190 protein-coding genes, 5 tRNA genes, 1 other RNA gene and 1 riboswitch are annotated in these 208,167 nt (G+C 63.0%); of the genes, 111 read left to right on the top strand and 85 right to left on the bottom strand.

What is annotated here, in order from left to right:
* Positions 1-420: IS110 family transposase (locus WG899_RS15045; RefSeq protein ID WP_339596452.1), on the bottom strand; the 420-nt coding region annotated here is incomplete at its 3' end.
* Positions 421-920: 500 nt separating this feature from the next.
* On the opposite strand from WG899_RS15045, the gene flhB reads away from it, so the two are divergent.
* From flhB to WG899_RS15015, 6 genes are read left to right on the top strand one after another with little or no spacing between them, the layout of a single operon-like run.
* Positions 921-2,102, top strand: a complete 1,182-nt coding sequence (gene flhB, locus WG899_RS15040; RefSeq protein WP_339596451.1) for a flagellar biosynthesis protein FlhB — start codon at positions 921-923, stop codon at positions 2,100-2,102.
* A complete protein-coding gene (gene flhA / locus WG899_RS15035; RefSeq protein ID WP_339596450.1) occupies positions 2,102-4,210 on the top strand; it encodes a flagellar biosynthesis protein FlhA in 2,109 nt (702 codons plus the stop codon). Before flhB ends, flhA begins: the two co-directional genes overlap by 1 nt.
* Positions 4,207-5,883: a flagellar biosynthesis GTPase FlhF gene (gene flhF, locus WG899_RS15030; RefSeq protein WP_339596449.1), complete on the top strand. Its 1,677-nt coding sequence runs from the start codon at positions 4,207-4,209 to the stop codon at positions 5,881-5,883. The genes flhA and flhF overlap by 4 nt, the downstream gene beginning before the upstream one ends.
* Before the next feature lie 37 nt (positions 5,884-5,920).
* Complete coding sequence (locus tag WG899_RS15025; protein ID WP_339596448.1) at positions 5,921-6,733, top strand: MinD/ParA family ATP-binding protein; 813 nt, start codon at positions 5,921-5,923, stop codon at positions 6,731-6,733.
* A gap of 18 nt (positions 6,734-6,751) precedes the next feature.
* Positions 6,752-7,465, top strand: a complete 714-nt coding sequence (locus WG899_RS15020; RefSeq protein ID WP_339596447.1) for an RNA polymerase sigma factor FliA — start codon at positions 6,752-6,754, stop codon at positions 7,463-7,465.
* Positions 7,466-7,491: 26 nt separating this feature from the next.
* Positions 7,492-8,925, top strand: a complete 1,434-nt coding sequence (locus tag WG899_RS15015; RefSeq protein ID WP_339596446.1) for a methyl-accepting chemotaxis protein — start codon at positions 7,492-7,494, stop codon at positions 8,923-8,925.
* An 82-nt stretch (positions 8,926-9,007) separates the two neighbouring features.
* On the opposite strand, the gene WG899_RS15010 is transcribed toward WG899_RS15015, so the two are convergent.
* Genes WG899_RS15010 through WG899_RS15000 form a run of 3 tightly spaced genes read right to left on the bottom strand, consistent with a single transcriptional unit; the run spans position 9,008 to position 13,602 of the window.
* The gene (locus tag WG899_RS15010) at positions 9,008-10,963 is read right to left on the bottom strand and encodes a GGDEF domain-containing protein (protein ID WP_339596445.1); all 1,956 of its coding nucleotides are present in this window, start codon (positions 10,961-10,963) and stop codon (positions 9,008-9,010) included.
* Between the two features lie 9 nt (positions 10,964-10,972).
* The gene (locus tag WG899_RS15005) at positions 10,973-13,225 is read right to left on the bottom strand and encodes a putative bifunctional diguanylate cyclase/phosphodiesterase (RefSeq protein ID WP_339596444.1); all 2,253 of its coding nucleotides are present in this window, start codon (positions 13,223-13,225) and stop codon (positions 10,973-10,975) included.
* On the bottom strand, positions 13,222-13,602 hold the full coding sequence (locus tag WG899_RS15000) for an Hpt domain-containing protein (protein WP_339596443.1): 381 nt from the start codon (positions 13,600-13,602) through the stop codon (positions 13,222-13,224). Before WG899_RS15000 ends, WG899_RS15005 begins: the two co-directional genes overlap by 4 nt.
* A 376-nt stretch (positions 13,603-13,978) precedes the next feature.
* Here WG899_RS15000 and WG899_RS14995 point away from each other — a divergent pair, with 376 nt between their 5' ends.
* Positions 13,979-15,637, top strand: a complete 1,659-nt coding sequence (locus WG899_RS14995; protein ID WP_339596442.1) for a sensor histidine kinase — start codon at positions 13,979-13,981, stop codon at positions 15,635-15,637.
* Here the strand turns inward: WG899_RS14995 and WG899_RS14990 are convergent.
* The 14 genes from WG899_RS14990 to flgB form a co-directional block, all read right to left on the bottom strand.
* The gene (locus WG899_RS14990) at positions 15,616-16,269 is read right to left on the bottom strand and encodes a response regulator (protein WP_339596441.1); all 654 of its coding nucleotides are present in this window, start codon (positions 16,267-16,269) and stop codon (positions 15,616-15,618) included. The two genes, WG899_RS14995 and WG899_RS14990, sit on opposite strands and share 22 nt — an antisense overlap.
* Positions 16,270-16,389: 120 nt before the next feature.
* Positions 16,390-19,884, bottom strand: a complete 3,495-nt coding sequence (locus WG899_RS14985) for a PAS domain S-box protein (protein WP_339596440.1) — start codon at positions 19,882-19,884, stop codon at positions 16,390-16,392.
* Positions 19,885-19,924: 40 nt separating this feature from the next.
* Positions 19,925-21,103 (bottom strand): EAL and HDOD domain-containing protein, encoded by a 1,179-nt coding sequence (locus WG899_RS14980; protein WP_339596439.1) that lies wholly within the window; start codon positions 21,101-21,103, stop codon positions 19,925-19,927.
* Positions 21,104-21,216: 113 nt separating this feature from the next.
* The gene (gene flgL / locus WG899_RS14975; protein ID WP_339596438.1) at positions 21,217-22,437 is read right to left on the bottom strand and encodes a flagellar hook-associated protein FlgL; all 1,221 of its coding nucleotides are present in this window, start codon (positions 22,435-22,437) and stop codon (positions 21,217-21,219) included.
* A 40-nt stretch (positions 22,438-22,477) separates the two neighbouring features.
* Positions 22,478-24,475 (bottom strand): flagellar hook-associated protein FlgK, encoded by a 1,998-nt coding sequence (gene flgK / locus WG899_RS14970; protein ID WP_339596437.1) that lies wholly within the window; start codon positions 24,473-24,475, stop codon positions 22,478-22,480.
* A 26-nt stretch (positions 24,476-24,501) separates the two neighbouring features.
* Positions 24,502-25,398, bottom strand: coding sequence for a flagellar assembly peptidoglycan hydrolase FlgJ (gene flgJ, locus WG899_RS14965; RefSeq protein ID WP_339596436.1), 897 nt, complete (start codon positions 25,396-25,398; stop codon positions 24,502-24,504).
* Between the two features lies 1 nt (position 25,399).
* Complete coding sequence (locus WG899_RS14960; RefSeq protein ID WP_339596435.1) at positions 25,400-26,542, bottom strand: flagellar basal body P-ring protein FlgI; 1,143 nt, start codon at positions 26,540-26,542, stop codon at positions 25,400-25,402.
* Positions 26,543-26,585: 43 nt separating this feature from the next.
* On the bottom strand, positions 26,586-27,275 hold the full coding sequence (locus WG899_RS14955) for a flagellar basal body L-ring protein FlgH (RefSeq protein WP_339596434.1): 690 nt from the start codon (positions 27,273-27,275) through the stop codon (positions 26,586-26,588).
* A gap of 11 nt (positions 27,276-27,286) precedes the next feature.
* Positions 27,287-28,069, bottom strand: a complete 783-nt coding sequence (flgG, locus tag WG899_RS14950) for a flagellar basal-body rod protein FlgG (RefSeq protein WP_339596433.1) — start codon at positions 28,067-28,069, stop codon at positions 27,287-27,289.
* Positions 28,070-28,092: 23 nt separating this feature from the next.
* Positions 28,093-28,821: a flagellar basal-body rod protein FlgF gene (flgF, locus tag WG899_RS14945; protein WP_339596432.1), complete on the bottom strand. Its 729-nt coding sequence runs from the start codon at positions 28,819-28,821 to the stop codon at positions 28,093-28,095.
* A 47-nt stretch (positions 28,822-28,868) separates the two neighbouring features.
* Positions 28,869-30,182, bottom strand: a complete 1,314-nt coding sequence (gene flgE, locus WG899_RS14940; protein ID WP_339596431.1) for a flagellar hook protein FlgE — start codon at positions 30,180-30,182, stop codon at positions 28,869-28,871.
* A gap of 76 nt (positions 30,183-30,258) precedes the next feature.
* Complete coding sequence (locus WG899_RS14935) at positions 30,259-30,897, bottom strand: flagellar hook assembly protein FlgD (RefSeq protein ID WP_339596430.1); 639 nt, start codon at positions 30,895-30,897, stop codon at positions 30,259-30,261.
* A 34-nt stretch (positions 30,898-30,931) separates the two neighbouring features.
* The gene (gene flgC, locus WG899_RS14930) at positions 30,932-31,348 is read right to left on the bottom strand and encodes a flagellar basal body rod protein FlgC (RefSeq protein ID WP_339596429.1); all 417 of its coding nucleotides are present in this window, start codon (positions 31,346-31,348) and stop codon (positions 30,932-30,934) included.
* Positions 31,349-31,427: 79 nt separating this feature from the next.
* Entirely contained in the window at positions 31,428-31,895 is a 468-nt protein-coding gene (gene flgB / locus WG899_RS14925) for a flagellar basal body rod protein FlgB (RefSeq protein WP_339596428.1), read from the bottom strand.
* 188 nt (positions 31,896-32,083) lie between these two features.
* On the opposite strand from flgB, the gene flgA reads away from it, so the two are divergent.
* From flgA to WG899_RS14910, 3 genes are all read left to right on the top strand, one after another.
* Complete coding sequence (gene flgA / locus WG899_RS14920; protein ID WP_339596427.1) at positions 32,084-32,860, top strand: flagellar basal body P-ring formation chaperone FlgA; 777 nt, start codon at positions 32,084-32,086, stop codon at positions 32,858-32,860.
* A gap of 169 nt (positions 32,861-33,029) precedes the next feature.
* The gene (flgM, locus tag WG899_RS14915) at positions 33,030-33,365 is read left to right on the top strand and encodes a flagellar biosynthesis anti-sigma factor FlgM (RefSeq protein ID WP_339596426.1); all 336 of its coding nucleotides are present in this window, start codon (positions 33,030-33,032) and stop codon (positions 33,363-33,365) included.
* A gap of 111 nt (positions 33,366-33,476) precedes the next feature.
* A complete protein-coding gene (locus WG899_RS14910; RefSeq protein ID WP_339596425.1) occupies positions 33,477-33,878 on the top strand; it encodes a hypothetical protein in 402 nt (133 codons plus the stop codon).
* 75 nt (positions 33,879-33,953) lie between these two features.
* Here the strand turns inward: WG899_RS14910 and WG899_RS14905 are convergent, their stop codons facing one another.
* Genes WG899_RS14905 through kefF form a run of 3 tightly spaced genes read right to left on the bottom strand, consistent with a single transcriptional unit; the run spans position 33,954 to position 36,947 of the window.
* A complete protein-coding gene (locus tag WG899_RS14905) occupies positions 33,954-34,385 on the bottom strand; it encodes a DUF1841 family protein (RefSeq protein ID WP_339596424.1) in 432 nt (143 codons plus the stop codon).
* A 36-nt stretch (positions 34,386-34,421) separates the two neighbouring features.
* Complete coding sequence (gene kefC / locus WG899_RS14900; RefSeq protein ID WP_339596423.1) at positions 34,422-36,311, bottom strand: glutathione-regulated potassium-efflux system protein KefC; 1,890 nt, start codon at positions 36,309-36,311, stop codon at positions 34,422-34,424.
* Positions 36,312-36,947: a glutathione-regulated potassium-efflux system oxidoreductase KefF gene (gene kefF / locus WG899_RS14895; RefSeq protein WP_339596422.1), complete on the bottom strand. Its 636-nt coding sequence runs from the start codon at positions 36,945-36,947 to the stop codon at positions 36,312-36,314. It lies immediately after the preceding gene.
* A gap of 61 nt (positions 36,948-37,008) precedes the next feature.
* Between kefF and WG899_RS14890 the strand changes: the two genes are divergently transcribed.
* From WG899_RS14890 to WG899_RS14880, 3 genes are all read left to right on the top strand, one after another.
* Positions 37,009-37,656 (top strand): AAA family ATPase, encoded by a 648-nt coding sequence (locus tag WG899_RS14890; RefSeq protein ID WP_339596421.1) that lies wholly within the window; start codon positions 37,009-37,011, stop codon positions 37,654-37,656.
* Positions 37,643-38,095: a MaoC family dehydratase gene (locus WG899_RS14885; RefSeq protein WP_339596420.1), complete on the top strand. Its 453-nt coding sequence runs from the start codon at positions 37,643-37,645 to the stop codon at positions 38,093-38,095. The genes WG899_RS14890 and WG899_RS14885 overlap by 14 nt, the downstream gene beginning before the upstream one ends.
* 149 nt (positions 38,096-38,244) lie before the next feature.
* Positions 38,245-38,982 carry a response regulator gene (locus WG899_RS14880; RefSeq protein ID WP_339596419.1) on the top strand — a complete coding sequence of 246 codons (738 nt, stop codon included), beginning with the start codon at positions 38,245-38,247 and terminating at the stop codon, positions 38,980-38,982.
* 24 nt (positions 38,983-39,006) lie between these two features.
* Here WG899_RS14880 and WG899_RS14875 read toward each other — a convergent pair whose 3' ends face one another.
* The 5 genes from WG899_RS14875 to WG899_RS14855 form a co-directional block, all read right to left on the bottom strand.
* On the bottom strand, positions 39,007-39,921 hold the full coding sequence (locus WG899_RS14875; protein WP_444718857.1) for a segregation and condensation protein A: 915 nt from the start codon (positions 39,919-39,921) through the stop codon (positions 39,007-39,009).
* Positions 39,922-39,951: 30 nt separating this feature from the next.
* Complete coding sequence (locus tag WG899_RS14870) at positions 39,952-40,155, bottom strand: DUF3460 family protein (RefSeq protein ID WP_339596418.1); 204 nt, start codon at positions 40,153-40,155, stop codon at positions 39,952-39,954.
* 34 nt (positions 40,156-40,189) lie between these two features.
* Positions 40,190-41,860 carry a SulP family inorganic anion transporter gene (locus WG899_RS14865; RefSeq protein ID WP_339596417.1) on the bottom strand — a complete coding sequence of 557 codons (1,671 nt, stop codon included), beginning with the start codon at positions 41,858-41,860 and terminating at the stop codon, positions 40,190-40,192.
* A 113-nt stretch (positions 41,861-41,973) separates the two neighbouring features.
* Positions 41,974-44,019, bottom strand: coding sequence for a methionine--tRNA ligase (metG, locus tag WG899_RS14860; protein WP_339596416.1), 2,046 nt, complete (start codon positions 44,017-44,019; stop codon positions 41,974-41,976).
* Between the two features lie 167 nt (positions 44,020-44,186).
* Positions 44,187-44,384 carry a hypothetical protein gene (locus WG899_RS14855; protein ID WP_339596415.1) on the bottom strand — a complete coding sequence of 66 codons (198 nt, stop codon included), beginning with the start codon at positions 44,382-44,384 and terminating at the stop codon, positions 44,187-44,189.
* A 649-nt stretch (positions 44,385-45,033) separates the two neighbouring features.
* Here WG899_RS14855 and minC point away from each other — a divergent pair.
* The 3 genes from minC (at position 45,034) to minE (ending at position 47,078) form a co-directional block, all read left to right on the top strand.
* The gene (minC, locus tag WG899_RS14850) at positions 45,034-45,903 is read left to right on the top strand and encodes a septum site-determining protein MinC (protein ID WP_339596414.1); all 870 of its coding nucleotides are present in this window, start codon (positions 45,034-45,036) and stop codon (positions 45,901-45,903) included.
* An 82-nt stretch (positions 45,904-45,985) separates the two neighbouring features.
* The gene (minD, locus tag WG899_RS14845) at positions 45,986-46,801 is read left to right on the top strand and encodes a septum site-determining protein MinD (protein ID WP_263539911.1); all 816 of its coding nucleotides are present in this window, start codon (positions 45,986-45,988) and stop codon (positions 46,799-46,801) included.
* Positions 46,802-46,814: 13 nt separating this feature from the next.
* Complete coding sequence (gene minE / locus WG899_RS14840) at positions 46,815-47,078, top strand: cell division topological specificity factor MinE (RefSeq protein WP_339596413.1); 264 nt, start codon at positions 46,815-46,817, stop codon at positions 47,076-47,078.
* 70 nt (positions 47,079-47,148) lie between these two features.
* Here minE and WG899_RS14835 read toward each other — a convergent pair whose 3' ends face one another.
* Together WG899_RS14835 and WG899_RS14830 are read right to left on the bottom strand one after the other, a co-directional pair.
* On the bottom strand, positions 47,149-47,424 hold the full coding sequence (locus WG899_RS14835; RefSeq protein ID WP_339596412.1) for a VF530 family protein: 276 nt from the start codon (positions 47,422-47,424) through the stop codon (positions 47,149-47,151).
* Positions 47,421-48,011: a 1-acyl-sn-glycerol-3-phosphate acyltransferase gene (locus WG899_RS14830; RefSeq protein WP_339596411.1), complete on the bottom strand. Its 591-nt coding sequence runs from the start codon at positions 48,009-48,011 to the stop codon at positions 47,421-47,423. Before WG899_RS14830 ends, WG899_RS14835 begins: the two co-directional genes overlap by 4 nt.
* Before the next feature lie 310 nt (positions 48,012-48,321).
* Between WG899_RS14830 and WG899_RS14825 the strand changes: the two genes are divergently transcribed.
* Entirely contained in the window at positions 48,322-50,031 is a 1,710-nt protein-coding gene (locus WG899_RS14825; protein WP_339596410.1) for a serine hydrolase domain-containing protein, read from the top strand.
* A gap of 40 nt (positions 50,032-50,071) precedes the next feature.
* On the opposite strand, the gene WG899_RS14820 is transcribed toward WG899_RS14825, so the two are convergent.
* Positions 50,072-50,359 carry a 2Fe-2S iron-sulfur cluster-binding protein gene (locus WG899_RS14820; RefSeq protein WP_339596409.1) on the bottom strand — a complete coding sequence of 96 codons (288 nt, stop codon included), beginning with the start codon at positions 50,357-50,359 and terminating at the stop codon, positions 50,072-50,074.
* Positions 50,360-50,457: 98 nt separating this feature from the next.
* Here WG899_RS14820 and WG899_RS14815 point away from each other — a divergent pair, with 98 nt between their 5' ends.
* Genes WG899_RS14815 through WG899_RS14800 form a run of 4 tightly spaced genes read left to right on the top strand, consistent with a single transcriptional unit; the run spans position 50,458 to position 54,241 of the window.
* Positions 50,458-52,338, top strand: a complete 1,881-nt coding sequence (locus WG899_RS14815; RefSeq protein ID WP_339596408.1) for a M3 family metallopeptidase — start codon at positions 50,458-50,460, stop codon at positions 52,336-52,338.
* A gap of 26 nt (positions 52,339-52,364) precedes the next feature.
* Positions 52,365-52,868, top strand: a complete 504-nt coding sequence (locus WG899_RS14810) for a M48 family metallopeptidase (RefSeq protein ID WP_339596467.1) — start codon at positions 52,365-52,367, stop codon at positions 52,866-52,868.
* A 14-nt stretch (positions 52,869-52,882) separates the two neighbouring features.
* A complete protein-coding gene (locus tag WG899_RS14805) occupies positions 52,883-53,809 on the top strand; it encodes a tRNA dihydrouridine synthase (RefSeq protein WP_339596466.1) in 927 nt (308 codons plus the stop codon).
* Between the two features lie 36 nt (positions 53,810-53,845).
* Positions 53,846-54,241 (top strand): translation initiation factor Sui1, encoded by a 396-nt coding sequence (locus WG899_RS14800; protein ID WP_339596407.1) that lies wholly within the window; start codon positions 53,846-53,848, stop codon positions 54,239-54,241.
* Positions 54,242-54,289: 48 nt separating this feature from the next.
* On the opposite strand, the gene WG899_RS14795 is transcribed toward WG899_RS14800, so the two are convergent.
* On the bottom strand, positions 54,290-56,056 hold the full coding sequence (locus WG899_RS14795) for a sensor histidine kinase (protein WP_339596406.1): 1,767 nt from the start codon (positions 56,054-56,056) through the stop codon (positions 54,290-54,292).
* Positions 56,057-56,311: 255 nt separating this feature from the next.
* Here WG899_RS14795 and dbpA point away from each other — a divergent pair, with 255 nt between their 5' ends.
* A complete protein-coding gene (gene dbpA / locus WG899_RS14790) occupies positions 56,312-57,733 on the top strand; it encodes an ATP-dependent RNA helicase DbpA (protein ID WP_339596405.1) in 1,422 nt (473 codons plus the stop codon).
* Positions 57,734-57,930: 197 nt separating this feature from the next.
* Entirely contained in the window at positions 57,931-58,185 is a 255-nt protein-coding gene (locus tag WG899_RS14785; protein WP_339596404.1) for a hypothetical protein, read from the top strand.
* A 62-nt stretch (positions 58,186-58,247) separates the two neighbouring features.
* Here WG899_RS14785 and WG899_RS14780 read toward each other — a convergent pair whose 3' ends face one another.
* From WG899_RS14780 to WG899_RS14760, 5 genes are all read right to left on the bottom strand, one after another.
* Positions 58,248-60,047 carry a glutamine--tRNA ligase/YqeY domain fusion protein gene (locus WG899_RS14780; RefSeq protein WP_339596403.1) on the bottom strand — a complete coding sequence of 600 codons (1,800 nt, stop codon included), beginning with the start codon at positions 60,045-60,047 and terminating at the stop codon, positions 58,248-58,250.
* Positions 60,048-60,226: 179 nt separating this feature from the next.
* Entirely contained in the window at positions 60,227-61,078 is an 852-nt protein-coding gene (locus WG899_RS14775; RefSeq protein WP_339596402.1) for a LytR/AlgR family response regulator transcription factor, read from the bottom strand.
* Entirely contained in the window at positions 61,075-62,199 is a 1,125-nt protein-coding gene (locus WG899_RS14770) for a sensor histidine kinase (RefSeq protein ID WP_339596401.1), read from the bottom strand. Before WG899_RS14770 ends, WG899_RS14775 begins: the two co-directional genes overlap by 4 nt.
* 58 nt (positions 62,200-62,257) lie before the next feature.
* Entirely contained in the window at positions 62,258-62,782 is a 525-nt protein-coding gene (locus WG899_RS14765; protein ID WP_339596400.1) for a DUF6622 family protein, read from the bottom strand.
* 109 nt (positions 62,783-62,891) lie between these two features.
* Positions 62,892-64,412, bottom strand: a complete 1,521-nt coding sequence (locus WG899_RS14760; protein ID WP_339596399.1) for a helicase HerA-like domain-containing protein — start codon at positions 64,410-64,412, stop codon at positions 62,892-62,894.
* Positions 64,413-64,614: 202 nt separating this feature from the next.
* On the opposite strand from WG899_RS14760, the gene WG899_RS14755 reads away from it, so the two are divergent.
* The 9 genes from WG899_RS14755 to rng all read left to right on the top strand — a co-directional run bounded on the left by WG899_RS14755 (position 64,615) and on the right by rng (position 72,372).
* Entirely contained in the window at positions 64,615-65,340 is a 726-nt protein-coding gene (locus tag WG899_RS14755; protein ID WP_339596398.1) for a YebC/PmpR family DNA-binding transcriptional regulator, read from the top strand.
* 49 nt (positions 65,341-65,389) lie between these two features.
* Positions 65,390-66,670 (top strand): phosphoribosylamine--glycine ligase, encoded by a 1,281-nt coding sequence (purD, locus tag WG899_RS14750; protein ID WP_339596397.1) that lies wholly within the window; start codon positions 65,390-65,392, stop codon positions 66,668-66,670.
* Positions 66,667-67,311 carry a 1-acyl-sn-glycerol-3-phosphate acyltransferase gene (locus WG899_RS14745; RefSeq protein ID WP_339596396.1) on the top strand — a complete coding sequence of 215 codons (645 nt, stop codon included), beginning with the start codon at positions 66,667-66,669 and terminating at the stop codon, positions 67,309-67,311. Before purD ends, WG899_RS14745 begins: the two co-directional genes overlap by 4 nt.
* Positions 67,312-67,313: 2 nt before the next feature.
* Complete coding sequence (gene hemF / locus WG899_RS14740; protein WP_339596465.1) at positions 67,314-68,249, top strand: oxygen-dependent coproporphyrinogen oxidase; 936 nt, start codon at positions 67,314-67,316, stop codon at positions 68,247-68,249.
* Positions 68,240-68,863, top strand: coding sequence for a nicotinate-nucleotide adenylyltransferase (gene nadD, locus WG899_RS14735; RefSeq protein ID WP_339596395.1), 624 nt, complete (start codon positions 68,240-68,242; stop codon positions 68,861-68,863). Before hemF ends, nadD begins: the two co-directional genes overlap by 10 nt.
* A gap of 7 nt (positions 68,864-68,870) precedes the next feature.
* Positions 68,871-69,674, top strand: a complete 804-nt coding sequence (gene rsfS / locus WG899_RS14730; RefSeq protein WP_339596394.1) for a ribosome silencing factor — start codon at positions 68,871-68,873, stop codon at positions 69,672-69,674.
* 9 nt (positions 69,675-69,683) lie between these two features.
* Complete coding sequence (gene rlmH, locus WG899_RS14725; protein WP_339596393.1) at positions 69,684-70,151, top strand: 23S rRNA (pseudouridine(1915)-N(3))-methyltransferase RlmH; 468 nt, start codon at positions 69,684-69,686, stop codon at positions 70,149-70,151.
* Between the two features lie 52 nt (positions 70,152-70,203).
* On the top strand, positions 70,204-70,809 hold the full coding sequence (locus WG899_RS14720; protein ID WP_339596392.1) for a Maf family protein: 606 nt from the start codon (positions 70,204-70,206) through the stop codon (positions 70,807-70,809).
* A gap of 75 nt (positions 70,810-70,884) precedes the next feature.
* Positions 70,885-72,372 (top strand): ribonuclease G, encoded by a 1,488-nt coding sequence (rng, locus tag WG899_RS14715; protein WP_339596391.1) that lies wholly within the window; start codon positions 70,885-70,887, stop codon positions 72,370-72,372.
* Positions 72,373-72,405: 33 nt separating this feature from the next.
* Here rng and WG899_RS14710 read toward each other — a convergent pair whose 3' ends face one another.
* Genes WG899_RS14710 through WG899_RS14700 form a run of 3 tightly spaced genes read right to left on the bottom strand, consistent with a single transcriptional unit; the run spans position 72,406 to position 74,776 of the window.
* Entirely contained in the window at positions 72,406-73,758 is a 1,353-nt protein-coding gene (locus WG899_RS14710) for a diguanylate cyclase domain-containing protein (protein WP_339596390.1), read from the bottom strand.
* A complete protein-coding gene (locus tag WG899_RS14705; RefSeq protein WP_339596389.1) occupies positions 73,758-74,408 on the bottom strand; it encodes a hypothetical protein in 651 nt (216 codons plus the stop codon). Before WG899_RS14705 ends, WG899_RS14710 begins: the two co-directional genes overlap by 1 nt.
* Positions 74,405-74,776, bottom strand: coding sequence for a response regulator transcription factor (locus WG899_RS14700; RefSeq protein ID WP_339596388.1), 372 nt, complete (start codon positions 74,774-74,776; stop codon positions 74,405-74,407). The genes WG899_RS14705 and WG899_RS14700 overlap by 4 nt, the downstream gene beginning before the upstream one ends.
* A 379-nt stretch (positions 74,777-75,155) precedes the next feature.
* Between WG899_RS14700 and tolB the strand changes: the two genes are divergently transcribed.
* From tolB to WG899_RS14665, 7 genes are all read left to right on the top strand, one after another.
* Positions 75,156-76,403 (top strand): Tol-Pal system beta propeller repeat protein TolB, encoded by a 1,248-nt coding sequence (gene tolB / locus WG899_RS14695; protein WP_339596464.1) that lies wholly within the window; start codon positions 75,156-75,158, stop codon positions 76,401-76,403.
* A 160-nt stretch (positions 76,404-76,563) separates the two neighbouring features.
* The gene (pal, locus tag WG899_RS14690; RefSeq protein WP_339596387.1) at positions 76,564-77,103 is read left to right on the top strand and encodes a peptidoglycan-associated lipoprotein Pal; all 540 of its coding nucleotides are present in this window, start codon (positions 76,564-76,566) and stop codon (positions 77,101-77,103) included.
* 1 nt (position 77,104) lies between these two features.
* The gene (gene ybgF / locus WG899_RS14685) at positions 77,105-77,893 is read left to right on the top strand and encodes a tol-pal system protein YbgF (RefSeq protein WP_339596386.1); all 789 of its coding nucleotides are present in this window, start codon (positions 77,105-77,107) and stop codon (positions 77,891-77,893) included.
* A 196-nt stretch (positions 77,894-78,089) separates the two neighbouring features.
* Positions 78,090-78,902 carry a tRNA threonylcarbamoyladenosine dehydratase gene (locus tag WG899_RS14680; protein WP_339596385.1) on the top strand — a complete coding sequence of 271 codons (813 nt, stop codon included), beginning with the start codon at positions 78,090-78,092 and terminating at the stop codon, positions 78,900-78,902.
* Positions 78,903-78,936: 34 nt separating this feature from the next.
* Positions 78,937-79,012: transfer RNA gene (locus WG899_RS14675), tRNA-Lys, on the top strand.
* A gap of 81 nt (positions 79,013-79,093) precedes the next feature.
* Positions 79,094-79,169: transfer RNA gene (locus WG899_RS14670), tRNA-Lys, on the top strand.
* Between the two features lie 167 nt (positions 79,170-79,336).
* A complete protein-coding gene (locus tag WG899_RS14665) occupies positions 79,337-79,672 on the top strand; it encodes a rhodanese-like domain-containing protein (RefSeq protein WP_339596384.1) in 336 nt (111 codons plus the stop codon).
* A 159-nt stretch (positions 79,673-79,831) separates the two neighbouring features.
* Here WG899_RS14665 and ffs read toward each other — a convergent pair.
* Together ffs and WG899_RS14655 are read right to left on the bottom strand one after the other, a co-directional pair.
* An RNA gene (gene ffs / locus WG899_RS14660) (signal recognition particle sRNA small type) lies at positions 79,832-79,928 on the bottom strand.
* 104 nt (positions 79,929-80,032) lie between these two features.
* A complete protein-coding gene (locus WG899_RS14655; RefSeq protein ID WP_339596383.1) occupies positions 80,033-81,160 on the bottom strand; it encodes an AIR synthase related protein in 1,128 nt (375 codons plus the stop codon).
* A 120-nt stretch (positions 81,161-81,280) separates the two neighbouring features.
* Between WG899_RS14655 and dnaX the strand changes: the two genes are divergently transcribed.
* The 4 genes from dnaX to WG899_RS14635 all read left to right on the top strand — a co-directional run bounded on the left by dnaX (position 81,281) and on the right by WG899_RS14635 (position 84,909).
* Positions 81,281-83,467 (top strand): DNA polymerase III subunit gamma/tau, encoded by a 2,187-nt coding sequence (gene dnaX, locus WG899_RS14650; protein WP_339596382.1) that lies wholly within the window; start codon positions 81,281-81,283, stop codon positions 83,465-83,467.
* A 74-nt stretch (positions 83,468-83,541) separates the two neighbouring features.
* Positions 83,542-83,868, top strand: coding sequence for a YbaB/EbfC family nucleoid-associated protein (locus WG899_RS14645; protein ID WP_263539948.1), 327 nt, complete (start codon positions 83,542-83,544; stop codon positions 83,866-83,868).
* Positions 83,869-83,884: 16 nt separating this feature from the next.
* Positions 83,885-84,466 (top strand): recombination mediator RecR, encoded by a 582-nt coding sequence (recR, locus tag WG899_RS14640; RefSeq protein ID WP_339596381.1) that lies wholly within the window; start codon positions 83,885-83,887, stop codon positions 84,464-84,466.
* A gap of 47 nt (positions 84,467-84,513) precedes the next feature.
* Positions 84,514-84,909 carry an MAPEG family protein gene (locus WG899_RS14635; RefSeq protein ID WP_339596380.1) on the top strand — a complete coding sequence of 132 codons (396 nt, stop codon included), beginning with the start codon at positions 84,514-84,516 and terminating at the stop codon, positions 84,907-84,909.
* A gap of 83 nt (positions 84,910-84,992) precedes the next feature.
* Here the strand turns inward: WG899_RS14635 and WG899_RS14630 are convergent, their stop codons facing one another.
* Together WG899_RS14630 and gloB are read right to left on the bottom strand one after the other, a co-directional pair.
* Positions 84,993-86,624 (bottom strand): transglycosylase SLT domain-containing protein, encoded by a 1,632-nt coding sequence (locus WG899_RS14630; protein ID WP_339596379.1) that lies wholly within the window; start codon positions 86,622-86,624, stop codon positions 84,993-84,995.
* The gene (gene gloB, locus WG899_RS14625; protein ID WP_339596378.1) at positions 86,621-87,448 is read right to left on the bottom strand and encodes a hydroxyacylglutathione hydrolase; all 828 of its coding nucleotides are present in this window, start codon (positions 87,446-87,448) and stop codon (positions 86,621-86,623) included. The genes WG899_RS14630 and gloB overlap by 4 nt, the downstream gene beginning before the upstream one ends.
* A gap of 77 nt (positions 87,449-87,525) precedes the next feature.
* Here gloB and WG899_RS14620 point away from each other — a divergent pair, with 77 nt between their 5' ends.
* From WG899_RS14620 to WG899_RS14595, 6 genes are all read left to right on the top strand, one after another.
* On the top strand, positions 87,526-88,311 hold the full coding sequence (locus tag WG899_RS14620; RefSeq protein ID WP_444718856.1) for a class I SAM-dependent methyltransferase: 786 nt from the start codon (positions 87,526-87,528) through the stop codon (positions 88,309-88,311).
* Entirely contained in the window at positions 88,308-88,799 is a 492-nt protein-coding gene (rnhA, locus tag WG899_RS14615) for a ribonuclease HI (protein ID WP_339596377.1), read from the top strand. The genes WG899_RS14620 and rnhA overlap by 4 nt, the downstream gene beginning before the upstream one ends.
* 156 nt (positions 88,800-88,955) lie before the next feature.
* Positions 88,956-90,179, top strand: coding sequence for an efflux RND transporter periplasmic adaptor subunit (locus WG899_RS14610; RefSeq protein ID WP_339596376.1), 1,224 nt, complete (start codon positions 88,956-88,958; stop codon positions 90,177-90,179).
* 10 nt (positions 90,180-90,189) lie between these two features.
* Entirely contained in the window at positions 90,190-93,258 is a 3,069-nt protein-coding gene (locus tag WG899_RS14605; protein ID WP_339596375.1) for an efflux RND transporter permease subunit, read from the top strand.
* Positions 93,259-93,344: 86 nt separating this feature from the next.
* A complete protein-coding gene (gene dcd / locus WG899_RS14600) occupies positions 93,345-93,914 on the top strand; it encodes a dCTP deaminase (RefSeq protein ID WP_263539956.1) in 570 nt (189 codons plus the stop codon).
* Positions 93,915-94,033: 119 nt separating this feature from the next.
* Positions 94,034-94,408 (top strand): hypothetical protein, encoded by a 375-nt coding sequence (locus tag WG899_RS14595; RefSeq protein ID WP_339596374.1) that lies wholly within the window; start codon positions 94,034-94,036, stop codon positions 94,406-94,408.
* 110 nt (positions 94,409-94,518) lie between these two features.
* Here the strand turns inward: WG899_RS14595 and WG899_RS14590 are convergent, their stop codons facing one another.
* Positions 94,519-94,782 (bottom strand): hypothetical protein, encoded by a 264-nt coding sequence (locus tag WG899_RS14590; RefSeq protein ID WP_339596373.1) that lies wholly within the window; start codon positions 94,780-94,782, stop codon positions 94,519-94,521.
* A 187-nt stretch (positions 94,783-94,969) separates the two neighbouring features.
* Between WG899_RS14590 and WG899_RS14585 the strand changes: the two genes are divergently transcribed.
* Positions 94,970-95,506 carry a 2-thiouracil desulfurase family protein gene (locus WG899_RS14585; protein ID WP_339596372.1) on the top strand — a complete coding sequence of 179 codons (537 nt, stop codon included), beginning with the start codon at positions 94,970-94,972 and terminating at the stop codon, positions 95,504-95,506.
* A gap of 214 nt (positions 95,507-95,720) precedes the next feature.
* Complete coding sequence (locus tag WG899_RS14580; RefSeq protein WP_339596462.1) at positions 95,721-97,610, top strand: acyl CoA:acetate/3-ketoacid CoA transferase; 1,890 nt, start codon at positions 95,721-95,723, stop codon at positions 97,608-97,610.
* Between the two features lie 32 nt (positions 97,611-97,642).
* Here the strand turns inward: WG899_RS14580 and WG899_RS14575 are convergent, their stop codons facing one another.
* Positions 97,643-98,056: a hypothetical protein gene (locus WG899_RS14575; protein WP_339596371.1), complete on the bottom strand. Its 414-nt coding sequence runs from the start codon at positions 98,054-98,056 to the stop codon at positions 97,643-97,645.
* 337 nt (positions 98,057-98,393) lie between these two features.
* On the opposite strand from WG899_RS14575, the gene WG899_RS14570 reads away from it, so the two are divergent.
* Both WG899_RS14570 and WG899_RS14565 read left to right on the top strand, forming a co-directional pair.
* Positions 98,394-98,531, top strand: coding sequence for a hypothetical protein (locus WG899_RS14570; protein ID WP_339596370.1), 138 nt, complete (start codon positions 98,394-98,396; stop codon positions 98,529-98,531).
* A gap of 169 nt (positions 98,532-98,700) precedes the next feature.
* A complete protein-coding gene (locus tag WG899_RS14565; protein ID WP_339596369.1) occupies positions 98,701-99,141 on the top strand; it encodes a YbaN family protein in 441 nt (146 codons plus the stop codon).
* Positions 99,142-99,169: 28 nt separating this feature from the next.
* Here WG899_RS14565 and WG899_RS14560 read toward each other — a convergent pair whose 3' ends face one another.
* The 3 genes from WG899_RS14560 to WG899_RS14550 all read right to left on the bottom strand — a co-directional run bounded on the left by WG899_RS14560 (position 99,170) and on the right by WG899_RS14550 (position 103,529).
* Entirely contained in the window at positions 99,170-101,509 is a 2,340-nt protein-coding gene (locus WG899_RS14560) for an ATP-binding protein (RefSeq protein ID WP_339596368.1), read from the bottom strand.
* Between the two features lie 139 nt (positions 101,510-101,648).
* Positions 101,649-102,842, bottom strand: a complete 1,194-nt coding sequence (locus tag WG899_RS14555; protein WP_339596461.1) for a DNA polymerase Y family protein — start codon at positions 102,840-102,842, stop codon at positions 101,649-101,651.
* A 207-nt stretch (positions 102,843-103,049) separates the two neighbouring features.
* Entirely contained in the window at positions 103,050-103,529 is a 480-nt protein-coding gene (locus WG899_RS14550) for a hemerythrin domain-containing protein (RefSeq protein WP_339596367.1), read from the bottom strand.
* A gap of 382 nt (positions 103,530-103,911) precedes the next feature.
* Here WG899_RS14550 and WG899_RS14545 point away from each other — a divergent pair, with 382 nt between their 5' ends.
* Positions 103,912-105,894, top strand: coding sequence for a methyl-accepting chemotaxis protein (locus tag WG899_RS14545; protein WP_339596366.1), 1,983 nt, complete (start codon positions 103,912-103,914; stop codon positions 105,892-105,894).
* 31 nt (positions 105,895-105,925) lie between these two features.
* Here the strand turns inward: WG899_RS14545 and argH are convergent, their stop codons facing one another.
* A complete protein-coding gene (argH, locus tag WG899_RS14540) occupies positions 105,926-107,332 on the bottom strand; it encodes an argininosuccinate lyase (RefSeq protein WP_339596365.1) in 1,407 nt (468 codons plus the stop codon).
* 228 nt (positions 107,333-107,560) lie between these two features.
* Between argH and WG899_RS14535 the strand changes: the two genes are divergently transcribed.
* Together WG899_RS14535 and WG899_RS14530 are read left to right on the top strand one after the other, a co-directional pair.
* Positions 107,561-108,691, top strand: coding sequence for a sensor histidine kinase (locus tag WG899_RS14535; protein WP_339596364.1), 1,131 nt, complete (start codon positions 107,561-107,563; stop codon positions 108,689-108,691).
* A gap of 47 nt (positions 108,692-108,738) precedes the next feature.
* Positions 108,739-109,572 (top strand): LytR/AlgR family response regulator transcription factor, encoded by an 834-nt coding sequence (locus WG899_RS14530; RefSeq protein ID WP_339596363.1) that lies wholly within the window; start codon positions 108,739-108,741, stop codon positions 109,570-109,572.
* A 9-nt stretch (positions 109,573-109,581) separates the two neighbouring features.
* Here the strand turns inward: WG899_RS14530 and WG899_RS14525 are convergent, their stop codons facing one another.
* The 4 genes from WG899_RS14525 to ppc all read right to left on the bottom strand — a co-directional run bounded on the left by WG899_RS14525 (position 109,582) and on the right by ppc (position 115,259).
* Positions 109,582-110,196, bottom strand: coding sequence for a sensor histidine kinase (locus WG899_RS14525; protein ID WP_339596362.1), 615 nt, complete (start codon positions 110,194-110,196; stop codon positions 109,582-109,584).
* Positions 110,193-111,887 carry a response regulator gene (locus WG899_RS14520; RefSeq protein WP_339596361.1) on the bottom strand — a complete coding sequence of 565 codons (1,695 nt, stop codon included), beginning with the start codon at positions 111,885-111,887 and terminating at the stop codon, positions 110,193-110,195. Before WG899_RS14520 ends, WG899_RS14525 begins: the two co-directional genes overlap by 4 nt.
* Positions 111,888-112,045: 158 nt before the next feature.
* On the bottom strand, positions 112,046-112,249 hold the full coding sequence (locus WG899_RS14515; RefSeq protein WP_339596360.1) for a putative motility protein: 204 nt from the start codon (positions 112,247-112,249) through the stop codon (positions 112,046-112,048).
* 160 nt (positions 112,250-112,409) lie between these two features.
* Positions 112,410-115,259 carry a phosphoenolpyruvate carboxylase gene (gene ppc / locus WG899_RS14510; protein WP_444718855.1) on the bottom strand — a complete coding sequence of 950 codons (2,850 nt, stop codon included), beginning with the start codon at positions 115,257-115,259 and terminating at the stop codon, positions 112,410-112,412.
* Between the two features lie 178 nt (positions 115,260-115,437).
* Between ppc and hemC the strand changes: the two genes are divergently transcribed.
* From hemC to WG899_RS14480, 6 genes are all read left to right on the top strand, one after another.
* Positions 115,438-116,367 (top strand): hydroxymethylbilane synthase, encoded by a 930-nt coding sequence (gene hemC, locus WG899_RS14505; protein WP_339596359.1) that lies wholly within the window; start codon positions 115,438-115,440, stop codon positions 116,365-116,367.
* 82 nt (positions 116,368-116,449) lie between these two features.
* Complete coding sequence (locus tag WG899_RS14500; protein WP_339596358.1) at positions 116,450-117,157, top strand: uroporphyrinogen-III synthase; 708 nt, start codon at positions 116,450-116,452, stop codon at positions 117,155-117,157.
* 125 nt (positions 117,158-117,282) lie between these two features.
* Positions 117,283-118,362: a uroporphyrinogen-III C-methyltransferase gene (locus WG899_RS14495; protein ID WP_339596357.1), complete on the top strand. Its 1,080-nt coding sequence runs from the start codon at positions 117,283-117,285 to the stop codon at positions 118,360-118,362.
* 15 nt (positions 118,363-118,377) lie between these two features.
* A complete protein-coding gene (locus WG899_RS14490) occupies positions 118,378-119,625 on the top strand; it encodes a heme biosynthesis HemY N-terminal domain-containing protein (protein WP_339596356.1) in 1,248 nt (415 codons plus the stop codon).
* Between the two features lie 60 nt (positions 119,626-119,685).
* Positions 119,686-119,762 (top strand) — tRNA-Arg (locus WG899_RS14485).
* Between the two features lie 191 nt (positions 119,763-119,953).
* Positions 119,954-120,030 (top strand) — tRNA-Arg (locus tag WG899_RS14480).
* A 95-nt stretch (positions 120,031-120,125) separates the two neighbouring features.
* Here the strand turns inward: WG899_RS14480 and WG899_RS14475 are convergent.
* Complete coding sequence (locus WG899_RS14475; RefSeq protein WP_339596355.1) at positions 120,126-121,268, bottom strand: CaiB/BaiF CoA transferase family protein; 1,143 nt, start codon at positions 121,266-121,268, stop codon at positions 120,126-120,128.
* 41 nt (positions 121,269-121,309) lie between these two features.
* Between WG899_RS14475 and greB the strand changes: the two genes are divergently transcribed.
* Positions 121,310-121,876: a transcription elongation factor GreB gene (gene greB / locus WG899_RS14470; RefSeq protein WP_339596354.1), complete on the top strand. Its 567-nt coding sequence runs from the start codon at positions 121,310-121,312 to the stop codon at positions 121,874-121,876.
* Between the two features lie 46 nt (positions 121,877-121,922).
* Here the strand turns inward: greB and WG899_RS14465 are convergent, their stop codons facing one another.
* From WG899_RS14465 to WG899_RS14450, 4 genes are all read right to left on the bottom strand, one after another.
* Complete coding sequence (locus WG899_RS14465) at positions 121,923-124,202, bottom strand: RelA/SpoT family protein (RefSeq protein WP_339596353.1); 2,280 nt, start codon at positions 124,200-124,202, stop codon at positions 121,923-121,925.
* A gap of 111 nt (positions 124,203-124,313) precedes the next feature.
* Complete coding sequence (rpoZ, locus tag WG899_RS14460) at positions 124,314-124,517, bottom strand: DNA-directed RNA polymerase subunit omega (protein WP_124452325.1); 204 nt, start codon at positions 124,515-124,517, stop codon at positions 124,314-124,316.
* A gap of 46 nt (positions 124,518-124,563) precedes the next feature.
* Positions 124,564-125,184: a guanylate kinase gene (gmk, locus tag WG899_RS14455; protein WP_339596352.1), complete on the bottom strand. Its 621-nt coding sequence runs from the start codon at positions 125,182-125,184 to the stop codon at positions 124,564-124,566.
* A gap of 43 nt (positions 125,185-125,227) precedes the next feature.
* Positions 125,228-126,154 carry a YicC/YloC family endoribonuclease gene (locus WG899_RS14450; protein ID WP_339596351.1) on the bottom strand — a complete coding sequence of 309 codons (927 nt, stop codon included), beginning with the start codon at positions 126,152-126,154 and terminating at the stop codon, positions 125,228-125,230.
* 31 nt (positions 126,155-126,185) lie between these two features.
* Between WG899_RS14450 and WG899_RS14445 the strand changes: the two genes are divergently transcribed.
* From WG899_RS14445 to hemW, 5 genes are read left to right on the top strand one after another with little or no spacing between them, the layout of a single operon-like run.
* Positions 126,186-127,154: a serine/threonine protein kinase gene (locus WG899_RS14445; RefSeq protein WP_339596350.1), complete on the top strand. Its 969-nt coding sequence runs from the start codon at positions 126,186-126,188 to the stop codon at positions 127,152-127,154.
* Positions 127,151-128,095, top strand: coding sequence for a PP2C family protein-serine/threonine phosphatase (locus WG899_RS14440; RefSeq protein ID WP_339596349.1), 945 nt, complete (start codon positions 127,151-127,153; stop codon positions 128,093-128,095). The genes WG899_RS14445 and WG899_RS14440 overlap by 4 nt, the downstream gene beginning before the upstream one ends.
* Positions 128,096-128,112: 17 nt before the next feature.
* The gene (gene rph, locus WG899_RS14435; RefSeq protein ID WP_339596348.1) at positions 128,113-128,844 is read left to right on the top strand and encodes a ribonuclease PH; all 732 of its coding nucleotides are present in this window, start codon (positions 128,113-128,115) and stop codon (positions 128,842-128,844) included.
* A 5-nt stretch (positions 128,845-128,849) separates the two neighbouring features.
* A complete protein-coding gene (gene rdgB, locus WG899_RS14430) occupies positions 128,850-129,464 on the top strand; it encodes an RdgB/HAM1 family non-canonical purine NTP pyrophosphatase (RefSeq protein ID WP_339596459.1) in 615 nt (204 codons plus the stop codon).
* A gap of 10 nt (positions 129,465-129,474) precedes the next feature.
* On the top strand, positions 129,475-130,677 hold the full coding sequence (gene hemW, locus WG899_RS14425) for a radical SAM family heme chaperone HemW (protein WP_339596458.1): 1,203 nt from the start codon (positions 129,475-129,477) through the stop codon (positions 130,675-130,677).
* A 36-nt stretch (positions 130,678-130,713) separates the two neighbouring features.
* Here hemW and WG899_RS14420 read toward each other — a convergent pair whose 3' ends face one another.
* The 4 genes from WG899_RS14420 to WG899_RS14405 all read right to left on the bottom strand — a co-directional run bounded on the left by WG899_RS14420 (position 130,714) and on the right by WG899_RS14405 (position 135,390).
* Entirely contained in the window at positions 130,714-132,525 is a 1,812-nt protein-coding gene (locus WG899_RS14420; protein WP_339596347.1) for an EAL domain-containing protein, read from the bottom strand.
* A gap of 139 nt (positions 132,526-132,664) precedes the next feature.
* The gene (locus WG899_RS14415) at positions 132,665-133,780 is read right to left on the bottom strand and encodes a protein-glutamate methylesterase/protein-glutamine glutaminase (RefSeq protein WP_339596346.1); all 1,116 of its coding nucleotides are present in this window, start codon (positions 133,778-133,780) and stop codon (positions 132,665-132,667) included.
* 25 nt (positions 133,781-133,805) lie between these two features.
* The gene (cheD, locus tag WG899_RS14410) at positions 133,806-134,480 is read right to left on the bottom strand and encodes a chemoreceptor glutamine deamidase CheD (protein WP_339596345.1); all 675 of its coding nucleotides are present in this window, start codon (positions 134,478-134,480) and stop codon (positions 133,806-133,808) included.
* A 58-nt stretch (positions 134,481-134,538) separates the two neighbouring features.
* The gene (locus tag WG899_RS14405) at positions 134,539-135,390 is read right to left on the bottom strand and encodes a CheR family methyltransferase (RefSeq protein WP_339596344.1); all 852 of its coding nucleotides are present in this window, start codon (positions 135,388-135,390) and stop codon (positions 134,539-134,541) included.
* Positions 135,391-135,603: 213 nt separating this feature from the next.
* On the opposite strand from WG899_RS14405, the gene WG899_RS14400 reads away from it, so the two are divergent.
* Together WG899_RS14400 and WG899_RS14395 are read left to right on the top strand one after the other, a co-directional pair.
* Positions 135,604-136,299, top strand: a complete 696-nt coding sequence (locus WG899_RS14400) for a GGDEF domain-containing protein (RefSeq protein ID WP_339596343.1) — start codon at positions 135,604-135,606, stop codon at positions 136,297-136,299.
* Positions 136,296-137,129 carry a MinD/ParA family protein gene (locus WG899_RS14395; protein WP_444718854.1) on the top strand — a complete coding sequence of 278 codons (834 nt, stop codon included), beginning with the start codon at positions 136,296-136,298 and terminating at the stop codon, positions 137,127-137,129. The genes WG899_RS14400 and WG899_RS14395 overlap by 4 nt, the downstream gene beginning before the upstream one ends.
* Before the next feature lie 83 nt (positions 137,130-137,212).
* Here WG899_RS14395 and WG899_RS14390 read toward each other — a convergent pair whose 3' ends face one another.
* From WG899_RS14390 to radC, 3 genes are all read right to left on the bottom strand, one after another.
* Positions 137,213-137,575, bottom strand: a complete 363-nt coding sequence (locus tag WG899_RS14390) for a group II truncated hemoglobin (protein ID WP_339596456.1) — start codon at positions 137,573-137,575, stop codon at positions 137,213-137,215.
* 95 nt (positions 137,576-137,670) lie between these two features.
* On the bottom strand, positions 137,671-138,351 hold the full coding sequence (locus WG899_RS14385) for a Smr/MutS family protein (protein ID WP_339596342.1): 681 nt from the start codon (positions 138,349-138,351) through the stop codon (positions 137,671-137,673).
* The gene (gene radC, locus WG899_RS14380) at positions 138,348-139,022 is read right to left on the bottom strand and encodes a RadC family protein (protein WP_339596341.1); all 675 of its coding nucleotides are present in this window, start codon (positions 139,020-139,022) and stop codon (positions 138,348-138,350) included. The genes WG899_RS14385 and radC overlap by 4 nt, the downstream gene beginning before the upstream one ends.
* A gap of 139 nt (positions 139,023-139,161) precedes the next feature.
* On the opposite strand from radC, the gene WG899_RS14375 reads away from it, so the two are divergent.
* The 7 genes from WG899_RS14375 (at position 139,162) to WG899_RS14345 (ending at position 144,751) form a co-directional block, all read left to right on the top strand.
* Positions 139,162-139,605 carry an FKBP-type peptidyl-prolyl cis-trans isomerase gene (locus WG899_RS14375; RefSeq protein WP_339596340.1) on the top strand — a complete coding sequence of 148 codons (444 nt, stop codon included), beginning with the start codon at positions 139,162-139,164 and terminating at the stop codon, positions 139,603-139,605.
* A 13-nt stretch (positions 139,606-139,618) separates the two neighbouring features.
* Positions 139,619-140,584, top strand: coding sequence for a 4-hydroxy-3-methylbut-2-enyl diphosphate reductase (gene ispH, locus WG899_RS14370; protein ID WP_339596339.1), 966 nt, complete (start codon positions 139,619-139,621; stop codon positions 140,582-140,584).
* Positions 140,585-140,675: 91 nt separating this feature from the next.
* Complete coding sequence (gene serS / locus WG899_RS14365) at positions 140,676-141,971, top strand: serine--tRNA ligase (RefSeq protein ID WP_339596338.1); 1,296 nt, start codon at positions 140,676-140,678, stop codon at positions 141,969-141,971.
* A 79-nt stretch (positions 141,972-142,050) separates the two neighbouring features.
* Positions 142,051-142,138, top strand: a tRNA-Ser gene (locus WG899_RS14360).
* 227 nt (positions 142,139-142,365) lie between these two features.
* The gene (locus WG899_RS14355; RefSeq protein WP_339596337.1) at positions 142,366-142,614 is read left to right on the top strand and encodes a hypothetical protein; all 249 of its coding nucleotides are present in this window, start codon (positions 142,366-142,368) and stop codon (positions 142,612-142,614) included.
* A 134-nt stretch (positions 142,615-142,748) separates the two neighbouring features.
* Positions 142,749-143,888 (top strand): sensor histidine kinase, encoded by a 1,140-nt coding sequence (locus WG899_RS14350; RefSeq protein WP_339596336.1) that lies wholly within the window; start codon positions 142,749-142,751, stop codon positions 143,886-143,888.
* Positions 143,885-144,751: a LytR/AlgR family response regulator transcription factor gene (locus WG899_RS14345; RefSeq protein ID WP_339596335.1), complete on the top strand. Its 867-nt coding sequence runs from the start codon at positions 143,885-143,887 to the stop codon at positions 144,749-144,751. Before WG899_RS14350 ends, WG899_RS14345 begins: the two co-directional genes overlap by 4 nt.
* Before the next feature lie 53 nt (positions 144,752-144,804).
* On the opposite strand, the gene WG899_RS14340 is transcribed toward WG899_RS14345, so the two are convergent.
* The gene (locus WG899_RS14340) at positions 144,805-144,990 is read right to left on the bottom strand and encodes a hypothetical protein (RefSeq protein ID WP_339596334.1); all 186 of its coding nucleotides are present in this window, start codon (positions 144,988-144,990) and stop codon (positions 144,805-144,807) included.
* A gap of 17 nt (positions 144,991-145,007) precedes the next feature.
* Between WG899_RS14340 and WG899_RS14335 the strand changes: the two genes are divergently transcribed.
* Positions 145,008-145,136: a hypothetical protein gene (locus WG899_RS14335; protein ID WP_339596333.1), complete on the top strand. Its 129-nt coding sequence runs from the start codon at positions 145,008-145,010 to the stop codon at positions 145,134-145,136.
* An 11-nt stretch (positions 145,137-145,147) separates the two neighbouring features.
* Here WG899_RS14335 and WG899_RS14330 read toward each other — a convergent pair whose 3' ends face one another.
* The 6 genes from WG899_RS14330 to kynB all read right to left on the bottom strand — a co-directional run bounded on the left by WG899_RS14330 (position 145,148) and on the right by kynB (position 153,273).
* A complete protein-coding gene (locus WG899_RS14330) occupies positions 145,148-146,956 on the bottom strand; it encodes an aminopeptidase P family protein (RefSeq protein ID WP_339596332.1) in 1,809 nt (602 codons plus the stop codon).
* A 110-nt stretch (positions 146,957-147,066) separates the two neighbouring features.
* Positions 147,067-149,565 (bottom strand): cache domain-containing sensor histidine kinase, encoded by a 2,499-nt coding sequence (locus WG899_RS14325; protein WP_339596331.1) that lies wholly within the window; start codon positions 149,563-149,565, stop codon positions 147,067-147,069.
* Between the two features lie 4 nt (positions 149,566-149,569).
* Positions 149,570-150,358, bottom strand: a complete 789-nt coding sequence (locus WG899_RS14320) for an ABC transporter substrate-binding protein (protein ID WP_339596330.1) — start codon at positions 150,356-150,358, stop codon at positions 149,570-149,572.
* A gap of 127 nt (positions 150,359-150,485) precedes the next feature.
* Positions 150,486-151,334, bottom strand: a complete 849-nt coding sequence (kynA, locus tag WG899_RS14315; protein WP_339596329.1) for a tryptophan 2,3-dioxygenase — start codon at positions 151,332-151,334, stop codon at positions 150,486-150,488.
* The gene (kynU, locus tag WG899_RS14310; protein WP_339596328.1) at positions 151,331-152,629 is read right to left on the bottom strand and encodes a kynureninase; all 1,299 of its coding nucleotides are present in this window, start codon (positions 152,627-152,629) and stop codon (positions 151,331-151,333) included. Before kynU ends, kynA begins: the two co-directional genes overlap by 4 nt.
* Positions 152,630-152,649: 20 nt before the next feature.
* Positions 152,650-153,273: an arylformamidase gene (gene kynB / locus WG899_RS14305; protein WP_339596327.1), complete on the bottom strand. Its 624-nt coding sequence runs from the start codon at positions 153,271-153,273 to the stop codon at positions 152,650-152,652.
* A gap of 221 nt (positions 153,274-153,494) precedes the next feature.
* Between kynB and WG899_RS14300 the strand changes: the two genes are divergently transcribed.
* The 14 genes from WG899_RS14300 to WG899_RS14235 are packed head-to-tail and all read left to right on the top strand — an operon-like array spanning position 153,495 to position 167,534.
* On the top strand, positions 153,495-155,870 hold the full coding sequence (locus tag WG899_RS14300; RefSeq protein ID WP_339596326.1) for a bifunctional salicylyl-CoA 5-hydroxylase/oxidoreductase: 2,376 nt from the start codon (positions 153,495-153,497) through the stop codon (positions 155,868-155,870).
* A gap of 3 nt (positions 155,871-155,873) precedes the next feature.
* Positions 155,874-156,662 (top strand): SDR family NAD(P)-dependent oxidoreductase, encoded by a 789-nt coding sequence (locus WG899_RS14295; protein ID WP_339596325.1) that lies wholly within the window; start codon positions 155,874-155,876, stop codon positions 156,660-156,662.
* Positions 156,662-157,201 (top strand): MarR family winged helix-turn-helix transcriptional regulator, encoded by a 540-nt coding sequence (locus WG899_RS14290; RefSeq protein ID WP_339596324.1) that lies wholly within the window; start codon positions 156,662-156,664, stop codon positions 157,199-157,201. The genes WG899_RS14295 and WG899_RS14290 overlap by 1 nt, the downstream gene beginning before the upstream one ends.
* Complete coding sequence (locus WG899_RS14285; RefSeq protein WP_339596323.1) at positions 157,198-158,052, top strand: enoyl-CoA hydratase family protein; 855 nt, start codon at positions 157,198-157,200, stop codon at positions 158,050-158,052. The genes WG899_RS14290 and WG899_RS14285 overlap by 4 nt, the downstream gene beginning before the upstream one ends.
* A gap of 2 nt (positions 158,053-158,054) precedes the next feature.
* Complete coding sequence (locus WG899_RS14280) at positions 158,055-159,209, top strand: acyl-CoA dehydrogenase family protein (RefSeq protein ID WP_339596322.1); 1,155 nt, start codon at positions 158,055-158,057, stop codon at positions 159,207-159,209.
* On the top strand, positions 159,206-160,825 hold the full coding sequence (locus WG899_RS14275) for a benzoate-CoA ligase family protein (protein ID WP_339596321.1): 1,620 nt from the start codon (positions 159,206-159,208) through the stop codon (positions 160,823-160,825). The genes WG899_RS14280 and WG899_RS14275 overlap by 4 nt, the downstream gene beginning before the upstream one ends.
* Positions 160,826-160,855: 30 nt before the next feature.
* Positions 160,856-162,049 carry an ABC transporter substrate-binding protein gene (locus WG899_RS14270; RefSeq protein ID WP_444718853.1) on the top strand — a complete coding sequence of 398 codons (1,194 nt, stop codon included), beginning with the start codon at positions 160,856-160,858 and terminating at the stop codon, positions 162,047-162,049.
* 10 nt (positions 162,050-162,059) lie between these two features.
* Positions 162,060-162,980 (top strand): branched-chain amino acid ABC transporter permease, encoded by a 921-nt coding sequence (locus WG899_RS14265; RefSeq protein WP_339596320.1) that lies wholly within the window; start codon positions 162,060-162,062, stop codon positions 162,978-162,980.
* Between the two features lie 12 nt (positions 162,981-162,992).
* Positions 162,993-163,970 carry a branched-chain amino acid ABC transporter permease gene (locus WG899_RS14260; RefSeq protein ID WP_339596319.1) on the top strand — a complete coding sequence of 326 codons (978 nt, stop codon included), beginning with the start codon at positions 162,993-162,995 and terminating at the stop codon, positions 163,968-163,970.
* Positions 163,963-164,733, top strand: coding sequence for an ABC transporter ATP-binding protein (locus tag WG899_RS14255; protein WP_339596318.1), 771 nt, complete (start codon positions 163,963-163,965; stop codon positions 164,731-164,733). The genes WG899_RS14260 and WG899_RS14255 overlap by 8 nt, the downstream gene beginning before the upstream one ends.
* Positions 164,730-165,440: an ABC transporter ATP-binding protein gene (locus WG899_RS14250; RefSeq protein ID WP_444718852.1), complete on the top strand. Its 711-nt coding sequence runs from the start codon at positions 164,730-164,732 to the stop codon at positions 165,438-165,440. Before WG899_RS14255 ends, WG899_RS14250 begins: the two co-directional genes overlap by 4 nt.
* A 2-nt stretch (positions 165,441-165,442) precedes the next feature.
* On the top strand, positions 165,443-165,886 hold the full coding sequence (locus WG899_RS14245) for an acyl-CoA thioesterase (RefSeq protein ID WP_339596317.1): 444 nt from the start codon (positions 165,443-165,445) through the stop codon (positions 165,884-165,886).
* Positions 165,883-166,296: a RidA family protein gene (locus tag WG899_RS14240; RefSeq protein WP_339596316.1), complete on the top strand. Its 414-nt coding sequence runs from the start codon at positions 165,883-165,885 to the stop codon at positions 166,294-166,296. The genes WG899_RS14245 and WG899_RS14240 overlap by 4 nt, the downstream gene beginning before the upstream one ends.
* A gap of 59 nt (positions 166,297-166,355) precedes the next feature.
* Positions 166,356-167,534, top strand: coding sequence for an acyl-CoA dehydrogenase (locus WG899_RS14235; RefSeq protein WP_339596453.1), 1,179 nt, complete (start codon positions 166,356-166,358; stop codon positions 167,532-167,534).
* A 125-nt stretch (positions 167,535-167,659) separates the two neighbouring features.
* Here WG899_RS14235 and WG899_RS14230 read toward each other — a convergent pair whose 3' ends face one another.
* Positions 167,660-167,989 (bottom strand): DUF6172 family protein, encoded by a 330-nt coding sequence (locus WG899_RS14230; RefSeq protein WP_339596315.1) that lies wholly within the window; start codon positions 167,987-167,989, stop codon positions 167,660-167,662.
* 333 nt (positions 167,990-168,322) lie between these two features.
* Here WG899_RS14230 and WG899_RS14225 point away from each other — a divergent pair, with 333 nt between their 5' ends.
* From WG899_RS14225 to WG899_RS14205, 5 genes are all read left to right on the top strand, one after another.
* Positions 168,323-170,461, top strand: a complete 2,139-nt coding sequence (locus tag WG899_RS14225) for a GGDEF domain-containing protein (protein WP_339596314.1) — start codon at positions 168,323-168,325, stop codon at positions 170,459-170,461.
* Positions 170,458-172,563, top strand: coding sequence for a diguanylate cyclase domain-containing protein (locus WG899_RS14220; RefSeq protein WP_339596313.1), 2,106 nt, complete (start codon positions 170,458-170,460; stop codon positions 172,561-172,563). The genes WG899_RS14225 and WG899_RS14220 overlap by 4 nt, the downstream gene beginning before the upstream one ends.
* A 135-nt stretch (positions 172,564-172,698) precedes the next feature.
* Positions 172,699-174,558: an FAD-dependent oxidoreductase gene (locus tag WG899_RS14215; protein ID WP_339596312.1), complete on the top strand. Its 1,860-nt coding sequence runs from the start codon at positions 172,699-172,701 to the stop codon at positions 174,556-174,558.
* Positions 174,555-176,408 (top strand): 2-oxoacid:acceptor oxidoreductase subunit alpha, encoded by a 1,854-nt coding sequence (locus tag WG899_RS14210; RefSeq protein ID WP_339596311.1) that lies wholly within the window; start codon positions 174,555-174,557, stop codon positions 176,406-176,408. The genes WG899_RS14215 and WG899_RS14210 overlap by 4 nt, the downstream gene beginning before the upstream one ends.
* A 15-nt stretch (positions 176,409-176,423) precedes the next feature.
* Positions 176,424-177,479, top strand: a complete 1,056-nt coding sequence (locus WG899_RS14205) for a 2-oxoacid:ferredoxin oxidoreductase subunit beta (RefSeq protein ID WP_339596310.1) — start codon at positions 176,424-176,426, stop codon at positions 177,477-177,479.
* Between the two features lie 47 nt (positions 177,480-177,526).
* Here WG899_RS14205 and WG899_RS14200 read toward each other — a convergent pair whose 3' ends face one another.
* Together WG899_RS14200 and hppD are read right to left on the bottom strand one after the other, a co-directional pair.
* The gene (locus WG899_RS14200; protein ID WP_339596309.1) at positions 177,527-178,072 is read right to left on the bottom strand and encodes a VOC family protein; all 546 of its coding nucleotides are present in this window, start codon (positions 178,070-178,072) and stop codon (positions 177,527-177,529) included.
* Positions 178,073-178,125: 53 nt separating this feature from the next.
* Positions 178,126-179,169, bottom strand: coding sequence for a 4-hydroxyphenylpyruvate dioxygenase (gene hppD, locus WG899_RS14195; RefSeq protein WP_339596308.1), 1,044 nt, complete (start codon positions 179,167-179,169; stop codon positions 178,126-178,128).
* A 130-nt stretch (positions 179,170-179,299) separates the two neighbouring features.
* On the opposite strand from hppD, the gene WG899_RS14190 reads away from it, so the two are divergent.
* Positions 179,300-180,253, top strand: a complete 954-nt coding sequence (locus tag WG899_RS14190; RefSeq protein ID WP_339596307.1) for a LysR family transcriptional regulator — start codon at positions 179,300-179,302, stop codon at positions 180,251-180,253.
* Positions 180,254-180,286: 33 nt separating this feature from the next.
* Positions 180,287-180,685 (top strand): VOC family protein, encoded by a 399-nt coding sequence (locus WG899_RS14185; RefSeq protein ID WP_339596306.1) that lies wholly within the window; start codon positions 180,287-180,289, stop codon positions 180,683-180,685.
* Positions 180,686-180,689: 4 nt separating this feature from the next.
* Here the strand turns inward: WG899_RS14185 and WG899_RS14180 are convergent, their stop codons facing one another.
* The 5 genes from WG899_RS14180 to WG899_RS14160 form a co-directional block, all read right to left on the bottom strand.
* Positions 180,690-181,373 (bottom strand): substrate-binding periplasmic protein, encoded by a 684-nt coding sequence (locus WG899_RS14180; RefSeq protein ID WP_339596305.1) that lies wholly within the window; start codon positions 181,371-181,373, stop codon positions 180,690-180,692.
* A 117-nt stretch (positions 181,374-181,490) separates the two neighbouring features.
* Positions 181,491-182,423: an RNA polymerase sigma factor SigJ gene (gene sigJ, locus WG899_RS14175; RefSeq protein WP_339596304.1), complete on the bottom strand. Its 933-nt coding sequence runs from the start codon at positions 182,421-182,423 to the stop codon at positions 181,491-181,493.
* Complete coding sequence (locus WG899_RS14170) at positions 182,420-182,905, bottom strand: GyrI-like domain-containing protein (protein WP_339596303.1); 486 nt, start codon at positions 182,903-182,905, stop codon at positions 182,420-182,422. Before WG899_RS14170 ends, sigJ begins: the two co-directional genes overlap by 4 nt.
* Positions 182,902-183,468 (bottom strand): hypothetical protein, encoded by a 567-nt coding sequence (locus tag WG899_RS14165; protein WP_339596302.1) that lies wholly within the window; start codon positions 183,466-183,468, stop codon positions 182,902-182,904. Before WG899_RS14165 ends, WG899_RS14170 begins: the two co-directional genes overlap by 4 nt.
* Positions 183,461-183,763, bottom strand: a complete 303-nt coding sequence (locus tag WG899_RS14160; RefSeq protein WP_339596301.1) for a hypothetical protein — start codon at positions 183,761-183,763, stop codon at positions 183,461-183,463. Before WG899_RS14160 ends, WG899_RS14165 begins: the two co-directional genes overlap by 8 nt.
* A 448-nt stretch (positions 183,764-184,211) precedes the next feature.
* Between WG899_RS14160 and WG899_RS14155 the strand changes: the two genes are divergently transcribed.
* Both WG899_RS14155 and WG899_RS14150 read left to right on the top strand, forming a co-directional pair.
* A complete protein-coding gene (locus WG899_RS14155) occupies positions 184,212-184,490 on the top strand; it encodes a hypothetical protein (protein ID WP_339596300.1) in 279 nt (92 codons plus the stop codon).
* A gap of 308 nt (positions 184,491-184,798) precedes the next feature.
* Entirely contained in the window at positions 184,799-185,041 is a 243-nt protein-coding gene (locus WG899_RS14150) for a hypothetical protein (RefSeq protein WP_339596299.1), read from the top strand.
* 59 nt (positions 185,042-185,100) lie between these two features.
* Here the strand turns inward: WG899_RS14150 and WG899_RS14145 are convergent, their stop codons facing one another.
* On the bottom strand, positions 185,101-185,301 hold the full coding sequence (locus WG899_RS14145) for a hypothetical protein (RefSeq protein WP_339596298.1): 201 nt from the start codon (positions 185,299-185,301) through the stop codon (positions 185,101-185,103).
* A 157-nt stretch (positions 185,302-185,458) separates the two neighbouring features.
* Between WG899_RS14145 and WG899_RS14140 the strand changes: the two genes are divergently transcribed.
* Positions 185,459-187,549, top strand: coding sequence for a M13 family metallopeptidase (locus tag WG899_RS14140; RefSeq protein WP_339596297.1), 2,091 nt, complete (start codon positions 185,459-185,461; stop codon positions 187,547-187,549).
* A gap of 87 nt (positions 187,550-187,636) precedes the next feature.
* Complete coding sequence (locus WG899_RS14135; protein ID WP_339596296.1) at positions 187,637-189,076, top strand: PDZ domain-containing protein; 1,440 nt, start codon at positions 187,637-187,639, stop codon at positions 189,074-189,076.
* Positions 189,077-189,249: 173 nt separating this feature from the next.
* Here WG899_RS14135 and WG899_RS14130 read toward each other — a convergent pair whose 3' ends face one another.
* A complete protein-coding gene (locus tag WG899_RS14130; protein WP_339596295.1) occupies positions 189,250-190,533 on the bottom strand; it encodes an MFS transporter in 1,284 nt (427 codons plus the stop codon).
* A gap of 252 nt (positions 190,534-190,785) precedes the next feature.
* On the opposite strand from WG899_RS14130, the gene WG899_RS14125 reads away from it, so the two are divergent.
* Entirely contained in the window at positions 190,786-192,195 is a 1,410-nt protein-coding gene (locus tag WG899_RS14125; RefSeq protein WP_339596294.1) for an aminotransferase-like domain-containing protein, read from the top strand.
* 13 nt (positions 192,196-192,208) lie between these two features.
* Here WG899_RS14125 and malZ read toward each other — a convergent pair whose 3' ends face one another.
* Complete coding sequence (malZ, locus tag WG899_RS14120) at positions 192,209-194,026, bottom strand: maltodextrin glucosidase (protein WP_339596293.1); 1,818 nt, start codon at positions 194,024-194,026, stop codon at positions 192,209-192,211.
* Positions 194,027-194,336: 310 nt separating this feature from the next.
* Positions 194,337-194,441, top strand: a riboswitch (cyclic di-GMP riboswitch).
* Between the two features lie 283 nt (positions 194,442-194,724).
* Here malZ and WG899_RS14115 point away from each other — a divergent pair.
* The gene (locus WG899_RS14115) at positions 194,725-196,752 is read left to right on the top strand and encodes a methyl-accepting chemotaxis protein (RefSeq protein WP_339596292.1); all 2,028 of its coding nucleotides are present in this window, start codon (positions 194,725-194,727) and stop codon (positions 196,750-196,752) included.
* A gap of 25 nt (positions 196,753-196,777) precedes the next feature.
* Here WG899_RS14115 and WG899_RS14110 read toward each other — a convergent pair whose 3' ends face one another.
* Complete coding sequence (locus tag WG899_RS14110) at positions 196,778-198,544, bottom strand: helix-turn-helix transcriptional regulator (RefSeq protein WP_339596291.1); 1,767 nt, start codon at positions 198,542-198,544, stop codon at positions 196,778-196,780.
* Between the two features lie 226 nt (positions 198,545-198,770).
* Between WG899_RS14110 and WG899_RS14105 the strand changes: the two genes are divergently transcribed.
* Positions 198,771-200,183 (top strand): MATE family efflux transporter, encoded by a 1,413-nt coding sequence (locus WG899_RS14105; RefSeq protein WP_339596290.1) that lies wholly within the window; start codon positions 198,771-198,773, stop codon positions 200,181-200,183.
* A 7-nt stretch (positions 200,184-200,190) separates the two neighbouring features.
* Here the strand turns inward: WG899_RS14105 and WG899_RS14100 are convergent, their stop codons facing one another.
* Together WG899_RS14100 and WG899_RS14095 are read right to left on the bottom strand one after the other, a co-directional pair.
* A complete protein-coding gene (locus WG899_RS14100; RefSeq protein ID WP_339596289.1) occupies positions 200,191-200,766 on the bottom strand; it encodes a GGDEF domain-containing protein in 576 nt (191 codons plus the stop codon).
* Between the two features lie 88 nt (positions 200,767-200,854).
* Positions 200,855-201,718, bottom strand: a complete 864-nt coding sequence (locus tag WG899_RS14095; RefSeq protein ID WP_339596288.1) for a LysR substrate-binding domain-containing protein — start codon at positions 201,716-201,718, stop codon at positions 200,855-200,857.
* 167 nt (positions 201,719-201,885) lie between these two features.
* Here WG899_RS14095 and WG899_RS14090 point away from each other — a divergent pair, with 167 nt between their 5' ends.
* The 5 genes from WG899_RS14090 to phnX all read left to right on the top strand — a co-directional run bounded on the left by WG899_RS14090 (position 201,886) and on the right by phnX (position 207,896).
* Positions 201,886-202,920, top strand: coding sequence for a putative 2-aminoethylphosphonate ABC transporter substrate-binding protein (locus tag WG899_RS14090; RefSeq protein WP_339596287.1), 1,035 nt, complete (start codon positions 201,886-201,888; stop codon positions 202,918-202,920).
* A gap of 119 nt (positions 202,921-203,039) precedes the next feature.
* A complete protein-coding gene (locus WG899_RS14085) occupies positions 203,040-204,149 on the top strand; it encodes an ABC transporter ATP-binding protein (protein ID WP_339596286.1) in 1,110 nt (369 codons plus the stop codon).
* Complete coding sequence (locus WG899_RS14080) at positions 204,146-205,882, top strand: putative 2-aminoethylphosphonate ABC transporter permease subunit (RefSeq protein ID WP_339596285.1); 1,737 nt, start codon at positions 204,146-204,148, stop codon at positions 205,880-205,882. The genes WG899_RS14085 and WG899_RS14080 overlap by 4 nt, the downstream gene beginning before the upstream one ends.
* 43 nt (positions 205,883-205,925) lie before the next feature.
* Positions 205,926-207,041 carry a TIGR03364 family FAD-dependent oxidoreductase gene (locus WG899_RS14075; RefSeq protein ID WP_339596284.1) on the top strand — a complete coding sequence of 372 codons (1,116 nt, stop codon included), beginning with the start codon at positions 205,926-205,928 and terminating at the stop codon, positions 207,039-207,041.
* 33 nt (positions 207,042-207,074) lie between these two features.
* Positions 207,075-207,896, top strand: coding sequence for a phosphonoacetaldehyde hydrolase (phnX, locus tag WG899_RS14070; protein WP_339596283.1), 822 nt, complete (start codon positions 207,075-207,077; stop codon positions 207,894-207,896).
* The last annotated feature ends 271 nt before the right edge of the window (positions 207,897-208,167 follow it).

Raw genomic sequence — 208,167 nt, 5'->3', positions numbered from 1 at the left:
CGTATCCAGCCGCGCCACCAGCGCTTGCAACTCCCGAACTCCACGGCTGGGCGCTTCCCAGGGTTGGGGTTCATGCATCCCGCAAAAGCGCGCGATGGCCTTGGCATCTCCGCCATCGGTCTTGTTGCGCAGGCCTTCGGCCTCCATGAAACGCTTCACCAACAGCGGATTCACGATGGATACCTTCACGCCATGATCGTGGAGATAGAGCGCCAGCTGCTCGTGATAAGCACCCGTGGACTCCATGCAGACATGGGTTTGCGACTTGCCGCCAGGCGCGTGGAGGTCCATCCACGCCAAGAAAGCGCCAAATCCGGCGACGCTGTTCTCGAACACTTTGGACTTGTATTTGCCCGGGGCGACGATCAAGGCCGCATCAAACTTCTTCTTGCTGACGTCGCAGCCAATCGTGGAAACCATCGGCAATCTCCAAAAGGTGCTGAAGGCATTCGACTTGCGCATCCTGATATGCGAGGTCACCGCCGGAGGCAATTCCGGCGGCGCCCCAAGACACCGTTCGAGCTACAGCGTCGAATTCGCCAAGCGTCCCAGTCTTTACCTCGGGCTCTAGGCCCAAGGAGGATCGCGGGATCGTTTCGGCGAGCTCCGGTCAGCACGGACGGAGCGGAATGAGTAGATATCAGGAGGAGCCGGCGCCTACAAGGCGGCGGCGGGGGACAGGAGCGGAATTGCGCCCCCGGCGACGCTTGGCACCATGCAGTCCGCAAAGGACTGCATGGTGCCAAAACCAGCCTGAGTCCTATTCGATGCAAGCTGTTGCCCCGTGTCGCTTTTGCCGTCGGTACTTTGTCACGCCAAAGGACGGCCTGTTTTACCGATCTTTTCTGGCTTAAGTTTTTCCGGCCACCGCGAACAATGGACCTGCGAGCAATTTCTATGCTCGCCCAGTTTTCATTGCCATGGCCGACCAAGACGCACAAGACAGAAATTTACCGGCCTCAGCCAAGAAGATCGAGAGATCTCGGGCCGAAGGCCAGTTGCCGCGTTCGCGTGATCTGCCTCATTTCGCGATGATGGTGGCGGGCGGCGCGCTGCTCAGCGTCGGCGGCCCGCGCATTGTGGATGCCTTGCAGCAGATGCTGGTCTACGCGCTGCATTTTGATGCCAGCATGCTCGCCCGAGCCGATTTCATGGGCGCACGCCTGAGCGATCTGACCCTTCGTTTTTTGGCCCTGATGCTGCCGATCAGCGCTTTTTTCTGCCTGGTGGCGGTGGCCAGCAATATCGCGTCGGGCGGCTGGAACTGGACCATGAAGCCTCTGGCGCCCAAGTTCTCGCACCTGAATCCGATCAGCGGCTTTGGACGTTTGCTGAGCGGGCAGGGCGTCGGCCAAGCCATGAAGGCGGTGGCCCTGGCTCTGGTGCTCGGTGCTATCGGCGCGGTGGTGCTGAAGGACCGTATGGCCAGCTTCGTGGGCATCATGTCGGTGCCACTGCCGGCTGCTTTGGCCTATGCCGGTCATCAATTGATGGGCGGCGCGGTGTTTCTGGGCATTGCCCTGGCCTTGTTTGCCGCCATCGATGTGCCTTTGCAGCGTCAGCTTTACATGCGGCGCATGCGCATGACCCGTGAAGAGGTCAAGCAAGAAATGAAAGAGGCCGAAGGTAACCAGGAAATCAAGGCCAGGATCCGCGCCAAGATGCGGGAGGCCTCGCGCCGCCGCATGATGGCCGCCGTGCCCACCGCCGATCTGGTCGTGATGAACCCGACCCACTATGCCGTGGCCCTGAAGTACGACGATGCCAGCATGGCCGCCCCGCGCGTAGTGGCCAAGGGCGCTGATTTGCTGGCGATGAAGATCCGCGATCTGGCCAAGGAGTCCAAGGTGCCGGTGCTGCAGTCGCCGGTGCTGGCGCGGGCGCTCTATGCCCATGCGGAGCTGGACAAAGAAATCCCGGTCAGCTTGTTCTCTGCCGTGGCCCAGGTGCTGGCCTATGTCTACCAGCTCAAGGCCGCCATGGCCGGCCGTGGACCGACGCCGGATCTGCCGAATCCACCGGTGCCGCCGGAACTCGACCCGCACAACAAACCTGGCTCGGGCTTGCCAGCCGACCCCGATCTGGAAGGTGACGAAGAATAATGAACGCGCTGATCGCTCAATTGCAAACATTGCTGGGGCCACGGGCGGCCGTGCTGAGCGCCCTCGGCGCACCAATTGCCGTCATCTTGGTGCTGTCCATGATGGTGCTGCCGCTGCCGCCATTTGCACTGGACCTGATGTTCACCTTCAACATCGCCATGGCGGTGATGGTGATGATGGTGGCGGCCAATATGGTCAAGCCACTGGACTTTGCGGCTTTCCCGACCGTGCTGCTGCTGACCACCTTGCTGCGCTTGTCGCTGAACGTCGCTTCCACTCGTGTCGTCCTGATGGAAGGCCACACCGGCACTGGCGCCGCTGGCAAAGTCATCGAGGCCTTCGGGCACTTCTTGATTGGCGGTAACTTCGCCGTCGGTTTGATCGTGTTCGCGATTCTGGTGGTGATCAACTTCATCGTGGTTACCAAGGGTGCGGAGCGGATTGCTGAAGTCGGCGCGCGTTTCACCTTGGATGCGATGCCCGGCAAGCAGATGGCGGTGGACGCCGACCTGAACGCCGGCCTGATCAACGAGGCCGAAGCCAAGCGTCGCCGCGCCGAGCTGGGCGACGAGGCCGACTTCTTCGGTTCCATGGACGGTGCCAGCAAGTTCGTGCGTGGCGATGCCGTCGCGGGCATGCTGATCCTGGTCATCAACATCGTCGGCGGCTTCATCATCGGCATGGCTCAGCACGGCTTGTCGGCCGGCCAGGCCGCCGATTCCTACATCCTGCTGGCGGTGGGTGACGCGCTGGTGGCCCAGGTACCGGCCTTGCTGATCTCGGTGGCTGCGGCCATGGTGGTGTCGCGCGTGGGCACCGATAAAGACATCGGCAGCCAGATCGGTCGCCAGGTCTTTGGCTCGGCCAAGTCGCTGGCTATCACCGCGGGTGTGATCGGCATGCTGGGCCTGATTCCGGGCATGCCGCATCTGGTGTTCTTGCTGATCGCCGGCGGCATGGGCTATCTGGCCTGGTGGCTGCGCACCCGTGATCAGGCCAAGGCCAGGGCCGAGATGGCCAGCGCCGCCGCGCCTGTGGTGCCGACCGGTGAACCGAATGGTGAAGCCAGCTGGGATGACTTGATCCCGATCGACACCCTGGGCCTGGAAGTGGGCTATCGCCTCATCAGCCTGGTCGACAAGGCCCGAGAGGGCGACTTGCTTAGCCGGATCAAGGGCGTGCGCCGCAAATTCGCGCAGGAGGTGGGCTTCCTGCCGCCTGCGGTGCATATCCGTGACAACCTGGAGCTGCGACCCAGCCAGTACCGCCTGAGCCTGCGTGGCGCGGTGGTGGGCGAGGCCGAGGCCTTCCCGGGCATGTGGCTGGCCATCAACCCTGGGCACGCCACCCAAAAGCTGATCGGCACCCAGACCACCGACCCTGCTTTTGGCCTGCCGGCGGTCTGGATCGAAGACCGGCAAAAGGAAATGGCGCAAATGGCTGGATTTACCGTGGTTGATTGTTCGACCGTGGTGGCCACCCATCTCTCACACTTGATGCAGGTCCACGCAGCTAAGTTGCTGGGCCGGGTCGAGACCCAGGCACTGGTCGAACACCTGACAAAACAAGCGCCTCAACTGATCGAAGACGTGATTCCAAAAATGGTCGGCATCGCAACATTGCAACGAGTTCTCCAGCTGCTGCTGGAGGAGGGCGTGCACATCCGTGACATGCGCTCCATCGTCGAGAGCATTGCCGAGAACAGCGCTGCCGCCGGTGTGGCCAATGACCCGGCCGAGCTGGCCCGCCGCATCCGCACCCACATCGCCCCGGCCATCGTGCAGCAGATCTATGGCCCGGTGAAGGAGCTGGACGTGATCGCCCTGGAGCCTGAGCTGGAGCGTCTGGTCACCCAGGCCCTGAATTCCCCCCACGGCGCCGCCCTGGACCCCGGTGTCGCCGACACCCTGGCCCGCAGCGCCGCCGAAACCTCGCAAGCCCAGGAAGACCGTGGCGTGCCCGCCTGCTTGCTGGTGCCCGACCTGATCCGCGCCCCCATGGCCAAACTGCTGCGCCGCGCTGCGCCGCGCCTGAAGGTGCTGGGTCACAGCGAGATTCCTGAAACCCATTCCATCCGTATCGGTTCCATCATCGGAGGCACGGCATGAACGTCAAACGCTTTACCGCTAAAACCTCCCGCGAAGCCATGGCCCTGGTGCGCCGGGCCTTTGGTGATGATGCCGTGGTGCTGTCCAACAAGCCTTGCGCCGAAGGCGTCGAGGTCTTGGCGATGGCGCCGGAAGGCATGTCGCAGATAGAGCGTGTGGCAGCCACTGCCCCACGCGTGGCAGCCCCAAGCCGTGTGCAAGCCCGTCCGGCTGCCGAAGCACCCGAAGCGAACGCCTCGCGCAGCTTTGCCGCGCGTACCGGTCAGCGTCAGGAGCCGAGCTTTGGCTATGCCGACCCGGTCAACGCCGAGGTCGATCAAGATGTGCAGACGCTGGCCATGAGCACCTTGTCCTTCCAGGACTATGTGCGTGAGCGCGTGCTCAAGCGTCGCCAGGCCGAGCTGGATGGCCGCCCCGATCCGATCCACAGCGCTGCTGTCGCAGCCGAACCTGCTTTCGAGCAACCCGGCGTTAGCTCGATCAGCGCGATTCGTCAGCAGCGTGCTCAAGCCGCCTTGCAGGCGATGCAACCACGGCGTGCCGAAGCCGCTCCGGTGGCGCCTCCGGCAGCCCCTGCGCGCCGCGCTCCGCCTGTGCTGCGCGACGAGATCCGCGTGCCCGCCATGCAGCGTGATCTGGCCGGCATGGCCGATCTTGGTCAAATGAATGAGCTGGCCGATCTGCCCAACCGTGGCCGTCGCGATCAGCAAGACATGATGAACGAGCTGCGCTCGATGAAGGGTCTGATCGAAGAGCGCTTCGGTGCCTTGGCCTTCATGGAAAAGCTGCAGCGCCAGCCGGTGCAGGCGCGCCTGACCCAAAAGCTGCTGGAAATCGGCTTCTCGCCCGCCTTGGTGCGGAAGCTGGTGGAAGGCTGCCCCGCCGAGTTCAAGGGCGGGCCGAACGAGGCCGCCGACGAAACCAGTTGGGCCGCCAATGTGCTGTCTCGCAACCTGATGACCGACGAGGCCAGCCCGGCCTTGGAAGAGCAGGGCGGCGTGTTCGCCTTGATCGGCTCCACCGGCGTCGGCAAGACCACCACCACCGCCAAGATCGCCGCCGCTTTCGCGACCCGCTTCGGCGCCGCCAATCTGGGCCTGATCACGCTGGACGCCTACCGGGTTGGCGCACACGAACAGCTGCGCGCCTATGGCCGCATCTTGGGCGTGCCGGTGCACACCGCGCATGACCGCGCTTCCTTGGAAGACCTGCTCGAGCTGCTGTCCAGCAAGAAGATGGTGCTGATCGACACCGCCGGCATGGCCCAGCGTGACACCCGCACCAACGAACTGCTCGACATGCTGGCGCACCGCAGCGTGCGTAAGATTTTGGTCGTCAACGCCGCTCAACAGGGCGAGACGATTGAAGACGTGGTCAGTGCCTGGCGCGCGTCTGAATGCCACGGCGTGGTCTTGTCCAAGATCGACGAGGCCGTCAAGCTGGCTCCTGCGCTGGACACGCTGATCCGCCACAAGCTGAAGGTCTTGGGTGTGACCAACGGTCAGCGTGTGCCCGAAGACTGGCACCGTCTGTCGTCTCAGGCTCTGGTACAGCGCGCGCTGCGTGCCGTGGCCGCCGGCGCCTGGCGCATGGACAACGCCGACGTCAACCTGATTTTTGCCGGTGGGCCCGCGCTTGGCCCCCAGCACGCGGCCGCCATGGGCGCCTTCTAAGCCGCCCCGCCGATCAATAAAAGAATTGGACAGCATCATGCGCGACCACTACCTCCCCCACCACTCCCTGGCCCCGCAAGATCAGGCCGACGGCCTGCGTCGTTTGTTCGCCAGCTCGCGTGTGCGCTTCATCCCGGTGGTCAGCAATCCGCATGTGGTGGGTTCCGGCGTGTTGCTGGAGGGACTGTGTGCCGCCTTCGCCGAGCTCGGTCTGCACACCCTGGTGGTGGACGCGGGTGAGACTTCGCCCAAGCCTTCCGAGCTGGCCTCGGTGGACCTGAGTTCTTGCGTGGACCGACTGTCCAAAGATGTGTCCTACTTGGCAGCCCGCGGCCTGCCGATGCGCTATATCAATGCCAATGGCTCGGCTGCTCAGTTTTTGGAAGCGGTGACCGATGCCGCACCGCACGCCGATGTGGTTTTGCTGCACGCCAGCGCCGCCGAGTTGGCGCGCGTGGTGGCCTTGCGCGAAGTGCGCCCGGTGCTGCTGGCCGACACCGACACTCAAAGCGTCACCCATGCCTACGCCGGCATGAAGTGGTTGGCCAGCCGTGCCGGCCTGATGGTCTACAGCCTTTTGCTGGCCAGCTCGCCGCAGCTGCGTTTGTCTGACCGGATCGCTCAGCAGATCAGCAGCTGCGCCGATGGTTTCCTCGGTGCGGTGCTGCGTGACTGGGCCTGCATGGACCCGAAATGCCCACCGACCGCACCGATTGCCCCTGAAGTCCGCCACTTGGCGCGTGAATTGCTGATGGCTGCCCCACCCGGAGCGGCCTTGGAGGCCTCGGTCAACGCCAGCCCACTGCGCCCCGCGCAGCGCTCGCCGTTTTTGTCCGCCGCCACTGTTTGATTGCCGCTGGAGCTGATGATGTATACCGCCAAAGGCCGCCTCGATAATTCCTCACTCATCAAGCAATACAGCCCCTTGGTGCGACGACTGGCGCATCAGATGATCGCCAAGTTGCCGGCTAATGTGGAGATCGATGACCTGATCCAGGTCGGATTGATCGGCCTGACCGATGCCTTGTCGCGGTTCGATATCGGCCAGGGCGTTCAGTTTGAAACTTTCGCCACTCAGCGTATTCGCGGTGCCATGCTGGACGAGCTGCGCGGCGGCGACTGGATGAGCCGCGGCACACGTCGCCAGCAGCGTGAGATCGAAGGCGCGGTGCGCAAGCTCGAGCAAGAGCTGGGCCGCGCGCCGGTGGAGAGCGAAATTGCCTCCGAAATGAAGATCCCGCTGGCCGAGTACCAAGATCTGTTGGGCAAGGTGCGCGGCACGCAGCTGGTGTATCTAGAGGATATGTCCGGCGATGAGGGCGATGAGGACTTCCTTGATCGCCATGTGGCCGACCACAGCAACAACCCGATGCTCAAGTTGCAGGACCACCGTATGCGCGAAGCGCTGGTGGCCGCCATCAAGAACCTGCCCGAGCGTGAGCAGCACATGATGAGCATGTACTACGAGCACGACATGAATCTGAAGGAAATCGCGGTGGTTTTGAAGGTCACCGAGTCGCGGGTCTGTCAGCTGCACAGCCAGGCCATCGCCCGTCTGCGTGTCAAGCTGCGCGACTGGTAAGACGCTGCGCGAAGCTTGCAGCAGACTTGCTGTCGACTCGCCTGAGCCGGCAAGTCGCACAAAAGAACAGCGGGCGGTCGGTGCGACCGCTCTTGGAGGACTACGTGGCACTTTGGTGGAAGCAGAAGCCGGAAATTGAGATTCAAGCGAGCGCGCCGCCGCAGCGGCCTCGGCAAACCGAGTCATCCGAACTGTTGATCCAAGAAATTGCGCGCTCGGCCTCCGGTGTAGGCAAGGACGCGGCCGAGGTCCGCGGTGTGTTGGAAGACACGCAAAAGGTCGTGATGGCGCAGGCCCAGGCGATGGGCGAGCTGTCGAACGATCTCACCGAGGTGCGTCAGGCCCAGCAAGCCATCAGCCAGGCCACCGAAAAATCGCGCTCGGCAGTGTCCCGCGCCAGCACCGCGCTGGAAGGGGTGGGCAACGAGGTGGGCGGCATCGTGCAGACACTGCGCCAAGTGTCGGAAGCCGCGTCAGAGATCACCAAGATTGCCCTGCAGACCCGCCTGGTGGCCTTCAACGCCTCGGTTGAAGCGCGTCGCGCCGGCGAGGCGGGGCGAGGGTTTGGCGTGGTCGCCGATGCGGTGAAGGACTTGGCTGGCAAGGTCGAGAGCTCATCCAAGGCCATCATGGGCACGGTGCTGGCCCTCGATACACGCATTGAGGCCTTCAGCCGCGAATTGCGCCGCGATGCCTCGCAGGCGCAGCAAAGCGCTATCCATCAGGCCTTTGGTGAAGTGCGCAGCGATGTCGATGGCATTGCCGAATCTGCCTTGCAGAGTGAGCGCACTGTGCAAGCTTTGTCTGAGCGTGCGGCCACGCTGGAGCAGGATGTGCAACAGGCGATGATCAATCTGGATGCTGCCTTGTCCTGCAGCGAGCGCTTCTTGAAACTGTCGGAACAACTGATCGAAAAAATCGCGGGGTCGGGGATTGAGGTCGACGACGCACCCTATATCCGCGCGGCTCAAGCGGCCGCCGCCGAGATTTCCACCCTGCTGGAAGGGGCCGTGCAGCGCGGCCAGATCAGCACGGCACAGCTGTTTGACACACATTACCGCCCCGTGGCCGGAAGCAATCCCGCGCAATGTCTGACCGACTTTGTCGACGTCGCCGACCGGCTCTTCCCCGCCGTGCAGGAGCGCATGTTGTCCTTCAGCGGCAAGGTGGTCTATTGCATTGCCGTGGACCAAAATGGTTATGTGGCGACCCACAACAAGAAGTATTGCCAGCCGCAGCGCAGCGGCGATGTGGTGTGGAATACCGCCAATAGCCGCTATCGGCGCATCTTCAATGACCGCACCGGGCTGGCCTCGGCGCGCAATCAGCGGCCCTTCTTGCTGCAAACCTATCGGCGCGATATGGGCGGCGGCAACTTCGTGTTGCTGAAGGAAGTTTCGGCTCCCATCATGGTGGGCGGCAAGCATTGGGGCGGCTTGCGCCTGGCCTTCAACTTCTAAGCTTGCCAAGCTCCGCCGCACAGGCGGGGGCACCCGAGGCGCTGTTGCTAGCGCTGTCTCGTGCGCTTTCGCCTTGCTTGGGTCAAGGCGCCACGCAGGCCTTGTTCTTGCCCGTGTGCTTGGCTTCGTACAAGGCCACATCGGCCCGGTCCAGCGCCGTCTCGAGGGTTTCGCCGGGCCGGTAATGCGTGACGCCGGCCGAGAAGGTGATGAAGACGTCCTTGCCTTCATGCAGGAACAGGCTGCTGGAAAGGGCTCGTTGCAGCCGCTGCAGTACCGCCTGGGCTTCATCCAATGGCGTGGCCGGCAGCATCAGCACAAATTCCTCACCGCCATAGCGTGCCACCAAGTCGCCGGGCCGCAACTCCTTGGAGACGCGCTCGGCCAATGACTTCAGCGCTTGATCACCGGCGCCGTGGCCGAGCGAGTCATTCAGGCGTTTGAAGTTGTCGATGTCCAACAGGGCCAAGGCGATGCGATTGCTCGCGGCCGTCTCGGCGCTAGCTTCCGCGGCACCGTCCGGGCCGGCCTCACGTTCGATCTTGGCTTGCTCCACAGCGAAGGCGGCCAACAGGCCGCGGCGATTGGCAATCTGGGTCAGCTGATCGGTCTGCACTTCATTCGACAAGCGGCGCAACTCGCCTTCCAACTCTTCGACGCGCTGACTCATGCTGCTGGCCCGCTGGTTTTCCAGCGTCAAGCGTTCCTGGGTCTGGCGCACCAGCGACTGCACGCTGCGGCTTTCCTCGACCATTTCGCGCACCACGCCCGCCAGGCTTTCCAGTGAGTCGGCCTTCTCGATCACCTCGGCGTAGCGCCCGACGCTGTTTTGGAAGCGGTCGGTGTGCTGGCCCAATTCGCCCAACTCAGCCAGCATCTGGTGGATCAAAGACTTGAGCGAATCACGCGCCCGGCTGCGCTCATCGCGCAAGGCGCGCTGGCGTTCACGGGTGCCGCCTAGCATCTCGGTGACCGAACGCACGCCTCGGCCGCTCAGGCCTTGCTCCAGCGTGTTGTTCATCGCCTCGCATTGGCCGCGCGCCCAGGAATCATCCTCGGCCAGATCAACCAAGCTGGCACTGAGTTCCCGGCACAACTGCCCGAGCTCATCGAACAGGTGTTGGCGATGGTCCAGCATATGGCGCGCACGTTGACACAGCGCGTCCATTTGCGCGGCTCGCTCGGGCGTGGCGCCAGTTTGCAGCAGTTCCTTTTGAGCGGCGTTCAACTCGGCCATCAAGTCCGCGGCGTAGCCTTCGCGGCTGTGCAGCGCATGCTGCACCGTGCCATGCAGCGATGTCTCGATATCGGGCCAAACCGAAGTGAAATTGGCGCTCAAGGGCGCTTGACTGTCGGCTTGGCCAGGACTTGGCATCGGCGCCAAATTCAGCAAGGGCTCGGCCGCGCTGCCGGGCTCGGAGTCGTCGCTGTCGGATCGGCTGTTCGGAAAATCTTCCTCCAGCATGAATTGGGTCGGCGAGCCACTGTTGCCGTCGTCCTCGGATGTGCTGATGTTGGCGTCGGCCACATCGCTGTCCCAACTGCTGACCAATTGCTGCATGCGCTTGAGCATGCGCTTGGCGTCGCTGCGATTGTTTTCCAAGACGCGCTGCAGGCCGTCTTTCTTGCGTGCCAGCGTCCACTGCCGGCCACCGCGCTCCAGCCCGCGTACCAAGCGTTCCAGCACCTGGGCCAGCACCTCGGCCTGCGCTGCCGGGCCTTCACTGGCCTGCAATTGCTCGACTTGCCGGATCGCATCCTCCCAGCGGGCCTCGCGCACGCAGGTTTGCAGGTCCATGCGCTGCTGGCTGCCGCCAACCCCCAACGTCATCAGCTTGCTGAGCAGCGACTGCGCCCCTTCGTTCAGGGTTGCGGGCGCGGCTTCGGTGCCCGACTCCACGGCGTAGGCGCGTGCATAGTTTTCCGGGGTGGGTTCGAGTTGCGCTTGAGCCAGACGCAACAAAGCGGCCTTAGCGATTTGTGCCGCAGGGGCACCCGCGGGCGACCGTGCCGGAGAGGGGCGGCGTTGCTCATCCATGCCTGATTCCTAACGAAGACCGCCGACGGGGTAAAGCGCTTCCGGGGGCGCGCCGTCCCCCCCGTTGTCGATGTCACCATTGGCTCGGGCGATCCAGGGCGCCTTGCGCGGCAACACGGTCTGCGCCAGCCACTGCTCCACCTCTTCGGGAGGCAAGGGCTTGCTGAACAAAAAGCCTTGCATCAGGCTGCAGCCGAGCCGGTGCAGTACGTCCATCTGCCGCATGGTTTCCACGCCTTCTGCGATCACCCTCAAGCCCATCGCGCGGGCCAGCGCGATGATGGCCGTGACCACGGCCGAGCTCTGCGGCGTGATGCCGAGGTCGCGCACAAAGGTGCGGTCAATCTTGACTTCGGAGATCGGCAGCGTGGTCAGATAGGCCAGCGAGGAATAGCCGGTGCCGAAGTCATCGATCGAAATCTCGACACCGACCTCGTTCAGACGGTGCAGCGCCGGGATCACGTTCTGCAAGTCCTTCATCAGGTTGTTTTCGGTGATCTCGAGTTGAATCGCCCGGTGCGGCACGCCGTAGGCGCTGACACATTGGTGGATGTGCTCAACCAGATCGGATCGCTCGAACATGCGGCTGGGCAGGTTGACCGCGATCGAGTCGGAGAAGCCGAAATTGAGTTGCCAGATCTTCGCTTGGCGTGCGGCTTCTTTCAGCGCCCATTCGGACAAAGGCACGATCAGGCCGGTTTCCTCCGCCAGCGGGATGAAGTCGCCCGGCGGCACCAGTTTGTCGCCGCGCTTCCAGCGCATCAAGGCTTCGGCCCCCACCATGCGGGCGCCTCGTACATCGATCTTGGGCTGGTAATGCAGCACGATCTCGCCACGCTCCAGCGCCTTGTGCAACGCGCTCTCCAGCTCCAACTTCTCGCGCCCTTGGCCGGCCAATTGCGGCGTGTAAAGCGCCGAGGCATTGCGGCCCTGCGACTTGACCGCGTACATGGCGACGTCGGAGTTGCGCAGCAGGTCGGCCATGGTCTGGCCATCACGGGGGTAGATGGCGATGCCAATGCTGGCGGTGACAAAACATTCTTGGCCGGACAAAAAGATCGGCTCGCGCAGGGCTTCCAACACGCGTTCGGCGACACGCTCGGCGTCGCTGTCATCGGCCACTTCGGGAAGCAGCGCCACGAACTCATCGCCGCCGAGTCGCCCCACAGCCTCCAAGGTGCGGTGTGAACGGCCGCCAACGGTTTCGAGCATGCCTTCCATGACCTGATCGGAGTGGCGCACGCAGCCGCGCAGGCGTCGACCCACTTCGACCAGCAATTCGTCACCGGCCGCATGGCCCAGCGTGTCGTTGATGATTTTGAAGCGATCCAGATCGATCAGCAGCAGGCCGACCTCGTGGCCGCCGCGCCGAGCTTGTTCGATGGCGCGTTCGACGCGCCAGATCAGCTGGCGTCGGTTCGGCAGACCGGTCAGTGCATCAAAATGCGCCAATTGCCGGATGCGGTCTTCGGCATGGCGGCGGTCGGTCACGTCTTGCAGCACGCCGGTGTAGCCATTGGCATTGCCGAGTTCGTTGAACTCGGGCTCGGCTTCGATATGGACCACGCGCTGGCGCCCGTCCAGCAAGGTCACCGGCAGATCGGTAACCAGCACCGAGTTGTGCGCGATCACATCGCGCAGCAAACGCAAGAACAGTTCGCGCTCTTCGCGCGGCACCATGCGCATCACGCCAATAAAGTCCAGGCGTTCGTGCGGCCCACGCCCGAAGACCCGCAGCGCTTCGGCGGCCAGCGTGAAACCGCTGCTGGCGTACCACTCGAAACTGCCCATGCGGGCCAGGTCTTGCGCGCGCGCCAAACGTGCCTTGCTACGCTCTAACTCGATGCGGGTGCGGGAACTGCGCAGCAGGTAGCGCAGCCGGCCGGCCAGCAGGCTCCATTGAGACGATTTGACGAAAAAGTCGGTCGCGCCGACCTGGTAGGCGTGATTGATCGATGCGTCGTCATCGAGGCCGGTCAGCATCAGCACCGGGGTTGACTCAAAGCCTGGCTTTTCGCGCAGCAGCTTGCAGGTCTCGAACCCGTCCAGTTCCGGCATCATGGCGTCCAGCACGATCATGTCCGGCGCGGCCGAGTTGATCAAGGCCAAGGCCTGCACGCCGCTCTGGGCTTCTGTCACTTCAAAGCCGCGCTCTCGCAGGGCGACAGCGGTCAACAGCAGATTCACCTCGTCGTCATCGACGAGCAGAATTTTCGGCTGTTCCGGCAGTTCGTTATCCAGCAAAGGGGCTTGATCTTTCATGAGGGGTTTGGCGACATGTCCAGCAGGGCTTGCCGCACCAAGGCAACTTGCCCAAGCATACCGTCAAGCAGTGAATCCATGCCGTCGGTTTGGCCTTGTCTGGCCATTGTTTCGATCGTGGCGCAGCGTTCCGCCAGGTCCATCGCGCCCAAACTGGCTGAAGATGACTTCAAGGTGTGGCTGATGTGACGCACCACGTTCAAGTCGATCGACTCAGCGCGAGCCCGCTCCAATTCCGGCAGCATGCGCTCCAGCGCCTTCAAATACGCGGCGATCACGCGCTCGATCAGCTTGTTGGCACCACTCGGGTCAAGCTCTCGCAAGCGTTCAAGCGCAACCGGGTCCAGGCAAGAGGCAGGGGTGTTGGGGCTGGTCATGGAGCTTCCATCGGGCGATGAATGCGGCGAGTCTTCTGATGGCAGGGCAGCCCTGCCATTGTCGTTGTGCGGAACCGTCGGTGGATCGCTTTTCAGCATAGCGGACAAGATGAAAAAGAAAATTGATCAGGATTCAAAGTACGCGCAGATTGACCATCATGTCCGCAAGACTTGCACTTCTTTGCCGCAGCAGATCCACGTGGAATGCGGACTGTAGCTGCATGGACCGAGCCTAGGCAATCAAGTGGTCAAGATTGTCAATCCAGCCTGGGCCGGCCGGTCCCCGGGCACTTCAAGCTGATTCGTTGTATATCGGCCGCGGGCGTTGGAACTTGAGTGTGTGGGTGACCCGCATCGCGTCCTTACAATGAGTCGCATGAACAGCCTCAGTGAAGCACGCAACACCGCGCAGCGCTTGCCCCGCTGGAGCGCTGTGCTCTTGCTGGCCTTGGGTTTGGGGCTGTTGATGCTGGCACTTGCGGGCCTGTTCTTTGCCGCGCGGCAGGTGGACGGCCTGGGCTTGGCCAGCTTGTTGCTGGTTGGGCTGTGCACGGCCATGCTGCTGCTGGGCATGTTGGCGCTTGGCTGGCATGTCGGTGTGCGTTTGACGCGCCAGCAACTCGGCGAGGCCTTGCGTGAGTCGCGCATGCAGACCCAAGCCCTGGCGCAGTTGCGCAGTGATCACCTTTGGTGCAGCGACGCCGAACACCATTTGGTGCGTTGGCAGGCCCCGCAGGCGGGTCCGGTGTCCAGCTGGGTGGGGCAGGTTGCCACCGAGTGCCTGTGGCAGCGCTTTGGGCTGCAGGAATGGCCGCCGACGGCTTCCGCGGATGCGGGTGGCGGTGATGCCAATCAAGCCAAGGATGCGATTGACGCCATTGATTCAGGCGAGGCTTTGCGGCGCGAGTTGTCGCGTGGTCTGACCACCCTGGACCTGCGCGTTGTGTCGCGCGATGCGACCAAGCAAGGTTGGCGCTTGCGGGCCGTGGCCCAGTTCGACGGGCAGGGGCGTTTCAGCGGCTACCAGGGTTCGGCACAAGAGTTGCTCGAGGCCCCGACCGCTTGGCTCGAGGCCCTGCCCGGGCCGGCGTGGCTGCTAGATCATGGCCGTACCGCAAGCAGCCCCGATGCGGTGCACTTGCGGGCCCAAAATACCCAGGCGGCCGCTTTGATGGGCCCCGAGGTCAGTGTCGGGGCCAGTTGGACTGCGTGCACCGAGCAGTTGTCTCCGCTGCTGGGTGAGGCCTTGGCCAAGCATCCACCGCGCAGCTTTACCGACGCGAGTGGGCGTTATCAATTGGCGGTTCTTTGGCCGCAGGCTCCCGCCGAACCTGAGGCTTTGCGCGACGAGGCAGCCTCGCAATCGGCTCACGAGCATGAGTCCTTCAGCTATACCGTCTCGCATGATTTGCGTGCACCGCTGCGCGTGGTGGAAGGTTTTGCTCGCATCTTGAAAGAGGACTATGGCCGGGTGCTGGACCGCATCGGCAACGACCATCTCGACCGTGTGATGGGCGCGGCCGCGCGCATGAACAGCATGATCGACTCGCTCTTGTCCCTGGCGCAGTTGTCGGCTCAACCGCTGGCCCGCCAGCCGGTCAATCTGTCGCAACTGGCCGGTTTTGTGCTTGAAGAGTTGATGCGGGCCGCCCCCGATCGCCAAGTCGCCGTGCACATCCAGCCGCATATGTTGGCGCAGGGCGACCCTACCTTGCTGCGCATGGTCTTGGAGAACTTGTTGGGCAATGCCTGGAAGTACAGCGGCAAGCGCGCCCAAGCGCAAATTCGCTTTGAGGCCTTGCAGGAGTCGGGTCAGTGGATCTATCGGGTCAGCGACAACGGTGCCGGTTTTGACATGCGCTTTGCCGACCGTTTGTTTGGCGTCTTCCAGCGCCTGCACAGTGCCAGCGATTTCCAGGGCACCGGCGTGGGCCTGGCTTCGGTGCGCCGCATCGTGCGCCGCCACGGCGGCGAGATTTGGGCCGAATCTGAAGTGGGCGAGGGCGCCCGCTTTTACTTCACATTGGCGGGCTGAGCCAGCATCTCTACCGCCTCCACCAGCAGGCGGGCTTGCGCTTGCGGCGTCCGCCCTTCGGCGGCCGACAGCTTTTGCAGGCGATCGAATGCGTCGAGCCTGTTGAGTGAATAACGGTGCATCAGCACGCCAATCGCCATGGCCACCAATTGCTCCACGGGCAACTCAGGCGTCGTGGCGGCAGCGTCGACCTTGTCGACCTTTACGGCCTTGTCTGCTTGGGCGCCCGCAGTGGCTTGCGCGGTTTGTGCGGCCTGCGCCATGCGTCGATTGGCAAATGCAGCTTCGACGGCCGGCACGATCTGGTGGATATCCAGCGGCTTGACCAGATAGGCCACCGCACCCAGTTCTTTGACCTTGGCCACCGTTTCTTCGTCGGCAAAGGCAGACAAGAACATGAAGGGAATGTGCAGGTATTCGCGCAAATAGGCGGCCACATCGAAGCCGCTCATGCCTTCCATGCGGATGTCGAGCAGGGCCAGTTCGGGTCGGTGCTCGCGCGCCAGCAAGATGGCGTCGTCGCCGTTGTCGGCATCGATGACCTCGAAGCCAGCTTGCGCCAAGCCATAGGTCAAGGTCGCCAACACCAAGCGGTCATCATCGACTACGAGTATCTTGCCCTTGTTGCTCACCGTTGGAGGTCCCCCGCTGCGCCGCGCGCTGTGCTGTCCATGGGCCGGCTGAATACCGGTTTTGTGGTGCCATTGTCACCGAAACCGGCGTGATGCTTCGCCGGCCGCCTTTCTCCCCGTTCAGTCCGCCGGCAAACTGACGCTGGGGGCGAGCAACTCAACCCGGCAAACGACGCTGTCGGCGCGCTGAGTCAGGCTCAACTGGGCCGTGCGACGGGGGAGCAAGGCTCGCACCAAACCCAGGCCCGACACACCGCCGGGCACCTGGTTCAGGCTGAAGTCGGCGGGCAAGTTGCCGGGGTTGATGATTTCGACCGCCACGCTGCTCAGCTCGCACACCAGCGTGCATTGCACCTGGCCGTCGAAGCTGTGTTTGATGGCATTGGTCAGCAACTCGTTCAGGGTCAGCGCGATTGGGATCGACTCGGCCTCTGGCAAGGTCCAATCATTGACGCGCGCCTGAGTAGCGCCTTCGATCTGGGTGACGATGCTGCGCCCATACATGCGTTGCACCGAGCCGATGATGGCATCCATCACGCGCCGAATCTTCAGCGGGCCGGAGCTGCCGACCTGCAGGCCATAGACCTGTGCAATGGCATGCACTTGGCCTACCGCCTCATTGATCACCGGCGCCACTTCCGGACGCCGTGCGGCAATTTGCTGCAGCAGGCCGGCCACGCCTTGCAAATTGTTCTTGATGCGGTGATGCACCTCTCGCACCAGCAACTCGCGCTGCGAAATCGCCGCTTCCAGGCGCGCTTCTTCCGCGGCACGGTGTTCTGTGACATCACTGGCCACCAGCAAGAGCTGCTCGGGCGTGCCTTCTTCGATGCCTTCGGCGTCCTCGGTGGTGCCGGCCAGATGCAAAAAGCGCGCATCCCAGACCCGCATCTGCTCACCGGTGCCGAGCTTGTACTCATGCTGGGTGACCGCGCTGGCTTGCAGGGCCGCCAACATATCGCGGCGAATCAGCTCACCCTGCTCGCGGCCGAACAAGTCTTCCGGGCTGGCGCCCATCAGTTCTTCTTCGCTGCGGCCGGCCAGGCTGGCTGCGGCTTGGTTGATCTTCTCGACCGCCAGTGTTTTGGCGTCGTGCAAGCTGATGGCCAGCGGTGCCGCTTCGATGATGCGGCTCAGCGAGGCCTGAGCCTGCAGGGTTTGGGCTTCGGCTTGGCGGCGGCGGTCGATGTCCAGCAGCGCATAGGTCAGTTGCCGGCCGGAGGCGCGTGAGCCGGTCACCACCACATTGCCCACCACCCAGAATTCGCGGCCATCACAGGCCTTGAGCTTGCACTCGAAGGCCTCGGCCTGGCCCTCGGTCAGCTCTTCCAGATAGTGGGTGTGGCGGAACGGGTGGTCGGAGGATGGTGTGGCCACCACACTCATCGGATGGCCAGCGAATTCGTTCAAGTCACCGCCGAACATGCGCCGGGCCGAGCGATTCATCCATTCGATGCCGCCGCGTCCGACCGTGACGATGCCGACCAGCACCGAGTCCAGCACGGCGCGCTCGCGCTCGGTTTGTAGCATCAAGGACTGCTGGGCCCGCCAGCGGTCATCCACATTGACGTAGGTGGCAATCACCCCTTCGTCGGGCGCCCCGGGGCGCATCACCCGCTTGCTGATTTGCATCCACAAGGCTGAGCCATCGCGCCGGCGCACGCGCCGCTCGCCGCGCCACAAGCCGTGGGTTTTCAAGGCCAGCTCGACCGCTTCGGTCTGGTTGTCAAAGTCCAGCGAGGTGTCGAACAACTCTTGGTGGGCGAGCCCGCTGAGTTCGTGGATGCGATAGCCGGTCAGATTGGCCAAGGCGTCATTGGCGCGCGCCACACGTCCACCGCGCAAAATGGCAATGCCTACATCCGAGAGGCTGAACATCATCTCGCGGTCTTGCACCAGCGCTTCCAACTCGGCCTGTTGGGCCTTCAGTCGGCTGATGTCGCTGATGACGGCAATTGTTTCGGCTTGCGGTGCCGGACCGGCGCTGCCGGCTTCGGCCGCGACGTTGACACAGCGCAGGCTCAAGGACAACCAGCGCGGTTGGGCCGCCTCGGTACCGACCTGCAAAAACTCCGCTTCAAAGGGCGGCAGTTCCCGCAGGTTCGGCAGTGCCGTCTGGATCTTTTGTGCCAGTTCGGGCAGGGCTGCAAACAGCTGGGCGATCGGTGCTCCGGCGGCTGGGGTGCTGGCCAGCCCCAACATTTGCCCAAAACCGTGGTTGCAGCGCAGCAGGGTTTCGCCGCGCAGATAGGCCAGCCCGAGGCTGGCACCGTCCATGATGGTGGTCAACTCGTGCAGCAATTGCTCGCTGCGGTTCTCGGCTTGCGCTTGGGCGGTCACATCCAATGTAACCACCGAGGTGGTGCGCTGGCCCGATTTCAGCTGCCCCGGTTCCACCCGCGTCAGCAACCAGCGGCGGCCCAGTTCCGGATGGCGTACCGCATAGCGCACCTCGACCCGCTCGCCCTTTTTCAAGGCGCGTTGCAGCTTCTCGAATTCAGGCAGCGAGGCCGTTTCCACAAGGTCGCGCCCAATGCCCTGCAAGCCCGCCAATGGGTTGCGAGATGCGCCCGAGCTGGTGCTGCTTGCACTGCTGGCGCCATTGTTGGGCCGAGCGCTGCGCGGGCGCAGCCAGCCGGCATCTTGCTGGAATGTGGCCAGTCCGACGCTGGCCGTGTCCATCAAAGCATCCAGCTGTTGATGGGCCAGATCGCGCTCTTGTTCAAAGGTGTGGTCCTCCAGCGCCGCCAGGAAGCGGCGCGGCAGGCCCGGTCGCGTGGGACTGAGGGCTTGCACCCGGCCTTGCAGCCAATGCACCCGACCCGAGGGACCGGGCAGGCTGGCTTGGGTGACGATGAAGGCCTCGGGCGAACTCAGATTCAGCAAGGACTCTTGCACCTGACCGTGTTGCCAGGCCAGCAATGTTTGCAGCGCCGGGTCGGCCTCCTGCAACGCGCTCGGCAGTTGCAGGCACAGGGCCGCGAAGGCGGCATTGCTCTTCAGCAGCAGACCATTGGCGTCAAACAAGACCATCGGTGACGGACTCAGCTTGAACCACTGGTTCAGCTCCGCGAATTCGCGCGCCACCACCTCATTGGCGCAGGCTTGCAGCAAGGCTTGGTTGTCGTCTGGCTCCGCTTCGGCGGCCGTGCTTGAAGGCTTGCTGGGCGGCGCGCTGGTGCCCGTGTTGGTGGCCGCGCTGGCAGCGGACGGTTTGAGCTTGCCGCGCGGCTTTTCTTCGGGGCGGGCGTGCAGCAGCCAGCGCGCGGCATCCTCGGCGCCTTGCGGCTCCAGCGCGACCAGGGTCAGCAGGGCGCGCTGGCCCCCGGCCAGTTTTAAGCCAGGCGCGGGTGGACCCTTGCGGCCATCCAGCAGTGCGCGGCTGGCCAGGCGCAACCAGTCGCCGAGCCGGCCACCATGGCTGGTGTGCAGACCATGCAGACCCTTGCCGGGGCTCTGGCCGGGCGCTTGTTCCAGCATTTGCAGCGCGCCGGCATTGGCTTCCAGCACCTGCAGCGCTTCGTCCAGCAGCAGTACCGGATCGCTGATCAAGTTGAAAAGGCCGCGCAAGGCGGCCTGATCTTGGGGCAGGAGGGAAAGTTGATCCGAGGACATTGGCCGCGAGTTTACGGGCAGGCCGTGAAGTGGCCGCCCATCACTCCAATTGCGAAGCCTTGTGGAGTGCGCGCAGCACGCATTGGTTGATCTCTTCGGCGCCCAGCATCAGTTGTTCGGCGGCGCTGCGGAAGTCGAAGACCGAGGAATTTTCAATCGCCCGCACCAACTCCAAATAGGGCTGGTAAGGCCCGCTCTCGTCGACCAAGGCTTGGCGTACCCGCTCGGGCATTGGGATCGATTGCAGCAGCTTGGTGAAGGGCTGCTTCAGCATATGGTCAAGCAGCGAGAACAGACCGCAGATGAACATTTCATCCCGCAATTCCGAGTCGCTCATGCCCTTGGCCAGTTCTTCCATCAACAGGCCGCGGCGCAAAGCGGCGTACATGATGGGGCGCATTGCGTGGTCTTTGCTGGCGGTGGTGAGCAAAAGGGCGAGCCAGCGTTTCATGCGGGCATAGCCGAGCAGCATGATGGCGTGGCGGAACGAAGACACTTCCACCGGCAGACCAAAGGCGGCGGAATTCAGGTAACGCAGCAGCTTGAAGGCCAGGCTGGGGTCGCGCTTGAGGGTTTGCTCCAGGCGCTCCACATCCTCACCTTGGTCGATACGGGACATCAACTCGACGATCACCTGCAGATCGGCCTGAACCTCGGCCTTGGTGTTGCCGGGCGGGGGCTCGTAGGCCCCTTGCATGGGCCAGCCAATCACGCCTTGGGCTCCACGCTCAAAAGCCGCGTCAATATCACCTGCTTCACGCAGACCGGAGATCAGTCGTGGCAGGCCGCTGTCGGGTCCGCCCCGGTTCTCGTCGTCGGGGTCCAGCACCGCATACTTGAAACAGGGCTGGGTCTCTGCCGGCAAGGGCTGGGCCGGTTTGCCCTTCAATAGCAGCCCGACGCCGCGTTTCTTCAGCGCCTGCAATGCTTCAAGGTGGGCCGCATCACCCGCCATAAAGGCTGGCACTTCGATCATCAAATTGGCCGAGGACTCGGCGCGCAACAGGCCGACCAGCAAATCTTCGCTGAGCACGTTGAGGATGGCCGTACCGGCGCCGGCGGGCCACACTTCGGCCACCGCGGCCAACAACTCAGTCGCCTCCAGTTTGGCGTCCGGGCGCAGCGGAATGACGGTCAAGCGCGTGGCCGTGACCATGCGCTGGCGGTCGATTTGAGGGGTGTAGCCGAGTGCGACGGCGCCCAAGATCTGATGGTTCATGAGGAGGAATGCGGGTTGGGCCGAAAGGGAGTCCGGATGCGTCAGGAGGGCAGGGGTGGCTCAAACTGCCAGATGGGGATGAAGACACACATCATCATGGCGTGATGCGGAGCTTAAGTGTTGATGTACTGGAACAGCGACATTTTCTGCACCATCGCATAGGTTTTAAGCGCCGCGTCATAGCCGGTTTGCTGATTTTGGAATTCCGAAATGCCTTGCACCATGTCCAAGTCTTCGGCGGCCGAGCGTTCGGACTGGTTGTACTGCTTGAGGGCCGCCATGCGGGCTTCGGTGCCGTCCAGATTGTTCAGTCGTTCGCCCAATTGGCTGCGCACATTTTGCAGGTTCACCATCACTGCGTCGAGGTCGCGGATGCGGCCGGTGTTCGACTGGGTGATTTCCGGGCCGCTGCGCAGCGGGGTGCGTAGCTCGGCCACCGTGCGGTCCAGCACATCGAAGAGCTTGAGCGAATTGGTGGAAGGTTTGATTTCGAATTGATCCCCGTCTACCGGCGCACCAGAAATGGTGGTGGCGATGCCGTCAAAGGCGATGGCCTTGCCGGGAGTGAAGGGGCCCGAGAAGGCAATGCTGCCCAAGTCGGTGTTGGTCACGGTGACGGTGGCGGCCGGGCCGGTGCCGCTGATCTGGACCAGATAGTTGTTGCCGGTCAGTTGCGAGGGGTCGGCAACCCGCCCGGTATCGATCCAGCCCTTGGGCGCAGCCCCGGCCGGCACCGAGATCGGATTCGGCAGTGGCCCCGTTTCAAAATTGCCATTGCCGCTGCGGGCCTGCTCGAAGGCCATCCGGCCATCGACGGTGAGGGGGAAATTGTCGATATTGCCGGTCTGGATCGAGCCCGAAATACCGTTGAAGCGCACGCCGCCGGCTTGGTCCAGGAACGGTGGGTCGCTGGAACCCTGGCCTGAGAACAGAAAGCCGCCCGCGCCGTCGCCACGATTGGCAATGGCCAATAGCTGGTTGCGCAGACCGGCAATCTTATTGGCCAGGCCCGCGCGTTCGGCGTCGCTATAACTGGCATTACCAGCGGAGACCATGGTCTCGCGCATCTGTTGCAGCAACTCGCTTGCATCGCCCAAGGCGCCTTCGCTGAGCGTCATGCCATTGCGACTGGCCTCCAGTGCGCGCTGGTTGGCGTCGACCCGGCCGATCGAGGACATGGCTCGCTCGGCCCGGGCTGCGCCGGTGGGGTCATCGCTGGCCATGGCAATTTTCTTGCCCGAGGTCAGTTGAGTCTGGGACTCCTGCATCCGTTGCTGGCGGCGCTGCAAGGTCGAAATGCTGGCGTCAAAGAGATTGGAGGTGGACAGGCGCATGGTGATTTCTCCTGGGTCGAATCAAACGACCGGCTTGGTGTTAGCGCGAGGTCAGCCGCATCAGTTCGTCAAACATCGACTGGGCCGCCTGCAGAACCTTGGCTGCGGCTTGGTAGCCCTGTTGAAACTGCATCAGGCGGGAGGCTTCTTCGTCAATATTGACGCCGGCCTGCCCGGCTCTGGTGGACTCGGCGTCGGCCGCCACGGCCACCGACACGCTGGACAAATAGGTGGCCCCCTGTACGCGCGAGCCAATCTCGCTCATCGATGCGGCATAGGCCTCATTGATGGTCGATCCGACCGCAACGCTGCCGTCCGGTTGTAAGCGTTGGCCGACGAACTTCTCGCCCTGAATGTTCAGGAAGGCCTTGGCATTGCCGTTGTTGGTGGCGGGGAACTTGGTCTGCTCGATTTGGAGGGTGTCGTTCTTGCGGGGCACGCCGTTCAAACTCAGCTCAAAGCCCAGGTTGATGGGCGGCACGGCATTCGGTTCATTGCCGATACGCTGACCGGCGGACCAGGTGCCGTTCAGGACCGAACCATCGGCCAGGGTCAAGGTGTATTGCAGCTTGGCGGGATCGGACGGGTCGGGGTCACCAAAGGCAATCGTCATCGGCGCCTGTGTGACGTTCAAATTGCCGTTCACTGCATACAGGGAGTTGATCGTCGTTGAGCCCTTGTTGTCGATATTGGTGGTGGCGGTCAGCGGTGAGGCTGCGGCGATGCCGGAGGTCTGATCCAACACCCGCCGCATGTCGATGGCCGATTGCGCGACCGGCTCCAGCAAGAAGGAGTCGCCGAGGGTTGGGGGCGGGTTCGAGAGGGTGATCTTGAAACCATCCACCGAATCGCCGTCGGCCACGGTGCGTTTGACACCGTCACTCAAGCGAGTCAGTTGGTAGGCACCGGCTGCACCAGCCGGGTCTGGTTCCAGTTTGTAGGAACTCGCCTGTAGTTGGCTGGCGTTGGTGATACTGACTTGCACGCTCGCGGTGAAGCTCCCATCGGGGTTGCGCGCATTGGTGGCAGCAGGCAGGGCGCGGGCGGCGCCGAGCCCAAAGATGGGCACCCCTTTGCCGGGCGGATTGGACAAATCCAGGCCCAAGGCTTGTTGGTCATTGACGCGCGAGGCCAAAGCGGTGGCCATCTGCCCCAGCATATTGCGGGCGTCTTGCAGATCCTTGTTTTGGTATTGCAAAAGGGCGGTCAAGGAGCCGCCGGTCAGCACGCTTTCGTCCAGCGTCAGGTTGCCGCTGCTATTGACCATGCTGAGCGTGGCGCGGCGGTCGTCATAGGGGTCGGGTGTCACGGCCAATTGTTGCGCCTGAGCGCCCAGCACCAGACGCTGGCCGCCGCCGATGAAGACGCCCAGCGTGCCGTCGCTGGCCGCCAAGGTGGTCACCTGAACATATTCGCTCAGCTTGGAAACCAATTGATCGCGCTGATCCATCAAGTCGTTCGGCTCGTGGCCGGTGCCATTGGTGCGCGCGATCTGGTCATTGGCAAATGCAATCTGCTTGCTCAACTGATTGACCACATCGACATTGGCCTTCAGATCACTGATCACGCCAGATTGCAGTTCGGCCAATTGGCGCCCGGCGCTGGAAAAGCGCGAGGCCAGTTCGGTGGCGCGGCCCATCACCACCTGGCGGGCCGAAGGGTCGGAAGGGCGGCTGGTCACGTCCACCATGGCGTTGAGGAATTGCCCGGCCGCGGCGCCCAGGCCGGTGTCACCGGGCGGGAAGAGTTTTTCCAATTGCGACAATTGACCCATGCGGGTCGAGTCCATGCTGGCAATGGCCTTGGTGTTGCTGGCCTGTCGAGTCAAGAATTCGTTGTGGGCGCGCTCCACCGTTTGGACATTGACGCCCTTGCCGAAGAAGCCGGCGCCGGTGTATTGCCCATCCGGTGTGGTCAAGACCACGGATTGACGCGAATAGCCCGGTGTGTTGGCGTTGGCAATGTTCTGGCCCACCGCTTGCAGCGCCGCCTGATTGGCGAACATCGCGCGGATGCCGATCGAAAGCAGGGCTCCCATGGGGTGTGCTCCTAGGCCTCAGTGCGTCAAGCCATGGCGCGTTGCACGCGCACCGTGGTGTTGATGACTCGGGCCAGCTTGTCCGCATACTCGGGGTCGGTGGCATAGCCTGCTTTTTGCAGGCCGCGGGCAAAGCCTTCGGCGCTGCCGCTTTGCGCTTGCGCGACCACCTTGCTGTAGCGCTCATTGCTGCCAATCAACTTGGCATAGTCCTTGAAGGCTTCTTCATAGCTGCCATAAGCACGGAACTTGGCGGTGACTTTCTGCGCCTTGCCGTCGATGAATTCGGTGGTCTGCACCTCGGCCACCGGCCCGGTCCAACTGGAGGTGGCCTTGATGCCGAAGACATTGAAGGACGGCGAGCCACCGGCACCGGTGATTTCGCGTTTGCCCCAGCCAGACTCATGCGCGGCCTGTGCCAGCATGAAGCTGGCCGGGATGCCGGTTTGCGCTTCGGCCGCCTTGGCCGCGCTGTCATGCTTCTGGATGAAGCTTTGTACATGCGGGGCGATACCCTTTTTGGCCAGCGTCGGCAGCGGCTGCAAGGTCTTGTCGCCGACCTTGTCTTGAATGCCCATCTGGCGTTGCAACTGGCGTTGGATCGCATCGGACAGTCCGCCGGGCAGACCGCTCATCTTGCCGGCAAACTGGGTGTCCAGCATGTCGGTGCCCATCTGCGTCGCCGAGTTATCCAGCATGCCGGTGGCCATGGTGGAAGCGCGCATGCTTTTCATCACCTCTTGCATGAACAGCGATTCAAATTGCTTGGCTGTTTCGCGGATGCTCGATTTGGGGTCGCGGGCGGCAGCGCCCTTCAGCGCTTCGATGGAGCGTGTGTCGGCATTCAGATTGCCGCCGGGGCCGAAGCTGAAGCCGCGCCCGGCTGTGCCGCCGGGATTGAGGGGGAGTGGAGATACAGCCATGTCAAATCACCTCAAGCTCGGCGTTCAGGGCACCGGCGCTTTTCATCGCCTGCAAAATGGCCAACAGGTCTTGCGGTGTGGCGCCGAGCGAGTTCAGCGCCTTCACCACATCGGCCAATTTGGCTCCCGCCGGCAGTTGGATCAGGTTGCCGGGATCCTGTTTGATGGAGATGTCGGTCTTTTCGGTCACCGTGGTCTGGCCGCCAGACATGGCGTTGGGCTGGCTGACCTGCGGGGTCGAGGTGATGGTGACCGACAGATTGCCGTGCGCCACCGCGCAGGCCGCCAAGGTGACGGCCTGGTTCAGCACCACCGAGCCGGTGCGGGCGTTGATGATGATGCGAGCGGCCGGCTCGGCCATGTCGAAGGCCAGGTTTTCCATATCGGCCAGGAAGTTGACGCGCTCGTTCGGGTCGATCGGCGCGCGAACCCTTACCACGCGGCCGTCCAAGGCCTGCGCGACGCCGGTCCCCTTGGCTTTGTTGATTGCTTGGGCCACGGCACGCGCGGTGTTGAAGTCGGCCGAATTGAGATCGAGTTGTATGAATTCGCCGCTTTGCAGTGGCGTCATCACGCTGCGTTCGACCAGGGCGCCACCGGGAATGCGGCCGGCCGAGAGGTGATTGATCTGTACCTTGGAGCCGCCCGCCGAAGCGCCGGCACCGGCCACGATCAGATTGCCTTGGGCCATGGCGTAGACCTGGCCGTCGGCGCCGCGCAGCGGCGTGGTGATCAAGGTGCCGCCGCGCAAGCTCTTGGCGTTGCCGATCGAGGCCACCGTGATGTCGAGTTGCTGGCCCGGTTGTGCAAATGCGGGTAGCTGTGTGGACACCATCACCGCCGCCACATTCTTGGGCTGCATGGTCACACCGGGCGGCAGCGTCACGCCAAATTGCTGCAGCATCGCGGCCAGACTTTGGCCGGTGAAGGGGGATTGGGTGGTTTGGTCACCGGTACCGTCCAGACCCACGATCAGGCCGTAACCGGTCAATGCATTGCTGCGCACGCCTTGAATGGCGGCGACTTCCTTGATGCGGGCCGCCTCGGCTGAATGCGTCAGGCCCAGCGAGCCGGACAGGGCGCAGACCAGGGCGAAGGTCAGGCGGAGGGCGGCGCGGGGCTTGGGTGTGGAGGTGGTTTGCATGATGGTCGTGAAGGGGGACTTCTACGACCGATTCTGCGCAAACTTAAGTCGGCGAAAGGTTCAAAAAGAACCGTGACAACCAGCCTATTCCATGGGCGTCGGAGGTGGCGCCGCGACCCTTTTGTTCAATCCGAACATTGGCCACCGAAGCTGAGGCCACGGTGTTGCCCTGGGTGATCATGTGGGGGTCCACCTGGCCCGAAAAGCGCAAGACATCGACGTTGTGATTGACGCCGATTTGTTTCTCGCCGCTGATCATCAGGTGACCATTGGGCAGCACGGCGGTCACCACGGCGGTGATGGTGCCGGAGAAGTCGTTCGAGTTCTCATTGGTGCCTTTGCCCGCGGATTTGGTCGCCGAACTGCCGGTGGCGGTGGCGCGCGCAAAGGCGCCAGGGCTGACAAAGGGAATGGCGCTGACCGAGCCGCTCAACGAGCCAGTTTTGTTCAGCTCGCTGGTGGAAGTTTGGCTGGCGCTGATTTTTTCGACGATCTGCACCACCAAGGTGTCGCCGACCAAGCGTGCGCGATGGTCTTCGAACAAGGGGCGGTAGCTGGCGGCCTGGTAGATCGAGCCGTTGCTGGGCGGCATCACCGGCAGCGAGGGCAGGTTCACGACCGGCGCGGGCTGCATTTCGACCTGTGGTTCGGGGTAGAGCGTGCCACAGCCGCTGAGGACGAGCGTTACGGCGGCGGCGAACAGGCTGTGCTTGAGGGCGAGCGCTTGTTTCATGATGAGGCCCTTCAAATCTGCGAAAGCTTTTGCAGCATCTGATCCGAAGTCTGAATGGCCTTCGAGTTCATTTCGTAGGCGCGCTGGGTTTGGATCATGGCCACCAGTTCTTCCACCACATTGACGTTGGACGTTTCCACATAACCCTGTTGTATGGCGCCCATGCCATTGGCCGTCGGTGCGCCGGTGCTGGGCGTGCCGGAGGCGGCGGTTTCGGCGAAGAGATTCTGGCCTTTGGGGTCTAAGCCGGCCGGATTGACAAAGTTGGCCAACTGGACTTGACCCAATGTCTGCGGCGTGGCCGAACCGGCCACCGTGATGCTGACCGTACCGTCATTGCCGATCGTTAGGCTTTGGGCGGTTGGGGGCACTGTGATGCCGGGCAAGACGGTGTAGCCGTTGTTGGTGACGATCTGGCCGGCGGCATCGAGTTGGAACGAACCATCTCGGGTGTAGGCGGTGGTGCCGTCGGGCATCTGCACCTGGAAGAACCCATTGCCCTTGATTGCCATGTCAAGATTGTTGGTGGTTTGCTGCAGATTGCCTTGGCTGTAAATGCGCGCGGTGGCCACCGGGCGCACGCCCAAACCGAGCTGCAAGCCGGTGGGCATCTGGGTCTGCTCGGTGCTGTTGGCGCCGCTTTGCCGCAGGTTCTGATAGATCAAGTCTTCAAAGATGGCGTGCGAGCGCTTGTAGCCATTGGTGGAGACATTGGCCAGATTGTTCGAGATGGTGTCCAGCTGCGTTTGCTGGGCTTCCATGCCGGTCTTGGAGATATGCAGTGAGCGCATCATGATGGCGATCCTCGGTTTATGCCTTAGCTGCTACCCAGCAGCTTGGCCGACTGCTGGCCCTGCGTCTGGGCGATTTGCAGCAACTTCATTTGTTGTTCGAACTGGCGGCCGGCCGCGATCATGCTGACCATGGTGGCGACCGGGCTGACATTGGAGCCTTCCAATGCCCCGTCTTGTAGGCGGGCGTTGGCATCGGCCGGAAGCTGTTGACCCTCGCCGGCGCGGAACAAACCGTCGCTGCCGCGTGTCAGTGGCGCTTCAGGGGTGACCATCTTGAGCCGGCCAACCGTGGTGGTGGTGCCTTTGCTGTCTTTGGCGCTGATGGTGCCGTCGCTGCCAATCGAGAGCTCGCTGTTTTGCGGCACATTGATCGGGCCGCCATCGCCCAGCACTTGCAGTCCGTTGCGCAGTACCAGCAGGCCTTCTGCGTTGACGTCGATCGCGCCGGCACGGGTATAGGCCTCGGTGCCGTCGAGGGCTTGCACCGCCAGCCAAGCCTTGTCTTTCATGGCCACATCCAGGCCGCGGCCGGTGGAAGTCAAGGCGCCGCCATCTGGGTTGTAGCCGGTGGTGGTTTCCAGCGCATAGACCCGCGTGCTGGCGCCGCTGCCGTTGACCGGCACGGCGCGAAACGCTTGCAGCTCTTCGCGAAAGCCATTGGTCGAGACATTGGCCAGGTTGTTGGACAGGACATCTTGACGCTGCATCGCAGCCTTGGCCCCAGCCATCGAGAGATAAATCATGCGGTCCATGGGGGCTCCTACTCAGGCTGATTGAAGCGGCGAGGCGTCATTGATCATCAACGCAGGTTGACGATGGTTTGCAGCACCTGGTCCTGCGTCTTGATGGTCTGCGCGCTGGCCTGGTAGGCGCGCTGCGCGGTCACCATATTGACCAGCTCGGCGGTCAGGTCGACGTTCGATTCTTCCAAGGCGCCCGATTGCAGCGAGCCCAGATTGCCGTCGCCGGGCACGCCAACCACCGGCTCACCCGAAGCAAAGGTGCGCGACCAGACGTTGCCGCCCATCGGTTGCAGGCCCTGCGGATTGCGGAAGGTGGCCAGTTCAACGCGGCCGGCGGGCTTGGATTGGCCGTTGGAGTAACGAGCCATCACGATGCCGCTGTTTTCGATCAGGATGCCGGACAACTGGCCTGGCGCATAGCCGTCCTGGGTCAGGTTGGTGACGGCGAAGCTGGAGCCGTTCTCGGTGGCGCCAAGCAGGTTGAGTTGAATGCCGGGAATGTCTAGTGTGGCCGCACCACGTGAGTTGACGCCAGCAGGTACATCCATATTGATGACCGTGGTTGGACTGATAGGCTTGCCGCCGTTGCGTGGAAAGGTGATGGTGGTGTAGGGCGTGGTCGGGTTGCCCGCCGCATCCGCGGCAATGGCTGCGCCGGAAGAGTCGGTGGTGAAGTTGGCCCCGTTGGCGGTGGCGTAAACGTTCCATGTTGTACTGCCGTCGGCCGCTGGATCAGCTTTCTGGAAATACAAGGTGATGGCCACGTCCTGCCCCTTAGCGTCATAGGCGGTCAAGGAGGTGGCGTTGTTATAGGTGGTAGGGCTTTTCAGGTCTATGCCTGTGCCTGTGCCGCCGGGTGCGGTGGTTTTCGAGCGCGAGTCGAGATTGAATTCGGTGACGATCGATCCGGTTGTCTTGGGCGAAATGCCCGAGGTGGGCAGCTTCATTGGCTGGGCCAGGCCAGGCTGGATGACGCCGGCAGCGTCTGCCGGGTAGCCGAGCAGTTTGAGCTGGTCATTATTGACGACATAGCCATCTTTACTCAGCTTGAACTGACCGTTACGGCTGTAGGTCACCGGGTTGACGCCGTCGCTGACTTGAAAGAATCCGCCACCATTGATGGCCAGATCCATCGGGCTTTCGGTGGTGGTGATATTGCCTTGCGTGAACTGCTGAGCCACCGCGGCCAAGGCCGTGCCGATGCCGACCGGACTGCTGCCGGCGCCGTTGAGTGAGCCGGCGTAGACGTCCTTGAACTCGGCACGGGAGGATTTGGAGCCGAAGGTGCTGGCGTTGGCGATGTTGTTGCCGATGACGTCAAGATTGCGGCTGGCGCCGTTCAAACCGGAAAGGCCTTGTTGGAAGCTCATGGTGAATCCTTGCGAAGCTACTGGAGGAGGGCGGCGGGGAGGGCCGCGCTCAATCGTCTATTGATGGGTCAATCAGTCAATCAATCGTCTTGACGGTGCCGTAATCCACCAAGCCGGCGTTCTTCAATTGCAGTTGCAAATGGCTGCCGCCGGTGTTGACGGCCAGGACTTTGTCCATCGAGAAGGGTGTGCTGGGGATGGTGCTGGTGCCCTTGCTGGCGGTGATGCGGAACTGGTACTTGGCGTCCGGGGTGTCTTTGCCGCCTTCCCACTTGAAGGTTTGGCGGCCCTTGCTTTGGGCGCCCAGTTGCACCGTGTCCACAATGCCACCAGCGCCGTTCAGTACTTCCAGCTTGACCTGGTCGGCGGCGGAATCGATGGTGTAGCCGCCTTCGCCGACGCCGTTCACCATATTGAGCTTATTGCCCTCCACGGTGACCGGACGACCCACCAAGGAGACGCTTTGCAGGGCCTGCATCTGGGTGAACTGGCTGGAAAGATTCTTGATGCTGGTGTCCAAGGTGCTGACGCCGCTGACCGTTTGGATCTGCGCCATCTGGCTGGTCACCTGGGCGTTGTCCATCGGGTTCATCGGGTCCTGATTCTTCATCTGCGCCACCAGCAGCTTGAGGAATCGGTCCTGGGTGTCGGCCGCGTTCTTGGTGCTGGGCTGCGCCTGCGCGGTCGGGGTGTTGACGATGGTGCTGACGTCCATGATGTGCCTTTCGGGTCAGGGAGGGCGGGAGTCCTTAGGACTGACCCAGTTGCAAGGTTTTGAGCAGCAGGTTCTTGGCTGTGCTCATCACTTCAATATTGTTTTGATAGGAGCGCGAGGCCGAGATCATGTTGACCATCTCTTCGACCGTGTTGACATTGCTGTAGGTGACATAACCCTCAGCGTCGGCCTTCGGGTGCTTGGGGTCATGCACGCGCCGGCCCGGTGTTTGGTCCTCGCTGATGGTGCTGACCTTGACGCCGGCGCTGCCGATGTCATTGCCAGCGCCCATCAAGGCGGTTTGGAATACCACCTGGCGCGCTTTGTAAGCCTGTTCGTCGGGGCCAGCGACCGTGTCAGCGTTGGCCAGATTGCTGGCCACCACATTGAGGCGCTGGCTCTGCGCGCTGACGGCGCTGCCGGCAACATTGAAAATCTGGAACATGGACATGGGGGTCTCCTTGGCCGGGGCGCTTTGGTCGGGCTGCGATCAGTGGGTGCTAGCTGGCGTTAAGCGGCATTAACCGGCATCAAGCTGCGTTGTGCGACTTCATCGCATCCATCGCGGTGCGCACCGAGCCGCTGATAAAGCGCAGCGTGGCTTCGTACTTGACCGAGTTGTCGGCAAAGCTGGCTCGTTCGCGGTCCATATCCACCGTGTTGCTGTCCATATTGGTTTGCGCCGCGGTGGAGTACAGCAGGTCTGACTCGCGTCGACCGCTGCCCGTCAATGACAGATGGCCGGATTGGGTGCGCGCCAAGTTGCTGGGCCCGGCGCTGGCGCCTGGTGAGCTGGCCGCGCCTGAATTGGCGCTGTAGCCACCTGCATCGGCGGCCGAAGTGGCTTCACGCAGGGCGCGAGAAAAGTCCATATCGCGGGCCTGGTAGCCCGGTGTATCGGCATTGGCGATATTGCTGGCCAGCAGGCGCTGCCGCTCGGACCGCAGGGCAAGCGCCTGGGTCTGGAAATTCAAGGCATCGGTGAGTCGGTTCAGCATGATGGTCTCCCCTTTTCGCCGCCGGGTCAGGCTGTCTATTCCTTGGCCCTGGATCAGGGCCGGACAGGGGAATAGGCGATGTGACCGGATTGTGTTTTCGCGCTGTCGAAAACATTAGCGGGAATAGCAAGGGCTTTGCTGCGTATTTCAAGACGAGGCCGGCGGGTTCGGAGGTCTACAGTTCGGCCATGTTTCAGATTCGCCCTCCGTCCAAGATTCAAGTCCGCCGCTCGGCCCGCCGCGCCGGCCGCTTGGGTTTGCGCGCCGGTGCGAGCCTGCTTGTTTCGGGACTGATGGTCCCAATGACCATGGCGCAGTCGCCGGAAGCGCCCACCTTGAGCGCCGCATTGGTGACCCATGTACAGCAAGTGGCACAGGCGGGGGCTCGAGGCAGTCTGCCAGCCCAGGCTCGAGTTGAAGTGCAAGTAGGGGCCTTGGATCCTCGTTTGAAGCTGGCGCCCTGTGCGCTGGTGCAGCCGTATCTGCCCCCAGGCCTGCAAATGTGGGGCCGCACCCGCATCGGCTTGCGCTGCGTGGAGGGTCCGGTGCGCTGGAATGTCAGCCTGCCGGTGACAGTGAAGGTATTTGCCAAAGCCCTGGTAGCAGGGGATGCCTTGGCGGCCGGCACACAGCTGACTCAAGCTCTGCTGGCAACGGCCGAAATAGATATAGCTGCTGAATCAGGCGGGGTGTTTACCGATGCTGCCAGCCTGAATGGACGCACCTTGAGCCGTTCCCTGGTGGCCGGTGAGACGGTGCGGAGTGGCAGCTTGAAGGCTCGTCAGTGGTTTGCTGCTGGTGACACAGTGATGGTGAGGGCCGCCGGCCCAGGCTATTCTGTCGCCAGAGAAGGTCAAGCCATGACGATGGGTTTGGAAGGACAGAACGTCAAGGTTCGATTTGAGAGCGGCCGGATTGTGACCGGCCGGGTTGTCGGTGATCGACAGGTGGAGGTGCTGCTATGAGTGCGCCCCGCTCACATCGGTTGATGGTCGAGAAAATGCTGCGCCTAGGCCTCACGGCCCAGGCCAAGGGATGTCTTTTTGTCGAAAGTTCTAAAGTTTTCATGCCCCGTGTCGATACACCGGAAAACCTGGACAGGTTTGGGTCAGTCCCAAATCTATGGAGAACACCATGAAGATCGGTAACAGCCATGAAGTTTCGTCGGCAGCGGTGGGGGCAGACAAGCCCTCCGCGGCCCAAACGGGACGGGCCACCGCTGGAAAAACCCAAGCTGGCGCAACGCCGGTGGGGGGGAAGCCTGCGCCGGAGGCCAGCGCCAAGCTTGAGTTGTCAAGCAATGCCAAACTCTTGTCGGGCGTGTCAGAGGACGGTAGCTTCGACTCGGCCAAGGTCGAGCGGATTTCGCAAGCCATTGCGGATGGCAAATTCACCGTCAATGCGAATGTGATTGCCGACAAGCTGATTGCAAATGCACAGGAAATGCTCAGTCGGATGATGCCTCACTGAGGCTTCGTCGAGGCTGGCAGCCTGTGCTGCGCCTCGGACCGGGTTTTGCCGTTTTTGAATTCCAGCGCGCCATGAAGGGCGTGCCCTCAACGCCAAATGGCGGGGATTGCCATGCAAGCTTTGCCTTCCTCAGACCCGAATGCTGCTGCGGTCAGTCAGCAGCTGGAACAGCCACTGCTGGAAGTGGAGAGCTGCCTGAATCTCTTGGGTGATGCATTGCTGCGCCGCGATACGCAGGCCATTGAGCAATATGCCGCCAAGCTGCACCAGTCCTTGGCACAAGCGATCGTCAGTTTCAGTGAAGCCGCACGCAGCGGCGCCGTGCCCCCCAATCTTCGCCATCGTCTGGCTTTGGCCGGTGGACGGGTAGCTGCCCAACGTGAGTCCTTGGCGCGCGCCACGGCCGCACTGGACCGGGCCATTGACGTACTTATGCCTGGCGAGAGCACCGGACTGTATTCGTCGGTGGGCAAGAATGAGCGCAAAACGCTGGGCGGCTCAGTTCAAGCTTGATCAAACCAAGCTAAGTACATTCGCCCTCATCAGCAACCCCTGCTGCGCGACCTCGGTCGCCGCTCCAGGGGTTTTTTATCGCGTGGCCTTTTGTCGGACGCTGTCCAGATAGGCATGGCCATCGGGCGGCAGACCACTGCGCTGCGAGGTCCAGATCATTTCGCCCAGGCTGTCCATCGCGGCATGGTGGGCCTCGTGCAGCGAGTTGCGTTTGGCCGCCAGCAGGTCAATTGCCTGCCGAATGCCGTGTGGCTGATCGATGGACTGCTGCTCGCTGATGGTCAGATGCATGGAGAGGTGCAAAAACGGATTGGTGCGACCCTCTTCGACGCTATAGACCGCCGCCAGCGCGGCCTCTTCATCGGCCAACTCCGGGTGGTATTCGGGGTGTTGCGCGATCCAATCGGCGGCAATCGCCTCCATGGGGATCAGCGGCAGGCCGGCCTGTAGCTTTCGGTAGGTGGCGCAGAAAAAGCGGCGCACTTCAAGTTGGGATGGGGCAAACATGAGTTGATTGTCGCCGCTAGTGGCCAGGGGCATCTCTTAGGTGTTGCCCACTTCTCCGTTCGGGCCTTTGTCCGCGTCTCTGTCCGGCTTGGCCCATGGCTTGCTGGCATGCTGTTGCCGGTGCGCTTTTGCCAGCTCGCGTTCTTGCGCAAACAGTTCTTCCAGTTGCTGGCGGGCTTCCTTGGCCGCTGCGATCAGGGCCTTGGCGTCCTGTTGCAGCGGCACCATGCGGTCCAATTGCTCGACGTTGTGGCGCCGGAAGCGCCAGGCAAGTTGGCGCGCTGCATGCGGCTGCAGGCCCAGCAGCTCCAGCGCGCTGCGCCCACTCATAAGGGCGGCGTCCAGGGTCTCCCGTTCGATCAGCGTAACGCCGAGCGCGCGCAGCTGCATATAGTGCCGCACGTTGCGGGCCCGAGCGATGATTTGCAACTGTGGGAAATGCTCGCGTGCCAGCGCCGCAATGGCCAGGCTTTGCGCCACATCGTCAACTGCGATCACCAGAATGCGAGCCTGTTCGGCACCGGCCGTGCGCAGTAGATCAAGCCGGGTTGCGTCGCCAAAAAACACCCGCCAGCCAAATTTACGCAGCGACTCGATCGCCTCGGCATCATGGTCCAACACGGTGGCCTGGAAGCCATTGGCATACAGCAGCCGGCCGACGATTTGTCCGTAGCGCCCAAATCCGGCAATCAAGGTCGGCGCAAGCTCGGGCGCGGCTTGCTCGGCGGCGGGCACGGTCTTGCGCGCCAGCTTGGGCAGCAGGATGCGGTCCACCAATAAGAGCAGCGCTGGCGTGCAGGCCAGCGACAAGGCCACGGCCGCGACCAGGGCCGAATTCTGTGCGGCGCTGATCAACCCGGCCTGCTGGGCCAGTTGGAAAACCACAAAGCCGAACTCGCCGCCTTGCGCCAGCAGGATCACAAACACCGGCCGTTCCAACAGCGGAATCTTCATCCAACCCGCCATCATGCCGAGCAGGGCGCCTTTGCAGAGCAGCAGTGCCGCCAACAGGCTCAGCACCAAGCTGGGTTGCTCGGTCAACACCGCCAGGTCCAGCCCCATGCCAACGGCGATGAAGAACAGGCCCAGCAGCAGTCCCTTGAAGGGCTCCAGATCGGTTTCCAGCTCTCGGCGGTACTCACTCTCGGCCAACAGCACACCCGCCAGGAAGGCCCCAAGCGCCATCGACAGGCCCACGCTGTGCATCAGGGCGGCCGTGCTCAGCACCAGCAGCAAGGCCGCCGCGGTGAAGATCTCCGGCGTACGGCTGTTGGCGATCCAGCGCAAGGCCGGGCGCAGCGCCAAGCGACCACCGAGCACGATGCCCAGAATGGCGAGCAGCGCCTTCAGCGCCTGCCAGCCACCGTCCGCGCCAACGGCCGGCGCACCTGTGGTTCCGCCGCCCTGCAAGGCCATGATGGGGACCAGGGCTAGCACCGGAATGGCGGCGATGTCTTGCAACAAGGCCACGCTCAGAATGCTTTGCCCGGCGGTGGTGCGTCCCAGGTTGCGCTCCGCCAGGACGGCCAAGGCCACCGCCGTGGACGACATGGCCAAGCCCAGACTCAGCACCAGGGTCATGGGCCAGGACCAGCCCAAGGCCAAGCCGAGCGCCATCAACAGCGCCGTGCAGCCCAGCAGCTGCACCGATCCCCAGCCAAAGATCGGGCGACGCATGGCCCAGAGCCGACGCGGCTCCAATTCCAAGCCGACCAGGAACATCATCAGTACGACGCCGAATTCGGCCACTTCCAAAATGGTGGCCGGCGCTGTGACCAGGCCGAGGACGCTCGGCCCGACCAGTACGCCGGCAATCAAATAGCCGAGGATGGAACCCAGTCGGGCCCAGCGTGCCAGCGGTACTGCGATCACCGCGGCGCCTAAAAGGACCAGCGGCAGATGCAGCCAAGTGGTGGGTGCAGACATTCAGTGGCCTCCTGCGGATGATGGTTCGGCACTGGATGGCCGTTCGTCCGCTGGCACTTTGGGCAGCTCGCTGGGGTATTTGAATCCTTCGCACCAATGCGGGTAGTTCAGCAACTGCTGCGCAAAGCGCAGGCCGTGCTGATGCAAGGTGGCCGCGTCGGCCCGGTGGGCGCCGTGCAGCAACATCGGTGGCACGAAGCGCATGCCGCATAAGCGCGCGGTTTGCGCTTGCGGCAGCAAGAATTCGTTGATTGGATGCTGGTGGTGTCCGCTGGCGCTGTAGTCCTCGGCCGAGCCGCCAGTGGAACTGACCAACCAGAGGTCTTTGCCTCGCAAGGCCGTGCCGCCCGGCCCATAGGCCCAGCCAAATTGCAGCACCTCATCAACCCAGAGCTTGAGCAGGGCGGGCATCCCGTACCAATGTAAGGGGTGCAGCCAGACCAATAAATCGGCTGCGGCCAGGGCGGCTTGCTCCGTGCCAACATCAATGCCGTAGTCGGGATAGAGGCGGTACAGGTCGCGGCACTCGATCTGCGGTGATTGCAAGGCCAGAGCCGCAGCCTGGAGCGCAGTTGCCACGCGCGATTGCGCCAGGTCGGGGTGCGCCAGCAGGATCAGAATCTTCGGAGGGGTCATGGTCAGAGGCTAAGGTCGCGGCTACGATTGCGCGTTATGGTGTTTGTAGCAAGGAACTGACATGCCGGTGATTCTGGTCGCCAACCCCAAAGGCGGGGTTGGGAAAAGTACGGTGGCGACCAATATCGCGGGTCTGCTGGCTCGACGTGGTCATCGGGTCATGCTCGGCGATGCCGACAAGCAGCAGTCATCGCGGCGCTGGTTGGCGCAGCGTCCCGCCGAGTTGCCGACCATTCAAGGCTGGGACTTTGAGGGCGAGAAAACAGTCAAACCTCCCAAAGGTGTCAGTCATGTGGTCATCGATACCCCGGCCGGCCTGGGCGGTAAACAGTTGAAAGCCTTGTACAAACTGGCGGACCGGATTGTCATCCCTTTGCAGCCGAGTTTATTTGACATCCAGGCCACCTTCGATTTCGTTCAAAAGCTCAATGATTTGCGTGAGCAAGGCCTGCGCAGCGATCAAGGGCCGCAACTCGGCATTGTCGGCATGCGCGCCAAGGAAGGGACCTTGTCGATGCAGCAATTACAGGGCTTCTTGCCCGAACTGGCCGTGCCGGTGCTGGCCTTGCTGCGCGACACTCAAAACTATGTGCAACTGGCGGCGCGTGGCCTGACGCTGTGGGATGTGGCGACCAGTCGAGTCGAGCGTGATTTGCTTCAGTGGCAAGCTTTGAGCGCTTGGCTGGAGGCCCCGCGTGCGGGTCTTTGATCGACTGGCGAGCCTGGCCGAATGGGTCGGGCGTGACATCGGTTGCAGCGAATGGATCTTGGTGGATCAAGCGCGCATTCAGCGCTTTGCCGATGCCACCGCCGACCAGCAGTGGATCCATACCGACCCCCAGCGCGCCGCCAAGGGGCCGTTTGCGGGCACCATCGCGCATGGGTTTTTGACGCTGAGCCTGCTGCCGCATTTCTTTGAGACCGGCTTTCGCGTCGAAGACAGCCGAATGGGCCTCAATTACGGCTTGGGCAAGGTGCGATTCCCCGCGCCGGTGCCGGTGGACAGCCGCTTGCGTGGGCACTTCAACTTGCAGGCCTTTGACCTGATCGAGGGCGGTGCGCAACTCAATATCGCCGTCACGGTCGAGTTGGAGGGCTCGGCAAAGCCGGCCTGTGTGGCCGAGGCCTTGATTCGGCAATATGTGTAAGGGCTCAATTCCTTCTTGTCCACCGACGAGGGGGAGTGTCCCGACGGGCTGGCTGGCCTATCATCCGCAGTGCGCCAAATGAGAAGTCGAAGCGCGAAGGCATTCGGGATGGGCATCTGTGTGTGCAGCTGTATGGGAAAAGGACGGGCATGAAGGTATTGCTGATTGACGATCACCCCTTGATCTTGTCGGCCTTGCAGTCGGTGATCGAGAGTTTGGAAGAGCGTGTCCAAGTGATTGGAGCCGACAGCGCTGCGGCGGCGCGAGCGGCTTTGAGTCAGCACCAAGGCTTCGACTTGGTTTTGCTAGACCTGCAACTGGGTGATGCCAGCGGATTTGATGTGCTGGACGAATTCCGCGCCGCCTATCCGGCGCTACCAGTGGTGGTGATTTCGGCCTCCGACCGCGCCAGCGATGTGATCCGCGCAATCGATCAAGGGGCGATGGGCTTTGTGCCCAAGCGGGCCGGGACCGAGTTGCTGTCGCAGGCCTTGAAGTTGGTGATGGCCGGGGGCATTTATGTGCCGCCGATGAATTTGGGGCCTGAGACCAACCCGCCGCCGAGCAAGGCCGCGACCGCGAATGCCAAGCTGCAGCAGATCCAGCAGCAAGCCATGGCCTCCAACTACCAGGCCTCCACAGGCCTGGAAAGCTTGGCGCTGACGCCGCGTCAAACCGATGTGCTGGCGCTGTTGCTGCAGGGCAAACCGAACAAGATCATCGCGCGCGAATTAGGAGTGTCGGTTGAGACCATCAAGGACCATGTGGCCGCGGTCTTGAAGGCCTTGGGCGTCGGTTCGCGAACGCAGGCGGTATTGGCTGTCGGCCAGATGGTGCAGCGTCAGCCGGAGTCGCACTTCTCCACCTGGCGAGTGCCGCAGTCCTGACGTTGCCGAGCCTATCTCGCGGATTCAATCCTGCGGCGTGTAGGCCAATCTGACGTAGATCGGCGCAAAGGCCTCGGCCTGGGTGATCTCGAGCAGGCGCTCGCGCGCCAGCTCGAGCATGGCGATGAAGGTCACCACCAAGACCGCTTGGCCGCGGCTGACGTCGAACAGATGTTCGAACTCCAAGAAGCGCTGGCCTTGCAGGCGCCGCAAGACGATGCTCATGTGCTCGCGCACCGACAAATGTTCGCGGCTGATTTTGTGATGTTGGTTCAGCTTGGCGCGGCGCAAGATGTCCAGCCAGGCATCGCGCAGATCATTCGCCTCCACATCGGGGAAGCGCGGCTGTAGCGACTGCTCGATATGCACCTGGGCGCGCAAGAAGTCGCGCCCCGCCACCGGCAAGGCATCCAACCGCGCGGCAGCGAGCTTGATCTGCTCGTATTCCAACAAGCGCCTCACCAATTCGGCGCGCGGGTCTTCGGGCTCCGCGCCGTCCTCGGTCTTCTTCGGCGGCAAGAGCATGCGCGACTTGATCTCGATCAGCATCGCTGCCATCAGCAGGTACTCGCTGGCCAACTCCAGATTGTGCTTGCGCAGCTGATCGACGTAGCTGAGGTACTGGCGCGTGACGTCGGCCAGCGGAATGTCGAGGATGTTGAAGTTCTGCCGCCGGATCAGGTAGAGCAGCAGGTCCAACGGGCCTTGGAAGGCCTCCAGAAAGACCTCCAGCGCATCCGGTGGGATGTAGAGGTCCAGCGGCATCTGGAACAGAGGCTCGCCGTACAGGCGTGCCACCGCCACCGTGTCCACCACCTCGGGCATGCCGGGTGGAGCAGGGAGGCGTTGCAGATCTTCGCTCAGCGCTTCGGCCGCTTGCTTGGCGGGCAGATGCTCGGGGTGCGGCTGAGCGGACAGCTCATGCGAGGGCTGCGTCATGGCGGTGCCCGGCGAGGCAGGGCCCGGGCTTTACTTGGCCTTGGTCTGGTAGACGTAGGGCTGTTGGGCCACACGTGCGGCGCGGTAGTCGGCCTGGGCGGCGCGGTCCACGGCCTTGTCCCACAGCAATTCGCGGCCCTGGCGTTGCTCTTGTTCCAGCGTCGGCTTCTTGGCCTTGAGCTCATCGATGAAGCTGCTGGCTTCGGACTTGTAAGGCTTCCAGAACAGTGGCATGGCTTTGGGTGGTTTGGCGTGAAAGACGATGATTTTACAGTGCGCAAGCCTGGCTTTGACGCAGCCAAGTGCTGAGATCGGGCTGAATGCCGTCCGGCCCCAAGGCATCGGCCAAGCCGCCGCGCTGAATCAAGCTGGCTGGCTGTGAATTCAGGCCGCAAAGCACCAGCACCTGGCCTTGGCGCTGCAGGGTGCGCTGCAACTGCTGCAGGGCATCGAGCCCCGAGGTGTCGATGGAGATCAGCTTTTCGGTGTCGAGCACCAGGACGCGGCAAGGCTGCTTTACTTGTTCGGCCAGCCCTTCGACCTTGCCGACGGCGCCAAAAAAGAGCGAACCGTACAAGCGCATCACCTGGGTATCGGCCGCCAGCCCCGGCAGCGCCACCGCCTCCACCCGAAACAAGGTGCTCATGCGGTAGATGAAAAAGACGCAGGCCAAGACCAGACCCACCTCGACCGCCACCGTCAGATCGAACACCACGGTCAGCACAAAAGTGCCCAGCAAGATGGTTCGATAGGGCAGGCTGAAGTGGCGCAGCCGCGCGAACTCATGCCACTCGCCCATATTCCAGGCCACCACCAGCAAGATGCCGGCCAAGGCAGCCAATGGGATGTGTACGGCCAGTGGTGCGGCCACCAGCACGATCATCAAGAGGCTCAGTGCATGCACCATGCCGGCCACCGGGCTACTGCCTCCGGCACGCACATTGGTGACGGTGCGCGCGATCGTTCCGGTGGCCGGGATGCCGCCGAAGAACGGCGTCACGATATTGGCGATGCCCTGGGCCATCAGCTCTTGATTCGGGTCATGGCGCGGCAGCTCGGTCAGGTTGTCGGCCACACGGGCACAGAGCAGCGACTCGATCGCGCCCAGCAGCGCAATCGTCAGCGTAGGAATCACCAACAGCTTGGCGCTTTCCCAGCTCAGGGCCGGCAAGGCAAAGCTGGGTAAGGCTTGCGGAATGCCTCCGAAGCGGCTGCCGATAGTCTCAAGCGGCAGCTTGAGTACATAGCATGCAAGGGTGGCGCCGACCAAGGCGATCACCGTGCCCGGCAGTTGCGACATCCAGCGCTTCATTTGGCTCTTCAGGTCCTTGGCACTCCTATCCATGGCATAGGTCTTGGGCCATAGCAGGACGATGGCCACGCAAGCACTGCCAACAAGCGGCGCCGCCGGCGTGATCTCGCGCCAATGGCTACTCAGCACCGCCAGTTGGCTGAAAAAGTCGGCCGGCATTTGGGCAATCTGCAGCCCGAGAAAGCCATTCAATTGCGAGAGGCCAATCAGCACCGCAATGCCGTTGGTGAAGCCAATCACGATGCTGACCGGGATGTAGCGCACCAAGGCGCCCAGGCGCAGGGCGCCCATGGCCAACAGCAAGAAGCCCGCCATGATGGTGGCGATCAACAGATTGGGCAGGCCGTAGCGCTGATTGATGCCGTAGATGATGACGATGAAGGCGCCGGCAGGCCCGCCGATCTGCACATTCGAGCCGCCCAAGAGCGAGATCAAGAAACCGCCAATGATGGCGGTGAAGATGCCTTGCTCCGGCTTGACGCCGCTGGCGATGGCAAAGGCGATGGCCAGCGGCAGGGCCACGATGCCGACCGTCAAGCCCGCGCCGAGGTCGGCGATGAAGCGGGCGCGGGAGTAGTCCTTGAGCAAGGATAAAGCACGTGGGCGGAAGGGGTGAAGGTGCGGCATTGCCGTTGATTCTGCGCCTGCTGCAGCCCAAAGCAATACGGGCCACTGTGGAGTAGTAGCCCGTATCTTTGTCGATCAAGGGTCAGGTCTTGCCTGGCCCAGACTCGCAAGCCTTAGCGCACCCGCATGCCAGGCTGCGCGCCGGGGAAGGGCTCCAGCACAAAGATGCCGGGATTGGTTTTCTCGTCGGCGTGGCTGGCGGCCAGCACCATGCCTTCGCTGATGCCGAATTTCATCTTGCGCGGCGCCAGATTGGCCACCATCACGGTCAGTTTGCCTTCCAACTGCTCGGGCTGATAAGCACTCTTGATGCCGCTGAAGACATTGCGCAGCCGGCCTTCACCGGCGTCTAGCGTCAGGCGCAGCAGCTTGTCGGAGCCTTCCACATGCTCGGCCTTGACGATTTTGGCGATGCGCAGATCGACCTTGCTGAAGTCATCGATCTTGATCTCGGGGGCGATGTCTTCGCCGCCCGGCACAGCCTTGGGCGCGGGTGGCGCTTCGAACAGGGCCTCGACCATCTTGGCGTCCACACGCTGCATCAAGTGCTCATACGCGCCGATCTGGTGGGGGCCCATGGCGCGGGCGGCGTCTGCAAACTGCAGCGGCTCCACGCGCAAGAAGGTCTCGACCTTGGCGGCCAGCGCGGGCAGCACCGGCTTCAGGTAGATGGTCAGCAGGCGGAAGGCCTCGATGCAAACGCTGCAGACATCGTGCAGCACCGCTTCCATGCCTTCTTTTTTGGCCAATTCCCAAGGCTTGTTTTGGTCCACATATTCGTTGACCTTGTCCGCCAGAAGCATGGTCTCGCGCAGGGCCTTGCCGAATTCGCGTTCTTCATACAGCTCGGCAATCACTTCGGCCTGGGCGCGCAGTGCGTCCAGCAGGCTGCGGCCTTCCACGCCCAGATCGCCCGACAGATGACCGTCAAAGCGCTTGCTCAGGAAGCCTGCGGCACGCGAAGCGATATTGATGTACTTGCCAACCAGATCGCTGTTGATGCGGGCGACAAAGTCTTCGGGGTTGAAGTCAATGTCTTCCACCTTGGCATTGAGCTTGGCGGCGATGTAGTAACGCAGCCATTCAGCGTTCAGGCCCAGGCCCAGATACTTCATCGGGTCCAGGCCGGTGCCGCGGCTCTTGCTCATCTTCTCGCCGTTGTTGACGGTCATGAAGCCGTGCACGAACACATGGTCGGGCGTCTTGCGGCCGCTGAAGTGCAGCATGGCCGGCCAGAACAGGGTGTGGAAATAGGTGATGTCTTTGCCGATGAAGTGCACCTGCTCGACCGACTCGTCGGCGAAGAATGCGTCAAAGTCGCGGCCAGTCTTGCTGAAGTAGTTTTTCAGTGAAGCTAGGTAGCCAATCGGCGCGTCCAGCCAGACGTAGAAGTACTTGCCTGGTGCATCGGGAATCTCGATGCCGAAGTAGGGCGCGTCGCGGCTGATGTCCCAGTCGCCCAGGCCGCCATTGCCTTCTTCGTCCTTGGCAAACCATTCCTTGATCTTGTTGAAGACCTCGGGCTGCAAGCGGCCGGGGGTCTGCGTCCATTCTTCGAGGAATGCGATGCAGCGCGGGTCGCTGAGCTTGAAGAAGTAATGCTCCGAGCTTTTCATCACCGGCGTGGCGCCGGTCAGCACGGAGAAGGGGTTTTTCAGGTCGGTGGGCGTGTAGACCGCGCCGCAGACCTCGCAAGAGTCGCCGTATTGGTCTTTGGCGCCGCACTTGGGGCATTCGCCCTTGATGAAGCGGTCCGGCAGGAACATGGCCTTTTCGGGGTCGAAGAACTGCTCGATGGTCTTCACATCGATCAGTTCATTGCGACGCAGGGCGCGGTAGACGTCCTGGCTCAGCTCGTGGTTTTCGGGTCCGTCGGTGGAGTGCCAGTTGTCGAAGCTGATGTGAAAGCCGTCGAGATAGGACTTGCGACCGGCAGCGATATTGGCCACGAATTGCTGCGGCGTGATGCCGGCTTTTTCGGCGGCGATCATGATGGGCGCGCCGTGAGCATCATCCGCGCACACAAAGTGCACCTCTTGACCGCGCATACGCTGGAAGCGAACCCAGACGTCGGCCTGGGTGTATTCCATGATGTGGCCAATGTGGAAGTTGGCGTTGGCGTAGGGCAGTGCAGTGGTGACGAAGAGCTTGCGGGTCATGATGTTCTTTGGGGGCCTGGCAGCAGCGCCGAGCAGGCCGGCATTTTAGGGGCAGCACCCGCAGCCGGGCTATTGCGGCCGACAGATGCGGCCGGCAAATGCGGATGCGGCAGGCGGGGCGGGCCCGCCGAATGCGGTCAAGGGATCGCGATCAGGCGATCAGGAAATCAAGGGGCAGCGGGCGGTGTGCCGTCGGCAGCGCTGCCTTCTTCCGTGCTCGCGCCGGCTTCGCCGTTGTTGCCTTCTTCTCCCGCTTGAGCGTCGCCATCTCCCTTGTTGGCCTTGCGCATGCGTTTTTCTTCGGTCTTGCGCTTCTTGGCCAATTCACGCTGGCGTTTTTCGTATGAGTAGTTGGGTGTTGCCAAGGACGTGCTCCTGCTGGGGGTCCGCGGTGCGCGGATTTGCCTTCACTGTAACCGCTGCGGCGCTCGACGCCTTGTTTTGCTGTTGTGCGCCCGCGCCTTCGATGCTCGATCAACTTAGCGCCGAATGCTCTATTTCGATTGAGGCATCGACGCTAAGTTGCTGATTTGAAATGCCTTCAAAGCCTATCCACCTTTCCTGTGGATAACTTTGTGGGTAAGGGGCGGTGGGCGTCGCTAAACCCTTGAAATTCGGCGCTTGAGCTTGCCTTGCCTCATTTCGATGCAGTTTCTTGCGCGCTATATGAATCAACAACTTAGCGCTGATGTCGAGGGGCTGGCCTGTTGCCTGGGTGATTTGTCATGCGGGATGGGTGAGGACGGCGAAATGGGGATAAGTCAAGGGGCTGGAGAAATATGTCACAAAAAAGAACGAGATTTGCGGGATTGAATCGACTGCTTTTTCCACATTGGCTGTGGATATCCGTGTGGGCGGTGCCCGCAAAGCTGGGCTAAGTGCTTGATGGCACTGGTTCTTTACTGGACTGCTCAAAAGACAGGCAGCACGAGATGGCGGGCTTGGGGGCAATGCCTAGCAGGGCTTTCAAATGGCGCGGCTAAAATCGCGCCCTTTGCACAAGAACAGCAAGCAATGGCTCAGGCACAAATTGGGAGGGCGGCACAGAAGTTCGCCGAAGTATTCGAGTTGAAGAGCGCGACCTTGAGTCTGCTCTCCTTGGTGCTGCGGTCGGCCGATCTGTCCTTGCTGGAGTCGGCGCTGCAGGAGCGACTGGGCGATACGCCCGATGTCTTCAACCATGATCCCTTGCTGCTTGACCTCAGCCATCTGGTCCGTGCCGAGGCGCCGCCCGATCAAGAGGCGCCGGCTCAGCTGAGCTTGGACGATCAAGCCCAGGCGGTCGATCTCGATCTGGCCCCCGTGGTCGCGCTGCTGCGGCAGTACCGCATGCAGCCGGTGGCGGTGCTGGGTGCGACGGCCGCTGAGTTGGCGCAGGCGCTCGCTCTTGGCTTGGCCGAGTCGCCCGAGCCCGATGCGCCCGTGCTCTCTCGCAAAGAAATTTCTCCGGCAGCTGAAGTGCCGGCGCAAGCGGCCAGCGTCAAAGAGGTCGTGGTGGAAGTGGTTCGTGAGGTGATCCGCGAGGTGCCGGTGCCGGTTGAAGGTTCGGTCAGGACGATGATCATCGACAAGCCGCTGCGCTCCGGCCAACAGGTTTATGCCAAGGGTGGCGACTTGGTTGTGCTGGCGCTGGTCAACCATGGCGCCGAGGTGATCGCCGATGGCAGCATCCATGTGTATGCGCCGCTGCGTGGCAAGGCCATTGCTGGCGCCAAGGGCAATACGGAAGCTCGCATTTTTGCGACCTGCATGGAGGCCGAATTGATTGCCATCGCCGGCACCTACCGCACGACCGAAAACCCTCTGCCCGACACGGTGCTGGGTAAGCCGGCGCAGATCCGGCTAGAGGGCGAAAAGTTGGTGATGGAAGCGCTGGCGCTCTGAATTTGAACGGTATTGATTCGTGGGTCCGGCGCAGTGAATGGCGTCAGATCCTTCCAGGGAATATTTTGAAAGGCTTTTTTCGATGACCAAGATCGTCGTAGTGACCTCCGGCAAGGGCGGCGTGGGCAAGACCACCACCAGTGCCAGCTTTGCGACCGGCCTGGCTTTGCGCGGCCACAAGACCTGCGTGATCGACTTTGACGTCGGCCTGCGTAACCTCGACCTGATCATGGGTTGCGAGCGTCGCGTGGTTTATGACCTGATCAATGTGATCAACGACGAAGCCAAGCTCAGCCAGGCCCTGATCAAGGACAAACAGCTCGACAAGCTGTTCGTGCTGGCCGCCTCACAGACGCGGGACAAGGATGCACTCTCCGTCGAGGGCGTGGAGCGCGTGCTGGAAGAACTCAAGGCCATGGACTTCGAGTTCATCGTTTGCGACTCGCCGGCCGGTATCGAAACCGGCGCTTTGATGGCCATGCACTTCGCCGACGAAGCCATCGTGGTGACCAACCCCGAAGTCTCTTCGGTGCGCGACTCTGATCGCATCTTGGGCATGCTCAATAGCAAGACCAAGCGCGCCATCGAGGGCAAAGAGCCGATCAAGGAGCATCTCTTGATCACTCGCTACAACCCGAACCGGGTCGAGGGTGGCCATATGCTCTCGCTGGAAGACATCCACGAAATCCTGCGTACGCCGCTGATCGGTGTGATTCCAGAATCGGAAGTGGTGCTGCAAGCCTCCAACCAGGGCTCTCCGGCGATTCATATGCAGGGCACCGATGTGTCGGAAGCCTACAAGGACGTGATCCGCCGCTTCCTGGGTGAAGAGCGCCCGATGCGTTTTATCGAGGCCATCAAGCCCAGCCTGTTCAAGCGCCTGTTCGGCGGCAAGTGAGGAGGAGGCTGTCATGGGATTCCTCAGTTATTTCCTCGGTGAGAAAAAGAGTACGGCCAGCGTGGCCAAGGAGCGGCTGCAACTGATCCTGGCGCACGAGCGCAATGGTCGGGCGCCCAAAGCGGATTGGCTGCCTCAGCTGAAAAACGAGTTGTTGGTGGTGATTTCCAAGTACATGGACATTGACCCCAATGACATCAATGTCGACATTCAGCATGTGGGCGACATGGATGTGTTGGAGTTGAAGATCGAGATGCCGGAGCCCAAGCCGCGCTGATTCGGTTCTGCTGCCAAAAAAAACGCGACCCTCGGGTCGCGTTTTGCTTTCTTGCTCAGCCTTGCGTGGATCAGGGCCGCGCTTGGCGCTGCTGTTCTCGCAGCATGAAGAGGTAAAGGCTCTCGACCTTGGCGCGCGCCCAAGGCGTTTTGCGCAGGAACTTCAAGCTAGAGGCAATGCTGGGGTCGATGACGAAGCAGCGGATTTCGATCTGATGGCCCAACTCTTCCCAGCCGAAATAGCCCACCAGTGCGGTGACGATGGCTTCCAGCGTTAGGCCGTGCAGCGGGTCTTTCGATTTAATGGGCTTGGCTGAGGAGGCGCCGCCGTTCGAAGCTTCACTCATTGGTGGTCAAACTGCTGCCAGTTCTTGCCCTTGAACTGCGCGTAGTAAGCCTTGATCTTGACCATGTCGGCTTCGATATCCCCGCTGGGAATGAACTCGGGGCCCAGGCCGCTGAGCTTGCGCTCATAGTCCATATACGCCATCACGATAGGGACCTTGGCGGTGTGAGCGATCCAGTAAAAGCCGGTCTTCCAATAGCGCGTCTTGCTGCGCGTGCCTTCGGGCGGCACGATCAGTTGCACCGCGCCGTCCGCTTCCACCAGGGCCGCGGCGGAGGCGGCCACCAAATTGCTTGACTGATCGCGGTTCACCGAGATGCCGCCCAGCCAACGCATGATGCCGCCGAAGGGGAAACGGAAGATCTGGCTCTTGCCCATCCAATAAGGCGTCAAGCGCAAGGAGAAGGCCACCATCAAGGTGTAGGGCAGGTCCCAGTTGCTGGTGTGCGGTGCGGCGATCAACACGCATTTGTGTTGCTGGGCCGGCAGATTGCCTTCGATCGTCCAGCCTTTCCATTTCAGGAAGGCGATGGAGCCTGCGCGCAGCAGCGAGTTGATGATGGGGGTGGTGAAGATGGTGCGGTGCATGAAGCAAGCGGGCCCGTGGACAAGCGGACCGTTGAGGGGTGGGGCAGCGACCACTGCGCCGCCAATGGGGCAGGATTATCCCGCGTTGCTGCCGATCGCTGTGGAGCTTGTGCCCGTTTTTGTAGCAATGCAGGAAAGTTTGATTGTTTTCAAGCACTTGCGGGCTGCATGCGCAGGCTGTGCACGGACTTGTCCACAGCGCCTGTGGATGCAGCCTGTCCCCGCAACTATGCAGTTCGTCGCCTGGCGGCTTGGGCAAGACAGTCGCTTGGCTACATTGGGCGCTCGATATTTTTTCGGAACCGAACGCATGCTGAGCAAGTCATCGATGATCAAAACCCGCAGTGCCGCCACGACGCTTGGTGTTGCGAGTCTATTGGGCGTTATGGCCCTGCCTATGAGCGCTTGGGCCGGGCCGTTGCCCAGCTCGGCCGAAGTGGCCGCCTACGCCGAACGACTGATGGACGAGCAAAAGCTTGGCCGCGACGGTCCAGGCGTGGCCCTGCTGGTGGCGCGCGGTGATCAACTGCTTTACAAGGGCGCACGCGGCATGGCCAGCATTGAGCTGGGCGTGCCCCTGTCGGCAGAGCAGTCGTTTCGCATTGGCTCGGTGACCAAGCAATTTGGTGCAGCCGCCTTGCTCAAGCTGATCGATGAAGGCCGGGCCAAGCTGGAGGACCCGCTGTCCAAATTCCTGCCCAGCTATCCGGGCGGGGACAAGATCACCCTGGCACAACTGCTCAATCACAGCTCGGGCGTGAAGAGCTATACCGGCATTGCCGGCTATATGCACAACCCGATTCGGCGCGAACTGAGTACCGAGCAGTTGGTGGCCGAGTTCAAGGATCAGCCGGTAGATTTCGCACCCGGTCAGGGCTGGGCCTATAACAACTCGGGCTATGTGCTGGTCGGCGCGGTGGTCGAGGCCATCAGCGGCAAACCTTGGCACCAATACATTGACGAGGCGCTGCTGCGCCCGCAAAAGATCGCCACAGTGCGCTTCCCAGGCGAAGATGGTTTGATCAAGGGCATGGCCCAGGGCTATAGCGGCGAGGCCGGCAGTGGCCATAAGCAAGCCGGCCTGCTCAGCATGACCCAGCCGCACGCGGCCGGCGCCTTGGTGTCGGACCTGGAAGGACTGTGGCGCTGGAACCAGGCGCTGCACGGCGGCAAGCTGATTTCGCCCGAGTCCTACAAGCGCATGACCACGCCGGAAGGCGCGGCCATCAAGTCGCCGATGCATTACGGCTACGGTCTGGGTGTTGATCAACTGCGTGGTCAGGCGATGTTGCAACATGGCGGCGGCATTCATGGCTTTGCGAGCACGCTCAACTATTTGCCGGCAAGCAAGACCACGGTCATCGCGCTGCGCAATAGCGACGGCCCCGGCCTGGCTATGGACCTGCTGGTGCGCAAGCTCGGCGCCTTTGCGATCGGTGAGGCTTACCCCGAGGCCAAGCCGGTGCAAGTCAGTGCGGCCGATTTGAGCGCTGCCGAAGGGGTATACAGCCTGGATGCCAAAACCAACCGCACGCTGCGCGTTCAGGGCGCAGTCCTGACCAGCACACGCAGCGGGGGGCGGCCCATCGCCTTGATCCCTGTGGGCAAAGATGAGTTCGCGTTTGAAAACAGCGTGGCGCGTTTGAAGATCGAGCGTGGCAGCGACGGCAAGGCGGCATCGCTGCGCTTTTTCAGCGATGGCGATGGCGCCAGCGAAAGCTGGGCGCGTACGGCCGATTTGGCAGCACCACAGGCCTCGGTGAACTTGACGCCCGAACAGCAGCAAGCGCTGCTGGGGGAATATGTCTCGCCTCAGTTCCAGGTCAAGATCTTCCTGGGTCCGCAAGGCCAGTTGATGGGACAGGTACTAGGCCAGCAGCCGCTGGAATTGAAGGCCCATGGCCCGCGTGCCTTGCTGGTGGTGGGCGTGGATGCCAAGCTGGAGTTTTCGTCCGAGCCCACGGCCCAAGAGGTGACTCTGCTGCAAGGGCCGGCGCGCATCACGATGAAGCGGCGTTGAGTCGGTCAGACTCAGCGCGATCGGAATAGGCCGTCTCGGCCTATTCCTCGCTGGCCCGGGGGCGCAGCAGCAGATCGCTGCGTGCCTGGGCCACGCAAGGCAGGATCCAGCCCTCGGCCTTCTCTTCGGCGCTCAGCCCCGGCCATTCGATCAAATAGTGGATCTCGCCCGCCAGCAGCCGGCAACGGCAGGCGCGGCAGGTCCCGTTGCGGCAGGAACTGAGCAGCCCCACGCCGGCTTGCAGGGCGGCCTTCAGGATGGTTTGGTCGGCAAAGGCCTCAAAAGGGGCTTCTTCGCCTTCAATGGCAATGCGCCAGCGTGCTTTCATGCCGCCATGATGCCTTCAATCTTGACCTTGCCGCGGCGCTGCTGGGCGCTAGACGCTATGCTGTCGGCCCTCGCCGACTCCACAAGAGCCCAGATCCCATGCCTGCCATCACGCAACCAGCGCGCGCTTTTTTCGATCAGCTGAACGACGCCTACAACGCCGTCCACAAGCGTAAAGAAGACCTGTTTTGGTCCACCTATATGGCCACCAGTGACGACCATGCGGGCTTTGCAGCGGCCGAAGGGGAATACAAGGCCTTTATCTCCGACCCCCTCAAGCTGAGCGAGACCCGCCAGCATCTGCAGCGCCTGCAAGACTTGCCCGCCGCCGAGCAAGACGCCGGCCTGCTGCATGGTTTGACGGGCTGGCTGGCGCTGTTTGAGGCCAATATCATCGACAACGATGAAGGCCGAGCGCTGATGCAGCAGATCATCGAGGCCGAGGCCGCGCTGTTCGCCAAAAAGCGCGATTTGCAGCCCACTCACATCAACGAACAAGGCGAGACCGAGGTGGCCACGCTGAGCATGCTTGCCACCAATCAGGCCACCAATCCGTTGGAAGAGCGCCGCCGCAGCTCCTTTGAGGGCTTTCAATCCATCGAGCACTGGGTGCTGGCGAATGGTTTCTTGGATCTGGTCAAGCTGCGCAATCGCTTTGCCCGCGCGCTGGGCTTTGAGAACTACTTTGAGCTGAAGCTGCGCAAGAACGAGCGCATGACGCCGGCCCAGCTGAAGGGCATCTTGGACGACTTTGTGGCCCGCACCGACGAGGCTCATGCGCGGACCTTGGCTGGCCTGAAGGCGCAGCACGGCGATGCGGCGCTGCTGCCATGGAACCTGCGCTTCTTCTCCAGCGGCGATGTGGTGCGTCGCATGGACGAGTACATGCCCTTCGGCCCGGCCTTGCGCCGCTGGGTCGAGTCCTTCCGGCGCCTGGGCATCCAGTACCGTGGCGCCACCATGCAGCTGGATCTGCTCGAGCGCAAGGGCAAGTACCAAAACGGTTTTTGCCATGGGCCTATCCCCAGCTATGTGAACGAGAAGGGCGAGTGGGTGGCCGGCCAGATCAACTTCACCGCCGAGGCCAAGCCCGATCAGGTGGGCAGCGGCTTGCGCGCCATCAACACCTTGTTCCACGAAGGCGGCCACGCCGCGCACTTCGCCAATGTGGCGCAGAACTCGCCCTGCTTCTCTCAGGAGTTCGCGCCGACCTCGATGGCCTATGCCGAGACGCAGTCGATGTTCTGCGACAGCCTGCTGGCCGATGCCGACTGGCTCAAGCGTTATGCCAAGAACGCCGCCGGCGAGGCCATCCCCGATCAGCTGATCCACGACCGCATCGCCAGCAGCCAGCCGATGCGCGCCTTTGATGAGCGCTCCATCGCTGTGGTGCCTTACTTTGAGGCGGCGCTTTACGAGATGCGCGATGAGGACTTGACGGCCGAGTCGGTGCTGGCACTGGCCCGCGCGACCGAGCAGCGAGTGCTGGGCATGGCCAGCCCACGGCCGATGTTGGCGATTCCGCATCTGCTGAACCAAGAATCGGCGGCTTCGTATCAAGGCTATTTACTGGCCCATATGGCGGTCTATCAAACCCGCGCCTACTTCTTGCGTGAATATGGCTACCTGACCGACAACGTTGCCATCGGCCCGCAACTGGCCCAGCATTACTGGGTGCCCGGCAACAGCATCGACCACGACGCCACGCTGCGCAGCCTGACCGGCGAGGGCTTCTCGGCCCGCTATTTGGCCGAGGCTTGCAACCAGTCGGTGGACGACTGCTGGCGTGACGCGCAGGCCAAGCTGGCCACCGCGGCCACGCGCGTCTATCCGAGCGAGGTGCCGGCCGCATTGGATGCGCAGATCCGCGTTGTCCATGGTGATGAGGTTCTGGCCGACAGCAGCGATGGCGAGGCCGCGATGTGCAGCCGTTTCGAGGCTTGGGTCAAAGCGAATTTCCCCCAGCCTGTGGCGGCTTGAATCGCGAAGTCTTGCTTGTGAAATCTCTGAAGTACCTGGCGGGCTACCCGGCCGACACCTTGCTGCAGGTGCAGCAGCTGATTGCCGAGGGCCCCGAGCGTTTGGGGCAATTGCTCGCACGCCGCTATCCCCAAGGCCATGAGGTGCGCAGCGACAAGGCCTTGTTCGACTACACCCAGGACTTAAAGCAGCGCTATTTGCGCAATGCCGAGCCGCTCTCCAAGGTCTGCTTCGACGCCAAGCTCAAGATCATTCAGCACGCCTTGGGCACCCACACCCGCGCCGCGCGGGTGCAGGGCAGCAAGCTTAAGACCAAGCGCGAGATCCGCGTCGCCACGCTGTTCAAGGAGGCGCCGGCCGAGTTCTTGAAAATGATCGTGGTGCACGAGTTGGCGCATCTGAAGGAGCTCGATCACAACAAGGCTTTTTATCAACTCTGCCAGCATATGGAGCCGAGCTATGGGCAGCTGGAGTTTGATCTGCGCCTCTACCTGACGCATTTGGATTTGCTCGCCGAGGTGCAAGCGTGATCCTCTTGGCCCCAATGGAGGGCTTGCTCGACCATATGTTGCGCGATGTGCTGACCCGTGTCGGCGGCATTGATCGCTGTGTGTCCGAGTTCATTCGCGTTACTGATCGGCTGATGCCGAACCGCGTCTTCACCCGCATCGTGCCGGAGTTGCTGCATGGCGGCCTGACGCCGGCCGGCGTGCCGGTGCGCGCGCAATTGCTGGGCGCCGACCCGGTCTGCATGGCCGAGAACGCCGCCAAGCTGGCGGCCTTGCGGCCGGCCGGCATCGACCTGAACTTTGGCTGCCCGGCCAAGTGCGTCAATCAGCATCGCGGTGGCGCGGTCTTGCTGGACGAGCCGGAGCTGATTGCGCAAATCGTCGCCGCGGTGCGCCGCGCCGTGCCACGGGACATGCCGGTCTCGGCCAAGATGCGCCTGGGCTATATGGATGACTCGCGCACCTTGGAGTGTGCGCACGCCATGGTGGACGCGGGAGCCGAAGAACTGGTGGTGCACGCCCGAACCAAGGCCGATGGCTACAAGCCGCCGGCCTATTGGGACCGCATTGCGGCGGTGCGCGAAAGCGTGGCTGTGCCGGTGGTGGCCAATGGCGAGGTGTGGACGGCGTTGGATGCCGAGAACTGCCTGGCGCAAAGCGGCTGCAGTGCCTTGATGCTGGGGCGTGGCATGGTGGCCGACCCGGGCCTGGCTCTGGCGATTCGTTCGGCCGGTGGCGACGGTGTACAGCCCCTCAGCTGGGGTCAGGTCTTGCCCTTGCTGCGCGACTTCTGGGCCTTGGTGCATGCCAATGTCGAAACCAAGCACCAGTCCGGCCGTCTGAAACAATGGTTGAACTATTTGCGCCGCCGCTACCCGGAGGCGCAAGAGGCTTATATGCGGGTGCGCACCATCAATTCCCCGCTGGAATTGCATCAGCAGCTGTTTGGCTGCGCCGCTTAAGACGCGTCGAGACGCTTCAGGAAGCTTGAAACCACGATGAACTCGAACAACAAAAAAACCGCCTCTGGCTTGGCGGGCCTCGGAGCCTTGACCGGCTTGGTCTATTCCACCGACAGTGGCCGTACCTGCCCGGAGTGTCGCCAGGCCAAGGCTGACTGTCGCTGCGGCCGCCCGGTGCTGCCCAAGGGAGACGGCATCGTGCGCGTCTCACGCGAGACGAAGGGCCGCGCCGGCAAGGGCGTCACCCTGGTCAAGGGCGTGCCCTTGGATGAGGCCGGCTTGGTCGCCTTGGGCAAAGAGCTGAAGGCCGCTTGCGGCTCGGGCGGCACGGTTAAAGACGGCGTCATCGAGGTGCAGGGCGACCACCGCGAGCGGGTGATCGAGTTGCTGAAGAAAAAAGGCAGCTGGACGGTCAAGCAAGCCGGCGGTTGAGGTGCCGGGTCCGTTGGACGGGCTTGGGCGAGGTGTCGCCGGAGTCCATTACGCCGACTGAATTGGCAGACTCAGCGTAAAGCGCGCCCCTTGGCCAAGCTCCGATCGCACGCTCAGCTGGCCATTCATCAACTCGGCCAAGCCGCGTGACAAGGCCAGGCCCAGGCCGGTGCCGCCGTGTTCCGTGCTGATCTGCGCGTTGGCTTGGCGGAACTTTTCAAAGATGGTGTGTTGCACCGCCTCGGGAATGCCCGGCCCGGTGTCATCCACATGAAAGTCGATGCGCCCCGGCTGCATTTCGGCCGATAGCGTCACGCGGCCCTCGGCGGTGAACTTGATCGCATTGGACAGCAGGTTGTTGAGAATCTGCTTGACGCGCAGGCTGTCGCAGTTGAGCGTGGCCGGCAGCTTCTCGTCGATGCGGACCTGCAGGTCCAGCCCCTTGTTGCCGGCCGAAATGGCAAAGAAGTCGACGCAACCCTGCACCAAGGCGCGGACATCGACGTCCTCTTTGTTCAAGTTCATGCCGCCGGCCTCGACCTTGGCGAGATCAAGAATTTCGGTCAGCAGGGTGCTGAGGTGCTCGGCGCCCTTGCGGATCAAGCCGGCCTGGCGTCGGAATTTGGGATCCTCCAGCCGCTGCTCCATCAACTCGGCAAAGCCTCGAATACTGGTCAGAGGCGTGCGCAACTCGTGCGACATGGCGGCCAGGAATTCGCTCTTGGCCTGGTTGGCCGCATGGGCCTGCGCTTCGCTGCGCCGCAAGGCGGCGGCGCTGCGTTCTTGTCGCCGCAGGCTGGCCACCAAGCCGGCCGCCGCCGCCATGATCAGGACGCTGAGCAGCAGGGTTAGCACCAAAGTCGCGATGGCGGCGTAGCGCCAATGAGCCAAGGCTTCGTCTTGCCCTACCGAAATCAGCAGATAGAGCGGGTAGTTGTTGACGTGGCGAGAGGTAATCAGGCGCTCGATGCCATCGACCGAGCCAAAGCCCATCAAGCTGGCTTCCTCCTTGTTCAGCCCTTGCCGAGCAAAGGCTGACGTGGGTGGCAGGGAGGCGCCTTGTTTAGAAGCCTCGCCGCCGATCACCCGCGCGCGAATGACCAGGTCATGGCCCACCAGGGTGACGCCTCCCTTGTGCCCCAGATCAACGTGCCGGAACACTTCTTCAAAGTAGCCCGGGTCTAGCGAAGCGACGACCACGCCCAGCAGGCGGCCCTCGGCGTCAGTGATGCGGCGGGACAGTTGAATGGTCCATTTGTTGGACACCTTGCCCAGCACCGGCTTGCCGATGTAGAGATCGTCCGGCTGCGCCAGCGGCGCCAGGGCTGGCGTTGATTGAGGCGCTAGGTGGATGCGGACATGGTCGCGGCTGGACAGATCCATGCCCGCCGACTTCTTGCTCGCGGAGTCCAGATTGCTGGCGACCATGATTCCGCGGGCGTCAAGCCAGGCTATTTGCACCAAGATCTTGGGCGCCAGCCCGGTCTCATTGGCAAAGCGCACCAGATCGCCCGGAGTTGCGTGGCCGCTGGCAATCGCGTCGCGGGCGCGCAGGGTGGCCTGGTTGCTTGCTTCGAGCACGCGCTCGGTCTGCTCTTCCAAGGCGCGGGCCAGATTGGAGTTTTGCTGGAATTGGCTGTCGATGGCATCGTGCCGGCGCAGCCAGAGCAGGCTGCCGATGGCGATCCAGGCCAGCAAAACGGCGATCATGGCGGCCAGCATCACCCGGCGTTGCAGGCGCGCCGCATGATCTTCGGCGTGGAAGTCTGGCTTGAGGGAGGAGGGCGTCGGCGGATCGATGTCGGCTTCTGTCATGGCTTCCCTTGATGGCTGTACCGCTACGGCCATAAGCCGAACGCCTTGTGCGTCGCAAGGCGGCTGCTCGCCCCTGCAACACCGGGTACAAGCGGCACAAGTGGCGCAAGTGGCGCAAGTGCCTCAAGCGGTCCAGTCTTGATGATAGCCAGACATTGGCGCCGGGCTTGGCCGGAACAGCCGGTTTGACTCAGCTTATTTCAGCTTGGGGCCTGCGAAATGTTCCAGCCGCGGCCTGGCAGGGATAATCGGTCGATGAACGCCTCCACCGACAAACTCTCTTTCGCTCAACTTCCCTTGAGCGCCGCCATGCAGGCCAATCTGGCGCAGCTGGGCTATACCCAAATGACGCCGATCCAGGCCGCGAGCCTGCCCCTGGCCTTGGCCGGCCAGGATTTGATCGCCCAGGCGCAAACCGGCAGCGGCAAGACCGCCGCCTTCGCGCTTGCGCTGCTGCACAAGTTGGACGCCGCACGCTTCGATGTGCAGGCCCTGGTGCTGTGCCCGACCCGCGAGCTGGCCGACCAGGTCACTCAGGAGATTCGTCGCCTGGCGCGCGCTGCCGACAATATCAAGGTGCTGACCCTGTGCGGCGGCTCGCCGATGAAGCCGCAAATGGACAGCCTGGGCTTTGGCTGCCACATCGCCGTGGGCACACCGGGCCGGGTGATGGACCATCTGGAGCGCGGCAGCCTGAATCTGTCGGGCTTGAACACCTTGGTGCTGGACGAAGCGGACCGCATGCTGGACATGGGTTTCTTTGACGACATCGTCACCGTCGCCAAGCAAGCGCCTAAGAAGCGCCAGACCTTGCTCTTCTCTGCCACCTATCCGGAAGGCATTGCCAAGCTGAGCGCGCAGTTCATGCGCGAGCCCAAGGAGGTCAAGCTCAACGCGGCAGCGGTGCAGGCACCGAGCAGCATTCGCCAGCTGGCCTTTGAGGTCACCGAGGCTGAACGTTTGCATGCCGTGTCCTTGCTGCTGAACCATTTTCGCCCGGCCAGCACGATTGCGTTTTGCAACACCAAGGCGCAGTGCCGCGATCTGGTCGAGGTGCTGAGCGGCCAAGGCTTTGTGGCCATGGCCTTGCATGGCGACTTGGAGCAGCGTGATCGTGATCAGGTGCTGATCCAGTTTGCCAACCGCAGCTGCTCGGTGCTGGTGGCGACCGATGTGGCGGCGCGCGGCCTGGACATCGCCCAACTCGAATGCGTCATCAATGTCGAGGTGACGCCCGACATCGAGGTGCACACCCACCGCATCGGCCGCACCGGCCGAGCCGGCGCGGAAGGTCTGGCGCTCAGCTTGGCCAGCCTGGATGAAATGGGGCGCATTGGTCGCATCGAGCAGATGCAGGGCTATGCCTTTGTCTGGCAGGGGCTTGAGACGCTAACGCCCAGTGCCGGCGGCGCTTTGCAGCCGCCGATGGACACCTTGCAGATCCTCGGTGGCCGCAAAGAAAAGATTCGCCCCGGCGACATCTTGGGGGCGCTGACCGGTGAGGCTGGCTTCAAATTTGAGCAGGTCGGCAAGATCAATATCACCGAGTTCCACAGCTATGTGGCGGTGGAACGCAGCATTGCGCGCGAGGCGGTCAAACGCCTCTCCGACGGCAAGCTGAAGGGCCGCAAGGTCAAGGTGCGCCGCATGGCCGATCTGGCCGAACTCGGCAGCTGATCGTCCTGCCGGCCGGCGCGGGGCCCTCTGCCGGCCCCTTCAGTTCGTGACAAATTGTTGTCAGCGAAAGTCTTAGTCCACCGCAGGAGTTGGTCCGACGTTATTTCGAGACGTATGCACATGGTCTCCCCCGCATTCGGGGCCTAGTCTTCGGGCATGGCAGTCGAGATCATGGTGACGCATCAGGAGCAGTAACGATGGACACCCAATACATGCAAAGCAAGAGCCCGCAGACCCAGCCAAATAACTGCTTGGGCACGATGTCGAATCAGTTTGAACTGCGCTTTCAATCCTTGTTTCATTCGGGCAAGGCCTTGTCCTTCCCCTGTGATTCGCGCGGCGATGTGCTGCTCGACAGCCTCAGTGCCAAGGCTTTGGAAAACTATCTGTTCGCCCGCGCCGTGGTCGGACATGAATATGCCAACCCGGTGGTGCAGCCACTGGAAGAATGAAAGCAAAAAGCCCGCCGGGGATGACTCCGCAGCGGGCTTGTCTCTGAGCTTTTAGAACGTTATTACTTGGACCAGCCGTCTTTCAGCCCGGTGATCTTGTTGAAGACCGGCTTTTCTGCTTGGTGATCAAGGCGGTCGGTGACGAAGTAACCGTGGCGCTCGAACTGGAAGTGAGTCTCCGCCGCCACGCTGGCCAGTGAAGGCTCCAAATAGGCCGTCACCACCTTGCAACTGTTGGGGTTGATGAAGCTCAAGAAATCGGCATCGCCCGAATCGGGTTGGGCCTCGGTGAACAAGCGGTCATACAAACGCACCTCGGCCTCGACGGCCTCGTGCACGCTGACCCAAGTGATGGCGCTCTTGACCTTGACCGCATCGGCGCCCGGCGTGCCGCTCTTGGTGTCGGGCACCACGGTGGCCAGCACTGCGGTGATCTTGCCGTCCGCATCCTTCTCGCAGCCGCTGCACTCGATCACATAGCCGTACTTCAAACGCGTCTTGTTGCCGGGGTAGAGGCGGTGGTAGCCCTTTACCGGTTCTTCCATGAAGTCTTCGCGCTCGATCCAGACCTCGTGGCCGAGCGCGAACTGGCGCTGACCCAACTCCGGCACTTGCGGATGCGCCGGCGCGCTGCTGGTTTCAACATGATCGACGCTGCCGAACAACTCCACCCAATTCGTGAGCTTGAGCTTGACTGGGTCCAGCACGGCGCAGGCGCGCGCGGCCTTGCCTTCGAGGTCGGTGCGCAGGCAGCCGTCCAGCACCGAATACTCTAGCCAGGCATTGCTCTTGGTCACGCCGGTGGCTTCGACCATGGCGCGGATGCTGCTGGCGGTATAGCCGCGGCGGCGCATGCCCACCAGGGTCGGCATGCGCGGGTCATCCCAGCCCGCCACATGGCCTTCGTCCACCAGTTGGCGCAGCTTGCGCTTGGAGGTGACCACATAGGTCAGGTTCAGGCGGCCGAACTCGTACTGATGCGGCAGCGGGTGCGCCAGCAAGCCGCCTTCGGCCAGATGGCCCAGCAGCCAGTCGTAGAAGGGGCGCTGGTCTTCGAACTCCAGCGTGCACAGGCTGTGGGTGATGCGCTCCAGCGCGTCTTCGATCGGGTGGGCGAAGGTGTACATCGGGTAGATGCACCATTTGTCGCCGGTGTTGTGGTGCGTGGCGCGGCGGATGCGGTACAGCGCCGGGTCTCGCATATTGATATTGGGTGAGGCCATGTCGATCTTGGCGCGCAGAATCATCGCGCCATCGGCATGCAAGCCGTCCTTCATCTCGCGGAAGCGAGCCAGGTTTTCGGCCGGCGTGCGTGCACGGAAGGGGCTGTTGACGCCCGGGCGGCTGAAGTCGCCGCGGTTGGCACGCATTTCGTCCGGCGTTTGTTCATCGACATAGGCCAGACCGGCTTCGACCAGGTGCTCGGCGGCGCGATACATGAAGTCGAAGTAATCGCTGGCGCAGAACAGGTGCGAGGTACCGCCCTGGTTCCAGTCCCAACCCAACCAGGACACCATCTCCCGGATCGCGTCCACGTACTCCTGCTCTTCCTTCTCAGGGTTGGTGTCGTCGAAGCGCAGGTGGCAGATGCCGCCATAGTCACGGGCCAAGCCAAAGTTCAAGCAAATGCTCTTGGCGTGGCCGATGTGCAAATAGCCGTTCGGCTCGGGCGGGAAACGGGTGCGAATCTTGGCCGGGTCCAGCGGCCCTGCCGCGTGGTGGGCAGCGTCGCCGGGCGTGCCGGCAAAGTGACGCGCGGGCTGCCCGGGTTGGCCTTGTTGGGCCAGGTCGCGCTCGATGATGGTGCGCAGAAAGTTATTGCTCGGGGCGGGCTTGTTGGCGTCGGCAGTCGTTTGGGACATGAAGTCGGCGGCGCAGGGGCGCCGTCAGAGTGGCTGGTTTGCGCTGATTTTATCGGGGTCAGCGCACGGATTCAGGCCTTGGGAGTCGAGGCCCGAAATTGGGGCTCGCAACGGGGCTGAATCTGACGACGCCTTGCGCTGCTCGCCCAGCCTTCCCAGGCCGGGCTCGCAGGTGTTTTCTACAGGCCCTTGAACAAGGGCGCGTAAAGGCGGCTGACCGAAATTCGGTCGGGGCTGCCGTGCAGGTGCAGCGTGATCTTGCCGGCCTCGTCGCGGACCACGCGGTCGATGGCGTCCGAGCGCACGATGACGCCCCGGTGCACCTGCCAAAAGCGCTGCGTGTCCAGCTGCGGGAGCAACTCGCGCAGCGAGATGCGCACCAGATGCTCTTTGGCTGAGGTCAGCACGCGCACATATTTGTCGGCCGCCTCAAAGTACAAGACCTCATCGACCGGCACCATATGGATGGTGTTGCCCAGTCCCACTTGCAATAGTCGCAGTGGCGCGTTGGCGGGTGCCTGCCCGGCAGCGGGGGGCGGTAGCAACGCTCCCGGCGCGGCGCTGCCGAGCAATTGACGCAGTTGCTGCACCGCCTGTTCCAGGCTCGCTTGGGCCGCAGCGTCGGGCGAGTTGACTGGCACTTGTCTGGCCGCCAGGGCGCTCTTCAGGCGCTGGCAGGTTTGCGCCAGTCGCTCGGTTTGCACCGGCTTGAGCACATAGTCGATGGCCGAGCGATCAAAGGCCTGCACCGCGTACTGGTCGTAGGCGGTGACAAAGACCAGCAAGGGGAAGGGCTGATCGGCCGGCCAGTCTTCGGCCATCGCCGAGGCGGCCTCCAGGCCAGTCATGCCCGGCATGCGAATGTCCAGAAAGCAGACCTCGGGGTGCTTTTCCAGCGCCGCATCCACGGCGGCTTGTCCATGCGCCGCCATGGCCACGATGCGCAGCTCCGGCCACAGGCGGGCCAGTTCTTGGCGCAGGTTTTCGGCCAACAGGGCTTCGTCTTCGGCGATCAGTGCGGTGCAATTCATGATGAACTTTTGGGCGGTTGGAGGGGGAGCAGGATGCGGGCCAGGGTGCCGCCGTTCGGGGCTTTGCTGATGCTCAGGCTGGCTTGCGGGCCGTATTGGGTGGACAGGCGTTCGCGCACCTGGTGCAGGCCGAAGCGGGTGCCTGTCTGCGCCTTGCTGCTGCGCGCCGCCTGCTCCAGGCCAACCCCGCTGTCTTGCACATCGAGTTGCAGCGAGTCGCCGACGCGCTTGGCGCTGATGAGCAATTCGCCGCCGTCAATGGCGGGCTCCAGCCCATGCTTGATGGCGTTCTCCACCAGCGGCTGCAGTAGCAAGGGCGCGATCGGCGTATCGGCCAAGTCGGCGGGCAGCTCCAGTGTCGGGCTCAGGCGACTGCCCATGCGAATCTGCATCAGTGCCAGATAGTCGCGCAGGCGTTCAAACTCATCGCGCAAGGGATGGCTCTCGGTGCGCGAGGCCGTCAAGGTGGCGCGCAAAAACGCGATCAGCTGATCCAGCATTTGCTGGGCGCGCACCGGGTCCATGCCGATCAACACCCGCAGATTGGCCAGGGTGTTGAACAACATATGCGGCTCCAGCTGTGACTCCAGCAGGCGCAGCTTGTTCTCGGCCGCCAGGCGTTGCGCGGTTTGGGTGCGCAGATTGGCCTCGTCCAGGTGGCCGCGGGCGACGAAGTAAATGGTGATCAAAACGCCCGGCAACAGGGCGATGAGCAACATGACCGCACCGCTGCGCAGCCCGGCGCTGAGAGGGCTTTTGTAGTGGTTTCCCGTCAACCAGTTGCCTGCATCCAAGCCCAGGCTGTAGCCGGCCAGGGTGCCGACGAACAAGACAATCAACATGAGGGGCCAGCCCAGCCATTTCTTGGCTGGCTTGCCGCTGCGGGCACGCAGGCGGTTTTGCAGCGTGGTGGCCAGGTGGGTCAGCGTTTGAATGATGCTTGAGCAGCACGCGCTGATCAGCAGGGTGTAGACGAATTCGCGTCCGAACCCGGCCCGAAATTGGCCCCAGCTGGCCCCCGCCATCAACATGAAGAAGGTGTTCAGAGCCAGCGCTATGGCGAGCACCAGCAGCGCTTGCTTGAAGAGCCAAAGCCAGCGTCTGCCGGCGTGGCGCGGCATGTTGAATATCGAGCCGCCGGTCATGGCAGCCGCTGCCGCTGGTGGCTCGGGGAGCGGATCAGGACGTTTCAAATTGGCCTTCAATCATTGAGGAGGTGCTGCAATTCAAGATATTGCGTGAGCGCCCTAAAAAGGCGCCGCCGAAAGCACCAAACAAGGCGCTGAAGCTGCTGGCAAACGCGGGCGTGTTGAGCAGTTCGGGATGCAGTGCCGTGCTCATGCCGACAGCAAACTTGGCCAGGAATATGCCCATCATCAGCGCCAAGGGCAGCCAGCTGCCGGGCACGAAGAACAGGTTTCGGGCGCTGTCAAAGTGGCAAGTGCCGGGCCAGCCGCTGCGCCGCACCAGCATCTGGCCGGCGATCAGGCCACACACCCAGGGCAGGATCGCACCGGCCGAAGGGCCGAAGCTGCCGACAACGCCCCAGGCGCCATAGGCGAGCCAAATCATGGGCACCAGCTTCAGTCGGCTCTTGCTCATCCACTGATCGCGGCTTTGCAGCAAGCCCATGATCAAGATGAAGGCCAAGATGGCCCAGACAAAGCCGGGTATGTGGCTGAAGACTGCGCTGGCGCTGTTCATGGGCTGACTCCGTATCGGTCTGAAGAGGGAATGCAGGCATTTTTAAGCCCCCGACAGGCCCGAGACAGCGGCTTGCGACCAAGCGCAGCCACCGGGCGTAAAGCGCCGCTCAGCGGCGCCGGCTGCTGGCGCCCCCCAGCAAACTGCCCAAGACGCCCCGCACGATCTCGCGGCCGACCGAGCTGCCCATGGTGCGGATGGCCGAGCGGGCCGCCACTTCGGCGAGACCCTCATGGTGTGCGCCGCGCGGGCCGGTGGTGCCGAACAGCAAGTCCTTGAGGCCGCCCAGCACGCCGCCATCGGCTGCCTCGGGCGTGGGCTGAGCGCGGCCCGGTGATGCTGGCGTCGTTGCGTTCGGCGCGGCGCCCTTGAGCTTTTCAAACGCCGATTCGCGATCCACCATCGCTTCATAAACGCCGGCCACCAGCGAGCTCTTGATCAAGGCTTGGCGTTGCTCGGCATTGATCGGCCCAATCTGGCTGCCCGGGGGCAGCACGAAGACGCGCTCGGTCACGCTGGGCCGGCCCTTTTCATCCAACAGGCTGACCAAGGCTTCGCCCACCGCGAGTTCGGTGATGGCCGTGCTGATGTCCAAGCCCGGCTTGGCGCGCATGGTCTCGGCGGCCGCCTTGACCGCCTTTTGGTCACGCGGGGTGAAGGCGCGAAGCGCATGTTGCACCCGGTTGCCGAGCTGACCCAGCACCGCGTCTGGGATGTCCAGCGGATTTTGAGTGACGAAATAGACGCCCACGCCCTTGGAGCGCACCAGACGCACGACCAGTTCGATGCGCTCCACCAGGGCGGCCGGTGCATCTTTGAAGAGCAGGTGGGCCTCGTCGAAGAAGAACACCAGCTTGGGCTTGTCGAGGTCGCCCACCTCGGGCAGGGTTTCGAACAGCTCCGACAGCATCCACAGCAAGAAAGTGGCGTAGAGGCGCGGCGCGTTCATCAGCCTGTCGGCGGCCAGCACATTGATGACGCCCTGGCCGGCCTCGGTCTGCATGAAGTCGGCGATGTTCAGCATCGGCTCGCCGAAGAATTTGTCGCCGCCTTGGGCTTCGATCTGCAGCAGGCCGCGCTGAATGGCGCCGACGCTGGCGGCCGAGACATTGCCGTACTGGGTGGTGAACTGCGCCGCGTTGTCGCCCACATGCTGCAGCATGGCGCGCAGGTCCTTTAGGTCCAGCAACAAGAGGCCGGCGTCATCGGCAATCTTGAAGACCATTTGCAGCACGCCCTGCTGGGTTTCGTTCAAGGCCAGCATGCGGGCCAAGAGCAGCGGACCCATATCGGAGACGGTGGCGCGCACCGGGTGGCCTTGTTCACCGAAAACGTCCCACAGCGTGGTCGGGCAGGCGAGGGGTGCTGGGGCGTCGATGCCGCGGTCCTTCAAGGCGGCGAGCAACTTCTCAGAGGGCTTGCCGGTCTGCGAGATGCCGGTCAGGTCGCCTTTCACATCGGCCATGAAAACCGGTACGCCGATGCTGCTGAAACTTTCGGCCAGTTTTTGCAGGCTGATGGTCTTGCCGGTGCCGGTGGCGCCGGTAATCAAGCCATGCCGATTGGCCAATGCGGGCAGCAAAAGGCATTCGGTGGTGTCATGGCGGGCCAGCAGAATCGGGTCGGACATGGGGGCTCCAGGGCTCACAGTTAATATGGTTTTGCTTCAAAGAAGACGCATATCGCGGAGGCGATGTGATGTCGGAATTAAAGCGTATTGCGCTTCAGAGAAGACTCATATCGCGAAGCGATGTGATGTCGGAACTAAAATCGCAGTCTATCTAACTAAATGGGGCTCGCGAACGCGCGGGTTCAGCAGGAGCAAGAGCCATATGGCGGGTCATTCCAAATGGGCCAATATTCAGCATCGCAAGGGCCGTCAAGACGAAAAGCGCGGCAAGATCTGGACGCGCATCATTCGTGAAATCACCGTGGCGGCCCGCCAGGGCGGCCCCGATATCAAGGACAACCCGCGCCTGCGCTTGGCGGTGGACAAGGCCAAAGGCGCGAATATGCCGGCCGACCGCATCAAATACAACATCGACAAGGCCTCGGGCAATATTGACGGCCTGGTCTATGAAGAAATCCGTTATGAGGGTTACGGCATCGGCGGTGCCGCCGTCATCATCGACACCATGACCGACAACAAGGTCCGCACCGTGGCCGAGGTGCGCCATGCCTTCAGCAAATGCGGCGGCAATATGGGCACCGAAGGCGCGGTGGCCTTCCAGTTCAAGCATTGCGGCCAGCTGGTGTTTGCGCCCGGCAGCGACGAGGACAAGATCATGGAAATAGCGCTGGAAGCCGGCGCCGAAGACGTGATCACCGATGACGATGGCGCCATCGAGGTCTTGACCGCGCCGGCCGACTTTGAAGCCGTGCGCAATGCCCTGGAAGCAGCCGGCCTGACGGCCGACGCCGCCGAGGTCACGATGCGGGCCGAGAACACCATCGAGCTCAGCGGCGACGAAGGCGTGCGCATGCAAAAACTGCTCGATATGCTGGAAGACCTGGACGATGTCCAAGAGGTCTACAGCAACGCCAGCATCAGCGAATAAGGGTGGGCTGCGGCCTGTCCAGCAAAACCTCAGAAAGTAAGGTCCTCGAATGAAGGTATTGGTGCTTGGTAACGGCGGGCGAGAGCACGCGCTGGCCTGGAAGTTGGCGCAAAGCGCACGGGTGAGCCAGGTGTTCGTGGCGCCGGGTAATGGCGGCACGGCACGCGACTCGCGGCTGAAGAACGTGCCCATCACCGATGTGAAGGCGCTGGCCGACTTCGCAGTGGAACAAAAGGTCACGCTGACCGTGGTCGGCCCCGAGGCTTACCTGGCCGCTGGCGTGGTGGATGAGTTCCGTGCGCGCGGGCTGCGCATTTTTGGCCCCACCAAGGCGGCCGCGCAGCTGGAGTCGTCCAAAGCCTTTGCCAAGGACTTCATGAAGCGCCATGCCATCCCGACGGCGGCCTACGAGGTCTTCAGCGATGTGGCTGCTGCTCATGCCTATGTGGACGCGCAAGGTGCGCCCATCGTCATCAAGGCCGATGGCCTAGCCGCCGGCAAGGGCGTGGTCGTGGCCATGACTTTGGCCGAGGCTCATGAGGCAATCGACTGGATTCTGGAAGACAACAAGCTCGGTGTGGTGCACAACGAAGGTGGCGCGCGCGTCGTCATCGAGCAGTTTCTGCAAGGCGAAGAAGCCAGCTTCATCGTCTTGTGCGACGGCAAGAACGTGGTCTCGCTGGCCACCAGCCAGGACCACAAGCGCCTGCTGGACGGTGACGAAGGCCCCAATACTGGCGGCATGGGCGCTTACTCGCCGGCCCCGGTGGTCACGCCCAATGTGCACGCCAAGGCCATGCACGAAATCATCATGCCCACCATCCAGGGCATGGCGCGCGACGGCATTCCTTTCACCGGTTTCCTCTACGCCGGCTTGATGATCGATGCGCAAGGTCAGCCTCGCACGGTGGAGTTCAACACCCGCATGGGTGACCCCGAGACGCAGCCCATCATGATGCGGCTGAAGAGCGACTTGCTCGAGGTGTTGCTGCACGCTACCGACGGCACGCTCGATCAGGTCGAGTTGCAATGGGATCGCCGCGTCGCCCTGGGCGTGGTGATGGCGGCCGGTGGTTATCCGCTATCTCCGCGCAAGGGTGATGCGATCAGTGGCTTGCCGGCCGATGCCGAAGACCATATGGTCTTCCACGCCGGTACCGCTGAAGTGGACGGGCAGCTGCGCACCTCGGGTGGGCGAGTCTTGTGCGTGACCGCCTTGGGCGAGTCGGTGCGCAAGGCGCAGCAACTCGCTTATGAGTCGCTGGTCAATATCCAGTTCGAAGGCAAGCAGTACCGCCAGGACATCGGACACCGCGCGGTGAAACGTTGAGCGGACGCGATCTACTGCCCCAGCCGCGAGTGTTCGCGGCGGCCGAAAGCCCGCAGCAGCTGCGCTTGCAAGGCAGCGTCTGGGCGCAGCGTCTGCTGCGTCTGGCCGGTTGGCGCTTGGAGTTTGACGGCCTGCCCGGAAAGCAGGGCGTGATCCTGGTCTACCCGCACACCTCGAACTGGGATTTTGTAGTCGGCATTCTGGCCAAGTGGGCACTTGGTTTGCAGCTGCGCTTCTGGGCCAAGGACAGCTTGTTCCAACTGCCGCTGTTCGGCGCCTGGGTGCGTTGGCTCGGCGGTGTGGCGGTGCGTCGCGACAGTCCTCAAGGTTTGGTGCGCGACACGGTGCAAGACATGCAGGCCGCGCAAGCGCGTGGCGAAATGTACTGGCTGGCCATGGCGCCCGAGGGCACGCGTTCCTTGGCGCCGGCTTGGCGCTCAGGCGCGTATCAGGTGGCGCTGCAAGCGCAAGTACCGGCTGGCTTGGCCTATTTGGACTACGCCAGCAAAACCATCTGTCTGCGGCAGTTTGTGCAGCTGGGCGGCGACCCGGCCGCTGACTTGGCGCTGATGGCGCAGACCTTCAGCGCTGAACACGGCCTGAAGCCGGCTTTGGCCAGCCCGATAAGGATGAAATCATGACCATGTACACCCAACGGGTGCGCGAGTACCTGCTTGATTTGCAGTCCCGCATCGTGGCCGCCTTGCAAAAGGCCGACGGCGGCGAGTTCATCAGCGACGGTTGGACCCGCGAGCCCGGCAGCCGCTTGGAGGGCGACGGTCTTTCGCGCCTGATCGAAGGCGGGGCGGTGTTTGAGCGCGGTGGCGTCAATTTCTCGCATGTGCGGGGTCGGGTCTTGCCCCCCTCAGCCACCCAGCATCGGCCCGAGTTGGCCGGCGCGCCGTTTGAGGCCATGGGCGTGTCGCTGGTCATCCATCCGCACAATCCTTTCGTGCCGACGGTGCATATGAATGTGCGCATGTTTGCCGCCTTTCCGGCCGATGCCGAGCCGGTGGTCTGGTTTGGCGGCGGTATGGACCTGACGCCGTACTACGGCTTTGAGCGCGACGCCCAGCATTTCCACCGCACCTGCGAGGCCGCCTTGCAGCCGCATGGCGAAGACTTGTACGGCCGCTTCAAGCCCTGGTGCGATGAGTACTTTTATCTGAAGCACCGCGACGAGCCGCGCGGCATCGGCGGCATCTTTTTTGACGACTATGCCGAGGGCGGGTTCGAAGCCGCTTTCGCCATGTTGCGGTCGGTGGGCGATGCCTTTGTGCCCGCCTACCTACCCATCGTCGAGCGTCGCCATGGCTTGGCCTACACCGAGCGCGAGCGTGACTTCCAAGCCTACCGGCGCGGACGTTACGTCGAATTCAATCTGGTCTTTGACCGTGGCACCTTGTTCGGCTTGCAGTCGGGTGGGCGCACCGAGGCCATCCTGATGTCCATGCCGCCCATCGTCAAATGGCGCTATCAATGGGCTCCGGAAGAGGGCAGTTTGGAGGCCAAGCTGTACAGTGACTTCTTGCGCCCGCGTGATTGGGCGCATGAGGCGGCGACGCATCTATGGCTGTAAACCTCTGCGGGGCGGGCCGCACCGGCCTGTTTGGCGGAAGTTTTGATCCGGTGCATCTGGGCCATCTGAGCCTGGCGCGCTGCGCCCTGGAACAATTGAGTCTGGACCGGCTGCTTTGGCTGCCGGCCGGCCGTCCTTGGCAGAAGACCGGTCGAGGCTTGGCGTCGCCGCAGCATCGGCGCGCCATGGTCGAGTTGATTGTTGCCGCCGAGCCGCACTTCCAGGTGGACGACAGCGAGTTGGAGCGTGACGGCGCCAGCTACACCATCGACACGGTGCGCCAGCGATTGGCAGCGCACCCCGGCGAGCAATTGTTTCTGGTGATCGGGCAGGACCAGTTCGAGCGCTTTCACACCTGGCGTGAGTGGCGCGAGCTGCTCAGCCTGGTGACGCTCGCCGTGGCCGCACGTGCGGGTCAAGAAGTTCAGGGATCGGCCGAAGTACTAGAAATCCTTCAAGCCGAGCCCAACAAAATGCTGAAACTGGCGATGCCGGCGATGCAGGTTTCATCCACCCAGGTGCGCGAACTGGCTTCGCGCGCTCAGGACATCAGCCCCTTGGTGGGCGACGCGGTCGCGGGGTATATTGCCCAGCACCGTCTTTACAGTGAGTAGGTACTGAATGGACATTCGTAAGCTGCAACGCGCCATCGTCGATGGTTTGGAAGATGTGAAGGCCCAAAACATTGTGGTCTTCAACACCGAGCACCTGTCACCGCTGTTTGAGCGCGTGATCATTGCCTCCGGTACCAGCAACCGTCAGACCAAGGCGCTGGCTTCCAGCGTGCGCGTGACGGTCAAGGAGCGTGGCATGGATGTGCTGCGCTGCGAGGGCGAAGAAAATGGCGAATGGATCATCGTGGACTGCGGCGCCGCCGTGGTGCATGTGATGCAGCCGGCCATTCGCGATTACTACCACCTGGAAGAAATCTGGGGCGGCAAGCCGGTCAAGCTGGCGCTGGGCGACGGCAAGACCAAGCTGGTCAAGGCCTCGGACGATGAAGACGAAGTGGCGCCCGCCAAGAAGTCGGCCAAGAAGGCCGTGAAGCCTTCGCTGCCCGGCAAGCCCGGCGTGAGCAAGAAAGTGGCGGCCAAGGAAGCCGAAGCCAAACCTGCGGCCAAGAAAACCGCAGCCAAGAAGGTGGCCGCCAAGACCGGCGCCAGCTCGCGCGAAGTCGATCATAAGACGCCTGCGACCAAGACCATCAAGGTCGGCGTTGCCAAGCCCTCAGCCAAGCCTGCAGCGAAGTCTGCCGCTCCTGCAGCCAAGCCTGCGGCCAAGAAGGTCGCCGCCAAGAAAGTGGCCACCAAGACCGTGGGCGTGAAGAAGGCCGTGGCCAAGCCTGCAGCCAAGCCAGCAGTCAAAGCTCCCGCCAAAAAGGTCGCGGCCAAGAAGCCCGCGGCCAAAAAGAGCAGCGGCGCCTGATCCCGGCCGATGCGTCTGTTTTTGGTGGCCGTCGGCCAGCGCCAACCGGCCTGGGCCGATACGGCCTATGAAGACTTCGCCAAGCGCTTTCCGCCCGAAATGCGCTTGGAGTTGAAGGCGGTCAAGGCCGAAACGCGCGGCAGCAAAACCGCCGAGCAATTGATGGCGGCTGAGGCCTTGCGCATCGAGGCAGCCTTGCCGCGTGGAGTTCGTCGCGTCATCTTGGATGAGCGCGGCGAGCGCCGCACCAGCATGCAGTTGGCCGAGCGCATGAAGCTGTGGATGGGCGACGGCCGCGATGTGGCCTTGATCATCGGCGGTCCGGATGGGCTGGCCCCGGCCCTCAAATCAACGGCCGACGAGACGCTGCGCCTGTCTGACCTGACCCTGCCACATGCCTTCGCCCGCGTCTTGTTGGCGGAAGGCTTGTACCGCGCCTGGACGGTGATGACGGGCCACCCCTACCACCGCGAATGAGCGGCCTTCTGGCGATGCTGAACCTAGCCGGATTGACTTGCGACTGTTGCCGATGAGCTTTGATTTCATTTATCTGGCCTCCCAAAGCCCGCGGCGCCGCCAGCTGCTTGAGCAGCTCGGGGTGCGCTATGAGTTGCTGCTGCCGGGGCCTGAAGAGGATGCGGAGGCCTTGGAGGCCGAGCACGAGGGTGAGTCGCCCGAGCACTATGTGGCGCGCGTTACCGAGGCCAAGTTGCATGCGGCCTTGCTGCGTTTGGCGGCGCGCGGCTTGGCCGCTGCGCCGGTGTTGTGTTCGGACACCACGGTGGCTCTGGGCCCGCGTATTCTGGGCAAACCGGCCGATGCGGACGAGGCCTTGCGTACCCTCAGCCTGTTGGCGGGGCGCAGCCACCGGGTCATCACCGCCGTGGCGCTGGGGCTTGGCGAGCGGCACGAGGCAGCGCTGAATGTGTCCGAGGTGGACTTTATTGCCCTGAGCGAGGCGCAGATCCGCCGCTATATTGCCAGCGGAGAGCCTTTCGGCAAGGCTGGCGCCTATGCGATCCAGAGTCAGGCGGCTGCATGGATTTCTCGCATCGAGGGCAGCTATTCAGGCATCATGGGTCTGCCTTTGTTTGAGACGGCGCAATTGCTGCAGCGCTGGGGCGTCAATTTTTGACACCGATGTTCTTGTTCGTGTTCTGACGCATGCCGGCGACTTCGCCCGTATGCGCCAGCATTCGAGGTTAGCGCCATGGAAGATATTTTGATCAACTGGTCTCCGCAGGAGACGCGTGTGGCCGTGGTGGAAAACGGCGCCGTGCAGGAATTGCACGTGGAGCGCACGCTGGAGCGTGGCTTGGTCGGCAATGTGTACTCGGGCAAGGTGGCCCGCGTGCTGCCGGGCATGCAGTCCGCCTTCATTGATATTGGCTTGGAGCGCGCCGCCTTTTTGCATGTGGCCGATCTGCATGTCAATGGCGCGCCGGCGCATGTGCGCAGCCCGCATGCCGAGGGCGGCGTGGCCACGCCGATTGAGCGTCTGGTCTTTGAGGGTCAGAGCTTGACCGTGCAGGTGATCAAGGATCCGATTGGCACCAAGGGAGCCCGGCTGTCCACGCAGATCAGTATTGCCGGGCGCATGCTGGTGTTTCTCCCGCAAGACGACCATATCGGCATTTCGCAAAAAATTGGCTCTCCCGAGGCGCGCGAGCAATTGCGCAGCCGTATGCAGGCCCTGGTGGGCACGCCCGAGGAGGGCGGCGGTGGCGGCTTCATCCTGCGCACCAATGCCGAAGACGCCAGCGATGAGGAACTGGGCTCCGACATCGCCTATCTGCGCAAGGCCTGGGCGGCGATCCGAGAAAAGGGCTTCAATTCGCCGCCGGGTACTTTGCTGCATCAAGATCTCAGTTTGGTGGAGCGGGTGCTGCGCGATTTGGTCAGTGACCGGACCGGCTCGATCCGTATCGACTCGAAGCTGCAATTCGATGTGCTGCACAGCTTTGGCGAAACCTTCATGCCGGCGGCCACCGCCAAGCTGGAGCATTACAAGGGTGAGCGTCCGATCTTCGACCTGAACAATATCGACGCCGAACTGAGCCGTGCGCTGGCGCGGCGGGTTGACCTGAAGTCGGGCGGCTATCTCATTTTTGACCAGACCGAGGCAATGACGACGGTCGATGTGAACACCGGCGGTTTTGTCGGTGCACGCAATTTCGACGATACGATTTTCAAGACCAATCTGGAGGCGGCCGGGGCCATCTCGCGGCAGCTGCGCCTGCGTAATCTGGGCGGCATCATCATTGTCGACTTCATCGACATGACGCGGGAGGAGCACAAATCGGCGGTGCTGACCGAGTTCCGCAAGCAACTCAGCCGCGATCGCACCAAGGTCACCTTGGGTGGTTTCACGCAACTCGGCTTGGTGGAAATGACGCGCAAGCGCACCCGAGAGTCGCTGTCGCGCATGCTGTGTGAGCCGTGCCCGACCTGCGAAGGCCGCGGCCAGGTCAAAACCGCGCGAACCATCTGTTACGACATCATGCGTGAGATCTTGCGTGAGGCGCGCCAGTTCTCACCAAAGGAGTTCCGCATCGTGGCCGCCGCCAATGTGGTGGAGATGCTGCTGGACGAGGAGAGCCAGCATCTGGCCGGCCTGTCGGACTTCATCGGCAAGCCTATTTCGTTGACCGCCGAGCCGGCCAATCAGACCGAGCATTACGACATCGTGCTGCTCTAGCCATGCTTGGCCACAGCGGCGTGGCGCAGAACCTTAGCGTGCTTGGCGCCGCAGACCCTTTTCGGCGTACATGGCGCGGTCGGCCTGCGCCAGCAAGGTGTGGATGTCGCTGCCGTGGCGCGGGTAGACCGCTGTTCCCATCGAGCAACCGACCTGCACGCTGTCTCCCGACAAGGCGGCGGGAAGCTTGATCGACAGCTCGACCGCAAAAGACAGTTTGGCCAGCAATTTGCTCAAGTGCGTATTGCTGGGCGCCTCGGGGAAGAGCAGGGCGAACTCGTCGCCGCCGAGGCGGGCGACCAGGTCATCCCCACGTAACTGTTTGCGCAAGCGTTGCCCCACGGTCTGCAGAACGAAGTCGCCGGCGGCGTGGCCGTAGACATCGTTGATGCGCTTGAAACCGTCGAGGTCGACATAGACGATGGCCATGTCGCCGCTGAGGTGTGTGCTGCCCGCCATGGCGGCCAACACACGTTGTTCAAATCGGGCGCGGTTGGGCAGGCCGGTGAGGGGGTCGTGGTTGGCCCGGTGCTCATGGCGCTGCGCTCTTTGCGTCAGATCGGTGACGTCGATCAGGGTGCAGATGAAGCCGACCGGCACTTGGTTGGCGTCGCGAATCGGACCCGCTTCCAAGCGCAACCAGCGCTCGCCGGCGTCTGCTCGCTGGACGGGGAACTCTTCGGTCAAGCGGGTGGCTGATTGTGTGGCCACCTCCCAGCGCTGCTGCACGGCGGTGGCCTCTTCGGCCCCCAGCGCGATGGTCCAGGGGCGGCCCAAGGCGCCGGTGCAATCCAGCATCAGCATCTCCAGCCCGCGGTCATTGCAATAGGTCAAGCGCCCCTGCATATCGGTTTCAAACAGGCCCACCGGGGCCAGTCGGGCCATTTCCCTGAAACGCAGGCTGTGGCGGGCCAGTTCTTCTTGGGTTCGGTGCAACTGGGCGAGGTCATCGGCCAGCTGGCGCGACTGCTGCTTGAGCAGGTTCTCGCGCCGCAGGGTTTCGCTCATATCGCGAATTTGCACCAGGCACTTGCGCTGCTCGGCGCTGACGAGCGCCAGCACATCAACCGCTTGGTGAATCCGGTCCATGGCCGGCCCGCGTGTCGAGTACAAGGGCATGGGCATGGGGTGGAAGGCATGCGACAAACGGCTGGATCGCCCGCGGTTGATGGCCTCGTGGGTGGCCTGCACCAGGCGAGGGTCAATCAGGTCGCCAAAGGCTTCTTTCAAGCTCAGACCGATGACGGGGGCACTCAAGCGGGCATGTTCGGTGACCCAGCGATTGCAGGTCTCGATACGTCCTTGGCTATCCAGAACGATGATGCCGATGTCGATCAGTTGTAATGCGTCTTGCATTGGGCTTGCGGGCTGCTTACCGGCGCTCATCAACCGTCCAGCTCTTCGTCTGTACCCAGGCCGAAGAAGTGGCGAATCAGTCGGATCACGGTTTCCAGGGACGGTAGGTCCATCAAGAACAGCACAAAGCCACTCACGTCTTGGCTGCTCATGGACATGCCGATGCGAGCGGCCAGTACCACCTCGCCCTGTCCTTGCTGGCCAAACAAATCTTGTGGCGCCAAGCGTTCGACGTTCGGCAAGGTGCCCACCATCTCGGTCTTGAAGATGCCGGCCAAGCTGTTCATGCAGCTGTTGATGATGATGTTGCCAATCTCGCCCAGGGCATCTTGCTCAAGCTCGCTGATGTGCTCCAGCGGCGTGCCGGTGTCGCCGAGCATGCGGCGCACGATTTCGAGACCGCCGCGCTCAGGGAACAGCAACAGGGTCTCGGTCGCCAGCCCTTGGTCCGCGCTGTGAAAGGCTTGTGAAATGCTGCAAAGGGCAGGGTCGCTCTCGGCCGAGGGCAATTCCGCCAGATGCTCAAGCAACTGTTGCCGGGTCAGGATCTCGACCTCGGGCACGGTCACCCGAATTTCTTCATTGACGATGTCGGCAAACGAGGAGGCGGCTTCGCCCAAGGCCAAGTTGAAGGCTTCGGCCAGCGCGTCGCGCTCGACTTCGGTGAGATGCGTCCTCACGGTGCGTCCAGCAAAGCCAAGATTTGATCGACGATTTCGCCCTTGGCCGGCTTTTTGAATAAGGGTACGCCCAGCGCATCGGCCTTGGCGCGCATTGCGTCTTGAACGTTGGCGGTCAGCAGGGCGATGCGAATCTGTGGGAACTGCGGGCGCAGGATCTCGGCCAGTTCAATGCCGGTCATGTCCGGCATATTGATGTCCAGAACGATCAGGTCGGGTGCCTCTTGCTGCACCAGCGTCAGGGCGCTGCGGCCATCGCCGGCTTCTTGAATCGCGGCTTCGGGCTTGCGGTTTCGAATCAAACCGATCACGACGGTGCGCGACACCTTGCTGTCGTCAACGACCAAAATGCTGAGGGGTTTTGGCATCACGGTTCGCCTTTTGGTGGAAGGGGCGCGGGGTGTCTGAGTGCACCCAGTTCGCCGGACCTTGTTGCTCGGATTTTGCTGCAAGTCGGCGCGGCTGTTTGGCGAAATAAGGGCTTGCCGTCTCATATTTCCAGGGATGGTGAAAGGGGGCCTGGGTCAGGCATACGCCTTGTCACCCCTCCGTGCCTGCCCGCGCCTTCGCCTCAGGCAGAATGGGGCTCAGTTTGAAGTCGCACCCGCAGGTGCTTTGATCGCGAGTCGCATGTCCGCAAAGTACACAACACCATCGCTGTTTGGAACGGCCGAACAAATTTCAGCGTTTTCATCGCCGCTCAGCAGGCGCGGCGCCTTGCTTCGAGGCGCAGCCTCGGCGGCAGCCATGACCGGCATGGCCGCTCTGTCTGCCCCGGCGTGGGCGCAGTTCAGGGTGGAAATTTCTGGCGTGGGTGGCACCCAGTTGCCAATCGCGTTACCGGAGTTCCGCGATGAATCGCGTGCCGGCCAGGCGGTGGCCGCCATCATTCGCGCCGACCTGGAGCGCAGTGGCAAATTCCGCATCATCGAGTCGCCGCAAACCGGCCTGTTCGAGGGCAGCGCGCCGGTTTGGAGCGAATGGCGCGGCCGCAATGCCGATGCATTGGCCGCAGGCTCGGCCTCGCGTCTGGCGGACGGCCGGGTGGATCTGCGCTACAAGCTTTGGGACGTGGTCAAGGGCCAGGACCTGGGCGGTGAGGCGCATGCGGTGGCGCCCGATGATGTGCGTCTGGCGGCGCACCGCATCGCCGACACCATCTATCAAAAGTTGACCGGAGAGCCGGGTGTCTTTGCCACGCGCATGGCCTATGTGACCAAGGCGGGCGGGCGTTACAGCCTGCGGATCACCGATGCAGACGGCGAGGGCGGGCAAGTGGCGCTGGCCAGCCCCGATCCGATCATCTCGCCGGCTTGGTCTCCAAATGGCAGGGATCTGGCCTATGTGTCGTTTGAGACGCGCAAGGCGGTGGTTTGGATTCAGGACGTCTCATCCGGCAAACGTCGCGCGCTGGCGGACTTCCGTGGCACCAATAGCGCGCCAGCCTTTTCGCCCGACGGCCAGCAACTGAGCCTGACGCTGTCACGTGATGGCGGCTCGCAACTCTTCATCATCAACCGCGACGGCAGCGGCTTGCGGCGCCTGACGCAGAGTTCGGCCATCGATACCGAGTCGGTGTTTTCGCCCGATGGCCGTTCGATCTATTTCGTCAGCGACCGTGGCGGCAGTCCGCAGATCTACCGCATGTCGGTGGCGGGCGGAACGGCCGAGCGCATCACCTTCAGTGGAGCTTACAACATCAGTCCGGCGATCAGCCCGGACGGCCGCACGATGGCCTACATCACGCGCTTGAATGGCAGCACCTTCAGGCTGAGTGTGATGGACTTGGCCAGCGGCACGGTGCAGCAGATCAGCGATGGCAGCGATGACGAGAGCCCCAGCTTCGCTCCGAACGGCCGCTTGCTCGTTTACGCCAGCCGAGCCGCTGGGCGTGACGTCTTGATGACGAGCACCTTGGATGGCCGCATCAAAGCCAAACTGATCTCGACGCTGGCCGATGTGCGTGAGCCGACCTGGGGCCCGTTTGGCCGTTGAGGCTGGCTGGCTTTCGGCTTGGCTTGGGCGTTCACCGATGTGTTCCGCCTGGCCAGCTTTAAAACTTATAGGACAATGGCTCTTTTGCGTAGCACAAGCTCGCTGATTTGCTTGTTGTTTCCGGCGCAAAAGAACCGAATTTTTCGAAGGAGTGAACCGCATGAAGATGACCCGTTACGCCCTGAGCCTGCTTGCCGCTGCCGTCCTGGCCGGTTGTGGATCGACCGTCAAGTTGGACGAGCCCGCACCGGTTGAAACCCGCCCGGTGGCAGCCCCTAATTCGGCTGCCAACAGCGCTGCCAGCACCGCGCCAATGGCCGAGTCCAAGGTGGCAACGGTGGACCTGGGCGCGCAGCTGACCGCAGCCGTGGCCAATCAGCGCGTGGTGCTGTTTGACTTTGACAGCTACGCCGTGAAGGACGAATACCGTGGCCTGGTCGAGACCCACGCCAAGCGCTTGAACAATGACCGCAAGCTGGCCCTGAGCCTGCAAGGCCATACCGACGAGCGCGGTGGCCGTGAGTACAACCTGGCGCTGGGTCAAAAGCGTGCCGAGGCCGTGGCCAAGTCGCTGAGCCTGCTGGGCGTGGGCGCGGCCCAGATCGAGCCGGTCAGCTTTGGTAAAGAAAAGCCCGCCGCGCAAGGCAGCGATGAGGCCGCTTGGGCCAAGAATCGTCGCGTCGAGCTGAAGGACAAGTGAGATGAGTCTGCTGCAGCGTCGCCCGGGCTTCGCTCTGCTGGCCTTGCTCGCATGGCTGGCGGTAACGCCTGCCCGTGCGGCCTTGTTTGACGACGACGAGGCGCGCAAGGCCATTTTGGAGTTGCGCGGCCGCGTCCAGCAATCCGAGGATGCGCAGCGTCAGCGGGTTGAGCAGTTGTCGACCTTGGTGCAAGACCAACTCGGTCCCTTGCGCCGCAGCATGCTGGATCTCAATGGCCAGATCGATGCCTTGCGCACCGAAATCGCCAAGTTGCGCGGCCAGAATGAACAGTTGGCACGTGAGTTGTCGGAAACACAGCGCAAGTTGAATGATCAGGCGCAGGCCTTGGATTCGCGGCTGAAGCCCTTGGAGCCTCAAAAGGTTGCCTTGGATGGCAAAGAGTTCCAGGTCAATCCAGAAGAGCGACGCCAATATGACGCGGCTATGGGCCTGGTTCGCCGTGGCGACTTTGCTGAGGCAACGAACACCCTGAACAGCTTTTTGCGCCGTTTCCCGGCCAGTGGCTATGCTGATTCGGTGCGTTTCTGGCTGGGCAATGCGCAGTACGGCAAGCGCGACTACAAAGACGCCATTGCGACCTTCAAGGCATTCATTGCCGGCAACCCTGAGCATCCGCGTGCCAGCGAGGCCTTGCTCGCCTTGGCTAACTGCCAAATTGAGCTGAAGGATGTCAAGTCGGCCAAGCGCAGCTTGGAAGATTTGATCAAGGCATACCCGGGCACCGAGGCAGCGCAGGCGAGCAAAGAGCGTTTGGCGTCGTTGAAGTAATTCGCCACCCCCTCCGCAGGGTTCGAATTGAACGAATTACGCTTCAGACTCAGGCCCCGCTTGCGGGGCCTTTTTCTTGCTGGTCCCGCCTCATGCCGTCTCGCTGTGCTTTCTACAATCTAGCTATGCAAAAAAAATACAGCTTGGCTTCGCCCTCTTGGGCTGAGTTCGCAGTGACTCTGCCGGAGTGCGGGGCATGAGCCTGCTTCATCAGGACCTTCTGGATGCCGATGCTGAGCGCCGCTTTGGTGGCTTGCGTCGACTTTATGGCGATGCCGACTACCAGCGACTGCGCAATGCCCATGTCGCAGTGGTGGGCCTTGGCGGTGTCGGTTCCTGGGTGGTGGAGGCGCTCGCGCGTTGCGGGGTCGCAGCACTGACCTTGATCGATCTGGATCAGGTGGCCGAGTCGAATATCAACCGTCAGGTGCAAGCACTCGGATCCACCGTCGGTATGGCCAAGGCGGAAGCCTTGCGTCTGCGTGTGCAGGACATTCATCCGGCCTGCACGGTGACGATGATCGAGGAATTTGTCGACGAGCAGAACTGGCCCGATTTGTTAGCCGGTAAGGACGACGAATTGGACGGTCTGATCGATGCATGCGATCAGGTGCGCGCCAAAGCCTGTCTGGCCGCTTGGGCCTTGGAGCGGCGACTGCCTTTCATCAGCGTGGGGGCAGCCGGTGGCAAGCGCATGCCGCATCTGATGAGTGTTGAAGATCTGGCCGAGATCACACATGACCCTTTGCTTGCGTCCTTGCGCCAGCGCCTGCGCAAGCAGTACGGTGCTAAGCGGCAGGGCAAGATTGGTGTGTCATGCGTTTTCTCGCGCGAGCCTGTGCATCGCCCGGTGACGCCCGAAGGGCAGGCTTGCGAGCTGGATGGCAGCCTCAATTGCCACGGCTATGGCTCCAGTGTGGCGGTCACCGCCAGCTTCGGCATGGCCGCTGCCGCCGAGCTTTTGAAGATTCTTTTCGTTAAAGATAAAAAGACGCTTGCATTTAAATAAAAAGTCGTATTACAATAGTAGGCTTCACTGGTAGGGGTCGTTAGCTCAGTTGGTAGAGCAGCGGACTTTTAATCCGTAGGTCGCAGGTTCGAGTCCCGCACGACCCACCAGAAATTACAGCAAATATGTGCTATAATGTGAAGCTTGCTAATTAGCTGATTTGAATCTAATTCGATAAGTTAATAAGGCGAGGGCTCTTAGCTCAGTTGGTAGAGCAGCGGACTCTTAATCCGTAGGTCGAGTGTTCGAGTCACTCAGGGCCCACCAAAATTAAGAATGGATGAAGCACCGAATGCGAAAGCACTCGGTGCTTTTTTCATTTCGGTTTCGAAAACCATTGTCAGTTCGTCGGGTGGCGACATCCAGTGCTGCACTATGAGCTTGGCGCTACAGTGCGGCATTGCTTCTTCCTACTTGCCACTCTTAAATCAGCCATGAAAAACATATTCTTGCTCGCCGCGCTGTTGTTCAATGGGGCGGCGTACGCGAAAGACGTTGTTATTGATGTGCGCAGTGCGGCGGAATATGCCGAGGGTCACGTGAGTGGCGCGCTGAATATCGAGCACAGCGAAATCGCCAAAGAGATTTCCAAGTTCAATATAGGCAAGGAAGACAAGATCATCTTGTATTGCCGATCCGGTCGACGCTCTGCCATTGCCTTGGACTCACTCAAGCAGTTGGGTTACTCCAAGCTCGAGAACTATGGCGGCTTGGACGAGGCGCGGCAGCGCTTGGAGAGTGCAGCCAAGCAAGGTGGCGGGCCGAAATAGACCACGTTCGGCAGCCCGCTCAATCGGCGGTCATGCTTGGCGAAGGCGGGTGGCTCTGGATGGGGTGTTGGCGCCTGCGTGGCGACCAAGAACTCCGGCAGCGGCGGCGCTGATTCCCGTGATTCCCAAGGGTGGGGATGGAGTTCAGGGGAAGGTGGGGTTGACGAGCCTTGCCCCGGCACTGGTCACAACGGTTAGGGCTGCTTCGTTCCCGACCTGACCCGGTTGGCCGCGCTTCCATGCGAGGAGGCCCGTCAGCGTGCATTGTAAGCGATCGCGCGAGGCTCTCTGGCTGAGGCGAAAGAATTGCGCATGAAAAAGGCACCGTGTAGGTGCCTTTTTCATGGTGCTTTCGCGGGGTCAGCGCAGTTGCAGGTCGTCGTCGCTAAAGCGGATGTTCAGCGGCTCAATCAGCAGTTGCTTGGGGCCGTCTTCCAGTTGGCCGGCCACGATGGCGTCGATGCCGCAGGCCTTGGCCACTTCCACGGTTCGCGCTGCATCTTCGGCCTTCACAAAGATGGCGAAACCCGCGCCCATGTTCAACGTGGAATAGGCCTCTCGGTCATCTTGCTTGGCTTGCTCTTGCATAAAGCGCAGGACTGGTGTCACTGGCGGCACGTTGTGGATGCGGTAGGTGAATTGACCTGGGTGGCGCAGCAGCTTGCGCCAGCCGTGACCGGTGATATTGGCGCAGTAATGTGGCGTGATGCCGGCCTTGAACAGGGCTTCGGTGACCGGTGAATACAGCACGGTTGGAGCCAGCAATGCATCGCCATAGCTCAGCCCGGGTGCGATCTCCGTCAGGTAACCTTGGGGCAGGCGTTCGACCAGCTTGCGTGCCAGGCTCAAGCCATTGGCGTGGATGCCGCTGGAGGCCAGCAGCACGATGGCATCGCCGGCGCCGAGTTTGTCTCCGACAGAGAGGCGCTCTTTCGGGTTGATCAAGCCGGTGCAGGAAGCTGCCAAGTCGATGCGGTCGGCTTCCACGATGCCGGCCAGCGCCGGGGTTTCGCCGCCGCCCCAGGCCACCTGGCAGGTGTCACAGGCCTTCTTCCAGCCTTCGACCAGGCTTTGGGCGCGCAGTTTGTCGCCGAACCAGTCCGAGCCACCTGCGGCCCAGTAAGCCTGGACCACCAGCGGCGTGGCACCGACGGTGATCAGGTCGTTGATCGCCATGGCGATGGTGTCTTGGGCGATGCCGGCGTAATAGCTCTTGCCGGTCAGCTTGTACATCTCGTCGGCCACCAGGGTCTTGGTGCCCAGGCATTCAACGATGGAGGCGATGTAGAAGGGGCCCACGTCGACCACATAGGCTGATTCGCCGCGCGAAGCCAGCACCTCGCTGAAGCCGTGGCCTCCGAGGTGCGCGCCGGTTGCGGCGGCGGCGCGTTGCGCGCTGATCTTCAGTGGGTCGATCAGGTCGTAGTTGACACCGGCTTGGCTGTAGCTGAGGGTGTCGGGGGAGGAGGGGGCGTCATGCGTGCTCATGGGGCGGGATTATCGGTCAGACCGCGGCCATATTCCGCCGAGCTGATTCAAACCTTTCTTTGCCTTCGTTCGACCGGTCTTGCCGGAGAGGTGGAGTCGGCCCCCGTAGAATCCGTCGCCATGAGTTACCAGGTTCTCGCGCGCAAGTATCGTCCCCACAGCTTTGAGGAGTTGGTGGGTCAGGAGCATGTGGTGCAGGCGCTGGCCAATGCGCTGACGCAACAGCGTTTGCACCATGCCTATCTGTTCACCGGGACGCGGGGCGTCGGCAAGACCACGGTCTCGCGGATCCTGGCCAAGAGCCTGAACTGCACCGGCGCCGATGGGCAGGGCGGCATCACGGCCACGCCTTGCGGCGTCTGCGATGCCTGCCGCGACATTGATGCCGGGCGTTTCGTTGACTACATCGAGCTCGATGCGGCCTCGAACCGTGGTGTGGAAGAAATCTCGCAGCTGCTGGATCAATCGGTCTACAAGCCGGTGATGGGCCGCTTCAAGGTTTACATGATCGACGAAGTCCACATGCTCTCCAACACCGCCTTCAACGCGATGCTGAAGACGCTGGAAGAGCCGCCGGATTATTTGAAATTCGTGCTCGCCACCACCGACCCGCAAAAGGTGCCGGTCACGGTGTTGTCGCGCTGCCTGCAGTTCAATTTGCGGCCGATGGCGCCGCAGACGGTGTTGAGCCATCTGCGTCAGGTCTTAGAGGCCGAGAACGTTCCGGCCGACCCGGGGGCCTTGCGACTGCTGTCGCGCTCGGCGCGTGGTTCGATGCGCGATGCATTGTCTCTGACCGATCAGGCCATTGCCTTTGGCGCCGGGGCCTTGGTGGAAGAGGGTGTTCGGCAGATGTTGGGCAGCGTGGATCGCGGCCATGTGGTGGCGATCCTGGATGCCTTGATTGCCGCCAACGGCGCGGCTGTGGTGGCGCAGGCTGATGGTTTGCGCAGCCTGGGCCTGTCGGCCGCCGGCACCTTGGAAGACTTGGCCGGACTTTTGCAGCAGATGGCAGTTGCCCAGGCTGCGCCGGGCGCGCTGGATGAGCAAGACCCCGATACCGCCGAGGCTGAGCGTTTGGCGGCGCTGTTGCCGGCCGATGAAATTCAGCTGATGTACAGCATGGCCTTGCATGGCCGCCAAGAGTTAGCGCTGGCACCGGATGAATATGCCGGCCTGTTGATGGTGCTGCTGCGCATGTTGAGCTTTCGTCCGAGTGGCTTGAGTGGCTCGAACGGCATGAATGGTGGCGGCGGTGGTCAGGGGCAACGTCCCGCTCGACCTGCCGAGCGTTCCACAGGCGGCATGAATACTGCGGCCGCGCAGGCGGCTAAGCCCGCAGCGCCTCTGCTGCGTCCGCAGGCCGCCGTGGCCTCGGTGCCCGCGCCGCTTCCGCCGAAGAGTGTGGTGATGGCGCCGCCGTACGAAGCGCCGGCGCAGGCGCAGGAAGTGCAAGCTGCAGAGCGCCCGGTGGCTGCGCAGCCCTCTGTGGCCGCACCGGTCGTCGAGGAGCCGGTGCTTGCCGCGCCGGAAGAGGCTCCGGCCGTAGCGTCGGCCGCTTCCGCGGCGCCTGCGCCATCCCGGCCTGGCTTGGGGCGAGAGCCTGTCGCTGGAGGCTATAGCGCCCGACTGCGGCCGCGCGCGATCGAATTGACGCCAGAGCCAACGCCCGAACCCGCACCGGAACAGAAACCGCAAGCAAGACTTGCCAGCAAGGCTGGCGCCGCGGCCGATGAGGTGCCACCTTGGCTGGACATGCCGCCGCCCGATGATGAGGACATGGGCGGCTCGTCGTCTCAAGCCTTTGAAGACGGTGGGGGCGATTTGGATGATGAGGGCGGGTCGTCGGGCGGCATCTCCGCCGGAGAGCGACAGGCCTATGCCTCCACCGCCGGTGAGGATGTGCCCCTGACGCCGACCGCCTTGGGCGAGCGCTGGGCCGATCTGGTGCGGCCCTTGGGGCTGACGGCACTGACGCGCGAACTGGCGGTGCGTTCCGAATGCGTTGGTTTTGATGAGCAGGGCGAGACCTGGGTCTGGCGTTTGCGGGTCGAGCGTGAGTCCTTGCGCCAGCCCGCTCTCCGGGACAAGTTGCAGGCGGCCCTGGTGGCCCATCTGCAGCGACCGGTGCTGGTTGAAATGGAAGCGGGCTTGGCGCAGGATTCACCGGCGCTGCGTGATCTGGCGCAGGCACAGGCGCGGCAGCGCTCGCTGGAGCAAATCGTCGTCAAGGACCCACTGGCGCAAGTCTTGTTGGCCCAGTTCAAGACGGCGCGCATCGTGCCTGGCTCCATCCGCTCACATTGAGTGTTTGTTTTTTTCGCTTCGCCACGCGGCGCGGGCGAGCTTTTTATTGAATCTGAACCTAGAGGAGTACGGCAATGATGAAGGGTCAATTGGCTGGTCTGATGAAGCAAGCGCAGGCCATGCAAGACAATTTGAAAAAGGCGCAGGAAGAACTGGCCACCGTCGAGGTGGAAGGTCAGTCGGGCGCCGGCTTGGTCAAGGTCTTGATGACCTGCAAGAACGACGTCAAGCGCGTCACCATCGACCCCAGCTTGCTGGCCGATGACAAAGACATGCTGGAAGACTTGGTGGCCGCGGCCTTCAATGACGCGGTGCGCCGCGCTGAAGAAGTCAGCTCGCAGAAGATGGGCAAGTTGACCGCTGGCATGCCCATGCCTCCCGGCATGAAGTTCCCCTTCTGAGCCTGACGTACCCTCGGTGACGGCACTCGAAACCTTGGTCGAGGCGCTCAAGCGCCTGCCCGGTGTGGGGCAAAAGTCGGCGCAGCGCATGGCTTATCACCTCTTGCAGCATGACCGCGAGGGCGCGCAACGGCTCTCGTCCGCCTTGCAGGCAGCGGCCGAGCAAATCGGCCATTGCCGGCGCTGTCACACCTTCAGTGAGACAGAGATTTGCGGCATCTGCGCCGATGCCGCGCGCGACCCCAAACTGCTTTGCGTGGTGGAGTCGCCGGCCGATCAGGCGGCGCTGGAGCGCAGCAACTCCTACCGCGGCTACTACTTTGTGCTGTTGGGTCGCATCAGTCCTTTGGATGGGGTGGGCGTGGCGCAAATCGGCGCTGCAGAGTTGCTGCAGCGTGCCGCCGAGACTGGGGTTGAAGAGGTCATTCTGGCCAGCAGCTTTACCGCTGAAGGTGAGGCGACGGCCCATGTCTTGGGCGAAGCGCTGCGCTCACGCGGCATTCGTTCGACCCGCTTGGCGCGCGGTGTGCCGGTCGGCAGTGAGCTCGAATACGTGGACCTGGGTACCATCGCCCATGCTTTGCTTGACCGTCGCTAGCACATAGCCTGTGCGGAAGGCGCTGAATTGAAACCCCCGGAGAAGCCATGACCGTCGCCCATTACTGCATCATCGTCGCCTGCTTGTTGCCCATCGTTTGTGCGGGGCTGGCCAAGTCGGGTGGCTTCGGTCGGCCGCGCCGCGAAGGTGGCTTCGACAACCACAACCCGCGCGCTTGGTTGGCGCAGCTGACCGGGCGGCAGGCGCGCGCCAATGCAGCGCAGGCGAACAGTTTTGAGGCCTTGCCTTTGTTCATTGCCGGTGTTCTGGTGGCGCATCAACTGCAGGCCCCGCAGGGCTTGGTCAATGGCTTGGCGCTGGGTTTTGTCGCGGCCCGCATCGGCTATATCGCCGCCTATTTGGCCGATCAAGCCAAGCTGCGCTCGGCCATTTGGTTTGTCGGCATGGCCTGCAGCATTGGCTTGTTTTTCAGCGCCCGCTGAGCCCGTTGAGCGAAGCGGTTTTGGCTGACGAGGCTGACTTGAGCAAGAGGGCGACATAGTCGCCCCAGTTCCGGCGCCCCGCTTTAGCGTTTCGTCATTTGGCGCGCTGCCACATTCGGGTGCGGCACAGAGGCCACCACTGAGCGGCCACCCGTGGGTTTACGGCCGGTCTTGCTCGACTTCACCGCTGGGCTCGGGGCGCTTGGCTTGGCCAACGCCACTCGTTTCGTCGCCACGCTCGGCGCGCTGTAGACCACCAAGGTCTGGCCGGGTTTGAAGCTGCTCTTCACGCCGACCTTGTTCCACTCAGCCACTTGGGCCGGGCTGACCCGGTAGCGGGCGGCCACTGAGGCTACGCTGTCATGCTTGCCGGCCTTCAGGCTGAGGCGACGCAGCGGTGGGGTGTCCGGCGCCAGGCTGATCGAGGCGTGATCCGCCAGATGCTCGGAAACATCTTCGATCCGGTGCGCGGCGCGTGGCACCAGCAAGGTGGAGCCCTGTTTGACCAGCATGCGCGGGGGAATCATATTGACCTCCCGCAGCTGCGCTTCGCTCATGCCCACTTCTTTGGCCGCAACCGAGGGGCTCATGGTCTTGGGTACCGTCCATGCGGTCCAACTGGCCAAGGGCCCGCGGTGCGCGGACAGTGCGTGCGCGAAGGTGCGGGCATTGTCGTAAGGCAGCAAAATCTGGTTGGTGCCCGCGGCCAGCATCACCGGCTTGTTCATCTGCGGATTGAACTGCTTGAACTCTTCGACCTTCATGCCGGCCAGGCGTGCCGCCAGATCCACGTCCATGTCGCGGTCTAGGTTGACGCTCAAGAAGTAGGGGTGGTTGGCCGCTGGGGGGAGCGTCAGCGCGTATTTTTGCGGCGCCAGCACGATGTTTTTGACCGCCTGCAGCTTGGGCACGTAATAGCGAGTCTCATCGGGCATCTTCAGGCTCTCGTAGTCGGTCGGCAGACCAGCCTTTTGATTGCGCGTGATGGCCTTTTGCACATTGCCCTGGCCCCAGTTGTAGGCGGCCAAGGCGAGATGCCAGTCACCAAACATCTTGTGCAGGCGCCCCAGATAGTCGAGCGCGGCGCGCGTCGAGGCCAGCACATCGCGGCGGTCGTCGCGGAAGATGTTTTGCTTCAGGTCGAAGTCGCGTCCGGTGGCGGGCACAAACTGCCACATGCCGGAGGCCTTGGCGGTCGACATGGCCTGCGGGTTGAAGGCGCTTTCGATGAAGGGCAGCAGCGCCAGTTCGGTCGGCATGCCGCGCTTTTCGACTTCTTCGATGATGTGGAACAGGTAGCGGCCGCCGCGGTCGGTCATCCTTTGCACATAGTCTGGCCGGGTGCTGTACCAAGTTTCGGCCTTGCGCACCCAGTCATTGTCCAAATCGGTCATGGCAAAACCGGCACGCAGGCGCACCCACAGATCGACCTGGGCCTCGGCCTCGTTCAGGTCAATCTTGATGCCGGGTCGCAGGCTGTCTTCCAGCAGCGGCAGGTTGGCCGCTTCGCTCGTGCTGCTCAGCAGCGGCGCCGGTACGTTGTCGGTGTTCGTGGGGCTTTGGATCCAGGTCCGCGGCAGCGCATTGCGATCCGTACTGGCTGCGGTCTCCTGTATCGGTGAAGTACTGGCGCAGGCGCCCAGCAGCGCGCTGATCAGCAGCAGACTCAGGCGGCCGAGCTGGCTCGGCAGCGTCGAAGTAGCGTGTTGCTTCATCTGAATTCGTTCTTCCATTGCCGCAGATGGGCGAAGACCTCGACCGCGCGATCCGCTGCGGCGATGGGGGGTGTTAGGGAGGGCGTGGACGCAGCAGCGTCTGCCTGGGCCGCAAATGCGGCATCGGCCGCGCGCATGACAGCAGGCTGGTCGCAGCGCAAAAAAGGATTGATCTGTAACTCCAGACCCAGACGGGAGGGCAGGGTGGGCAGGTCCTGTTCTCGCTGGGTCTCGCACCATTGCTGGTACTGCGTCAACTCGGCGTTGTCCGGTTCAACGGCGCGGGCAAAGCGCAGATTGGACAAGGTGTATTCATGCGTGCAACAAACGCGTGTCGCGGCCGGCAAGGCCGCCAGCGTCTGCAGCGAGGCGTGCATCTGCGCAGGCGTGCCTTCAAAAAGGCGCCCGCAGCCACCCGAAAACAGCGTGTCGCCACAAAACAAAATCGGTGCGCTGGCATCGCTGGGCTGGGCCAAATAGAAGGCGATATGGCCGGCCGTGTGGCCCGGCACATCGAATACTTCAAGGCGCTGGCCCAGCAATTCAAAGCAGTCGCCGCCATGGCAAGGCTGGCTGTCGACCGGCATGGTTTCAAGTGCCGGCGCGTAAATGGGCCCTTGCAGATGGGCTAGCAATTCTTTCAGGCCGCCTACATGGTCGGCATGGTGGTGCGTCACTAGAATGCCGCACAGTTGCAGCGAATGCTCGGTCAAGAACTTGATGACCGGTTGCGCGTCACCCGGGTCGACCACGAGAGCTTTGCCGCCTTCGTGCAAGATCCAGATGTAATTATCCGCAAAGGCGGCAATCGCCTCCAGCTTCATGCAACCACGTCCAGACCCGAATTCATGCCTAATTTCATGCGTCCATGCCCATGCCAGGTGAAGCGTCGATTATAGAGTTGGCATCTTGGCTGCAGACCCCGCCCGGGCGCTATTTGCTCGAATGGGAGCAAGCCCAGTTGGATGCGGCAGTGGTCGACTTGTTTGGCTTTCATGCGTTGCAACTTGGGTTGCCCGAATTGCCTGGCCTGCAGGCGAATCGCATGCCGCATCGTTGGCTGGCCTTGGACAAGACCACCCCGGCGGCCGAGCCGCATTTAAGCCCTGCGCTGGCGGGGCCAGGTCTTGCGCTCTACTGCGAGTTCGGTGCGCTGCCGTTTGAGAGCAATAGCCTGGACTTGGTCTTGCTGCCGCATGCCTTGGAGCTGGCTGCCGATCCGCACCTGCTGTTGCGAGAGGTGGAGCGGGTGCTACGTCCCGAAGGGCGCTTGGTGATTCTGGGGCTGAATCCGGCCAGCAGCTGGGGGCTCAGGCAAAATCTGGGCCGTAACTTGCCGGGTAGGCAGTCCCCGTTTCTGCCTCGGGATGGTGAATTCATCGGTTATTGGCGCTTGCGCGACTGGCTGCGCTTGCTCAGTTTCGAGGTCGAGGCGGCGCATTTCGGCTGCTATCGCCCGCCCATGCGTTCCGACGCCTGGCTGGCGCGCTGGTCTTGGATCGAGCCGATCGGTGCGCGCTGGTGGCCGGTCTTGGGGGCGGTTTATTTCATCAAGGCCATCAAGCGCGTTCACGGCATGCGCCTGGTCGGGCTTGAACGGGGGCGCAAGTCGGTGCGCGCGGCAGCCCCTGCCGTGGCGGTGCAAAGTCGCCATCACACACAACAACATAAAGAACAAGGTCTATGAATCAAGCAACGAGTCCTGCCGGCGCCAATGCCGCTGCACCCAAGATTGCCAAGCCGGTGGTGGTGATCTACACCGACGGCGCCTGCAAGGGCAACCCGGGACCGGGCGGCTGGGGCGCTTGGCTGAGCAGCGCCGGGCATGAGAAAGACTTGTTTGGCGGCGAAGCCAATACGACGAATAACCGCATGGAACTGACCGCGGTGATTGAAGCCCTGGCTTCGCTGAAGCGAACCTGCCAGATCACCGTTTTCACCGACAGCGAATATGTGCGCAAGGGCATGACCGAGTGGATGGCCGGTTGGCAGCGGCGTGGATGGAAGACCGCCGACAACAAGCCGGTCAAGAACGCTGACCTTTGGCAGCGACTCGACGCCCTGCGCAAATTGCATCAGGTTGAATGGCGCTGGGTCAAGGGCCATGCCGGCGACCCAGGCAATGAGCGAGCCGATGCGCTGGCGAACAAGGGTGTGGCGGCCGCTGGCCGCTGAAGCGCCCGAACGCCGCGGCGGTTTTGTGCGCTAAGCGAGCATAGCCCGCGCTTTGAGGCACTGAAAGCGTATTTCAGACCTTTTCAGGCCCCGGGCGCTACCCGCTATTGAAGGAATTGAGCTGACAGGCGCTAGAGTGCCCGCTCGGAGACCTGCATGACATTGAAGAAAAAATTCCATACCGTCGGGGCGATTGCCGCTCTGCTCGCCATCAGCGCCGCAGCCTATTGGTGGCAGCATCGCCCCTCGGCCGGTTTGACGGCCGAAGCCAAGGCCGCAGACGGCAAACCCGCAGGCCCAGCGGCAGGGGCCAAGGGGCCGAATGCCCCACAAGCGAACGGCCCAGTTTCGGTTGAAGTGGGCACGGTGGAAGCGGTGTCGCTGCCGGATGATGCGCAGACCGTCGGCACGCTGAAAGCGCGTCAGTCAGCCCTGCTCAAGCCCGAGGTCAGCGGACGCATTGTCAAGCTGGGTTTCAGTGATGGACAGCGGGTCCGGCAGGGCCAGTTGCTGGTGCAGCTCGACGACGGTTTGCAAGCCGCGCAATTGCAGCAGGCCGAGGCGCAAGCCAGCATCGCCCGGACCAATCTGAAACGCAATAAAGAGTTGTTGGCGCAGAGCTTTGTCAGCGCTAGCGCGGTGGATCAGGCGCAGTCTGCGTTGGAGGTGGCCGAGGCCCAGGTCGCGCTGAGTCGGGCACAGCAAAGCCGCATGCAAGTGCGCGCGCCGTTTGACGGTGTGATGGGCATTCGCGCGGTCAGCGTGGGTGACTATGTCAAAGACGGCAGTGATCTGGTCAGCATCGAAGACGCGTCGTCGATGTGGGTGGACTTCCGGCTGCCGGAGCGGTTTGTGCCGCGTTTGAGAATCGGGCAGGCGGTCGAGGTGACCATGGATGCCTTGCCGGGCCGCAGCTTCAAGGCGCAGATCGAGGCCTTGGACACCCAGTTGGAGGCCAATGGTCGCTCTTTGTTGGTTCGTGCGCGTTTGCCGGGGAATGTGGCCGGCAGCAGTGAATTGCGTTCCGGCTTGTTTGCCCGTGTCAGCGTCTTGCTGTCCACACACCAAAACGCCTTGTTGGTGCCTGAGGAAGCCTTGGTGCCTCAAGGTGGGCAGCAGTACATCATCAAGCTCGCAGGTGACGCGAGTGCGCCGACCGCGCAGCGCATCGAGGCCAAACTGGGTCTGCGTCTGCCGGGCAAGGTAGAGATTTTGTCCGGGCTGAAAGCTGGCGACCGTGTCGTCACCGCAGGCCAGGCCAAGCTGATGCGCGGCGAGGGTCAAGCATTGAAGATCATCGACGTGGACAAGCAGGGCAAGGCGCGCGCGGGCTTGGGCGCCAACCCGGCGGTGCTGGGCGCTTCGGCGGCCAGCCGCTGAAAGGCCAGCGATGAAGATTTCTGAAACCTCCATCCGCCGGCCTGTCTTTGCGACGGTGATGTCGCTGCTGCTGGTGTTGGTGGGCATCGTGGCTTTTGGCCGCTTGGCCTTGCGCGAATACCCGCGCATCGACGAGCCGGTGGTGACGGTCAGCACCCGCTTGGTCGGCGCGTCCAGCGAGGTGATCGAAGGTCAGATCACCAAGCCGCTGGAAGATTCGATCGCTGGCATCGATGGCGTCGAGGTCTTGACCTCCAGTTCGCGCACAGAGTCCAGCCAGATCACCGCCCGCTTCAAGCTGGAGAAAAATCCCGACGACGCCGCCGCCGATGTGCGCGACCGCGTCGCCCGCGTGCGCGGCCGCCTGCCCGATGCGGCCGATGAGCCGGTGGTGGCCAAGGTGGAGGCCGACGCCCAGCCCACCATCTGGATCGCTTTTTCCAGCGAGACCTTGAGCCCGCTGGAGATCACCGACTTGGTCAACCGCGTGGTCAAACCGCGCCTGCAGACCATTCCCGGTGTGGCCGATGTGCAAACCGGCGGTGACCGAAAGTACGCGATGCGTGTCTGGCTGGATGCCGATCGCATGGCCGCTTACAAGCTGACGGTGCAGGACGTGGAAGACGCCTTGCGCAAGCAGAACCTGGAAGTGCCGGCCGGCCGCATCGAGAGCCAGCAGCGTGAGTTCAGTGTGACGGCGCGCACCGACCTGAACACGGTGGCCGAGTTCTCCGAAGTGATGATCAAGCAAACCGGCGGCTTCGCGGTGCGCTTGAAAGATGTGGCTCGCATTGAAGAAGCCGCGTCCAGCGAGCGTTCGCGGGTGCGTCTGAACGGCGTGTTATCGGTGTCTTTGGGCGTGGTGCGTCAAGCGACGGCCAACCCGCTCGAAGTCTCGGAAGCGGTGCGCGAGATGATGCCCAAGCTGCAGGCCGACCTGCCCGACAGCATCAAGGTCTTGCCCGCCAACGACAACTCGGTGTTCATCGATCGCTCAATCAAATCGGTCTATCACACCATTGCCGAGGCCGTAGTCTTGGTGGCGCTGGTGGTGTTTGTGTTCCTGCGCACGCTGCGTGCGTCCATCATTCCGTTGGTGACGATTCCGATCAGCTTGATTGGCTCTTTTGCCTTGATGGCCGCCGCCGGTTTCACCGTCAACACGCTGACGCTGTTGGCCCTGGTGTTGGCAATTGGCTTGGTGGTGGACGATGCCATCGTGGTGCTGGAGAACATCTTCCGCCATATTGAGGAAGGGCTGGAACCGTTTCAGGCGGCGCTGAAGGGCGCCAAGGAAATCGCCTTTGCGGTGCTGGCGATGACGATGACGCTGGCGGCGGTGTTTGCGCCGCTGGCCTTTACGCCAGGCCGCACCGGACGGCTGTTTGTGGAATTTGCCTTGACGCTGGCCGGGGCGGTGATCGTGTCGGGCTTTGTGGCGCTGACGCTAACGCCCATGATGTGCAGCAAACTGCTGCGCCACAACCCCAAGCCCAGTCGTTTTGATCGAGGTATGGAGCGGGTGCTGGTGTGGATCAGCGAACGCTATGCCGCCGCGCTGCGCTTTGCCTTGCGGGCGCGCTGGCTGGTGGTGCTGGTGATGCTGGCCTCGGGCGGCGCGAGTTGGTGGCTGTTCAGCACCACCAAGTCGGAATTGGCGCCGATGGAAGATCGCGGCGTCATCGTGATGCCGATCAGCGCGCCGGATGGTTCCACCTTGGCCTTTACTGCGCGTTACTTGGATGCGGTGGACCGCATCGCGGCGCAGTACCCTGAGTTTGACCGTGCCTTCCTGTTCTCGGGCGGTGGCGGCGTGTCTTCGGGCCTGGCGATCTTGCGCACCGTGGATTGGTCGGATCGCACTCGCTCAACCCAAGAAATTGCCCGCAAGATGCTGCCCCAGGTGAGCATGCTGCCGGGGGTGCAGGCCTTTCCGACCACGCCGGCCAGCCTGGGCCAGGGCTTTACCGCCCGGCCGGTCAATTTCGTCGTGGTCACGAGTGACAGCTATGCCAATCTGGCCAAGGTAACCCAGGCCATGATGGCCGAGATGGGCAAGAACCCAGGACTGGTGCAGCCGGACAATGATTTGCGTTTGAACAAGCCGGAGTTGTTCATGGCCGTGGATCGCGAGCGAGCATCCGATCTGGGTGTGCCGGTGGACCAGATCGCGCGCACGGTAGAGACGATGCTGGGCAGTCGTGCAGTCACCCGTTACAAGCGCGGTGCCGACCAATACGACGTGCTGGTGCAGACCGAAGCGGCCAATCGCAGCACGCCGGAACAGATCGAAAAACTGTTTGTGCGCGGCCGTGGCGACACCATGGTGCCGCTGTCCAGCCTGGTCAAGGTGGAAGAGGCGGTCAGCCCGCGTGAGTTGAATCACTTCAATCAGCGCCGCTCGGTTGCTTTCACCGCCAATCTGGCGCCCGGCTATGCGCTCGGCGAGGCCTTAACCTTCATGGACAAGGCCGCGGCCAAGGTGCTGCCGGTGGGTTATGCCACCGAATTGAACGGCGTGTCGCGGGAGTACAAATCCAGCAGCGGCGCCTTGGGCCTGGTGTTTGTGCTGGCGCTGCTGTTCATCTTCCTGGTCCTGTCGGCGCAGTTCGAGAGTTTCATTGATCCCTTTGTGATCATGCTCTCGGTGCCTTTGTCCATGGTGGGCGCGCTGGCAGCCTTGCAGTGGTCGGGCGGCACGCTCAATGTCTATTCGCAGATTGGACTGATCACCCTGGTGGGCTTGATCACCAAGCATGGCATCTTGATTGTGGAGTTCAGCAATCAACTGCGCCAGCAAGGCCGCGAGGTTCGCGAAGCGGTGATCGAGGCGGCCTCCTTGCGTCTGCGTCCCATCTTGATGACCACCGGCGCGATGGTGCTGGGTGCCTTGCCGCTGGCCCTGGCCACCGGCGCAGGCGCCGAGAGCCGTCAGCAGATCGGCTGGGTCATCGTCGGCGGCATGAGCTTGGGCACGCTGCTGACCATTTTTGTGGTGCCGACCATGTACACCTTGTTTGCCCGCAAGGGCATTCCGGGCGAGATCACCACGCCGGCCTTGCCTGAAGCGCAGGCCTAGCGTGCAGCCTGGTGCACAGGCCTAGCGCGCAAGCAAAGCGTGCTGGGCCTGGGCCTAAAATGCAGCGCAAACCCTGGGAACATCAGATGAGCATCAAAAGCGATAAGTGGATCCGCCGCATGGCCGAGCAGCACGGCATGATCGAGCCCTTCGAACCCGGCCAGATTCGGGCCAATGCGGCCGGCGAGAAGATCGTCAGCTACGGCACCTCCAGCTATGGCTATGACATCCGCTGCGCGCCCGAGTTCAAGGTCTTCACCAATGTCTACAGCTCCATCGTCGACCCGAAAAATTTCGACGACAAGAGCTTTGTCGACATGGAGGGCGACTTCTGCATCATCCCGCCGAACAGCTTCTGCTTGGCGCGCACGGTTGAGTACTTCCGCATCCCGCGCAATGTGCTGACGGTGTGCCTGGGCAAGAGCACCTATGCGCGCTGCGGCATCATCGTCAACGTCACGCCCTTTGAGCCCGAGTGGGAAGGCTATGTGACGCTGGAGTTCAGCAACACCACACCGCTGCCGGCCAAGATCTACGCCGGCGAGGGCTGCGCCCAAGTGCTGTTCTTTGAAAGCGACGAGGTCTGTGAAACCAGCTACAAAGACCGCGGCGGCAAGTACCAAGGCCAGCGCGGCGTGACCCTGCCGAAGACCTGATCCTTGGGGGACACGGAAAACTTGAATTGAATCAGCGGGTGAAAGGCCTGCTTTTTCCGATTTAAGTTTTGGCCTCGGCCGGCAAGATGACGCCATCTCCAGTCCTTGCCGAGGTCGTCATGAACAAGGTCTTCCATCTGCTCCCGAATCCCCAACTGAGTGCGCCGATCTTCTTTGATCTGCGTGATCACAATGGGCCCGACTATCTCTTGGGTGGCGTGGCTTTGGACCCGGCACTGCGGCCCCAAGCCGCAGTCGAATTCGGCTCGCCGCTGGTGGGGCCGGTTGACCCACTCGAATTGCAACGGTTTCAGCAACTGATGCAACAAGAGGGTCAGGTCTTGCAGCCGACCCGCATGATGTATGACCGACTCTATGCTTGCGAGCGTCTGGCGCAAGGCCATGCCAGTGCCAATCCGCTGTTGCGCGACCTGTCTTTAAAGCTGTTCAACAGCTATCAGCAAGCGGGCGAGTGGATCGGCTTGGCTCACTGACCGATACGGAACACGGCCCTCATGCCTCCGGCCCTCGCTCAGCGAGGGCTTTGTCGCTTTTGGGACTCGCCTTTTTGAAGCAGGGCCATTGGCCCGCAGGTCGCCGTGGCCTATAGCGCCGTCAGCCAGTCGCAGCGCAGGCGGCCCCTGCGGTGCAAACGGCCACGCCAGGACGTGTAAAAGCCGGGTAGCATGAAACCCGCTGGGCACAGCGGCAGCAGTGGCCAGGCGTCGATCAACAAGAGGGCAGGCAGGGCCACCCAGCCCAAGACCCAAGCGGTCAGCACCAGATCCCAAGCATGCAATTCCATCGGATGGCGGCGCCCATGCAGGAACAGCCAACGCTTGACGGAAGTGAGCTGAATCAAGGTCATGATGCACTCCTATGCTGGCCGCGCTTGCCAAGCGTTTGTAAGGTTCGTGTCAGTTTATTTATCGGCGATGAGCAGGGAAAACACCAGCTGTTTCGGCTCCTGTGCCCATCTTTTTTTTGCGAATGGGATTGGCGAGCGGACGTTTCAACTGCCAGCTTGAGTCACGTAGATTGACCTTGGACCAGGAATGCAAGAAATCTTGATCAGCGCTTGTTTACTGGGACATGCGGTTCGTTATGACGGCTTGGACAATGCCAGCCGGCATCCGGTCTTGCAGCGCTGGCTGGCCGAGGGCAGGGTGCAGCCTTTTTGTCCCGAAGTCAGTGGAGGCTTGCCGACGCCGCGGCCGGCGGCAGAAATCGAGGCTGCCTTGCTCGGAGGCGCAGGCGGGGGCGCGGCGGTCTTGCTTGGCGAGCGACGTGTCATGACGTTGGGAGGTGATGATGTCAGCGCCGCCTTTGTGCAAGGCGCACGTCAAGGCCTCGCTCTGGCGCAAGCGCGCAGCATACGCATGGCGGTGTTGAAGGACGGCAGCCCGTCCTGTGGCAGCAGCCGTATCTATGACGGTTCATTCGAGTCGGTGCGCATCGCTGGTGCCGGTGTGACGGCGGCTTTGTTGCGTCAAGCCGGCTTGGAGGTATTTGCCGAAACCGAATGGGAGTTGGCGCAGGCTTGCTTGGAACGGCTTGAAGTTCAGGATCGCCGCCCACAGCCTGGACCCTAGTGCCGCAATTTGATTTGCGTCATAACGCCCAGGGTAAACGGCGATCGGTGATGCAGGGCATGCTCCGAACCGGCCCCAAAGGCGCGACACTGCGCACTTCGAAGCCAGGAGTCGCGCAATGACGCCGAAGCAGGAATTGCCAGCCGAACCCCATGGGCCCAGCCCGCGCCACGACCCGGCGCAGCGCCAGGCGCATTTGCATGCACTGCAGGCCATGGAACATGGCAAGGTGGTCAGTGCCGCCGAAGCGGTGGCGCTGATCCATGACCGCGATTGCGTGGCAACTTCGGGTTTTGTTGGCATCGGCTTTGCCGAAAACCTGGCCGTCGCGCTGGGGGCCCAGTTCCTGCACACCGGTACGCCGCGCGAACTGAGTCTGGTGTATGCGGCCGGCCAGGGGGATGGTCAGTCACGCGGCCTTAATCATCTGGGGCATCCGGGGTTGCTTCGGCGGGTGGTCGGGGGCCATTGGGGCTTGGTGCCGGCGCTGCAGAAGCTGGCCTTGGCGGGCGAAATTGAAGCCTGGAATTTGCCGCAGGGCGTCATCAGTCAACTCTACCGAGACATTGCCGCCGGCAAGCCCGGCCATTTGAGCCGCGTCGGCCTGGACACCTTTGTCGACCCGCGCCACGGCGGTGGGGCGGTCAATGCGCGCAGTACCGAGGCGCTGGTGCGTCTGATGCCCATCGACGGCGAAGACTTTCTCTTCTACAAGACTTTTCCCATTGATGTGGCCTTGTTGCGGGGCACCACGGCGGATGCCGATGGCAATATCACGATGGAGCGCGAGGCGCTGACACTGGATTCACTGGCGATTGCGATGGCGGCGCGCAATAGCGGCGGCATTGTGATCGTGCAGGTCGAGCGCCTAGCCGAGCGGGGGAGCTTGAATCCTCGGCAGGTCAAGATTCCGGGCATCTTGGTGGACGCGGTGGTGCTGGCCGAGAAGCCCGAGTACCACATGCAGACCTTCATCGAGCCCTACAGCCCGGCCTTCTCGGGCGAGCTGCGCGTGCCCCTGAGCGCGGTGGCGCCGATGGCCATGAGCGCGCGCAAGCAGATCGCCCGCCGCGCCGCGCTCGAGTTGCGCAGCAACGATGTGGTGAACCTGGGCATCGGCATGCCGGAAGGCGTGGCGGCGGTGGCGGCTGAGGAACACATCATCGATCTGATTACCCTGACGGCCGAGCCCGGGGTGATTGGCGGCATACCGGCCGGCGGCCTGAACTTTGGTGCGGCCGTCAACACCCAGGCCGTCATTGATCAGCCCTATCAGTTTGACTTCTACGACGGCGGCGGCCTCGACCTGGCGGTGCTTGGTTTGGCGCAGGCTGATGCCGAGGGCAATGTCAATGTCAGCCGTTTCGGTGAGCGTCTGGCCGGTGCCGGCGGCTTCATCAATATCAGCCAGAACGCCAAGAAGCTGATCTTCGTCGGCAGCTTTCTGAGCGAGGGCCGGCCGAAATTCCTGCCCCATGTGGAGCAGCGTACGTTCTCCGGTCGCGAGGCGTGCCGGCGCGGCCAGCAGGTGCTTTATGTGACCGAGCGTTGCGTGCTGGAGCTGAGCCCGCAGGGCCTGGTGCTGAAGGAATTAGCGCCGGGCCTTGACTTGCAAGGCGATGTGCTGGACTTGATGGGGTTCACGCCGCTGATACCCGCGCCACCGCTGCCGATGCTGGCAACGATTTTTGAGGAGGGGAGCATGGGCTTGCGGGCCCGCTTGCTGATGTTGCCGCTGCCCGAGCGGATGACGTACGACGCGCCAACGCGGCAGTTCTTCCTCAACTTTGAACGCATGGCGGTGCGCACGCTCGACGATGTGGAGGCCATACGCGGCGAGGTGGAGCGGCAGCTGAAGCCGCTTGGTGAGCGCGTTTGGTGCGTCGTCAACTACGATCACTTCCATCTCGACCCGGTGGTGGCCGATGCCTACGCGGCCATGGTGCACGAACTGAGTGACCGTTACTACGTCAATGTCACCCGTTACGGCAATGCGGGATTCAGCCGCAGCTTGTTGGGTGCGGCCTTGCAAGCGCGGGGTGTGGCGCCGCATCTGTTTGACTCGGCGCAGCAGGCCTTGCTGGAAATCAAAGGCTTGCCTTGAAGCCAGTCCCTCGCCCTGGCCCTGGGCTTGGTCTAGGCGGGAATCAACACGCAGCGCACCCAGATTTTGCGTCTGGCGAAGCTCTCGAAGTTATTCAAAAACTCGGCCGCCGCGCTGTCGCTGTGCAGGTATTCAAAACCGTTGACGTCGAGCAGGGCCGTCAAGGACTCTGACCAAGCGCGCCGCAGTTGCGCGGTAAAGGGCTCGATGCCTTGCTGCTCATCGAGCAAGAGCTTCAGCTCGTAGTGCTTGGCCGTCAGCGGGGTTTCGGCAATCGACAGGATTTGCAAACCGCCCTTGCTGACATTGGCAATCACGCCGGCGTGGCCCTGTTGATCTTGTTCGGGTTTGAACACCCAGACCGGTACCTGTTCTCTTTGCACCGGGATCAGAAAGAACTCGACCCGCTGATCCTTGCGTTGGTCAATCGTTGCTTGTGGGTTCACGGGGGTACCAGCTTGGCTGAATGAAGCGAATATGCTGGCGCTATTGGGCCCTGCGCAGATGAACTCCGCGTGACAGCGGGCCACGAAATATGGGCAATAGGTGTTGCAGAGTCCGGCCTGCGCCGGTTTGCCATGCTGCGCCTGGTGTCTGGCGTCTGGCGGGTAGGCCATGTCAAAAAACGCGCCGAGTGTGCGATTTTTGGCCGACAAAACGGTCGTCAAGTACTAATCTGGACCTGACCTTTTGCAGCACAAATTGCTGCATTCGCAAGAGGCGCTCGCCGTGTGCGGTGTGGCCGTTTTTTCGTCGCGGATTCAAAAGCTTGGAGTGAAGACCATGTCAGTTGAAATCGACAAAACCGAACAGTCCTGGTTTGACCCGGTGTGGGTTCGTATCCCGGTGGTCTTGTTGGCGGGCTTGCTGGGGATTCTGGGCGTGCAACTGATCATGGACTGGCTGGCCCGAGTGCTTTGAACGGTGCACTCTCGCGCCTGAGTACTGCGGCCGGTTTTGCCGGCTGAAGTTCCACCGTTATGCCGGCCATCCGTGTCGTGGACGAACGACTCATCAGGAGCAACGCCACGCATCGCTGATGCCTGATGGCGAGCCCGACTCGGGGCGCAATCTGACTACACTGGCGGCGATGCCATCAAACGACTCTTCTTCCGCCGCCGCGCCAGCCACCGAGACCACTCAGGTCTTTCAGACGATCCGCCATCCGCTGTGGTGGCGCTTGCTGTGGTTGTTGGCCGGCATCAGCAGCTTGCTTCTGGGCATCATCGGCATCTTCGTACCCTTGCTGCCGACCACGCCCTTTGTCTTGTTGGCCGCGTTTTGTTTCTCTCGCGGTAGCACGCGCTGCGAGCGCTGGTTGCTTGAGCACCGGGTCTTCGGCCCGATGGTGCGTGACTGGCGAGCGACACGCGCCGTCCCGCTGCGCGCCAAGCAATTGGCCAGCGTGATGATGGCGTTTGGCTCCATCACCGCGGCCTTCAAGATGCCCCTGCATCTGGCCTGGTTGCCGGCCGCATGCTGCGCATGTGTGGCTTGGTGGCTGTGGCGCTTGCCGACACGCAAGCCCTGAGCCACCCGATATCAATGAGCTTTTCCGTTTAAGCCTTGCTGTCGAGCGGCAGGCGCAGCCTGACGCACAGGCCGCGTTCGGTCGCCGGCAACTCGATGCTGCCGTTCAGGCGCTGCATCAGGTTCTGCACGATATACATGCCTAGACCCGAGCCGCCCTTGCCGCGCTTGGTGGTGAAGAAGGGCTCGAACATGCGCGCCCGCACCGCCGCGCTGGCCCCAACCCCGTCGTCCGCCACATCGAGCACGATTTGGCGAGCCTCCAAGCGGGCCGTGATAGTGATCAGCCCGCCCTGGCGGTTTTCAAAAGCATGGCTGATGCAGTTCATGATCAGGTTCGACAGCACCTGAGTCAGCAAGCCCGAGGCCATGCGCAGTTCGATATCGGGGTCGATCTCAACGCTGATGTTGACGGCGGCCTTGCGGATGGCCGGGCTCAATACCGACAACACGCTGTGCACATATTCGGCCAGCCTGAACTCGATGACGGCCTCCGAGGCTTGATCGACCGCCACTTTTTTGAAGTTGCCGATCAGCGTGGCGGCGCGCTCCAAATTGCGCTCCACCAGCGGGACGCCCGCACTCAGGCGAGTGGAGAGTTGCTGTAACTCATTGCGGCTGACCTTTTCGCTCAGCAGTAACTGGGCCAGGCGCTGTGCCACCTCGGCCAGGCTGGAGGCCGCCGTGACCGCCACGCCGATGGGCGTGTTGACCTCGTGGGCCACGCCTGCCACCAAGCGGCCCAGCGCATCGGCCTTCTCCTGTTCCATCAAGGCCTGGGTTTGCTGGGACTGGGCCAGATCCAGACCGAGCAGCAGCCGCTCGTAAATCTTGGCCAGGTAGGCGGCATGAAATTGATCGAGCTTGGACCAGGCTCGGGTCTGTTGCGTTTGCACCAGCCACAGCACCGCGCGCAATTGTTGTTGGACAAACAACGGAATTTCGATGCGCGAGAGCGCCGGCTTCCCGGCGGCTATGGTCTGCAATTCCTCGGCGCAGGGGTGCAAGCTCATATCGCCCAACACGAGGGGTTCGCGTTGCTGCGTCAGCAGGCGCAGATAGCCGGCTTGATGCGCACTGCTCAGTTCGGCACAGGGTTCGGCCGCGTTCGGGCTTGCTTCGGTGAGTGCGGCGAAGCTTGACGCTGAAACACCGGCGATGCCGTGCTGCAGTTGAAAACGGTCCGGCTGCTCGTCGGCCCACCAGAATTGCACCGCGTCCAGCGACAAGATCTCACGCACCTTGTTGCCCAGTTCCAAGGTGGCCGCGAGCAAGTCGTCGCGGCTGTTCAGCGGCCATTGCTGGTTCGACAGATCCAACAGCATCACCTCCGGTGGTTTGCGGGACAGGTCGTAATGCGCCAGCTTGGAGAGCCGCTCGGGCAAGCCTAGTTGCTGCGTCTCGGTCAGCAGGGTCAGGTGTTGCCAGAGGTGTTGCAGTGCCTCATTCAAATTGCCCTGTGATTGAAGCAGGTGGGCCAATTGCAGATGAGCCTGACTTTCTTGCGTGCGTGACTGAATCCGCTGCGCCTGCTCCAGGCTGAATTTGGCGCTCAGCAAGGCCTGACCCTGGTCACCTTGGGCCCAGGCGATTTCGGTCAAGGTCTGGCTGGCCACGCTTTCAAGCCAGGCATGGTTCAGTTGCGCCGCCAAGGCCAGGGCCAGCCGGCACTCAAAGGAGGCGGTGTCCATTTGCCCGCGCTCCTTGGCGGCGCGGGCCAACTGCCAATGGGCTTCGGCGACGAATTCGCGGTGGCCGCCACGCTGGGCCGCGGCCATGCCTTTTTGAAACTGTTGTTCGGCCTCTTCGATCTGCGCGTTTTCGAAGTTACCGACGCCCAGATTGATCGCCAGTTTGGCCTCTAGATAGCTGTCATCTAAATTCTCTAGCAGCAGGGCGGCGTCGCGGTGAAAGCGTCGACCGTTGTCCCAGGCGCCGAGGGCGTAATGGATCTGGCCCAGGCCGATGCGGGCGGCGACGCCAACTCGGGTGTCGCCGGCCAAGACCGAGAGATCGACCGCCCGCGACCATTTCTCGGCTGCCTCCAGGTAGTCGCCGAGTTGGTAGGCGATGCGGCCCAGCGCCTCCAGCAGGCGGGCTGATTGTTCGTGCAGGCCAGCTTGCGTGGCCTGTTGTTGGGCCAGGCCCAGTGCGCCCCGCAATTGCGCGCCGCGGCCGCGGTGCTCCAGCAGATTGAAGTGGGCGTACAGGGCGTCAAAAGCCAGATCCAGGCGCCCCGCTTGTCTGGCCTGCGACTCCAGCGTTTCATACAGACGCAGGGCTTGACGTGGGTGGCGCTGCGCGACGCGAGCCAAGCGGCTCAGCCACGGAGTTTTTGGATCTTGCACATATTGATCTGAGGGGCTCACGAGTTCCTCTCTGTGGGTCGCGCCTGATGCATGACCTGGGCAAGGATAGCGGCGTGCGCCGCTTTTGTCTGCCCGGTCTAGCGTGGGGCTGTTGCGCGCTTGTTGCGTCGCACTGGCGAGCCAAACCCGAAGGAGGAGCTTAAAACAGCGCCAGGTTTTGCGGTCGTTCAGCCGCGGCTATGTCTGTGGGCTTGCGGGCGCTGCGCCGCTTGGCGGCCGGCTCGGCCTCGCCGGGGCGGCTCAGGCCGCCCACGCGCACGCCCAGCAACCGGATTCGTTTGTCCAGCGCCACCCGTTTCAGGCAAGCGCCGGCGGCCCGGCGGATGGCTTGCGCGTCCTGCGTCGGCAAGTCCAGAGTCAGGTCGCGCGTGACGGTGTGGAAACCCTCGAAGCGCAGCTTCAGGCCGATCGTGCGGCCCTGATAGCCCTTGCGCACCAGGTCGCCGGCCAGCTGTTCACACAAGCGGGTGAAGATGCCACCGAGCTCGGCCCGGTCCTGCACCGCATGTAGATCGCGCTCGAAGGTGGTTTCGCGGCTGATGCTGACCGGTTCGCTGTGCGTCACCACCGGCCGGTTGTCCCGGCCATGCGCGGCCTCGTGCAGCCAGGCGCCAAAGCTCTTGCCAAACTGGGCGATCAGCATCTGCGGGTCGGCGCCGGCCAATTGCTCGACGCTTTCAATTTCCAGCGTCAACAGCTTGGCGGCGGCCTTGGGTCCGATGCCATTGACTTTGCGCACGCCCAGCGGCCAGATGCGTGCGGGGATGTCCTCAGGCGCCAGCAGCAGCGTCAGGCCGTCCGGCTTGTCCAGGTCTGAGGCAATCTTGGACAGCAGCTTGTTGGGCGTGATGCCGATCGAACAGCTCAGACCGGTGGCGCGCGTCACCGAGTTTTTGATCTCGCGCGCAACGGCGCGCACGCCGCCCAGCGGGTCATGCCCGACCGGTTCACGGATGCCGGGGATATCGCTCAGATCGATGTAGATCTCGTCGATACCCCGGTCCTCGATCACCGGCGCCAGCTCGGCCACGGCCGCCTTGAACAGGCGCGAGTAATGGCGATAGGCCTCGAAATCGGTGGGCAACAGAATCGCGTCGGGCGCCCGCAGGGCCGCCTTCATCAGCCCCATGCCGGAGAAGACGCCGAGATCACGCGCTGCATAGGTGGAGGTGGTGATGACGCCGCGACCGGTGTAGTCGCGCAGCCGGGCGTAGCGGCGGCTGCCGTCGGCCAAGGTCTGCGGCTCATGGCTGCGCCGACCGCCGATCACGACGGCCTGCCCCTTCAGATCCGGATAGCGCAGCAGTTCCACCGAGGCGTAGAACGCATCCATGTCCAGATGCGCAATCAGGCGCTCGGGCAACACCGAAGCGCTCGCCGTGGCGGCAGGGGCGGCTGCGGTGAGGGTGGCGTCAGTGGAGTGGGAAGGCAGGGCGGCCATGCCGCATTGTCGGTCCTGCCTGCTGACAGTGCTTGTCAGCAGGGGCGCAGCCAGCAGCGGCGATGGTGCCGCATCAAAGTCCGCGCTAGGCGGCGGAGCTTAGGCGCAGCTATTGCTGCCGCAGGAGCTGATGGGCGCCTCGGCCGTGGGCGGCGGGTTGGTCATCAGGCCGGTCTCGGGGTCAAAGCCGAGCTGCTTCATGTGAAAGACCAAGGACGCGTCCATCATGTCGACATGGCTGGGCAGCCAGCTGGCCAGCTCGGGCAGCAGATTGCGCATCGGCTCCAGGTCTTGCTCGGCATGGGTATGCACCAGCACTTGGCGCATCACGTCCAGCACCATCGCGTGCTGCTTGCTGTGGCAGTTGTCCGGGGCAAAACCGGTCGCCGCCATAAAGCCTTCTTCCATGGCGAAATGCGCCTCGGTGTGTTGCAGCAGGCGTTGGTAGATCGGCAAGGCGCTGTCGCAGCTTTGCAGGTTCTGGCTCAGCTCGTTCATCAGATCGATGAACTCTTGGTGGGTTTGATCAATCTGCGGCTGATGCAGGGTCAGCTCGTCGTTCCAGGTCAGGGTACTCATGGGGTCAGAAGGGTAGCGCAGTGAGGCTGGATTTTGCCTGCTGGCTTGAGTTCGGTTTGGGCTCGGTTTGCGCCAAGTCAAGCTTTGGCGTCGGCAGACGGCATGTGCTTCAGACCCTGCCGCATATGCAGCTGAGATGGCGCAGACATTTGGATTGACTGACGATGCGTTCCCCTTCGCGATGCACGCCTGTGCGCATATCGCGCGCAACGTAGGTCGAACGGATCATGTTTGTGGCGGCCTGATGAAGAAGGCTGTGGCCTACCGGCCATCTCCCTTCGTGGCCGGGCGGGAACGCTGACAACATGCCGGCGCCGCAATGCTTGGGCGTGGCTCGTGCCACCGGCATCGCAGGCGAAAAAACAATGGTGGGAATGCAGCAATGGATCATCAAAGAACGGCGCTGGAGCCGAGTGGGCTGGAATTTTTTCGACATCACGGGATCTGGGCGCTCGGCGTGCGCCTGTTTCGGCATCTGAGCTTTCGGGCCAAGGCGATTTGCATCAGCCTGGCCTTTGGTGTGCCCATCCTGCTGCTGAGTCTGTGCTTTTTGCAAAATCAGCAGGCACAGCTGGATGTGCTGCGCAAGGAGCGCGCCGGTGTACGGCTGATGCACGACTTGCAACCGGTTTTACTGGGCCTCTTGGAAGCCCGCAACGCGACGCGAGCCATGCTCGGTGGCTATGAGGCGGGAGCGGCCGATCTGCAGCAGGCCCGCGGACAGGTAGACCGCGCGCTGCGGCGCTTGCAGGGTGAGGAGGCGGCGGTGGTGGCCGAGCTGGGCCTGCAAGAGCAGATCAATCAACTGCAAACAGCCTGGCGGGCCAGCGCGGCGGGGGAGCGCGGCGTTGACGCGCAGGGACGCACCGTGTTCGGGCCGGTGTCCGAGGCGGTGGTGCGTTTGCTGCAAGGTGTGGGCGACAACGCGCGCCTGGTGCTGGACCCCGAGCTTGATAGCTTTTATCTGATCAATGCCTTGGTACTGACGCTGCCCAAGATGGCCGAGGATCTGGGCCAGCTGTGGGGCTGGTCCAGCTACGGCGTTGGCCGGGGAGGGCTGAGCCTGGAGGAGTTCCGTCGCTATGCAGTCTGGGATGCCGGCGTCATCAGCGGCATGCAGGCTTTGCGGGGTCATCTGGAGCGCGCCAGCAAGGCGCGGCCGGCCTTGGCCCAGCGTGTGGATGTGGGGCTGCTGGACCAGGTGCAGGCCTATCGCGCCAGCGTCAGCGACCCCTCGCAACTGTTGGCCAATGCGGTCGAGCCGGCGGAGGCCTATGCGATGGGCAAACAGGCGCTGCGGCAATGCATGGCCCTGGCCGACAGCGGTATGCAGGCGCTCGACGAGGTGCTGGCCGAGCGTGAAGGCAAGTTAAGCCTGCTCTTGCGCGGCCTGGTGGCGCTGACCCTGGGCTGCGTGCTGTTGGGCTTCTACATGTTTCACTCGTTTTTCCTGGTCGTCGATGGTGGGCTGAAGGAGGTGCGTCGCCATCTGCTGGCGATGACGGCCGGCGATTTGACGACGCGCCCCGAGCCCTGGGGCCGCGATGAGGCAGCGCGCCTGATGCTGACGCTGCGGGACATGCAGCAGTCGCTGTGCTTGATCGTCTCCAGCGTGCGGGACGGTTCGCAAACCATTCTGAAGGCCAGCGAACGGATGGCGCATGGCGCACGCGAACTGTCCAACCGGGCCGAGCAGAGTGCCGAGCGCTTGCAGCAGTCGGCCTCGGCGATGGAACAGATCTCGGCCACGGTTCAACACACGGCCGCGCATGCGGCGCAGGCCGAAGGCATGGCGCGTGACAACGCCACCGTGGCTCAAAGCGGCAGCAACCAAGTCAATGGCGTGATGGGCAGCATGAGCGGCATCGAGCAAACCTCGGGGCGTATGGAGGACGTGATCGGCCTGATCGACAGCCTGGCTTTTCGCACCAATATCCTGGCGCTGAATGCCGCGGTGGAGGCCGCCCGTGCCGGTGAGCAAGGGCGCGGTTTTGCGGTGGTGGCGGCTGAGGTGCGGGCGTTGGCGCAGCGCTCGGCATCGGCCTCACAGGACATCCGCTCGCTGATCCGCGCCAATCTGGACTGTGTGGACGCAGGCAGCGCCGAGGTCCGTGTGGCCGGGGCCACCATGAGCCAGATTGAACAAAGCGCTTATCAGATGAAGCAATTGCTTGAAGAGATCGCTCGCGGTGCGCAGGAGCAGCGCATGGGGGTGGCCGAGGTGGGCGCCTCGGTGCAGCAACTCGACCTTTTGACTCAGCAAAATGTCGGCTTGGTGGAGCAAAGCGTGGCTGCTTCGCTGGAGTTGCAGCAGCAAGCCGGCGCCCTGGTGCAGGGCGTGGCTCGCTTCAGATTGCCGGTTTGAGTTCGCCCGGCCCGGCCCGGCTCGGCTGTGTTCAGCCCAGGCGGGCGCGGTGGCGTGCCACCTGCGCCCGGACTTGGGCCGGCGCGGTGCCGCCCAGGATGTTGCGGGCATTCAGTGAGCCGCGCAGCGACAGCACCTCGAACACATCCTCGCCAATGCGGGCATCAAATTTTTGCAGCTCGGCCAGGGGCAGGGCGGACAGGTCCAGCCCGGTGCCGATGGCGGTCTTGACCGCGTGGGCCACGATTTCGTGCGCATCGCGGAAGGCCAGGCCCTTTTTGACCAGATAGTCGGCCAGGTCGGTCGCGGTGGCATAACCCTTCAGCGCAGCGCGCTCCATCGCCTCGGGCTTGACGCTCAGGCCGCCCATCATCTCGGCAAAGATGCGCAGCGTGTCCTTGAGCGTGTCGACCGTGTCGAACAGCGGCTCCTTGTCTTCCTGGTTGTCCTTGTTATAGGCCAGCGGCTGGCCCTTCATCAGGGTGATCAAGCCCATCAGATGGCCGACCACCCGGCCGGTCTTGCCACGCGCCAGTTCCGGCACGTCGGGGTTTTTCTTCTGCGGCATGATGGAGGAGCCGGTGCAGAAGCGGTCGGCCAGGTCGATGAAGCCAAAGCTCTGGCTCATCCACAGAATCAATTCTTCGCTCAGGCGCGAGATGTGCACCATCACCAGCGATGCGGCGGCACTGAACTCGATCGCGAAGTCACGGTCGCTGACGGCGTCCAGGCTGTTCTGGCAGACCGCTTCCATGCCCAAGGTCTTGGCCACACGCTCGCGGTCCAGCGGGTAGCTGGTGCCGGCCAAGGCGGCCGCGCCCAGCGGCAGGCGGTTGACGCGGCGACGCACATCGGCCATGCGCTCGGCATCGCGAGCGAACATTTCGACATAGGCCAAGAGGTGGTGACCAAAGGCCACCGGCTGCGCTACTTGCAAATGTGTGAAACCGGGCAAGATGACCTCGGCGTTCTTCTCGGCCACATCGATCAGGGCCAGTTGCAGCGCGCTCAGCAGCGTGCTCAATTCGTCGATCTCGCCGCGCAGCCACAGGCGCACATCGGTGGCCACCTGGTCATTGCGGCTGCGGCCGGTGTGCAGGCGCTTGCCTGCCAGGCCGACCAATTCGGTCAGGCGGGCCTCGATATTCAGGTGCACATCCTCCAGATCGAGCTTCCACTCAAACTGCCCGGCCTCGATCTCGGTCTTGATCTGGGCCATGCCGCGCTGAATCGACGCATGGTCCTCCGCACTCAAGATGCCCTGTGCATGCAGCATCTCGGCATGGGCCAGGCTGCCCTGAATGTCGGCCGCCCACATACGCTGATCGAAGAACACGCTGGAGGTGTAGCGCTTGACCAGATCACTCATCGGCTCGGAGAAGAGCGCGGACCAGGCTTGGGCTTTGTTGGCGAGGGGATTGTTCGAGATCGAGGACATGGCGGCGGGCTTAGGGCGATGAAGGCGGAGGGCGCAGGGACTGTGGATTGGCGATATTGGGCGGCAGAGTGGCTGTCGATCGGTTGATGACCGGCGAGCGATGGGCGCCCAACCGGAGGTTTTGCCTCCCGACAGGTGCGGCCAATGGCTGACAATTCGGCGCAGGGCGATTCTATCGACCCGGGCCGCTCTTGCGGCCGCGATCCCAGGCTCAAGTCCAAGGCAGGCATGGCAGCATCAAACAACCCGACACCGAAGCAAACGCGCCACACGCAGCCGCAAGACACGGGCTGGCCGGCCAGTGTGGGAGAGAACAGCCTGTTCGGGCCCAGAAGCGGCGTCGGTGAAGGGGGGGCGCAGGGGGCGCTTCAGCCGCTGTTTGATCCGGAGCGCGTCTTTGACATCTGCCATGTCGGCCTGGTGCTGCGGGCGGTCTTGGGCGTTCAGGGCTTGTTGGCTTTGGGGCTGGCGCTGGCGGCGCGCGATCTGACGCAGTGGATGCAGGCTCTGGCGGTCGGCACGGTGGTCACCATCTCGGCCGTGCTCTTGTGGCTGCTCTTGGTTTGTGCCGCCAAGCGGCCCCTGGGACGGCTGGCCGAGCCCTGGCAGTGGCTGTTGCTGATGGGCTTGGGTTCGGTGTGTGCCTCGCTGGGCTGGCAGTTGCTGAACTTGGCCAACGAGGAGCCCAGTGGCGCTTTCCGCCTGTTCAGCCTGGCGCTGGCCGGGGCCGTCACGGCAGGACTGTTATTGGCTTGGCTGAAGCAGCGCGAGCGCCTGCAGCGGCCCGCTGATGCGATGGCGCAACTGGTGGAGTTGCAGGCACGCATCCGGCCGCACTTTTTGTTCAACACCCTCAATAGCGCGATAGCGCTGGTGCGCCTGGATCCGCAAAAGGCCGAAGGCCTGCTGGAGGATTTGAGCGAGCTGTTCCGGGTGGCTCTGGCTGATTCAAGCGCGGTGGTCAGCCTCGATGAAGAAATCGAGCTGGCGCGGCGTTACCTCGATATTGAGCAGATCCGCTTTGGCGAGCGCTTGCGCATCCGCTGGCAGCTCGACCCGGCGGCCGGTGCGGCCCGCGTGCCGCCCTTGTTGCTGCAGCCGCTGGTGGAGAATGCGGTGCGTCACGGTGTGGAGCCCAACGATGGCGGTGGCGACCTGGTCATCAGCACCCGGCGTCAGGGCAGCGAGGTTGAAATTTTGGTCGTCAACAGCATCGGCTTGCCGGCGCGCACCTCGGGGCACGGTCTGGCCCTGCGCAATGTGCGTCAGCGGCTGCGCCTGATGCATGATGTGGCGGCACGATTTGAACTGAGCCGTGAGCCGGGGCGCTTTTCTGCGCGCATTGTGTTGCCCCGTTGAATGGCCGCGATGCTTGCGAAGGCCTTGATTTCAGGAGACCGGAAGACATGACGCTTGCGTCTGCACTCAAAGTACTGTTGGTGGATGACGAGCCCTTGGCGCGCTTGCGTCTGCGCAGCTTGCTGGAGGCCTGCGTCGACCCGCGCGCGGTGGTGGAGGCTGAGGCGGCCTCGGCTTCGCAGGCCCTGACTTGGCTTCATGAGCATGCCTGCGATCTGATCTTGCTGGACGTGCAAATGCCCGGCCCGGACGGCCTGCAATTGGCCGAAACCTTGCGACTACAAGCCGAGCAGGGTGGGCGCGTACCGGCTGTGGTCTTTGTGACCGCCCATGCCGAACATGCGCTGCGCGCTTTTGACCTGGAAGCGATCGATTACCTGACCAAGCCGGTGCGTCGCGAGCGCCTGCAAGCCGCCCTGCAACGGGTGGCGCAGCGCTTGGCCGAGCGTACGGCTGCGCATTCGCAGCAAACAGCCCAGGCCGGCAGCGAGGAGGCCGATGATGCGGCCTTCATCAATGTCAGCGACCGGGGGCGGTTGGTGCGCGTGCCGCTGGCCGAGGTGCTGTACTTCAAGGCCGAGCTCAAGTACCTGACCCTACGCACCGCAAGCCAAAGCTTGGTGATGGACGGCAGCTTGTCCGAACTGGAACCGCGCCTGGGGGACCGTTTTTTGCGCGTGCACCGCAATGCCTTGGTCGCCAAGTCCGCCGTGCGCGAGTTGCAGCGCCATGCGGCCAGCGCCGGTGGCGATGATGAGTTGGCCGGCGCGGATGCGAGCGAAGGCTGGGCCGTGCGCATTGCCGGCGTCAATGTTTGGCTGGCGGTGTCCCGGCGCCAAGTGGCGGCGGTGCGCGAAGCCTTGGCGGCGCAGGGCGACTGAGCTCTGCGCTCAGGGCAGCCAAATTTCGAAACGGGTGCCCTGGCCTTGTGGCCGTGCTGCCAACGTGACGCGGCCTTGCCGTTCGCCGTTGTGATGGGCCCGCGCCACCGCGGCACACAACTCCATCCCCAAGCCGGTGGAGGAGCGGCTGGAGGGGTCTGTGGCACCCAGTCCCAGCCCATCGTCTTCGACCGACATCACCAGGTAACCGTCTACCTGGGCAGCGTTCAGGCAAACGTCACCGCGCGCGAAGCGCCAGGCGTTGTGCAGGGCCGCCTCCATGGCCAGTAACACCAGCCTCGCGTCGAAATACCAGAATGGCGGAGCGGCGCTATCGGGGGCGATGCGCAGCGGCGCGCCGTCCGGACGGCTGTCAACCCGCAGCAGTTTTTGCAGAAACTCTTGCGGTGACTCGTCGGCGCACTGGGCGTACATCTGCTTGTCGGCCGAGCCATACAGGGTCAAGTAGGCGATCAGGCGCTGGCGCAGCTGGGCGCAGTGCTGGTGGGCGCGGTGGGCGCGCGGTCGGTCGGGCTCGGCCTGCAGCAGGCTCAGCTCGGCTTCCAGCACGCCAAGCTGGTTCTTGACGTCATGGACAAAGAGGGCCAACAACTCCCTGTTCATGGGCTCAGCTTGCCCAGCGTGGAGTTGCTCGTGGCGCCGCGTGCCGCGCTGATGTCAAAGGCAGCATTGCCCTGCAGGGCGGCCAGCGTCTCGCGCAGGTAGCGGCGCATCTGCGCGACGCGGTCATTGGCCGGCAGCAGTTTTTCCAACCGAGCCAGGTAGTCTCGCACCTGGTTGACGCGCTTGTCGTCGAGCGCCTTTTTCAAGCGCAGCGACATGCAATTCATCTGCGCGCATTCCAACAGCACGGTGGTGTTATCCGGGTATTCGGCCAATTCAGCTTCAATCGCCTGCAGCGCATCATCCAACTGGCCATTGCGCAGCAGCCGTTTGGCCTCATGCAGCCGGGTTTTCAGACCCTGCGTGGCGGCGTGCACCATCACTTCAATCTGCTCGGCGTGGCCGGTGTCGGTCAGGGCCTTGCAGATCAGCTGCTGCATGCGGGTGTTTTCATGGTCGGCGCTGACCGATTGGCGCAGCAGCGCCAGGCCCGCGTCGACCTGGCCGGTCTGCAGCGCTGCGCGCGCCACCGCCACGGTGGCAAAGTCGGCCTTGCCATGGCGCAGGCCCGCCAGGGCTTGGGCGGCTTCCTTCTGGGCCTTGTCGGTCTCGCCCAAGAGCGCGTGGGCCTGGGCACGCAGGGCCTGCACCACCATATCGAATTCGGGCTTGTGCAGACCACGCAAGGCGTTTTCGTGCAAGGTTTCAAGCGCTTCCTTGGCCTCGCCGATGTCGATCTGGGTTTGCGCCAGCGTCAGCAGATCTTGCGGGTTGGCGGTCATGGCGCCTTGGCTGGACTTCAAGGCCTTGGTTAAACAGGACTTGGCAGTGGCCAAATCGTCATTCCGGTAAGCGCTTTCGGACAGCACACGCAGGCGTTTGGCCGAGGGCACCACCTGCGCAGCTTGTTTGAGGGCGCTGAGTGCGCCGGCTGCGTCCCCGAGCGCTTCCAGCGAGCCGGCCAGCAGATCAAACGCCGCCAGGCATTTGGCGCCGTCGCGGCTTTCCAAAATTTCTTCCGCCAGCCGTTTCGATTCTTCGAACTTGCCGCTGGCCTTGGCGGCGCGAGCCATGCCAATCTGCGCCCACATCAGGCCGTCGCGCAGGCTGAGCGCGTCTTGGTAGACCTTTTTGGCGTCATCTGGGCAACCCAGGTCGAGCAAGACCTGACCCTTGATCTGCAGCGCATGCATGAACCAGCGGTCTTTTTTGGCCAACAAGGTGTCACAGGCGGCCAAGGCAGCGGCCAGGTCTTTCTTGTTCAGCTGGCGGTTGATCTCGAGCAGGGCTTGGCGCTTGTCGAGTTGGTTCTTCAGTCGGTCTTCAATGTCGCCGGCCGTGATTGGCTTGAGCAGATAGGCGTCCGGCATATGCTCGCTGGCAGCGGCTACCGAGTTGTAGTTGCTCTCGGCGGTGATCATGAAGAACAGGCAATCGGGCGTCAGCACCTGCTGTTCACGCAGCAACTCGAACAGTTGCTGGCCATCGGTGCGATGGTTCAGGTTGTAGTCACACAGGATCAGGCCATAGGGCTTGGCGCGAATCATGCGCAGGGCGTCTTCGGCGGAGCCGGCGGCGTCGATCTTGCCAATGCCCAACATGCCCAACTGACCACGCAAGGTGGTTTGCTGGGTGGCCATATCGTCCACCACCAGCGCTTCGATGCGGGAATACGGAGTCTCGACGTGCATGTCCTGCCCTTATCGCTGATCAATTCGCCCCGTCTTGGGCAAGTGTCCCAAGGCAAGTCGAGTCAACTGTTGTTGCTTGCAGGCTTGAGCTTACCGGAGGTGCCGCTGTGCCGGTGCGGCGCAGCGCAAAAACAGCCGGTGAATTCGAATCGGTGGGTTCAGGCGTAGGTGTTGAGGCGTGTCCCCAAGGGGCCGCTGCTGGCCAAGGGGGGCGAAGGCGGCACCGCGTTGAGCAAGTCCATCACCCCCTGCTCCTGCAGATGAAGAGCCTTTTTCAACACCGTGAACTGTGCCTCCGCCTGCACCGAGCCCGATTTGGCGGAGCCGGCGTTGTTGACCAGGGCGGTGTTGGAAAGATCCATGATGCGGCTCCGTCGGGCATGCTGACTCTTGGGCTATCGGCAATTCCGCCTGTGGCTTGAGTCGAAAACCCACAGATCAAAAAAAGAGCGACCCTCTTTCGAAAGTCGCTCTGATCGCTCTTAGCACTGCTGCGTGCCTGCCAGCATGCCGGCAACGCGCTCAACCGGTGTTGCGCAAGCCGGCGGCGATGCCGTTGATCGACAAATGAATGCCGCGCTGGACGCGTTCCAAGGCGGGGTCTTCGGCCCGCTTGTCGACAGGAATCGCCCGGTAGCGGCGCATCAGTTCGACCTGCAGGTGGTTCAGTGGGTCGATATAGGGGAAGCGGTGCTCGATTGAGCGGGCCAGCGCCGGGTTGCCGGCCAAGCGCTGCGCTTCACCGGTGATCAGGTTCAGCGCCTGTTGGGTGCGGCTGAATTCCTCTTGCACCGCGGCAAAGATCTTCTTGCCCAGGCGCTTGTTTTCGACCAACTCCACATAGCGCTCGGCGATGCCCAGATCGGTCTTGGCCAGCACCATGTCCAGATTGGACAAGAGCGTGCGGAAGAACGGCCATTGCTTGAGCATACGCTTGAGCAGGGCCAGGTTTTGCTTGTACTGATCGCTGCCCTCGGCACCCAGGAAACCCATCACTGCCGAGCCGAAACCACACCAGCCGGGCAGGGCCACACGGCTTTGGCCCCAGCTGAAGCCCCAGGGGATGGCCCGCAGGTCTTCGATGGCGCGGGTCGCCTTGCGGGAAGCCGGGCGAGAGCCGATGTTCAGTTCGGCAATTTCGCGGATCGGCGTGGCGGCGAAGAAGTAATCGGCAAATCCGGCGGTGTCATAGACCAGGCCACGGTAGGCCTTGAAGCTCGCATCCGACAGGGTCTGCGCGGCCTCCAGGAAGCTCTTGGGTGCGTTCTTGGTGGGGTGCAGCAGGGTGGCTTCCAGGGTCGCGGCCACCAGGGTTTCCAGATTGCGCCGACCAATTTCGGGGTTCGCATATTTGGAGGCGATCACCTCGCCCTGTTCGGTCAGGCGGATCTGCCCATTCACCGTGCCGGGGGGTTGGGCCAGAATGGCTTGGTAGCTGGGGCCGCCGCCGCGTCCAACGGTACCGCCGCGGCCATGGAACAGGCGCAGCGTGATGCCGTGCTCGTCGCTCAAGGCGTCGAACATGTCCACCAAAGCGATTTCGGCGCGATAAAGCTCCCAACTGCTGGTGAATACGCCGCCGTCCTTGTTGGAGTCGGAGTAGCCCAGCATGATGTCTTGCTCGGCTCCGCTGCGCACCAGCATGGCGGCCATGCCGGGCAGGGCGTAGAACTCCTGCATGATGAGCGGCGCTTCGCGCAGGTCACCGATGGTCTCGAACAGCGGCGAGACGATCAGATCGCTGACGGCGCTGCGTTCGGCTTGGCCGTCCAGCGTGCCGCGCAGCAGGCCCACTTCCTTCAGCAGCAGCAACACTTCCAGCAAGTCGCTGACCGACTCGGTGTGCGAGATGATGTAGTGGCGCAGCGACTCACGGCCAAAGCGCTGCAGCGACTCGCGCGCGGCTTCAAAAATCGCCAGTTCGGTCAGGCTGCGCTCGCTGTACTGAGCGCCATGCACGCGCAGCGGGCGGGCGTCGTTGAGCAGGCGCAGCAGCAGTTCGCGCCGAGCGGCTTCATCCAGGCCGGAATAGTCGGCTTCGATGCGGGCGGTCTGCAGCAACTCGGCCACCACGGCCTCGTGCTGGTCGGAACTCTGGCGCAGGTCCAGCGTGGCTAGGTGGAAGCCGAAGACGCGAATGGCGCGCATCAGCGGCTTCAGGCGCGGTGCGATCAAGGCGTCGGCATGGTGGCTGCGCAAGGAAGCTTCAATCACGCGCAGATCGGCCAGCAACTCGTCCGGGCTGCCATAGGGCTGCTGCGGCGCCACCGCATGACGCAGCGCCTCGGTGCCGGTCAGTTGCTGCAGGGTGGCCGCAGCGCGGGCGTACATGCCGGTTAGGGCGCGCCGGTAAGGCTCGTCCATGCGGTGCTCGTTGCGATCCGGGCTGCGTTCAGCCAGGGCTTGCATCTCGGGCGTTACCTGCGCCAGGCGGGCAGAAATGGACAGCTCGGCACCCAGCTCGTGAATCTCGGTCAGGTAATGCCGCAGTGCCACTTCGCTCTGGTGCGACAGGGCATAACGCAAGGTCGCGGCGGTGACATTGGGGTTGCCGTCACGGTCGCCCCCGATCCAGTGGCCCATGCGCAGGAAGCTGTTGAAATCATGCCCGGGCAGGGCCTCTTCCAGTTCGGCATAGAGCTTGGGGATCTGGCGCAAAAAGGTCGACTGGTAATAGGACAGCGCGTTCTCGATCTCATCGGCCACGGTCAGCTTGCTGTAACGCAGCATGCGGGTCTGCCAGAGCTGGGTCACGCGGGCGCGGATCAGCGCCTCGTTGTCGCGGCGTTCACGCTCGGTGTGCAAGTTGTCGCGTTGCTCCACCAGTTGAGCCACGGCGCGCTCGGCGTCCAAGATGCTCTTGCGCTGTACCTCGGTCGGGTGCGCGGTCAGCACCGGCGAGATGAAACCGTGGTGCAAGGTCTTGGCAATTTCGGCTGGGCGCACGCCGGCTTCGTGCAGGCGCTCCAGCGCATAGCCGAGCGAGCCGGCTTGTTGGCTGCCGGCACGCTCGTGAATCTCACGGCGGCGCACATGGTGGCGATCCTCGGCAATATTGGCCAGGTGCGAAAAATAGCTGAACGCGCGGATCACGCTGACTGCTTGTTCGCCGCTCAGGCTCTTGAGCAGTTTGTCGAAACTCTTGCCCGCCTGGGCATCGGCCTTGTGGCGGTAGGCCACCGACAACTTGCGGATGCGCTCGACCAACTCGTAGACCTCTCGCCCCTCCTGTTCGCGTATCACCTCGCCCAGAATGCGGCCCAGCAGGCGGATGTCATCCATCAGTGGCTGGTTCTTGTCGGTGCCTGCCAATTTGGGCGCGGCGGTTTTGGCAGAGACTCTCTTTGCGGACGCTGGGGGCTTGGGAGGCATGGCGGGGCTCGTCAAAAGGGTGAAACCAAGATGTAACCAAGTTACATGCTTCTGACTTTAACAGTTTCTTCAGCAAGCCCTCAAGTGGCGTTGAGGTGAGGCCTGTCTAAAGCATGCGCAGCGCAGGCGAGAGGCCTGTTTTGGGTTCGCCTCGCGGCTGCCTGCTAGCATTCGGGCCATGAGTGAAACCATTACCATTGCGACGCGCGAAAGCCGTCTGGCGCTGTGGCAGGCCGAATACGTGAAGGCCCTGCTGGAGCAGGATCTGGGCTTGACGGTCGGCCTCTTGGGCATGACCACCCGCGGCGATCAAATCCTCGACCGTAGCCTCTCCAAGGTGGGCGGCAAGGGTCTGTTCGTCAAGGAGCTGGAAACCGCGCTGGAAGAGGGTGCTGCCCAGTTGGCTGTGCATTCGTTGAAGGATGTGCCGATGGAGCTGCCCGAGGGCTTCGAGTTGGTGGCCATCCTGGAGCGCGAAGATCCGCGCGATGCTTTCGTTTCCAATCAATACGCCCATATCGGCGAGTTGCCCCAGGGCGCGGTGGTGGGGACTTCCAGCTTGCGTCGCGTCGTGCAGCTCAAGGCCATGCGGCCCGATCTGCGTATTGAACCCTTGCGCGGCAATTTGGACACCCGTTTGCGCAAACTCGACGAAGGCGGCTATGACGCCATCGTGCTGGCTGCTGCGGGTTTGATGCGGTTGGGTCTGGCGGAACGTATCCGCAGTCGTTTCGATACTCAGGACATGATCCCTTGCGCCGGACAAGGCGCACTCGGCCTGGAGGTGCGCGCCGATGCGCAAGCCTTGAAGCAGCAACTGGCTGGGCTGATTCACCATCCCACCTGGCTGGCGACGCAGGCCGAACGGGCGGTATCGCGCAGCCTTGGCGGCAGTTGCAGCATGCCGCTGGCGGCGCATGCGCATTGGCAGGGCAGCAGTTTGCAAATTGATGTGGCCTTGGGTGACGCCGAGCAGACCGAGCGGCCTCTGCTGAAGGCCTCGCTGCGCGCGGAACCGAAGACGGTGGCCGAAGCGCTGGCCTTTGGCGAGCGTGCCGCCCAGGCCTTGCGCGATTTGGGTGCCCACAGCTATTTGCCCCAGGTCTGAAGAGGGCGCGGTGGCTGAGCTGCCTAACGCTAGGCTTGTCCTGACGCGGCCCCGGCAGCAGGCGGATGAATGGCTGCGGCGCATGACCGACTGTGGCGTGTCAGCCGTCAGCCTGCCCTTGATCGACATCGTGCCGACCGACGGTGCGGCAGCCGATGCGGCCTGGCAGCTTTTGCCCTCGGCGGGTTTGGCGATGTTCGTCAGTCCGAATGCGGTCATGCAGTTCTTTGCTCGCAGGCCGGTGGGGCAAATCTGGCCTTCGCAAACGCTGGCAGCCTGTGTCGGGCCGGGTAGCGCCCAGGCCTTGTTGGCCGAGGGGGTGCCGGCCGAGCTGATCGTGCAGCCGGCAGCGGATGCGGCCAGCCTTGATTCGGAACATTTGTGGCCGCAGTTGCAAGCCCGCGGCCCTTGGGCGGGGAAGCTTTGTCTGATGCTGCGCGGGGACGGCGGCCGTGAATGGTTGTCCGAGCGCCTGCAAGAAGAAGGGGCCGAGACGCGCGGGTTCAATGTTTACCAGCGCCGCAGCCCCTGTTTGAATGCCGATGGGCAAGACCTGCTGGACGAGATCTTGGGTGCACCGTCGCGCCATGTTTGGCTCTTCAGCAGCGCCGAGGCGATCGGCTATTTGCAGGGCTTGGCGCCAGCCGCGACCGACTGGAGCGCGGGGCTGTGCATTGCCACACACGCGCGCATTGCGGCGCGCGCCCGAGCCTTGGGTTTCGGTCATGTGGTTTTGGCGCGACCCGAAGCGGCCTCGGTGGCCGAAGCCTTCGGTGCGATGCGGGGGTGACCCCTACAATCGTTTTCACCGTGAGCGATACCCATCAAAACCCCAATGAAACGGCCGGCCAGGTGAACGAATCTGTCGCGTCCCCAACCGCATCGACCGCGATGCCCCCTCCAGCGTCGCCTGTTGTGGCCACCTTCGCGCGTGTGCCGACATGGGTGCCTGCCGGTCTGGTTCTGCTGTCGCTGACCTCCTTGGCTGGGCTGGGGCTGGCTTGGCAAGGCCTGAGCCGCCAGCAAGCGCTTGAGCAGGAGTTGGTGCGGCGCCAGGCGAGCGTGCAGACCGACGCCGGCGAAGCCCGTGCCTTGGCGCGCCAGTCGCAAGACCTGACCCGCGATACCGCGGCTAAGGTGGCATTGCTGGATGCGCGTCTGGCCGAAGTGTCCCTGCAGCGCGGGCAACTGGAGGAGTTGATCCAGTCAATGTCTCGCTCCAGGGATGAAAACGTGATCGGCGATATCGAGGCTTCGATTCGGGTCGCTCTGCAGCAGTCCACCATCACCGGCAGCGCCGAGCCTTTGATCGCCACGCTGCGTCAGGCCGATGAGCGTTTGCTGCGCTACAAGCAGCCGCGCATGGAAGGTGTGCGCCGCGCGGTCTCGCGTGACCTGGATCGGGTCAAGGCGGTCAGTGTGGTGGACATCTCGACGCTGACCATCAAGCTCGATGAAGTGGTGCGTTTGCTCGACGAACTGCCTTTGTTGTCCAGCGCTGAGACGCATGCGCAGGATGCGGCACCCGCACGCGATGAGAAAACGACCGCGCGCAAACCTGCTGCGGCTTCGACGGCTAAGCCGCCCGAGCCCGCCGAGGGCCAGTGGGCGCAATGGTTGTGGCAAGCCAAGAAGAGTTTGGCCGAAGGCGCGGGCTTGGTTTGGGGTGAGACGCGTACCCTGCTGCGCGTCACCCGCATTGATCATCCCGAGGCGGCCTTGCTGGCGCCCGATCAGTCCTTCTTCTTGCGTGAGAACTTGAAGCTGCGTTTGTTGAATGCCCGCCTGGCTCTGCTGAGCCGGCAGTTTGATACGGCGCAGGCCGATCTGCGTGATTCGCAGGAAATGCTGGGACGTTACTTCGATGCCCGTTCGCGCAAGGTGGCGGCCGCTGCCGAGTTGATGCGACAGGTGGCCGGACAAGCGCGTCAGGTCAATGTGCCGCGACCCGATGACACCTTGGCAGCGCTGACTGCCGCGGCGGCCGGGCGCTGAGGCGGGAGCAGCAGCATGCGTACCGTCATCTGGCTGGTTTTGTTATTCGCCGTCGCTGTCGTGGCTGCCCTGGTCTTGGGCCGCAATGACGGGCTCGCCAGTTTTTACTGGAATGGCTGGCGCCTGGACGTTTCTTTGAACCTGTTCTTGCTGGTCTTGGTCGGCAGTTGTTTTGCCTTCGTGACTGCGATTCAAACGCTGAACTCCTTGACCAGCTTGCCGCGGCGTGCCCGCGAGTGGCGTTTGGCACAGCGCGAACGTACGGCGCAATTGGCGCTGCGGGAGTCGCTGGCGGAGTTCTTTGGAGCCCGCTATGGCCGGGCTCAAAAGGCGGCGCAGCGCGCCCTCAGCATTCATGCGCAGACGCCGGACCTGGCTCAAGATGCTGGCTTTCTGGCCCTGGGCCATCTGCTGGCCGCCAGCAGTGCGCATCGCTTGCAGGATCGGCGTCGGCGTGACGAGCAGTTGCAACTGGCGCTGGATTTGTCTCGGCGCAGCGTGGCGACCCGTCCGCAGGAAGAGGGGGCCTTGTTGCTGGCCGCTGAGTGGGCCTTGGATGACCGCGACGCCGGCAGGGCGCTGGAGTTGTTGACCGACCTGAGTCCCGGTGTGGCGCGTCGCACCCAGGCTTTGCGTTTGAAGCTGCAGGCGACCCGCTTGGCCAAGCAGTCGTTGGAGGCCTTGCGTACCGCACGCTTATTGGCCAAGCACCAGGGCTTTTCCAAGTCCGCGGCGCAGGGCTTGTTGCGTTCGCTGGCTTTTGAAGCGCTGGACGGTGCGCGTGACGTTGATCAACTGCGTACGGTCTGGTTGCAACTGGATAGCGCCGACCGTCGCGACGTCTTGGTTGCAGCGCGGGCGGCGCACCGGGCTGCCGCGCTGGGGGCGCCGGATGATGGGCGGGGTTGGTTGCGGCCGTTTTGGGATGATGTGGCCGAGATGCCGGCGGACGAGCGCATGGTTCTCGCCGAGGCCTTGGTGCAGGTATTGGCGGGTCTGGGGCCTGAATGGTTGCAAAGGCTGGAGTCGGCCGTGCAGCGCTTCCCGCGCGACAAATATCTGGCCTATGCCCTGGGCCATGCCCTGGCCGAGCGGCAGTTGTGGGGCAAGGCTCGTTTGATGTTGGAGCAGGTTTGTGATGACCATGCGATGTCGGCCACCGCACGCCGCCGCAGTTGGCTGATGTTGGCCCAGATGGCCGATCACGACGGCAATCAGGAACGCCGGGCGCGCTGTCATGAAGCCGCCGCCTTGGCCCAATAATTCAAATATGTGGCAAATTCTTGTCACACAAATGAAAGTCGTGCTATAGTGCAAGGCTTCGCGGCTGTAGCTCAGTTGGATAGAGTACTTGGCTACGAACCAAGGGGTCGTGGGTTCGAATCCTGCCAGCCGCACCAAAACAAGAAGAATAGAAACAAGGGTCAGTGAGAATTCGCTGACCCTTTTTCAATATCTCAAATCCGGGCTTGAAATTAGGGTTCGGTGTTTGATTGAAAATCAAGCGAAAGTTTCGAAAGAAACTTTTTGAAGTAAATCGTTTTACCTCTTGCGGCGACCTAAAAATCAATGCTATAGTAGAGGGCTTGGAGCGGCTGTAGCTCAGTTGGATAGAGTACTTGGCTACGAACCAAGGGGTCGTGGGTTCGAATCCTGCCAGCCGCACCAAACTAATAAAAAGAGAGAAGGGCCAGTGAGAAATCACTGGCCCTTTTTCCGTTCTGGGCCCAGCGCGGCGAATATGAGATCAGTTTGAACTCGGTTCAATTGCCGGATCGGCAAATCTGTTCAATGGCTTCTTGACCCATGCCCAATTCAAGCAAGATCTCGCGTGTGTGGCTGCCCGCCAGTGGGCCGGCTTGGGGCGGGCGGGCTTGGCTGCGGGAGAAACGTGGTGAGGCGGCCGGTTGGAGTTGGCCGTTCACCTGATGGAAGTTGCCGCGCGCCACTTGATGTGGGTGCGCTGCGGCCTCGCTGAGGCCCAAGACCGGCGCGAAGCAGGCGTCGCTGCCTTCGAGTCGGGTCACCCATTCCGCCCGCGTGCGAGTGCGAATGCGCTCGGCGACTCGGCTGCGAAGTGCGGGCCATTGGTGGCTGTCAAATTGTTGGCTGGGGTCCACATCATCGAGTCCTAGCAGGCGAAGCAACTCACGGTAGAACTGCGGCTCGATGGCGCCTAGCGTGATGAAGCCGCCCTCGGCGCATTCAAAGGCGTCGTAAAACGGTGATTGGTGCATGAACAGGTTGCGCTCGTCCTGCGCGTGCCACATGCCACTGCCGCGCATGGAGTGAATCAACGCACTCAGCGTACCGACGCCGTCGATCATGGCTGCATCAACAATTTGACCCCGGCCAGAGCGCTGCGATTCCAAAATGGCGCAGAGCAATCCGAATGCCAAAAACATGGCGCCGCCGGCCATATCGCCGATCACCGTGGCCGGCAGGGTCGGCGCCGCCCCTGGGCGGGCCGACAGCGAGGCAATTCCGGTCAGTGCAACATAGTTGATGTCATGCCCGGCGGCTTGCGCCAGTGGGCCGCTTTGGCCCCATCCGGTGACGCGGCCATAGACCAGTTGCGGATGAGTCACTTCGAAGGCCTCCGGGCCGAGGCCCAGGCGTTCCATCACGCCGGGGCGATAGCCTTCGATCAGCGCATTGGCGCTGTTGATCAGACGGGTGGCGGCCTGTAGGCCTGAAGGTTGTTTCAAATCCAGGCAGACCGAGCGCTTGCCCCGGTTCATTGCGTCGCCGGTGGGGAGCGTGCGCAGGGTCGCAGGCCGTTCGATCACGATCACATCGGCGCCCATATCGGCCAGCAACATGCCGCAAAAAGGCGCCGGGCCGATGCCCGCCATTTCAATCACGCGCAAGCCTTGCAAGGGGCCGGAATTGGGCGAAGAGGGCATCGTTTTTAGAAGCTGGTTTTGTTGGCGTGACAATACACGCCATGAGCAAGGCATTCACCAAGGAAAACGAGCAGCAGGACGGCGATGACGATGAGGTCGGCCTTCCTGCGCTACCGCAGGGCACGCGCAACTACATGACGCCGGCGGGTTATGCCCATATGCGCGCGGAGTTCATGACCTTGCTGGACGAGGAGCGGCCAAAGATCGTCGAGATCGTCTCTTGGGCCGCCAAGAACGGTGACCGCTCGGAAAACGGCGACTACCTCTACGGCAAAAAGCGTTTGCGCGAAATTGACCGGCGTTTGCGTTTTCTGAGTAAGCGACTGGACCTGGCTGAGGTGGCTGATCCCAGCGTGCACCATGGCAGCGAGCAGGTCTTTTTTGGGGCTACGGTCACCTACTGCAATGCCAAGGGAGATGAGCGCACCATCACTATCAAGGGCATTGACGAATCGGACAGTTTGGCCGGTGAGGTGTCTTGGATCGCACCGATCGCCCGCGTGCTTTTGAAGTCGCGAGTCGGCGATGAATTGCAATTGATGACGCCGGGTGGCATCGAACAGATCGAGGTGCTGGAGGTCAACTACCCCGCGCCCAAGCCCGCCTAAATCGGGCCCTGATTTGGGACTTGTATTGGGTCCTATATCCGGCTCGTCAGGGCTTGACGCGCCAGACCCGCAGCACGACCGGCGAGCGCTTCAGCGTGCGCAAGACATCGGCCAGATGCAGGCGATCGCGCACCGACAGCAGCAGATTCATCTCTGCGGTTTCGCGTTGCTGCGACTCGTCGTTCATCACGATGTGGGTGATGTCGGCTTCTGCTGCGCTGACGGCGGCGGCCACCTGAGCCAGCACACCCTTGCCGTTGTTCAAGAGGATGGACACGGCGGCCTCGAAAGGGCGGCTTAGTTCTTCTGCCCAGCTGACTGCGATCCAGTGCTCGCTGTCACGTTGGAACAGGCGGCGCCCCACCGCGCACTCGGCCGTGTGGACCAGCAGGCCTTCGCCGCGGCCCAGATAGCCCTTGATCTCATCACCGGGGATTGGACGGCAGCAGCTGGCCAAGCGCACCGAAGCGCCTTCGCTGCCGTCCAGCGTGACCTGACCCTGGGCCGGAGCGTCATCGGCCGCAAAACGGCCCATGCTCAACATCACCGCATCGGGGCGCTGACCCTGTTCGGCCAACATACGCGCCAGCTTTTTGGCCACGATAGAGGCAATCTTGCGACCCAGGCCGATTTCGATCAGCAGTTCGTCGACATGTCGGTTGCCGGCCCAGCGAGCGAGTTGTTGCCACAGCTGAGCGGCATGTGCTTCGTCGTCGTGCAGGCTGGGCAGGGCCAGGCCTTCGGCACGCAGTGCTTGCGAGAGCATTTTCTCGCCCAGGTCGCGCGACTCTTCTTGCTCCAGGTTCTTCAAGAAGTGGCGGATCTTGGATCGGGCGCGGCCGGTACGTACAAAGCTCAGCCAGGCTGGATTGGGTCGTGCGCCGGCGGCCGTGACGATCTCGATCACATCGCCACTGCGCAGCTCGGTGCGCAAGGGCACTGGTTCGCCGTTGATTTGTGCTGCCACGCAATGGTCGCCCACATCGGAGTGGATGGCATAGGCGAAGTCCACCGGCGTGGCGCCCTTGGGCAGGGCCATGATCTTGGACTTGGGCGTGAACACGTAGACCGCGTCCGGGAATAGGTCAATCTTGACGTGTTCGAGGAACTCATTGGCATCGCGGGTTTCGTCCTGGATGTCGATGAGGGACTGCAGCCAGCGTGAACCCATTTGCTGCGCGCTTTGCGCGCCTTGGCTATTGCCGGTGTTTTTATAGAGCCAATGTGCTGCCACGCCTTTTTCGGCCACCAAGTGCATGGCCTCGGTGCGAATCTGAAACTCCACCGGCGTGCCTAAGGGGCTGACCAGGGTGGTGTGCAGCGACTGGTAGCCATTCGGTTTCGGGATGGCGATGTAATCCTTGAAACGGCCGGGCTGCGGTTTGTAGAGCTGGTGCAGCACACCCAGGCTCAAATAACACTGCGGCAGATCGGCCACAACGATGCGGAAGCCGAAGATATCGCTGACCTGGGCAAAGCTCAGGTGCTTGTCCTTCATCTTCTTGTAGATCGAGTAGAGCGTTTTTTCACGCCCGTGGATCTCGGCCTTGTGAGAGGCGTCTTCAAACGCCTTCAGGACGTCGCGCTCGATGCGTGACACCAGATCACGGCGGTTGCCGCGCGCCTTGGTGATGGCCTTGGTCAGTGCGGCGTGGCGCCAGGGGTTGTTGTGCTGGAAGGAAAGATCCTGCAGCTCACGGTAGATTTGGTTCAGGCCCAGACGGTGGGCGATCGGCGCATAAATGTCCAGGGTCTCACGCGCGATGCGGCGTCGCTTCGCGGGCGCCATCGCCTCCATCGTGCGCATATTGTGCAGACGGTCGGCCAGTTTGATCAGGATGACCCGCACGTCGCGTGCCATTGCCAGCAGCATCTTGCGGAACGATTCGGCCTGCGATTCCTCCTTCGTGGAGAACTGCAACTTGTCCAGCTTGGTCAGACCATCCACCAACTCGGCCGTTGGGGCTTCGAAGCGTTCGATCAGCTCGGTCTTGGTGACGCCGCAGTCTTCCATTGCGTCGTGCATCAGGGCGGCCATGATCGCCTGGGCATCCAGGCGCCATTCGGCGCAGATGCCGGCCACGGCGATGGGGTGCGTGATGTAGGGCTCGCCGCTGGCGCGGAACTGGCCCAGATGGGCTTCATCGGCGAATTTGTAGGCCTCGCGGATGCGTTTGATGTCGCCCTTGGGTAGGTAGCTGAGGCGATGGACCAGGGCGTCAAAAGACGCCGCCTCGGCCTCGGTCGGCTCGGGCGTGGCGCGCAGGCCTGACAGGCCACTCAGAGCAGCCGGCAGGCGGGAGACAGCAAATGATCGAAAACCCATGGGCCTAATTTAACGCATCAACGGCCAGCGACTCTGCCGAAAGGGTTTGGAAAACGACAACGGGCACCCGAGGGTGCCCGCTGAGGACGCTTTAGCGTTTGGCGATCTCGATCAGACCGGCACCTTGCGCAGCATTTCAATGCCCACTTCGCCGGCAGCAATTTCGCGCAGGGCGGTCACGCCCGGCTTGTTCTTGCTTTCGATCTTGGGCGTGTGGCCTTGGCTCAGCATGCGGGCGCGATAGGTTGCAGCGAGCACCAGCTGGAAGCGGTTCGGGATCTTGGTCAGGCAGTCTTCAACAGTGATGCGGGCCATTTTGGGTTCCAGTACAGGTGTTCAGAATTGTTTCAGGGCAGGAGGTTCACGGAAGGTTGAGTGCCGTGAATACCGCGGAGCGATTCCTGCGTTGAGCCGCGTATTTTAACCGCTGCGCATGCACTATCGACTTCAGGTCGAAAACTGCGGTGTCAAAAACCGCGTTAACCACCACAAAGTCGAAGTTTTGCGCCTGCGCGACCTCGATGCGAGCCGTCGCCATGCGGCGTGCAATCACCTCGGCCTGGGTGTCGCCGCGGCGCTTCAGGCGTTGCTCTAGCTCTTCCCAGCTTGGCGGCAGGATGAAGACCAGCACCGCGTAGGGGAACAGCTGCTTGATTTGCAGCGCGCCTTGGAAGTCGATCTCCAACACCACATCGTCGCCATGCGCCATGCGCGCCTCGATGGCGGCGCGCGACGTGCCGTACAGATTACCGTGTACCTCGGCCCACTCGAAGAACTCGCCGCGCCCGGCCATGGCGCGGAAATCTTCATCACTGGTGAACCAGTATTCGCGGCCGTGTTGCTCCTGGCCGCGCGGTGCGCGCGAGGTGTGTGAGATCGAGACGTCCAGTTTGGCGTCCAACTCCAGCAGGGCCTTGACCAAGCTGGATTTGCCGGCGCCACTGGGCGCCGAGACGACGAAAAGATTGCCTGGGTATTCCATGCTTGCTCTGCCTGTCGGTTCTTTTTCGAGGTTGATGCGCTGCTTATTCGATGTTTTGCACTTGCTCGCGCAACTGCTCCACGGCGACCTTCATCTCCACCGAGATATTGGTCAGCTCAAGCGCTGCCGCTTTGGAGCCCAGCGTATTGGCTTCGCGGTGCAGTTCCTGGATCAGGAAGTCCAAACGCTTGCCGATCTCGCCACCTTTTTTCAACAGGCGGGCGATTTCTTCCAGGTGGGCACGCAAACGTGCCAGCTCTTCGGCCACGTCGATGCGGATGGCGTAGGCGGCCGCTTCGTTGAGGGCGCGCTCACGCAGGTTTTCTTCCGGGATGGCTTGCGTGGCGCCGGTGCTGGCCAGCGCTTCCTGCCAGCGCTCCAGAAACCGTTGTTGCTGCCGTTGCACGATGGCCGGCAGCATTGGTTCGGCCGCGTCCGCCAGTTCGCGCAGGCGGGCGATACGTTCCATCAGGATGGCGACCAGCTTTTCGCCTTCGCGCTCGCGCGCTTCCAGCAGGCCGGCGACGCATTGGCGGGCCGCTTCCAGTGCGGGTTCATCGAGCTTCTCGGTGGCTGAGCCGCCGCCTTTGCACCACTGCAGGGCCTCGTGTACCGAGAGCGGTTGCGCTTTCGGCAGCCAACTCTGCACGGTGCTTTCCAGGCGTGACAGCTTGTTCAGCTGATCTGCCTGGGGTTGCGGCCAGGCGCCGTCGCTGTCGCGCTGGGTATTGATGCGCATCTCGACCTTGCCGCGCTTGAGCTTGGCGGTCAGCAGTTCGCGCAGGGCGGGTTCGAGACCGCGTAATTCCTCCGGCATGCGCAGGCTGAGATCCAGGAAACGGCCATTGACCGAGCGCAATTCCACCGTGACGCCGGCGTGGCTGCTGGCATTGGAAGAGGCAGTGTTTTCACTGGGGGCGGAGGGCTGCGAGCTGGCGCTGGCGTATCCCGTCATGCTGTAGACTGGCATCTAGCGTCCGGTGTGTAAATAAAACTCGATTATGTCAAAGCCAAAACCGGCGCCTCTGCCAGCGGGCACGGTGGTTGGGGGCTACCAGATCATCAAACGACTGGCGGCTGGAGGTTTCGGCGTGGTTTATCTCGCCGAAGATCCCGAACACCACCTCGTGGCCCTGAAGGAATACCTGCCCTCGTCCCTGGCTGAGCGATCGCCTGGGGAGTTGACGCCGCGCGTCAAGCCGGAAAAGCAGCCCCTCTATCGACTCGGCCTGAAGAGCTTCTTCGAGGAGGGGCGTTCGCTGGCGCAGATCTCGCACCCCAGCGTGGTGTCGGTGTTGAACTTCCTGCGCGAGAACGAAACCGTCTACATGGTGATGAACTATCTGCAGGGTGACACCTTGCAGGACTTCATTGTCACGGCGCGCGATATGAAGCGCGACAAGGTGTTCCGCGAGTCCACCATCCGCAGCCTGTTTGACGAAATCTTGCGCGGCTTGCGCATCGTGCATCAGCACAAGATGCTGCACCTGGACATCAAGCCGGCCAATATCTTCATCACCAATGAAAACAAGGCGGTGCTCCTGGACTTTGGCGCCGCGCGCGAGGTCTTGAGCAAGGAAGGCAACTTCATCCGACCGATGTACACGCCCGGCTTTGCCGCGCCCGAGATGTACCGCCGCGATGGCTCGCTTGGTCCCTGGACCGACATCTACGCGATTGGTGCTTGCCTCTATGCCTGCATGCAGGGCTATCCGCCTAACGACGCACCGCAGCGGCTGGAGAAGGATCGCTTGGCGCTGAGTCTTTCCCGGCTGCGCAATGTCTACTCCGACAATATGATCGAAGTGACCGAGTGGTGCATGTCGCTGGACCCCTTGGCGCGTCCGCAGAGCGTGTTCTCTTTGCAAAAAGAATTGGCGCGCGAGACCGAGCGGCGCTACACCAAGCTGAGTTTCAGTGAACGACTGAAGTTGCAACTGGAAAATCTGAAGACCGGAGCCAAGGCGTGAGGTTCAGCACCTACCAGGTCAGTCGGCGTGGCGGGCGTGAAAAGAACGAAGACCGCATGGGTTATTGCTACACCCGCGAGGCTGGCTTGTTTGCACTGGCCGATGGTATGGGTGGGCATCCGGAGGGCGAGGTCGCGGCGCAACTGGCTTTGCAAACGCTGGCGGCGCTGTTTCAGCGGGAAGCCAAGCCGGCACTCGCCAACCCGGCCGAGTATTTGCAGGACGCCATCATGATCGCGCAGCAGCAGTTGCTGCGTTACGCGGCCGACAAAAACATGTCCGACACCCCGCGCACCACGATCGTGGCCTGTGTGCTGCAGGGGCGCAATGCATTCTGGGCGCATTGCGGTGACTCGCGCCTGTACCTGGTGCGTGGCGGCAAGTTGATTGCCCGCACCCGCGATCATTCCTATATCGAGCTGCAGGCCGCGCTGGGCCGTTCGCCGCAGGGCGCGGACGCCTTCAATCGCAATGTGCTGTTCACCTGCCTGGGCAGCCCGGGCAAGCCGATGGTGGACATCAGCGGCCCGCTGGTTTTGGAGCCGGGCGATCGTTTGTTGTTGTGCTCGGATGGGTTGTGGGGCACGGTGCCGGATGATGAGATCACCGAACAACTGGCGACACGTCAGATATCGGACGCGGTCCCTGAGTTGGTCGAGCAGGCCCTGCGCAATGGCGGGGTGCGTTGCGACAACGTGACCGTGCTGGCGGTGGAGTGGGAAGGCGGGGGAGATCCCGAGACCGACCCGGCTTCGGAGTCCGTCTCCACTCTCGGTTTAGATGAACAGGGCTTCGCCTCAACGATCCAAGCTCGCTTTGGCGCGGCCGGCCGACGCGTCGAAATGGACGAAGAGGATATGGATCGTTCGGTGCGTGAGATCAATGAGGCCATCCGCTTGGCCAATAGCCGCGTCGACCCTGCCGGCAAGAAGAAATCCTGAGTAGAGAAGTATCGGAAATGACTGTAGAAAACATCCGCGCCAGCGGTCGTGGTGCAGACGCTTTGCGCGCCGTCACCATCACCCGCCAATACACCCGTCACGCCGAGGGCTCGGTGCTGATCGAGTTTGGCGGCACCAAGGTCTTGTGTACCGCCTCGGTGGAAGAGAAAGTGCCGCCGCACAAACGTGGTTCGGGCGAGGGCTGGGTGACGGCCGAGTACGGCATGCTGCCGCGCGCCACCCATACCCGCAGTGACCGCGAGGCCGCACGCGGCAAGCAAAGCGGGCGCACACAGGAGATTCAACGCCTGATTGGCAGGTCCTTGCGCTGCGTGTTCGACCTGAAGTTGCTCGGCGAGCGCACGATCGCACTCGATTGCGATGTGATTCAGGCCGATGGCGGTACGCGTACGGCGGCCATCACCGGCGCGTTCGTGGCAGCCCATGACGCGGTGACCTGGTTGCTGGCGCAGGGCAAGATCAGCCAGTCGCCGATCATTGATGCGGTAGCGGCGATTTCGGTCGGCCTCGTCGATGGCACACCCTTGCTCGACTTGGAGTACACCGAAGACTCGGCCTGCGACACCGATATGAATGTGGTGATGACGGCCGGCGGTGGTTTTGTCGAATTGCAAGGCACGGCAGAAGGTCAGGCCTTCAGCCGCAAGGAAATGAATGCCTTGCTGGACCTGGCCGAAAAAGGCATTGGTGAGTTGCTGGCCGCGCAGCGGACAGCCTTGGGGCTTTGATGACGATGAAACTGGTGCTGGCGTCCAACAACGCCAAAAAACTGGCCGAGTTGCAGGCCTTGTTCGCGCCGCTCGGCATCGAGTTGGTGACGCAAGGCTCGCTGGGCATTGCCGAGGCGGAAGAGCCGTTTGATAGTTTTGTCGAGAATGCGCTGACCAAGGCTCGCCATGCCGCGCGCCTGAGCGGTCTGCCCGCGCTGGCGGACGACTCGGGCCTGGCCGTGGAAGCCTTGAACGGTGCCCCTGGCGTGCTGTCGGCGCGCTATGCGACCTTGTTCGGGCAACCCAAATCGGATGCCGACAACAACCGCGTTTTGCTTGAGCAGTTGGCGCCGTTCACCGCCCCCGAGCAGCGCGGCGCGCGCTTCGTTTGCTCCTTGGTGGCGGTGCGTTCGGCGTCCGATCCCGAGCCCTTGATTGCGATTGGCCGCTGGCAGGGTCAGATCTTGCCTGCGCAGCAAGGTGAGGCAGGGTTTGGCTATGACCCGCTGATGTTCATTCCCGCATTGGGCCGCAGCGTGGCGCAGTTGACTGCGGCGGAGAAGAATTCGCAGAGCCATCGTGCGCTGGCTGCCGCCGACTTGGTCGGGCAAATGCGTGAGGTCTGGCATCTTGGCTGATGTGCTGCATATGATGCGGCCGGGCACTCTGCAGTTGGCCGCGCTGCCACCGCTGTCGCTGTATGTGCACCTGCCTTGGTGCCTGCGCAAATGCCCGTATTGCGACTTCAACAGCCATGAGTGGCGCGGAGGCCAGGCCGACGGCGCCGTGCGCGAGTTGCCAGTGGATACTGCGCGGGCCTATCTGGCCGCCTTGCGTGCCGACTTGGAGGCCGCACTGCCCTTGATCTGGGGCCGGCCGGTTGTCAGCATTTTTATCGGTGGCGGCACGCCCAGCCTGTTCGCGCCGGAGCAGATTGCCGAGCTGATCTCCGATTTGCGGGCGCGGCTGCCGCTCGAGGCCGGCTGCGAAATCACGCTGGAAGCCAATCCCGGTACCTTTGAGCGCGAGCGCTTCAAGGGCTTTCGCGCGGCCGGTGTGACGCGGCTGTCCATCGGAGTGCAGAGCTTTGACGATGCCAAGTTGAAGGCACTCGGGCGCGTCCATAGCGCCGAGCAGGCCAAGGCGGCGATTGCCGAGGCGGCCGAGGCTTTTGAGACCTTCAATATCGACTTGATGTATGCGCTGCCGGGGCAGACTCTGGCGGAACTTGATCAGGAGTTGAGCACGGCGCTGGCATTCAATCCGCCGCACCTGTCGGTCTATCACCTGACCATCGAGCCAAACACCCGCTTCGCAAGCGCACCGCCGAGCAATCTGCCCGACGCCGATCTGGCCAGCGAAATGTTGGATCTGATCACCGCGCGCACCGGTGGTCTGCAGATGGAACGTTATGAGGTATCGGCCTACGCGCGGGCCGGGCACCGCTGTGCGCACAACCTGAACTACTGGCAGTTCGGTGACTATTTGGGCATCGGGGCCGGCGCCCACAGCAAGCTGTCGTTCCCGCACCGGGTGTTGCGTCAGGTGCGCTGGCGTGAGCCGGCCGCCTATATGAGCAAAGCGGGCGAGGGGGCGGCCGTTTCGAATGAGAACGAAGTCTCGCGCGCCGAGTTGCCCTTTGAGTTCATGCTCAATGCCTTGCGCCTACGTGAAGGCGTGCCCTTGCAGTCATTTCTGGAACGCACCGGCTTGCCGCCGTCCAGCATTGCGCGCGCGCTTGAGCTCGCGCGTGCACGCGGCCTGTTGGAGTTGGATCCCGGCCGCATCGCGGCCACGCCGCGCGGTTTTGATTTCCTCAACGACCTGCAGGCGCTGTTCTTGAGTGACTGAGCTTGAGCGGCGGCAGCCCGGCGCTGCCGCCAAGGCTTAAGCCGCCATCACATAGACGCTGAGTTGCTCGTGCTTGGCATGACGCTTGGCGGTGGCGGCGGCAGTGGCCACCTCTTCAGCACTGTGCAAGATGCCGGGGGCCACGCGTACGGCGCCAATGCTGAGCGTGGTGCAGGGGTGAAAGCGCAGATCGCCGTGGCGGTCTTCGGCCATGATGCCGCCGGCCTCCAGTGCTGCCGCATCGAATAGATTGCGCGCCAGGCTGTTGAAGCGTTCGATGATCTGGTCGCAGCGCTGCTCCCAATCATCGCTTTGGAACAGCATGACGAAGTCGTCGCCGCCCACATGCCCGAGGAAGTCGCGCTGGCTGTCGCAGTGACTGCTGGCCACGCGCGCCACCAGGCGGATCATCTCGTCGCCGCGCCAATAGCCATACTCGTCGTTGAAGGGCTTGAAGTGGTTCAGGTCCGCATAGGCGGCCACGAACTCGCGGCCACTGGTCAGCAGGCGACCGATGTGTTGGCTGATCGGAATATTGCCGGGTAAAAAGGTCAAGGGGTTGGCGTGCCGGGCCGCTTCGATGCGCGCCTCGGTGACCGAGCGCACCAGTTGCTCGCCGGTGCCCAGGCCCAGGTAGCGGCCGTCGCGGGTGATGATGAAGCCCTCGCGCAAATAGCGTTGATCGGCCGAGGTCAGTACGGTGGTCAAGGCCTCGATGCCGGTGTCTGCATCGACGATCAAGGGTGTCGGGTTGGCGAACAGCGTGCAGGCGTGGCGGCCATATAGGTCATTGAAAAATGGCTTGGCCCATCGGTTGATGAACTGGCTGCGGTCGACCAGCGCGACCGGCTGCTGCGCGGCGTTCAGCACCGCGATGGCGTGCAGTTGCTCATGCTGGTTGAAGAGCCGGAATAGCTGCTCATGCGTGGTGTCCTCGTGCACGGTGATGGCCTCAACCATCAGGCGTTCGGCGGTGACACCGTTGCTGGAGGCGCGACGCAGTTCGGGCAGCACGGCGATATCGCTGCTGGCCAGCACCTCGCGGGCGGCCACCAAGGCCTCTTGGGCACCTTCGGACGAGGGGCGGCCGATCAACCAGCCTTGTCCAAAGGCCACGCCCAGGTCGCGCAGCACGCGCATTTCCTCGGGGCTCTCAATGCCCTCGGCCACCAGCTGAGCACCAAAGGTCTCGGCCAATTGCAACAAGGCCCGAAAGGTCTGTAGCTTTTCGGCATGCGCGGGCAGGTCATGGGTGAAGTACTTGTCGATCTTGACCACGTCGGGCTGAATCTCCGACCACAGGCGCAGCGAGGAGCGGCCGTCGCCAAAATCGTCCAGCGCGATACCGACCCCTTGCCTGCGCAAGCTGGTGATGGCGCGGCGCAGGCTTTCAATATCGGTGACGCGCTCGTGCTCGGTCAGCTCGATCATGATGCTGCCGGGCTTGACGCCGAAATGCTCGCAGACAAACAGGCTGTCTCGGCCCGCGTCTTGGGCGACGGCGCGCGCGAGCGCGGTGGCGCTCATATTGATCAGCAGCTTGCCGGGCAATTTGCGGCGGCTCCAATCCTTCAGGGCTTGCTTGGCGCAACACACTTCCAACTCGACCGTCAGGCCTTCGCGGCGACCGGCGGCGAACAAGGCGTCAGGGAATTCGAGTGAACTGCCGGCAGGGCCCCGCACCAAGGCCTCGTGACCATAGATCAGGCCGCAGTCCAGCCGAACGATGGGCTGCAGCAAGGTGGTGAGCAGGTCTTCGTTGATCAGGGTTTGAACACTCAGCGTCAGCGGGTGTTCAAGGCGCCGGCTGTGCTCAGCCTGGCGGTCGGGAAGGGCGGTGGTCGTCATGCGCCCATGCTGCCTGTCGAAGGTGACAGGGCTACGACGGGCCGAGGAAGCTTTACCGAAAGCTGTGCTTTCGTGAGTAATGCCGCGTTTCCAGCCTTGGCCAAGCAGGCCGCCGAGGCGGCCGTGGTGAATCCCTGACTTAAACCCGGTTGACGGAGATGCCCGCGGTGCTGCGCAGACGCTCAATCAAGCGAGTCGCGATCTGCGACAACGGCAGCACCTCGTCGGCCGCGCCGGCAGCGATCGCTTCGCGCGGCATGCCAAAGACGACGCAACTGGCCTCGTCTTGGACGAAGTTGTAGGAGCCTGCGTCCTTCATCACCTTCATGGCCTTGGCGCCATCGGCACCCATGCCGGTCAGCATGATGCCCAGGGCGTTCTGACCAACCACGCGGGCCGCCGAGTTGAACAACACCTCGACCGAGGGCTTGTGACGATTCACCGGTTCGCCATCTTGCACGCGGGCGATGTAGTTGGCGCCCGAGCGCTCAACGCTGAGATGAAAGCCGCCGGGCGCGATATAGCCGTGACCGGGCAAGATGCGCTCGCCGTCTTGGGCTTCCTTGACGCGGATGCGGCACAGGCCGTCGAGTCGTGCCGCATAGCTCTTGGTGAAACCGGGTGGCATGTGCTGCGTGATGACCACGGCCGGGCAGTCGGCTGGCAGATTGACCAGCACATCTTTGGTGGCCTCGGTCCCGCCGGTGGAGGCGCCGATGAAGATGATCTTTTCGGTTGACAGCCGACCCAGGCTGGCCATCGTCACCGGCTTGGCCGGTGCCGGGGGAGCGGAGCTGGCATGGGCCGCCGCGCCGGTGGGGCTGGCCGGCAGTGCTGCGTGGCTGCGCCGGATATGCGCTTTGGAGGCAATGCGGATCTTGTCGGTGATGTCATCGGCCAGCAGCCGGATGCCATCGGCCACGCCGATCTTGGGCTTGGCGACAAAGTCAACCGCGCCCAATTCCAGGGCCTTCAGCGTGACTTCGGCGCCGCGTTCGGTCAGCGTGGACACCATCACCACCGGCATTGGGCGCAGGCGCATCAAGCGCGAAAGAAAGTCCAGCCCGTCCATCTTGGGCATCTCGATGTCAAGCGTGATCACATCTGGATTCAGGTTGCGGATCATCTCGCGCGCCAACAGCGGGTCGGCAGCGGCGCCGATGCATTCCATATCGGTCTGGCGGTTGATGATTTCGCTCAGGATGCTGCGCACCAGCGCCGAGTCATCCACCACCACGACTTTGATTTTGGCCATGTTTTTTACTTCTCCTAACGGGTGCTCAGAACAGGTCGACGGAGCCGCCTGTGGCGACGACCGGTTGAGCCTTCTGTGCCGCGGCGCGGTCTTGTTGCACCAATGCGTCGGTGTTGGTCGGGGCCAGGCGTTTGACCATGGCCTTGCCGCTGTGTGGCAGGAAGCAAACCTTGCGAGGGTAGATGTCCATCACATCCTTGGAGACGATCGGAATGCGTTCGGTCTTCAGGTAGTCGATGACGAAATTGGTATTGCGCTCGCCCACATTGATGGTGTTCATGCCGGCAATCACGGCGCCACCACCAAAGATCTTGGCTTCCATGCGGCTTTTGGAAGCGCCGCGCTTCATCATCTCGTTGATCAGCAATTCCATCGCGAAGGAGCCATAGCGGCCCGAGTCGCCACTGCCTTCGGGCAGCATGAAATGGTTCATGCCGCCGATCTGGGCATGCCGGTCCCACAGGCAGGCGGCAATGCAGGAGCCCAGCGTGGTCATGACCAGAATGTCTTCGTTGTCGACAAAGTATTCGCCGGGCAGGATCTTGACCGCCGCATTCTTGAAATGGGCGTCGTAGAAGAAGAACGAGGCTTCGCCATTCTTGCGCGGCATCGCCTTTAATTGGGCAACGCGAGTCGCGCCCGCGCCGCTTGAGTACAACACGCCGGAGCTGGCGCCAGTGGAGGCGGTTGGGGTGCTCATATTTTTGTATCGGCCGCTATTTGTTGGACTTGAGGGGCAGGGTGTTGGAGGCTCTTGCTCACACGCGCTCGTAAATGGTCTTGCCGCGCAGGCGGAACAGATCGCGCGACTCGGTGAAGTTCTCCGAATGGCCGACAAACAACAGGCCGTGCGGCCGCATCACCTTGTGGATGCGCTCCAAGACCTTGCGCTGTGTTGGGGCGTCGAAATAGATCATGACATTGCGGCAGAACACCAGATGGAAGGGATCCCCCAGCGACCACTGTGCGTCCATCAAATTCAGCGAACGGAAGTCAATCCAGCGCTGCAGCTCCGGCTTGACGCGGATGCGGCCCGAATTGGAGCCAGTGCCGCGCATGAAGAAGTTGCGCAAGCGGGTTTGGTCGAGTCCGCGCGCGTCGGCGTTGTAGACGCCGCGTTTGGCGGTGTTCAGCACATTGGTGTCGATGTCGCTGGCCGTGATCTGCACCTGCGCATTGCTGCCCAGGGCTTCGCTGCAGGTGATGGCGATCGAATAAGGCTCCTCACCGGTGGAGGCAGCGCAGCACCAGATCCGTACCGGCTTGCCGGACAGCGGCTTGAGGTCATCGGCCAGGGCGTGGAAATGGTGCTCTTCGCGGAAGAAAGAAGTCAGATTGGTCGTCAGGCAATTGACGAACTCCTGCCACTCTTGGGTGCCCTGCGGGCCGGTGACGTTTTCCAGCCATTGCAGGTAGGCGGCGAAGGATTTATGACCGGTGTCGCGCAGACGCCTGGAGAGGCGGCTGTAGACCATGGCGTGCTTGCCATCATGCAGGCTGATGCCGGCATGCTTGTAGATCAGTTCACGCACGCGATCGAAGTCGGCACGGCTGAAGCTGAACTCGTGATCTATGGCTTCTGCGCCTGAGGCGCTTGGTACAGCGGGCATGTGATGAGCTCGGTTAATTGCCCCGGGCACCGCGAGCAGGCCGGGATCTGATTTTGCATCGGCGTCAAGTGTGGTCCGTGAACCGCCTCCAGCATAGAGCAAACAAGGCCGGCAATGCGGTCTTGTTTGTGTCCTGCCTGTTAGGCCCCCGCTGCTAGACTGAGCTCGTACTTGCCTTGGACTATCTTGGAATCAAGCCCTCAACCCGTTCTGATGGACGCCCGCCGATTGCGGCTCGACCTGGCCCTGCAGCTTTTGCAGCAGGCCGGTGCCTTGCTGCCTGAGTCCGAACCCTATGGCGAAGCTTGGATGCAGGGCGTCATTGACGCGCTGTGCGACCTCTCCAGCAAGGACGCCTTGACCGGCCTGGTGAATCGCCGCAGCTTCGAGATGGCCTTGTCCCGTGAGGTCGACAGGGTCGCTCGCTCGGGCGAGTCGGCCTTGTTGTTGACGGTCGACATTGACCACTTCAAGGCCGTCAACGACACCTATGGTCATGCCGCTGGAGATTTGGTGATTCAGGCGGTCGCAGGCGCCATGAATCAGGTGGTGCGGCCGATGGATACGGTGGCACGCGTCGGTGGTGAAGAGTTCGCCATCGTGCTGCCCAAATGTGCAGCCAGCTTCGGCACCATGGTGGCCGAGCGTTTGCGCGAGCGAGTTTCTGAATTGCGTATTGAAGTGGCCTCGGGCCAGATTTTGGCGGTCACGATCAGCCTGGGCGGTGCTTTTGCGCCCCAGTGGGTCCGATCGTCCTCGCTGCTGTGGATGGAGCGAGCCGATCGCCAGCTCTACCGGGCCAAGGCCGAAGGGCGCAACCGCGCCTGCCTGGAGTCGCAGGTGGATTCCTTGGTCAGTGCCGAGGAAAAAGGCATGTTGTTTGCTGTAACGCAACAGGAAAGTGAATGAGTACGACATCTGATCCTGCTGCATCGGGCGCTGCGCCACAAGCGCAGGCCATGTCCCGGCCCTTGGCTGCACGCGGCGGCGCCCGCACCTTGGCGGTGACCAGCGGCAAAGGCGGCGTGGGCAAAACCTTTGTGACTGCCAACTTGGCTGCGGCGCTGGCAGCGCGCGGGCAAAAAGTGTTGGTGCTCGATGCCGACTTGGGCTTGGCTAATTTGGACGTGGTGCTGAACCTGCACCCTAAGCTGACCCTGCACGATGTGTTTACCGAGAAGGCAACGCTGGAGCAGGCCATTTTGCCGGCACCGGGTGGTTTTTCGGTGCTACTGGCCGGCTCGGGGATGGTCGAGTATTCCCGCCTAACGCCCGATGTGCGCGACAAGCTCTTGCACATTGTTGACCTTGTCAAACCGCGTTTTGACTGGGTGCTGTTGGACACCGGCGCCGGCATTTCAGATGTCGTGCTGTTTGCGATTTCATTGGCCACCGATGTCTTGGTGGTCGCTACGCCCGAGCCCACGTCCTTGACCGACGCTTACGCCACCATCAAGGTGCTGGCCACCCAGCAAGGTCGCCGTGAGGTGGGCTTGTTGGTCAATCAGGCGAACCGGGTCGGCGAAGGCAAGCTGATTTGTGGGCAGTTGCAACAAGTCTTGCAGCGCTTTGTGGGTTCCAAGCCCGGGCAGACCTTCAAGCTGGATTTGCTGGGCGAGGTCAAAAACGACCAATCGGTGCGCCAGGCCGTACTGAAGCGCCAGCTGCTGCTGGAGCATTACCCCGGTAGCGACGCCGCGCAGGCCATCAAAGCCCTGGCGAACAAATTGCTGGGCTGAGCAAGCCTGCTGGGCGGCCTAGCGCTCGGGTCGCCAGGGCCGCTCAGTAGCCTGGCAAGCAAGCGCTTGGCTCGCCCCGCAATTCAAGCGCCGCGGTTGCGCATCCAGTCGGCGGTGCCGTGGAAGGACTCGGCCAGGCGCTGTTGCAAGGGCTCGGGCAGCGCGCATGCCTGCATGGCCTCGATCATGCAGGCCATCCACTGATCACGTTCCGCAATGCCAATCGAATAGGGCAGGTGGCGGGCCCGCAAACGTGGGTGACCGAAGCGTTCGATGTACAGATCCGGGCCGCCGCTCCAGCCGCACAGGAACCAGTGCAGTTTGTTGCGTGATTCGTCCAGCGTACTGGGATGCAGCGATCGCAGCAGGGCGTAGCCGGGTTCCAAATCCATACGGTCATAGAACTGGTCGACCAATTCGCGGATACCGGCTTCGCCGCCAAGCATGTCAAACAAGGTGGTGACGCTGACTTTGGCGCTGTCGGCGTCGCTGTCGGCGGGGGAGTGGGAGTCTTCTTGCATGGGCGGATTGTCCCGCCTTGTCAATCGACTTGCTGCAGCAAGACCATCAGGGCACCGGTGCCACCATCGCTTGCACGCGCTTGCACAAAGGCCAGCACCTGCTGTTTCTGCACCAACCAGCGCCGCACCCGGGCCTTTAACACCGGTTCGCGGCCTGGTGAGCCATTGCCCTTGCCGTGCACCACGCGGACACAGCGCAGGCCGCGTTTGGCACTGTCTTGGACGAAGTTGCCCAAGGCCTCGCGCGCTTGATCGCGGCGCAGGCCATGCAGATCGAGTTGCGCCTGCAAGCTCCAATGCCCACGGCGCAGCTTACGCACCACCTCTTGGCTGATCTCGGGGCGGCGAAAGGACAGGCTGTCATCGGTCTCGAGCAGCGATTCGACATCAAAGTCGTCCGACAAAGCCTGCAGCAGCACCTGTCGTTCGTCGGCTTCGCGCTGCAGCGGCTCCGGCGGCGGCCGTGAGGGTGAGTGCTGGACTCGTTGCTTGTCGGGTAAAGGCGTGACGGCACCTACGCTGAGTTCGAAGACCCGGCGTTCTTGCTCAGCCAGTCGGGCGGCGGCCGCCCGGCGTTCACGTTCCGCTTCGGCCAATTGCCGCTGTAGGGCCAGTTCGCGCTGCAGCAGTTTCAGGTCTTGCAGGCTGTGCAGTGGCTCAAGGTGGGGCGGCTTGTGCGATGGACGCGTGCGGTGCTTCACATCAGCCCCCGCTCGGCCAGCGAGATGACTTCGCCGCTGCCGACCACCAAATGGTCGAGCACCCGCATATCGACCAAGGCCAAGGCGGCCCTGAGTGCCTCGGTCAGCAACTCGTCGGAGCGCGAGGGTTCGGCCACGCCGGACGGGTGGTTGTGGGCCAGGATGACCGCGGCCGCGCCCAGTTCGAGCCCCCGCTTGATGACCTCGCGTGGGTAGACCGAGGTCTGCGTCAGGGTGCCTCTAAACATCTCTTCCATCGCAATCAGGCGGTGCTGGGCATCGAGAAACATCACGGCAAAGACCTCGTGCGGCAGCCCGGTCAATTTGAGCCGAATGAACTGTTTGACCGTCTCGGGGGAGTCAAAAACCGGCCGCTGGGCCAATTCTTGCAGCAGTGAGCGGCGCGCTATCTCTAGCACGGCCGCGATCTCGGCGCGCTTGGCCGGGCCCAGGCCCTTGACGCGGGCCAGATCGGGCACGCTGGCGTGCAGCAGCCCGTGCCAACCGTCAAATTGGTCCAGCAGGTTTTGCGCCAATTGCAACACCGGCGTGCCCTGGATGCCGGTGCGCAGCAGCAGTGCCAGCAACTCGGCGTCGGCCAAGGCTTGCGGCCCGCGCGCCAGCAGCTTTTCGCGCGGGCGAGCGTCGGGAGGCAGGTGGGTCAGAGGCATGGCGGAGGTGCTGAGGCAATCGGCGCGGGAACGGGGCAGGGGAAGCATTGGCGATGCAATGGTGTTGCGCAAGCAGGGCAATCAAGAGAGCGGGGCAGCAAGGCCCTAAAATCCCGGCAGTCTAGCCAATATTGTCCCCATGAATCTCATTCAAGCCGGTTCCTTTCTGACCTTGCATTACCGTCTAGCCGGCCCGGATGGCAGCGATGTCATCAACACCTTCAACGAGAAGCCGGCCACGCTGTCGCTCGGTAGCGGCCAACTGTCGCCGGCGATCGAGGCGCGTTTGATCGGCTTGGAAGAGGGGGTGCGCACCCAAATCGAGTTGGCGCCGGGCGAGGCCTTTGGTCCGCACAACCCGGAGATGCTGCAGCGCGTCAAAAACAGCCTGCTGCATGAGTTTGGCGACCCCGATGAGCGTTACGTCGTGGGCGACGTGGTGCAATTCCCAACGCCGGACGGTCAAGGCAACTTCACCGGCACCGTGCGTGAACTGGGCGAGGACTGGATGCTGTTTGACTTCAACCACCCGCTCGCTGGCCAGCCGGTCAGCTTTGAAGTGCATGTGATTGGGGTGATTTGAGATGAGTGCCGATATGCAAACCCAGGAAGTTTTGTTGGCCGAACCGCGTGGTTTTTGCGCCGGCGTGGACCGCGCCATCGAGATCGTGGAGCGTGCGCTGATCAAGTTCGGCGCGCCGATCTATGTGCGCCATGAAATCGTTCACAACACCTATGTGGTCAATGACTTGAAGGCGCGTGGTGCCATCTTCATTGAAGACTTGGCCGAAGTGCCGCCCGGTGCCACCTTGGTGTTCAGTGCACATGGCGTCAGCCAAGCGGTGCGGGCCGAGGCGGCCGAGCGTGGCTTTCAAGTGTTTGATGCCACCTGCCCCTTGGTCACCAAGGTGCATGTAGAAGTGGCCAAGCTGCACCGTGATGGCTATGAGTTCATCATGATCGGCCACAAGGGTCACCCCGAAGTGGAAGGCACGATGGGCCAGTTGAGCGAAGGCATCTATCTGGTTGAAGAGGCCGGTGACGTGCCCCATGTGCGCGTCAAGGACCCCAGTCGTTTGGCGGTGGTGACGCAAACCACCCTGAGCGTGGACGACGCGGCCGAAATCTTGCTGGCGGTGAAAACCCATTTCCCGCAAGTGCGTGAGCCGAAGAAGCAAGACATTTGCTACGCCACCCAGAACCGCCAAGACGCGGTCAAGGTCTTGGCGCCGCAGGTGGACGTGGTGATCGTGGTGGGCAGCCCGACCAGCTCCAACAGCAACCGCCTGCGTGAGTTGGCCGAGCGCTTGGGAACCCCTGGCTATATGGTGGATGCCGCCGATGATTTGCAGCCCGAGTGGCTGGACGGGCGCGCCCGCGTCGGCCTGACGGCTGGTGCCTCGGCACCGGATGTGTTGGTGCAGGCTGTCATTCACCGTCTGCGGGAATTGGGCGCCACCACCGTGCGCAGCCTGCCGGGTGTGGAAGAGCATGTGCGCTTCCCGCTGCCAATGGGCTTGGGCGACAAGTCGATGGCCGAGTTGGCCTCGTCTCGATCTTGACGCTGGCGTTTCGCTTTGAGCGGCGCCCATGCGAATCAGCGGGGCGCCGTTTTGCTTTCATAGAATCGACCGAGTTTCAAGGATCTCTCAAATGTTAGATATCACCCTGCTGCGCAAAGACCTCGACGCCGTCGTCGCGGGCCTGAATACCCGCAAGAATCCGCAAGCCTTCCTCGATGTGGCGCGCTACAGCGCCCTGGAAACCGAGCGCAAGGGCGTGCAAATGCGTACCGAAGAGCTGCAGAGCCGCCGTAACAGCCTGTCTAAGCAGATTGGTATGTTGAAGGGCAAGGGCGAAGACGCCTCGGCCGTGATGGCCGAAGTGGGCGGCATTGGCGACGAGTTGAAGGCTGCCGCCGAGCGTCTGGATGCAATCCAGGTGGAACTGAGCACCATGCTGATGAGCGTGCCCAATCTGCCGGATTCGAGCGTGCCGGTCGGCAGCGATGAGTCGGGCAATGTGGAGGTGCGCCGCTGGGGCACGCCACGCAGCTTTGACTTTGAGGTGCGTGACCATGTTGATGTCGGCGCCGCGCTGGGCCTCGACTTTGAAACCGGCGCTAAGCTAAGCGGCTCGCGTTTCAGCTTCCTGAAGGGCAAGGTCGCCAGGTTGCACCGCGCACTGGCGCAGTTCATGCTTGACACCCAGACCGAGGAGCATGGCTACACCGAGTGCTACACGCCCTACATCGTCAATCGCGAAGTGCTGGAAGGCACGGGGCAGCTGCCCAAGTTCAAGGAAGACATGTTCTGGGTGCTGCGCGGCGGTGATGACCAAGCGCAAGAGCAGTATTTGATCTCGACCTCGGAGATCTCGCTGACCAACACCGTGCGCGAGCAGGTCTTGGATGTGGCCGATCTGCCTATCAAGCTGACCGCTCACAGCCCTTGCTTCCGCTCGGAAGCGGGCAGTGCCGGGCGCGACACCCGCGGCCTGATCCGCCAGCACCAGTTCGACAAAGTCGAGATGGTGCGTATCGAGCAGCCCGAGCACAGCATGGCGGCGCTCGAGGAAATGACGCTGCACGCCGAGGCCATCCTGCAAAAGCTGGAGCTGCCTTATCGGACCGTGCTGCTGTGCACCGGCGATATGGGCTTTGGTGCCATCAAGACCTATGACCTGGAGGTCTGGGTGCCGGCGCAGAACACCTACCGTGAAATCAGCTCTTGCTCGAACATGGGGGCCTTCCAGGCGCGCCGAATGCAAGCTCGCTTCAAGAGCGCGCAGGGTAAAAACGAATTGGTGCACACGCTGAATGGTTCGGGCCTGGCCGTTGGTCGTACCTTGGTGGCGGTGTTGGAAAACTATCAAAACGCCGACGGCAGCATCACCGTGCCCACGGTCTTACGTCCTTACCTGGGCGGCCAAGAAATTTTGCAAGCCTGACGCAAAAATCTATGAAAGTGAGAAAAGTCCGCTATACTAGTGGGCTTACTCGCTAACACCACGGCGAGCACCGAAATTCGGAGAGGTGGCAGAGTGGTTGAATGTACCTGACTCGAAATCAGGCGGACGGAAACGTCTCGGGGGTTCGAATCCCCCCCTCTCCTCCAAAACTCAAAGCCCGCTAGGCTCACGCTTAGCGGGCTTTTTGCTTTCGTGGCTGGCTTGGTCTCCGCGGTGTGCATGAGGTGGTAGGGAGGCTGCCGTGCCCAGCCCAAGGGAGTGATCGATCTGCCTGGGTGCCGAAAGGCCCCAATCAGGGGGGGTATCGTTGGTTTCGCATCTGTTTGACAGTTGGTCTTGCGCAGCGTTTATGTGGATTGCGCGGGAGCAGACCATGTTTTTTGATGAAGCCGACACTGGGGACTACCGGATTTATGCAGGCGCCATGGATCGCTTGAATAGCTATGGCTATGTGGCCGCGGTCGTGGTGATGCGCGTGCGCGGTGGCTTGCCGCGGCAAGAGGCTTTTCGGGATGAAAGTTTGGCCGGCGGGTTTTGCTGGTCCACGCCGCGAGAGGCGCTGCAGTTCGCCTTGAATGCGGGGCGGGATGTCGTGATGTGCAGAATCGGTGCGCGTGCGTAGCCCATTCGCGCACTCTTCGTTCTGAAGTTGTTTGCTTGAGACGCCTCGTTATCCGAGGCTCAAAAACCGTGACTCGTCGCTCCGTCGGGCGGGAGCCCTTGCGAGGCGATGCATGAGCCGGCTACGCTGTGCGCATGCATAAAGTCATTGCTCCCTCTTCGGCTCCCTTGCCGCCGTCACCGCCGTCACCGCATTTGCCCGAAGTGAGCCATGCGCAAGCTTGGGAAGGGTTTGTGGCCTACCTGACGCCGCAGCGCTTGGTGCTGGCCTTGGGACTGGCCACACTCGGGGCCCTGCTGTTGAGCCCCATTTTTGCGACGCCCTTGCCGGTGCTGTTGGGTCGCACCTTGTTTGTCGGCTTGCTCGGCTTGATGGCGTTTTCGGCCGCTGGCCAGTGGCCGCGCCGTCTGCCTCAGTGGATGGCGCGGTGGTTGTTGCAGGTGGTCGTCGTGGTGGTGGCGGTGCCGGTGGCAACTTTGGTTGTGTATTTGATAGCCGTGGGTGGAGATATCGAGTCATTGCTGCGCAGCCAGAACCGCATCATGGGTTTTATGTGGATTGCGGGCTCAGGTTTGCTGGTGGCACCCTTGCTGGCCATGGGGGCCCTGTATCGGCAGCGCGATGCGGAGGCGCGCAGCGAGGCCTTGCGCTTTGAGTTGGAGCGCAGTGAGTTGGAGCGGCAAGCACTGGATGGTCGCTTGCGCTTGTTGCAGGCGCAGATCGAACCACATTTTTTATTCAACACCCTGGCCAATATTCGGGCGCTGGTTGAGACGGGTTCACCGCAGGCCGCGCCGGTGTTGCGCAGCCTGATTGCCTATCTGCGCGCGGCGATGCCGCGTTTGCAGAATGAGGCGGCCAACCTTGGCGATGAGCTCAGCCTGGTGCGGGCCTATTTGGAGTTGATGCATTTGCGCATGCCGGATCGGCTCGAATTCAATATCAATGTGCCAACGGAGTTGCATCGTTTGAGATTTCCGCCCATGGCCTTGCTGACGCTGGTGGAGAACGCGGTTCGCCACGGCATCGACCCGAGCGAAGAAGGCGGCCGCATCGAGGTGGCCGCTGCTGCTGAAGCGGCCGCTGGCGACCTGCAATCGGTGCGCGTCTGGGTCAGTGACAGCGGTGTCGGCTTGACGCAAAGTTCCGGCGCAGGGACGGGTTTGCGTAATTTGCGCGAGCGCCTGAAAGTGTTTTACGGGGCTTCGGCGCGGCTGGACCTGAGTGAGAATTTCCCCCATGGGCTTCGTGCCGAAGTTGGGTTTCAAGCATGAGCAGCGATTTCATCTCTTCCAAGAACCTCGGCGCGGTGCCGCTGGGTGCTGGGCCGACTGCCATGATTGCCGACGACGAACCCTTGCTGCGCGACAGCCTGGCGCGAGCCTTGGCGCAGGCTTGGCCTGAACTGCGTTTGCTGGGCCAGGCCCGCAACGGGCGCGAGGCGCTCGAAATGTTCGATCAACTGCAGCCAGAGATTGTGTTTTTGGACATTCACATGCCCGGCTTGAACGGCATCGAGGTCGGGCGCCAACTGGCACGCCGCGCGCAGATTGTCTTTATCACGGCCTATGAGCAGTACGCGGTGCAAGCCTTTGAGCAAGGTGCGCTGGACTATTTGGTCAAGCCGGTGGAGGAAGCGCGACTGAGCGACACGGTGGAGCGACTGAAAGCGCGCTTGACCGATCGACGGCTACATGGGTCCGGGATGGCGGATGAAGCCATGGAAGCCGTCATGAGCAAGCTATTGGAGCGGATGGGGCAGGTGCAGGCAGGGGCGAGTGAGGCGAGTGCTTCGACGGCGCCGGCCAAAGCCTTCCTGCAATGGATTCGTGCTTCGGTCGGTTCGGCGTTGAAGCTGATCCCGGTCGAGGAAATCCTTTATCTGCGGTCCGACGAAAAGTACACCTTGGTGGCCTGGAGTGAGGGTGAGGCATTGATACGCACGCCCATCCGAGACTTGCTGGAGCAGATGGACCCCGCTTGCTTTGTGCAGGTGCACCGGTCCGTGGTGGTGAATCTGCGTGCGATCAGCCATGTCACCCGCGGGCCGAATGAAACGGCCGATGTGCACCTCAAAGGCCGCAGCGAGGTCTTGCCAGTCAGTCGCAGCTATCTGCACCTGTTCCGACAGATGTGACAAGGTGAGCGGGGCGGGCTGCCCCGGCTCTATCTCGCCGACAGTGGCATATTTCAGCGGCTCGGTTGGGCGTGGCCGGTGACCACCACCGGCTCCAGTCGCCACATGACGGGAGTCGCGCCATCGGGGGTGAAGAACAGGGCGTCGATAAAGCCGACAAGCAGAATCAGCAGCAGGGCAATCAGCAGTGCTGAATGCAGGCCGGATTCCGAAAAGGTGTGAATCTTGTTGCTGGCCATGATGAACTCCTCTGCGCATGAAACAAGGGTTTGCCCTGAAACTTTATGCGCAGGCCCAGTATTCTTCCAGCGCGCCAGAAAAGAAAAAAGCGCGGACTGGCCGCGCTTTTCAAGTCATGCGCTTGAAGCGCTTGATGCTGTTTTGATTCCAGCCCGTTTAGATGGCTTGGGTACGCTTTTCCAACCACGCCAGCGCGTCGCCACTGAGCAAGGGCGCCAATCTCGAGCGCACCTCGGCGTGGTAACGGTTCAGCCAGGCGGTGTTTTCCGCACCCAGCAATTCCTTGTCGATGCAACGGGTGTCGATCGGGCACAGGGTCATGGTCTCAAAGGCCAGCATGTCGCCAAATTGGCCTTTTTCCGGGGTCTCCAGCGGCACATTGAGCACCAAGTTTTCGATCCGAACGCCCCATTTTCCGGGGCGGTAGATGCCGGGCTCGATGGAAGTAATCATGCCGATTTCCATCGCCATATTGGCGTCCGGCAGGCCCTTGGAAATATTCTGCGGGCCTTCGTGCACATTCATGAAATAGCCCACGCCATGGCCGGTGCCATGGCCGAAGTCGAGGCCATGCTCCCACATCGGTGCGCGCGCCAGCGCGTCCAACATTGGGCCTAAGGTGCCGCGTGGGAAGCAGGCGCGTGACAGCCCCAGCGTGCCCTTCAGCACCAAGGTGTAGTCGCGTTTTTGTTCGGCCGAGACCTGGCCAATTGGCCAGACACGGGTGATGTCGGTGGTGCCGCCCAGGTATTGCGCGCCGGAGTCGATCAGCAGCAGGCCATCCCCCTCGATGACCGCATGTGATTCGGCCGTGGCGCGGTAATGCGGCATTGCGCCGTTGGCGTTGAAGCCCGCGATGGTGGGGAAGCTCAGGCCGACAAAGCCAGGGCGGCGCGCACGCGCGGCGCTCAGATGTTCGTCAACGCTCAATTCGGTCAGGCGTTGCTGGCCCAGTGCCTGCTCAAACCAGGCATAGAACTCGCACATGGCTGCGCCGTCTTGGGCCATCGCTTCGCGCACAAAGGCAGCTTCCGCGGCGGTCTTGCGGCTCTTGGCCAAGGTACTCGGGTTGATGGCCTCGAGCACACTGGCGTGAGCCGGCACGGCTTCGCGCAGGCCCAAGGTGACACGCCGTGGGTCCATCAACACGCAGGCCTTGGGGGGCAAGGCCATCAATGCGGCTGCGGCTTCGGTGTAGTTGGCAATCTGTACGCCGTCGGCTGCTAGGCGCTCGCGCAGTGCGGCGTCGATCTTGCCGTCTGCCACGAACAAGGTGGCGCTGTCGCCGCTGAGCAGGGTGTGGGCCATGAAGACCGGGTTGTAGTCGACGTCGGCACCGCGCAGATTGAGCAACCAAGCGCTGTCATCGACGCTGGAAATGAAGTGGTGGCTCGCGCCGTGGCGGGCCATGGCCGCGCGCACACCGGCCAGCTTGTCGGCCCGTGACACAGTGGCTTGTGGTGGCAGGTGTTCGTAGATTTTGCCGGCCGGCAGGCCCGGGCGAGCGGGCCAGATTTGGTTGACCAGGTCAATATCGGTGCGCAGCACGATGTCGTGGCGCTGCATGGCGCCACGCAGTTGTTGGGCCAAGCCCAGACCCAAGACCTGGCCGTCGATGGCCAGCACTTGGCCGGCTTGCAGTTGAGCCCCAATCCAATCGATGTAGTGCGTGGCGGCCGCGGTCGGGATCTTCTCCAGGGCAATGCCGGTGCCGGCCAATTCGGCTTCGGCTTGGGTCCAATAGCGGCTATCGGCAAAAACGGCGGCGCGCTCCAGGGTCACGACCAGGGTGCCGACCGAGCCATTGAAGCCCGACAGCCACTGGCGTGCTTGCCAGCGCTCGGGCAGGTACTCGGACAGGTGCGGGTCGGCCGACGGCACCAGGCAGGCATGCACGCCCTGGGATTTCATCGCATCACGCAGTTGCTCGATACGCAGCGTGATGGTGGAGGTTCGGGAATCCATGGCTTGTCTCCAGCGGTCCGTGCTGCGCTGGATCGGCGCTGCGGGCCGCTTTTCTTGGGGTTGCGGGTAGGGCTGGGGCGAATTGTAGGGCGAGGTCGGCCGGCCTGGCTTCAGGCGGCCGGCAGGCGCAATTCAAACAGCGCACCACCTTCTGCATGGTTGCGAGCGTTGATCGTGCCGCCATGCGCGAGCATGATTTTTCGGCAGACCGCCAAGCCCAAGCCAGTGCCGCCCTTGTGGCCATTGCTGTGCGCTTGGCCTGCGCTGTCTTGCACCTTGGGGCCTTGGGAGAAGGGCGCAAAGACGGCGTCCAACTCGGCCACCGGGATGCCCGGGCCCTGGTCCAGCACATTGATGCACAAACCGCTGGGGTCGCGGAACAACTGGATCTTGACGTGACCGGCGGGAGGCGAGAAGCGCACCGCGTTGTCCAGCACATTGCGCAAGGCTTGCTGCAGCCTTGGACCGTCGATCTTAGCGACTAGGTTCTTTTCCAGTACCTGCAAGTCCAGCGTGATGTTTTGTTTGTCGGCGTTGACCTGCATTTCATCCACCACGGCACGGACCAAGGGGGTCAGGTCTTGCGCGTTCAGGGTGAGGGTGCCGATGGCGCTTTCCAGCTTGGACAGGTCCAGCAGGTTGTTGACCAATTCCAGCATCCGCTGCCCGGAGGCATGAATGCGCGCGAACATGTCCTGTAGTCGCGCATGCTCGCCACTGCGGTTGATGCCCAATTCTGAGAATCCAATGATGCTTTGCAGCGGCGTGCGCAACTCATGGCTCATATTGGCGACGAACTCGGTCTTGATGCTATTGGCATGTTCGGCGGCGTCGCGCGCCTCGGCGATCTGGCGCTCGGCTTCGACGAAGCGGCTGATGTCAATGGCGCTAGCCAGCACGCCTGCCGGCTTGCCGGACGCGTCCAGATACACCGCTCTGTGGGTCAGGAAATTACGCCCGCGGTCTTGCAACTCAAGATGCTCGCTGCCGCCGTGCGCCAGCAGTGCTTTGTCGCTGGCTTCGACCGGGTCGGCCAGCGCGGCCGGGCGCAATTCGCTCAGCTTGCGGCCCAGGGCCAGGTTTTTCTCCACGCCGGTCATATCGGTCCAGGCTTGATTGACCATCACGAAACGCAGCGCCAGATCCTTGGCAAAAATGGGAATGGGGCAGACGTCGATCAAACGGGCGGTGAACTCCAGCTGCGTTTGCAGACGCAGGCGGGCGTCCTCGCGCTCGGTCACATCCAAGGCGAAGCCGACATAGCCGGTCAGCATATCGTCCTCATTTTTGATCGGCGTCACGCTGACCTCGAGCACGCGCTTGCGCCCATTCGCACCCGCCAGACGCAAGGTCACCGGCAGGTTCAAAAAGCCTGCCGTGCTGCGGTACAGCCCGCGCGCGCGCGCCTGGTCGGCCGGATCTACCAGGCTCTCGAAGCGCAAGCCCAGCAAGGTGTCGGCGCTGCTGGCGCCCAGGTACTCGGGGTGATTGATGAACTGCAGCACACCATCCGCATCGGTGTGGAACATCAGTTCCTGCACATTGCCAATCAGCAGGCGTTGCTCCCGCTCCTTGGTGGCCAACTCAAGCAGGGCGCCTTCCAAGTCTTTGCGGGCCGTGTCATAGGCCCCCAGGGCGCGCCAAGCAATGGCGCCCAAAGACCCCATCACAAGCAGCCCGCCCAGCAGGGCCAAGACGACGGCCTGGGCGCTGTCTCGAATATGGGCCCAGACGGAGCTACTGGGCAGTTCGATGACCAAGGCCAGCGGATGTTCGCGTGCAAGCCGGAAACTACCCAGGCTTGGCTTTTGATCCAAGCCGGGGCCGCGGTAGTTGCCGCGTTCATGGGCCGGCAGGAAATTCTTAAACACCGTGTGTTCAGTGGCCCGGCTGCCGGGGGGCAATAGCACCGCTTCGTTGGCGGTGATCAACTCTCCGTCCAAGCTGTAGAGCGCCGCGCGGTGCTCGTTGTCGCTCAACTGAATGGCAAAGAAGTTGGCGAAATAGTCGGGGTTCAAGGTCGCCACCCAATAGCGCGGGCCTTGCTGCGTTTTCTCGGCCAGCGTCAGCGGCAGCAAAAACTGTTTGACCGTGCGCTCCTGCCCGGCCATGCCTCGGCTTTGTTGGGTCAGGTCGCTCAAATCTCGCCCGCCCAGCAAGGCCCCCAGCCCTTGAGGCACATCGTCATCTTGGTGCTGCAACAGCCTGAGCGGCACGCGACGGCCGATATTGCTGGCGCCGCTGCTGGCCAGCACCAGTCCGGTGCCATCCAGCAAAGAGAAGCTGCGCACATAGGGCATGGAGGCCAGCGGCTGCGCCAGCAAGCTGTTCAGGGCTTCGCTGTCGGGGGTGATCCGGCCGCTTTCCATGGCGCGGGGCAGGCTTTGCAGGGCGATATTGACCGTGGTCAGCGTCAGGCTGAGGTGGCCTTCCAGCGTGCGTGCGTACAGTTCGTTATGTTCAATTTCGGTGGCCACGCGCTGGCGGTGTTCGATCCAAACAAAGGCACCGGCCAAGACGATGAAGGCCAGGCTCAGCAGGCCCGAGCCCCACACGGCCATGCGGCGATTGACCCAGGCCGGCAGATTTTGAGAGCTGATCGTTGGCATGGCTTCAGTCGTGCACCAGGATTTCGCTCAGGCCATGGCGCTTGGCGAAACCGTTCAGGCGGCCATCCCTTTTGGCGCTGGCGACAAAGCTGTTGATGCGCTGCAGCCAGGCGTCATCGCCCGGCTTGACCGCATAGGCATAAGGCAGCATGTGAAAAGGTGTGGGTGGCGCGACCAGTCGGGCCCAGTCGCTGTTCTCCATCAGCCGGTGGCTGTAGGGATAGTCGGTCATGAAGACATCGACCCGACCGGATTCCAACTCCTGTTCGCGGGTCTTGGGTGCCGTGATCACCACCATCTCAGCGTGCTTCAACCAAGCGGCAACCACCGGTTCAATGAAGGTGGCGGCGGGCACTGCGACCTTGATGCCGGGCTTGTCAATGTCAGACCAAGACTTGATGGCGCGGCTGGAACGTGTCGTGATGGCGTAGATATCACTCTGCAGATACGGCGTCGAAAACCGCAAGTGCTTTTGCCGTTCCGCCGTCATGCCGATGGCGAACATGGCAATGTCGCAGCGCTCTTGGCTCAGGTCCTCGATCAGCTTAGGGAAGCTGGACTCGACATAGCTCAGCTTAACGCCCAAATCCTTGGCCAGCGCGGCGGACATGTCAATGTCGATGCCGCTCAGCTCATTCGTACGCGGGCTGCGGAAGCTGATGCCGTAGTAGGCCGGCCAGATGCAGACCCTGAGGGTTTGGCTTGACTGCACCCGCTGCGCCACTTCGCCGGCAAAACCTGACCCCGTAAACCCCCACAGAACCAGAAGCAGGCAGCGCAGTGTTGGTGGCATGTGCAGAATCCCTGAGTTTTTCGGCCAAGGGCTGCCCAGCCATTGCAGGCTGGGCCGAGTTGGCACCGACTCTATCGCAAAGCTCTCCCCGTGCGCAGCCTGTACTTGTCTGGTTTTCGGGCGCTTTTCAGAGTTCCGTGCGCAGGGCCCACAGTTCTGGGAACAGCACCACATCCAGCATCTTGCGCAAATAGCCGACGCCCGAGGTGCCGCCGGTGCCGCGCTTGAAGCCAATCACCCGCTCCACCGTGGTGACGTGACGGAAGCGCCACAACCGGAAGGCATCCTCCAGGTCGACCAGCTCTTCGCCCATTTGATACAGGTCCCAGTGCTTGCTCGGCTCGCGGTAGACCTCCAGCCAGGCGGCCTTGACGCCTTCGTCGGCGCTGCGGGCTTGGGTCCAGTCCCGCTCCAGGGCTGCGGCCGGCACTTGAATGCCGCGCCGCGCCAACAGACGCAGCACCTCGTCGTACAGCGACGGTACCCGCCAAGCAGCTTCGACATCGGCCAGCAGGTCGGGCCGGTGCGCATGGGGTTTCAGCATGGCCGCGTTCTTATTGCCCAGCATGAATTCGATGCGGCGGTATTGCGCGCTTTGGAAGCCGCTGCTGTTCGACAGATAGGGCCGGATGGCGGTGTACTCGGGCGGGGTCATGGTCGCCAGCACATCCCAGGCATGCACCAGTTGTTCCATGATGCGAGACACCCGCGCCAGCATCTTGAAGGCCTCGGGCAGCCGGTCGGCCGCCACGCAGGCGACCGCCGCCTGCATCTCGTGCAGCATCAGCTTCATCCACAGCTCCGAGGTCTGGTGCTGGACAATGAACAGCATCTCGTTGTGCTCGGGCGAGAGCGGATGCTGAGCGCTGAGGATCTGATCCAGATGCAGGTAGTCGCCGTAGCTCATGTCCTGAGAGAAGTCGAGCTGGGCTTTTTCCTCTCGAACGATGTTTTCGGTGTTGTGCGGGCAACTCATGTCACGGCTCCTTGCTTTTGAAATTCAGGACGCTGCCATTCTTTTTGCTGCAGCACCTGATGCAAATGTTCGACGGCATCAAAGACATCGGCAAAGCCGATGTAGAGCGGTGTGAAACCAAAGCGCAGGATGTGCGGCACCTCGGCGAGGCGGCTGGGGTCGCCGGCGCGGAAGTCGCCGATCACGCCGCGGGCGATCAAGGCTTGGATGACCGCATAGCCGGCCTCGTGCAGCGGCGCGTCCAGGCTCAGGCAGACCTGGCTGCCGCGGCGGGCCTCATCGCGCGGCGAAGCCAGGCGCACACCCAATTTGGCGCAGCGGGCCTCGGCCAGTTCAATGAAGAGTTCGGTCAGTGCGATCGATTTTTTACGCAGCGCCGCCATGCCGCCCATTGGTTCGGCGGCCAAGACGGTGTCGACGCCGCATTCCAGTGCGGCCAGTGACAACATGGCGGGCGTGCCGCAGATGTAACGCTTGATGCCCGCGGCCGGGCGGTAGTCGGTGGTGAATTGAAACGGCGCGGCATGGCCCAACCAACCGGACAGCGGCTGCCAGAAGCGCTCGGCGTGGCGCGGGTGCGCCCACACAAAAGCTGGCGCGCCGGGGCCGCCGTTCAGATATTTGTAGCCGCAGCCGATGGCGAAGTCGGCATTCGCCCCCTTCAAGTCGACCGGCACCGCGCCGGCCGAATGGGCCAGGTCCCAGATCACCAGGGCGCCGGCGGCATGGGTGGCCGCCGTCAGGGCGCTCATATCGTGGCGATAGCCGGTGCGGTAGTTGACCTCGGTCAGCATCAGCACGCCCAACTCGGCGTTCAGTGCGGCGGGGATTTCGTCCACGCTGTCGACCAGCTTCAGGGTCCAGCCATGCTGGCGGGCCAGGCTCTCGGCGATATAGAGGTCGGTCGGGAAATTGCTGCGCTCCGACACGATCAGCTTGCGCTCGGGGGCCAACTGCTGGCTGATGCCAATCGCCGCCGACAGCACCTTGTAAAGGTTCAGCGAGGTGGAGTCGGCGACGATCAACTCGCCGGGCGCCGCGCCCACCAGGCGAGCGATCTTGTCGCCAATGCGGCTTGGCAGGTCGATCCAGCCGGCGGTGTTCCAGCTCTTGATCAGATCCTGGCCCCATTCCTTTTGAATCACCTCTTGCACGCGCCCCAGGGTGGCGCGGGGCAGCACGCCGAGCGAATTGCCGTCCAGGTAAATGGTGCCGGCGGGCAGCTCGAATTGGTGCTTCAGTTCGCGCAATGGATCTTCTTGATCCAGCACATCGCAGTCTTGTCTTGTGGTCATCAAAGTACTCCTGAGGGGGTTCAAAGCTCGCGCAGCACGGCGCGAACCGGGGAGGCGCAGGCGCCGGCCAATTTAAGGGGCAGGGCAATCAATTCATAGTTGCCTTCGGGGACCTCGTCCAGCACCAGGTTCTCCAGCACGCGCAGATCGAGTTGCAGGAGCTGCTGGTGGCTGCTCAGGCTTTTGCTGCTGGCGGGGTCGACCGAGGGGGTGTCCAGGCCGATCAACTTGACGCCGCGGCCCGCCAGCCAGGCCACCGTCTCGGGTGCGAAGGCGCTGAAGTCCGGGTTCCAGCTGCGATCGGCCTGTTCGCAGCAGCGCACCAAGACGCGGGCCGGCAAATTGGCCGCCGCGTGGCGCAGGTGTTCGATCTGTATCAGCGGGCCGCAGCCGATCGCATGGATCACCCGGCAGGGGCCCAGATATGGGTCCAGCTCCAGCTCGGCGCAGCTGGCGGCACCGTCGGCGTAATGCAGCGGCGCATCGGCATGCGCGCCGACATGGGGTGACAGGGTGATGGCGCTCAGATTGACCGGACAGTCCGGCGAGAGCCGGGCCGTCCAGTTCAGGCGATAGGGCTCGTCGCCGGGAAAGATCGGCGCATCGGCCGAGACCAGCGGGGAGATATCCCAGATTCGTTTCATACGGGGTGGTGCTTTCTTGTGCTGCAGCTTCAGCGGCGGGCGAGACCTTAACAACGCTCAAGCCTACGTGGTGTCGGTTAATTCCAACATCGAGCGACCTTGCTGGCAAGTTCTCTGATGGCCTTTATTTCGCGGGTTTGTCCCCGGTCCCAAAGCACGGTAATTTGATTGACACCTAAACTATCAAAGCCTAAAGTTGCTCGCAATCAAGGAGACAAGCGATGCGCATCACCTGTATTGGCGGCGGCCCAGCCGGTCTGTATTTCGCACTGCTGATGAAGCAGCAGAACCCGGCTCATCAGATCACTGTGCTGGAGCGCAACAAACCCGGTGACACCTTCGGCTGGGGCGTGGTGTTCTCCGACCAAACGCTTGGCGCGATGCGCGAGGCGGATGCCAAAACAGCCGACGAGATCCTCGACGCCTTCAATCATTGGGACGATATCGAGGTCCACATCAAGGGCCGCACGCTGTGCTCGGGCGGTCACGGCTTTTGCGGCATTGGCCGCATGAAGTTGCTGAATATCTTGCAGGCGCGCTGCGTCGAGTTGGGCGTGGAGTTGCGCTATGAGACCGATGTGGCGGATGACGAAGGCATTGACGCCGACCTCATCATTGCCTGCGACGGTTTGAATAGCCGCATCCGTACCAAATACGCGGCCAGCTATCGGCCCGATATCGATCTGCGCCAGTGCCGCTTTGTCTGGCTGGGCACCAGCAAGCTGTTCGAGGCCTTCACCTTCGACTTCCAGAAGACCGAGCATGGGTGGTTCCAGGCTCATGCCTACCGCTTTGATGCCAACACCTCGACCTTTATCGTCGAAGCGCCGGAGTCGGTCTGGGCGGCGGCGGGTATCGAGGCGATGAGCAAGGAAGAGGGCATTGCTTTTTGCGAGCGGCTCTTCGCCAAGGTGCTGGACGGGCACAAATTGGTCTCCAACGCGGCCCATCTGCGCGGCTCGGCGCAATGGATTCGCTTCCCGCGTGTGGTCTGCAAAAACTGGGTGCATCACAACGGCCGTGCGCCGGTGGTGTTGATGGGTGACGCCGCCCATACCGCGCACTTCTCGATTGGCTCCGGCACCAAGCTGGCACTGGAAGACGCCATCGCCTTGGCGCGTGATATCGGGCAAGCCCAGGGTAATTTGGAGCTCGCTCTGGCGGCCTACCAGGCCAGCCGCTCGGTCGAGGTTTTGCGCATTCAGAATGCCGCCCGCAACTCGACCGAATGGTTCGAAAACGTCGAACGCCATGCGCAGCTGGAGCCGGATCAGTTTGCCTATTCGTTGCTGACGCGTTCGCAGCGCATCTCGCACGAGAACCTGCGCCTGCGCGACCCGGCTTATGTCGATCAATTCGAGACCTGGTTGGCTGGTCGCTCCGGCCTGGCGCAGCCAGCCGCGGTGCCGCCGATGTTCACGCCCTTCAGCTTGCGTGGCCTGACGCTGAAGAACCGCGTCGTGGTCTCGCCAATGGCACAGTACTCCTGTGTGGACGGGCTGCCCGGCGACTATCACCTGATGCATTTGGGTGCGCGCGCCACCGGCGGCGCTGGTTTGGTGTTTGCCGAGATGACATGCCCCTCGGCCGATGGCCGCATCACCCCCGGATGCCCTGGTCTGTATACCGATGCGCAGGGCGCGGCCTGGGCGCGCATCGTCGATTTTGTGCACGCCAACAGCAGCGCCAAGATCGCAGTGCAGCTGGGCCATGCGGGCGCCAAGGGTTCGACCCGGCGTGGCTGGGACGGCATCGATCAAGCCTTGCCGGAAGATGGCTCACAGGGCGCCAACTGGCCGCTGATCTCCGCTTCGCCGCAGCAGTATCTGGCTGGAGTCAGTCAGACCTCGCGCGAGATGACACGGATCGATATGGACCGGGTACTGGCTGATTTCTGCGCCGCTACCCAGCGGGCCGCCGACGCAGGCTTTGACTGGCTGGAGCTGCACTGTGCGCACGGCTATCTGTTGTCCAGCTTCATCTCGCCGCTGACCAATCGGCGCAGCGATGACTACGGCGGCAGCCTGGAGAATCGCCTGCGCTTCCCGCTTGAGGTGTTCCGGGCGATGCGGGCCTTGTGGCCGCATGATCGCCCGATGTCGGTGCGCATCTCCGCCCATGACTGGGTCGAGGGTGGCACGACGCCCGAGGACGCGGTGCAGATCGCGGCGGCCTTCAAGGCGGCGGGTGCGGATTTGATAGACGTTTCCTCCGGCCAGGTCAGCAAGCAAGAAAAGCCGGTCTATGGCCGCATGTGGCAGACGCCGTTCTCGGAGAGCATTCGCAACCGGGTCGGCATTGCCACCATCGCGGTGGGCGCCATCTCCGAGGCCGATCACGTCAACAGCATCATCGCCTCTGGCCGTGCCGATCTGTGCGCGGTGGCCCGGCCGCACTTGGCCAATCCGGCCTGGACGCTGACCGAAGCGGCGCGCATTGGCTACAGCGGACCCATTGGTCTGGCATGGCCCAGGGCTTATCTGTCGGCCAAGCCGCAGCTGGAAAAAGAGTTTGAGCGACAGCGCGCTCAGGCTGCGGCAGGCGGCGCATCCGGTCTGTCGGCGCTGGAGCAGGCCAACAAGGCCATGGGGGTTTAGGCCATGGCGATGCTGCCGGAGAACAAATTGCCCAACAGCCTGCAGGGCCTGCATGCCGTCGTCACCGGCGGCGGCAGCGGCATCGGTGCCGCCGTGGCGCGCTCGCTGTTGGAAGCCGGCGTTTCGGTCACGCTGATGGGGCGCAATCTGGACCGCTTGCAGGGGCAGGTGGCCGGCTTGATGGCGCTGGGCCCCGTGGATTGCTGCGTCGTCGATGTCAGTGACGAGGCCAGCGTCAAGGCCGCTTTTTCGACCCTGTCGCGGATCGACATTCTGGTCAATAACGCCGGTCAGGCCGAAACCGCGCCGCTGGCCAAAACCTCCTTGGCGCTGTGGCAGAACATGCTGGGCGTCAATTTGACCGGCACCTTTTTGTGTTCGCGGGAGGTGCTGCCCGGCATGGTTGAGCGCGGCTTTGGTCGCATCATCAATGTGGCCAGCACCGCGGCCTTAACTGGTTATGCCTATGTGGCGGCCTATTGCGCAGCCAAGCATGGCGTGCTGGGCTTGACCCGGGCGATGGCGCAGGAATTGGCCAAGAAGGGCGTCACCGTCAATGCCGTTTGCCCAGGCTACACGGAAACCGACATCGTCGAGCGGGCGGTTGCCAATATCGTCGGCAAGACCGGTCGCAGCGCCGAGCAGGCGCGGGCTGAGCTGGCCGCCGGCAATCCGCAAGGGCGCTTGGTGCAGCCGCAGGAGGTCGCTTCGGCCGTGTTGTGGCTGGCGCGCCCCGACAGTGCCGCCATGAATGGACAGTCGATTGCCGTCTGCGGCGGGGAATTGATGTGATGGGCCTGGATCTCGAGTCACGCGCCCATGCGCAAGACCACCAGGCCTTGCGCCTGTGGTTGCGTTTGCTCGCCTGCACCAACCGGGTCGAAGGCGTGATACGCAACCGCCTGCGCCAGGACTTCGCCACCACCTTGCCACGCTTTGATCTCTTGGCGCAGTTGGAGCGGGCGCCGAATGGCTTGAGCATGCGTGAGTTGTCCAAGCGGCTGATGGTGACCGGCGGCAATATCACCGGCATCACCGACCAGTTGGAGGCCGAAGGCCTGGTGGTGCGCGAGGCGCATCCGAGCGACCGACGCTCTTACACGGTCAAATTGACCCCGGCCGGCAAGCGTCAATTCAAGCGCATGGCGGCCACCCACGAACAATGGGTGGTCGAGTTGCTGGAGGGCTGGAGTCCGGACGAAAAAAACCAAGTCTATGGTCTGCTGGCCGGGCTGAAGAGTCATTTGAGTGGCTTGGAGTCGTCGGCATCGGCCGCCTCGGCCGCAACAGCGACCCTCGCTGGCAAGGAAAAAAAGGAATCGCGTCAATGAGTCAAACAGGCATCAATCATCATCTGGCCGAGGGCAACCGGCAGAGTCTGCAAGGCTTTGCGCCGGCGCATTTTGGCTGGCATGTGGACGGCCAGGTGGGGGTCATCACGCTGAATCGCCCCGAGCGCAAGAATCCGCTGACCTTCGACTCCTATGCCGAGTTGCGCGATCTGTTTCGTCGCCTCAGCTATGTGGACGAGGTGCGGGCCATCGTCGTGCAAGGGGCCGGGGGCAACTTCTGCTCCGGTGGCGATGTGCATGAAATCATCGGCCCGCTGACCCAGATGCCCATGCCCGATCTGCTCGCCTTCACCCGCATGACCGGTGATCTGGTCAAGGCGATGCGGGCCTGCCCGCAGCCGCTGATTGCCGCCATCGACGGGGTCTGCGCCGGTGCCGGCGCCATCATCGCGATGGCCTCCGACCTGCGCGTCGGCACGGCGCGCTCGAAGACCGCCTTCTTGTTCACCCGCGTCGGCCTGGCCGGCTGCGATATGGGGGCTTGCGCCATCTTGCCGCGCATCGTCGGTCAGGGGCGAGCCTCCGATCTGCTTTACAGCGGCCGCAGCCTGGGCGGTGACGAAGGTTTGAACTGGGGCTTTTTCAATCGACTCGCCGAGCCCGAGGCCTTGCTGTCCGAGGCGGTCGCCTGGGCGCAGCAGATTGCCAGCGGCCCGAGCTTTGGCCACGCGATGACCAAGAAGATGCTGCACCAGGAGTGGGCCATGGGCGTGGACGAGGCCATCGAAGCCGAAGCGCAGGCGCAGGCCATCTGCATGATGACGCAGGACTTTCATCGCGCCTATCAGGCCTTTGTGGCCAAGCAGCGGCCCGAGTTCAAGGGGGATTGAGCATGAGCCATCTCACGCATCTGGCCTGGCCGTTTTTTGAAGACAGACATCGCCAACTGGCGACCCAGCTGGAGGCCTGGTGCAGCGAATTTCTGCACAGCGGACATGGCACCGATGTGGATGCCGAGTGCAAATCGCTGGTCAAGGCCTTGGGACAGGGCGGCTGGCTGCGGCATGCCATAGCCGGCACCGCCCTGGGCGGCGCGGCCGAGCAGATCGACACCCGCGCCATTTGCCTGCTGCGTGAGACGCTGGCGCGCTACAACGGCCTGGCCGACTTCGCCTTTGCGATGCAGGGCTTGGGTTCGGGTGCCATCTCTTTGGCCGGCAGTGACGCGCAACGTCGGCGTTATCTGCCGCGGGTGGCGAGTGGTGAGGCCTTGGCCGCCTTTGCGCTGTCGGAGCCAGAGGCTGGCTCGGATGTGGCCGCCATGCAGTGCAGCGCGGTGGCGGATGGCGATGACTATGTCCTGAACGGTGAGAAAACCTGGATCTCCAATGGCGGCATTGCCGACTTCTACATCGTCTTCGCCCGCACCGGCGAGGCGCCTGGGTCAAGGGGCATCTCGGCCTTTATTGTGGACGCCGATCTGGCCGGATTCGAGATTGCCGAACGCATCCAGGTGATCGCGCCGCATCCGCTGGCCCGCCTGCGCTTTAACAACTGCCGGGTTGCCAAGAGCCAGATGATCGGGGCGCCGGGCGAGGGCTTCAAAGTGGCGATGCGCACGCTCGATGTCTTCCGCACCTCGGTGGCGGCGGCCTCGCTGGGCTTTGCGCGCCGCGCCTTGCAAGAGGGATTGCAGCAGGCCAAGAGCCGCAAGATGTTTGGCGGCACTTTGGCCGAGCTGCCGTTGACCCAGGCCAAGCTGGCCGATATGGCCTGCACCGTTGATTCCTCGGCGCTCTTGGTTTATCGCGCCGCCTGGCAGCGCGACCAGGGGCAGGTCGTGACCCGTGAGGCGGCGATGGCCAAGCTGATGGCCACCGAGGGCGCGCAGCGCGTCATCGACGCGGCCGTGCAACTGTTCGGCGGCCGCGGGGTGCAAAGCGGCGAGATGGTGGAGACGCTGTACCGCGAAATCCGCGCCTTGCGCATCTACGAGGGCGCCAGCGAGGTGCAACAGCTGATCATCGGAAGGGATTTGTTGAAATGATTGCCTCGGCCCATATCGATACCTTCACCCGTGACAACCTGCCGGCGCCCGAGTTGTGGCCGGAGCTGATCTTTGAACTGCCCGAGTTGCAGTTCCCCGATCGCCTCAACTGCGCCAGCGAGTTGTTGGACCGTTGGGTCGAGCAAGGCCAGGGCGAGCGTCTGTGTCTGCAGGGCGCCGACGGGCTGCGCTGGAGCTATGCCGAGCTGCAGCGCCAGGCCAACCGCATCGCCCATGTGCTGGTGAGCGAACTGGGCGTGCTGGCCGGCAACCGGGTGCTGCTGCGCGGCGCCAACACGCCGCAAATGGCGGCCTGTTGGTTCGCGGTCCAAAAGGTCGGCGCAGTGGCGGTGGCGACGATGCCGCTGCTGCGCGCCAAAGAGTTGCAGCAGGTGATCGACAAGGCGCAGATCAGCCACGCGCTGTGCGACGCGCGCTTGGCCGAGGAGCTGACGCTGGCGCAGGCGCAATGCCCGCAGTTGCGCAGCATGGCCTTGTTCCACAGCGAGGCCGCAGACGGCCTGGAGGCGCGCGCCGCCCGCCACAGCGATGCCTTTGCCAACGTCGATACCGCTGCCGATGATTGCTGTTTGATCGCCTTCACCTCGGGCACCACCGGTGCGCCGAAGGGCACCATGCACTTCCATCGCGATGTGATGGCGATCTGCCGCTGCTGGCCCTCGCATCTGCTGCGTCCGCAGGCCGACGATGTTTTCATTGGCAGCCCGCCCTTGGCCTTCACCTTTGGCCTGGGGGGATTGGTGCTGTTCCCGATGAGCGTTGGCGCCTCGGCCGTGCTGCTGGAAAAGGCCTCGCCGGATGCGCTGCTGCCAGCGATCACCAAGTACCGCGCCAGCGTGCTGTTTACCGCGCCAACCTCCTACCGGGCGATGGCGCCCCAGGTGGCTGCGCATGATTTGAGCAGCTTGCGCAAATGCGTCAGCGCCGGCGAGGCCTTGCCGGCAGCCACGCGCAAGCTCTGGAAGGACGCCACCGGCATCGAGCTGATCGATGGTATCGGCGCCACCGAGCTTCTGCACATTTTCATCTCCCACGATGAGAGCAACGCCAAGCCGGGTGCGACCGGCAAGCCGGTGCCCGGCTACCAGGCCTGTGTGCTGGACGACGAGGGTCAGGTCTTGCCGCCCGGTCAGGTGGGCCGCTTGGCGGTCAAGGGCCCAACCGGCTGCCGCTATCTGGCGGACGAGCGCCAGCGCAACTATGTGCTGAAGGGCTGGAACCTGACCGGCGACGCCTATTTGGTCGATGCCGAGGGCTATTACGTCTACCAGGCCCGCACCGACGACATGATCATCTCCGGCGGCTACAACATTGCCGGCCCCGAAGTGGAGTCGGCGCTGTTGGCGCACCCGGCGGTGGCCGAGTGCGGCGTGATCGGGCAGGCCGACGAGGAGCGCGGCCAGATCGTCAAGGCGGTTGTCGTGCTGCGCGAGGGCTTCACGGCCGGGCCCGAGCTGCAGCGTGAATTGCAGGACTTCGTCAAGGCGACGATTGCGCCCTACAAATACCCCCGTGCGATAGAGTTCCGCGCCAGCTTGCCGCGCACCGAAACCGGCAAGCTGCAGCGATTCCGCTTGCGCTCGCAAGCGTCCTGATCGATGTTCAAACCTGTGTTGGAGACCTCCATGACGATGAAGAGTTCGATTCTGAGTAGGACCGTGGTGTTGACGGCTTGCATGGCCCTGGCCAGCGGCGCGATGGCGGCCGACAAGGTCAAGGTCGGCATGCTCAGTACTTTGTCCGGCCCCGGCGCCGGTCTGGGCGTGGACATCCGGGACGGTTTCAATCTGGCGCTCAAACACAGCGGCGGCAAGTTCGGTGGATTGCCGGTCGAGATGGTGATTGCCGATGACCAGCAAAACCCTGAGGTCGCCAAGCAGACCTCGGATCGCCTGATCAAGAAGGACCGTGTCGACTTCATGACCGGCATCGTCTTCTCCAACATCATGCTGGCCGTTGGCCCCAGCGTGTTCGAGAGCAAAACGCCCTACATCAGCGCCAATGCCGGTCCCTCTCAGTACGCCGGCGAACAGTGCAATCCCTTCTTCTTCAACGTGGCCTGGCAGAACGACAACCTGCATGAGGCGGTTGGCAAGACGGTGCTCGACAAGGGTTTCAAAAAGGTCGTGCTGCTGGCCCCCAACTACCCGGCCGGCAAGGACGCGCTGGTCGGCTTCAAGCGCTTCTACAAGGGCGACAAGGCGGTGGTCGCCGATGAGATCTACACCAAGCTCGGCCAGCTCGACTACGCGGCCGAACTGGCGCAGGTGCGCGCGGCCAAGCCGGACGCGATGTACATCTTCCTGCCCGGTGGCATGGGCATCAACTTCATCAAACAGTTTGTCGGCGCCGGTCTGTCCAAGGACGTCACCTTGTTTGGCCCCGGCTTCTCGGCCGATGAGGACGTGATCAAGGCGGTGGGCGAGCCGATGCTGGGCATGTTCAACAGCTCGCACTGGGCCCACGACATGGACAACGCCGCCAACAAGAAGTTTGTGGCCGATTTCCAGAAGGACTATGGTCGTCTGCCTTCGCTGTACGCCAGCCAGGGCTATGACGCGGCGCTGCTGATGGACGCGGCCGTGCGCGACGTGAAGGGCAAGATCGAGGACAAGCCGGCCTTGCTGAAGGCGCTGAAGGCCGCCAAGTTCGCCTCGGTGCGCGGCCCTTTCAAGTTCAATAACAACCAGTATCCGGTGCAGGACTACTACCTGCGCATCATCGGCAAGGACGCTCAGGGTCGCGTGACCAACAAGACGCTGGGCAAGATCTTTGAGAACCACGCCGATGCCTATGCGGCTTCGTGCAAGATGAAGTGAACGCCTGAGCATGGACTGGATTCTTGTCACCGAGCAGGCCCTCAACGGCCTGCAATTCGGACTGATGCTGTTCTTGCTGGCGGCCGGCCTGACGCTGGTGTTCGGCATCATGGACATGATCAATCTGGCCCATGGCTCGCTCTATATGGTGGGGGCCTACTTGGCCGCCGCCGTCTTCCAGGCGAGCGGCTCCTTCGTCCTGGCGGTGCTGGCCTCGCTGTGCGGCACCGCCGTTTTCGGCATGCTGCTTGAGATGACCTTGTTGCGCCGGCTTTATCAGCGCGATCACCTGTCGCAGGTCTTGGCCACTTTCGCGCTGATCCTGATTTGCAATGAGGGTGTGCGCATGATCTGGGGCGCGCAGCCGGTGATGCTGAACACGCCGGCCGCCCTGTCGGGGCCGGTGCAGTTGTTGCCGGGCCTGATGTATCCGGCCTATAGGCTCTTGATCATCGCGGTGGGTTTGGGCGTGGCGGCTTTGCTTTATGTGCTGGTGACGCGCACGCGCATCGGCATGTGGGTGCGGGCGGGAGCCTCGAACCGGGCGATGGCCACGGCCATGGGTGTCAATATTCGCTGGCTGTTCACGGCGGTGTTTGGCTTTGGCGCGGCGCTGTGCGCCTTGGCCGGCTCCTTGCTCGGTCCCTTGCTGGCGGTGCAGGTCGGCATGGGCGAGAGCATCTTGATCCTGGCCTTTGTGGTGATTGTGATCGGCGGCATCGGTTCGATTCGCGGCGCCCTGGTCGGTGCGCTGTTGGTCGGTGTGGTCGACACCTGCAGCCGCACCTTGCTGCCGGCTTTACTTCGACATTTGGCCTCGGCCGAGGCGGCCGCCAATCTGGGCCCGGCGCTGGCCGCCATCCTGATTTATGTGCTGATGGCCGGCGTCTTGTTCTGGAAGCCGCAGGGACTGTTCCCGGCGCGCGGGTGAGGGGGAGAACCGATGCAAGTCGCAAACAAGCCAAGCAGTCTCTTGCAGCACCGCGGCCTCAGGCCCTGGGCATGGCCGCTGCTGCTGGTCTTGGCGGGCCTGCCGCCGCTGTTGGCCGCTTTTGGCATGGAGTTCTATGTCGGCGTGGCCAGCCGCGTGCTGATCTTCGCCATCGCCGCCTCCAGCCTGAATCTGATCCTGGGCTTTGGCGGCATGGTCAGCTTTGGCCACGCGGCCTTTGTCGGCCTGGGCGCCTACACGGTCGGCATCTTGATGGACGCCGGCGTTCAGTCGGCTTGGATCGCCTGGCCGGCGGCGATGCTGGTCAGCGCGCTGGCTGCCGGCCTGATCGGTTGGGTCAGCCTGCGCACCCGGGGTGTTTACTTCATCATGATCACGCTGGCCTTTGCGCAAATGTTCTATTACCTGCTCGTCTCGCTGAAGGCCTATGGCGGCGACGACGGGCTGCCCTTGAGCGGGCGCAATGTCGTCGCGCCTTGGCTCAGCCTGCACAACGACGCTCAGTTCTATTGGCTGCTGCTGGCTCTGGCGGGCCTGCTGATGGCGGGGCTGACACGGCTGATCAATTCCCCCTTTGGCCAGCTGCTGCAGGGCATCAAGGAGAACGAGGCTCGTATGCACGCGCTGGGCTGTCGCGTCTTTGCGGTGCAGTGGCAGGCCTTTGTGCTGGCCGGTGCGCTGGCCGGCTTGGCGGGTGCCTTGCTGGCGAACCTGAGCGGGCTGGTGACGCCGCACACCTTGCATTGGTCGCAATCGGGTCAGCTGATGATCATGGTCATTCTTGGCGGCGCCGGCACGCTCTGGGGCGGCGCCCTCGGCGCGGCGGTCTTGCTCTTGCTGGAAGAATTGTTGTCGGGCTACACCCTGCATTGGCAGATGGCCCTGGGCCTGCTCCTGCTGGCGGTGGTCTTGCTGGCGCCGCAGGGTTTGGCGGGCATGTTTGCGCGAGGACGGGCACGTCATGGCTGAGTCGCTGCTGAAGGTTGATCGCCTGGTCAAGCGCTTTGGTGCCCTGGCCGCCACCGACGAGGCCTCCTTCGAGGTGCATCCGGGGGAGATCCATGCGCTGATTGGCCCCAATGGCGCCGGCAAGACAACGCTGATCCACCAGATCTCGGGCGCCTTGTCGCCCGACGCCGGCCGGATTCTGTTCCAGGGGCGCGATGTCAGCCGGGTCGGCATGGCCGCGAGGGTGCAGGCCGGCCTGGTGCGCTCCTACCAGATCACCAGCATCTTCAAGCGCTTCAGCGTGCTGGACAACCTGGCCCTGGCCTGCCTGGCGCGTCGCCCCGGTCAGCCGAGTCTGTGGCGGCGCGCCAGCGCCGATGCACGGCTTTATGAAGAGGCCCAGGCCTTGGCCGAGCAGATCGGCCTGACGGCACAGTTGCAGCGTATTGCCGGTGACTTGGCCCATGGCGAGCAACGCGCGCTCGAGGTGGGCCTGGCCCTGGCGGCCCGGCCCAGCCTGCTGCTGCTGGACGAGCCGATGGCCGGCATGGGGCCGGACGAATCAGAAAAAATGGTCGCCTTGTTGCAGCGTTTGAAGGGCGAGGGGCAAGGCCTGACCTTGCTCTTGGTGGAGCACGATATGGAGGCGGTGTTTCGTCTTGCCGATCGGATCTCGACGCTGGTCTTCGGCCGCATCATCGCCAGCGGCACGCCGCAGCAGATCCGCGAGCACCCCGAGGTCAAGCGCGCCTATTTGGGCGATGAAATGGAGGCGGCGCTGTGACGGCCTTGCTTGAAATCCGTGATTTGCAAGCCGGCTACGGCGGCAGCCAGGTCTTGTTTGGCTTGGACTTGACGATCGAGGCCGGCGAGGTGGTCACCCTGCTGGGCCGCAATGGCATGGGCAAAAGCACGACCTTGCGCTGCCTCTGCGGTTGGATGAAGCCGAGCAGCGGCAGCATTCGCTTTTGCGGCGAGAACATCAGCGGCTGGTCGGCCGACCGCATCGCACGGCTGGGCCTGGCCATCGTGCCCGAGGGCCGGCAGGTGTTCCCGAATCTGTCGGTGCGCGAGCACCTGAGCGCCTTCGCGGCGAACCGCAGTGGGGCGCAGACACCTTGGGATGTCGAACGGGTGTTTGACTTGTTCCCGCGCCTGCGCGAGCGCAGCGCCAATATGGGCAATCAGCTGTCCGGCGGTGAGCAGCAGATGCTGGCCATTGGCAGGGCCTTGGTCACCAACCCGCGGCTGATGATTTTGGACGAGGCCAGCGAGGGCCTGGCGCCCTTGATCCGCGAGGAGATTTGGCGTTGCCTGGGCCTGCTGCGCGAGGCCGGGCAGACCATATTGGTGGTGGATAAATACGTGCGCCGGCTGATCCGCCTGGCCGACCACCACAGCATCCTCGAGCGCGGCCATGTGGTCTGGCGCGGCTCCTCGGCCGAGTTGGACGCCGACCATGCGCTCTGGCAGCGCTACCTGGGAGTTTGAGCATGCACACCTGGGTCTATCAGCGACAGCAATTGGTGCGCTTCGGTCATTGCGACCCGGCCGGCATCGTCTTCTACCCACGCTATTTCGAGATGCTGAACGCCCTTGTTGAGGACTGGTTTACCGAGGGCCTGGGCGTGGACTACGCGCAGCTGCTCGGGCCGCGTCGCGTCGGCATGCCGACCGTGCATCTGGCCAGCGAGTTCAAGCGCGTCAGCCGCATGGGCGAGCGACTGACCCAGCGTGTGGCAATCCGCAAACTGGGCCGCACCTCACTGACGCTAAACGTCCATTTCGACGGACCCGCGCACAGCCCGCAGCTCGATGATGGTCGGGTGGCCTTTGAGCAGGTCTTGGTCTGCACCAGCCTCGACACCCACAAATCCGAACCTTTTCCGCAAGATCTGCGCGCCGCCCTGGAGCGCGCCCAAGGAGTAGCTGTATGACGACCCCCAGCCCTAAGCAAGTTCTTCAACCGGCCGACTGGGCCATGCCGCGTGGCTATGCCAATGGGGTGGCCGCCAGTGGACGGACCGTCTTTGTGGCCGGCCAGATTGGCTGGAACGGCCAGTGCCAGTTCGAGAGCGATGACTTTATCGATCAGGTGCGCCAGACGCTGCTGAACATCCGGGCCATCCTGGCCGAAGCCGGCGCCAGCCCGGCCCATATGACACGGATGACCTGGTATTTGCTCGACAAGCGCGAATACCAGGCCCGCGGCCGTGAGGTCGGCCAGGTCTACCGCGAGGTGATGGGCGCCGAATACGGCGTCGCCATGGCGGCGGTGGTGGTGGCTGGTTTGATGGAAGACCGGGCCAAGGTCGAGATCGAAGTCACCGCCGTCGTGCCCACCTGATCACGCTGCGTACCAGGGCCAAGGCCCAACCCGATTCCTATTTTTGAGAGACCCACAAGATCATGAGCAAAGCCACTTTTCATTGGCACGACCCGCTGCTGCTGAACGAACAACTCAGCGACGAGGAGCGGATGATCCGCGACGCCGCCCAGGCCTATTGCCAGGAGCGCCTGGCCCCGCGCGTGCTGGAGGCCTTTCGGCATGAGCGCACCGACCTCGAGATCTTTCGCGAGATGGGTGCCATCGGCCTGCTTGGCCCCACCATCGCGCCCGAGTACGGTGGCCCCGGACTCAGCTATGTGGCCTACGGCCTGATCGCGCGCGAGGTGGAACGGGTCGACTCCGGCTATCGGTCGATGATGAGCGTGCAGAGTTCGCTTGTGATGGTGCCGATCAATGAGTTTGGTAATGAGGCCACCAAGCAAAAGTACCTGCCCAAGCTGGCGACCGGCGAGTGGATCGGCTGCTTCGGCCTGACCGAACCGAACCACGGTTCCGACCCCGGCAGCATGATCACGCGGGCCAAAAAGGTCGATGGCGGCTACAGCCTCAGCGGCGCCAAGATGTGGATCACCAACTCACCGGTGGCCGATGTGTTTGTGGTCTGGGCCAAGGACGATGGCGGACAGATCCGCGGCTTTGTGCTGGAGAAGGGCTGGAAGGGACTCTCGGCACCGGCCATCCACGGCAAGGTCGGTCTGCGCGCCTCGATCACCGGCGAGATTGTCATGGACGAGGTCTTCTGCCCGGAAGAAAACGCCTTCCCCGAGGTGCGCGGCCTGAAGGGGCCGTTCACCTGCCTGAACAGCGCCCGTTACGGCATTGCCTGGGGAGCGCTGGGCGCTGCCGAAGACTGCTGGCACACCGCACGCCAGTACACGCTGGACCGCAAGCAGTTCGGCAAACCGCTGGCGGCCAATCAGCTGGTGCAAAAGAAGCTGGCCGATATGCAGACCGAGATCACGCTGGGCCTGCAGGGATGCTTGCGTCTGGGTCGCATGAAGGACGAGGGCACGGCGGCGGTCGAGATCACCTCGATCATGAAGCGCAATAGCTGCGGCAAGTCACTGGAGATCGCCCGCACCGCGCGCGATATGTTGGGTGGCAACGGCATCTCGGACGAGTTCGGCATCGCCCGCCATCTGGTCAATCTCGAGGTGGTCAACACCTATGAGGGCACGCACGACATCCATGCGCTGATCCTGGGCCGCGCGATGACGGGCATCGCTGCTTTTTAGCCCTTGCGGGCTGGACCTTGTCGAAGACAAGCTCCGGCCCCAATTGATTCAGCGGGTTTCTTGCGGGCTGGACCTCGTCGAAGACAAGCTCCGGCCCCAAGCCACTCAACGCTTCCGCCGCGAACTCAGGCGTCGCTCATCCGGTCGGCTTCAGCTACATCGCTGCCGGCCGGGCGTGGTTTACGTACGCCGGGCTTGGCCAACAACTCCAGGTAAAAGGACTCGGCCTTCTCGGCTGCATAGGCGTTGATGCGCGCTGTGATGGCGCCGAATTCAATCACCTCGGCGGTGGCGGGGCTGCTGCCAAAGCGGCAGTCAAAGTCCCAGAAGTCCACGCCCACTGGGCGGGTCTTGTTCTGTTCGCGTTTGATGTATTTGCGAATCTCGTGCTTGATCGCCTCCAGGAGGCGGTCGGGGTGTTTGCCTTCGACCTGCAGTTGGAATGTTTTTTTCATGTCGGGCCTAGGTGGCAGTGGGCGGCCGGTGCCAAAGGCAAGCGGCAGCCACGGGTGGGAGAAGTGGAAGGCGGGCAATGTTTCGCCCGGCAAGTGCCGCCAATTATCGGACCATTGCGCCGTTGCTTAATTTGGCGCCGATGAGACCGTGCAAGCATGCCTAGACGGGTGCGCATATGCGGCGATACTGCGTTGTAATGATTTCAATCGTTCGGGTCCTCGCAAGCTCTTGTGACAGCCGGCCACGGCTTTTGCTCTGCAGCTGTTTTGGGGGCACCGGCGATGCAGCCCCAGGTTGATGGAGACGTGAGCAGACCGCCTGTATTCCCTGTCATGCCTTGGCCCATACTCTGGGTCTTGGGCCGAATTCCGGGCCGGGGTTTTGGCCTGGCCTCCGTCCTGTTGCTGCCGCTGGCCCTGCTGCTGAGCGCCTGCCGTCCGGAGCCGGTGGCGGATTCAAATGAGCCTGCCCGGCAGACAAGAGCCTCTCCTGCCAATCAAGCTTCCACGGTCACGGTGTCGCCTCTGGACGAGGCCTTGGGGGCTCGCTTGGCGGCCATTGAGCGCCTCGGCCCGATCCGGCCGCGTGAGAACGATGCTGCCTTGCTGGCTTTATTGAGGGATCTCAAGCCTGGCAGCAGCGAGTGGATCGAGGTGAAGTCCTTGCGCGGCAATGTCTTTGCCGAGCTGCGTGCCACCGAACGGCTTGAGGCCTTGAATGGCGAACTGCAGGCGTATGAAAACGGGCCGCAACAGCCGGCGGTGCGTTTGGCGATGGCGCTGCTGCGCGCGCAAAGGCTGCAGCGCGAAGGCAAGAACGTACTGGCCTTGAAATCGCTGGACTTGGTCTGGCAGACCGCCGAAGGGCAGGCCAGCCTGCCACTGCGCTCGCGCTGTTTTTCGCTGATGGCGGGCATGCTGGCGGACTCCGGCAATGTCGAGGCCGCCATCAAGGCTGGGCTGGAAAACCTCCGGCTGGCGCAACAAAGCCAAAGCAGTTGGCGCCGCGCCGGTAGTCTGGCGACCTTGGCCTATGTCTATCTGCGCGCGCAGCAGCCTGAGCGCGCCCTGCAGGCGGGCCAAGAGGGCTTGGAGCAGGCCTTGTTGGACCCGGAGCCCTTCTTGATGTACCGGGTGCACAACGCCCGCGCCATTGTGTTTGCCGAACTGGGCGAGGCCGAAAAGGCCGAGAGCGCCGGTCGCCAGACCCTGGACTTCGCTCGCCAGACCGGTTCACCCAATGTCTTGGCCTTGGCCCTGGGCAATAGCGCCGATTATTTGATGCGCCAGGGCAAGTACCCGCAGGCGATGCGCTGGTCCCAAGAAAGCTTGGCGCTGGCCTTGCAATCCGGTGACCTGCTCAGTGAGGGCTTGGCTCGGCTCAATATCGGTTTGGCAAAAATTGCGCTGAAGCAGGTCGAGGAGGGCAGGCGCGAGGCCTTGAAGGCCATTGCGATGGACGAGGCGCAAGGCCAGCGCGCCGCGGTGGCCGAAGATTGGCGCGAGCTAGGCGGCTATCTGGAGCGGGCCGGTGAACTGGCCGGGGCCATCGATGCCTATCACCGCTACCGGCTGCTCAGCGACCAACAATTGCGAGAGGACAGCCGCAAGGCGGTGCTGGAGTTGCAGGCCGGCTTTGATGACGAGCGCCAGGCCAAGGAGATCATCCTGCTGGATCGCGGCAACAAACTGAAGGCCGAGCAACTGCGCGCGCGCGACCTACAATTGCGCCTGTGGTTGGCGCTGGGTGCTTGTGTGGTCTTGCTCAGCGTGTTTTTGGTGCTGGCCTACCAGCGCATCCGTGCGAGCAACCGGGCCTTGGCCCGCAGCAATGCCGAGTTGCGCGTCCAAGGGGAGCGCGACCCCTTGACCGGTTTGGCCAATCGCCGCCATTTTCAGAGTGCCATCAAGCGTCTGGCCGATCAAGGAAAGCTCAGTGGCACGGTGTTCTTGATCGACATTGACCATTTCAAGCGCGTCAATGATGTGCAGGGGCATGCGGCCGGAGATGCGGTGTTAGTCGAGGTGGCACGTCGTTTGCGCGCCGTTTTGCGCGAGGAAGACCTGGTCGTCCGGTGGGGCGGCGAAGAGTTTCTGATCGTGGTGGATGGCCGCCAAGTGGCCACGGCCAATACCTTGGCCCAGCGCCTGTTGGACCAGATCGGCCGCGAGCCGGTCAGCTACGCGCAGCAACAGATCTTTGTCACGGCCTCGATCGGCTTTGCCAGCTTCCCGGTGGCACCGAATGCTCTGGCGGTGAGTTGGGAGCGAGCCATCGATTTGGTGGATACGGTCATGTACATGGCCAAGGCGCATGGCAGAAACCGGGCCTACGGTATCGAGGCCATGGTGGCCGAGGACGACGCGGCCTTGGCCCTTGTGGCGGCGCGCATGGAAGCGGCCTGGCATGAGGGCGCGGTGAAGCTGCTGGCCCTGCATGGGCCGTCGCGGAGCGAGGAGGGGGGCGCATGAGCAGAGGCAATGTGGCTGGCACGAGGTGCTTCTTTCGGCTGGGCGGGCTGCGTGGCCTAATGCCCTATGCCACCGGACTGGCATTGCTCGTGGGCCTGTTGAGCCCGATCGCGGAGGTAAGCGCATCGGCGAACCCGGTCGAGTCAGGTTTTGATCTCGAATTGGATGCGGAATTGAGTCGCTTATTGCGTCTCGGTTTTGACAAGCCCGACAAGGCCCTGCAGGCCTTGCAGCAGTTGCAGCGCATGCCGGTGCACCAGGGCCATCAGCCGCAATTGCGCTTGGCCGAGGGACGCTTGCAGGTCTTGGCGGGTGATCTGGATGCGGCTCAGGCCAGCGCGAGCAAACTGGCGCAGGACGGCATGGGTTCGAGCGAAGGCGTGTTGCTGCTGCAGGCCGAGATCAAAGAGCGCGCGGGCCAGACGGGTGAGGCCGCCGAGCTTGCGCAACAGGCCTGGCTTGCGCTGGAACCGGCTTGCGCGCCAGCCAGCGGCCGAGGTGTGGTTCAAGACCCAAGCAACTTCTGTGACTTCAGGCTTGCGTGGTCGGCGCTGCGTGTGCTGGGCCGCAGTCAGTTGAAAGAAGGCCGCATTCCGCTCGCGCTGGCCACTGCTCAACGCAGCCTTGATCTGGCCGAGGGCGGCGCCGACCCCTTGTTGTGTGCCTTGAGCCTGGCCCAATTGGCCCTGCTGGAAACACGCCAGCAGCAGCCCGAGCGGGCGATTGAGCAAATGGCGCTGGCGCAGAAAAAGGCGCAGGGCGACACGCTGACCTTGGCCCAGCTGAAGAACTTTGAGGCCAATCTGGCCGCCTCACGGGGCGACAGCCGTGCCCAGCTGAAGGCGCTGGAAGAGGGCCTGCGCTTGGCGTCCGAACTCGGGGCGGGGCGCCTTTCGGCGCAATTGCTGGCCAACCAGGCCGATGCTTTTTTGCAGTTGCAACAACCCGCCAAGGCACTTAGCCTGGGGCGACAAGCCTTGGGCGAATTGCTCCGCTTCAAGGACGTTCGTGTTGAGCGCAGCACCCGCCTGAACATTGCCCTGGCCTTGATACAGCTGGGGCAGTTTGACGAGGCTAGGCGCGAGTTGGCCCGCGGGGCGACGCTGCGAGGCGAGCAACCCGACCAAGGCTTGCGCGCCCAGGAACTGCAGGAGCTGGGTGAAGCCTGGGCCAAGGCCGGGCAGTCCAAGGAGGCGATCGCGCTTTTCCATGAGGAGCGCAAGCTCAGCGCGGAGCTGGTGGCGCAGAACCGTGAGAGCGCGCTGCAACTGTTGAAGATCAAGTACGACAGCGACCGCAAGCAGCGTGACCTGGAGCTGTTGCAGCGTGAGCGCAGTCTGGTGGACAGCCAATTGCTGAACCGCAAGTTGGCCCAGCAATTCGGCATCGCGCTGGCCTTTTTACTGGGTCTGAGCTTGCTCTTGGTGGCGGTGATGGTGCAACGGGTGCGGGCCGCGCAAAAGCGCCTGAAGGCGAATGAGCTGCTCTTGCGCGCGCAAAGCGAGCGTGACCCGCTGACCGATTTGGCCAACCGACGTCACTTGTTGGCGGTGATGGCCTCGCAACCGCAGGCGGAATTCAGCGGCGCCTTGTTGATGGTGGACATCGACCACTTCAAGCATGTCAACGACGAGTACGGGCATGGCGCCGGCGACCAGGTGATTTGCGAGGTGGCGCGGCGCATCAGCCATGCGGTGCGCAGTGTTGATCTGGTGGTGCGTTGGGGCGGCGAAGAGTTTTTGGTGTTTGCGCCCGACGTGACTCCGGAGCATTTGAAGCAATTGGCGCAGCGCATCCTGGATGAGGTGGCCTATTTGCCCATACAGATCGAAACCGGACCCTTGCGGGTCACGGTGTCGGTGGGCTTTGCGCATTTCCCCTTGCCGCCGGCGATGCTGGACCTGCACTGGGAGCAGGCGGTCAACTGGGCCGATATGGCGCTCTACACCGCCAAGTCGCGCGGCCGCAACCGGGCCATGGGCATTGCCACCGTGGCCGCGGGCGATGCCGGTGCGCTGATGCAGATCGAGGCCGACTTCGACGCGGCTTGTTCATCCGAGCGTGTCCGCTTGGTCGAAGTGATAGGCCCGGCAGCGCTTTGATAAAAATCGGGTCCAAGGGTCAGCGCTAGTGCCGCTGCACCAGTTGAGGGCGTAGTATTTTCGGCAGCACATCCATTCCGACCCAGGCGGCGTCAGCCCATGATGCTCGGCCGAGGGGCGACAAAGGAGATTGCCTTGCGAGCGACCGAGTCAGCCGATCCGAGCTACTTCCACAAGGTGGTGGACTGTCAATGGGCTTGCCCTGCCCATACCCCGGTGCCCGAGTACATCCGCATGATCGCGGCCGGCCGCTACGCCGATGCCTATATGGTCAACTGGGCCTCCAATGTCTTCCCTGGGGTGCTGGGGCGCACCTGTGACCGCCCTTGTGAGCCGGCTTGTCGGCGCGGCCGGGTCGAAGAAAACAATGGCACGGGCGAAAAGAGCCGTCCCGAGCCGGTGGCGATCTGCCGGCTCAAGCGAGTGGCCGCCGACCTGAAGGGCGATGTGCAAGCCCGCATGCCGCAGCGCATGCCGAGCAATGGCAAGCGTGTCGCCTGCATCGGTGCTGGGCCGGCCGCACTGACGGTGGCGCGCGATCTGGCGCCGCTGGGTTATGCCGTCACGGTCTTTGATGCCGAGGCCAAGGCGGGCGGCTTCATCCGCACGCAGATCCCGCGCTTTCGCCTGCCGGAGGCGGTCATCGATGAGGAGACCGGCTACATCCTTGACCTGGGCGTCGAGTTCCGCGGCGGCCAACGCGTCGATTCGATGCGGGACTTGTTGGCCGAGGGCTATGACGCCGTCTTTGTCGGTTGCGGCGCGCCGCGTGGCCGCGACCTCAACATCCCCGGCCGTCGCGAGGCCGCGGCGCAAATCCATATCGGCATCGACTGGTTGGCGTCGGTCTCCTTCGGCCACGTCGACAAGGTGGCGCCGCGGGTGCTGGTGCTTGGCGGCGGCAACACGGCGATGGACTGTTGTCGTTCGGCTCGCCGTTTGGGCGCCAGTGATGTGAAGGTGGTGGTGCGCAGCGGCTTCGATGAAATGAAGGCCTCGCCCTGGGAGAAGGAAGATGCCCTGCACGAGGGCATCCCAATCCTGAATTGCCATGTGCCCAAGGCCTTTGTGCACACCGAGGGCCGCCTGGTCGGCATGATGTTCGAACTTGTCGAAGCGCGGCTCGACGAGCAGGGTCGGCGCCAGTTGGTGCCAACCGGCGCGCCCGATGTCTTTCTCGATTGCGACGAGGTTCTGCTGGCCGTGGGGCAAGAAAACGCCTTCCCCTGGATCGAGGCCGATTGCGGCATCGACTTCAATCGCTGGGGCCTGCCGAAATTGGACGTAAGCAGCTTTCAGTCGAGTCGCCCCGAGGTGTTTTTTGGCGGCGACGCCGCCTTTGGCCCGAAGAACATCATCACCGCGGTGGCGCATGGCCACGAGGCGGCCGTCTCGATAGACCGTTATCTGCACGGCGAGGCCTTGAGCCTGCGTCCACCGCCGCAGCACAATTTGGTCTCGCAAAAGATGGGCATCCACGAGTGGAGCTACGACAACGGCGTTTCCAATGATGAACGCTTCAAGGTGCCCTGGGCGGCGGCCGAGAAGGCGCTGGCCAGCATCAAGGTCGAGGTGGAGTTGGGCTTTGATGCCGCCACCGCCTTCAAGGAAGCCGAGCGCTGCCTGAACTGCGATGTGCAGACCGTCTTCAGCCCGCCGGCCTGCATCGAATGCGATGCCTGTGTGGACATCTGCCCGACCGACTGCATCACCTTCACCGCCAACGGCGAGGAGGCAGAGTTGCGTGGGCGGCTGAAGGCGCCGGCCCTGAACGAGGCGCAAGCTCTGTTCGTCTCGCCCGAGTTGAAGACCGGGCGGGTGATGGTCAAGGATGAAGATGTTTGTCTGCACTGCGGCCTGTGCGCCGAACGCTGCCCGACCGGGGCCTGGGATATGCAGAAATTTCTACTCAACACCAGCAAGGCCGGCCCGGCCTGTCGTGATGCGGTGATTGCGAGCCAAGCGACAGCCTCGGCCAGCGGAGCCCAAGCATGAAGCGCCTCGAAGCCCTGAATGACTTTGTCATCAAGTTCGCCAATGTGAACGGCTCCGGCTCCGCCTCAGCGAACGAGTTGTTTGCCAAGGCGATTTTGCGCATGGGCGTACCGGTCAGCCCGCGCAATATCTTCCCCAGCAATATCCAGGGCCTGCCGACCTGGTATGAGGTGCGGGTCAGCGCGGCCGGCCACCTGGGGCGGCGTGGCGGCATTGACATGATGGTGGCGATGAATCCGCAGACCTGGGCACAGGATGTGGCCGAGATCGAGCCGGGCGGCTATCTGTTCTACGACAGCAGCAAGCCCATGCCGGCCACTGCGTTCCGGCCCGATGTGCATGTGATCGGCATGCCGCTGACGGCGATCTGCAATGCCCATTACAGCGATCCGCGCCAGCGCCAGTTGTTCAAGAACATTGTCTATGTCGGCGCACTGTCGGTTCTGCTGGGCTTGGATGCCGCGCAGATCGAGCGTTTGTTCGGCGAACAGTACGCCGGCAAGGAGCGCTTGTTGGCCTCCAATGTGCAGGCCCTGCAACTGGGGCGGGACTATGCGCAGCAGCATCTGGCCGGCTCGGTTGGCCTGCGCGTCGAGGCGCTCGATCCGCAGCAGGCAGTGGGCGAAAAGATCTTCGTCGATGGCAATAGCGCGGTGGCCTTGGGCCTGGTTTACGGCGGTGCCGCGGTGGCGGCCTGGTACCCGATTACGCCGTCGTCTTCGGTGGCCGAGGCCTTCCAAAAATACTGCGGCAAATACCGCGTCGACAAGGCCAGCGGCGAGAACCACTACGCCATCGTGCAGGCCGAGGACGAAATCGCCTCGATCGGCATGGTGCTGGGCGCCGGTTGGAACGGCGCGCGCGCCTTCACCGCCACCTCGGGTCCGGGCGTGTCGTTGATGACCGAATTCATCGGTCTGGCCTACTTTGCCGAGATTCCTGTCACCATCGTCAATGTGCAGCGCGGCGGGCCGTCCACCGGCATGCCGACGCGCACCCAACAGGCCGATCTGCTCTCCTGTGCCTATGCCTCGCATGGCGATACCAAGCATGTGCTGCTCTTCCCCGAGGACCCGAAGGAGTGCTTCGATCATGGCGCCGCGGCGCTGGATCTGGCCGACCGCCTGCAGACGCCCATTTTCGTCATGAGCGATCTGGACATCGGCATGAACCAGCGCATGTGCGCGCCCTTCGAGTGGGACGATGGCCGGCGCCTCGACCGCGGCAAGGTGATGACGGCTGAGGAATTGGAGGCGGGCCACGATTTTGGCCGCTACAAGGACGTCGACGGTGACGGCATTCCCTGGCGCACCCTGCCGGGCACCCATCCGAACAAGGGCGCCTACTTCACCCGTGGGACGACCCGTGACGCTTATGCGCGCTACTCGGAGGCCGGGCCGGACTACCTCTACAACGTGCGCCGCTTGCTGGATAAATTCCGCACCGCGGCCGATCTTGTGCCGCAGCCTGTCTTGCAGCCCGCGGCGCGCCCGACCCGGCTCGGTGTGCTGTACTTTGGTTCAACCAGCCCGGCCATGAGCGAGGCGCTGGAGCTGCTGGCGAGCGAGGACATCGACCTCGATGCGATGCGCTTGCGAGCCTTTCCGTTTCCGGACTCGGTGGCGGCCTTCATCGCCGCGCATGATGCCGTTTTTGTGGTGGAGCAAAACCGCGACGCGCAGATGCGATCGATGCTGGTGAACGAGTTGGAGGTCGACCCGGCGCGCTTGTTGCCGGTCTTGCACTTTGATGGCACGCCGATCACCGCGCGTTTCATCACCGGCGCCATCACAAGGGCCGTGCATGCCATGGCGGTCAAGCCGCTACGTTCTGTTGGACAGAATGACTAGCCCCGGGAGACCGCCATGACTTATCTCGCCAAACCCCGTTTGCATCACCCGACGCTGGCCCGCAACAAGGTCGGCTACACCCGCCGCGACTATGAGGGCCGGGTTTCGACGCTGTGCGCCGGCTGTGGCCATGATTCGATCTCGGCCGCCATCATCCAGGCCTGCTGGGAGTTAGACATCGAGCCCCACCGGGTCGCCAAGCTGTCCGGCATTGGTTGCAGCAGCAAGACGCCGGACTATTTTCTCGGTGCTTCGCATGGCTTTAACACCGTCCATGGCCGCATGCCCTCGGTCTTGACCGGTGCCAATCTGGCGAACCGGGAACTGCTCTATCTGGGCGTTTCCGGCGATGGCGACTCGGCCTCCATCGGCCTGGGGCAGTTCGCCCATGTGATGCGGCGCGGCGTCAATATGGTTTACATCGTCGAGAACAATGGTGTTTACGGCCTGACCAAGGGGCAGTTCTCGGCCACCGCGGACCGAGGCTCCAAGTCCAAGAAGGGCGCGATCAATGCCGACTCCCCGGTGGACCTGATTGGCCTGGCCCTTCAACTCGGTGCCAGCTATGTGGCGCGTGGCTTCTCCGGCGATAAGGAGCAATTGGTGCCGCTGATCAAGGGCGCGATGGCCCATCAGGGAGCGGCCTTCATCGACGTGATCAGCCCCTGTGTGGCCTTCAACAACCATGCCGGCAGCACGCGCAGCTATGACCATGTGCGCGAGCATAACGAGGCGGTCAGCCGGATCGATTTCATCAGCCCTCGCGAGGAAATTACTACCACGGTGGCGCCCGGAGACTGTGTCGATGTCGAGCAGCACGACGGCACGGTCTTGCGCCTGCGCAAGCTGCATACCGATTACGACCCCGCCAACCGGGTCGCGGCGATGGCCTATGTGCAGGCCTTGCAGGCGCAGGGTGAGGTGGTGACCGGGCTGCTCTATGTCGAGCCGGATGCCGAGGACATGCACGCCGCGCTGGGAACGCCGGCGCGGCCGCTCAATCGCCTGGCCGAGGCCGAGTTGTGCCCAGGATCGGCTGTGCTGGCGAAGATCAACGCAGGGCTGCGTTAACCTCCACATCAGTCACCTCGCCAGCCGTCGCGCGAGCCCCTGACGCCTTATTCGCCCGCTTGGGCGAACTCCTTCTCATGCAACCAGGCCGCATGCTTGACGGTGCGGCGGGTCTGGCTCCATTCCTCGATCATGGCCGGCGCCAGCTCGCGCAGCTTTTCCAACTGCCCGGGCTTGACCGTGTTGGCCGCCAGCTCGATGCGGTGACCATTCGGGTCATGCAGATAGATGGATTGGAAGATCTCGTGGTTGGTCGGGCCGACCACGTCCAAACCCATCGCCACCAGCTTGGCCTTGGTGCGCGTCAGGGTGTCCACATCCTCGACCTGGAAGGCCAGATGCTGCACCCAGGCAGGCGTGTTCTCGTCGCGGCCCTGTGGGGGCGAATCCGGCAACTCGAAGAAGGCCAAGACATTGCCCCGACCGGCGTCGAGGAAGATGTGCATATAGGGATTGGGCTCCTTGGTCGAGGGCACATGGTCCTCGGAGATGGCCAGCAGCAGATCCATGTCCAGCGCGTCTTTGTAGAACTGGATGGTTTCCTTGACGTCGCGGCAACGGTAGGCGACGTGGTGAATGCCTTGGGTCAACATGGTGTTTCTCCTGTGAGATAGATGGCGACTCGAACCGAAGGGGCTTGACTGCTTTAGATGACGCCGCGGCGTTCTTGGTCTTTTTCCAGCGAGCGGAACAGCGCACCGAAGTTGCCCTCGCCAAAGCCCAGGTTGTTGCTGCGCTGGATGATCTCAATAAAGATCGGGCCGATGATGTTCTTGGTGAAGATCTGCAGCAGATAGCCCTGCTCATCGCCGTCCACCAGCACCTGGTGGTTCTGGATGCGTTGCTTGTCTTCGCGCACGCCGGCGACGCGGTCAAACACCTCGGCGTAGTAATCGGCGTCGATTTCCAGCGTCTCGATGCCGCTGCCTTGCAACTGGTCCAGCGAGCCGAGGATGTCGTGGGTCAGGAAGGCCAGATGCTGAACGCCGGGGCCCTTGTACTCGCGCAGATACTCGGCGATCTGGTCCTTGTCGTCCTTGGGCTGGTTGATCGGGATGCAGAAGGAACCATCGGGCGAGCGCAGCGCGAAGCTGGTCAGGCCGGTCTTGGCGCCCTGGATGTCGAAGTAGCGCACCTCGGTGAAGCCGAAGATGCCCTTGTAGAAGGCGGCCCATTTGTCTTGCTCGCCGGGCGGCACATTGTTGGTCAGGTGATCGACGGTCAGGAAGCCCTTGTCCGGCTGAATCAGCGGGGCGTTCAAGGCCACAAAGTCGCGCTCGTAGATGGAGGCTGGGCTGCCGGTCGGCTCGATGAAGTAAATGATGCTTTCGCCGATACCCCAAACGGCCGGGTAGGGGTGGTCTTTCATTGCGTCGTCCACGGCAACGGCGCCGCGCGCCACGGCTGCGGCCAGGGCGGCTTGGGCGTTCTCGACGCGCCAGCCCATCGCGCAGATCGACGGGCCGTGCTTGCGGGCGAACTGGGCCGAGTGGCCCTCGCGCTCGCCATTGAGCAGGAAGTGAATGTCGTTCTGACGGTAGTAGCTGATCGCTTTTTGCGGGTGGCGACGCAGCTTGGAAAAGCCAAAGGACCAGAACAGGGCGTCCAGTTGCTCCAGGGTCGGGCCGCAGAACTCGGTGAATTCAATGCCGGTCAGGCCGATGGGGTTGGTGGCGCTTTGCTGAGTCATGAGAGGGTCTCCGTGATGGCTTGGGCTTGAAATGTCGTCACACCTGGGTGTCGAATGACCGCGATTCTTCTAGGGCTTTGCTTTCAATAAAAGCGAATTTCTTTGGCTTTGTTGATCAATAATTTAGATCATGAAGCTCGATCTTGAATCGCTCGCCGCGCTCGACGCCGTCGTCAGCCACGGCAGCTTTGCCCGTGCGGCCGAGTCCTTGCACAAGGTCACCTCGGCCGTCAGCTACCAGGTCAAAAAACTGGAGGATCAGCTCGGTCTGACCCTGGTCGATCGCAGCGCCTACCGCGTGCGCCTGACCGCGGCCGGTGAGGCAGTGCTGGCCGAAGGGCGAAAGCTCTTGCGGCAGGCGCATCAGGTGGAGGCCCTGGCCCAGCAACTGGCCTCCGGCTGGGAGGCCCGCTTGCTGGTGGTGGTGGACGGCATCTTGCCTCTGGCCGATACCTTGCGGGCGCTCAAGCGTCTGGCCGATGAGGGCGTGCCCACCCGGGTGCAGTTGAAGATCGAATTTCTCGGCGGGGTGCAGTACCGCTTTGAGAAGGAACAGGCTGATTTGATGCTGGTGAAGGCCTACCAACCCGCCAGTCAGCTACTGGCGCAGGCGCAGGCCGAGATCGAATGCGTCCTGTGTGTCGCCCCCGAGCACCCCTTGGCCGCGCAGCCGGGTCCGCTGAGCCTAGACGACCTGCAAGCGCATGTGGAATTGAGCGTGCAGGACAGCAGCGACCGCAGTGGCAATATGAGCAGCCATGGCGCCGATCGCCATTTGTTTGGCGGCGAGCGCGTGTTCTATCTGTCCGGTTTCGTGGCCAAGCGTCAGGCCTTGCTGATGGGCATGGGCTTTGGCTGGATGCCTCGCTATTTGGTCGATGAAGCGCTGGCGGCGGGGCAATTGGTCGAGTTGCCCTTCGCGGGCGGTTCTCGCTTCAGATTCACGCCCTGGTTGGTGCAGCGCCTGGACCGCCCACCGGGCCGGGCGGGGCGGCGCTTGATTGAGTTGCTGGCCGACGCTGATGCCGATGCCGATGCCGATGCCGGTGCCGGTGCCGGTGCCGGTGCAGATCTTCGGCGATGATTTGCCCAAGCCATAGAAACCGGAGCCTCTATCTTGATTTCTCATATTTACCTGGGCATCAGCGACTTTGAGCGGGCCTTCGCCTTTCATGCCGGCCTGATGGCCGAGCTTGGCCATGTGCTGAGATTTCGTGATGACGATCGGGCTTGGGCTGGATGGCAGGCGCCGAATCAAGCGCGGCCGCTCTACCTGATCGGCAAGCCCTTTGATGGAGACGCTTGCGCACCGGGCAACGGCCAGATGGTGGCGCTGCTGGCCGCCACACGCGCCACCGTAGACCGGGCCCACGCGCTGGCGCTCGCCCAGGGCGGCCGCTGCGAAGGTGCGCCTGGCCTGCGCCCGCACTACCACCCGGACTATTACGGCGCCTATTTCCGCGACCCGGACGGTAACAAGATCTGTGTGTGCTGCCATCAAGCCGAGGCGGCCTGACTCGTCATTCAGCCTTGCTCTGCACCTCATCCTGCACGCGCTGCATGAACTTTTCTTGCTCCAGTTCGCGCAAGATTTTGCTCAGCCGGGGCAGCAGGTCCGCGTGGCTTTTGTGCAGATAGTGATAGACGGGGAAGCTGGCCAATGGCGGTGACAGCGGGTGAATGCCCTCAAGCTTCAGCGCCCGCAAGGTGGCCAGCCCAGAAATCCGGTTCATCAACACCAGGTCGCAGCGGTCTAGCATCAGCTTGCTGAAGGCCTGCCGCATGCTGGCCACCGTTTCGAAACGCATGCCAACGGTGTTGTCCTCGATGATCTTGATGCCCTTGATGAAGTCGAATCGATAGGGCCGCAGGCTGTCCCAGCCCTGGAGGTTGATGTCGGACCGTTTGCTGAAGGCGACGATTTCATAACGCATCAGCGCCACGGGCACCATCAAGAGATTCGGGTAGGCTGTTTCCAGCCCGGCCTTGCGATAAAGCTCACCATCGGTCTGGCCGTTGTTGGCACTGAGCAGGGAGCGCTCACCGGGCATATGGATCACTTCAAGCTGCAAGCCGGCCCGTTTATAGGCCTCATGCAGCACTTGGGCGGCAATGTTTGCGGCGGGATCCTCGTCCAGCAAGGTGGACACGCGCATCACGGCCTGGGCGCGCGGGCGGGCGCCAAAGCCAAGTAAACCGGTCACGATGAGTAGGCCACGGCGTCTCATCTTCTGAGCCTTCCCTGTGCACGTTGGACGCGACGCTTCGAGTATCACCGAAGGCGAAGGATTTCGGAATGGTTCAGGTCTAGGGCTTAGCGCTCAGCGCTTGCGGCGCAAATGCGTCAGCTTGTCCGGGTTGCGCACGATGTAGATGGCGCTGCACTTCAGATCGGGGCCGATATCGAGGGCCACTGTTTGCAAGACGCTCCCATCGTTCAGTTCGATCACATATCCGGGCAAGCCGTTGACCTGCGCTGGTCTGAAACTCATCAGCGAGGGGTCAAAGCCGCGCGCGAATCCAACCAGCGCACGGGCAATCCGCAGGCCACCGTGCAGCGGGTAAGGCACCGCGGTGGCGCGGCCGCCGCCGTCGGTGAGCAGCAGCGCTTCTTCGCTGAGCAATTGCGCCAGGCCCTCGACATTGCCGCTGAGCAGGGCGCTGACAAAGGATTGGCGCAGGCGTTCGCCTTCCTCGTGTTTGACCTCGACGCGGGCGTGGTCGGCGCGCACATGGTTGCGGGCGCGACTGGCCAATTGCCGGCAGGCTGCTGCACTGCGTTGCAGGCGCTCCCCCACCTCTTCGAAATTCAGATCGAAGACGTCGTGCAGCAAAAACGCCGCACGCTCCAGCGGTGAGAGCCGCTCCAGCGCCAGCATGAAGGCGACCGACACATCCTGCGCGAACTCGGCTCCGACTTCGGGGCTCGGCGACCAGTCCATCGCCTCGTCGACCAAGGGCTCGGGCAGCCAGGTGCCGACATAGTGCTCGCGCTGCTGGGCCGCTGAGCGCAGCTTGTCCAGGCAGAGGTTGGTGGTCAGCCTGGATAGATAGGCGCCGGCGTGCTGAACCTGTGTCGCATCCACCTCGGCCCAACGCAGCCAGGCCTCTTGCACCATGTCTTCGGCCTCGGCGCGGGAACCCAACATGCGGTAGGCCAGCGCGCGCAGGCTGCGCGCATGCTCGCGCTCAAACTGCTCGGCTCGCTCGCGCTCGCGCTCGGCATCCTGCCGGCTGACCGGCTCGGAATTCATCGGCGCAGGCCTATGCAGATCTGCACCGATTCGGGCCCCAGATATCGCTCGAAGTCGTGCTCATAGGCGCGTGCTTCTGCGTCGGGCTGCTCGAAGTACTGCCAGACCTTGCGCCAACCGTCGATCAAGGCCGCAGGCATGGGCCCCTGGCAATCAAAGACCAGGTAGTCGCTGGCCGGAATCAACACCCGTCGATGCTCGAGCGCCGACTCTTCGGCCTGTGCCGGCGCTGCGCCCTCCAGCAGCTTGACGCCGGCCAGCACCGAGTACTCGGCCAGATGGCGGTCCGCATAGTCGAAGTAGACGCCAAAGACTTCTGACGGTTGGGAGACGCTGTGGTTCGCGGCCGTGGCCAAGCCGCTGGCGGCGAAGCGCTGCCACAAAGGGCCGATGCGGCCACCTTGCGGGTCGAACTCATCGGCATTGCAGGTGCGGCAGGCTGGGCCCATGACCTGGAAGCTGGCGATCGATTCGCGTTTCATTGTGTAGGCTCCGGTTTCAGGCTGAGGCGGGCGCAACTGTGGCCGACGCCGAGTGCATGTTTCATGGCAGGAAAGCTGCGAGCCACCACCACGGCCAAGGCCAGGCTGGCCATGGCGCGCGGGCCATGCAATTGCGTGACTTCGGCGCGCAGTGTAGCCAGCGCAATGGAGTCGCGAGCGAGCGCAGCCTGAGCGTAGCGCCAAGCCAGTCGCATCGGCGGCGACATCGCCGCGGCGTCTTCTGCGATCAATGCGTTCAGCAGCGGTGTCGGCACGCCGGCCTCCTGTGCCATATCCAGCATCAACTGGCTGCAGGCCCCGCAGTCCTCATGCCGGGTGGCGGCGAACTTGGCGGCGAACAGCATCTCGGGTGGCAGGTCTTGCGCAAAGGCGCTGAGGCCGAAGAATTCGCTGAACTGCAGGAAGGCTTGAGGGCTGAGTTCAAACAACTCACGCACATAGCCCAAGTCATAGTCGTAGCGCCGCTCGAAGCGCGCCAGACTTGCATGGGTCAGCGCCCGCGCCAGGGACTTGGGCAAGTGCTGGAACAAGACCTTAAGCATGATTGAAGCCTCCTGCAGCGGGGCTGCCTTGGCCGCCCAATGATTGGTGAGTGTTTGACTTCGGTGGCCAGGCCAGGGCTAGCGCCGCACCGGCGGCCAGGCCTACGCCGGGCAAATCACGCAAGAACTGACCCCAGCCACACAGGCCGACGGCCAATTCCCACAGATGCACGCCGGCATGCAGCAAGAGAAAACCAGCGCCAATCAAAGCCGCCGGAGCGCCTTGCGAGGGGCGCCAGGCGCGCCAGATCAGACCGAGGCCGGCCATCAGGTAGGCGCAGCCGATGTCGCGCACAAAATGCGGGTTCAGCGGCCCGGTCAGCGCGACGCCGGGCAGGCCTTGGTACCAAGTGCCGGGGGGCTAGCAACATCGTCAGTCCATTGGCGGCCAGTAGCAGGGCGAGCAGGGCGCGCAGCAGTTGAGGAATCAGGTCCATCGGTATGGGCTCAAAAAGTGGTTCATGCCCCTAAGACGAGACAGCACAGCCGGCTGTGACATTGGCGATGAAACTTTTTTCAGCCGGCCCCTGGCGTGGTGACTTTGCTGAAGGTTTGAATGGGCTTTGGGCCTTTGTGCATGCAGATTTGGTGAGGCAGATCACGAAATTGTCGAAAACATCCAAAGCCTAGGGTTGACGCCGCTGGGCGCATGTCGATAAGCCCTGTACAAGCCGGGCTGCAGGGAGCAAAAAACATAATTGGCCGACCGCCTCCTAAGAAAATTAGTTCGAGGAGAAACCCAGGTGAACGATCTTCATGTGCCTCATGAACCGCAGGCCTATGCCGCGGTGCTGCGGGCTGCTTCGCGTGCGCTCTTCTTCGTCCCCAATCTTCGGCGCGCCGTGGTCATCACCGACCAAGACGGCTCTGTCCATGTGCGAGGCGACAGCTGCAAGCTAGAGGCTTCGATCGGGGTTGACCTGCACCCGCGTCAGGTGCCGGCGTTGCGCGAGCGGCTGCAGCAACTCGGCGTGACGGTGTTCGGCAGCGAGTCCGAGTACGCGCAGGCGCAGACCCCCTAGCATTCGCTTTCAACAGCTTGAGATGCTTTAGCGGCCTGGGCGGCTGGCCTTCAATCAGTTGCGGCGCCGAGTCGCCCTCGGCAATCTCCGCCGCCAGGGCCATGCGCTGGTCCGGCGTGATAGGCTCAGGCGACCAGGTCTTGATCAAGCACATCACCCAATTGCTGCGCATATAGGCGCAGTCCAGCGAGCGTGGTGGCGCATGTACTCTCGCCTGACAGCTCAAAGCGTTCGGACAAGGCCAGACCGAAATCCGCGAAGTAGATCCGTCCCCCATCGGTAAGTGAATTGCCACGGGGGGCATCGCCATGAGCAGGCCCAAGTCGTTCAGCTCCGGCAGCTCGCACCTGAAGTTGTGTTCGAGCATGGTCGCCGCGGCCTGCATGGCCTTTGGCCCGGCCGCCATCGGCGCAGCGTCGGCCCTGTCCTGCCAGATGGCGCTCATGCCCGCGACGTCGTTCAATGCTGCGGGTACGGCCGGGGCCGCTGGCGACGCCGCGCCCGCCAACTCGCGCCAGACGCCAAGGCCGGGCGAGCCGACATTGCGATGAAAGGGGCTGGGTAGGTCTAAGGGATTGGCGGTGGACAGGCCGTGTTCTGCGCGCCGCTCCTACTCGGTCAGGCGCACCCGCGTGGCGAGAACCAGGCATCCATCGATCGCAGGGCTCCGCCTGCTGCCGCCGACGCCGCAGCCAAGCCGCATGGCGCCGTCGACCAGGCGGCTCCGTTGCTGGTCGCTGAGCAGGGCCAAGGCGCAGGACATCTTGGCGTAGCGTTCGAGGCGTTGTGCATGGCTTGAGATCGAATTCATCGGATGACACCGGCATCAAGGGAAATCCCCAGGCGCAAACTTCCGTCTATCCTTGGCGGAGCGGCTAGCCTGCAAGGCTGGCAATGTGTGCCTCGCAAGTTCTTGCATCACGGATGCGTGCCGGGCCTATCCAAGACATGGTTTGAAGAAGATGAAGATGAAATCAAAGACAAACATTCGCTGCCTGTCCGTCTTGTTGCAGGCATGCCTGCTCAGCGCGGGGGCGCAGGCCGAGGGTTCGCGCCCGCAGGCGCAAACCCAAACCCAAACACAAACCCAGGCACAGCTGGCCTCCGGTCTGGATGCCAGTGGTTTTGACAGTGCCATGCGGGCTCAGGATGATTTGTTTCGTGCCGTCAATGGTACGTGGTTGAAGCGTTATGAATTGCCGGCAGACAAGGCTCGCTTCGGCAGCTTCATTCAGCTGCGCGACCTGTCCGACGAGCGCGTGCGCGCCATCGTCGAGGACTTGGCCTCGCGCCCCGATGCCAAGCGTCCGGTGATCGGCAGCTTGGAGCAAAAGGTCGCCGACTATTACGCCGCCTTCCTAGATACTGCCGCCATCGACCGCGCGGGCCTGAGTCCCATCAAACCAGCCTTGGCACGCATTGAGGCCATCAGCACGCTGGCGGAGTTGGCGCAGTGGCAGGGCGGCGTTCAAGGGCGCTTCTCCTTGCCAATCAATCTGAATGTGTCGCCGGATGTGCAGCAGCCTACCGTCAACCGGGTGTCGGCCAATCAGGGTGGCCTGGGTCTGCCGGACCGTGACTACTATCTGAAGACCGAAGACGCGCGCCTGGCCAAGGCCCTCAAAGCCTATGAGCAATACCTGGAGACCTTGGCGCGCTTGAGCGGCGAAGCCGAGCCTGCCCAGGCGGCCCGCCGCGTCTTGGCCTTGGAAACAGCCATTGCCAATGCGCATTGGGAGCGGGTGCAGCTGCGCAACCCGGCCAAGCGCAACAACCCGATGAGCGTGGCCGAGTTGCAAGAAAAAGCGCCGGGCTTTGACTGGGCCTTGCTGATGCAGTCCGCCGGCCTGGGCGGGCAGGGCCGTTTGAATGTGGGTCAGCCCAGCACGGCCACGGCGCTGGCGCGGCTGTATGCCGACTTGCCGCTGGCCGATTGGAAGCTCTACTTCAAGCTACGCACACTGGACGATGCGGCTTTGAGCCTGCCGCAAGCCTTCCGTGAGGCGCGCTTTGCGCTGCGCGATCAAACCTTGACCGGCATCCAGGTGGAGATGCCGCGCTGGCAGCGCAGCATTGCCGAGCTGAACGGGGCGCTGGGCGAGGGCGTGGGTCAGCTCTATGTGGCCAAGCATTTTTCGCCGGCGCACAAGGCGCGCATGCAAGCGCTGGTCGACAACCTCTTGCTGGCCTACCGCGATTCCATCGAGGGCTTGGACTGGATGAGCCCGGCCACCAAGGCCGAGGCGCAGCTCAAACTCTCCAAATTCATCAGCAAGATCGGCTACCCCGAGGTCTGGCGTGACTACAGCGAGTTGAAAGTCTTGCGCGCCGACCCCATCGGCAACGCCGAGCGCGCGGCAGCTTACCGTTGGCAGCGACAGCTCGCCCGCGTCGGCAAGCCGGTGGACCGCAAGGAATGGAGCATGACGCCGCAAACGGTCAATGCCTCTTACAGCCCGACGCTGAATGCCATCACATTCCCGGCCGCGATTTTGCAGCCGCCGTTCTTTGATATGGCGGCCGACGACGCGGTGAACTACGGCGCCATCGGTGCTGTCATCGGCCATGAAATCAGCCATGGCTTTGACGACAGCGGCAGCCAGTACGACGGTGACGGTGCCTTGCGCAACTGGTGGGGCGAGGCGGACCGCAAGGCCTTTGAAAGCATCGCCGACAAGCTGGTGGCGCAGTACAACGGCTATTCGCCGATTGCCGGCAAGACGGTCAACGGCCGCTTGACCCTGGGCGAGAACATCGCCGATCTGTCCGGTCTGCAAATCGCCTACAAGGCCTATCGCCGCTCCTTGCAGGGCAAACCTGCAGCCAAGATCGACGGCTTCACCGGCGAGCAGCGCTTCTACTACGGCTTCGCCCAAGTCTGGCGCGGCAAGGCCCGCGATGAATGGGTGCTGCAGCAGCTCTTGTCCGACCCGCATTCACCGTCGGAGTTCCGCGCCAATGGCACGCCGATCAACCACGATGGCTTCCATGAGGCCTTTGGCACCCAGCCGGGCGACAAGATGTTCAAGCCCGCAGACCAGCGGATTCGAATCTGGTGAGGGTGTTAACCCCGGCCGGGTGATGCCTTGTCTCCGGCCCCGCCGCAGCCCAGCGTTACGCTTCTTTTTCTTCTTTGAAAGCACTGCATGAGCAATCGCCATGGCAAGGCCTTGATCGTCGCCCTGTTGCCTCTGATGGCCTTGTTGGCAGGTGTCAGCCAAGCGGCAATGACCGACGCGCCCCCGTCAGCGCCGACCCTGCCCCGCAAGGGCGTGCTCGGCGTCGGCAGCAAGGCGCTCGATGAAGCCGCGGCAAAGCCGCTGCTTTTATCGGCCGGCGAGGGCCTGTTGGTGACCCTGGTGCTGCCGGGCTCCAGCGCCGAGCAGTTGGGCCTGCAGCAGGGTCAGGTCTTGCTGAGCGTGAATGGCCGAAAGTTCAGTCGTCACGAGGAATTGGGGGCCTTCACCCAGACCTTGCGGGCGGGTGATCGCATTGAGGTCGAGGTGCAGGATGCCGCGGGCAAGCGCCAGACTCGCCAAGGTTTGATTCAGGGTCGGCCCTTGGAGAGCTCGGCATTTGGCGAGGTGCGCTACGGCGCCACGGCGGTGGACCTGGGTCTGCTGCGCACGATCAGCCATATTCCCAAACACGCGCCGGGCACCAAGCTGCCGACGATCTTCTTCCTGCAGGGCTATACCTGCGACTCGCAAGACTTCGGCGCCAACCCTGAGCATTCGGTGCGGCGCCTGATCGACGACTGGGTGCGCGCCGGCTACGCGGTGCACCGTTTCGAGCGGCCCAATATTGGCGACAGCCGAACCAGCAAGGACTGCCGCGACATCGACTACAGCGAGGAGCTGGCCCTGCATCAGCAGGTCTACCGCCAGCTCTTGAGCGAGGACTATGTGGACAAGGCCAATGTCTTTCTATTCGGGCATTCGCTCGGCAGTGTGACGGCGCCGCTACTGGCCGAGGTGCACCAGCCGCGCGGCACGATGGTCTATGGCGTGGTGGCACGCTCGTGGTTTGAATACTTCTTGGACATCAGCCGCCTGCAGTCGGTGTTGGCCGGCAGCACCCAGTTGGAGGCCGAGAGCGAAGTACGGGCCCTGATCCCGGTTTACTACGAGTGGCTTGAAAAAGGCCGCAGCCCAGCGCAGATGAAGAAAAGCGACCCAGCCTTGGCCAAGTCGCTGGAGGCGCAGGGCGGCGCCTTGAATGTCAATGGCGACTATGTGTTTGGCCGCAGCTATAAGTTCTGGCACAGCATGAATCAGCGCCCTATGGCACAGGCCTGGAGCCGGGTCGGCGGCAAGGTGCTGGCCATGCATGCACAGTTCGACTTGCAGGCCATCAGCCCGCGCGATGCCGAGTTGATTGCCGCCACCGTCAATGAAAGCCATCCCGGTCAAGCCAGTTTCGCCCTGGTCTCGGGCGCCGAACATGCTTTCTTGAAGGCGGACTCCTACCGCGAGGCGCGTGAACAGATGGCCCCGGATCGCGCCATGGCGAGTCTGCAGCAGCGTTACAACCCGGCCATTGGGCAACTGACGCTGGCCTGGCTGAGCAAGGCCAAAACACCCTGAATCGAGCTTGCCGCAGACGCTGAGCAGGATGGGGCTGCTTTCGGCGACCGAGTTCCGCGTTTATGGCGTGCCAATCAAGCACCACGGCCGCCAAGAGACCTTGGTCGCCCAGCTAGGCGACAAGATACTGCCGGAAGCAACGCAGCGGATTCAGATCTGGTGAGGGCGTTGCTTCAGCCCCGGGCTGCAAAGGCCCGGGGATAGCGCCGGCCGTACCAGTTCTTTACCTGCTCATGGTCCAAACGCAGAAATGGGCGTAAATCCGGCACCGCCAGCAAGAGCAACCCGCTGCCCAGAAAACCAGCCGCCAGCAGCAGGTAAACCGAGGCCACAGACCCATGCTGCAGCAGCCCACCGGCCAATGTGGGCGCTAGGGTGGCCGCAATTTGCGCCACGGCGAGGTGGACCGCGGTCATGCGTGATCTGAAGTGCTCCGGCATCGCCAACATACGGTGGGTCTGGCCCACCAACTGCGTGACCGAAACGCACAGGCCCATCAGTGCAAATAGCATGACCAAACCTGGCGCCCAGTCGCACAAGCCGACCGCCGCGACGGCGAGTCCGCATACGGAAATGGCGCCAAAGATGGCCCGTACCCGGTCCAGGCGCTGAATCAGGCGATCGGCCAGACCCGCGACCCCGAGCAGCAGGCCCAGGGACAGCGCTGCAGCACAGGCGCCAAACCAGATCGCCGAGAGCTGCAGCGATTGCAGGCGCAAGGGCAGCAGCATGCCCGTGGCGGGCAGATAAAACACCATCATCAAGGCGCCCGCGAGCGTCCACCAACGGTCGAGCGGCACACCCCATTTGGCGCGCAGGCCCGCCATGATGTCTTGGCACCAAGTGGTGCCGGCCGTAGCCTTCACTTGAAAGCGCGGCTCGTTCAGTTGAAACGCCGCCAGCATGGCGATGCCGAACAAAAACGACACCACAGTCAGCGCCCCAGTCACACCCCCAAGCGCAAGGGCTGTGCCACCCAGGCCTGGCCCCAACAAGCCACCGAGCGCCTGGGCACCACGGCGCAGCCGTATGGCCTCCGGCAGCGACTTGGTCTCGACCAACTCCGGCAAGATGCTGGCCTGCGCCGGCAAAACGATGGCATTGGCCAGCACCGAGAGCAAGCTGCAGGCGCAGATCAGGGCCAAGTGATAAGTGCCGCCCAAGGAGAGCAGGTAAAGAGTCAGGGCCTCAATCAATAAGCAGACCTTGCCCAGCCGGATCAGTCCTCGTTTGGGCCAGCGGTCGCCCAGCGGCGACATCAGCGGCATGGCCAACAGCGAGCCCAGGGCTGTCACGCCGCCATAAAGCGTTATATCGACGGCACCGCCGTTCTTTGAAATCCACCAGAGCAGGCTCACTTGGGCTGCCGCAGCGGCCAGCAAGCCGAGCAGTTCGGTCAGCAGTAACAAACGCATCGAAGAGTCGCACGCTTGGATGCGACGAAAGATATGCAACATGAACGGGCTTTTCCTTGTGGTCTGTTGGCAGATCAGTCTAGGAAAGCTGCCCCTTGGCGTTAAGACGCAGCGAAGCCTTAAATGGATGGATACAGCGCGCAGCTGTATCGATGAAAAATGCTCGGTCTGTATCGATTCACGGGCGGCGAAGCGGTTATCGTGTCGAGCCTTGGGTGTTGAGGCGCGGCGGCCGTTCTGTGCTTTGACATGCAGGGGCTTTGACCTTTCTGGCTTTTCACCTTTTGAGCCTTTGTGAATTCCCGCGCTTATCGCTATCGATCGCTTGCCGCGAGGCTGGCCGAGGATGTTCGGGCCGGGGTCTATCCACCCGGCGCCCGGCTGCCCTCGGTGCGCCAGCTCTGCGCCGACCATGGCGCCAGCCTGGCCACCGTTGTCCATGCCTTGCATGATCTGGAAGATGCCGGCCTGATCGAGGCCCGGCCAAGGCAAGGCTTTTTCGCGAGCAAGGCGCAAAAGGCCGCGCCCGCTCCGGCGAGTCTCGTTTCGATGGAGTTGGCCGGACGGCGTAAACGCTTGATGGAATTGGCGGCCTCGCAGCCGGACTGTGTTTCGCTCGGGCATTTGGCCTTGCCCGCGTCTTTGCTTCCTATCGCAACGCTCAGGCGCTTGATGGCACGTGAGTTGCGTGTCGACCCCGCCGCCTTGGCGGGTGGCACGGTCTATGGGACGGAGCGGTTACGTCAACAACTGGCCTTGCGCGCGCCGCGAATGGGCTGCCAGTTCAATGCGGAGGACATCGTCGTCACCCAGGGCGAGGGTGAGTCGCTGCAACTGTGCCTGCGCTTGCTGGCCGAGCCCGGAGACCTGATCGCCGTGAGCAGCCCTGCGCCGCTGCGGGCCCTGGAGCTGATTGCGAGCCTGGGTTTGCGCGCCCTGGAAATTCCAGCCGCTAGCGAGGGCGGCCTGTCTATTCCAGCGCTCAGCCGCGCCTTGGCCGATCACAAGATTGCTGCATGCCTGACGGAGCCGAGCTTTTACCGTGCCAGCGGCGGCTTGATGAGCGAGGCCCAGAAGCAGGCCTTGACCGACTTGTTGGCTCAGCATCGCCTGCCCATGATCGAGTGCGACATGATGGGCGAGCTCTACCGTGGGGCGCATCGCCCTCGGCCTTTGAAGTCTTTTGATCGCGAGGATTGGGTGCTGTACTGCGGCAGTTTCGCTTGCATCACCGGCACGGGCTTCAGCTTAGGGTTTGTGGTCAGCGGACGTTGGCGCTTGCCCTTGCGAGCGGCGCGTGCTGTGCACGGCGAACTGATTCCTCGGCTCAGCGATCAGGTGCTGACCGCTTTCTTGGCCAGCGACGCCTTCGACGTGCACTTGCGCAACTTGCGTCAGCGCTTAAAGAGGCAGGTGAAAGCCTATGAGGAGGCCGTGTTGGCCCAATTCCCGGTGGGCACGCGCGTGAGCAGTGGCGAGGGCGGCTATGCGCTATGGGTCGAGCTACCGGGCCATCTGGATGCCTGCAAGCTGCTGGAGCGCGCGCGGCAGCAGGGCTACAACTTTGTGCCTGGCGCGGTGTTCAGCTTGGGAGCGCAGTTCGACCACTGCCTGCGTCTGACGGCCGCGCATCCGCTAGACGCGGCGCGGGAGCAAGGGCTTCGCATCCTGGCAGAGCTTGCGCAGGAACTTGCTGCAGCTTGAAGCGAGCGGCCGCCTAGACGCTGAGCAAGACTGCGCTGCTTTGGGCCAGCAGCTGCAGTTGCAGATGACCCTCGCTGAAGCTGAATTCCTGGCCCCAGGCCGCCTGCCATTGCTTCACCGGCACCGGTAACTGCCACACTGGCAAGCGAAGTGAAACGGGCGCGGCGCCGCGGTTCACCAGGATAAGGCTGGCCTCCCAATCGCTGTGGCGCGCGTAGGCGATCCAGTCAGGGCCACTGGCCAGTGTTTGCACCGCGCCGTGGCGCCATTCGCCGCGGCTTTGGCGCAGGCGAATGAGGGCTTGGTAATGGGCGAACAGCGGCTGATTCCAATGCTCTTTTGCCCAAATGAAGGGGCGCCGGCAGTCTGGGTCCGGCCCGCCGGCCAGGCCGATTTCGTCACCGTAATAGATGCAAGGCGTGCCGGGGCGGCTGAACAGCAGGGTCGCTGCCAGCTTCATGGCGGCCGTGTCTTCGTTCAACAGGGTGAAGAAGCGGGTGGTGTCGTGGCTGTCCAGCAGGTTCAGCTGGGCTAACTGGTTATCAAAGGGAATGCAGGCTTGGGCGCGGTCCAGCCAAGCGGTGAAGGCTGCAGTTGAGAGCTTGATCGGCTGGTAGGCCACGTCTTGGCCGGCCAGCCAGGCTCGCACAGGATGGGCGAAGCCGTAATAGTTCATCGCGCCGTCTTCCTGATCGCCCTGCAGCCAGCGGGTGGCTTCGGAGAAATGCTCGCCCAGCATGTAGGCTTCGCGGTTCTCGGATTTGATGGCTTGGCGGAACTCTTTGAGATAGAAGCTGTTGTTCGTGGCGCCCGAGCCTTCGCCCAGCATATGGATGACGTCGAGCCGCCAGCCGTCGATGTTGTAGGGCGCTTGTAGCCAGCGGCGCAGCACCGAGTCAGGGGCGTCGTAGACGGCCTCTTGCACGCCCTTGGTCGCAAAGTTCAGCACCGGCAGCGAGTCAAAGCCTTTCCAGCCGAAGTGATAGCCCTGCGCATCGAAGAGGTAGAAGCTGCGGTAGGGCGAGTCCGTTGAGGCCTTGGCCTCCTTGAACCAGCGGTGGTTGACCCCGGTGTGGTTGACCACGCCGTCCAAGAGCAAGCGCATGCCGCGCTGATGCAGGGCGCCGCTGAGTTCTTCCAGCGCCGCATTGCCGCCCAGGTGTTCATCGACCTGGCTGTAGTCATCGCTGTCGTATTTGTGATTGCTGCCGGAGGCGAAGATGGGGTTCAGGTAGACGGCTGTGACGCCCAGCTCCGTCTGCAGATAGTCCAGCTTGGCGGTGATGCCGGGCAGGTCGCCGCCGTAGAAGCTGTTGGCGGCGTTGTCCGCGTCCACCGGCGCCTGTTGCTGCGGCCATTCCGGCTGCACGACCACGCGCCCGCCTTGGCCGGGTAGGGCCAGGCCGCGTCGATCGGCGGCCGGCACGCCAACGTAAAAACGGTCCGGAAAGATTTGGTAGAAGACTTGGTCGCGCACCCAAGCCGGTGGCTGCTGGCTGGGATGGACGCGAAAGTGTCGGTCTTCTGGCGGCAGGTGTTCATAAGCGCCGTCGGCCGCCAGCCAGTACTGCGTGCCGTCGGCCAGCACCTTGAAGGCATAGAGCGTCAGCGGGTTGCCGCCGTCCCAGGGCAAAAACGCCTCCCAGCGGTGCAGTTCGGCATTGCGGCCGGCGTAGTACATGGGAATGAGTTGTTCCTCGTTGTCCGGCTGACTGCGTACATAGACGCTGTCGAAATGCTCGCGCTCGCTCAGCAGGCTGAGTCGGCAACCGCTGGTCTCGCGTTGCAGCCAGGGGGCGATCGGGGGATGCACTAGCAAGGGAGCGGACATAGGTGATTTGTCTCGTGAGCAATGCGGCGGATTGTCTGGAGCATGAGGCCCGCTCTGCGTCAGCCCCGGGGGTTGAATGCGGTGGTGGATGCTGGGCTGCAGGTGAGCCGCTGAACCCTGAAGCCTCTTGGTGATGGATACCAGTTTGAGACCGGAGTGGGTTAGTGGCGCTGCCGCATTGCGCCGCTGAAAGCACCTTTGTGCGTGACCCAAATCACGAACCGTAGTGGCTACTAGGGTTTTCCCTTGATGAGCTGATGTTGATCAAAGATAATCAAATACCAGTTGCGATCCAGTTAATGTGTTCGCAACTATTTATCGGCACACCCGCTTGAAAGACGGGGTCGCAAAGCTTCCGGTCTAACGTTTCGAGGAATTACAAATTCCGCGGGACCAAGATAGCGGGGTTGCCAGGCAGACCGTATCCGCCGCTCACCTGCAGTGACTGCTTGATGTGGTCAAGGCTTGTGTGGGCCGCTGGTTCGCAACGGTTTGTTTGTCAGGCATTTCAAGGGGCGGCAACAGCTTGTCGCCCCCCATGCTGCAGCGGCTCTTCACTTGTGTTTCTTTTCCTTGGGCGTGCCTCCGTGGTCACTCGTTGACCGAACCCTGCACGCCCGACGGCTCTTCAAAGCCTTGGCGTGCCCATGTCCGCGCCGCTGGCGCAGGCCATGCCTTGCCAGAGAAATGCTTTGAATATGAGTTACCTGCCTGCTACCGGCTCCACTTTTCATGCCGAACTCCGCGCCAGCTTGAATGCCGATACCTCCGCCGCTGCGCCCGACCTTGCTGCACGCCAGCCGCATGCCAGTCTGGCGCGCCGCGTGGCCTTGGCGGGCGGATTGGGCGTTGCCGCCTTGATCGGCTTGACCTGCCTTGTATTGAGCTTGCAGAGCACACAGGTCGAACGTGAACGCGCGGCCCAACTCGCCGCCAGCGAGGCTTCCGCGGTGGCCCGCATGGCCGACTCCTTCGACAACAGCGCACGCCTGATGGTGGACCGCTTCTACAACACTTTCGCCACCGACTTCAAAGGCAGCTTCAGCCTGCAGGGCGCTAACGATGGCGGCGCGGAATTGCTGTTTGAGGGCCAAAAAATGGCCGGCAACTTTGAGGCGGTAGACCGCTTCAGCCGCAACACCGGCGGTGCCGCCACCATCTTTATGCGCAAGGGCGATGACTTCCTGCGCATCAGCACCTCGCTGAAGAAAGAGAACGGCGAGCGCGCCGTGGGTACCTTGCTGGGCACGGCGCACCCGGCCTACCGCAAACTGATGGAAGGGCAGGCTTTTGTCGGCAAGGCCGTGCTGTTCGGCAAGCCCTTCATGAACCATTACCAACCGATCAAGGACGCCAGCGGTGCGGTGATCGGCATCTTGTTCGTCGGTTTTGATACCAGCGAGTTCCAGCAGTCTTTGAGCAAGCTGAGCGAGAGCGTCAAGCTGTTTGAAACCGGCGGTGTCTATTTGGTGGACCCAAGCGGCGCCAAGGGCCGGCCGCTGTTCAAGGTGCATCCGAGCCTGGCCGGTAAGCCGGTGGCCGAGGTGGACGCTGCGGCCGACGCCTTCATGACCGATTTGTTCCAAAAACCCGAGGGCTTCATGGCCAAGGCGCCGGCCCTGTTGAACAAGGCCAATGACGACGCCTGGGTGGTGGCGCGTCGCAGCGAGGCGACCGGCTTGTGGGTGGTGGCCGAGGTGTCCGATCGTCAAGCGCTGCGTCAGCACTGGAGTGATCTGCGCATGTTGTGGCTGACCCTGGGTCTGGCCAGCATGGTGCTGGCCATCGGCCTGTGGTGGCTGTTGCGCCGCTGGGTCGGTGCGCCGCTGGCCTTGTTGAACGCCGCAGTGACCCGTGTCGCCGGGGGAGACCTGTCGGCGCCGGTGCGGACCTTGCGCCACGATGATTTGGGCGTTTTGGCCGGCAATGTGGAGCGCATGCGCCGGCAGTTGGCACAAACCATTGGTTCGGTGCGCATGGCCACCGACGGAATTTCCACCGCCAGCGCCCAAGTTGCAGCGGGCAGCCAGGACCTGTCGGGTCGCACCGAGAGCGGCGCCAGCAGCTTGCAGCAGATCGCCAGTTCCATCGAGCAATTGACCGGTGCGGTCAGCCAGACCGCTGAGGCCGCACGTTCGGCCACTGCTTTGGCGGTGACGGCCAATCACGCCGCCGAGCAGGGCGGCGAAGTGATGCAGCAGATGATGATGAAGATGGACGACATCAACGTCGCCAGCCGCAAGATCGGCGAGGTCATCGGCACCATCGATGCGATCGCGTTCCAGACCAATATTTTGGCGCTGAATGCGGCGGTGGAAGCGGCGCGAGCCGGGGAGCAGGGCCGTGGCTTTGCGGTGGTAGCCAAGGAAGTGCGCAGCCTGGCGCAGCATTGCGCCGAGTCGGCGCGTGAGATCAAGGGCCTGATCGGCGGCAGCGTCGACTGCGTGGACTCGGGTCTGAAGCTGGTGCAAACCGCCGGCCGATCGATGCAAGACATCGTCAGCAGCATCGCCCGCGTCAATGCCGTGGTGCTGGAGATCAACGCCGCCACCAGCGAGCAGCGCAGCGGCATCGGTGAAGTCAATGCGGCCATCAGCGACTTGGACAACAGCACCCAGCAAAACGCGGCGCTGGTGGAGGAAAGCACCGCCGCAGCGGAGAGCCTGCGCGCTCAGGCGCAGGGTTTGGCCGAAATGGTCAGCAGCTTTCGTTTGCAGAAGGTCTGAAGACCCGTCGCTGCGAGGTCTTGGCTCAGCGCCGCCGTCGCACCAGTTGCACCGCCTCCGCGCGCGAGCCCAGGCCTAACTTGCTATAGGCGCGGTTGATGTGGGTCTTGACGGTGGCGACCGAGACAAACAACTGCGCAGCGATTTGCTCATTGCTGAGCGGCTCGCCGATCAGTCGCAACACTTGCCATTCGCGCAGCGTCAGGCCGAGCGGCGGCACATCAGGGCTTGGGTTGGCTTCGTCGCCGTTATCGGGTGCGGCGGGCTTGTCCGCCGCCGCCGGTGCTTCCAACTGCAGCAGATGGAGCAAGTCATTTGCATGATCGCGTGCGCGTCGGTGGTGGACGATGGCCGGCGTGCTCAGCAGCGCATTCAGCGGGCCGATCAGCTTGGGCGCCAGCCACAGCACATCCATTTCGGACGGCTCTTCTTCGTCCAGCCACTGGCGCAGCGCCAACAGATCCGGTGCCGGCGAGCCCAAGGCTTGAATCAGCTGTAAACGCCGCCACAACAAGGCCAGCGGGCGGGCCTGCAGTTCGGCGCCGAGGACTTGCAACCGCTCGGTCGGCCAGGGGCGCGCCGCCAACAGGGCAGCGCCGGCCTGTAGCACCAAGCGTTCCAACTCGTACAAACTGGCGGTCTCGGCCGGCCTGGCTGCGCCGGCCTCAGCCAAGCTCAGCAAGGCCGGCAGTTCATGGCGCTGCGCGGCCAGCCAGGTCTGTGCGTGCAAGAGCCGGTTGCGCCACTTGAAGCAGTAAAAGGTCTTGCGCTCGCGCGCCTCCAAGTCACGCAGCACAGACGCCGCAGCCTCGGTGCGCCCCTCGGCCAAGGCCTGCATCGCTTGCTCCAGCAACTGGGGGAAGGCGAGATAGTCCTGCTCGGGCCAGGGGGCGTCGAGCGGCCGCAGACCGTGTTCTTGGCGCAGGCGCTGGGCTTCCTGGGCGTACAGCTGCGCGGGGGCGGGCAGGTCTTGTTGCACATGTTGCTCGGCCAGCGCCTGCAGCGCGTCAATTTGCAAGAGCGTGGCCTTGTCGCGGCTCGCGCCCTTCAAGGCCGCGCTCAGTGGGGCAATCGATTCCTGTGGGCGGCCGGCCTCCAACAGGGCCAGGCCCAAGGTGTAGCGAGCCAGCAGGGCGGGTGGGCTCAGATCGTTGGGAAAGGCCTCGACGGCGATCTTGGCCTGCGAGATGGCGCGCGGCGCTTGGTCAAACATTTGTGCGATACGGGCCTGCAGCGTGGCGCGCAGCGCCGGGCTCAGCCCGGGTGCCGCTTGCAGCACCCGCTCGACCGAATGCGGTTCGCCCGCGACTTCTATGGTCCAGATAAAGCGCAGGCCCAGCAATTCACCCTCTTGCAAGCGCGGGTGCAACTGATTGAGGGCCAAGAACTTGCCGACCAGCGCGCGCGCCGGGCTGTAGAACAACCACCAACCGGCGCTCTCCAGCAGGTCGAGTTGCATATCGGGCCGGCCGTGGCTCAGCAGCAACTCGGCGGCGCGAATGGTTTGGCCGGAGTTCAAAAACAGCCGCACCGCGCGGGTCAGCAAGTCTTCATCGACCGGAGTGGGGTTGGCGGCGGCCTCGGTTGCAAAGTCGGTGGCGCTAGCGATCTGCCCCAGCGCCGCCTCGATGTCCCGCGGCGTTTGCGTCAGCAGGGCGGCCAGGGTCAGCGTGTCGAGCGGCCCCAGCAACTGCTGCGCCGCACGCAGGCGCGCGGGCAGGGCGCTACGAGCGTCGGTTGCGGTGAAAGCTGCGGGCTCGGCGATTCGATGGACGGGCGAACTTGGATTCATGCGGGGGAGTGGACAGGCGGGCTCGGCTCAATCCACTGCGGGGGTGGACGCTGCGGCAGGGCACAGTTGCAACAATAGCGCTTGCGTCTCGCAGTCTACGTGGTGGCTGTCGCTTCCGGCCCACGGGCGGCGGCCCGCTTTGTTGCTCAACGGCTGCCTTGTTGTTCCTCTTTGCAGTTCGGCTGCTGCCGGCGGCGCGTTTCTTTCTTGCCCTTGTTGAATGCCGATGCCCAAGTCTGCCTTGTCCCGCGCCCAGCCCTCAAGCCCTCCCGCGCCCAAGTTGCTGGGCCTGGCCTGGCCCTTGTTCATGGAGTTGTGGCTGGCGATTGCGCTCGGTCTGGTCGGCACGGCTTTGGCTGCACGCATTTCGGACGCCTCGGCAGGCGGTTTCGCCTTGGCCAATCAACTCGCCGGCACACTGTTCATCTTGTTTCGCGTGATTGGCGCGGGCGTCAGCGTGGTGCTGACGCAGAGTCTGGGCGCGGGTCGCCGCGACGCGGCCGACGCAGTGGCGCGCGCGGTGCTGGGCGCCAGCAGTTGGATCGGGCTCATCACCGCGCTGGCGGCCTTGTTGGCGGCTGGACCTTTGCTGCGGCTTTTGAATGCGCCGATCGAGGTCTTGCCTTTGGCTCTGCCTTTTCTGCAAGCGCTGGCACCGGCCTTGTTGTTGGATGCCTGGAATGCGTCGATGTCGGCCGTCATGCGCGCGCATCTGCGCAGCCGCGAGGCCTTGATGGTGGTGGTGGTGATGCAGCTCACGCACCTGGGCTTGGCCTTGCCCTTGATGCTGGGCTGGGGGCCGCTGCAAGCGCTGGGCATTCCAGCTTTAGGTCTTCCCGGTTATGCGGTGGCGCTGACCCTGAGCCGCGCCCTGGGCTTGAGTCTGCATCTGATGCTGTGGCGCAGCCGCTTGGGCCTGCGGCCGCTGGCCAGCGATTGGTGGCGGCTGCCGCGCGCTGAGCTCGGCGCGGTGCTGCACATCGGCCTGCCGGGCGCGGCCGAGAACATTGCCTACCGCCTGGCCTTCATGGTCAGCGTGGGCGTGGCCGGTTTGCTGGGCGCTACCGCGCTGGCGACGCAGGCCTATGCCTTGCAGCTGATGGGTTTTGTGATGATGTTTGGCATCGCCACCGGCTTTGCGGTGGAGATCGTGGTCGGCCACATGATTGGTGCCGGCCGCCTGCATGCGGCGCATCAATTGGTGCGGCGGGCGCTGGGGCGGGGCTTGGTGGTCAGTGTGTTGGTGGCGCTAGCGGCGGCCCTGGCCGGGCCGCATTTGATGGCACTCTTCACCGCAGACCCGGCCATCATCCGGGCGGGCTGTCAGCTCTTGTGGTTGACCGTTTTGCTCGAGCCGGGCCGCACCTTCAATCTGGTGGTGATCAATGCCTTGCGTGCCGCTGGCGATGCGCGTTACCCGGTGATGGCCGGGGCGGCGTCGATGTTGCTGGTTTTGGCGGGCGGCAGCTGGCTCTTGGCCATCTATTTCGATCTGGGCGTGCAAGGCTTGTGGATCGCCTATGCCTTGGATGAGTGGATTCGCGGCCTCTTGATGTGGCGGCGCTGGGCCAGTCATGCTTGGGTGCCGCATGCAAGGGCGGCGGGCCGTCGCTTGCGGCAACGGCCCGTGTCAAGCTAGCTTTGCTTCAGTCTTGGCTGGGCCAAACGCCCGGCTGCACATCAAAGCGCGGGTACCAATCCGACGGCAGGCTGCCGGCCCAAACGCGGTTGTGGTGCGGCTGCAAGCGCTTCTTGCCAAAGGTCATGCGGGCATCGGCCAGCGAGAGCAGGCTGGTGGCGCTCCAGTCGGTGCCGGGCGGGCTGGCCGCAGCACCGAGGGTGACGGTGATGGGGTTGGGTCCGGCGAGGCTGGCAAATTCGCTTTCGACCTCGCCACGCAGTGCCTCGGCTTGGTCCACCGCCCCTTGCAGGTCGGTGGCGGGCAGCAGCATGACGAACTCATCGCCGCCCAGATGGGCCAGGCTGGCACCGGCCGGCAGGCGGGCGCTGAGCAACTGCGCCACGCGAATCAAGACTTCCTTGGCCTTGGCCGAGCCCTGGTCATCCAAGTAGGCTTTGAAGTGGTCAAGATCAAAAGTCAGCGCAGCCAGCGGCTGGCCGGCGGCGCGTGCCGCGTTGGCGGCTGCTTCCATCTGGCTCTGCAGCGCATGGCGATCCAGCAGGCCGTTCAGCTCAAGTTTGTCGGCGATCAGATTGGGCATTGAGCACTCCATTCAGGGACACGAGTCCATAGTATGCAGGCCGGGGCCAATTGGCACGCTCCAAATCCCGCAGTTTTCTGAACTTGGATCAAGTCGGTGGCTGGCAGGCGGCCAAAAAGGTCTCGATCAGGCGCGAGTCACGCCGGTCCTTTAGGCAGTACAGGTATTCGCGCACCAGCGGCACCTCGCCTTCAAAGCGCAGCACCCGCAGCTCCGGGTGATCACAGACCTCGTTGGCGGCAAAGATGCTGACACCCATCTGCCGGATCACCGCCTCGCGCAGTGCCTCGCGGCTGGCGATTTCCATGCTGGTGATGGGGTGGACCTGTGCCTCGGACAGCATCTGCTCGGTCAGTTGGCGCGTCATCGAACCACGCTCTCGCATCAGCAAAACACAGCCGCTCAAATCACTCAAGGCGACCGTCTTGCGCCTTGCCAGCGGGTGCTCGCGATGCACCACCAAGGCCAAGGGGTCGGCGCCCAGCTCGATGTGGTGCAGGCGGGCGTCGGTCTCCAGATGCGAGGAGGTGGCGATATCGACCCGGTACTCTTGCAGGGCGTCGATCATCTGGCGCGAATTGCCGGCGCCGATGCTGATCTCCACTTGCGGGTAGCGCTGGCGGTAGCGCTGCACGATGTCCAGCACATAGTAGGGCGCGGTCGCACCGATGCGCAGGCTGCCTCTTTGCAGCTCACCGGCATTGCGCAGCGCAAATTCGAGGTCGATCTCTTGCTGCAGCAGTTGGTGCACGCGCGGCATCAACTGCACGCCGGCGTCGCTGATCAAGAGGCGTCCGCCTTCGCGACGGAACAGTTCGACGCCGTAATGCTCTTCCAAGGCGCGGATCTGCGTGGTCACGGTCGGCTGGCTCAAGCCCAGGTGCTTGGCGGCCAGCGTCACGCTACCCAGCCGCGCGACGGTGAAAAACGCCTTCAGCTGGGTCACCAGCATGGCAAGTCCTTCGGGCAGGGACGCAAACCTGCCAATACCTGATTTTTGAAATTTGCGTCAACTGACGCCTTGCATTCATGGCCCATCCCTACAGTTTCGCTGATCCCAAGGCATGGCCGAAGCCGGCCGTGCGTGGAGCGAATGACCCCTAAACCCCTGGAGCTGTGATGCGTCAAAAATTCCTGAAGCCCCTGTGCGCTGTGCTGGGCCTGTCGGCCCTGATCCTGGGCCAAGCCTGGGCTCAAGGCAAAACCGAGTTGTTGGTCTATTCCGCCTTGGAAGCCGACCAGATCAAGGCCTACAAGGCCGCTTTCGAAGCCGACAACCCCAGCATCGAGCTGAAGTTTGTGCGCGAGTCCACCGGCATCATCACCGCCCGCCTGCTGGCCGAAAAAGCCAACCCGCAAGCCGACGCGGTCTGGGGCCTGGCCGCTACCTCGCTGATGCTGCTGGACAAAGAAGGCATGTTGCAGCCTTACGCCCCCAAGGGCCTGGAACAAGTGCGCGCCACGATGCGTGACCCGCGTGCTCAACCGACCTGGGTGGGCATGGACTTGTGGTCGTCGGCTGTGTGCTTCAACACGGTGGAAGCCGAAAAGCGCAAGCTGCCCAAGCCGACCAGCTGGGCCGACCTGACGCAGCCGGTCTACAAAGGCACGGTCATCATGCCGCATCCGGCCTCCAGCGGCACCGGCTTCCTGATGGTGTCGGCCTGGCTGCAAAGCATGGGCGAGGCCAAGGGCTGGGCCTTCATGGACGCGCTGCACCAGAACATCGGCAGCTACACCCACAGCGGCTCCAAGCCTTGCCGCCAGGCCGGCGCCGGTGAGTTCCCGGTCGGCCTGAGCTTTGACTACCGCGCCAACAAGACCAAGAAGGATGGCGCGCCCATCGACATCATCTTCCCCAAGGAAGGCTTGGGCTGGGATGTGGAAGCCACGGCCATCTTCAAGACCAGCAAGAAGCAAGACGCCGCCAAGGCGCTGGCGGATTGGGCCGTGACCAAGAAGGCCAATGAGCTCTATGCCGGCAACTTCGCCGTGCTGGCCCTGCCGCAGGTGCAAGAGCGTCTGGAGTTTGTGCCTTCCGACATCGAAAAGCTGCTGGTCAAGAACGACTTCAACTGGGCCGCGAGCAACCGCGACCGCATCTTGACCGAATGGGCCAAGCGCTACGAAGGCAAGGCTGAACCGAAGAAGTGAGGGAGTGAGAGGGTTGGGGCGCCGGGAGATGTGGCCTTACGCCACATCGGGCCCGGCGCCCTTGGCCTTTGATTGCAGCCACTCACCTTTCCTGCGCCACCCACAGAAGAAGAACACCCATGCTCTCGGTACAACACATCACCAAACGCTATGGCGCCCAGCCGGTGTTGCGCGGCATTGCGCTTGAAGTGGCGCAAGGTGAATTCATCAGCTTGCTGGGCCCCTCGGGCTGCGGCAAGACCACGCTGCTGCGCATTCTGTGCGGCATCGAAACCCCCGACACCGGCAGAATTCATTTGCAGGGCCGCGACATCACTGCCTTGGCCGCCTCACAGCGGCGCTTTGGCGTGGTGTTCCAGTCCTATGCCCTGTTCCCGAATTTGAGCGTGCTGGACAACGTGGCCTACGGCCTGCAGGCCATGAAGCGCCCGCAGCAAGAAGCGCGCGCGCTGGAGATGCTCTCGCTGGTGGGTCTGGCTGAGCAATCGCGCAAGTTCCCGGCCCAGCTCTCCGGTGGCCAGCAGCAACGGGTGGCGCTGGCGCGAGCCCTGGCGCCGCAGCCGCCGCTGCTCTTGCTGGATGAACCTTTATCGGCCCTGGACGCCCAGGTCCGCGTCGGCCTGCGGGCCGAAATTCGCCGTCTGCAAAAGCAGTTAGGCATCACCACCATCATGGTGACGCACGACCAGGATGAAGCGCTTTCCATGTCGGATCGGGTGGTGGTAATGCACCAAGGTCAGATTGAACAAGCCGGTACGCCGCAGCAGCTGTACGCCCGCCCGCGTACGCCTTTTGTGGCCGGCTTTGTTGGCAAGATGAACCTCTTACAAGCCCTGGTGACCGGCGCTGGCCGTGCCCGTGTCGGCCAGCATGAGCTGCGCTGCGAGGTGGACGAATTCAAGACTGGCAGCCCCTTGCTGTTGGGCCTGCGGCCCGAGGCCATCGTCTTGCGCCCCGAGGCCTGTGACTTTGAGGCGCCGCCCTATGGCGCCAGCAATACCGTGAAGGGGCAGGTGCAAGAGGCTGTGTTCCTCGGGCCCTGCACCTTGCTGCGCCTGCGTTGCGAGGCCTTGGGCGACGTGGTCTTGGAGGTGGAACTCTCAACCTCCCGCGATGCGAGCTTGCCCGAATGGTTGGGCCTGGGTTCGCGTCAGTCGGTGCTGGTGGACCTGCCGCCGCAGGCCATTCGTGGCTTGGCTCAGCCACTGTCGATGTTGAGGGCGGCATGAGCGCAGTCTTGGATCGCTCGTTGCTGGTGCCCGCTGCCAAGCCCACATGGGCGGCCAGCTGGACGCTCTGGCGTGAGCGCGCGCCGCTGGCTTTGCTTTTAGGCCTGGGGCTGCTGCTGCTCTTGTTGTCGATTGCCTTGCCGGTCGGCAGTCTCTTGACGCTGAGCTTCTTTGACGCAGAGGGCCGCTTTGTCGGTATCGCCAATTTTGTTCAATATGCGGCCAGCCCCAATGTCGGTCGCTCGCTATTCAACAGCTTGTGGCTGTCGGGCCTGAGTGCGCTGATCAGTGTCAGCCTCGCTTATGTCTACGCCTATGCCTTGACGCAAACCTGCATGCCAGGGCGGCGCTTGTTTCGCGCCTTGGCCTTGCTGCCGGTCTTGGCGCCTTCGCTCTTGATGGCCATCAGCCTGATTTATCTGTTTGGTAATCAGGGCTTGCTCAAGCCTTGGCTGCAGATGCTGCCGGGCTTTGAGAGCATTTACGGCCCCTCGGGCATCGTTATCGGCTCGGTGCTCTGGACCTTGCCGCATGCGCTGCTGATTCTTTTGACGGCGCTGGGCACCAGCGATGGTCGCCTGCATGAGGCTGCCGCCAGCCTGGGCGCCAGCCGTTGGCGCATCTTCCGCACCGTGACCCTGCCGGCCAGCCGCTACGGTCTCTTGATCTCGCTGGTGGTGGTGTTTGTGATGGTGCTGACCGACTTTGGCGTGCCCAAGGTGATTGGCGGCAACACCCAGATGCTGGCCACCGACATCTACAAACAAGTGGTGGGCCAGCAGCGCCTGCAAATGGGCGCGGTGGTCGCGCTGGCCTTGCTCTTGCCTGCGGTGGCGGCTTTCTTTGTGGAGCAGCGCCTGCGTCGCTCGCAGGGTGCTGCGCTGACGGTGCGCGCAGTGCCTTATCAGCCCGCGCCCTCCAAATGGCTGGACGGCAGCCTGCTGCTGTTTTGCAGCCTGATCGCCTTGCTCTTGCTGGGCGTGATGGCCGTGGCGGTGTTCGCGGCCTTGGCGACTTATTGGCCTTACAACTTGCAGCTTTCGCTGAACAACTTCCGCTTTGACATGATGGATGGCGGCGGCTGGGCCAGCTATGGCAACTCGATCAAGATGGCCTTGTCTTGCGCGGTGTTGGGCGCGGTCTTGAGTTTCTTCACGGCCTATTTGGTGGAAAAGCCGCGCCGTTTTGCGGCCGCTCGCAGCCTGCTCAATGCGATTGCCAGCCTGCCGATGGCGGTGCCGGGCTTGGCGCTGGGCCTGGGCTACATCATGTTTTTCAATGCGTCCTGGAATCCGCTGCATGGGCTTTACGGAACTTTGAGTTTGCTGGTCATCTGCACCGTGGCGCATTTTTATTCGGTGGCGCACATCACCCAGCTCTCGGCCCTGCGCCAGCTGGACCCGGAGTATGAGCTGGTGGCTGAGTCCTTGGGCGTGCCTTTCTGGCGCACGCTGTGGCGGGTGCATCTGCCGGTCAGCTTGCCCACGCTGATGCAGGTGGCGGGCTACTTCTTCGTCAATGCCTTGACCACCGTGTCGGCCGTGGTGTTTTTGTACTCGCCCGAGACCACCTTGGCTTCGGTGGCGGTGCTGGCCATGGACGACGCCGGTGATATCGGCCCGGCCGCGGCCATGGCGGTCCTGATCTTCGTCACCGCCGCGGTGGGGCGCTTGCTGATCGGCTTGCTGGAGGCCTTGTTGGTCAGCAAGACCCAGGCCTGGCGCGCGCGCTGAAGCTCTGTTTGATCCCTTTCTTTTTGACACTGAAAAATAGAAAATGAAGTACGACTTGATCGTGGTGGGCGCCGGCATCGTCGGCCTGGCCCATGCCTATGCAGCGGCCAAGCAGGGCCTCAAGGTGCTGGTGCTGGAGCGCGACGCGGCCTGCGTGGGCGCCTCGATCCGCAACTTCGGCTTTGTCACCGTGACCGGCCAGAAGGCCGGCGCTAGCTGGGGCCGTGCGCGCCGCTCGCGCGAGGTCTGGGCCGAGGTCGCGCCGCAGGCCGGCATCGAAGTGGTGCACAGCGGCCTGTATCTGGCCGCCGAGCGCGAGGAAGCGCATGCAGTGCTGCAAGCCTTTATGGACACCGAGATGGCTCAGGGTTGCGAATTGCTGAGCCCGAGCGATGCGCAGCTGCGCGCCGGCGGCGTGCTGCATGCCGATGCCTTGCAAAGCGTGCTCTACAGCCCGCATGAGTTGCGCGTCGAGTCGCGCACCGCCATCCCGCGCCTGACCAGCTGGCTGGCCGCCGCTCATGGCGTGGAGTTCCGCTTTGGCGAGAGCGTTTTGTCGGTGCAGACCCCGCATGTGCAAAGCTCGCGCGGCAGCTATCAGGCCGAGCGCGTGGTGGTCTGCGCCGGTGCCGAGCTGAATGGCTTGTTTGCCACGTCTTGGACGCCACATCAGCTGCGCCTGTGCCAGCTGCAAATGCTGCGCGTGCGCCCGGAGGCCGGCTTCAAGCTGCCCGGCTCGGTGATGGGGGATTTGAGTTTGGTGCGTTACGAGGGCTATTCGGAGTTGCCCGAAGCCCAGGCCTTGCGTGCGCGCATGGAAGCCGAGGAGGGCGCCAGCTTGTCCCATGGCATTCACCTGATCGTGGTGCAAAGCGCCGATGGTTCCTTGGTGGTGGGCGACTCGCACCACTACGGCCCGGTGCTGCCGCCTTTTGCCTCCGAGGACGTGGATGCATTGATCCTGCGTCATCTGCGCTCGACGCTGCAGCTGCGCGAAGCGGTGGTGACCGAGCGCTGGGTCGGCACCTACCCTTCATCCTTGACGGAGCCTTGCCTGGTGGAGACCCCGGCGCCCGCGACCCGTTTGGTCACCGTCACCAGCGGCACCGGCGCCAGCACCGCCTTTGGCCTGGCCGAAGAAGTCTTTGCCGCCTGGTAAATCTCGCATCCAAGAAGAAAGAACAGTTCAAGCATGAGCACCGAAAACAAGAACTCTTTGCAAGCCGTCGTTTTTGATTGGGCCGGCACCATCATTGACTTTGGCAGCCAAGCCCCGATGGGCGCCTTTGTCCAACTTTTTGCCCGTTATGGCGTGGAGATCAGCATTGCCGAAGCGCGGGTACCCATGGGCTTGGCCAAGTGGGACCATATCCACGCCCTGGGCAATCAGCCGCAGATCGCCGCGCGCTGGCTGGCTCGCCACGGCCGCGCTTTCTCCAACGCCGACTGCGATGAGTTGTATGAGGTCTTCACCCCGATGAACCAGGAAAGCGTCAAGCAACATGCGACGCTGATTCCCGGAGCCCTGGAAACCGTCGACGCCTTGCGCGAGCGCGGCCTGAAGATTGGCTCAACCACAGGCTACAACCGCCCCATCATGGAGGTGGTGGCGCCCTTGGCTGCCGTCCAAGGCTATGTGCCCGACAACCTGGTTTGTGCTGGCGACATGGCCAGCGCAAGACCTGGCCCTTTGATGATGGTGCGCACACTGTCGGATCTAGGCGTTTGGCCGCCCAGCAGCGTGGTCAAGGTGGATGACACCGTGCCCGGTCTGCAAGAAGGCCGAGCCGTTGGCGCCTGGGTGGTGGGTCTGGCCATCACCGGCAACACCTTGGGTTTGAGCGAAGCGGAATGGGCAGCTTTGCCTGCCGAGCGCCAAGCCGAGTTGCGCGAACAAGCGACCCAGGAATTGCTGGCCGGTGGCGCGCATTTTGTGATTGATGGCGTGCATCAACTCTTGCCGCTGATCGATGAGATCGAGCGGCGTTTGGCGGCTGGGGAGCGGCCGGAGTAAGTTCTCGGTTCGCTGTTCTTTTGGACGGCTTGCGCGGAGGGACTGCAGCCCGGGCCGCTGACGGGCTCATGGCTCGGGCTGCAGTGCGCTTGCATGGCCAGCGATGTGTCTTGCCTCGTAGCGATAGCCAAACCCGCAGGCGGCCCGGCCCGATGACGGGCGATTTGTGCCCGGCCGACGGCGCAGCGGAGTGGGTCAGGCGCGCGCAGCGCGCATCAACTTCTGACTTGGCGGCACTTGTTTGAGCGCAGTGAGCTTCAGCGAACGAAGC

This window comes from Paucibacter hankyongi (genome assembly GCF_037482915.1).
Taxonomy (GTDB): domain Bacteria; phylum Pseudomonadota; class Gammaproteobacteria; order Burkholderiales; family Burkholderiaceae_C; genus Paucibacter_A; species Paucibacter_A hankyongi.
The sequence above is the reverse complement of the archived record's forward strand: the minus strand, read 5'-3'. Positions and strand labels throughout refer to the sequence as shown.

Coding starts and splice junctions, on each gene's coding strand:
- WG899_RS14420 (WP_339596347.1), bottom strand. CDS start 132,525: ATGACGACCACCGCCCTTCCCGACCGCCAGGCTGAGCACAGCCGGCGC.
- flgJ (WP_339596436.1), bottom strand. CDS start 25,398: ATGGCTGTATCTCCACTCCCCCTCAATCCCGGCGGCACAGCCGGGCGC.
- WG899_RS14265 (WP_339596320.1), top strand. CDS start 162,060: ATGGACTGGATTCTTGTCACCGAGCAGGCCCTCAACGGCCTGCAATTC.
- kefF (WP_339596422.1), bottom strand. CDS start 36,947: ATGACCCCTCCGAAGATTCTGATCCTGCTGGCGCACCCCGACCTGGCG.
- WG899_RS14770 (WP_339596401.1), bottom strand. CDS start 62,199: ATGCCGCGCCACGCCGGCAGACGCTGGCTTTGGCTCTTCAAGCAAGCG.
- WG899_RS14210 (WP_339596311.1), top strand. CDS start 174,555: ATGAAGCGCCTCGAAGCCCTGAATGACTTTGTCATCAAGTTCGCCAAT.
- WG899_RS14910 (WP_339596425.1), top strand. CDS start 33,477: ATGCAAGCTTTGCCTTCCTCAGACCCGAATGCTGCTGCGGTCAGTCAG.
- WG899_RS14165 (WP_339596302.1), bottom strand. CDS start 183,468: ATGCTTAAGGTCTTGTTCCAGCACTTGCCCAAGTCCCTGGCGCGGGCG.
- ppc (WP_444718855.1), bottom strand. CDS start 115,259: ATGCCTCCCAAGCCCCCAGCGTCCGCAAAGAGAGTCTCTGCCAAAACC.
- flgB (WP_339596428.1), bottom strand. CDS start 31,895: ATGCTGAACCGACTCACCGATGCCTTGAATTTCCAGACCCAGGCGCTT.
- dbpA (WP_339596405.1), top strand. CDS start 56,312: ATGAACGCCTCCACCGACAAACTCTCTTTCGCTCAACTTCCCTTGAGC.
- WG899_RS14775 (WP_339596402.1), bottom strand. CDS start 61,078: ATGAATTGCACCGCACTGATCGCCGAAGACGAAGCCCTGTTGGCCGAA.
- WG899_RS14765 (WP_339596400.1), bottom strand. CDS start 62,782: ATGAACAGCGCCAGCGCAGTCTTCAGCCACATACCCGGCTTTGTCTGG.
- WG899_RS14585 (WP_339596372.1), top strand. CDS start 94,970: ATGCAAGAAATCTTGATCAGCGCTTGTTTACTGGGACATGCGGTTCGT.
- WG899_RS14820 (WP_339596409.1), bottom strand. CDS start 50,359: ATGAAAGCACGCTGGCGCATTGCCATTGAAGGCGAAGAAGCCCCTTTT.
- WG899_RS14465 (WP_339596353.1), bottom strand. CDS start 124,202: ATGGGTTTTCGATCATTTGCTGTCTCCCGCCTGCCGGCTGCTCTGAGT.
- WG899_RS14985 (WP_339596440.1), bottom strand. CDS start 19,884: ATGTCCTCGGATCAACTTTCCCTCCTGCCCCAAGATCAGGCCGCCTTG.
- WG899_RS14260 (WP_339596319.1), top strand. CDS start 162,993: ATGCAAGTCGCAAACAAGCCAAGCAGTCTCTTGCAGCACCGCGGCCTC.
- WG899_RS14610 (WP_339596376.1), top strand. CDS start 88,956: ATGACATTGAAGAAAAAATTCCATACCGTCGGGGCGATTGCCGCTCTG.
- WG899_RS14405 (WP_339596344.1), bottom strand. CDS start 135,390: ATGCCCGCTGTACCAAGCGCCTCAGGCGCAGAAGCCATAGATCACGAG.
- metG (WP_339596416.1), bottom strand. CDS start 44,019: ATGACCCGCAAGCTCTTCGTCACCACTGCACTGCCCTACGCCAACGCC.
- WG899_RS15020 (WP_339596447.1), top strand. CDS start 6,752: ATGTATACCGCCAAAGGCCGCCTCGATAATTCCTCACTCATCAAGCAA.
- WG899_RS14105 (WP_339596290.1), top strand. CDS start 198,771: ATGCCCAAGTCTGCCTTGTCCCGCGCCCAGCCCTCAAGCCCTCCCGCG.
- WG899_RS14400 (WP_339596343.1), top strand. CDS start 135,604: ATGGACGCCCGCCGATTGCGGCTCGACCTGGCCCTGCAGCTTTTGCAG.
- WG899_RS14905 (WP_339596424.1), bottom strand. CDS start 34,385: ATGTTTGCCCCATCCCAACTTGAAGTGCGCCGCTTTTTCTGCGCCACC.
- WG899_RS14880 (WP_339596419.1), top strand. CDS start 38,245: ATGAAGGTATTGCTGATTGACGATCACCCCTTGATCTTGTCGGCCTTG.
- WG899_RS14655 (WP_339596383.1), bottom strand. CDS start 81,160: ATGAGCACGCATGACGCCCCCTCCTCCCCCGACACCCTCAGCTACAGC.
- rpoZ (WP_124452325.1), bottom strand. CDS start 124,517: ATGGCCCGCATCACTGTTGAAGACTGCCTGACCAAGATCCCGAACCGC.
- WG899_RS14890 (WP_339596421.1), top strand. CDS start 37,009: ATGCCGGTGATTCTGGTCGCCAACCCCAAAGGCGGGGTTGGGAAAAGT.
- flgL (WP_339596438.1), bottom strand. CDS start 22,437: ATGCGCCTGTCCACCTCCAATCTCTTTGACGCCAGCATTTCGACCTTG.
- WG899_RS14550 (WP_339596367.1), bottom strand. CDS start 103,529: ATGAGTACCCTGACCTGGAACGACGAGCTGACCCTGCATCAGCCGCAG.
- WG899_RS14130 (WP_339596295.1), bottom strand. CDS start 190,533: ATGTTGCATATCTTTCGTCGCATCCAAGCGTGCGACTCTTCGATGCGT.
- flgE (WP_339596431.1), bottom strand. CDS start 30,182: ATGAGCTTCCAACAAGGCCTTTCCGGTTTGAACGGCGCCAGCCGCAAT.
- WG899_RS14375 (WP_339596340.1), top strand. CDS start 139,162: ATGAATCTCATTCAAGCCGGTTCCTTTCTGACCTTGCATTACCGTCTA.
- minD (WP_263539911.1), top strand. CDS start 45,986: ATGACCAAGATCGTCGTAGTGACCTCCGGCAAGGGCGGCGTGGGCAAG.
- WG899_RS14110 (WP_339596291.1), bottom strand. CDS start 198,544: ATGAATCCAAGTTCGCCCGTCCATCGAATCGCCGAGCCCGCAGCTTTC.
- WG899_RS14350 (WP_339596336.1), top strand. CDS start 142,749: ATGCATAAAGTCATTGCTCCCTCTTCGGCTCCCTTGCCGCCGTCACCG.
- WG899_RS14515 (WP_339596360.1), bottom strand. CDS start 112,249: ATGGATCTTTCCAACACCGCCCTGGTCAACAACGCCGGCTCCGCCAAA.
- WG899_RS14835 (WP_339596412.1), bottom strand. CDS start 47,424: ATGAGTGAAGCTTCGAACGGCGGCGCCTCCTCAGCCAAGCCCATTAAA.
- rsfS (WP_339596394.1), top strand. CDS start 68,871: ATGGACATTCGTAAGCTGCAACGCGCCATCGTCGATGGTTTGGAAGAT.
- WG899_RS14245 (WP_339596317.1), top strand. CDS start 165,443: ATGCACACCTGGGTCTATCAGCGACAGCAATTGGTGCGCTTCGGTCAT.
- WG899_RS14080 (WP_339596285.1), top strand. CDS start 204,146: ATGAGCGCAGTCTTGGATCGCTCGTTGCTGGTGCCCGCTGCCAAGCCC.
- phnX (WP_339596283.1), top strand. CDS start 207,075: ATGAGCACCGAAAACAAGAACTCTTTGCAAGCCGTCGTTTTTGATTGG.
- WG899_RS14800 (WP_339596407.1), top strand. CDS start 53,846: ATGAACTCGAACAACAAAAAAACCGCCTCTGGCTTGGCGGGCCTCGGA.
- nadD (WP_339596395.1), top strand. CDS start 68,240: ATGGCTGTAAACCTCTGCGGGGCGGGCCGCACCGGCCTGTTTGGCGGA.
- dcd (WP_263539956.1), top strand. CDS start 93,345: ATGAGCATCAAAAGCGATAAGTGGATCCGCCGCATGGCCGAGCAGCAC.
- WG899_RS14645 (WP_263539948.1), top strand. CDS start 83,542: ATGATGAAGGGTCAATTGGCTGGTCTGATGAAGCAAGCGCAGGCCATG.
- WG899_RS14280 (WP_339596322.1), top strand. CDS start 158,055: ATGAGCCATCTCACGCATCTGGCCTGGCCGTTTTTTGAAGACAGACAT.
- WG899_RS14700 (WP_339596388.1), bottom strand. CDS start 74,776: ATGCCAAAACCCCTCAGCATTTTGGTCGTTGACGACAGCAAGGTGTCG.
- WG899_RS14520 (WP_339596361.1), bottom strand. CDS start 111,887: ATGCACGTCGAGACTCCGTATTCCCGCATCGAAGCGCTGGTGGTGGAC.
- rph (WP_339596348.1), top strand. CDS start 128,113: ATGACTGTAGAAAACATCCGCGCCAGCGGTCGTGGTGCAGACGCTTTG.
- WG899_RS14805 (WP_339596466.1), top strand. CDS start 52,883: ATGGAGGGCTTGCTCGACCATATGTTGCGCGATGTGCTGACCCGTGTC.
- WG899_RS14720 (WP_339596392.1), top strand. CDS start 70,204: ATGAGCTTTGATTTCATTTATCTGGCCTCCCAAAGCCCGCGGCGCCGC.
- WG899_RS14335 (WP_339596333.1), top strand. CDS start 145,008: ATGAAACAAGGGTTTGCCCTGAAACTTTATGCGCAGGCCCAGTATTCT.
- WG899_RS14870 (WP_339596418.1), bottom strand. CDS start 40,155: ATGCCACTGTTCTGGAAGCCTTACAAGTCCGAAGCCAGCAGCTTCATC.
- WG899_RS14190 (WP_339596307.1), top strand. CDS start 179,300: ATGAAGCTCGATCTTGAATCGCTCGCCGCGCTCGACGCCGTCGTCAGC.
- WG899_RS14635 (WP_339596380.1), top strand. CDS start 84,514: ATGACCGTCGCCCATTACTGCATCATCGTCGCCTGCTTGTTGCCCATC.
- WG899_RS14330 (WP_339596332.1), bottom strand. CDS start 146,956: ATGGATTCCCGAACCTCCACCATCACGCTGCGTATCGAGCAACTGCGT.
- WG899_RS14865 (WP_339596417.1), bottom strand. CDS start 41,860: ATGCCGCACCTTCACCCCTTCCGCCCACGTGCTTTATCCTTGCTCAAG.
- WG899_RS14530 (WP_339596363.1), top strand. CDS start 108,739: ATGACGCTTGCGTCTGCACTCAAAGTACTGTTGGTGGATGACGAGCCC.
- malZ (WP_339596293.1), bottom strand. CDS start 194,026: ATGTCCGCTCCCTTGCTAGTGCATCCCCCGATCGCCCCCTGGCTGCAA.
- flgA (WP_339596427.1), top strand. CDS start 32,084: ATGTTTCAGATTCGCCCTCCGTCCAAGATTCAAGTCCGCCGCTCGGCC.
- argH (WP_339596365.1), bottom strand. CDS start 107,332: ATGTCCTCGATCTCGAACAATCCCCTCGCCAACAAAGCCCAAGCCTGG.
- WG899_RS14285 (WP_339596323.1), top strand. CDS start 157,198: ATGAGTCAAACAGGCATCAATCATCATCTGGCCGAGGGCAACCGGCAG.
- WG899_RS14275 (WP_339596321.1), top strand. CDS start 159,206: ATGATTGCCTCGGCCCATATCGATACCTTCACCCGTGACAACCTGCCG.
- WG899_RS14785 (WP_339596404.1), top strand. CDS start 57,931: ATGGACACCCAATACATGCAAAGCAAGAGCCCGCAGACCCAGCCAAAT.
- WG899_RS14580 (WP_339596462.1), top strand. CDS start 95,721: ATGGAACATGGCAAGGTGGTCAGTGCCGCCGAAGCGGTGGCGCTGATC.
- WG899_RS14300 (WP_339596326.1), top strand. CDS start 153,495: ATGCGCATCACCTGTATTGGCGGCGGCCCAGCCGGTCTGTATTTCGCA.
- WG899_RS14980 (WP_339596439.1), bottom strand. CDS start 21,103: ATGAACCATCAGATCTTGGGCGCCGTCGCACTCGGCTACACCCCTCAA.
- pal (WP_339596387.1), top strand. CDS start 76,564: ATGAAGATGACCCGTTACGCCCTGAGCCTGCTTGCCGCTGCCGTCCTG.
- gmk (WP_339596352.1), bottom strand. CDS start 125,184: ATGGAATACCCAGGCAATCTTTTCGTCGTCTCGGCGCCCAGTGGCGCC.
- minC (WP_339596414.1), top strand. CDS start 45,034: ATGGCTCAGGCACAAATTGGGAGGGCGGCACAGAAGTTCGCCGAAGTA.
- WG899_RS14815 (WP_339596408.1), top strand. CDS start 50,458: ATGCCTGCCATCACGCAACCAGCGCGCGCTTTTTTCGATCAGCTGAAC.
- kefC (WP_339596423.1), bottom strand. CDS start 36,311: ATGTCTGCACCCACCACTTGGCTGCATCTGCCGCTGGTCCTTTTAGGC.
- WG899_RS14595 (WP_339596374.1), top strand. CDS start 94,034: ATGAACAAGGTCTTCCATCTGCTCCCGAATCCCCAACTGAGTGCGCCG.
- WG899_RS14490 (WP_339596356.1), top strand. CDS start 118,378: ATGCGTACCGTCATCTGGCTGGTTTTGTTATTCGCCGTCGCTGTCGTG.
- WG899_RS14225 (WP_339596314.1), top strand. CDS start 168,323: ATGCCTTGGCCCATACTCTGGGTCTTGGGCCGAATTCCGGGCCGGGGT.
- WG899_RS14665 (WP_339596384.1), top strand. CDS start 79,337: ATGAAAAACATATTCTTGCTCGCCGCGCTGTTGTTCAATGGGGCGGCG.
- WG899_RS14145 (WP_339596298.1), bottom strand. CDS start 185,301: ATGAATTCGATCTCAAGCCATGCACAACGCCTCGAACGCTACGCCAAG.
- WG899_RS14085 (WP_339596286.1), top strand. CDS start 203,040: ATGCTCTCGGTACAACACATCACCAAACGCTATGGCGCCCAGCCGGTG.
- WG899_RS14095 (WP_339596288.1), bottom strand. CDS start 201,718: ATGCTGGTGACCCAGCTGAAGGCGTTTTTCACCGTCGCGCGGCTGGGT.
- flgF (WP_339596432.1), bottom strand. CDS start 28,821: ATGGACCGCATGATTTATCTCTCGATGGCTGGGGCCAAGGCTGCGATG.
- rlmH (WP_339596393.1), top strand. CDS start 69,684: ATGCGTCTGTTTTTGGTGGCCGTCGGCCAGCGCCAACCGGCCTGGGCC.
- WG899_RS14555 (WP_339596461.1), bottom strand. CDS start 102,842: ATGGATGCGTTCTACGCCTCGGTGGAACTGCTGCGCTATCCGGATCTG.
- WG899_RS14935 (WP_339596430.1), bottom strand. CDS start 30,897: ATGGACGTCAGCACCATCGTCAACACCCCGACCGCGCAGGCGCAGCCC.
- WG899_RS14135 (WP_339596296.1), top strand. CDS start 187,637: ATGAGCAATCGCCATGGCAAGGCCTTGATCGTCGCCCTGTTGCCTCTG.
- WG899_RS14450 (WP_339596351.1), bottom strand. CDS start 126,154: ATGCCAGTCTACAGCATGACGGGATACGCCAGCGCCAGCTCGCAGCCC.
- rng (WP_339596391.1), top strand. CDS start 70,885: ATGGAAGATATTTTGATCAACTGGTCTCCGCAGGAGACGCGTGTGGCC.
- WG899_RS15005 (WP_339596444.1), bottom strand. CDS start 13,225: ATGAAAGATCAAGCCCCTTTGCTGGATAACGAACTGCCGGAACAGCCG.
- hemF (WP_339596465.1), top strand. CDS start 67,314: ATGTACACCCAACGGGTGCGCGAGTACCTGCTTGATTTGCAGTCCCGC.
- WG899_RS14090 (WP_339596287.1), top strand. CDS start 201,886: ATGCGTCAAAAATTCCTGAAGCCCCTGTGCGCTGTGCTGGGCCTGTCG.
- WG899_RS15010 (WP_339596445.1), bottom strand. CDS start 10,963: ATGGATGAGCAACGCCGCCCCTCTCCGGCACGGTCGCCCGCGGGTGCC.
- sigJ (WP_339596304.1), bottom strand. CDS start 182,423: ATGAATTCCGAGCCGGTCAGCCGGCAGGATGCCGAGCGCGAGCGCGAG.
- WG899_RS14340 (WP_339596334.1), bottom strand. CDS start 144,990: ATGGCCAGCAACAAGATTCACACCTTTTCGGAATCCGGCCTGCATTCA.
- hemC (WP_339596359.1), top strand. CDS start 115,438: ATGAGTGAAACCATTACCATTGCGACGCGCGAAAGCCGTCTGGCGCTG.
- WG899_RS14445 (WP_339596350.1), top strand. CDS start 126,186: ATGTCAAAGCCAAAACCGGCGCCTCTGCCAGCGGGCACGGTGGTTGGG.
- WG899_RS14415 (WP_339596346.1), bottom strand. CDS start 133,780: ATGGCCAAAATCAAAGTCGTGGTGGTGGATGACTCGGCGCTGGTGCGC.
- WG899_RS14535 (WP_339596364.1), top strand. CDS start 107,561: ATGGCAGCATCAAACAACCCGACACCGAAGCAAACGCGCCACACGCAG.
- WG899_RS14960 (WP_339596435.1), bottom strand. CDS start 26,542: ATGCAAACCACCTCCACACCCAAGCCCCGCGCCGCCCTCCGCCTGACC.
- kynU (WP_339596328.1), bottom strand. CDS start 152,629: ATGACCACAAGACAAGACTGCGATGTGCTGGATCAAGAAGATCCATTG.
- purD (WP_339596397.1), top strand. CDS start 65,390: ATGAAGGTATTGGTGCTTGGTAACGGCGGGCGAGAGCACGCGCTGGCC.
- WG899_RS14100 (WP_339596289.1), bottom strand. CDS start 200,766: ATGCCCAATCTGATCGCCGACAAACTTGAGCTGAACGGCCTGCTGGAT.
- WG899_RS14325 (WP_339596331.1), bottom strand. CDS start 149,565: ATGCCAACGATCAGCTCTCAAAATCTGCCGGCCTGGGTCAATCGCCGC.
- flhF (WP_339596449.1), top strand. CDS start 4,207: ATGAACGTCAAACGCTTTACCGCTAAAACCTCCCGCGAAGCCATGGCC.
- WG899_RS14255 (WP_339596318.1), top strand. CDS start 163,963: ATGGCTGAGTCGCTGCTGAAGGTTGATCGCCTGGTCAAGCGCTTTGGT.
- WG899_RS14875 (WP_444718857.1), bottom strand. CDS start 39,921: ATGACGCAGCCCTCGCATGAGCTGTCCGCTCAGCCGCACCCCGAGCAT.
- WG899_RS14755 (WP_339596398.1), top strand. CDS start 64,615: ATGGCGGGTCATTCCAAATGGGCCAATATTCAGCATCGCAAGGGCCGT.
- WG899_RS14630 (WP_339596379.1), bottom strand. CDS start 86,624: ATGAAGCAACACGCTACTTCGACGCTGCCGAGCCAGCTCGGCCGCCTG.
- WG899_RS14590 (WP_339596373.1), bottom strand. CDS start 94,782: ATGACCTTGATTCAGCTCACTTCCGTCAAGCGTTGGCTGTTCCTGCAT.
- cheD (WP_339596345.1), bottom strand. CDS start 134,480: ATGAGCACCCCAACCGCCTCCACTGGCGCCAGCTCCGGCGTGTTGTAC.
- flgK (WP_339596437.1), bottom strand. CDS start 24,475: ATGGGAGCCCTGCTTTCGATCGGCATCCGCGCGATGTTCGCCAATCAG.
- WG899_RS14545 (WP_339596366.1), top strand. CDS start 103,912: ATGGATCATCAAAGAACGGCGCTGGAGCCGAGTGGGCTGGAATTTTTT.
- ispH (WP_339596339.1), top strand. CDS start 139,619: ATGCAAACCCAGGAAGTTTTGTTGGCCGAACCGCGTGGTTTTTGCGCC.
- kynB (WP_339596327.1), bottom strand. CDS start 153,273: ATGAAACGAATCTGGGATATCTCCCCGCTGGTCTCGGCCGATGCGCCG.
- flgG (WP_339596433.1), bottom strand. CDS start 28,069: ATGATGCGCTCACTGCATATCTCCAAGACCGGCATGGAAGCCCAGCAA.
- WG899_RS14150 (WP_339596299.1), top strand. CDS start 184,799: ATGAGCAGGCCCAAGTCGTTCAGCTCCGGCAGCTCGCACCTGAAGTTG.
- WG899_RS14290 (WP_339596324.1), top strand. CDS start 156,662: ATGGGCCTGGATCTCGAGTCACGCGCCCATGCGCAAGACCACCAGGCC.
- WG899_RS14680 (WP_339596385.1), top strand. CDS start 78,090: ATGAGCCTGCTTCATCAGGACCTTCTGGATGCCGATGCTGAGCGCCGC.
- kynA (WP_339596329.1), bottom strand. CDS start 151,334: ATGAGTTGCCCGCACAACACCGAAAACATCGTTCGAGAGGAAAAAGCC.
- WG899_RS14570 (WP_339596370.1), top strand. CDS start 98,394: ATGTCAGTTGAAATCGACAAAACCGAACAGTCCTGGTTTGACCCGGTG.
- WG899_RS14795 (WP_339596406.1), bottom strand. CDS start 56,056: ATGACAGAAGCCGACATCGATCCGCCGACGCCCTCCTCCCTCAAGCCA.
- WG899_RS15000 (WP_339596443.1), bottom strand. CDS start 13,602: ATGACCAGCCCCAACACCCCTGCCTCTTGCCTGGACCCGGTTGCGCTT.
- WG899_RS14320 (WP_339596330.1), bottom strand. CDS start 150,358: ATGCCACCAACACTGCGCTGCCTGCTTCTGGTTCTGTGGGGGTTTACG.
- WG899_RS14140 (WP_339596297.1), top strand. CDS start 185,459: ATGAAATCAAAGACAAACATTCGCTGCCTGTCCGTCTTGTTGCAGGCA.
- WG899_RS14710 (WP_339596390.1), bottom strand. CDS start 73,758: ATGAGCGCCGGTAAGCAGCCCGCAAGCCCAATGCAAGACGCATTACAA.
- flhA (WP_339596450.1), top strand. CDS start 2,102: ATGAACGCGCTGATCGCTCAATTGCAAACATTGCTGGGGCCACGGGCG.
- rnhA (WP_339596377.1), top strand. CDS start 88,308: ATGAATCAAGCAACGAGTCCTGCCGGCGCCAATGCCGCTGCACCCAAG.
- flgM (WP_339596426.1), top strand. CDS start 33,030: ATGAAGATCGGTAACAGCCATGAAGTTTCGTCGGCAGCGGTGGGGGCA.
- rdgB (WP_339596459.1), top strand. CDS start 128,850: ATGAAACTGGTGCTGGCGTCCAACAACGCCAAAAAACTGGCCGAGTTG.
- WG899_RS14390 (WP_339596456.1), bottom strand. CDS start 137,575: ATGCTTGGCGGCGAAGCCGGTATCCGCGAATTGGTCGACCAGTTCTAT.
- WG899_RS14205 (WP_339596310.1), top strand. CDS start 176,424: ATGACTTATCTCGCCAAACCCCGTTTGCATCACCCGACGCTGGCCCGC.
- WG899_RS14525 (WP_339596362.1), bottom strand. CDS start 110,196: ATGAACAGGGAGTTGTTGGCCCTCTTTGTCCATGACGTCAAGAACCAG.
- WG899_RS14230 (WP_339596315.1), bottom strand. CDS start 167,989: ATGAAAAAAACATTCCAACTGCAGGTCGAAGGCAAACACCCCGACCGC.
- tolB (WP_339596464.1), top strand. CDS start 75,156: ATGACCGGCATGGCCGCTCTGTCTGCCCCGGCGTGGGCGCAGTTCAGG.
- WG899_RS14395 (WP_444718854.1), top strand. CDS start 136,296: ATGAGTACGACATCTGATCCTGCTGCATCGGGCGCTGCGCCACAAGCG.
- WG899_RS14345 (WP_339596335.1), top strand. CDS start 143,885: ATGAGCAGCGATTTCATCTCTTCCAAGAACCTCGGCGCGGTGCCGCTG.
- WG899_RS14780 (WP_339596403.1), bottom strand. CDS start 60,047: ATGTCCCAAACGACTGCCGACGCCAACAAGCCCGCCCCGAGCAATAAC.
- minE (WP_339596413.1), top strand. CDS start 46,815: ATGGGATTCCTCAGTTATTTCCTCGGTGAGAAAAAGAGTACGGCCAGC.
- hemW (WP_339596458.1), top strand. CDS start 129,475: ATGATGCGGCCGGGCACTCTGCAGTTGGCCGCGCTGCCACCGCTGTCG.
- WG899_RS14500 (WP_339596358.1), top strand. CDS start 116,450: ATGACCGACTGTGGCGTGTCAGCCGTCAGCCTGCCCTTGATCGACATC.
- WG899_RS14295 (WP_339596325.1), top strand. CDS start 155,874: ATGGCGATGCTGCCGGAGAACAAATTGCCCAACAGCCTGCAGGGCCTG.
- WG899_RS14170 (WP_339596303.1), bottom strand. CDS start 182,905: ATGAAACGCGAATCGATCGCCAGCTTCCAGGTCATGGGCCCAGCCTGC.
- WG899_RS14565 (WP_339596369.1), top strand. CDS start 98,701: ATGCCATCAAACGACTCTTCTTCCGCCGCCGCGCCAGCCACCGAGACC.
- WG899_RS14955 (WP_339596434.1), bottom strand. CDS start 27,275: ATGAAACAAGCGCTCGCCCTCAAGCACAGCCTGTTCGCCGCCGCCGTA.
- WG899_RS14115 (WP_339596292.1), top strand. CDS start 194,725: ATGAGTTACCTGCCTGCTACCGGCTCCACTTTTCATGCCGAACTCCGC.
- WG899_RS14220 (WP_339596313.1), top strand. CDS start 170,458: ATGAGCAGAGGCAATGTGGCTGGCACGAGGTGCTTCTTTCGGCTGGGC.
- ybgF (WP_339596386.1), top strand. CDS start 77,105: ATGAGTCTGCTGCAGCGTCGCCCGGGCTTCGCTCTGCTGGCCTTGCTC.
- serS (WP_339596338.1), top strand. CDS start 140,676: ATGTTAGATATCACCCTGCTGCGCAAAGACCTCGACGCCGTCGTCGCG.
- hppD (WP_339596308.1), bottom strand. CDS start 179,169: ATGACTCAGCAAAGCGCCACCAACCCCATCGGCCTGACCGGCATTGAA.
- WG899_RS14825 (WP_339596410.1), top strand. CDS start 48,322: ATGCTGAGCAAGTCATCGATGATCAAAACCCGCAGTGCCGCCACGACG.
- WG899_RS15025 (WP_339596448.1), top strand. CDS start 5,921: ATGCGCGACCACTACCTCCCCCACCACTCCCTGGCCCCGCAAGATCAG.
- WG899_RS14075 (WP_339596284.1), top strand. CDS start 205,926: ATGAAGTACGACTTGATCGTGGTGGGCGCCGGCATCGTCGGCCTGGCC.
- WG899_RS14355 (WP_339596337.1), top strand. CDS start 142,366: ATGTTTTTTGATGAAGCCGACACTGGGGACTACCGGATTTATGCAGGC.
- dnaX (WP_339596382.1), top strand. CDS start 81,281: ATGAGTTACCAGGTTCTCGCGCGCAAGTATCGTCCCCACAGCTTTGAG.
- WG899_RS14995 (WP_339596442.1), top strand. CDS start 13,979: ATGAACAGCCTCAGTGAAGCACGCAACACCGCGCAGCGCTTGCCCCGC.
- greB (WP_339596354.1), top strand. CDS start 121,310: ATGAGCAAGGCATTCACCAAGGAAAACGAGCAGCAGGACGGCGATGAC.
- flgC (WP_339596429.1), bottom strand. CDS start 31,348: ATGTCCATGTTCCAGATTTTCAATGTTGCCGGCAGCGCCGTCAGCGCG.
- radC (WP_339596341.1), bottom strand. CDS start 139,022: ATGCCTCTGACCCACCTGCCTCCCGACGCTCGCCCGCGCGAAAAGCTG.
- WG899_RS14270 (WP_444718853.1), top strand. CDS start 160,856: ATGACGATGAAGAGTTCGATTCTGAGTAGGACCGTGGTGTTGACGGCT.
- flhB (WP_339596451.1), top strand. CDS start 921: ATGGCCGACCAAGACGCACAAGACAGAAATTTACCGGCCTCAGCCAAG.
- WG899_RS14605 (WP_339596375.1), top strand. CDS start 90,190: ATGAAGATTTCTGAAACCTCCATCCGCCGGCCTGTCTTTGCGACGGTG.
- WG899_RS14475 (WP_339596355.1), bottom strand. CDS start 121,268: ATGCCCTCTTCGCCCAATTCCGGCCCCTTGCAAGGCTTGCGCGTGATT.
- WG899_RS14240 (WP_339596316.1), top strand. CDS start 165,883: ATGACGACCCCCAGCCCTAAGCAAGTTCTTCAACCGGCCGACTGGGCC.
- WG899_RS14760 (WP_339596399.1), bottom strand. CDS start 64,412: ATGTCCGACCCGATTCTGCTGGCCCGCCATGACACCACCGAATGCCTT.
- WG899_RS14830 (WP_339596411.1), bottom strand. CDS start 48,011: ATGCACCGCACCATCTTCACCACCCCCATCATCAACTCGCTGCTGCGC.
- WG899_RS14200 (WP_339596309.1), bottom strand. CDS start 178,072: ATGTTGACCCAAGGCATTCACCACGTCGCCTACCGTTGCCGCGACGTC.
- gloB (WP_339596378.1), bottom strand. CDS start 87,448: ATGAAGCTGGAGGCGATTGCCGCCTTTGCGGATAATTACATCTGGATC.